General features: G+C 39.5%; 245 protein-coding genes, 3 pseudogenes and 1 riboswitch (1 of these 249 running past the window's edge). Of the genes and pseudogenes, 183 read left to right on the plus strand and 65 right to left on the minus strand.

Annotation, left to right across the window (positions count from 1 at the left end; genetic code table 11):
- The first annotated feature begins 304 nt into the window (after positions 1-304).
- The 10 genes from NYE73_RS09410 to NYE73_RS09455 are packed head-to-tail and all read left to right on the plus strand — an operon-like array spanning position 305 to position 11,211.
- A complete protein-coding gene (locus NYE73_RS09410; protein ID WP_259948681.1) occupies positions 305-1,537 on the plus strand; it encodes a M20 family metallopeptidase in 1,233 nt (410 codons plus the stop codon).
- Complete coding sequence (locus NYE73_RS09415) at positions 1,534-2,622, plus strand: tartrate dehydrogenase (RefSeq protein ID WP_259948684.1); 1,089 nt, start codon at positions 1,534-1,536, stop codon at positions 2,620-2,622. The genes NYE73_RS09410 and NYE73_RS09415 overlap by 4 nt, the downstream gene beginning before the upstream one ends.
- A gap of 1 nt (position 2,623) precedes the next feature.
- Positions 2,624-3,370, plus strand: a complete 747-nt coding sequence (locus NYE73_RS09420; protein WP_115673916.1) for an SDR family NAD(P)-dependent oxidoreductase — start codon at positions 2,624-2,626, stop codon at positions 3,368-3,370.
- A 10-nt stretch (positions 3,371-3,380) separates the two neighbouring features.
- On the plus strand, positions 3,381-4,835 hold the full coding sequence (locus tag NYE73_RS09425) for an aldehyde dehydrogenase family protein (RefSeq protein WP_054550826.1): 1,455 nt from the start codon (positions 3,381-3,383) through the stop codon (positions 4,833-4,835).
- 15 nt (positions 4,836-4,850) lie between these two features.
- Positions 4,851-5,885 (plus strand): ABC transporter ATP-binding protein, encoded by a 1,035-nt coding sequence (locus tag NYE73_RS09430; RefSeq protein WP_048390127.1) that lies wholly within the window; start codon positions 4,851-4,853, stop codon positions 5,883-5,885.
- Complete coding sequence (locus tag NYE73_RS09435) at positions 5,854-6,867, plus strand: ABC transporter ATP-binding protein (RefSeq protein ID WP_066037719.1); 1,014 nt, start codon at positions 5,854-5,856, stop codon at positions 6,865-6,867. Before NYE73_RS09430 ends, NYE73_RS09435 begins: the two co-directional genes overlap by 32 nt.
- Before the next feature lie 3 nt (positions 6,868-6,870).
- Positions 6,871-7,842, plus strand: coding sequence for a P1 family peptidase (locus NYE73_RS09440; protein WP_259948686.1), 972 nt, complete (start codon positions 6,871-6,873; stop codon positions 7,840-7,842).
- Between the two features lie 17 nt (positions 7,843-7,859).
- The gene (locus tag NYE73_RS09445; RefSeq protein WP_259948687.1) at positions 7,860-9,413 is read left to right on the plus strand and encodes an ABC transporter substrate-binding protein; all 1,554 of its coding nucleotides are present in this window, start codon (positions 7,860-7,862) and stop codon (positions 9,411-9,413) included.
- 16 nt (positions 9,414-9,429) lie between these two features.
- Positions 9,430-10,371, plus strand: coding sequence for an ABC transporter permease (locus NYE73_RS09450; RefSeq protein WP_259948689.1), 942 nt, complete (start codon positions 9,430-9,432; stop codon positions 10,369-10,371).
- Positions 10,372-10,383: 12 nt separating this feature from the next.
- A complete protein-coding gene (locus NYE73_RS09455) occupies positions 10,384-11,211 on the plus strand; it encodes an ABC transporter permease (RefSeq protein WP_004229583.1) in 828 nt (275 codons plus the stop codon).
- Here NYE73_RS09455 and NYE73_RS09460 read toward each other — a convergent pair.
- Positions 11,200-12,837, minus strand: a complete 1,638-nt coding sequence (locus tag NYE73_RS09460) for a PucR family transcriptional regulator (protein ID WP_004229580.1) — start codon at positions 12,835-12,837, stop codon at positions 11,200-11,202. The genes NYE73_RS09455 and NYE73_RS09460 overlap by 12 nt on opposite strands.
- Before the next feature lie 140 nt (positions 12,838-12,977).
- On the opposite strand from NYE73_RS09460, the gene NYE73_RS09465 reads away from it, so the two are divergent.
- Entirely contained in the window at positions 12,978-14,333 is a 1,356-nt protein-coding gene (locus NYE73_RS09465; RefSeq protein ID WP_112117777.1) for an aspartate aminotransferase family protein, read from the plus strand.
- 43 nt (positions 14,334-14,376) lie between these two features.
- Here NYE73_RS09465 and NYE73_RS09470 read toward each other — a convergent pair whose 3' ends face one another.
- Complete coding sequence (locus tag NYE73_RS09470; protein WP_004229576.1) at positions 14,377-14,829, minus strand: MarR family winged helix-turn-helix transcriptional regulator; 453 nt, start codon at positions 14,827-14,829, stop codon at positions 14,377-14,379.
- Between the two features lie 125 nt (positions 14,830-14,954).
- Between NYE73_RS09470 and NYE73_RS09475 the strand changes: the two genes are divergently transcribed.
- Positions 14,955-15,386 (plus strand): GNAT family N-acetyltransferase, encoded by a 432-nt coding sequence (locus NYE73_RS09475; protein WP_066037722.1) that lies wholly within the window; start codon positions 14,955-14,957, stop codon positions 15,384-15,386.
- A 94-nt stretch (positions 15,387-15,480) separates the two neighbouring features.
- Positions 15,481-16,164 carry a hypothetical protein gene (locus tag NYE73_RS09480; protein ID WP_259948692.1) on the plus strand — a complete coding sequence of 228 codons (684 nt, stop codon included), beginning with the start codon at positions 15,481-15,483 and terminating at the stop codon, positions 16,162-16,164.
- 121 nt (positions 16,165-16,285) lie between these two features.
- On the opposite strand, the gene NYE73_RS09485 is transcribed toward NYE73_RS09480, so the two are convergent.
- From NYE73_RS09485 to NYE73_RS09510, 6 genes are all read right to left on the minus strand, one after another.
- Complete coding sequence (locus NYE73_RS09485) at positions 16,286-16,675, minus strand: RDD family protein (RefSeq protein ID WP_048390139.1); 390 nt, start codon at positions 16,673-16,675, stop codon at positions 16,286-16,288.
- A gap of 63 nt (positions 16,676-16,738) precedes the next feature.
- Positions 16,739-17,701, minus strand: coding sequence for a carbohydrate kinase family protein (locus NYE73_RS09490; protein ID WP_259948696.1), 963 nt, complete (start codon positions 17,699-17,701; stop codon positions 16,739-16,741).
- Positions 17,701-18,585 carry a DMT family transporter gene (locus tag NYE73_RS09495; RefSeq protein ID WP_259948699.1) on the minus strand — a complete coding sequence of 295 codons (885 nt, stop codon included), beginning with the start codon at positions 18,583-18,585 and terminating at the stop codon, positions 17,701-17,703. The genes NYE73_RS09490 and NYE73_RS09495 overlap by 1 nt, the downstream gene beginning before the upstream one ends.
- A gap of 39 nt (positions 18,586-18,624) precedes the next feature.
- Positions 18,625-19,875, minus strand: a complete 1,251-nt coding sequence (locus NYE73_RS09500; RefSeq protein WP_054550833.1) for a glutamate-5-semialdehyde dehydrogenase — start codon at positions 19,873-19,875, stop codon at positions 18,625-18,627.
- Between the two features lie 13 nt (positions 19,876-19,888).
- Positions 19,889-20,983, minus strand: a complete 1,095-nt coding sequence (gene proB / locus NYE73_RS09505; RefSeq protein WP_048390146.1) for a glutamate 5-kinase — start codon at positions 20,981-20,983, stop codon at positions 19,889-19,891.
- Positions 20,984-21,373: 390 nt separating this feature from the next.
- Positions 21,374-21,757, minus strand: coding sequence for a hypothetical protein (locus tag NYE73_RS09510; protein ID WP_004229554.1), 384 nt, complete (start codon positions 21,755-21,757; stop codon positions 21,374-21,376).
- A 215-nt stretch (positions 21,758-21,972) separates the two neighbouring features.
- Between NYE73_RS09510 and NYE73_RS09515 the strand changes: the two genes are divergently transcribed.
- Entirely contained in the window at positions 21,973-22,596 is a 624-nt protein-coding gene (locus NYE73_RS09515) for a LysE family translocator (protein ID WP_048390149.1), read from the plus strand.
- 12 nt (positions 22,597-22,608) lie between these two features.
- A complete protein-coding gene (locus NYE73_RS09520; RefSeq protein WP_259948704.1) occupies positions 22,609-23,400 on the plus strand; it encodes a DUF1835 domain-containing protein in 792 nt (263 codons plus the stop codon).
- A 142-nt stretch (positions 23,401-23,542) separates the two neighbouring features.
- Here NYE73_RS09520 and NYE73_RS09525 read toward each other — a convergent pair whose 3' ends face one another.
- Positions 23,543-24,109 (minus strand): DUF5412 family protein, encoded by a 567-nt coding sequence (locus NYE73_RS09525; RefSeq protein ID WP_054550836.1) that lies wholly within the window; start codon positions 24,107-24,109, stop codon positions 23,543-23,545.
- 90 nt (positions 24,110-24,199) lie between these two features.
- Positions 24,200-25,081: a LysR family transcriptional regulator gene (locus NYE73_RS09530; protein ID WP_048390154.1), complete on the minus strand. Its 882-nt coding sequence runs from the start codon at positions 25,079-25,081 to the stop codon at positions 24,200-24,202.
- A gap of 285 nt (positions 25,082-25,366) precedes the next feature.
- Between NYE73_RS09530 and NYE73_RS09535 the strand changes: the two genes are divergently transcribed.
- Both NYE73_RS09535 and brnQ read left to right on the plus strand, forming a co-directional pair.
- On the plus strand, positions 25,367-26,119 hold the full coding sequence (locus NYE73_RS09535; RefSeq protein WP_048390156.1) for an alpha/beta hydrolase: 753 nt from the start codon (positions 25,367-25,369) through the stop codon (positions 26,117-26,119).
- A gap of 166 nt (positions 26,120-26,285) precedes the next feature.
- On the plus strand, positions 26,286-27,626 hold the full coding sequence (gene brnQ / locus NYE73_RS09540) for a branched-chain amino acid transport system II carrier protein (RefSeq protein WP_259948705.1): 1,341 nt from the start codon (positions 26,286-26,288) through the stop codon (positions 27,624-27,626).
- 48 nt (positions 27,627-27,674) lie between these two features.
- Here the strand turns inward: brnQ and NYE73_RS09545 are convergent, their stop codons facing one another.
- Positions 27,675-28,433: an SDR family oxidoreductase gene (locus NYE73_RS09545; RefSeq protein ID WP_048390161.1), complete on the minus strand. Its 759-nt coding sequence runs from the start codon at positions 28,431-28,433 to the stop codon at positions 27,675-27,677.
- Positions 28,434-28,588: 155 nt separating this feature from the next.
- Here NYE73_RS09545 and NYE73_RS09550 point away from each other — a divergent pair, with 155 nt between their 5' ends.
- Positions 28,589-29,170, plus strand: a complete 582-nt coding sequence (locus tag NYE73_RS09550; protein WP_048390162.1) for a TetR/AcrR family transcriptional regulator — start codon at positions 28,589-28,591, stop codon at positions 29,168-29,170.
- Between the two features lie 753 nt (positions 29,171-29,923).
- Here NYE73_RS09550 and NYE73_RS09555 read toward each other — a convergent pair.
- Positions 29,924-31,096, minus strand: a complete 1,173-nt coding sequence (locus NYE73_RS09555) for a YhgE/Pip domain-containing protein (protein WP_259948706.1) — start codon at positions 31,094-31,096, stop codon at positions 29,924-29,926.
- A gap of 58 nt (positions 31,097-31,154) precedes the next feature.
- Complete coding sequence (locus NYE73_RS09560; protein WP_244205671.1) at positions 31,155-31,742, minus strand: TetR/AcrR family transcriptional regulator; 588 nt, start codon at positions 31,740-31,742, stop codon at positions 31,155-31,157.
- A gap of 153 nt (positions 31,743-31,895) precedes the next feature.
- Here NYE73_RS09560 and NYE73_RS09565 point away from each other — a divergent pair, with 153 nt between their 5' ends.
- The 10 genes from NYE73_RS09565 (at position 31,896) to NYE73_RS09610 (ending at position 41,646) form a co-directional block, all read left to right on the plus strand.
- A complete protein-coding gene (locus NYE73_RS09565; RefSeq protein WP_009374222.1) occupies positions 31,896-32,210 on the plus strand; it encodes a PadR family transcriptional regulator in 315 nt (104 codons plus the stop codon).
- A gap of 1 nt (position 32,211) precedes the next feature.
- Positions 32,212-32,748, plus strand: a complete 537-nt coding sequence (locus NYE73_RS09570; RefSeq protein ID WP_066037730.1) for a DUF2812 domain-containing protein — start codon at positions 32,212-32,214, stop codon at positions 32,746-32,748.
- A 77-nt stretch (positions 32,749-32,825) separates the two neighbouring features.
- Entirely contained in the window at positions 32,826-33,356 is a 531-nt protein-coding gene (locus NYE73_RS09575; RefSeq protein WP_066037731.1) for a DUF2812 domain-containing protein, read from the plus strand.
- A gap of 13 nt (positions 33,357-33,369) precedes the next feature.
- Positions 33,370-34,275, plus strand: coding sequence for an ABC transporter ATP-binding protein (locus tag NYE73_RS09580; RefSeq protein ID WP_054550841.1), 906 nt, complete (start codon positions 33,370-33,372; stop codon positions 34,273-34,275).
- Positions 34,259-35,503 (plus strand): ABC transporter permease, encoded by a 1,245-nt coding sequence (locus tag NYE73_RS09585; protein WP_081011063.1) that lies wholly within the window; start codon positions 34,259-34,261, stop codon positions 35,501-35,503. The genes NYE73_RS09580 and NYE73_RS09585 overlap by 17 nt, the downstream gene beginning before the upstream one ends.
- A 139-nt stretch (positions 35,504-35,642) precedes the next feature.
- Positions 35,643-35,900 (plus strand): hypothetical protein, encoded by a 258-nt coding sequence (locus NYE73_RS09590; RefSeq protein ID WP_066037732.1) that lies wholly within the window; start codon positions 35,643-35,645, stop codon positions 35,898-35,900.
- 66 nt (positions 35,901-35,966) lie between these two features.
- On the plus strand, positions 35,967-37,136 hold the full coding sequence (locus tag NYE73_RS09595; protein WP_048390185.1) for a toxic anion resistance protein: 1,170 nt from the start codon (positions 35,967-35,969) through the stop codon (positions 37,134-37,136).
- A 223-nt stretch (positions 37,137-37,359) separates the two neighbouring features.
- Entirely contained in the window at positions 37,360-37,896 is a 537-nt protein-coding gene (locus NYE73_RS09600) for a hypothetical protein (RefSeq protein WP_048390186.1), read from the plus strand.
- Positions 37,897-38,030: 134 nt separating this feature from the next.
- On the plus strand, positions 38,031-38,939 hold the full coding sequence (gene rarD, locus NYE73_RS09605; protein WP_048390187.1) for an EamA family transporter RarD: 909 nt from the start codon (positions 38,031-38,033) through the stop codon (positions 38,937-38,939).
- A gap of 802 nt (positions 38,940-39,741) precedes the next feature.
- A complete protein-coding gene (locus NYE73_RS09610) occupies positions 39,742-41,646 on the plus strand; it encodes an endonuclease MutS2 (RefSeq protein ID WP_259948709.1) in 1,905 nt (634 codons plus the stop codon).
- Between the two features lie 40 nt (positions 41,647-41,686).
- Here NYE73_RS09610 and NYE73_RS09615 read toward each other — a convergent pair whose 3' ends face one another.
- On the minus strand, positions 41,687-42,940 hold the full coding sequence (locus tag NYE73_RS09615; RefSeq protein WP_259948710.1) for a helix-turn-helix domain-containing protein: 1,254 nt from the start codon (positions 42,938-42,940) through the stop codon (positions 41,687-41,689).
- A 121-nt stretch (positions 42,941-43,061) separates the two neighbouring features.
- Here NYE73_RS09615 and NYE73_RS09620 point away from each other — a divergent pair, with 121 nt between their 5' ends.
- A complete protein-coding gene (locus NYE73_RS09620; protein WP_259948713.1) occupies positions 43,062-44,357 on the plus strand; it encodes an MFS transporter in 1,296 nt (431 codons plus the stop codon).
- A gap of 423 nt (positions 44,358-44,780) precedes the next feature.
- Here the strand turns inward: NYE73_RS09620 and NYE73_RS09625 are convergent, their stop codons facing one another.
- The 4 genes from NYE73_RS09625 to NYE73_RS09640 all read right to left on the minus strand — a co-directional run bounded on the left by NYE73_RS09625 (position 44,781) and on the right by NYE73_RS09640 (position 48,529).
- Positions 44,781-45,497 (minus strand): LutC/YkgG family protein, encoded by a 717-nt coding sequence (locus tag NYE73_RS09625; RefSeq protein ID WP_066038257.1) that lies wholly within the window; start codon positions 45,495-45,497, stop codon positions 44,781-44,783.
- Positions 45,497-46,924, minus strand: a complete 1,428-nt coding sequence (locus tag NYE73_RS09630) for a LutB/LldF family L-lactate oxidation iron-sulfur protein (RefSeq protein WP_066038256.1) — start codon at positions 46,922-46,924, stop codon at positions 45,497-45,499. The genes NYE73_RS09625 and NYE73_RS09630 overlap by 1 nt, the downstream gene beginning before the upstream one ends.
- Positions 46,925-46,939: 15 nt before the next feature.
- Positions 46,940-47,656, minus strand: coding sequence for a (Fe-S)-binding protein (locus NYE73_RS09635; protein ID WP_115673934.1), 717 nt, complete (start codon positions 47,654-47,656; stop codon positions 46,940-46,942).
- 141 nt (positions 47,657-47,797) lie between these two features.
- Positions 47,798-48,529: a FadR/GntR family transcriptional regulator gene (locus tag NYE73_RS09640; RefSeq protein WP_131519810.1), complete on the minus strand. Its 732-nt coding sequence runs from the start codon at positions 48,527-48,529 to the stop codon at positions 47,798-47,800.
- 503 nt (positions 48,530-49,032) lie between these two features.
- Between NYE73_RS09640 and NYE73_RS09645 the strand changes: the two genes are divergently transcribed.
- From NYE73_RS09645 to NYE73_RS09655, 3 genes are read left to right on the plus strand one after another with little or no spacing between them, the layout of a single operon-like run.
- Complete coding sequence (locus NYE73_RS09645) at positions 49,033-49,743, plus strand: cytochrome c biogenesis CcdA family protein (RefSeq protein WP_016995208.1); 711 nt, start codon at positions 49,033-49,035, stop codon at positions 49,741-49,743.
- A 34-nt stretch (positions 49,744-49,777) separates the two neighbouring features.
- On the plus strand, positions 49,778-50,164 hold the full coding sequence (locus tag NYE73_RS09650; RefSeq protein WP_004229473.1) for a response regulator: 387 nt from the start codon (positions 49,778-49,780) through the stop codon (positions 50,162-50,164).
- Between the two features lie 25 nt (positions 50,165-50,189).
- Entirely contained in the window at positions 50,190-50,684 is a 495-nt protein-coding gene (locus NYE73_RS09655) for a CcdC family protein (protein ID WP_004229470.1), read from the plus strand.
- Between the two features lie 797 nt (positions 50,685-51,481).
- Here the strand turns inward: NYE73_RS09655 and NYE73_RS09660 are convergent.
- A complete protein-coding gene (locus NYE73_RS09660; protein WP_004229468.1) occupies positions 51,482-51,910 on the minus strand; it encodes a DUF2621 domain-containing protein in 429 nt (142 codons plus the stop codon).
- Between the two features lie 121 nt (positions 51,911-52,031).
- On the opposite strand from NYE73_RS09660, the gene NYE73_RS09665 reads away from it, so the two are divergent.
- From NYE73_RS09665 to NYE73_RS09695, 7 genes are all read left to right on the plus strand, one after another.
- Positions 52,032-52,247 (plus strand): DUF1659 domain-containing protein, encoded by a 216-nt coding sequence (locus tag NYE73_RS09665; protein WP_004229465.1) that lies wholly within the window; start codon positions 52,032-52,034, stop codon positions 52,245-52,247.
- A gap of 14 nt (positions 52,248-52,261) precedes the next feature.
- Positions 52,262-52,486 (plus strand): DUF2922 domain-containing protein, encoded by a 225-nt coding sequence (locus tag NYE73_RS09670; protein WP_131519811.1) that lies wholly within the window; start codon positions 52,262-52,264, stop codon positions 52,484-52,486.
- 65 nt (positions 52,487-52,551) lie between these two features.
- Positions 52,552-52,674, plus strand: coding sequence for a YvrJ family protein (locus NYE73_RS09675; protein ID WP_004229459.1), 123 nt, complete (start codon positions 52,552-52,554; stop codon positions 52,672-52,674).
- A 104-nt stretch (positions 52,675-52,778) separates the two neighbouring features.
- Entirely contained in the window at positions 52,779-53,387 is a 609-nt protein-coding gene (locus tag NYE73_RS09680) for an SCO family protein (protein ID WP_054550847.1), read from the plus strand.
- 115 nt (positions 53,388-53,502) lie between these two features.
- Complete coding sequence (locus NYE73_RS09685) at positions 53,503-54,018, plus strand: RNA polymerase sigma factor (RefSeq protein ID WP_081011064.1); 516 nt, start codon at positions 53,503-53,505, stop codon at positions 54,016-54,018.
- Positions 54,011-54,892, plus strand: coding sequence for a hypothetical protein (locus tag NYE73_RS09690; RefSeq protein WP_259948720.1), 882 nt, complete (start codon positions 54,011-54,013; stop codon positions 54,890-54,892). The genes NYE73_RS09685 and NYE73_RS09690 overlap by 8 nt, the downstream gene beginning before the upstream one ends.
- Positions 54,893-54,955: 63 nt before the next feature.
- The gene (locus NYE73_RS09695) at positions 54,956-55,492 is read left to right on the plus strand and encodes a DUF1572 family protein (RefSeq protein ID WP_016992030.1); all 537 of its coding nucleotides are present in this window, start codon (positions 54,956-54,958) and stop codon (positions 55,490-55,492) included.
- A 30-nt stretch (positions 55,493-55,522) separates the two neighbouring features.
- Here NYE73_RS09695 and NYE73_RS09700 read toward each other — a convergent pair whose 3' ends face one another.
- Positions 55,523-56,089, minus strand: coding sequence for a hypothetical protein (locus tag NYE73_RS09700; RefSeq protein ID WP_004229454.1), 567 nt, complete (start codon positions 56,087-56,089; stop codon positions 55,523-55,525).
- Between the two features lie 101 nt (positions 56,090-56,190).
- Between NYE73_RS09700 and NYE73_RS09705 the strand changes: the two genes are divergently transcribed.
- From NYE73_RS09705 to NYE73_RS09715, 3 genes are all read left to right on the plus strand, one after another.
- Positions 56,191-57,009, plus strand: a complete 819-nt coding sequence (locus NYE73_RS09705; protein ID WP_259948724.1) for a hypothetical protein — start codon at positions 56,191-56,193, stop codon at positions 57,007-57,009.
- A 155-nt stretch (positions 57,010-57,164) separates the two neighbouring features.
- Complete coding sequence (locus NYE73_RS09710; protein WP_259948726.1) at positions 57,165-58,844, plus strand: methyl-accepting chemotaxis protein; 1,680 nt, start codon at positions 57,165-57,167, stop codon at positions 58,842-58,844.
- Between the two features lie 174 nt (positions 58,845-59,018).
- Positions 59,019-60,980, plus strand: coding sequence for a methyl-accepting chemotaxis protein (locus NYE73_RS09715; protein ID WP_048390218.1), 1,962 nt, complete (start codon positions 59,019-59,021; stop codon positions 60,978-60,980).
- Between the two features lie 140 nt (positions 60,981-61,120).
- Here NYE73_RS09715 and NYE73_RS09720 read toward each other — a convergent pair whose 3' ends face one another.
- Positions 61,121-62,518: an alanine/glycine:cation symporter family protein gene (locus NYE73_RS09720; RefSeq protein ID WP_259948729.1), complete on the minus strand. Its 1,398-nt coding sequence runs from the start codon at positions 62,516-62,518 to the stop codon at positions 61,121-61,123.
- 226 nt (positions 62,519-62,744) lie between these two features.
- On the opposite strand from NYE73_RS09720, the gene NYE73_RS09725 reads away from it, so the two are divergent.
- The 12 genes from NYE73_RS09725 to NYE73_RS09780 all read left to right on the plus strand — a co-directional run bounded on the left by NYE73_RS09725 (position 62,745) and on the right by NYE73_RS09780 (position 74,995).
- Complete coding sequence (locus NYE73_RS09725) at positions 62,745-63,443, plus strand: aspartate/glutamate racemase family protein (protein ID WP_054550854.1); 699 nt, start codon at positions 62,745-62,747, stop codon at positions 63,441-63,443.
- Position 63,444: 1 nt separating this feature from the next.
- The gene (locus tag NYE73_RS09730; RefSeq protein WP_259948733.1) at positions 63,445-64,503 is read left to right on the plus strand and encodes a DmpA family aminopeptidase; all 1,059 of its coding nucleotides are present in this window, start codon (positions 63,445-63,447) and stop codon (positions 64,501-64,503) included.
- Positions 64,504-64,790: 287 nt separating this feature from the next.
- Entirely contained in the window at positions 64,791-65,522 is a 732-nt protein-coding gene (locus NYE73_RS09735) for a M15 family metallopeptidase (protein ID WP_233732580.1), read from the plus strand.
- Positions 65,519-66,313 (plus strand): M55 family metallopeptidase, encoded by a 795-nt coding sequence (locus NYE73_RS09740; protein ID WP_259948739.1) that lies wholly within the window; start codon positions 65,519-65,521, stop codon positions 66,311-66,313. Before NYE73_RS09735 ends, NYE73_RS09740 begins: the two co-directional genes overlap by 4 nt.
- 303 nt (positions 66,314-66,616) lie before the next feature.
- Positions 66,617-68,440 (plus strand): peptide ABC transporter substrate-binding protein, encoded by a 1,824-nt coding sequence (locus NYE73_RS09745; RefSeq protein WP_259956405.1) that lies wholly within the window; start codon positions 66,617-66,619, stop codon positions 68,438-68,440.
- 82 nt (positions 68,441-68,522) lie between these two features.
- Positions 68,523-69,467 carry an ABC transporter permease gene (locus NYE73_RS09750; protein WP_054550857.1) on the plus strand — a complete coding sequence of 315 codons (945 nt, stop codon included), beginning with the start codon at positions 68,523-68,525 and terminating at the stop codon, positions 69,465-69,467.
- Positions 69,467-70,441 carry an ABC transporter permease gene (locus tag NYE73_RS09755; protein WP_048390234.1) on the plus strand — a complete coding sequence of 325 codons (975 nt, stop codon included), beginning with the start codon at positions 69,467-69,469 and terminating at the stop codon, positions 70,439-70,441. Before NYE73_RS09750 ends, NYE73_RS09755 begins: the two co-directional genes overlap by 1 nt.
- Complete coding sequence (locus tag NYE73_RS09760; RefSeq protein ID WP_131519822.1) at positions 70,434-71,507, plus strand: ABC transporter ATP-binding protein; 1,074 nt, start codon at positions 70,434-70,436, stop codon at positions 71,505-71,507. The genes NYE73_RS09755 and NYE73_RS09760 overlap by 8 nt, the downstream gene beginning before the upstream one ends.
- Positions 71,500-72,447, plus strand: a complete 948-nt coding sequence (locus NYE73_RS09765) for an ATP-binding cassette domain-containing protein (RefSeq protein WP_259948746.1) — start codon at positions 71,500-71,502, stop codon at positions 72,445-72,447. The genes NYE73_RS09760 and NYE73_RS09765 overlap by 8 nt, the downstream gene beginning before the upstream one ends.
- Entirely contained in the window at positions 72,444-73,376 is a 933-nt protein-coding gene (locus NYE73_RS09770) for a S66 peptidase family protein (protein WP_259948749.1), read from the plus strand. The genes NYE73_RS09765 and NYE73_RS09770 overlap by 4 nt, the downstream gene beginning before the upstream one ends.
- 7 nt (positions 73,377-73,383) lie before the next feature.
- A complete protein-coding gene (locus NYE73_RS09775) occupies positions 73,384-74,196 on the plus strand; it encodes a serine hydrolase (protein WP_259948751.1) in 813 nt (270 codons plus the stop codon).
- Positions 74,165-74,995 carry a C40 family peptidase gene (locus tag NYE73_RS09780; RefSeq protein WP_259948753.1) on the plus strand — a complete coding sequence of 277 codons (831 nt, stop codon included), beginning with the start codon at positions 74,165-74,167 and terminating at the stop codon, positions 74,993-74,995. Before NYE73_RS09775 ends, NYE73_RS09780 begins: the two co-directional genes overlap by 32 nt.
- Here the strand turns inward: NYE73_RS09780 and NYE73_RS09785 are convergent.
- The 3 genes from NYE73_RS09785 to NYE73_RS09795 form a co-directional block, all read right to left on the minus strand.
- Positions 74,992-75,408, minus strand: coding sequence for a hypothetical protein (locus NYE73_RS09785; protein WP_259948755.1), 417 nt, complete (start codon positions 75,406-75,408; stop codon positions 74,992-74,994). The two genes, NYE73_RS09780 and NYE73_RS09785, sit on opposite strands and share 4 nt — an antisense overlap.
- Positions 75,409-75,514: 106 nt before the next feature.
- Positions 75,515-76,273 carry a glucosaminidase domain-containing protein gene (locus NYE73_RS09790; RefSeq protein WP_048390248.1) on the minus strand — a complete coding sequence of 253 codons (759 nt, stop codon included), beginning with the start codon at positions 76,271-76,273 and terminating at the stop codon, positions 75,515-75,517.
- 130 nt (positions 76,274-76,403) lie between these two features.
- Positions 76,404-77,792 (minus strand): hypothetical protein, encoded by a 1,389-nt coding sequence (locus tag NYE73_RS09795; RefSeq protein WP_257961313.1) that lies wholly within the window; start codon positions 77,790-77,792, stop codon positions 76,404-76,406.
- A 146-nt stretch (positions 77,793-77,938) separates the two neighbouring features.
- Between NYE73_RS09795 and NYE73_RS09800 the strand changes: the two genes are divergently transcribed.
- From NYE73_RS09800 to NYE73_RS09850, 11 genes are all read left to right on the plus strand, one after another.
- On the plus strand, positions 77,939-78,997 hold the full coding sequence (locus NYE73_RS09800) for an AAA family ATPase (RefSeq protein WP_048390252.1): 1,059 nt from the start codon (positions 77,939-77,941) through the stop codon (positions 78,995-78,997).
- Between the two features lie 3 nt (positions 78,998-79,000).
- A complete protein-coding gene (locus NYE73_RS09805; RefSeq protein ID WP_259948758.1) occupies positions 79,001-80,797 on the plus strand; it encodes a vWA domain-containing protein in 1,797 nt (598 codons plus the stop codon).
- A gap of 92 nt (positions 80,798-80,889) precedes the next feature.
- Entirely contained in the window at positions 80,890-81,846 is a 957-nt protein-coding gene (locus tag NYE73_RS09810; RefSeq protein ID WP_048390257.1) for an ABC transporter ATP-binding protein, read from the plus strand.
- The gene (gene opuFB, locus NYE73_RS09815) at positions 81,836-83,356 is read left to right on the plus strand and encodes an osmoprotectant update ABC transporter permease/substrate-binding subunit OpuFB (RefSeq protein ID WP_311198635.1); all 1,521 of its coding nucleotides are present in this window, start codon (positions 81,836-81,838) and stop codon (positions 83,354-83,356) included. The genes NYE73_RS09810 and opuFB overlap by 11 nt, the downstream gene beginning before the upstream one ends.
- Positions 83,357-83,474: 118 nt before the next feature.
- Complete coding sequence (locus NYE73_RS09820; protein ID WP_257961310.1) at positions 83,475-84,113, plus strand: DUF2975 domain-containing protein; 639 nt, start codon at positions 83,475-83,477, stop codon at positions 84,111-84,113.
- Between the two features lie 11 nt (positions 84,114-84,124).
- A complete protein-coding gene (locus tag NYE73_RS09825) occupies positions 84,125-84,343 on the plus strand; it encodes a helix-turn-helix domain-containing protein (RefSeq protein ID WP_004229412.1) in 219 nt (72 codons plus the stop codon).
- A 25-nt stretch (positions 84,344-84,368) separates the two neighbouring features.
- A complete protein-coding gene (locus NYE73_RS09830) occupies positions 84,369-84,692 on the plus strand; it encodes a DMT family transporter (protein WP_048390263.1) in 324 nt (107 codons plus the stop codon).
- A 13-nt stretch (positions 84,693-84,705) separates the two neighbouring features.
- Positions 84,706-85,050, plus strand: a complete 345-nt coding sequence (locus tag NYE73_RS09835; RefSeq protein WP_259948760.1) for a DMT family transporter — start codon at positions 84,706-84,708, stop codon at positions 85,048-85,050.
- 220 nt (positions 85,051-85,270) lie between these two features.
- Entirely contained in the window at positions 85,271-85,921 is a 651-nt protein-coding gene (locus NYE73_RS09840; protein WP_259948761.1) for an HAD family hydrolase, read from the plus strand.
- 149 nt (positions 85,922-86,070) lie between these two features.
- Positions 86,071-86,502, plus strand: a complete 432-nt coding sequence (locus NYE73_RS09845) for a hypothetical protein (protein WP_066037421.1) — start codon at positions 86,071-86,073, stop codon at positions 86,500-86,502.
- A 79-nt stretch (positions 86,503-86,581) separates the two neighbouring features.
- Positions 86,582-88,774, plus strand: a complete 2,193-nt coding sequence (locus NYE73_RS09850) for a YheC/YheD family protein (protein ID WP_259419106.1) — start codon at positions 86,582-86,584, stop codon at positions 88,772-88,774.
- A gap of 76 nt (positions 88,775-88,850) precedes the next feature.
- Here the strand turns inward: NYE73_RS09850 and NYE73_RS09855 are convergent, their stop codons facing one another.
- Positions 88,851-90,062 (minus strand): ATP-grasp domain-containing protein, encoded by a 1,212-nt coding sequence (locus NYE73_RS09855; protein WP_048390271.1) that lies wholly within the window; start codon positions 90,060-90,062, stop codon positions 88,851-88,853.
- Positions 90,063-90,202: 140 nt separating this feature from the next.
- On the opposite strand from NYE73_RS09855, the gene NYE73_RS09860 reads away from it, so the two are divergent.
- On the plus strand, positions 90,203-91,597 hold the full coding sequence (locus tag NYE73_RS09860) for a Mur ligase family protein (RefSeq protein WP_054550872.1): 1,395 nt from the start codon (positions 90,203-90,205) through the stop codon (positions 91,595-91,597).
- Positions 91,598-91,753: 156 nt separating this feature from the next.
- A complete protein-coding gene (locus tag NYE73_RS09865) occupies positions 91,754-93,124 on the plus strand; it encodes a UDP-N-acetylmuramoyl-tripeptide--D-alanyl-D-alanine ligase (protein ID WP_254660028.1) in 1,371 nt (456 codons plus the stop codon).
- A gap of 345 nt (positions 93,125-93,469) precedes the next feature.
- Here the strand turns inward: NYE73_RS09865 and NYE73_RS09870 are convergent, their stop codons facing one another.
- On the minus strand, positions 93,470-94,411 hold the full coding sequence (locus NYE73_RS09870) for a C40 family peptidase (RefSeq protein WP_231595546.1): 942 nt from the start codon (positions 94,409-94,411) through the stop codon (positions 93,470-93,472).
- Between the two features lie 241 nt (positions 94,412-94,652).
- Positions 94,653-95,018, minus strand: a complete 366-nt coding sequence (locus tag NYE73_RS09875) for a VOC family protein (protein WP_259948771.1) — start codon at positions 95,016-95,018, stop codon at positions 94,653-94,655.
- Positions 95,019-95,251: 233 nt separating this feature from the next.
- Positions 95,252-95,443, plus strand: a riboswitch (cobalamin riboswitch).
- Between the two features lie 30 nt (positions 95,444-95,473).
- Here NYE73_RS09875 and NYE73_RS09880 point away from each other — a divergent pair.
- The 9 genes from NYE73_RS09880 (at position 95,474) to NYE73_RS09920 (ending at position 104,047) form a co-directional block, all read left to right on the plus strand.
- Complete coding sequence (locus NYE73_RS09880; protein ID WP_004229388.1) at positions 95,474-95,596, plus strand: hypothetical protein; 123 nt, start codon at positions 95,474-95,476, stop codon at positions 95,594-95,596.
- A 62-nt stretch (positions 95,597-95,658) separates the two neighbouring features.
- A complete protein-coding gene (locus NYE73_RS09885; RefSeq protein ID WP_167444835.1) occupies positions 95,659-95,826 on the plus strand; it encodes a hypothetical protein in 168 nt (55 codons plus the stop codon).
- 109 nt (positions 95,827-95,935) lie between these two features.
- The gene (locus tag NYE73_RS09890) at positions 95,936-96,544 is read left to right on the plus strand and encodes a TetR/AcrR family transcriptional regulator (RefSeq protein ID WP_340815485.1); all 609 of its coding nucleotides are present in this window, start codon (positions 95,936-95,938) and stop codon (positions 96,542-96,544) included.
- Between the two features lie 15 nt (positions 96,545-96,559).
- Entirely contained in the window at positions 96,560-97,579 is a 1,020-nt protein-coding gene (locus NYE73_RS09895; RefSeq protein WP_259948776.1) for a 2,3-butanediol dehydrogenase, read from the plus strand.
- A gap of 177 nt (positions 97,580-97,756) precedes the next feature.
- Positions 97,757-99,118 (plus strand): PepSY-associated TM helix domain-containing protein, encoded by a 1,362-nt coding sequence (locus NYE73_RS09900; RefSeq protein ID WP_259948778.1) that lies wholly within the window; start codon positions 97,757-97,759, stop codon positions 99,116-99,118.
- Positions 99,119-99,298: 180 nt separating this feature from the next.
- Entirely contained in the window at positions 99,299-100,777 is a 1,479-nt protein-coding gene (locus tag NYE73_RS09905; protein WP_103117839.1) for a sensor histidine kinase, read from the plus strand.
- Positions 100,755-101,441: a response regulator transcription factor gene (locus NYE73_RS09910; protein ID WP_048390285.1), complete on the plus strand. Its 687-nt coding sequence runs from the start codon at positions 100,755-100,757 to the stop codon at positions 101,439-101,441. Before NYE73_RS09905 ends, NYE73_RS09910 begins: the two co-directional genes overlap by 23 nt.
- Before the next feature lie 115 nt (positions 101,442-101,556).
- The gene (locus NYE73_RS09915) at positions 101,557-102,267 is read left to right on the plus strand and encodes an ankyrin repeat domain-containing protein (protein WP_082148102.1); all 711 of its coding nucleotides are present in this window, start codon (positions 101,557-101,559) and stop codon (positions 102,265-102,267) included.
- Between the two features lie 697 nt (positions 102,268-102,964).
- Positions 102,965-104,047: a hypothetical protein gene (locus NYE73_RS09920; protein WP_259948782.1), complete on the plus strand. Its 1,083-nt coding sequence runs from the start codon at positions 102,965-102,967 to the stop codon at positions 104,045-104,047.
- Positions 104,048-104,158: 111 nt separating this feature from the next.
- On the opposite strand, the gene NYE73_RS09925 is transcribed toward NYE73_RS09920, so the two are convergent.
- The 4 genes from NYE73_RS09925 to NYE73_RS09940 all read right to left on the minus strand — a co-directional run bounded on the left by NYE73_RS09925 (position 104,159) and on the right by NYE73_RS09940 (position 107,778).
- On the minus strand, positions 104,159-104,764 hold the full coding sequence (locus tag NYE73_RS09925; RefSeq protein WP_004229368.1) for a response regulator transcription factor: 606 nt from the start codon (positions 104,762-104,764) through the stop codon (positions 104,159-104,161).
- Positions 104,761-105,873, minus strand: coding sequence for a sensor histidine kinase (locus NYE73_RS09930; protein ID WP_259948784.1), 1,113 nt, complete (start codon positions 105,871-105,873; stop codon positions 104,761-104,763). The genes NYE73_RS09925 and NYE73_RS09930 overlap by 4 nt, the downstream gene beginning before the upstream one ends.
- Before the next feature lie 13 nt (positions 105,874-105,886).
- Positions 105,887-107,014, minus strand: coding sequence for a DUF418 domain-containing protein (locus NYE73_RS09935; protein ID WP_259948787.1), 1,128 nt, complete (start codon positions 107,012-107,014; stop codon positions 105,887-105,889).
- 152 nt (positions 107,015-107,166) lie between these two features.
- A complete protein-coding gene (locus NYE73_RS09940; protein WP_375543416.1) occupies positions 107,167-107,778 on the minus strand; it encodes a class I SAM-dependent methyltransferase in 612 nt (203 codons plus the stop codon).
- A gap of 230 nt (positions 107,779-108,008) precedes the next feature.
- Here NYE73_RS09940 and NYE73_RS09945 point away from each other — a divergent pair, with 230 nt between their 5' ends.
- Complete coding sequence (locus NYE73_RS09945; protein ID WP_004229360.1) at positions 108,009-108,251, plus strand: hypothetical protein; 243 nt, start codon at positions 108,009-108,011, stop codon at positions 108,249-108,251.
- Between the two features lie 50 nt (positions 108,252-108,301).
- On the opposite strand, the gene NYE73_RS09950 is transcribed toward NYE73_RS09945, so the two are convergent.
- On the minus strand, positions 108,302-109,351 hold the full coding sequence (locus tag NYE73_RS09950; RefSeq protein WP_259948790.1) for an NAD(P)/FAD-dependent oxidoreductase: 1,050 nt from the start codon (positions 109,349-109,351) through the stop codon (positions 108,302-108,304).
- Between the two features lie 147 nt (positions 109,352-109,498).
- On the opposite strand from NYE73_RS09950, the gene NYE73_RS09955 reads away from it, so the two are divergent.
- From NYE73_RS09955 to NYE73_RS10000, 10 genes are all read left to right on the plus strand, one after another.
- On the plus strand, positions 109,499-110,287 hold the full coding sequence (locus NYE73_RS09955) for an ABC transporter ATP-binding protein (RefSeq protein WP_048390300.1): 789 nt from the start codon (positions 109,499-109,501) through the stop codon (positions 110,285-110,287).
- A 13-nt stretch (positions 110,288-110,300) separates the two neighbouring features.
- Complete coding sequence (locus NYE73_RS09960) at positions 110,301-111,227, plus strand: iron-hydroxamate ABC transporter substrate-binding protein (RefSeq protein ID WP_048390303.1); 927 nt, start codon at positions 110,301-110,303, stop codon at positions 111,225-111,227.
- Positions 111,228-111,250: 23 nt separating this feature from the next.
- Positions 111,251-112,252, plus strand: a complete 1,002-nt coding sequence (locus tag NYE73_RS09965; RefSeq protein ID WP_048390305.1) for a FecCD family ABC transporter permease — start codon at positions 111,251-111,253, stop codon at positions 112,250-112,252.
- Positions 112,245-113,252 (plus strand): FecCD family ABC transporter permease, encoded by a 1,008-nt coding sequence (locus NYE73_RS09970; RefSeq protein WP_048390307.1) that lies wholly within the window; start codon positions 112,245-112,247, stop codon positions 113,250-113,252. The genes NYE73_RS09965 and NYE73_RS09970 overlap by 8 nt, the downstream gene beginning before the upstream one ends.
- 147 nt (positions 113,253-113,399) lie before the next feature.
- Positions 113,400-114,341: a nuclease-related domain-containing protein gene (locus tag NYE73_RS09975; RefSeq protein WP_259948800.1), complete on the plus strand. Its 942-nt coding sequence runs from the start codon at positions 113,400-113,402 to the stop codon at positions 114,339-114,341.
- A gap of 401 nt (positions 114,342-114,742) precedes the next feature.
- A complete protein-coding gene (locus NYE73_RS09980; RefSeq protein ID WP_259419097.1) occupies positions 114,743-115,162 on the plus strand; it encodes a MarR family winged helix-turn-helix transcriptional regulator in 420 nt (139 codons plus the stop codon).
- An 11-nt stretch (positions 115,163-115,173) separates the two neighbouring features.
- Positions 115,174-116,373 carry an MFS transporter gene (locus tag NYE73_RS09985; protein ID WP_054550885.1) on the plus strand — a complete coding sequence of 400 codons (1,200 nt, stop codon included), beginning with the start codon at positions 115,174-115,176 and terminating at the stop codon, positions 116,371-116,373.
- A 162-nt stretch (positions 116,374-116,535) separates the two neighbouring features.
- Positions 116,536-117,405 (plus strand): iron uptake system protein EfeO, encoded by an 870-nt coding sequence (gene efeO / locus NYE73_RS09990; RefSeq protein ID WP_259948804.1) that lies wholly within the window; start codon positions 116,536-116,538, stop codon positions 117,403-117,405.
- A 9-nt stretch (positions 117,406-117,414) separates the two neighbouring features.
- Complete coding sequence (efeB, locus tag NYE73_RS09995) at positions 117,415-118,674, plus strand: iron uptake transporter deferrochelatase/peroxidase subunit (RefSeq protein WP_259948807.1); 1,260 nt, start codon at positions 117,415-117,417, stop codon at positions 118,672-118,674.
- Positions 118,649-120,364, plus strand: a complete 1,716-nt coding sequence (locus tag NYE73_RS10000) for an FTR1 family iron permease (RefSeq protein WP_259948809.1) — start codon at positions 118,649-118,651, stop codon at positions 120,362-120,364. Before efeB ends, NYE73_RS10000 begins: the two co-directional genes overlap by 26 nt.
- Before the next feature lie 39 nt (positions 120,365-120,403).
- Here the strand turns inward: NYE73_RS10000 and NYE73_RS10005 are convergent, their stop codons facing one another.
- Positions 120,404-121,249: a pentapeptide repeat-containing protein gene (locus NYE73_RS10005; RefSeq protein WP_259948811.1), complete on the minus strand. Its 846-nt coding sequence runs from the start codon at positions 121,247-121,249 to the stop codon at positions 120,404-120,406.
- A gap of 141 nt (positions 121,250-121,390) precedes the next feature.
- Between NYE73_RS10005 and NYE73_RS10010 the strand changes: the two genes are divergently transcribed.
- The 4 genes from NYE73_RS10010 to NYE73_RS10025 all read left to right on the plus strand — a co-directional run bounded on the left by NYE73_RS10010 (position 121,391) and on the right by NYE73_RS10025 (position 127,033).
- Entirely contained in the window at positions 121,391-122,992 is a 1,602-nt protein-coding gene (locus tag NYE73_RS10010) for a PucR family transcriptional regulator (RefSeq protein ID WP_259955515.1), read from the plus strand.
- Between the two features lie 129 nt (positions 122,993-123,121).
- Positions 123,122-124,390 carry a cytosine permease gene (locus NYE73_RS10015; RefSeq protein ID WP_259948815.1) on the plus strand — a complete coding sequence of 423 codons (1,269 nt, stop codon included), beginning with the start codon at positions 123,122-123,124 and terminating at the stop codon, positions 124,388-124,390.
- On the plus strand, positions 124,387-125,490 hold the full coding sequence (locus NYE73_RS10020) for a DUF917 domain-containing protein (RefSeq protein WP_103117851.1): 1,104 nt from the start codon (positions 124,387-124,389) through the stop codon (positions 125,488-125,490). Before NYE73_RS10015 ends, NYE73_RS10020 begins: the two co-directional genes overlap by 4 nt.
- Positions 125,483-127,033 carry a hydantoinase/oxoprolinase N-terminal domain-containing protein gene (locus NYE73_RS10025; protein ID WP_103117852.1) on the plus strand — a complete coding sequence of 517 codons (1,551 nt, stop codon included), beginning with the start codon at positions 125,483-125,485 and terminating at the stop codon, positions 127,031-127,033. The genes NYE73_RS10020 and NYE73_RS10025 overlap by 8 nt, the downstream gene beginning before the upstream one ends.
- A 17-nt stretch (positions 127,034-127,050) precedes the next feature.
- Here NYE73_RS10025 and NYE73_RS10030 read toward each other — a convergent pair whose 3' ends face one another.
- Positions 127,051-127,725 (minus strand): HAD family hydrolase, encoded by a 675-nt coding sequence (locus tag NYE73_RS10030; protein ID WP_103117853.1) that lies wholly within the window; start codon positions 127,723-127,725, stop codon positions 127,051-127,053.
- 6 nt (positions 127,726-127,731) lie between these two features.
- Positions 127,732-127,965, minus strand: coding sequence for a cyclase (locus NYE73_RS10035; RefSeq protein WP_259948820.1), 234 nt, complete (start codon positions 127,963-127,965; stop codon positions 127,732-127,734).
- A 190-nt stretch (positions 127,966-128,155) separates the two neighbouring features.
- Between NYE73_RS10035 and NYE73_RS10040 the strand changes: the two genes are divergently transcribed.
- From NYE73_RS10040 to ptsP, 11 genes and pseudogenes are all read left to right on the plus strand, one after another.
- Entirely contained in the window at positions 128,156-128,932 is a 777-nt protein-coding gene (locus NYE73_RS10040) for a hypothetical protein (protein WP_259948822.1), read from the plus strand.
- Complete coding sequence (locus NYE73_RS10045) at positions 128,929-129,285, plus strand: GntR family transcriptional regulator (protein WP_103117856.1); 357 nt, start codon at positions 128,929-128,931, stop codon at positions 129,283-129,285. The genes NYE73_RS10040 and NYE73_RS10045 overlap by 4 nt, the downstream gene beginning before the upstream one ends.
- A 9-nt stretch (positions 129,286-129,294) precedes the next feature.
- Complete coding sequence (locus NYE73_RS10050; RefSeq protein WP_259948825.1) at positions 129,295-130,008, plus strand: ABC transporter ATP-binding protein; 714 nt, start codon at positions 129,295-129,297, stop codon at positions 130,006-130,008.
- 87 nt (positions 130,009-130,095) lie between these two features.
- Positions 130,096-131,016 carry an ABC transporter ATP-binding protein gene (locus NYE73_RS10055; RefSeq protein ID WP_009370928.1) on the plus strand — a complete coding sequence of 307 codons (921 nt, stop codon included), beginning with the start codon at positions 130,096-130,098 and terminating at the stop codon, positions 131,014-131,016.
- Positions 130,994-131,935 (plus strand): ABC transporter permease, encoded by a 942-nt coding sequence (locus NYE73_RS10060; protein ID WP_131519853.1) that lies wholly within the window; start codon positions 130,994-130,996, stop codon positions 131,933-131,935. The genes NYE73_RS10055 and NYE73_RS10060 overlap by 23 nt, the downstream gene beginning before the upstream one ends.
- A gap of 178 nt (positions 131,936-132,113) precedes the next feature.
- Complete coding sequence (nagE, locus tag NYE73_RS10065) at positions 132,114-134,057, plus strand: N-acetylglucosamine-specific PTS transporter subunit IIBC (protein ID WP_259948830.1); 1,944 nt, start codon at positions 132,114-132,116, stop codon at positions 134,055-134,057.
- Positions 134,058-134,154: 97 nt separating this feature from the next.
- Positions 134,155-135,315, plus strand: a complete 1,161-nt coding sequence (gene nagA / locus NYE73_RS10070; RefSeq protein ID WP_103117859.1) for an N-acetylglucosamine-6-phosphate deacetylase — start codon at positions 134,155-134,157, stop codon at positions 135,313-135,315.
- Positions 135,316-135,381: 66 nt separating this feature from the next.
- Positions 135,382-136,092, plus strand: a complete 711-nt coding sequence (locus tag NYE73_RS10075; protein ID WP_259948835.1) for an SIS domain-containing protein — start codon at positions 135,382-135,384, stop codon at positions 136,090-136,092.
- Positions 136,093-136,112: 20 nt separating this feature from the next.
- On the plus strand, positions 136,113-136,817 hold the full coding sequence (locus tag NYE73_RS10080; protein WP_103117861.1) for a glucosamine-6-phosphate deaminase: 705 nt from the start codon (positions 136,113-136,115) through the stop codon (positions 136,815-136,817).
- Positions 136,814-137,080 carry an HPr family phosphocarrier protein gene (locus tag NYE73_RS10085; protein ID WP_004229305.1) on the plus strand — a complete coding sequence of 89 codons (267 nt, stop codon included), beginning with the start codon at positions 136,814-136,816 and terminating at the stop codon, positions 137,078-137,080. The genes NYE73_RS10080 and NYE73_RS10085 overlap by 4 nt, the downstream gene beginning before the upstream one ends.
- Positions 137,077-138,789, plus strand: a pseudogene (gene ptsP / locus NYE73_RS10090) (phosphoenolpyruvate--protein phosphotransferase). Before NYE73_RS10085 ends, ptsP begins: the two are co-directional and overlap by 4 nt.
- A gap of 40 nt (positions 138,790-138,829) precedes the next feature.
- Here the strand turns inward: ptsP and NYE73_RS10095 are convergent.
- A complete protein-coding gene (locus NYE73_RS10095; protein ID WP_048390363.1) occupies positions 138,830-139,501 on the minus strand; it encodes an HAD family hydrolase in 672 nt (223 codons plus the stop codon).
- A gap of 71 nt (positions 139,502-139,572) precedes the next feature.
- Positions 139,573-140,340 carry a sporulation protein gene (locus NYE73_RS10100; protein ID WP_054550900.1) on the minus strand — a complete coding sequence of 256 codons (768 nt, stop codon included), beginning with the start codon at positions 140,338-140,340 and terminating at the stop codon, positions 139,573-139,575.
- Between the two features lie 111 nt (positions 140,341-140,451).
- Between NYE73_RS10100 and NYE73_RS10105 the strand changes: the two genes are divergently transcribed.
- From NYE73_RS10105 to NYE73_RS10115, 3 genes are all read left to right on the plus strand, one after another.
- Positions 140,452-141,306: a LysR family transcriptional regulator gene (locus tag NYE73_RS10105; RefSeq protein ID WP_103117863.1), complete on the plus strand. Its 855-nt coding sequence runs from the start codon at positions 140,452-140,454 to the stop codon at positions 141,304-141,306.
- Positions 141,307-141,382: 76 nt separating this feature from the next.
- On the plus strand, positions 141,383-142,117 hold the full coding sequence (locus tag NYE73_RS10110) for an urease accessory protein UreH domain-containing protein (protein WP_259948839.1): 735 nt from the start codon (positions 141,383-141,385) through the stop codon (positions 142,115-142,117).
- Positions 142,118-142,158: 41 nt separating this feature from the next.
- A complete protein-coding gene (locus tag NYE73_RS10115) occupies positions 142,159-142,479 on the plus strand; it encodes a YnfA family protein (protein WP_259948841.1) in 321 nt (106 codons plus the stop codon).
- A 44-nt stretch (positions 142,480-142,523) separates the two neighbouring features.
- On the opposite strand, the gene NYE73_RS10120 is transcribed toward NYE73_RS10115, so the two are convergent.
- The 3 genes from NYE73_RS10120 to NYE73_RS10130 form a co-directional block, all read right to left on the minus strand.
- A complete protein-coding gene (locus tag NYE73_RS10120; RefSeq protein WP_259948843.1) occupies positions 142,524-143,288 on the minus strand; it encodes a class I SAM-dependent methyltransferase in 765 nt (254 codons plus the stop codon).
- A gap of 286 nt (positions 143,289-143,574) precedes the next feature.
- Positions 143,575-144,951, minus strand: coding sequence for a Na+/H+ antiporter NhaC (nhaC, locus tag NYE73_RS10125; RefSeq protein ID WP_259948845.1), 1,377 nt, complete (start codon positions 144,949-144,951; stop codon positions 143,575-143,577).
- Positions 144,952-145,052: 101 nt separating this feature from the next.
- The gene (locus NYE73_RS10130) at positions 145,053-145,817 is read right to left on the minus strand and encodes a sulfite exporter TauE/SafE family protein (RefSeq protein ID WP_066037452.1); all 765 of its coding nucleotides are present in this window, start codon (positions 145,815-145,817) and stop codon (positions 145,053-145,055) included.
- 390 nt (positions 145,818-146,207) lie between these two features.
- Between NYE73_RS10130 and NYE73_RS10135 the strand changes: the two genes are divergently transcribed.
- The 8 genes from NYE73_RS10135 to NYE73_RS10170 all read left to right on the plus strand — a co-directional run bounded on the left by NYE73_RS10135 (position 146,208) and on the right by NYE73_RS10170 (position 153,854).
- On the plus strand, positions 146,208-146,828 hold the full coding sequence (locus NYE73_RS10135) for a DUF47 domain-containing protein (RefSeq protein ID WP_004229078.1): 621 nt from the start codon (positions 146,208-146,210) through the stop codon (positions 146,826-146,828).
- Between the two features lie 15 nt (positions 146,829-146,843).
- Complete coding sequence (locus NYE73_RS10140; protein WP_004229076.1) at positions 146,844-147,860, plus strand: inorganic phosphate transporter; 1,017 nt, start codon at positions 146,844-146,846, stop codon at positions 147,858-147,860.
- Positions 147,861-148,205: 345 nt separating this feature from the next.
- Positions 148,206-148,904, plus strand: coding sequence for a response regulator transcription factor (locus NYE73_RS10145; protein WP_259948848.1), 699 nt, complete (start codon positions 148,206-148,208; stop codon positions 148,902-148,904).
- Positions 148,901-150,349, plus strand: a complete 1,449-nt coding sequence (locus NYE73_RS10150; protein WP_259948849.1) for a HAMP domain-containing sensor histidine kinase — start codon at positions 148,901-148,903, stop codon at positions 150,347-150,349. The genes NYE73_RS10145 and NYE73_RS10150 overlap by 4 nt, the downstream gene beginning before the upstream one ends.
- Positions 150,349-151,419, plus strand: coding sequence for a LolA family protein (locus tag NYE73_RS10155; RefSeq protein ID WP_259948852.1), 1,071 nt, complete (start codon positions 150,349-150,351; stop codon positions 151,417-151,419). Before NYE73_RS10150 ends, NYE73_RS10155 begins: the two co-directional genes overlap by 1 nt.
- 9 nt (positions 151,420-151,428) lie before the next feature.
- A complete protein-coding gene (locus NYE73_RS10160) occupies positions 151,429-151,650 on the plus strand; it encodes a hypothetical protein (protein WP_004229062.1) in 222 nt (73 codons plus the stop codon).
- A gap of 109 nt (positions 151,651-151,759) precedes the next feature.
- Positions 151,760-151,975, plus strand: coding sequence for a hypothetical protein (locus NYE73_RS10165; RefSeq protein ID WP_048390387.1), 216 nt, complete (start codon positions 151,760-151,762; stop codon positions 151,973-151,975).
- A gap of 103 nt (positions 151,976-152,078) precedes the next feature.
- Complete coding sequence (locus tag NYE73_RS10170) at positions 152,079-153,854, plus strand: cation:proton antiporter (protein ID WP_259948858.1); 1,776 nt, start codon at positions 152,079-152,081, stop codon at positions 153,852-153,854.
- Between the two features lie 262 nt (positions 153,855-154,116).
- Here NYE73_RS10170 and NYE73_RS10175 read toward each other — a convergent pair whose 3' ends face one another.
- Positions 154,117-154,470: a DUF4260 domain-containing protein gene (locus tag NYE73_RS10175; protein WP_259948861.1), complete on the minus strand. Its 354-nt coding sequence runs from the start codon at positions 154,468-154,470 to the stop codon at positions 154,117-154,119.
- Complete coding sequence (locus NYE73_RS10180; protein ID WP_048390393.1) at positions 154,471-154,896, minus strand: MerR family transcriptional regulator; 426 nt, start codon at positions 154,894-154,896, stop codon at positions 154,471-154,473.
- 123 nt (positions 154,897-155,019) lie between these two features.
- Here NYE73_RS10180 and NYE73_RS10185 point away from each other — a divergent pair, with 123 nt between their 5' ends.
- From NYE73_RS10185 to NYE73_RS10195, 3 genes are all read left to right on the plus strand, one after another.
- Positions 155,020-155,526: a sigma-70 family RNA polymerase sigma factor gene (locus NYE73_RS10185; protein ID WP_259948866.1), complete on the plus strand. Its 507-nt coding sequence runs from the start codon at positions 155,020-155,022 to the stop codon at positions 155,524-155,526.
- Positions 155,519-156,709, plus strand: coding sequence for a hypothetical protein (locus NYE73_RS10190; RefSeq protein WP_259948869.1), 1,191 nt, complete (start codon positions 155,519-155,521; stop codon positions 156,707-156,709). The genes NYE73_RS10185 and NYE73_RS10190 overlap by 8 nt, the downstream gene beginning before the upstream one ends.
- 221 nt (positions 156,710-156,930) lie before the next feature.
- Positions 156,931-158,379, plus strand: a complete 1,449-nt coding sequence (locus NYE73_RS10195; RefSeq protein WP_259948872.1) for a tetratricopeptide repeat-containing diguanylate cyclase — start codon at positions 156,931-156,933, stop codon at positions 158,377-158,379.
- A 51-nt stretch (positions 158,380-158,430) separates the two neighbouring features.
- Here NYE73_RS10195 and NYE73_RS10200 read toward each other — a convergent pair whose 3' ends face one another.
- On the minus strand, positions 158,431-158,979 hold the full coding sequence (locus NYE73_RS10200; protein WP_004229045.1) for a GNAT family N-acetyltransferase: 549 nt from the start codon (positions 158,977-158,979) through the stop codon (positions 158,431-158,433).
- Positions 158,980-159,144: 165 nt separating this feature from the next.
- Between NYE73_RS10200 and NYE73_RS10205 the strand changes: the two genes are divergently transcribed.
- The 9 genes and pseudogenes from NYE73_RS10205 to NYE73_RS10245 all read left to right on the plus strand — a co-directional run bounded on the left by NYE73_RS10205 (position 159,145) and on the right by NYE73_RS10245 (position 167,301).
- Positions 159,145-159,615, plus strand: coding sequence for a DUF2975 domain-containing protein (locus tag NYE73_RS10205; RefSeq protein ID WP_048390401.1), 471 nt, complete (start codon positions 159,145-159,147; stop codon positions 159,613-159,615).
- Between the two features lie 10 nt (positions 159,616-159,625).
- Positions 159,626-159,847 carry a helix-turn-helix domain-containing protein gene (locus NYE73_RS10210; protein ID WP_004229042.1) on the plus strand — a complete coding sequence of 74 codons (222 nt, stop codon included), beginning with the start codon at positions 159,626-159,628 and terminating at the stop codon, positions 159,845-159,847.
- A gap of 118 nt (positions 159,848-159,965) precedes the next feature.
- Complete coding sequence (locus tag NYE73_RS10215) at positions 159,966-160,616, plus strand: TetR/AcrR family transcriptional regulator (RefSeq protein ID WP_131519867.1); 651 nt, start codon at positions 159,966-159,968, stop codon at positions 160,614-160,616.
- 56 nt (positions 160,617-160,672) lie between these two features.
- Positions 160,673-162,991: pseudogene (locus tag NYE73_RS10220) on the plus strand (ABC transporter permease).
- A 5-nt stretch (positions 162,992-162,996) separates the two neighbouring features.
- Positions 162,997-163,752, plus strand: a complete 756-nt coding sequence (locus NYE73_RS10225; protein WP_259948878.1) for an ABC transporter ATP-binding protein — start codon at positions 162,997-162,999, stop codon at positions 163,750-163,752.
- Between the two features lie 104 nt (positions 163,753-163,856).
- Complete coding sequence (locus NYE73_RS10230; protein ID WP_259948881.1) at positions 163,857-164,375, plus strand: sigma-70 family RNA polymerase sigma factor; 519 nt, start codon at positions 163,857-163,859, stop codon at positions 164,373-164,375.
- Positions 164,362-165,024, plus strand: a complete 663-nt coding sequence (locus tag NYE73_RS10235) for a TIGR04104 family putative zinc finger protein (RefSeq protein ID WP_259948883.1) — start codon at positions 164,362-164,364, stop codon at positions 165,022-165,024. Before NYE73_RS10230 ends, NYE73_RS10235 begins: the two co-directional genes overlap by 14 nt.
- 141 nt (positions 165,025-165,165) lie before the next feature.
- Positions 165,166-165,717 carry a biotin transporter BioY gene (locus NYE73_RS10240; protein ID WP_004229030.1) on the plus strand — a complete coding sequence of 184 codons (552 nt, stop codon included), beginning with the start codon at positions 165,166-165,168 and terminating at the stop codon, positions 165,715-165,717.
- A gap of 18 nt (positions 165,718-165,735) precedes the next feature.
- Complete coding sequence (locus tag NYE73_RS10245) at positions 165,736-167,301, plus strand: amidohydrolase (RefSeq protein ID WP_259948885.1); 1,566 nt, start codon at positions 165,736-165,738, stop codon at positions 167,299-167,301.
- Positions 167,302-167,335: 34 nt separating this feature from the next.
- Here the strand turns inward: NYE73_RS10245 and NYE73_RS10250 are convergent, their stop codons facing one another.
- Entirely contained in the window at positions 167,336-167,545 is a 210-nt protein-coding gene (locus NYE73_RS10250; RefSeq protein ID WP_048390417.1) for a hypothetical protein, read from the minus strand.
- 212 nt (positions 167,546-167,757) lie between these two features.
- Between NYE73_RS10250 and NYE73_RS10255 the strand changes: the two genes are divergently transcribed.
- The 23 genes from NYE73_RS10255 to NYE73_RS10365 all read left to right on the plus strand — a co-directional run bounded on the left by NYE73_RS10255 (position 167,758) and on the right by NYE73_RS10365 (position 186,767).
- The gene (locus NYE73_RS10255) at positions 167,758-169,527 is read left to right on the plus strand and encodes a glycerophosphodiester phosphodiesterase (protein WP_259948888.1); all 1,770 of its coding nucleotides are present in this window, start codon (positions 167,758-167,760) and stop codon (positions 169,525-169,527) included.
- A 214-nt stretch (positions 169,528-169,741) separates the two neighbouring features.
- Complete coding sequence (locus tag NYE73_RS10260; protein WP_259948890.1) at positions 169,742-170,692, plus strand: copper amine oxidase N-terminal domain-containing protein; 951 nt, start codon at positions 169,742-169,744, stop codon at positions 170,690-170,692.
- Positions 170,693-171,010: 318 nt separating this feature from the next.
- Entirely contained in the window at positions 171,011-171,802 is a 792-nt protein-coding gene (locus NYE73_RS10265) for a DeoR/GlpR family DNA-binding transcription regulator (protein WP_004229022.1), read from the plus strand.
- A 13-nt stretch (positions 171,803-171,815) separates the two neighbouring features.
- Entirely contained in the window at positions 171,816-173,081 is a 1,266-nt protein-coding gene (locus tag NYE73_RS10270) for a class-III pyridoxal-phosphate-dependent aminotransferase (protein ID WP_259948892.1), read from the plus strand.
- A gap of 43 nt (positions 173,082-173,124) precedes the next feature.
- On the plus strand, positions 173,125-174,144 hold the full coding sequence (locus tag NYE73_RS10275) for a phosphotransferase enzyme family protein (protein WP_259948893.1): 1,020 nt from the start codon (positions 173,125-173,127) through the stop codon (positions 174,142-174,144).
- Between the two features lie 25 nt (positions 174,145-174,169).
- Positions 174,170-175,576, plus strand: a complete 1,407-nt coding sequence (eat, locus tag NYE73_RS10280; RefSeq protein ID WP_048390427.1) for an ethanolamine permease — start codon at positions 174,170-174,172, stop codon at positions 175,574-175,576.
- A 20-nt stretch (positions 175,577-175,596) separates the two neighbouring features.
- Entirely contained in the window at positions 175,597-176,340 is a 744-nt protein-coding gene (locus NYE73_RS10285) for an HAD family hydrolase (protein ID WP_259948896.1), read from the plus strand.
- 4 nt (positions 176,341-176,344) lie between these two features.
- Positions 176,345-176,635, plus strand: coding sequence for a hypothetical protein (locus tag NYE73_RS10290; protein ID WP_112117865.1), 291 nt, complete (start codon positions 176,345-176,347; stop codon positions 176,633-176,635).
- 15 nt (positions 176,636-176,650) lie between these two features.
- Entirely contained in the window at positions 176,651-178,132 is a 1,482-nt protein-coding gene (locus tag NYE73_RS10295) for an aldehyde dehydrogenase family protein (protein WP_259948899.1), read from the plus strand.
- 14 nt (positions 178,133-178,146) lie between these two features.
- Positions 178,147-178,428 carry a BMC domain-containing protein gene (locus NYE73_RS10300; RefSeq protein ID WP_004229005.1) on the plus strand — a complete coding sequence of 94 codons (282 nt, stop codon included), beginning with the start codon at positions 178,147-178,149 and terminating at the stop codon, positions 178,426-178,428.
- A 16-nt stretch (positions 178,429-178,444) separates the two neighbouring features.
- A complete protein-coding gene (gene pduL, locus NYE73_RS10305) occupies positions 178,445-179,059 on the plus strand; it encodes a phosphate propanoyltransferase (RefSeq protein WP_259419072.1) in 615 nt (204 codons plus the stop codon).
- A gap of 5 nt (positions 179,060-179,064) precedes the next feature.
- On the plus strand, positions 179,065-179,685 hold the full coding sequence (locus NYE73_RS10310; RefSeq protein ID WP_259948902.1) for a hypothetical protein: 621 nt from the start codon (positions 179,065-179,067) through the stop codon (positions 179,683-179,685).
- Between the two features lie 15 nt (positions 179,686-179,700).
- Complete coding sequence (locus NYE73_RS10315) at positions 179,701-179,988, plus strand: BMC domain-containing protein (protein WP_112117869.1); 288 nt, start codon at positions 179,701-179,703, stop codon at positions 179,986-179,988.
- 30 nt (positions 179,989-180,018) lie between these two features.
- Complete coding sequence (fabG, locus tag NYE73_RS10320) at positions 180,019-180,789, plus strand: 3-oxoacyl-ACP reductase FabG (protein ID WP_259948904.1); 771 nt, start codon at positions 180,019-180,021, stop codon at positions 180,787-180,789.
- An 18-nt stretch (positions 180,790-180,807) separates the two neighbouring features.
- Positions 180,808-181,083, plus strand: a complete 276-nt coding sequence (locus NYE73_RS10325; protein WP_048390439.1) for a BMC domain-containing protein — start codon at positions 180,808-180,810, stop codon at positions 181,081-181,083.
- Between the two features lie 16 nt (positions 181,084-181,099).
- Positions 181,100-181,942 carry a phosphate propanoyltransferase gene (pduL, locus tag NYE73_RS10330; protein WP_259948906.1) on the plus strand — a complete coding sequence of 281 codons (843 nt, stop codon included), beginning with the start codon at positions 181,100-181,102 and terminating at the stop codon, positions 181,940-181,942.
- A 6-nt stretch (positions 181,943-181,948) separates the two neighbouring features.
- Positions 181,949-182,218, plus strand: coding sequence for a EutN/CcmL family microcompartment protein (locus NYE73_RS10335; RefSeq protein WP_016995124.1), 270 nt, complete (start codon positions 181,949-181,951; stop codon positions 182,216-182,218).
- A gap of 10 nt (positions 182,219-182,228) precedes the next feature.
- A complete protein-coding gene (locus NYE73_RS10340) occupies positions 182,229-182,600 on the plus strand; it encodes a BMC domain-containing protein (protein WP_340815497.1) in 372 nt (123 codons plus the stop codon).
- 34 nt (positions 182,601-182,634) lie between these two features.
- Entirely contained in the window at positions 182,635-183,573 is a 939-nt protein-coding gene (gene mdh, locus NYE73_RS10345; protein ID WP_066037477.1) for a malate dehydrogenase, read from the plus strand.
- A 171-nt stretch (positions 183,574-183,744) separates the two neighbouring features.
- The gene (locus tag NYE73_RS10350) at positions 183,745-184,278 is read left to right on the plus strand and encodes a cysteine hydrolase family protein (RefSeq protein ID WP_066037478.1); all 534 of its coding nucleotides are present in this window, start codon (positions 183,745-183,747) and stop codon (positions 184,276-184,278) included.
- Positions 184,268-184,813 (plus strand): GNAT family N-acetyltransferase, encoded by a 546-nt coding sequence (locus NYE73_RS10355; RefSeq protein ID WP_066037479.1) that lies wholly within the window; start codon positions 184,268-184,270, stop codon positions 184,811-184,813. The genes NYE73_RS10350 and NYE73_RS10355 overlap by 11 nt, the downstream gene beginning before the upstream one ends.
- Positions 184,814-184,838: 25 nt before the next feature.
- Positions 184,839-185,708 carry a DMT family transporter gene (locus NYE73_RS10360; RefSeq protein ID WP_004228976.1) on the plus strand — a complete coding sequence of 290 codons (870 nt, stop codon included), beginning with the start codon at positions 184,839-184,841 and terminating at the stop codon, positions 185,706-185,708.
- A gap of 636 nt (positions 185,709-186,344) precedes the next feature.
- Positions 186,345-186,767 carry a hypothetical protein gene (locus NYE73_RS10365; protein WP_054550934.1) on the plus strand — a complete coding sequence of 141 codons (423 nt, stop codon included), beginning with the start codon at positions 186,345-186,347 and terminating at the stop codon, positions 186,765-186,767.
- 35 nt (positions 186,768-186,802) lie between these two features.
- Here the strand turns inward: NYE73_RS10365 and NYE73_RS10370 are convergent, their stop codons facing one another.
- Together NYE73_RS10370 and NYE73_RS10375 are read right to left on the minus strand one after the other, a co-directional pair.
- Positions 186,803-187,876: a hypothetical protein gene (locus tag NYE73_RS10370; protein WP_066037480.1), complete on the minus strand. Its 1,074-nt coding sequence runs from the start codon at positions 187,874-187,876 to the stop codon at positions 186,803-186,805.
- A complete protein-coding gene (locus NYE73_RS10375; RefSeq protein ID WP_066037481.1) occupies positions 187,869-188,423 on the minus strand; it encodes a sigma-70 family RNA polymerase sigma factor in 555 nt (184 codons plus the stop codon). Before NYE73_RS10375 ends, NYE73_RS10370 begins: the two co-directional genes overlap by 8 nt.
- A gap of 163 nt (positions 188,424-188,586) precedes the next feature.
- Here NYE73_RS10375 and NYE73_RS10380 point away from each other — a divergent pair, with 163 nt between their 5' ends.
- From NYE73_RS10380 to NYE73_RS10390, 3 genes are all read left to right on the plus strand, one after another.
- Positions 188,587-189,144, plus strand: coding sequence for a GNAT family N-acetyltransferase (locus NYE73_RS10380; protein ID WP_048390456.1), 558 nt, complete (start codon positions 188,587-188,589; stop codon positions 189,142-189,144).
- 176 nt (positions 189,145-189,320) lie between these two features.
- Positions 189,321-189,920, plus strand: a complete 600-nt coding sequence (locus tag NYE73_RS10385; RefSeq protein ID WP_054550937.1) for a hypothetical protein — start codon at positions 189,321-189,323, stop codon at positions 189,918-189,920.
- A 47-nt stretch (positions 189,921-189,967) separates the two neighbouring features.
- Positions 189,968-190,951 (plus strand): hypothetical protein, encoded by a 984-nt coding sequence (locus NYE73_RS10390; protein WP_066037482.1) that lies wholly within the window; start codon positions 189,968-189,970, stop codon positions 190,949-190,951.
- Positions 190,952-191,202: 251 nt separating this feature from the next.
- Here NYE73_RS10390 and fumC read toward each other — a convergent pair whose 3' ends face one another.
- Both fumC and NYE73_RS10400 read right to left on the minus strand, forming a co-directional pair.
- A complete protein-coding gene (gene fumC / locus NYE73_RS10395; protein ID WP_066037483.1) occupies positions 191,203-192,594 on the minus strand; it encodes a class II fumarate hydratase in 1,392 nt (463 codons plus the stop codon).
- A gap of 278 nt (positions 192,595-192,872) precedes the next feature.
- Positions 192,873-193,088 (minus strand): hypothetical protein, encoded by a 216-nt coding sequence (locus tag NYE73_RS10400; RefSeq protein WP_259948915.1) that lies wholly within the window; start codon positions 193,086-193,088, stop codon positions 192,873-192,875.
- Between the two features lie 310 nt (positions 193,089-193,398).
- Here NYE73_RS10400 and NYE73_RS10405 point away from each other — a divergent pair, with 310 nt between their 5' ends.
- From NYE73_RS10405 to NYE73_RS10425, 5 genes are all read left to right on the plus strand, one after another.
- Positions 193,399-193,611 carry a helix-turn-helix transcriptional regulator gene (locus NYE73_RS10405; protein WP_103119066.1) on the plus strand — a complete coding sequence of 71 codons (213 nt, stop codon included), beginning with the start codon at positions 193,399-193,401 and terminating at the stop codon, positions 193,609-193,611.
- On the plus strand, positions 193,608-194,006 hold the full coding sequence (locus NYE73_RS10410) for a hypothetical protein (protein ID WP_103117896.1): 399 nt from the start codon (positions 193,608-193,610) through the stop codon (positions 194,004-194,006). The genes NYE73_RS10405 and NYE73_RS10410 overlap by 4 nt, the downstream gene beginning before the upstream one ends.
- 200 nt (positions 194,007-194,206) lie before the next feature.
- Positions 194,207-194,764, plus strand: coding sequence for a hypothetical protein (locus tag NYE73_RS10415; RefSeq protein WP_259948919.1), 558 nt, complete (start codon positions 194,207-194,209; stop codon positions 194,762-194,764).
- Positions 194,765-195,199: 435 nt separating this feature from the next.
- The gene (locus NYE73_RS10420; protein WP_048390527.1) at positions 195,200-195,931 is read left to right on the plus strand and encodes an AAA family ATPase; all 732 of its coding nucleotides are present in this window, start codon (positions 195,200-195,202) and stop codon (positions 195,929-195,931) included.
- The gene (locus tag NYE73_RS10425; RefSeq protein ID WP_259419067.1) at positions 195,928-197,151 is read left to right on the plus strand and encodes a GNAT family N-acetyltransferase; all 1,224 of its coding nucleotides are present in this window, start codon (positions 195,928-195,930) and stop codon (positions 197,149-197,151) included. The genes NYE73_RS10420 and NYE73_RS10425 overlap by 4 nt, the downstream gene beginning before the upstream one ends.
- Positions 197,152-197,181: 30 nt before the next feature.
- Here NYE73_RS10425 and pdxR read toward each other — a convergent pair whose 3' ends face one another.
- Entirely contained in the window at positions 197,182-198,564 is a 1,383-nt protein-coding gene (gene pdxR / locus NYE73_RS10430; RefSeq protein ID WP_259948923.1) for a MocR-like pyridoxine biosynthesis transcription factor PdxR, read from the minus strand.
- Between the two features lie 110 nt (positions 198,565-198,674).
- On the opposite strand from pdxR, the gene NYE73_RS10435 reads away from it, so the two are divergent.
- Positions 198,675-199,115: a GNAT family N-acetyltransferase gene (locus NYE73_RS10435; RefSeq protein ID WP_259948926.1), complete on the plus strand. Its 441-nt coding sequence runs from the start codon at positions 198,675-198,677 to the stop codon at positions 199,113-199,115.
- A gap of 73 nt (positions 199,116-199,188) precedes the next feature.
- Here the strand turns inward: NYE73_RS10435 and NYE73_RS10440 are convergent, their stop codons facing one another.
- Positions 199,189-199,881, minus strand: coding sequence for a class I SAM-dependent methyltransferase (locus tag NYE73_RS10440; RefSeq protein WP_066037488.1), 693 nt, complete (start codon positions 199,879-199,881; stop codon positions 199,189-199,191).
- A gap of 232 nt (positions 199,882-200,113) precedes the next feature.
- Here NYE73_RS10440 and NYE73_RS10445 point away from each other — a divergent pair, with 232 nt between their 5' ends.
- The 6 genes from NYE73_RS10445 (at position 200,114) to NYE73_RS10470 (ending at position 203,518) form a co-directional block, all read left to right on the plus strand.
- Positions 200,114-200,716, plus strand: a complete 603-nt coding sequence (locus NYE73_RS10445) for a CPBP family intramembrane glutamic endopeptidase (protein ID WP_004228915.1) — start codon at positions 200,114-200,116, stop codon at positions 200,714-200,716.
- A 72-nt stretch (positions 200,717-200,788) separates the two neighbouring features.
- Positions 200,789-200,974 carry a hypothetical protein gene (locus tag NYE73_RS10450; protein ID WP_048390683.1) on the plus strand — a complete coding sequence of 62 codons (186 nt, stop codon included), beginning with the start codon at positions 200,789-200,791 and terminating at the stop codon, positions 200,972-200,974.
- On the plus strand, positions 200,967-201,134 hold the full coding sequence (locus NYE73_RS10455; RefSeq protein WP_016993359.1) for a hypothetical protein: 168 nt from the start codon (positions 200,967-200,969) through the stop codon (positions 201,132-201,134). The genes NYE73_RS10450 and NYE73_RS10455 overlap by 8 nt, the downstream gene beginning before the upstream one ends.
- Positions 201,135-201,142: 8 nt before the next feature.
- Entirely contained in the window at positions 201,143-201,775 is a 633-nt protein-coding gene (locus tag NYE73_RS10460; protein WP_259948934.1) for a hypothetical protein, read from the plus strand.
- A gap of 81 nt (positions 201,776-201,856) precedes the next feature.
- Positions 201,857-202,843, plus strand: coding sequence for a helix-turn-helix transcriptional regulator (locus NYE73_RS10465; protein WP_259948936.1), 987 nt, complete (start codon positions 201,857-201,859; stop codon positions 202,841-202,843).
- A gap of 45 nt (positions 202,844-202,888) precedes the next feature.
- Positions 202,889-203,518 (plus strand): type 1 glutamine amidotransferase family protein, encoded by a 630-nt coding sequence (locus tag NYE73_RS10470; protein ID WP_259419062.1) that lies wholly within the window; start codon positions 202,889-202,891, stop codon positions 203,516-203,518.
- 54 nt (positions 203,519-203,572) lie between these two features.
- On the opposite strand, the gene NYE73_RS10475 is transcribed toward NYE73_RS10470, so the two are convergent.
- A complete protein-coding gene (locus NYE73_RS10475) occupies positions 203,573-204,070 on the minus strand; it encodes a hypothetical protein (protein ID WP_009370976.1) in 498 nt (165 codons plus the stop codon).
- Positions 204,071-204,163: 93 nt separating this feature from the next.
- On the opposite strand from NYE73_RS10475, the gene NYE73_RS10480 reads away from it, so the two are divergent.
- Together NYE73_RS10480 and NYE73_RS10485 are read left to right on the plus strand one after the other, a co-directional pair.
- Positions 204,164-204,904, plus strand: coding sequence for a sulfite exporter TauE/SafE family protein (locus NYE73_RS10480; protein ID WP_004228897.1), 741 nt, complete (start codon positions 204,164-204,166; stop codon positions 204,902-204,904).
- Between the two features lie 12 nt (positions 204,905-204,916).
- Positions 204,917-205,873 carry a PD-(D/E)XK nuclease family protein gene (locus NYE73_RS10485; RefSeq protein ID WP_311198637.1) on the plus strand — a complete coding sequence of 319 codons (957 nt, stop codon included), beginning with the start codon at positions 204,917-204,919 and terminating at the stop codon, positions 205,871-205,873.
- On the opposite strand, the pseudogene NYE73_RS24700 reads toward NYE73_RS10485, so the two are convergent.
- From NYE73_RS24700 to NYE73_RS10495, 3 genes and pseudogenes are all read right to left on the minus strand, one after another.
- Positions 205,827-206,114, minus strand: a pseudogene (locus NYE73_RS24700) (tyrosine-type recombinase/integrase); the annotation flags it as partial. The gene NYE73_RS10485 and the pseudogene NYE73_RS24700 overlap by 47 nt on opposite strands.
- A gap of 98 nt (positions 206,115-206,212) precedes the next feature.
- Complete coding sequence (locus NYE73_RS10490; protein ID WP_066037494.1) at positions 206,213-206,536, minus strand: tyrosine-type recombinase/integrase; 324 nt, start codon at positions 206,534-206,536, stop codon at positions 206,213-206,215.
- Between the two features lie 189 nt (positions 206,537-206,725).
- On the minus strand, positions 206,726-206,911 hold the full coding sequence (locus NYE73_RS10495) for a hypothetical protein (RefSeq protein ID WP_066037495.1): 186 nt from the start codon (positions 206,909-206,911) through the stop codon (positions 206,726-206,728).
- Positions 206,912-208,305: 1,394 nt separating this feature from the next.
- On the opposite strand from NYE73_RS10495, the gene NYE73_RS10500 reads away from it, so the two are divergent.
- Complete coding sequence (locus NYE73_RS10500) at positions 208,306-208,938, plus strand: hypothetical protein (protein WP_066037497.1); 633 nt, start codon at positions 208,306-208,308, stop codon at positions 208,936-208,938.
- Positions 208,939-208,959: 21 nt separating this feature from the next.
- The gene (locus NYE73_RS10505) at positions 208,960-209,532 is read left to right on the plus strand and encodes a hypothetical protein (RefSeq protein ID WP_066037513.1); all 573 of its coding nucleotides are present in this window, start codon (positions 208,960-208,962) and stop codon (positions 209,530-209,532) included.
- A gap of 187 nt (positions 209,533-209,719) precedes the next feature.
- Here the strand turns inward: NYE73_RS10505 and NYE73_RS10510 are convergent, their stop codons facing one another.
- Positions 209,720-209,953, minus strand: coding sequence for a DUF3923 family protein (locus tag NYE73_RS10510; RefSeq protein WP_259949182.1), 234 nt, complete (start codon positions 209,951-209,953; stop codon positions 209,720-209,722).
- Between the two features lie 227 nt (positions 209,954-210,180).
- Between NYE73_RS10510 and NYE73_RS10515 the strand changes: the two genes are divergently transcribed.
- The 3 genes from NYE73_RS10515 to NYE73_RS10525 all read left to right on the plus strand — a co-directional run bounded on the left by NYE73_RS10515 (position 210,181) and on the right by NYE73_RS10525 (position 212,449).
- Positions 210,181-210,831 carry a hypothetical protein gene (locus NYE73_RS10515; RefSeq protein WP_259955520.1) on the plus strand — a complete coding sequence of 217 codons (651 nt, stop codon included), beginning with the start codon at positions 210,181-210,183 and terminating at the stop codon, positions 210,829-210,831.
- 125 nt (positions 210,832-210,956) lie between these two features.
- Entirely contained in the window at positions 210,957-211,109 is a 153-nt protein-coding gene (locus NYE73_RS10520; RefSeq protein WP_167444836.1) for a hypothetical protein, read from the plus strand.
- 179 nt (positions 211,110-211,288) lie between these two features.
- The gene (locus tag NYE73_RS10525) at positions 211,289-212,449 is read left to right on the plus strand and encodes an MFS transporter (RefSeq protein WP_259948976.1); all 1,161 of its coding nucleotides are present in this window, start codon (positions 211,289-211,291) and stop codon (positions 212,447-212,449) included.
- 68 nt (positions 212,450-212,517) lie between these two features.
- On the opposite strand, the gene NYE73_RS10530 is transcribed toward NYE73_RS10525, so the two are convergent.
- From NYE73_RS10530 to NYE73_RS10545, 4 genes are all read right to left on the minus strand, one after another.
- Positions 212,518-212,865 (minus strand): VOC family protein, encoded by a 348-nt coding sequence (locus tag NYE73_RS10530; protein ID WP_048390551.1) that lies wholly within the window; start codon positions 212,863-212,865, stop codon positions 212,518-212,520.
- A 107-nt stretch (positions 212,866-212,972) separates the two neighbouring features.
- Entirely contained in the window at positions 212,973-214,139 is a 1,167-nt protein-coding gene (locus tag NYE73_RS10535) for a Ger(x)C family spore germination protein (protein WP_259948979.1), read from the minus strand.
- 130 nt (positions 214,140-214,269) lie between these two features.
- Positions 214,270-214,515, minus strand: a complete 246-nt coding sequence (locus NYE73_RS10540; protein WP_004228871.1) for a YkuS family protein — start codon at positions 214,513-214,515, stop codon at positions 214,270-214,272.
- A gap of 81 nt (positions 214,516-214,596) precedes the next feature.
- The gene (locus NYE73_RS10545) at positions 214,597-215,574 is read right to left on the minus strand and encodes a dimethylarginine dimethylaminohydrolase family protein (protein ID WP_048390558.1); all 978 of its coding nucleotides are present in this window, start codon (positions 215,572-215,574) and stop codon (positions 214,597-214,599) included.
- Positions 215,575-215,692: 118 nt separating this feature from the next.
- On the opposite strand from NYE73_RS10545, the gene NYE73_RS10550 reads away from it, so the two are divergent.
- Positions 215,693-215,890 carry a transmembrane Fragile-X-F protein gene (locus NYE73_RS10550; RefSeq protein ID WP_048390561.1) on the plus strand — a complete coding sequence of 66 codons (198 nt, stop codon included), beginning with the start codon at positions 215,693-215,695 and terminating at the stop codon, positions 215,888-215,890.
- A 137-nt stretch (positions 215,891-216,027) separates the two neighbouring features.
- Here NYE73_RS10550 and NYE73_RS10555 read toward each other — a convergent pair whose 3' ends face one another.
- Positions 216,028-216,603 (minus strand): LOG family protein, encoded by a 576-nt coding sequence (locus tag NYE73_RS10555; protein ID WP_259948984.1) that lies wholly within the window; start codon positions 216,601-216,603, stop codon positions 216,028-216,030.
- Between the two features lie 79 nt (positions 216,604-216,682).
- On the opposite strand from NYE73_RS10555, the gene NYE73_RS10560 reads away from it, so the two are divergent.
- Positions 216,683-217,000: a MazG nucleotide pyrophosphohydrolase domain-containing protein gene (locus NYE73_RS10560; protein WP_054548807.1), complete on the plus strand. Its 318-nt coding sequence runs from the start codon at positions 216,683-216,685 to the stop codon at positions 216,998-217,000.
- A gap of 10 nt (positions 217,001-217,010) precedes the next feature.
- A complete protein-coding gene (locus NYE73_RS10565; protein ID WP_259948986.1) occupies positions 217,011-217,454 on the plus strand; it encodes a GNAT family N-acetyltransferase in 444 nt (147 codons plus the stop codon).
- Between the two features lie 33 nt (positions 217,455-217,487).
- On the opposite strand, the gene NYE73_RS10570 is transcribed toward NYE73_RS10565, so the two are convergent.
- Positions 217,488-217,940, minus strand: a complete 453-nt coding sequence (locus NYE73_RS10570) for an NUDIX domain-containing protein (RefSeq protein WP_259418988.1) — start codon at positions 217,938-217,940, stop codon at positions 217,488-217,490.
- Positions 217,941-218,035: 95 nt separating this feature from the next.
- On the opposite strand from NYE73_RS10570, the gene NYE73_RS10575 reads away from it, so the two are divergent.
- Positions 218,036-218,536 carry a hypothetical protein gene (locus NYE73_RS10575; protein WP_227744841.1) on the plus strand — a complete coding sequence of 167 codons (501 nt, stop codon included), beginning with the start codon at positions 218,036-218,038 and terminating at the stop codon, positions 218,534-218,536.
- 288 nt (positions 218,537-218,824) lie between these two features.
- Here the strand turns inward: NYE73_RS10575 and NYE73_RS10580 are convergent, their stop codons facing one another.
- From NYE73_RS10580 to NYE73_RS10590, 3 genes are all read right to left on the minus strand, one after another.
- Positions 218,825-219,529: a Fic/DOC family protein gene (locus tag NYE73_RS10580; RefSeq protein WP_259948988.1), complete on the minus strand. Its 705-nt coding sequence runs from the start codon at positions 219,527-219,529 to the stop codon at positions 218,825-218,827.
- Positions 219,530-219,532: 3 nt separating this feature from the next.
- Positions 219,533-219,718 carry an antitoxin VbhA family protein gene (locus tag NYE73_RS10585; protein WP_048390572.1) on the minus strand — a complete coding sequence of 62 codons (186 nt, stop codon included), beginning with the start codon at positions 219,716-219,718 and terminating at the stop codon, positions 219,533-219,535.
- A 304-nt stretch (positions 219,719-220,022) separates the two neighbouring features.
- Positions 220,023-221,195, minus strand: a complete 1,173-nt coding sequence (locus tag NYE73_RS10590; protein ID WP_259949183.1) for a multidrug effflux MFS transporter — start codon at positions 221,193-221,195, stop codon at positions 220,023-220,025.
- Between the two features lie 276 nt (positions 221,196-221,471).
- Here NYE73_RS10590 and NYE73_RS10595 point away from each other — a divergent pair, with 276 nt between their 5' ends.
- The 4 genes from NYE73_RS10595 to NYE73_RS10610 all read left to right on the plus strand — a co-directional run bounded on the left by NYE73_RS10595 (position 221,472) and on the right by NYE73_RS10610 (position 224,252).
- The gene (locus tag NYE73_RS10595) at positions 221,472-222,323 is read left to right on the plus strand and encodes a GNAT family N-acetyltransferase (RefSeq protein WP_259948989.1); all 852 of its coding nucleotides are present in this window, start codon (positions 221,472-221,474) and stop codon (positions 222,321-222,323) included.
- 103 nt (positions 222,324-222,426) lie between these two features.
- The gene (locus NYE73_RS10600) at positions 222,427-222,960 is read left to right on the plus strand and encodes a GNAT family N-acetyltransferase (protein WP_259948991.1); all 534 of its coding nucleotides are present in this window, start codon (positions 222,427-222,429) and stop codon (positions 222,958-222,960) included.
- A gap of 160 nt (positions 222,961-223,120) precedes the next feature.
- On the plus strand, positions 223,121-223,336 hold the full coding sequence (locus NYE73_RS10605; protein ID WP_054548789.1) for a hypothetical protein: 216 nt from the start codon (positions 223,121-223,123) through the stop codon (positions 223,334-223,336).
- A 136-nt stretch (positions 223,337-223,472) separates the two neighbouring features.
- Positions 223,473-224,252: a class I SAM-dependent methyltransferase gene (locus NYE73_RS10610; protein ID WP_259948993.1), complete on the plus strand. Its 780-nt coding sequence runs from the start codon at positions 223,473-223,475 to the stop codon at positions 224,250-224,252.
- Positions 224,253-224,461: 209 nt separating this feature from the next.
- Here NYE73_RS10610 and NYE73_RS10615 read toward each other — a convergent pair whose 3' ends face one another.
- Complete coding sequence (locus tag NYE73_RS10615) at positions 224,462-224,857, minus strand: hypothetical protein (protein WP_048390581.1); 396 nt, start codon at positions 224,855-224,857, stop codon at positions 224,462-224,464.
- A gap of 192 nt (positions 224,858-225,049) precedes the next feature.
- Between NYE73_RS10615 and nagZ the strand changes: the two genes are divergently transcribed.
- The 5 genes from nagZ to NYE73_RS10640 form a co-directional block, all read left to right on the plus strand.
- Positions 225,050-226,738 carry a beta-N-acetylhexosaminidase gene (gene nagZ, locus NYE73_RS10620; protein ID WP_259948996.1) on the plus strand — a complete coding sequence of 563 codons (1,689 nt, stop codon included), beginning with the start codon at positions 225,050-225,052 and terminating at the stop codon, positions 226,736-226,738.
- Between the two features lie 66 nt (positions 226,739-226,804).
- Complete coding sequence (locus NYE73_RS10625) at positions 226,805-228,241, plus strand: helix-turn-helix domain-containing protein (protein WP_259948997.1); 1,437 nt, start codon at positions 226,805-226,807, stop codon at positions 228,239-228,241.
- Positions 228,242-228,444: 203 nt separating this feature from the next.
- Complete coding sequence (deoD, locus tag NYE73_RS10630) at positions 228,445-229,152, plus strand: purine-nucleoside phosphorylase (protein WP_054548784.1); 708 nt, start codon at positions 228,445-228,447, stop codon at positions 229,150-229,152.
- A 62-nt stretch (positions 229,153-229,214) separates the two neighbouring features.
- Positions 229,215-230,396, plus strand: coding sequence for a NupC/NupG family nucleoside CNT transporter (locus NYE73_RS10635; RefSeq protein ID WP_259948999.1), 1,182 nt, complete (start codon positions 229,215-229,217; stop codon positions 230,394-230,396).
- Between the two features lie 170 nt (positions 230,397-230,566).
- Positions 230,567-230,686 carry the beginning of a hypothetical protein gene (locus NYE73_RS10640; protein ID WP_259949000.1) on the plus strand. The gene runs 309 nt beyond the window's last position, so only the first 120 of its 429 coding nucleotides appear in the window; the start codon lies at positions 230,567-230,569; its stop codon lies beyond the right edge, outside the window.

A 230,686-nucleotide genomic window follows, 5' to 3' on the forward strand; every position in this document is an offset into this window, starting at 1 on the left:
CGCTCCAAAGAACCAAAAACTTTTTTCTCCAAATTAAAGAAATCCCGCTCAAAAAAGTGTTCCCTCTTCCAAACTATAATTATCTAACCACCTGAAAATCAAAAACAATACTCTCTTGCATTCGATGAATTGATCGAAAAACCGTGTAAAACAGAAAAAAATGTTGTTTTCTAGTGATTTATTGCTAAACAAAAAGTTAAAGGCGTTCTTTGAATCATTAACATATTGTCTAGTTTCATAGAGAAAGGACAATGTTAAAATAACATAAATTCAGAATATTCTTTAAAAATAGGGGGTCCTTTGCATGACAGTAACTAGTTTAAAGACAACAAAATCGTATGTGCGAGATCGTGAGACGGTCATCGCCTTAACACAGAAGCTCGTGCGCATTGAAAGCGTTTACCGTGAGAACGATCCGAAGGGCAATGAGCAAGAGGTGGCAACTTTTGTAGCGGCATATTTACGAGATATTGGCATCGAGACGCATATCGAGGAGGTTGTGCCAGGGCGACCAAATGTCATTGGTATTATTGATTCGGGCAAGCCTGGGAAAACATTACTTTTCGAAGGACATACGGATGTGGTGACAGAGGGCAATCGAGAGGCTTGGGCCTATGATCCATTTGGAGCAGAAATTGTAGATGGGCGTATGTATGGCAGGGGAACGAATGATACAAAAGGGAATCTGGCTTGTATGATTACAGCTTGTCAGTCATTGCTACTAGATCAAGAGGCGTTTACGGGCAAAATTATTTTATGTATTCCATGTGATGAAGAAGGGCTTATGCTAGGCATTAAGCATTTTATTAAAAATGGCTGGGCCGAAGGTGTGGATGGTGCGATTATCTGTGAGCCACAGGAAAATAATGTGTGTATTGCACAACGCGGGGCTATTCGTTTACAGGTAGATATTTTCGGTAAAATGGCGCATGGTGCGATTTCGTGGAGTGGCATCAATCCTAACTGGCGTATGGCACGTTTCATCGTAGAGCTTGAAAAATTGGAAAAAGAGGAGCAAGCACGATTAGGGCGTGATCCAATGCTGAATTGGCCATCTATTACACCAACGATTTTACGAGCGCCTGTAAAGGGAGATGCACAAATCAATGTCATTCCCGATCACTGTATGACAACACTCGATATTCGCACGGTGCCTGCGCAGGACCATGATGAACTACTGGGCAAGATTGAAGCGATTATTAAACGATTACAAGCAGATGATCCTGATTTCAAAGTAGAACTGACGGTTCTTGATAACCGACCTGCAACAGCAACAGCGAAGGAAGACCCTGTTGTACAGGCAATATATGAGGCTGTGGCAGAGGTAACAGAGAAGGAACCAAAATATAATGGTGTTCCAGGCGCGACAGATGGGACGTTTCTTCATGTGCATGGTATTCCAATTGTAACGGTTGGAGCAGGAGATCGAGAAATTCCTCATCAAATCAATGAGTATGTGGACATTGAAGAATTGGCAGAAACAACGGCCATTTACCGTTTAGCAGCATTAAAATTTTTGGCGGGTGATGCACAATGACAGCTATCAAAATAGCAGTAATACCAGGAGATGGCATAGGAAAAGAGGTTATGCAGGAAGCGTTAAAAGTTTTAAATTGTTTGCAAGAACAACATAGCTCCTTACAAATTGAAACAACCATCTTTCCTTGGAGCTCCGATTACTACGTACAGCATGGCTGTATGATGCCTAATGATGCACTGGCAACACTTCAAACATATGATGCGATTTTATTTGGGGCTATTGGCGATGCTCGTGTGCCTGATGATGTTACCGTTTGGGAATTAATTATGCCCATTCGAAAGCATTTCCAGCAATATGTGAATTTCCGTCCTATTAAATCACTACCTGGGATAGCGTCGCCCTTGGCTAACGGCAAAGAAATTGATTTTGTGATCTTCCGTGAAAATGCAGAGGGTGAATATTCGGACAGTGGTGGTCGACTGTACCAACAGCAGCCGCAGGAAATGACGATTCAAAATACAATCATGACGCGCATTGGGATTGAAAAGATTGTCCATGCTGCCTGTGAATATGCGAAGCAACACGGTAAAACCAAAATAACAAGTGCGACAAAATCGAATGCCATTATTCATTCGATGAAATTCTGGGACGAGCATACAAGCAAAACGGTGAAGCAAAGTTCACCAGCACTACAGCTCGAATCCATTTATATCGATGCACTCGTCGCCTATTTCGTAGAACGACCACAGAATTTTGAAGTGGTGGTAGCGTCCAATTTGTTTGGCGATATTTTATCCGATTTAGGCTCTGCTATTGTAGGAGGACTTGGTCTATCTCCATCAGCCAACCTGAACCCCGAAAAGGATTTTCCATCGATGTTTGAGCCTGTTCATGGCTCAGCACCAGATATTGCAGGCAAGGGTATTGCCAATCCAATCGCTCAAATTTGGTCGCTTGCCTTACTGCTTGGCCATCAAGGCAGACCAGATTTAGAACAGCTCATTGTTAAAGCCATTTCAGCTGTGCTGCAAGAAGGCGTTGTGAAAACAGCAGATATTGGTGGACAAGCGACAACAGCACAAATGGGCGATGCGATTTGTCAGGAAATTATTAATAGAACTTTAACAGCAGGAGGTGTTTAGCATGGCAGTTGAGCAACAGGTGATTGTGGTTACTGGTGCGGGAGGCGGTATGGGAAAGGCCATTATTCACGAGCAATTAAAGCTGGGCAATCGAGTTATTGGACTTGATTTATCCATAGATGCCTTATCAGATATTGCACAGGATGCCCTTCAATGCTTTGAAGTCAATGTGTTACAGGAGGAACGTGTGCAAGACATCTGCCAGCAGGTTTTTGATAAGTATGGCAGAATAGATGGTCTTGTTAATGCACTGGGAATTGCCCAGTCAGCTACGCCGATTGAAGAGGTCACAATGGATGAATGGAATCGTTTAATGGATGTTAATGTGAAAAGTTTATTTATCACGACAAAGGCAGTTGTCCCTTTTATGAAAAAACAGCAAAGGGGTTCTATTATTACAATTGCCTCGATTTCAGCAGTGCGACCAAGACCGGGCTTACAGGCTTATATTGCATCGAAGGGTGCAGCAGAGAGCTTTACGAGAGGACTAGCAATTGAACTAGCATCTAGTCAAATTCGGGTTAATACGATTCATCCAGGACCAGCAGACACACAAATGCTTGGTCAATTTGCCGCACAGGGTGCAGACGTAGAGCAGACGAAGCAAAGTGTCTTTGTGCAATCTGTGCCATTAGGACGATTAGTGAAGCCAGCAGATATAGCAGGAGCTGTTAGTTATTTACTATCAGATGCAGCAAGTATGGTCACAGGAACGACATTACATGTAGATGGTGGCCGTGGATTATAGGAGGGGTACAATGAAAAAAATTCCTATGTTGATAGATGGTGAGTGGGTTCACGGTGATGCTCAGACATACCTTGATGTTAAGAATCCCTCAACGGGTGAAGTGATTGCACAAATTAGCAACGCGAATAAAGAACATGTAGAAGAGGCAGTACGTGCAGCCCGAGTAGCCTTTGAACGTGAGGACTGGCGTCAATGGAAAGCCTATGAACGTGGGCAGTTATTGATCGAATTTGCTCATTATATTCGTAAGCATGCAGAGGAGTGGAGTTTACTAGAATGTCGGGATGTAGGAAAGCCCTTATCACAGGCAAGAGCAGATATTGAAGCAGCGGCACGCTATTTTGAATTTTATGGTGGTGCAGCGGATAAGGTGATGGGAGATACAATTCCGATTGAGGATGGGCTTTTAAATGCAGTAGTGCTAGAGCCAGTGGGCATTACGGTACATATTGTGCCATGGAATTATCCGATTCAAATTACGGCAAGAAGTGTAGCAGCCGCTATAGCAACTGGTAATGCAGTCATTGTGAAAAGTGCGGAGGATACACCGCTAACAACACATGCCATTGCAGAATGGTTCGCCGATAAGCTGCCGAAAGGGATTTTCCAGCATATTACGGGCTTGGGACGAGAAGTTGGTCCTTATTTAACTTCACATCCCGATATTAATCATATTACGTTTACAGGTTCTGTTCCCACAGGAATTGCGGTGATGAAGGCGGCTGCTGAAAATGTTGTGCCTGTGACATTAGAGCTTGGTGGTAAATCTCCTAATATTGTTTTTGCGGATGCTAACATGGAGCAGGCATTAGAGGGAGTTGTACGTGCGATTATTCAAAATGCTGGTCAAACTTGTTCAGCAGGGGCACGTTTACTCATTGAGGAACGAATAAAAGAGTCCTTCATTTCCCGATTAGCCCAAAGGTTCCAAGTGATCCAAGTAGGACCAGGTGAAGCAGATATGGAGATGGGACCGTTACTGAATGAACAACAATATACAAAAATCACTGCATTATTACAGCAAGCAAAGGTAGATGGCTATGTTGTGACGGGTGGGGAACCATTGACATTGGCAGGCTATGAGAACGGCTTTTATGTTCAGCCAACTATACTTGATGGTGTTGATCCAAATGATCCATTAGCTCAGGAGGAAATTTTCGGTCCAGTGTTAACCGTCTTGACATTTTCGACTGTAGAGGAGGCCATCGCATTAGCCAATAGTACGGACTATGGCCTAGTGGCGGGCATTTGGTCACAAAATATCGATACGGCTCACTATGTGGCAAGTCGTGTGCAGGCGGGACAAGTATTTGTCAATAATTATGGGGCTGCTGGAGGCATTCAAATGCCATTTGGAGGCTATAAAAAAAGCGGAATTGGTCGAGAGAAGGGCTTTGTTGCACTGCGAAACTATACGCAAATGAAAAATATCGCTATACGCTATGCACCACCTAATCAACACTGAGATGGAGGGACGCATATGGAACAGCCAAAAGACAAAGATGTGCTTTTAGAGGTCAATCACTTATCAATTAAATTCCATTTAAAAAATGGCAAAGAGGCAAAAGTTGTGGAAGATGTGAATTTTACTATTCATAAAGGAGAAACCGTTGCACTGGTTGGTGAATCGGGAAGTGGCAAAAGTATTACATCCTTAGCCATTATGCGGTTGCTGCCTATACCTCCAGGAGAAATTACGTCAGGTTCTATCACTTTAAACGGTAAAAATCTACTTACCTATAAAAATAAAGAAATGAGCCGTATACGGGGCAATGAAATTAGTATGATTTTTCAAGAGCCCATGACCTCTTTAGATCCCGTTTTTACGATTGGCAATCAAATGATTGAAGGCATACGAAGACACCAAAAGGTATCGAAAAAAGAGGCATGGAATAAAGCGCTACAGCTTTTAAAAGAAGTCGGGATTGCGAATGCAGAAAAGGTCATCGCTGAATATCCTCACCAACTTTCAGGCGGGATGCGACAACGAGTTATGATTGCCATCGCAATGTCGAATAATCCGCAGCTATTAATTGCGGATGAGCCAACTACTGCACTTGATGTCACGGTTCAGGCACAGATTTTAAAGCTGATGCTAAAAATGAAGGAAGAGCATCGATCAGCCATTTTATTCATTACCCATGATATGAGCGTTGTTGCAGAGACAGCTGACCGCGTTATGGTGATGTATGCGGGACAGATTGTCGAGGAGGCCCCAGTAAGAGAGCTCTTTTTAAATCCACAGCATCCTTATACCACAGCGCTTTTAAAGACGATGCCAAGCCTTGAAACAGATGTCAAAAGGCTACCATCGATTCCTGGTACTGTGCCACCTGCGTATGCATTACCTGACGGCTGTCGCTTTGCGCCACGTTGTCCCCATGCGCTGGCACATTGTCATCAGGAGCAACCTGCTGTTCATCACATTCAGGAGGCACATAAGGTACGCTGTCATTTATTCACGGAGAAAGGAGAGCTGGCTCATGACAGAGAAAGAAGTTTTGCTGGAAATTAATCATTTAAAAGCCTACTTTCCTGTGAAGCGTAAATCGATGAAGGAAGAGAAAAAGGTCATAAAAGCGGTTGATGATATTTCGATTGAGATTTATAGAGGGGAAACACTTGGAATTGTTGGTGAATCAGGCTCAGGAAAATCCACCTTTGGGCGAACAATTTTAAAGCTCGTTGAACCAACAGCAGGCGAAGTGCTATATAAAGGACAACCCATCCAGCATTTAAAGGGGAATAAGCTACAAAGTTACCGAAATCAAATGCAAATGATTTTTCAAGATCCCTTTGCCTCTCTCAATCCTCGGATGCGAATCGGTTCTATAATCGAAGAGCCGATGAAGCTACAATTAACCTTGACGAAGGAGCAACGCAAAGAGCGTGTGAAGGAGCTATTACAAAAGGTAGGGCTACCTGAGGATGCCATGCATAAATTTCCACATGAATTTTCTGGTGGGCAGCGGCAGCGTATTGGGATTGCACGGGCATTAGCGATTCATCCAGAATTCATTATAGCCGATGAGCCCGTTTCAGCATTGGATGTGTCGGTGCAATCACAAGTGCTCAATCTCATGATGGATTTACAGGATGAATTTCAATTAACCTATTTATTTATCTCACATGATTTAAGCGTTGTGAAGCATATTAGTGACCGTGTGGCAGTGCTGTATTTAGGTAGAGTAGTGGAGATTGGGACAAAGAAGGAGCTATATGCCAATCCGTTGCATCCCTATACACAAGCATTACTATCTGCAATACCAGTTGTTAATTTTGATGAGCCTAAGCAAGAAATACTTTTACAGGGCGAGTTACCAAGTCCGATGAATCCACCTGTTGGCTGTGTCTTTCATACACGTTGCCCGCATGTGATGGAAAGATGCCATCAGGAGAGACCGAAGCTTCACAATGAAAATGATCATCAACGAGTAGCCTGTTTTTTATATGATAAAAAATCAGAAAATTATAATTATTTAAAAAGTGAGGTGTGAAGAATGTTTGTCAATATAACGGATGTGCCAGGTGTTAAGGTAGGACATCGCGAGAACAAGGAGGGCATCACAGGCTGTACGGTGCTAGTAGTGGAAAACGGAGCAGTTTGTGGAGTGGATGTTCGAGGCTCTGCACCAGGTACTCGTGAAACAGATGCGTTAGATCCCATCAATGAAATTGACCGAGTTCATGCTATTTGTTTAGCTGGGGGTAGTGCGTTTGGGTTAGATGCTGCTACAGGCGTCATGCAATTTTTAGAGGAGCAAGGGATTGGGGTAGATGCAGGAGTAGCGAAAATACCGATTGTACCAAGTGCTGTACTCTTTGACTTGTTTATCGGTGATCCACATGCACGACCTACAGCACTAATGGGCTATGAAGCGGCACAAGCGGCACAAGTTGGCTCATTTCCAAATGGCAATGTAGGCGCAGGCTACGGAGCAACTGTAGGCAAATTAGCTGGTCCAGAATTTGCAATGAAGGGTGGGCTTGGTAGTGCTTCCTATGCGGGAAAAGATGGTCTTGTAGCAGGTGCTATCGTGGCTGTCAATGCAGTTGGAGATGTCAAGGACCCTACAACGAGGAAAATTTTAGCTGGAGCAAGAGATACGCATTCTGGTCAATGGGTGGATTGCTGTGCCTATTTAGAGCAACATGCACAATCAGAGGCTTTAGCGGGTACAAATACAACCATTGGTGTTGTGGCAATGAATGCCAAGCTAACGAAGGCTGAGGCTAAAAAGATTGCGCAGCTTACGCAAAATGCCTTAGCACGCACGATTTATCCTGTTCATACGATGCTGGATGGCGATACGATTTTTGTGCTTGGTACAGGGGATCAATCCTATGCACTTGATTATTTAGGCCAGCTAGCGACAAAGGTGATGGAGGAAGCAATTCTGGCTGGCATTAAAGCCGCTGAACGATTGGCGGATGTTGAGAGTTATACAAGCATTCAAAAGACAAGCACTTAGAAAAAGGGGGAACAGCCATGCAATGGAAAAAAAGCGGATTGATACTACTAACAGTGTTAATGGCAATCGTTATGGCAGCGTGTTCAAGTGATGGAGAGAAAACGACTACTTCAGGTACTACAGATGGTCAAGCGGCAACAGATGCTCCACAGGAAATTGTTGTACGTGTGAATGATGATCCAGATTTTTTAGATCCACATAAAGCGACAGCGTCCATTTCTTATCAAATGATTCTAAATATCTTTGAGGGGCTAATGGCTCCTGAAACGGATGGCTCCTTAAAGGAGGGACTTGCTGAAAGCTATGAAATTTCTGAGGACGGCTTAACCTATACGTTTAAAATTCGCCAAGGTGTGAAGTTTCATAATGGTGATGATTTAACGATGGAGGATATTCAATATTCCTTTGACCGTTTAATGGGGAAAAATGGTGGGGAAAAAATGTCCAATAGCTTTGATAATGTAGCATCTACAGAGGCGCCTGATGCAAGTACATTTGTGATTAAGCTAAAAGAGCCAAATTCAAATTTCTTGTATTCATTAACAGGCAGACAATCAGCTATTATTCCAAAGAGCAATGATGGGAAGCATAATGAAAATCCAATTGGTACAGGTCCATTTGCCTTTGTGAAATATGCACCAGGTACAAATTTAGAGCTTAAGAAAAATGAACAGTATTGGCAAGAAGGATTACCTTATTTGAATAAAGTAACCTTTGCCTTCCAATCAGATGATCAGGCAGCCATTATGAGCTTAATGGCAAACGAAGTTGATTTAACGAGTGTTCCTTGGCACCGTGTAAGCGAGGTAGAGGGAAGCTATAATTTATCACACCAAAATAATAACTCTTCTCTTATTGTTACATTTAACGAAACAAAGGCACCATTTGACAATGTGAAGGTTCGTCAAGCAATCAATTACGCAATTAGTAAAGCCGATATTATTGACTCTGTGTTTGCAGGCTATGCTGTGCCACTTGGCTCTAATATGAGTCCAGCGATGGGCGATTTCCAAAAGAAGGGCTTAGAAAGCATGTATGAGCGAGATGTGGAAAAAGCGAAGGCGTTATTAGCAGAAGCAGGATATCCGGATGGCTTTAAAACAAAAATTACAGTGTCTTCACACAATGATATTTACTCAAATATTGCACAAATTGTCGTAGCTAATCTACAAGAGATCGGAATTGATGTAGAAATTGAAGTAGTGGAATGGGGAATTTGGCTAGATCGCGTTTACTTTGGTCGTGACTATGCAATGACAACGATTGACTTAACAGGTCGTGCATCTGCTTTTGAAGTGTTGAATGATTACATTTCTACAAACGATAGTGAAAACTTCTTCTTATTTAAAAATGAAGAATACGACAAAATTATGGCTGATGTTTTAAAGGAAACCGACCAAGCCAAGCAAATAGAGTATTATCATCGTGCACAGGAAATATTAGCTGAGCAGGCAACAGCAGTGTATATTGCGGATTATCAAATCGTTTGGGGATCTGACAAACAGGTGACGGGGCTCAAGAGCTATCCATTCTGGTTCCACGATATGTCAGAGGTCAAGTTTTCAAACTAGAAAGGGATGAGTGCTTATGATGTATATCCTACGTCGAATCATCCTGTTAATAACAACCATCCTTCTAGTATCCATTATTACATTTGGTGTTTTTCAAATTTTACCTGGTGATCCAGTTCGCACAATGCTAGGAACAGAGGCGGATCCCACTCAAATTGAAAATTTACGATCTGAGCTTGGCTTGGATCGTCCTCTTTATGAACAATATGTGGATTGGATGAAGGGCTTATTGACAGGGCAATTAGGGAATTCCATTCGATTTTCCATGCCAGTAAAAGAATTACTATTTGATCGACTTCCTGTCACCATGTCATTAGCAGGACTCACCCTTATCATTGTCTTAATCATCTCATTACCTTTAGGGATGTTTGCAGCAAGAAGACAAAATAAATTAAGTGATGTGTCATTATCGACTGTAACCCAGATCGGTATGGCAGTGCCTTCCTTTTGGCTAGGGATGATGCTTATTCTTTACATTGGCCTACAGTTCAGCTTCTTTAAAATAAGTGGCTATATACCTTGGACACAAAGTGTAGCAGGGGCGCTCAGTACCCTAATACTTCCAGCCTTAACGATTGCGATTCCACAAATTGCGGTGAATTTTCGTTATGTTCGTACAGCCATTTTGGAGCAGGTCCAGCTCGATTATGTCCGTACGATACGCAGTAAAGGGATGTCTGAACAAAATGTAATGTATAAGCATGTTTTAAAAAATTCCATGATTCCGATATTGACGGTTTTTGGGTTGATTATGGCGGAGGTAGTGGCAGGAACGATTATTGTGGAGCAGGTGTTTTCATTGCCAGGGATTGGTCAGTTATTGATTACGGCTATCAGTAATCGTGATTTTCCACTCGTACAAGGGATCGTTATGTATATTACAATAGCTGTCGTCATGATTAATTTTATCGTCGATGTTTTATATTCTGTGTTGGACCCTAGAATTCGATTACGTTAAGAGGTGACTACCATGAAACAATTACAGCGCTATACTAAAAAAATCAATTTAGTCATTGGTCTCCTCGTCATTGTTGGCTTTCTGCTCGTCATGATTGTTAGCTTTTTTTATACACCCCATGATGTCAACGCGATGAATATACCTGAAAAATTGCGTGGTCCAGGTGGTGCCTATATGTTTGGAACAGATGAATTTGGGCGAGATATTTTTAGTCGCATTATGAAGGGGACACAAACAGCCTTTGCCGTGGGTCTATTAACGGTTGCGATTGGAACGATATTTGGTATTCTCATAGGCGGAATTGCAGGCTATGTTGGTGGCTGGGTCGATGAAATATTTATGCGTACGATGGACGCTTTAATGGCCTTTCCAGGAATCATCTTAGCATTAATGCTTGTAGCAGTATTCGGCCCAGGAATAACGAATACAGCGATAGCGCTGGGGATTATCGCGATACCTGCTATTGCGAGGATTGCCCGCAGTGGCTTTGTGCAACAACGTGACTCGGAATATGTGCTGGCAGCGAAATTAATTGGTGTTAAGCCTTATAGCATCATGTTTCGTCATATTTTACCAAACATTTCGTCGCAAATTATTGTGGCAGCAACCGTGACTTTTGCGACAGCCATGTTAGCCGAGGCAGCACTGAGCTATTTAGGGCTTGGGGTACAGCCACCAAACCCTAGCTGGGGCAGAATGTTAAAAGATTCACAAGCCTATTTAATCGGTGCCCCTTGGTATACGTATGCCCCTGGAGGAGCCATTACGATTCTTGTTTTAGGCTTATATATGCTCAGTAATGCTTTACGAGATTTTATGGACCCGCGTTCAAAATCGTAATAGATCAGGTGCTGTCTTTTGCAACAGTTCATATGCCTTAACAGCCATCTCAATATTGAGGCGATGGGGAGCTTGTAAAAAATCAGCACCTAGTATACTTTCTAAGCGTTCTATTCGTTTGTAAAGTGTTTGACGGACAATAAACAGCTGTTCTGCTGTATCATTTTTAGCTCCATTACAGGATAGATAAACAGCTAATGTTTGAAATAAATCATGGCTACTTTTTTGATCTAATACTAAAATTTCCTGTAAATAATCTTTTACAAATTGTAGGAGAGCTGTTTGATCCTGCTGTAATAACAATCGATAAACACCTAAATCTTTATAATAGATGGAGCTCGTCAATTGATGATGCTGCATTTGGATGGCTGATTTGGCTTCCTTATAGCCCAGATGAACACTTTCGATCGTTTGATAGACATTGCTAATACCACAGCTAAGGGTAAGTTGCTCAAAAAATTGTGCTGCTTTTCTTGCAATGATTTGTGAAATTGCTTGATCAAAAGCGTCGCGATTGTCTTTCATATAATCTGCGGCAATGAAAAAGGCTAAAATAATTATCTCGTGCTGTCTTACTGAAACAGTAGGGAAAAATCCAAGCTTTTTCAGAATCGAACGAACATACATGGCATTTTGTAGCTGGATTTCCTGCCATTCTTCTTCAGGTACAGTATTGGCTTCATCATGTAGATTGAACACGACGACTCGGTAAAATAAATTACGACTTTCGATTGGTAAATAGCTTTGGTAGTATTGAATATCTACTGGCTGACCTTGAATTAAGGCTAGTATGAATTCATCTTCCCGGCTTTGCTGTCGCTCCTGAAGCATGCGGTTACGCATTAAAATATGGGCAATTGACATAGTTGCTCGTTCAAGATTTAACAAGGTGTAATCACTCTGCTTTGGCAGTTCAGAATGCATACATAAATAGCCCCACACTTGTCCAAGTCCATTAACAGGAATAATGACAAAATGGTCTTTACCCAAGGATAGAAGGTGCAAGGGCTCTTGTAGTTCTAACTGCTGACAATGCTCCTCCATGACACGTAAGTATTTTTTAGCCTCCATAGGATAATAAAAGCTTTTTGTATCTTCTGAAACAAATAGAAAGGGAGCATTTGTATCTTGATGGAGCACTTGTAATATTTTTAAAATACCATTTGGCATTAATGATAATTCCATAAAAGTTTTGGATAGTGTATCTAGCTGTGTAAGTGCCTGCTGGTGTTGATTAATTATGTACGTGTGCAAATCTTGCGTAATATCAATAAATCGTACAATTTCCTCAAAGATGATGATAGGGAAATGATGGGCATTTGCCATGGCAATCAATTCTACGGGAACATGGTCAAAATAGTCGCCAATTTCTATACAAAGACCAGCTGCCTCATTTCGAATAAGGTTTTGTAAGTAGGCTATTTGTGTTTCTCGTTCTAGCTGTAAACCGACACCCGTGGTTAAAATTAATTCACCACCATTGATTAAGGTTTCAAAATCTTTAATTTCTAATATATGTGTCCACAATACTTGGCGATCTAGGCCGTGCTGCCCTGCAATAAGCTTCGCCGATTCAAAATGCTTGCGCTTGAGGACATCACGTACGAGTAGAGGATGTTTCGACATCAATTAGCACCTGCCCTTCGAATGTACAATGTCTATTTCATTATGTTAGAGAAATCAGAAAATTTCAATATTAACTAGCTTAATAGGGAAAATGGTGATAGACAAAAAGACACCGATGATACACGATTGGAGGTCATGATATGGAGCGAAACGATCAGTTTACACATACTTTACAGCAAAAAGATCATGAAAACATTTGGCATCACATGTCTATCTATAACGACAAAGCACCTCCCATTATTGAGCAGGGAGAAGGGGCATGGATTACAGATAGTTTAGGCAATCGCTTTTTAGATGGCATGTCAGGCTTATGGGCAGTGAATGTAGGGTATGGGCGTGAGCGTCTTGCTAGGGTTGCGTATGAGCAGCTAAAAAAGCTTTGCTATGCTCCTTTAACACAAAGCCATGAACCTGCCATCAGGCTCGCTGAAAAAATAAACAGCTTACTTGATGATGACTATATGATGTTTTATTCCACTAGTGGCTCAGATGCGAATGAAGTAGCGTTTAAGTTAATACGTCAATACCATCAACAAAATGGGGAAGGGAACCGCTACAAAATCATTGCGCGATATCGGGGCTATCATGGCAGTTCACTTGGGGCATTAGCAGCTACAGGTCAGGCATTACGTAAATTTAAGTACGAGCCGCTGACACCAGGCTTCTTACATGTTGCTCCACCTGATCACTATCGTCGTCCAAAAGGGCAGTCAATTGAGGCATACAGCCTAGCACTTGCCCGAGAAATGGAAGAAAAAATTATTTGGGAGCAAAAAGAAACCATTGCGGCTGTCATTATGGAGCCACTCATCACGGGTGGTGGAGTGCTTATTCCACATCCAACTTATGTCAAAGAAGTCGAGCGCATTTGTAGAAAGCATGGAGTATTACTCATCATGGATGAAGTCATTTGTGGTTTCGGACGGACAGGTAAGCTATTTGGCCATCAGCATTTTGATATTCGACCAGATGTCATTACCATGGCGAAAGGATTAACGAGTGCCTACCTACCACTATCCATTACAGCTATACGGAAAGACATTTATGAAAAATTTAAAGAGACGGACGGCTATAGTCATTTTCGCCATATCAATACGTTTGGGGGCAATCCAGCAGCTTGTGCAGTGGCCTTAGAAAATATAAAAATCATGGAGGAGGAAGGACTTGTGCAGCGAGCAAGAGATTTGGGTATTCAATTCCTACATGATTTGCAAGACCTATTAGAGCTGCCTTTCGTTGGCGATATTCGTGGGCTTGGGTTACTCATTGGCATCGAGCTGGTTGAAGATAAACAATCTCAAACACCTGCTAAGCCTGAGCTAATCGCGAAAATCATGGCTGATTGTCAAGCAAATGGCTTAATTATTGGAAGAAATGGTGATACAGTTGAAGGCTTCAATAATATCATTACGTTAAGTCCACCGCTGTGCTGTACAGACGAGGACTTTGATTTTATGGTTGCTGTATTAAAACGAGTATTTGCAGCCAATGTCTAGCCTAAGGCGATTCCAAATGTGCGAAAAACACGAGGAATCGCCTTTAATACTGTCGTTTATGCCCTTTCTTCACCTCTTCCCAGTCAATTTCGATGTTATGCAACACACGTGTTAGAAGACTGTGAATGCAGTTAATCTCCTCATTAGAAAACCCCTCAAGCGCACGAGCATTGGAATATTCGCCCTCCCGTTTTAAAAAAGGATAGATGTCCATACTTTTAGCTGTAGGAAAAAGTAATTTATTTTTCTTATTTCCTTGTTCAATTCGTTTTTCAATAAAGCCTTTGGTCTCCAATTTTTGAATAGCTCGTGAAGCCGTTGTACGGTCTACCTTCAAAAGCTCTGCGACTTTCTCTTGAATAATACCTGGATGTTCACAAATACGGATGACATATAAATATTGCCCCTTTGTCAAATCCAATTCCTTGAATTCAATATTGCTTATCGAGTCTAATGCCCGTGCTATGGCACCTATTTCACGTAAGATTTCTTTCATGTTCGATCCTCCTGAGATTTTTGTTGTAATTGCAATAAAAATCATTCTATACTAATACTATCATCTTCAAAGTGAAATTGCACCTAGAGAAGATGATAAGGCAGGAGAAACTAGGAGGAATAGTAATGACTATAAAAAAAGTGACAACTGAAGCAGAATTACAAACAGCGTTTGATTTTAGACGAAGCGTTTTTATTGAAGAGCAGCAAGTCCCTGAGGAAGAAGAATATGATGAATTTGATGCACTGGATGCTCCATGCGATCATATTTTGGTGTATTACAATGAGCAACCTGTTGGAACAGGGAGACTTCGAGTTGTAGAGGACTATGGCAAATTGGAGCGTATTTGTATATTAGAAGAATACCGCAAATATGGCCTTGGTAAGGAAGTTATTGTAGGCCTAGAGCAAATTGCTCGAGATAAAGGGCTAACAAAAGCAAAATTAAATGCTCAGTCCTATGCAGAAGGCTTTTATGAAAAATTAGGCTATCAGCGTGAAGGTGAAGAATTTATGGATTGTGGCATCCCCCATATTTTAATGAAGAAATACTGGTAGCAGACGAAATTCACACGATTATAGAACATGCCAGACTTAGCGTCATACGTTGTAACTTTTTAATCGTTGCTCGGGTCTACTGCTGAAAGGGGGGATGTTGTTGAAGAAATGGATATGCCTTTGTATCATGTGTTTGTTGTTACTGACTGCTTGCGGTAGTCAAGTCATCATCGAATGGGTTGATTTAATCAAATGGGATGGTAAGCAATATGAAGCTGTATATGAAGTAGCGTTAGCCGATCGTTCATTCATTGATAAGGAAATAGGGGAAGTTGATTTTAAAGTGGCAGATCATATCAAAAGAACTTCCTATCGCTTTAAGGATGGCGATGCAGCATTCCATGAGAAGGGAACAAAGCTTTATGCGATAAAGGGTCTTGACGATGCCATTGCGGTAGAGGATCAGTCGGTTATTAATGGCTATCGAATTTATATGATAAGAGCTGAAGCTCCGCCGCGACGGAATTTTGATCAGGTTCCATTAGAAGAAGTGAAGAAAATAGAATTCTACTCATCTACGGAAGAAGGCAATCGGAAAACGGCTAGCTATACAAACCAGTCTGACATGGAAGCTATAAAGGCAATTTTAGTCAATAGTAAACCAGCCCCATCCTTTGAGCCAAACGGGGATACGAACCGTTATGATGTACTCCTTTATACAGACGATGCCATTGCTTTTCAATATGGCATACAATTTGATGGTACTACTTATTTTTGGTTTCCGTCAGAAAACGCGATTTTATCGAATGATATACAGCAGTTTATTTCCAAAGATTAGCATACTTCTCTAAAGAGAATTCCATACTACTTTCTGTAATGGTTAGGCGATCAGGAAGATTAACACTTTAGCAAAATGCGCCAATTAAAGAAAGCTGCCCAAACGATAAGGCAGCTTTCCTTTATTTTTTCTTTACAACCGTACCTGCAAAGCTATCATGAGGAAGACGTTGACCATGCTGCTGCTCAAAGGCTTGGCGATCTTTAAGATAATCGAACGTACTGATAGTGTCTCGATAAGCCATGCGTTTAATAATTTGACATTCTGATAATGGACGACCATCTTCATTTTCGAGTGTCAATCCCATTGCTTTGTAGCCAATCGTTTGTCCGTTTTTACGGAGTTGTGCATATTCTAGCGCCCACAATACCACGGTTGGCGTAACGAGTGCATGAACAGCCTCATTTTTTACTTTTTTTCGTAGGAAGTATTCAACCCCAAACGTGACAGCTGTTGAAACAGCTGTATCGATTAAAAATGCAGCTGTGCGTTTTTTTGTCATCGATTCCATATAAGCCCTCCTTTAATGACCTGTCACTAGTACATACGAACAATAAGTACAAAAAGTTTCGATTTATTCTAGATTCATATCTAATGAAAGTACAGGATAGGATGGAATCGCCCCATGCTTTGTTGTTGAAATGCCCGCATATCCGTTTGCAAAAGATAACAGAGACATTGCATACTGTTCACAATGAGCTACTACTTGATCTACTGTTAGTTGATGATGAAGAAATTGACTTAAAATCGCGCCAATAAAAGCATCACCAGCACCAGTTGTATCAACGGTTTGTACCTTGTTAGCAGGAGCCTTCACATGATGCTTTTTCGTATATAAGGTAGCCCCAGCAGCACCATGTGTAATGATAATAACTTCTACATATCCCTTGAATAACGTTTGAACAGCTTCCTGTTCATCTTCTAGAGTTGTTAAAAACAACAGTTCTTCCTCTGAAAGCTTGACAATATGGGCTTTTGGTAAAAAGGCTAAAATGGTTTCACAACACGCCGTCTTATCCTGCCATATAGGAAGGCGCACATTCGGATCGAAGGATATAAGGCTTCCTGCTTGATGTGCCTGTTCAATAAGGGCAAGATGTGCTTGTTTCATAGGACTCTCTACAAGATTAACAGAGCAAAAGTGAACGATATCGTGCGCTGTTAATAGCTGCGAGGGGAGGTATTCCTGTTTGTATAAGAGATCTGCAGCATGTCGGCGATAAAATTGAAAATCTCGTTCGCCATGTTCATTTAATGAAACAAAGGCAAGACTTGTTTCACCATCCGTTGATTGACGAATAAACTGTGTATCTACACCTGCTTGCTGCAACGTTTTGATTAGGAAGTCACCAAAGGCATCCTGACCGACTTGTGTAAGGAGGGCCGCCTGCTGTCCTAGCTTTGCACAGACAGCGGCTACATTGGCAGGTGCTCCTCCTGCATGTTTAGTAAAATGCTCAATGTTGGCTAGGGAGCCGTGCTGCTGTGTCGGTGTAAAGTCAATTAATAATTCTCCAATTGTGAAGAGCTTGCCCATTATGAGACCTCCTGTGGTAGTCGCTTTTTCTTAGGAACATAAATGGTATAAAAAATACCAGCGAAAATGAGAAGGATCCCCATCGTTTGCGTAAAGCTTGGCATAAAATCAAGCAATAGCATATCCAGTAAAATGGCGACAACAGGGTCGACAAAAACCAATACAGAGACAAGAATCGTAGACAGGCTACGAATACTATCAAAAAATAAATAGTAAACAAATCCTGTATGAATAAAGCCTGTGCCGAGTATATAAAACCAATTGGTTGACGTTAATCCATCAAACAGCGAGAAGTCGATAAAAGGCAGTAGTATCACGATTCCAACTGTTGTTTGAATATAGGTTAACGCATACGAGCTAAGCTTCGTGATGGTTTTGCTTGTTAGCATTGTAAGGGCATAAAATACTGCTGACAGTAATGCCCAGATAAAGCCAGATTGCATAAATTCTGAGAACGACACAAAATTATTGAGACCGATGATAAAAATACTACCGATAAAGCAAGTGATTGTTGCGACAAGTGCCTGAATGGTCATTTTTTCCTTCAAAAAGATAGCGCCTAAAATTAACACAAATATGGGGGCTAAATTATAGATGGAAATGGCAATTGAAATGGACATTTCCTCAAAGGCTTTAAATAAAAATACCCAGTTTAACACAATAAAGACACCGCAAATAAGCGTTTGAAAAATTTCTTTCTTATCCCATACCTCTGTTTTATGTCCACCAGTGATGAGCCACATACCACCTAGAAAGAGGATTGCGCAAATGCATCTAACAAAGACAAGCTCTGTAGCGGGAACACCAGTGTGAACGGTAAAAAAGCCGATGGAACCAAACAGTGCCATGGAGACTGTTAGTTTAATGATTGCTGAGATGTTCATACGAAACCTTCCTTCTATTATTTTATGAAACTATAAGAACTATTCACGAATTTGGCCGTTGCCATGAATAACATATTTTGTTGATGTTAATGCAGGCAAGCCCATTGGTCCACGGGCATGTAGCTTTTGTGTACTAATACCGATTTCTGCACCATAGCCAAATTCAAAGCCGTCTGTGAAGCGGGTGGAGGCATTATGATACACTGCTGCTGCATCAACATTGTTTAAGAACGTCTCGGCGGTTAATTGATCTTCTGTAATGATGGCCTCAGAATGATTTGTGCCAAAGTATTGAATATGCTCAATCGCTTCATAGACATTTTCCACCAATTTAACGCTTATTTTTAAATCAAGGAACTCTGTCGCATAATCTTCCGCCGTAGCTGGAAGGGCAGCTGCAAATTGCTGACATACTTGCTCATCACCGATGATGGCTACACCTGCATGATGAAGGGACGTTAAAAGCTGGACGCCATGTTCTTGAAACCAAGTAGGATGAATGAGTAAGCTTTCTGCTGCATTACAAACAGAAGGACGCTGTGTTTTAGCATTCAGACAGATTTTTTCTGCTTTTATGTAATCCGCCATTTCATCCACGTAAATGTGACAGTTGCCTGCACCTGTTTCCAGTACAGGAACAGTCGCTTCATTGACAACTAAATCGATCAGGGCTTTGCCACCGCGAGGAATGAGCACATCTAAGTACTCTTTTAAATGGAAGAGTTCTTTGGCTGTTTCGCGGCTTGTATCCTCAATTAATTGAACAGCATCTGTAGGGATGGATGTTTTAGCAAGCGCGCGATGAATACTTGCAACAAGAGCCATATTAGAAAACTTAGCAGAGGAGCTTCCACGCAAAATAACTGCATTGCCCGTTTTTAGGGAAAGTGTTGCTGCATCGATCGTGACATTTGGTCGAGCTTCATAGATCATACCAATAACACCAAGTGGCACAATTCGTTTTTCAATGCGCAGCCCATTGTCTTTTTCAATGCGTTCAACAATTGTACCTACTGGATCGTTTAAGGAGATGAGTAAATGAATGGCATCGGCCATTGCCGCAATCCGTTCTTCATTGAGCATGATACGATCTAACGTAGACGCAGGAATACCTTGCTGCTCACCCTGTGCCAAATCCTTTGCATTTTCAGCCATGATATCAGGTTGATCGATTAATAGCTGTTCTGCAATTTTTTTCAGTGCCTCATTTTTCTCGCAGGTTGTTTTAATATTTAACATGTAGCTTGCGGCTTTTGCGCGTTGTCCTTTTTCTTGAATTTCACTTGTCATTTGTCATTCCTCCTTAATTCGTTTGAATTTTCAGCCATTTGTCTCGGTGAATTACCTCAATAGGGCTTTTCAGCAATGTATCAGTCCGTTTTCCCATGGCAGAGATAAGCTCTTGGGATGAGTACAGTACTTCGCCGCGTCCTAGTAAGTCCTTCTCGCTATAGACTTCAACAACATCACCATTTACAAAATCACCTTCTACACGATAGACGCCAGCAGGTAATAGACTTTTCCCATTATTCATTAAAGCCTGTTCAGCACCACTATCTATAAAAATTTTACCAGAAATTTCCGTAAGTGCAATCCACTGTTTATGATTTGTTAACACAGCAAGCTCGTCATGCTCCACATAAGTGCCATCACCATGTCCTGCTAAAATATCGACGAGCTTCTGTGCACCATGACCTGTTCCGATAAATACCTTCACCCCTGCACGTAGCGCTGTTCGGGCAGCCAGAAGCTTAGAGGCCATGCCACCTGTGCCAACCTTTGATCCTGTACCATCCGCAAAGCTTAGTAGATCATCTGTAATAGCTGCTAATCGATCAATGCGCTCTGCCTGAGGGTTTTTATTGGGATTGGCATTATAAAGGCCATTGATATCTGTTAAAATGATGAGCTGATCTGCGTGGACAAGTCCACTGACGAGTGCTGAAAGCATATCGTTATCTCCAAAGGTTAATTCACTAATTGACACTGTATCGTTTTCATTAATAATCGGTAGCATGGATCGTTCTAACAATTCCTCGAAAGTCGCATAGGCATTTTTATAGCATTCTTTTTTAGAAAAATCTGTTCGTGTCAATAATATCTGTGCAGGCATGATATCGTAAATACTAAATAAGGCACTGTACGTTTGAATAAGTAGGCTCTGTCCTACAGCAGCAGCTGCCTGCTTTCCTTTCACTGTCACAGGGCGAGCAGGGTAGCCTAGTTGTTTAAAACCCGCCGCTACAGCACCTGACGAGACAAGCAACACTTCATGACCCAATTTCTTCAACTCGGCGATTGCCTGCACATGGTCCATTAAGCGAACTTTATCGATTTCACCCTTCACATTCGTTAAAGAGCTACTACCAATCTTAACAACAATTCTTTTTCTCTCCATCTCACTACCTCCATCATTGCTGGATCAAGATAAAAAAAGCCTTTTCATCCTAAAAATTAGGACGAAAAGACTTGCCTTCCGTGGTACCACCTACATTGAATATCATGCGACATTCCACTTTTCTCATAACGCTCGAGACTGCGCCTAGTTTGGCTAGGACGTTTCACGAAGTAGGTTTCATTAGTCTTTCTTGTACAATGCCTTTCAGCCGATGGGCATCGCTCTCTTTTCAAGCAGTGGCTAACTACTGGTCTTCGTTCGTTTTCTCATCTATTGACTAAAGGATGCACTACTTCTATAAGTCTGTCAAGCTGAATGGATAAATTACTTGAAAGTTTTGATAAATTAAGAAAGGGATGCGCTAAAACGCTAAAGAGGTCGCTTATTCAATTATTTAAACCACCAAATCGCAATGAAAAGGGGAAGCATAGCCAGTACAATGACAAAGAAACTCCAAATGACTTGTTTCCCCGAAGACATATTTTTGGGTTTAATGCTCATTTGTTCATACAGCTGGTTAATGGCCCGTTGCTCTTTCGCATAAAGCATTGCTTGAAATTCTTCGTAATCTTGTATATAGCTAGATGGGGCACGTGGACTGAAGCGTAAATTTCGAATGGAATCTGTAATCTCTTTGTCAGCCATCCAATACGTGATGACAGGTGCTAAGCCTGCGTTTTGTGTGGCCTTTACCTCAATGTCATGGGATTTCATTTTATAGTAAACCTGTCCATGCTCATCCTCATATTGCGTGACAATATCACTTACTGCCATTATCAATCACCTCTTATGGAAGTTATCTGGTTTATCATGAGTTTCTACTATTATAATGGATTAGGGAAGAAAAGTATCGCTTGAGCGAGCATAAATTGTGAAACCAAAATTTAAAAAAAGTTTTGGATAAAGTCATAAACTTACATCTAGTGAGAACAACGTCATGTAGTATAATGTATATAGTTTTTTAAAAGAAGTTGAAGGAAGGGAAAGTTTTGGACATCTCAACGTTATTTGCGTTTTTAGGGGCTGCGATGATTTTAACCATTATGCCAGGGCCCGATAATTTATTTGTGCTTGCCCAAAGTATTACACAAGATAAAAAAGCGGGTATTGCCACATCTCTTGGATTGTGTACAGGGCTACTTGTTCATATTAGTGCAGCAGTACTTGGTATTTCTGCGATAATTTATCAATCGACCATTATTTTTACCATCGTCAAATTTGCAGGAGCAGCGTATTTATTATATTTAGCTTGGCAATCATTTCGTGCTAAAGGAGACCCTTTTACGTTGCAACAGCAAAATACGCAAGCCTATATTAAATTATATAAAAAAGGAATATTAATGAATATTTTAAATCCAAAAGTATCGTTATTTTTCCTAGCGCTGTTACCACAGTTTGTTAATCCATCGCAAGGACATGTGGCGTTTCAAATGCTTATTTTGGGTATTGTATTTTTAATACAAGCGCTTGTATTATTTTCATTGTTTAGTATATTTGCAGGGAAAGTTAGACAAGTCATTATCGGGAAACCTGCGATTGCTAAGCGATTGAATACGGTTCAAGGTATCTTATTTACATTTATTGGAATACAAATTGCTATCAGCAAACAGTAGGGAGGAATGGACATGGCTATTTTACATATTACCTTTAGCTTAGCAACGCAGGGTTCTATGAAACTTGCAATTCGTCAACATCGTTTGCAGCGAAGTGAATCAGTTCTAAGTGTCCATGATGATCTCTCGATTGGACCTCTTCAAAACTTTGAAGAACGTAAAACTTGGTTAGCCACGCATATTTTGGATGAAGATGACCAGCAATTGTACGATGATATGTATGAAAACTGGAAGAAGAAAATCGCCAATTTACCCTGCGATGTGGATGTGTGGATTTGGTATAGTCACAACACACATGAACAGATTGGACTGCGCTATGTGATGAGTGAGTTAATTCATAAATGCAGTATGGTGTATGGCATTGATGCAACAGAGGCAATGAAGAGTATTCAACCCAATATGGACATTCGCCATACAGGAGAACTTTCCTCAGAAATGCTAATGAAGCTCCGCCCTAGTGCCAAACGATTCTCTGTGCAAGAATGTCAGCAACTCGCTAAGGAATGGGCGCACATCATAGAACAGCCAGGTACACTACGCCTGTGGAAAAATGAACGATTGCATCATGTAGAGGAAGATGCAATGGATGCCTACATTATCGCCAGTGCAAAAAATTTGCATATACAGCACAATGAAGAGTGGCTAATGCCCACGCATATTTTGGCACAGACATTTGAAACATTTGTCCATTATGTAGGAAATGATTTTGTAGAGTATCGCTTACTGATGCTCGTCGAACAGGGAGTATTTGCAATGAAAGGCGATACAACGGATATTTTTTCCTATCAGGTTAAATTACTTTAATACATTTAAGAGAATGAACAGTAAAAAATCAGGCGAGCAAAGCCTGATTTTTTATTGTGCCAAATGCTTGAAGCCGTTTGTATTAGTAGTGCTCAAAGTCAGTCGTTTCAACATAATGATTCAGCACAGTAACTTAACCTTTTTAATTTTGATAACACTTTTCATATTCATCTTTCATTAACAAACTTTGACAAGCCAAGCCATTTTCATGATAAATCTCTTTATCAATACTTAATACTATACTTCTATTTGAATTGGTATAATTAGGCTCTTTATTAACAATGGATAATTTTTCTTCGTCTAGCCATTCCATCGAGAATTGACTTTTTGCCTCTGCATAATAGACGATTTTGTTTGTGTGAGCATTATTATTTAAAATTTCTATCCATACATGAACACCACCACTTGGACCTGCACCACCATATGGTTCATAATAAGCGTGCGCTGTATATTCCCCTGTAGGAGATGACACAGATTCGGGCACCTTTTGCGTATCTTTTTTATCTAAAGTACTAAACGTAAAAAAATATTGGATATATATAAATATTCCCAAAAACAGTACTAAACCTGTCAATAGTGCTGTTAGTGTTTTTTTAGGGAAGTTTTTCTGTTTAAAAAAGAAAATCATTAATTTGATTACAAAAATGAACAATACGATCAAGGTAAATAAAAATACAAAGAAACCTAATGTATTAAGTAATAAATTCAAATTATTACCTCCCTAGTATGGTAAAACAGTGCCTTTTAGAAAATAAAGCGAGTAACAAGGACATCTAGATGATGTTGTTACTCGCTCTTTCTATTTATTGTCATAAAAATCAAAGACAAATTGTTTAAACTGACGTGCAGATGGCGATAAATAACGATTTTCTATCCAAGCCATGCCGATAATTCGTTCACATACCATATCCTCAACATGGATTTTAACGATTTTTTTGGGGTTTAAATCCTCATCATCGGGTAGTAAGGAAACGCCAAGCCCCGCACCAACAAATCCAGCGATTGTCGATACTTCATCACCTTCATAAGAAATTTTAGGCTTAATGCCCGCAGCATTTAATAAGCGATCAGCTGAGCGGCGTAATGCATAGCCTTTTTTCATTAAGACAAAACTTTCATGCTCTAATTCTTTCATTTTGATGCTTTTACGATGGGCTAATGGATGGTCAATTGGGACCATTATAAAGAGCTCATCTCGCCATAATTCCTTCCAACAAACTGGCGGCTCTGTATCGATCGCGGCTAGTAGGCACAAGTCTAACTCACCTGCCAGTAATTGTTTTAACTGTGAATGGGAGTAGTTTTGTGTGAAATGAAAACGGATATGGGGATGTTTTTGACGGAAGGCACGAATCAAGTCGGGTACAATACTCGTTCCAAGTGTATGTAAAAAACCGAGTGATACATCTCCAAGTTCTGGATTATTAAGCTCCTGTAATTCTAAAACAGCCTTTTCATATTCTTTACGCATGCGCTGGACACGATATAAAAATAGCTCTCCATATCGGTTTAGCATAATCGAGCGCCCTTGTCTGTCGAAAAGCGGTACACCTAATTCTTCCTCCAGCTTTGAAATTGAACGACTAAGTGCTGGCTGTGAAATCGCTAATGCTTCGGCAGCCCGTGTCATATGCTCTAACTTTGCAACGGTTACAAAATATTCTAATTGTTGCCACTCCATTTTTTTCACCTCTTTTCTTGTGATTTTTAAGTTATCTGCATTATAACGGGAAACAGACGGGAAGTATAGGTAACAAAAAATTTTTAAAAGGACGTTGCAATTATTTAGCAGAAAGGAAAAGTTAAGTAGCAGAAAGTGTGATAGTACAGCCGTTAAGTTGACATCATTCATGCACAATAAACATTGATTTGATAAAAACTATAAATTGTACATTATGAATAAAGGGTGATAAGATAGACACATAAAATACACAATTATTAATTTCCGTGAAGGGGATATCATAAAATGAAGTTAACAAAGCCACAACCTCTAACAATCGAGGGAGGCAAAAAAGCCGTACTATTACTGCATGGATTCACAGGTAGCACAAAAGATGTGAAAAAGCTAGGAGAATTTTTATCTCAACGAGGTTACACTGTGCATGCACCAATTTATAGTGGGCATGGCGTAGAACCAGAAGCATTATTAGAAACAAAACCAGAAGATTGGTGGAACGATGTAGTAGAAGGTTATAACTTCCTACAAAAGAAAGGCTATGAAGAAATCGCTGTTGTTGGGATTTCACTTGGAGGCGTCTTTTCGTTAAAGGTCGCAGAGACATTCCCAGTGAAAGCATGTGTAGCGATGTGTGCACCGATTACACGTGATAATTCAAAAGGCTTATTTACACGTTTGTACCACTATGCTCGTTTATATAAACACTTTGAAAATAAATCAAAAGATCAAATTATTTCAGAATTACATGAATTACGTATTTCACCGAAGGATTCATTGGACGGCGTAACACGTTTAACAACAGAAACGCGTGAAGAATTATCAACGATCAAAGCACCAACTCTTGTGTTACAAGGCTCACTAGATGATGACCTATATCAAGAAAGCGCACCTTTTATTTTAAATACTGTGGAAACAGACGACAAAGAAATCATTTGGTATGAAAACTCTGGCCACATTATTACATTGGACAAAGAACGCGATAAAGTGTATGAAGATGTTTATAAATTTTTAGATCATATTGAATGGTCAGTTGCAAACTAAGAAGGGGCTGTCAGTAGACAGCTCTTTTTTTGTTGAATCTCACTGGATAAACGAAAAAACTATTGTAATTATAATAAATGCTTGATAACATGATGAAATTGTAGTGAAAAATCATTCGATTAAAATAATTTGCTATAGTCTAAAACTTCTAAGGAGCACATCAATTATGCAACAAAAAATACCTTTTTCAACTTACGCAGTCATTGGTACCATGTTATTTGGACTGTATTTTGGAGCAGGGAACCTCATTTTTCCTATTCAAATGGGTCAATTTGCTGGGACTAATTTTTGGTTTGGATTAATCGGATTTTTAGTGACTGCTATCGGCTTACCATTCCTCGGAATTTTGGCAATTGGCTTATCAGGTAGTAATGGTTTACGTGATCTAGCCAATCGTGTTCATCCTCTATTTGGTATTATTTTTTCATTGGCACTGTACTTAACAATCGGACCATTCTTTGCCATCCCACGTACAGCAACGGTACCTTTTGTAGTAGGGTTTGAGCCATATATTCAAGCACAGCATGCAACACTGCTACTTGCTGTATTTAGCTTTATATTTTTTGCCATTGTCTACTATTTTTCTTTAAATCCAGCGAAAATAATGGATTATATCGGTAAATATTTAACGCCTGCATTTTTAGTTGTTTTATTTATTTTAATTATTACAAGCATTACGAAGCCAATGGGCCATTTCCAGCAGCCAATTGGTGAATATATGGATGCCGCCTTTATGACAGGCTTTAAAGAAGGCTATAATACGATGGACGCCCTTGCCTCACTAGCCTTCGGGATTGTTGTCATTAATGCAATTAAAAGTGCAGGGATTACAGATCGTAAGGAAATTGCCAAGGCTACATGGACATCAGGTATTTTTGCGATGGCTTTAATGACGCTGATTTATGGTCTCATAACATATATGGGCGCTTCCGGTATTAATGCTGTCGGGACTTTTGATAATGGTGGTTTAATCTTTGCGGCAGTGGCCGATCATTATTTCGGCTCATTTGGAGCTATTTTATTGGCGGTCATCATCGTGCTCGCTTGCTTAAAAACAAGTATCGGCTTAATTACATCTTGTAGTGAGTTTTTCCATGAGGTATTTCCAAAAATTAGTTACAAATGGTTTGTGTTTCTGTTGTGTGCTGTATCCTTTACGATTGCGAATTTTGGTTTAAACAATATTATCAAATATGCTATTCCAGTTTTAATGTTCTTATATCCATTAGCAATCGTCTTAATCTTGCTTGCTCTAAGCTCATCCTTCTTTAAGAATAAGCAAACAGTGTATGCCATAGCGATGATTTTTACATTTTTCATTAGCCTGATTGATGGCTATAAAGCTCTGGTAGAAAGTGTGCCAGATGCGAAGTTAGGTATATTGGATGCAGTAGAGAAATACTATTCTGCGATGCTTCCTTTTTATGATATTGGCTTAGGATGGATACTGCCAGCGTTAATAGGGGCAGTAATTGGAAGCATGATTCCGTCTCGAAAAGTTATATAATGAAAGAAACACGCACAGAAAATGTCTCTGTGCGTGTTTCCTTATGGATTAGTAAGCTGTCCAGCCGCCATCAACAGCAATAACTTGTCCATTCACAAAGCTAGCCTCATCTGAGCCTAGGAAGATTGCTAATTGAGCGATTTCTTCTGGCTGACCAGCCCGCGGATTGATGGATAGTCCTAGTGCTTGTCGTGCAGCACCTGTTTGGCTCATATTTGTCATAGAAGAGGCGATATTGGTCATCACTGCTCCTGGTGCAATACCATTACAGCGAATATTTTTATCGGCATACATAAAGGCTGTATTTTTTGTTAAACCAACTACCGCATGTTTTGAAGCTGTATAAGCAGCCCCAGCCCGTGCACCATATAAGCCACCTGCAGAAATATTATTGACAAAGACACCGTGACCTTGTGCAAGGAAAATTTCGGTAGCCATACGCATAGAGCGCATAACAGCTGTTGTATTCACTGCAAATACTTTTTCCCATCGTTCATCAGAAATTTCTCCAACTGGCTCCATACCATCCATAATACCTGCATTGTTGACTAATATATCTAATTGACCATAGTTCGTTTTTGTTTCATCAAATAAGCGTTGTAAGTCTTCTGTTGATGCGACATTGGTTTGAATGGCAAATGCTGTTCCTCCAGCCGCTTGAATACCTTCCACAACCGCTTGGGCACCCTCTAAATTTAAGTCTGAAACGGCAACCTTAGCGCCTTCTTTTGCATATCCTTCTGCAATGGCTTTCCCCATACCTGAAGCTGCACCTGTCACAATGGCTACTTTACCTTCTAATCTCATCTCAAAGACCTCCTCATAGTAATTTCTTTACTTATTGAACATCTGTTCATTAAAATCATATAATAAAGATGAAAGCGATTTCAATATGCAAAAAAACGGGATGTGTTGAGTAATCAACACATTTGGACAATCTGTTTATTAAGGAGCTGAAAAAATTGCGTACTACGGATTTACGGATTATTAAAACGAAGCAAGCTCTCCACGATGCTTTATTGACCTTGCTTAGCCAAAAACCATTGGAGCAAATCTCCATTGCAGAAATTTGTAGAGAAGCAAAGGTCAATAGAGGAACCTTCTATTTACACTACGAGCAAAAAGAGGGGCTCTTTGAAGAATACTTTCAGGAGATAATGGAGGATTTATATCAATCCTATGAAGAACCCTATCGTGCCGTCACGACATTGGACACAAATCAATTAGATCCCAATACTATCCGTATTTTTCATCATATTGAACGCTTTAAAATGTTTTACCGTATCGTCTTTTCTAAAAATGTCCCGCTGACCTACTATTACATGCTATTTGATGGGATTTATTCCCTGCTAAAACGCGATATTACCACACAGCACATACATCAAATGGAGGATCATATCTCGATCGACTATTATAGTGCCTATCAAGCAAACGCCATCATCGGACTTATCATCCAATGGTATCGCGGCGATTTCAGCGATAGCGTGACCATGTTAAATCAACAGCTAGCAGCTATTTTAAAGAATGTGAGGAGTGGGGGATAGAACGCTTGAATTGAAGGATAGAAGAGAAAAAGTGGCGGATAGAACGCTCAATTTGAAGGATAGAGAGAGAAGTAGCGGATAGAACGCTCAATTTGAAGGATAGAAGAGAAAAAGTGGCGGATAGAACGCTCAATTTGAAGGATAGAGAGAGAAGTGACGGATAGAACGCCAGAATTGAAGGATAGAAGAGAAAAAGTGGCGGATAGAATGCCCAATTTGAAGGATAGAGTAAGAATCAGTGGATAGGACGCCAGAATTGAAGGATAGAAGAGAAAAAGTGGCGGATAGAACGCTCAATTTGAAGGATAGAGAGAGAAGTGACGGATAGGACGCCAAAATTGAAGGATAGTATTGGAAAAGTAGCGGATAGAACGCTCAATTTGAAGGATAGAGTAAGAAGTGACGGATAGAATGCCAGAATTGAAGGATAGAAGAGAAAAAGTGGCGGATAGAATGCCCAATTTGAAGGATAGTATTGGAAAAGTAGCGGATAGAACGCTCAATTTGAAGGATAGAGTAAGAAGCAGTGGATAGGACGCCCGAATTGAAGGATAGAAGAGAAAAAGTGGCGGATAGAACGCCCAATTTGAAGGATAGAGTAAGAAGCAGTGGATAGGACGCCCGAATTGAAGGATAGTATAGGAAAAGTAGCGGATAGCCAGCTCAAAGTGAAGGATAGAAGAGAAAAAGTAGCGGATAACCACTCAAAGAGAAGGTCTACATCAACTTGTAGACCTTCTCTTTTCTATTAAATCATCGGACTGGAGCTGGCTTAAATGTGACGATTAACGTAGCGATGGCTAGTGTCACGAAGATGATGATGGCCAATGAGCTACTGTTTTGCAGGAGATTATCAGAACTACCACCAAAGATGATTGTGTAGTAGCCATCTGCTCCATACGAGGCAGGTAGCATGGCAGCGACCTGTTTGTATCCTTCAGATAGCATGGTTTTTGGAACAAGTACACCTGATGTTACTAATTGGAGTGAGAGAGCACAAATATTAAATATCATCCCCATATTCCCAAAGGCAATTACAAATACTTGGGCCAAGCTAAGGAAAGCAAGATACATTACAGATTGGAAGAGATAAATCGACAGCAGGCTTTCTTGACTATCGATATTAAAAAGGTGCATCAAGCCAATTGTTATGAATGGCAATGTAAAGGCTACGCCCACATTGAGTAGCTGTCGTGCGAGAAACAATTGCCATTTTGATAGGCTGTCTTGAACGAGCTGTGCTGCTTGCTGGTGTTGCATAATCATAACCATCGCTCCCACAAAGGAGGAGATGATGACCATAAGTGGGACAAAGTTTGCAGCAAATCCCTTTACATCATTGGTTTTTACAATCGTACCATCGACGGGATGGTCTTTGACATTCATTACAGTCGTTTTGACAGAAGTGGTAATTTGTTGGGCAGTGTGTTGCTCGAAGGGAAGCTGAGCAAATTGTTGAGCAAAGACTGCAACCGCTTGATTTTGTTGCATTGGATAGAGGGCTTGATTGATTTCTTCTGTTAATTGCTTTGCTACACCCTCCATCATATTTTTCGCTACACTTGCATTGGCTTGATTAATCGCATAAATAATTTCAGCCTCTTTCCCTGCTTGAATTTGATTTGTAAAATCGGATGGAATTTGCATAATCATATTAATTTGTCGTTCGTTTAATGCGCGCTCAGCTTCCTTCATCGAAGAATAGTCCTTCATTCCAAAGGGGATGGAGCCTTTGATGTTCTGTGCTACCTGTTGACCCATTACAGAATCTTCCACAACAATACCAATGCTTAACTGTTCCGCTCTTTCATTGACACCATCATAGGCAGTCATCCAAATTGTAAAGAATATTAATTGGAAGGCAATGGTTGCAACAATGCCGATATAGGTTTCACGAACTCGCAATAGTGCTTGTAAACCTGTCATTTTTTATTCCCCCTAAAATTAAGTAAGTACTTACTTGCATTGATTAGAAAAATTTTTTCTAGGAAACGAGTCCCCTAGAAAAAATAGCAACACTAGTTTGTAAAAGTTCTTCAGTTGGTAAGTCAGACACGATAGTTCCAAGGCGAGCACGTGACATAAAATGACCAAAATTCAAAGCTATAAGCGATAACGCTGCTGCTTCAAAATCAACTTCTCTTATTTTTCCTTGTTGATGCATCTCTTGAAAATAGAGAATGAGCTCCTTTTTTATGAGGAGCGGGAGATTGGCGATTTCCTCACTAATTTCAGGAAATTGAATAGATTCCTTAAAGCCGATCATGACAAAATCTTTAATCGACATTAAAAAATGAAAATGCTTCAGTGAGAAATTCAATAAATCCTTTTCTAATTCCCACGTTACATTTTGATTGATCTCCTGCTGTAGAAGAGGATAATAAGAAAATTGCTCAATAATGGCTTTTAATAAACCACGTTTGTTGCCAAAGTGACGAAAAAGAGTGACCTCATTGACACCTGCTAATTCTGCAATGGTTTTGGTAGTTGCAGCTGTATAGCCTTTTTCACTAATCAATTGTAGAGCAGCTTCGATAATTCGTTGCGCAGTTCCTTTCGTTGTCAAGAACATACTTCCTTCCATGCAAGTAATTACTTACATCCTAGCATAGTGTACGAGGATCTGCAACACTGTGAATGAGCGTTGACAATTATATCGACTGCTGATATATTTTGAATATATCGACTGGCGATATATTGATAGACGATATAAAGGAGGATTTGTATGACACAGGAGCATCCGCCATTAACAGAGGGCGTTTATTATATTTTATTAGCATTATATGAGGCGAGGCATGGCTATGGCATTATGCAATTGGTGGAAGAAATGAGCAATGGAAGAGTGCGCTTAGGGGCCGGAACCATATATGGTGCGATTAAAACATTGTTGGAACGAGGATGGATAGAGGCACTTGATGGAGATGGCAGAAAGAAAGAATATATTATTACTGAAACTGGAAAAACAGTGGTGGAATATGAAATTTTACGATTAAGGGAACTTTTTGACAATGGTATCCGTATAACGAGAGGAGTTGAATAATATGCATAAATATCGATTGATGATTAATCCCTATGCAATAGAGAAGTGGGTCAATGACATGGCTAGTCAGGGCTGGCACTTAAAAAAATTTACATGGATTCGTTTTACGTTTGAGCGTGGAGAACCAAATAGCTATATTTATCGCCATGATGAATTAGAGCGATTCGGTACGCACTATGAAGAGGGATTTCTCGAATTTCTCAAATCCTCTGACATTGAACAAGTAGACCGCTCTGGAAATTTTGTATTTTTTAGAAAAGCAGCACAGGAAGGTCCATTTGAGCTGTATACAGATAAAAAAACGAAAATTGGTAACCTGTCAAAAAAGATGAGGATCCTGCTTTCTCTTATTCTACTTAATTTGTTCATTGGACTGATCGGTTTAATTGGCGATTTTTCGGAGCAAACAACAGACTGGGTTGGTTTTGCGTTAAATACGCTGAATCTTGTGGTTGTTGTAGTATTTGCCCTCCCATTCTATAAGCTTATGCGTATACGTAATCGATTAAAGAGAGAATTAAATGTATTTTCGGATTAACGAAGCGTCTATTATTTTCCGGGAAATCAGAAAATAATGAAAAAGGAAGCATGATTTTATAGTAGGAGTGATGCAAAATGAAAAAAAGAATGTATCGTTTTTTTATTGATTACGAAAAGGAAGAACGCTGGGTCAATGACATGGCAGATCGGGGGTGGAATCTTAAAAAGACAGTAGTAGGCTACTTTGTTTTTGAAAAAGGGACACCAGGTCAATATATTTATCGAAATGAATTTATCAATAGAAAGTCGAAGGATTATTTTGAGTTTCTAGACGAAATGCATATCGAGTGTGTGTCTAAGTTTGGTGGGTGGGCCTATTATCGAAAACCAAAATCGGAGGGCCCTTTTGAGATATTTTCAGATGCTTCCTCGAAAATAAACTATATTAAATCCATGAATCGCATTTTTATATTCGTGCTACTGTTAAATTTAATCATTGGTATTTATAATCTATCCCTTGGTTTACGGGAATTCGTTGTAGGATCTATGAATACAAGTGTGGGGTGCATGAATTTGATTGTCGCCTTACTGCTATTCATTCCTATAGTAAAAAATGAAAATCGTAAAAAGGGCTTGAAACAAGACTTACATATATTTGAAGGATAAGGAGGAAGACAACATGACATTACAGTTACAGCATGTCACAAAGAAATACAAGGATTTTACAGCTGTAGATGATTTAAATTTTACCATTGAAAAAGGGGAAATTTTCGGTCTAATTGGTCAAAATGGTGCAGGAAAAACAACGACATTCCGAATGATTTTAGATTTACAGGAGACGACAGCGGGGACGATTACTTGGGATGGGCAGCCAGTTAATGCCATTAACCGAGATGTCCTTGGTTATTTACCAGAGGAGCGTGGTATTTTCCCAACAATGAAGGTAGAGGAGCAGCTTTACTTTTTTGGTGAGCTACGTGGCATGAAACGAGCAGAGCTGAAAAAGGAAATAGATTTTTGGATTCAACGCTTTGAACTGGAGGAAAAACGCAAGGATAAGGCAGAAACACTGTCAAAGGGGAATCAGCAAAAGGTACAGCTAATTGCAAGCTTTATCCATAAACCTGCGTTTTTAATTTTAGATGAGCCGTTCAGTGGGCTAGATCCCGTCAATAAAGATTTACTAAAGGATGCTATTTTACTATTGAAAGAGCAAGGCACGACGATTTTGTTCTCCAGTCACCAAATGGACAATGTCGAGGAGCTTTGTGATCATTTGTGTTTATTAAAACGAGGTGTTTCTTTATTTTCTGGAAGCTTACTAGATTTAAAGAAACAATATGGTAAAACAAAGCTTGCTGTCCGTACGGATTGGTCAACAACACAATTATTGGCACTTGATGGTGTCAAGGATGTGCGTGTAGAGAAGGAGCAAACAGTGCTTACATTAGTGGACGAAAGCTTTGCTCAAGGTATCTTTGAGCAGCTATCCAATGGGAAGTATATTGAAAAATTCAGCTTAGATTATTTATCGTTAGATGAAATCTTTAAAGATAAGGTAGGTGGCCATGTTGTCGAAGTTTAGTTTATTAATGAAGCAATTATATAAAGCTAAAATTAAATCAAAATCCTTTATCTTAATGACTTGTTTATATGTAATTGTCATGTCAGTGGCTGTCTTCTGGTCAGAAATTAAGGAATTATTCACAGGTGATGATGAAGCACAGCAAATCGCGATTATTAATAAAACCTCTGCTGATCTAAGTGGTATTTTTGTCTCGAATGGAGATATGAATTTTATTCAAGATGAGCAAGATGTATCGACCCTTGAAAAAAGAGTAAAGGACGGCAAGCTGGATGCGATTGTGACGATTAACGACCAAAATGGTCAATTACATGCGGAAATTGCTACGTTTACACCACTGAAATTAAACGATCAATCTACATTATCATCCTTATTACAATATGCAGGACAACACTATGCCGTACAACAATTATCGCTTTCACCTGAGCAAGCGGCACAAATCATGGCAGCTCAAACAACAATTTCCACGAAAAACTTAAATGAGGCATCAACAGGTGGAAAAAGTGAAGAAGAAAAGCAATCAGGGCTAGTAGTTTCCTATGCGGTAGGAATTTTAATCTATTTCTTCATTTCTACATTCCTATCGATGATTACGACTGAAATAGCCTCTGAAAAAGGCTCACGCGCAATGGAAATGCTGTTAGTTAGTGTCAAACCTGGGACACATTTTAAAGCAAAAATCGCTGGAGTTTTATTGCTCGCTTTAACACAGATGGGTATTATTGCGATCGTGTTCCTTATCTATGCGAAGTTTATCAAAGGTGGAATGGTTTGGGATGCAGCTGCTAGCATTGTCAAGGAATTGTCCGTTGGCTATGTCATCTATGCTATCGTATTCCTACTGTTAACAGTTATCCTTTATCTTATTATCGGTGCATTATTTGGCTCTTTAGTATCGAAAGTAGAAGAGGCGGGTCAAGTATTAATGCCTGCGATGATTATTACGATTATTGGCTTCTATGTTATGCTGACAGGCATGGGGAATCCAGATACAATTATCATTAAAATATTCTCTTATATCCCACTAACTTCTGGAATGATCATGCCAATGCGTATTGGCGCTACAGATATCGGTGGCATTGTACCATTACTTTCTTTAGGAATTTTAGTCGTAACGATTGTTGTCGTATACCTATTCAGTTTATCGTTCTATAAACGTAGTGTATTGACATATAGCTCTGGCGGCGTCATTCAAAAAATTAAAACGGTATTAAAGGTAACAACATAACATAATGGCAGCTACATGGATAATGTAGCTGCTTTTTTGGTGTCATGGTGCCATTGTTAGCAAACAATGTAAAGGAATTTACGGAATCAGTCGAATTTTGGCTAGAAAGAAGCTATAATTTATAAAAGGGGATGGGATGATGTTAGCTAAATCAGAGGTGGAGGCAATTCTTGACCGATCATCAAATCAGCGTTTAGCAACAATCGAAGAAAAAGCGCAGCTCTTTCAAAAGCTTCAACAGCTGTGCGCTACTAGTAAAGAAATAGCAGAAATTCTTCACTATTGCACTGAAGTGGAAATTTTTGTTGATAATGCTCACCCTAATCAATATAGTTTGCAATATAAGGTACACCAGAATGGCTATTGTATAGCAGATTCGTATTTTTTCATCCTATAGAAAATGAAACTTTTTTACATGGTAATCGTAAGTAATTAGTAGAGATAAATTGCAGGGGGTAAACATATGTCTGAATTCAACAATGATCTTTTAAAATCCAAGGACCCATTCGCTTCAGAAAATCCTTTATTACAGCCAAATCCACTTTTACAGCAAACGGCTGAGCAAAAGCCAGTACTTGTATCTGAGCAGGAACTATCACAAATCGCTCAAAACCAGCTAATGTTAAAGCAGGATCCAGAGGTTCATACACTTGCACAAAAAATTGATGTCAAAGATCAAATTGCCATGCTAGAGCTCGGTAAAGAAACGGCAAGTGGCATTTCAACCTTTTCTGATAAAATGCTCGCAACGATGAAAGCTAGTAAGCTGGAAGAATCGAGTGTGCTTTTAAATAACCTGAATAAAATTATGGATAAATTTGATCCACAGGATTTTGCGGAAGAGAAAAAGGGCGGTTTCATCTCCAAGCTCTTTAACAAAGGAAAAGAGCAATTGGAAAGATTCTTATCTAAGTATGACAGCATGAATAAAGAAGTGGATGTCATTTACCGTGAAATCCAAAAATATGAAGGGGAAATGAAGCGTAATACCATTGACCTTGAAAATTTGTATGATCAGAACTTAAACTACTTCCAATCATTAAGTAAATTTGTTGCAGCTATTGAAGTGAAAACAGAAGAGGTTCGTGCGTCTTTACCAGCACTTGAACAAAAGGCTCAAAGTGGTGATCAATTGGCAGCTATGGAATATGAAACAATGCTACGCGCTGTGGAATTATTAGAGCAACGTCGCTATGATTTAGAAATGGCACAACAAGTATCATTCCAATCAGCACCACAAATTCGCTTAATGCAGCAAGGGAACAATCACCTAATTGCCAAGATTAATTCTGCCTTTGTCACAACGATTCCGATCTTTAAGCAGGGGCTTATTCACGCAGTGACATTAAAGCGTCAAAAGTTGATTTCTGATTCTATGGTGGAACTAGATCGCCGTACGAATGAAATGCTTGTGCGTAATGCTGAAAATATTAGTAAGAACAGTGTGAATATTGCTCGTCAAGCTGGTAGCCCAAGCATTAAAATCGAAACCATTGAAACAACATGGCAAACAATTATGGCTGGTATTCAAGAAACAAAGCAAATTCAAGCAGAAACAGCAAGAAACCGTGAAGAAGGTCGTAAACGTATTGAGCGTTTGCAATTGGAGTATGAGAAACTGAAAAAAATGTAAGGCTAAAGCTTCTTGCAGCTATTGTTGCAAGAGGCTTTTTTTATGGAAAGGGTAGGCAGATAGAGGCTCCTTCCACACAAGGGAAATGATCTTTGACAAAAAGCAAAATAGTGATTATGATAATGTTAAATGAGAATGATTATCAAATAGAAAAGGAAGCGGAAAGATGCTACACAAAGGTATTCGATTACATGTAATTATTCGTGGAGGAGTGAAAAAATAAATGGCAAATAAAATAAATCCCTCTACATTGTCGTATGAGCCGTTTAAAGATGGAACGCTTGCTCTATACACGACAGATAGCTTAATGATTGTACCGCAAAGTCGCTATCTAGAGCTTTTGCATATGGAAGAGTTATATAATGCTATGTATAAGGATTTAGATAACAAGCAAAATGGTTTAGAACGAGAACGAAAAATGCTAAAAAAACAAAATGCACAGCTAACAGAGGATCTACAAAAGTTAAAGCAGCAAAACACGGTCTTGCAGAAAAAGGTCACTGAATATAATTGTGTGGTGGAGGAGATGAAGGTGCTCCGTCAACAAAATACAGACCTTCTCATTGAACTAAGTAAATATACAGCGATGTCAAGAGAGTCATTGACGGGGCCCTTGAAGTCGATGATTCGAGATATGCGTGAGCAAGGGGTTGGAATTAAAGAAATCCATATTCGCATCAAGCGCCAAATCAATCCAGAGATTAGCTATAGTACTGTACGCAAGTATATTTCTGAGCTAGAGTCGGAACAAAAAGGTTAACAGCTTATAAAAGGAACTAGAAATTTGGCATTTACAGCAGCTACTCAAAGTCCTATAATGAGTCTATTCTTTAACTAGTTTAAGATTATAGGAAATCGTTAACCGATTTCAGTAAGAGTAGGAGCGTTAATATCATGTCAAATGAGAAAAAAGGAGTTTTGGCAGCCTTTTTTGCCTATGCCTTTTGGGGAGCATTCCCTCTATATTGGAAATTACTTGAGCATGTACCAAGTATGGAGATTTTATTATCCCGTGTCATTTGGTCCTTTGTCTTTACGGTGCTGGCAGTACTCGTATTTCGAATGCGTCAGGATCTCGTAGCAGATTTAAAATATTTATGGTCACATCAAAAGCATTTCTGGCAGCTTGCGGGTGCATCCTTTGTCATTTCAATGAACTGGTATTTATATATTTGGGCAGTGACGCATAATCATCTCATTGAAACGAGCTTAGGTTATTATATTAATCCGCTATTGTCTGTAATTTTCGGGGTGATTTTCTTTAAAGAATCGCTGAGTCGTGCACAATGGGTAGCAACAGGAATTGCTTTTATTGCGGTGATTATTTTAACGATCAATTACGGCTCAGTACCTTGGGTAGCTTTATTGATTGCGCTATCTTTTGCTATTTATGGTGTGCTGAAAAAGAAAATTACACTGGATGCTACAAGAGGCCTAGCCATTGAAACGTTATTGATTTTACCCTTTGCATTAGGCTATTATGTCTATCTTTTTGCTACACATCAAGCCTCGTTTTTACATGTCGATGTTAAAACAGATATTTTGATGATCTTTAGTGGTTTAGTAACAGCCGTCCCGCTTATTTTATTTGCGAAGGGGGCACAAAATATTCCTTTATATTTACTAGGGTTTATCCAATATGTATCGCCAACGATTGTCTTGATTTTAGGTATCGTGCTATACAAAGAGCCATTTAGTCAGGTTGAGCTCCTTGCATTCAGCATTATTTGGGCAGCTTTACTTTTATTTTCTGGTTCGAAAATTATAGAAACAAGAAAAGCCCATCATAAATCAGTTTCGTAAAAGACTTGTAGATTTTTCTACAGGTCTTTTTTTGTAACTTTTACCACTTCGCTTTGTAATGCACAAAACTTTTTTATTCCTTATCGGATTGGGCTGCTAGATTGTCTGCTATTTTGTTTAATCGTATCTTAAAGATCGATGAGGCTAACAATGAATAACTCATTCACCGCTGCTTTATATTGCGCTAAATGCAAGACTGCATAATGAAAGCCCATAGCGTTTATTTCACCACTCACAGTTGATGTGGCAGAGACTGTAGGGATTATAAAAATAAATAAGAAAATGAATGTAAACAGGCAATGGGTAGTCTTTTGTTGTATTTGGGTACTCCCTCCAAATAGAATCTTTTTGATAGATTCTACAAAATAGGAGAAAACCTTTTGAAGGTAGGTACCTTTACTTTCCTGTTAGCATATAGTAAAATGTCAATAATTAGATAACAATGATCAATTAATGAGAGGTGCTTTTTGTGAGTGCGGTAGGTTCTAACTAGGTAAAAATTGAATGAAATAGTGGCGATGACGACAGCAGGGGATACATGTTATGAAAACCCCTTATTTTGTCATGGATCTATTTCAACAACCTATGTAGATACCTACAATACTTTATTAAGCGTGGCAGATAGGATAGAAACTTCAATTAGCTGAAGTTTTATTTGTGATGCCAGGAAAACGCGCCTTTTAAAGATAGAGCTGTGGGGATTCCTCACAGCTTTTTTATTTTGTTTAAACCATCATTGCTATCTATTATTGGGTAGGTATCTTCATGTATGATAAAACATTACAATGAGGAGCAAAAAGAAATGAATAATACTACACTTGAAAAATTACAATATCATGAATTAAAGGACATCGTTAAATCCTATTGTGTCAGCGGGTTAGGAAAACAGCTTTTAGATAAATTAATGCCAAGCTCAAACTTAACAGTGGTAAAAAATCGGTTGAATGAAACAACAGAAGCTCGTGCAATATTGGATGCAGAGGGGCATGTTCCGTTTTTAGGGGTATCGAATATTGAGCATATTATGACAAAGCTTGAAAAGGGAATGCTTCTAGATCCCAGTGAGCTAGTGAGTATCTCTGATTTTTTACGAGGCTGCCGCAATATCAAAAAATTTATGTTAGATAAGGCATTTTTTGCGCCTGTTCTTTCCTCTTACGCTCATTCTATGGCTGAATTTAAAAGCGTGGAGGAGGAAATTAATTTTGCGATCAAAGCCAATCGTGTAGATTCGGCTGCTAGTCGTGAATTAAAACGCATCCGACATCATATGGAAACGACAGAGGAAAAAATTAAAGAACGTTTAACGAAATTTTTAAATAACAGTGCTAATAAACCGTATATTCAGGAATTTTTTATTAGTCAAAAGGATGATCGCTATACGATTCCGATTAAGGCGACCTATAAAAATCATGTACAGGGTACGGTCGTTGAAATTTCCTCAAAAGGGGCAACCGTTTTTATGGAGCCAAGTGTTGTCGCTAAATTAAATGTAGAATTAGCTACCTTAAAGGCTGAGGAAGCCGTGGAGGAATACCAGATTTTAGCGTCTTTATCAGGGCTATTGATGGAACATCTTCATGCCATCACCATTAACATGGAGTTGATTAGTCAATACGATATGGTTTTTGCCAAAGCGAAGTTCAGTAGACAAATTGGTGGTAGGGAGCCACGTATAAATGATTACGGTTATATTCAACTAATCAATGGTAAGCATCCATTACTACCAGGAAATGCGGTACCCCTTCAATTTTCCATCGCGAAAGACTACCGTAGCTTAATTATTACAGGTCCAAACGCTGGTGGGAAAACAGTTGTGTTGAAAACCATTGGCCTTTTAACATTAGCTACGATGTCGGGCTTCCATATTGTAGCGGACGAAGGAACGGAAATGGCTGTATTTGATCATATCTTTGTTGATATTGGCGATAATCAAAGTATAGAGAATGCACTTAGTACGTTTTCTTCTCATATGAAAAATCTTTCCGATATTATGAGAGCTGCTAATAATCATACACTCTTACTATTTGATGAAATTGGCAGTGGAACAGAGCCAAATGAAGGAGCTGCACTAGCCATTGCGCTATTAGAAGAATTTTATCAAATGGGCTGTATAACTGTGGCAACTACACATTATGGTGAAATTAAACGATTTTCTGAAATGCATCCTGATTTTATGAATGCGGCAATGCGCTTCCATGCTGAAACATTAGAGCCTTTGTACCAATTACTCATCGGCACCTCTGGAGAAAGCAATGCCTTATGGATTTCTAAAAAAATGAATGTCCGCGAAGCTGTTTTACAAAGAGCAAAGGATTATATAAATAATAAACAATATCAACTGACGATCGTTCAGGACAGTAAAATTCGAAAGCCTAAAGAAGAGAAAAAAAGCTTGGCAGCAGCTTATACATTTGCAAAGGGGGATCGTGTGAAATTATTGGACTATGATGATGTGGGATTGGTATATGAAGAAATGAATCCGTACAATAATGTCAGCGTATTCTATCAGGGGCAAATACTAGAGGTCAATGTAAAGCGGCTTGCCCTTGAATTACCTGCAACAGAGTTATACCCTGAAGGATATGATTTAGAGACATTATTTGTAGACTATCAGGATCGGAAGCTTCAGCACGATATCGAACGTGGGTCGAAAAAAGCGTTACGCAAAATCCATAAACAAATAAAGAGTGATCGTCAGCAATAAAAACAAGGGATTGCACAGCCTCGTGCAATCCCTTTATTAATTAATTTATGGAATCAATCTGTGCCTTAATCGTTCGATAGACTTCCTCAATTTTTCGTTTATAGGGCAAATCCACTAAATCCAGTGAATCTGTATAGGCCATTTTTGCAATTTCATAGGCTGTTGTTAGCTCACCAAAATGTGCATAGCAAAGGGCTTTATAGGAAAAGCATTCATTTAAGCTTAAAATATCATATGGATGATTAATATAGATCGGTCTGTGTTTATACTGTTCGAATGCAGCCTTCGCCTCCTCATATTGTCCAAGTAAATATAAGGATTTTCCTTTTTCAGCATAGTAAAAGTTTGGATCTAGCTTGTCTAAATAATCATCGTGTCTAAGCTGATAAAAACGTTCTATTTCAATCAGAGCCTGCTCATAATTATTGCTGTAATTATTACAATAATGTGCCTTCAATACAAAAATAAAAGCATCAACCTCAACACGTTCAGCAAATGCCTGATATTGCTCCAGTTTCATAAACATATGATTGGTTTGTTCAAAATCACGATCAATCATGGCACAATAGGCACCAATTCTGTACATATTATCAATCTGATAGAACAGTTGGTTTTTATGAGCATTGGCAATCGTCTCTTGAATTAATTTTTTCCCTTCCTCATGCTCACCAATTGCAAGTTGGAAAATACTTGTATAATAAGTCATTAATAAGGCATCACGAGAATCGAGCTGATAGTCCTCTTGTTCGATAATTTCCTTTGCCTGTAAGATACGATCGTACGCCAATGTATATTGACGTTTTGCTGCTAAAATAGCCATCTCGAGGATAAAGGTTTTGAACCAATGGCTGAGTAAATTAATTTCCTTAAAAATAGTGCGGGCTTGCTGAAGCGGGACTTCCCATGTTGTTAATCCAGCTTCATACTGGGCATCTGCGTAAATATACAATAAACGGCCAGCTTCATAACTTTGAGGCAGGCCCTCCACAGACGGCTTAATTAAATCGACAATTTCTTGATGATGATGAGCATCACCACGTTTTACTTCTGCAAATAAACTTTCCACCTGCTCTAATAGCTGGCGTATGGAGGATGGGGTTACTTCTTCCAGTAATTCACTAGCTTTTACACCTAAACGTTCAGCAATATAGTCAAGGCTTTCCATAGAAGGCTTAGCCTTATCATTTTCTATTTGGCTTAACATTCCTTTAGTTAGACGATCACCGGCAAGTGCCTCTAATGTTAATTTTTGTTCTTTCCTTAATTTGCGAATTCGTGTGCCTAAAGAGTCCACTGCCTCGCCTCCTTTTGTTTAATTATATTAAACTTTTGCTTGCATGAAAAGAGGGAGCTGTGGTATATTTTGTTTAACATAATTAAACTTTTTAATTTAGTTAAATAATGGAGGGATTTAGATGAATGAAGCGGAAAAATTAAAAAAGGCGACCTATCACTTATGGACGTTCACGGCGAGTAAAATGATTGCCATGTTAGGTGCAAACGTCATGGCATTCGGTATTAGCTTGTATATTTTAGCGATGACTGGGTCGGCAATGAGCTTCGCTACCAATATGATTTGTTCAGTATTACCACGCGCACTTGTGGCACCCTTAGCAGGCTATGTCGCAGATAATTTTTCAAAAAAACGCACAATATTAATAGCACAGGCAGGAACCATTTTGACAGTAGGGGGATTACTGCTTTATACAGAAACAGTAGGAATGTCCGTTTATGCTATATACATAGCTACTGTTTTTAATACGATTTGCTCAGCCTTTTCTGGTGTAACGTTTTCATCAGCAATTGCCACACTTGTCAATCCAGAGAGATTACAACGTGCGATGTCATTTAACCAAATGTCAATGTCCGTAGCTGCAATTGGAGGACCAGTCATTGGTGGTATGATGTATGGATTTTTTAATATGGATGTATTTTTAATGGTGAATATGGTGGCCTATGCGATTGCCTTTTGTTTAGAGGCAACAATGGATTTTAACCTTTATAGTACAAGAGGGGAAGATACGAAAAAAGAAAAGATGTGGGGAGGGCTGAAAAGTGGTTTTCATTATATCAAGCAACGTAACGTCATTAAGACCATTATGTGGGTAGCATTGTGGATCAACCTATTCTTTTCTGCCATCGCTGTTGGAGGAACGTACATCATTATTGAATTGCTAAAAGTAGAATCCACACACTTTGGCTTTATTGAAGCGTCTGGTGCATTAGGTATGCTCTTAGCATCCCTTTATTTCGCAACAAGATCTGAAGTAAAGGTACCTTTACGCTTTTCGAAAATCAGCTTATTACTATTGGCGGGAAGTGTTGGCTTAGCAGTCATCCCTTTAGTTACTGATTTTTCCTATATAGCTATTGTGATCTTCTATCTCATCATTTACTTTATTTTCGCAATTTTCGAAATGGGGATAAATATGCCCATCGGGGTGTATTTGCAAAAAATCATTGCGGAAGAGTACCGTGGGCGTGTTTTTGGGCTAATGGAGACGATGGCGATGTCCATGATGCCGATTGGTATGGTAGTCTATGGCATGTTATATGATACATTACCAGCAACTATTATTTTACCAGTAACGAGTGTCATTATTATTATCATTTCACTTGTGATGCTACGCTCATCTATTTTAAAAGAGGCACATCCAGAGTATTATGAAAAAGCAGCTCTCCCAGAAGGGGTCGCGAACACAACAACTTAAAATAACGAGGCTGGGACAGAACTCGATTATATTGAAAAACAATAAAAATGGATATTAGCTTTTTCACTTTAAGAAGTTAAATATGCCTTCCTAAATCAAAAAAATGTTAGACTAATTATATCTTGGTCTAACATTTTTTCTTTTAATAGGCTAATTTGATTACTACGGCTAGCTAGTATGAAAGATAAGGAAAAGCCCCTTTTGCAGAATGGTTGATTGGAGTGGAGCCAGCGTCACTCCTAGGGGATTGAGCGTCACAGAGGAGACCCTGGAGCGAACGGAAGTGAGTGAAGCGGCTCATCGGACGCCCCCTGGAAAGGACGCTGGCGGAACGGAAATCAACCCCTCACCTTGCAAAGTTGCTTTTTCTGCAGTTGACATCATCTTTTTCAACAACAAGAACAGGCATGCGGTGAAATGCCTTTACTGATCATCAATAACAATATAGGTTGCTTGAATAGGGCCATGGACACCAACGATAAGAATCATTTCGATATCGGCTGAGTTACTTGGTCCCGTAACAAAGTTGATACAGGAAGCAATTTTTTCACCCTGACGGATTTTTTCACTAATCCAACGAGCTGCCTGTGTCATACGAGGCACAATTGTACTTTTAGGAATGATAATGATCGACTTTTCAGGTAAAAAGCTAATGCTTCTCCCTCTATCTTTGCTACTAAAAAGCACGGCAGTTCCCGATTCTGCTAACGTCATTTCACTAATTGTCACGCCAATATTAGCTTTTTCAGCTTGACGGATATTTTCCTCAGGTTGCTGTGAATCCCATTCATAAAGCTGAATATTGGCTTGTGGCCATTGTTCGTTCATAAGTGCGGATAATCCGTAGTCCTGGAACCGTTTATCCTTCCATGTAATAACAGACTGACCTCCATACTTGTCAACAACGTCCTGTAAATCCTCTGGAAGTGTCGCAGTATTAGAAATGACAATATTGGTATGGATGTTGGCACACTGCTTAATTAATATTTCCACCAATTCATCCTTTGTCGCATCTTTGAGCACACGATCTTGTGGCTGATACTGCCAAGTTGGTCGTGGTAGTTCTGTCTTAGGCGAACGTCCGAGCTGCTTCGCAATATTTGCTAAAAATGTTTCTCGACGCTGAATCATACCAGTCATTATTGCCCGCCTCCTTTTGTACGATGCTTCATCCAGTCTCTAAAGCTGTCTTTACTTGGTGCAGGGAAATCCCTTGCCTCAGTCCATGCTTTTAATGGGCCTGGACCATTAGAAATAGTCTTGTTTTTGATAAATGGAGACATGGCAGGTGCAGCCATTTTTGTCGCCATTTTATAAAGGGTAGGGGAGGAAGCCCCTAGACCAAATGCCTTCATTAAAAGCTTTTCAGAGATAGGTGCCTTGCCCTCATTTTCAACAATAACCTGACGATGGCGATGAATGAGCTGATGTAATGGAATTTTAACAGGGCATGCATCTGTACAAGCACCGCACAATGTAGAAGCATAGGGCAGTTCTTTAAAATCATCGTAGCCTCCTAAAAGTGGAGAGAGCACAACACCTACAGGTCCAGAGTAGATAGAGCCATACGTATGCCCACCAACATGACGATAGACAGGGCAAGCATTAACACAGGCAGCACAGCGAATGCATTGTAAAATAGGCTGGAATTCACTACCTAAAATAGCCGAGCGTCCATTATCAACAATAACTAAATGAAATTCCTCTGGTCCATCCGTATCCTCTTCGTCCTTTACGCCTGTTAACGTTGTAATATAGCTCGTTAGCTTTTGACCGACAGCACTTCTTGTTAATAAACTAACAAGGACCTCCATTTCTTCAAATGTAGGAACTATTCTTTCCATTCCCATAACTGTGATTTGTGTTTTTGGTAGCGCTGTTACTAAATCAGCATTGCCCTCATTCGTAACGAGTGTAATCGATCCACTTTCAGCAATAGCAAAATTACAGCCTGTAATACCAATATCGGCTGTTAAATATTCCTGTCTTAATTTTTCACGTACATAAAGGGCAAGTTCCTCTGGCTTTTCTGTTTGACTGTAGCCTTGTTTTTCCTTAAAAACATCTCGAATTTGCTCCTTATTTTTATGCAAGGCTGGCGCCACAATATGCGAAGGGGGCTCGTGATCTGCCACCTGCAAAATATATTCACCTAGGTCTGTCTCAATCACTTCACAACCAAGCGCTTCTAAAGCCGTATTTAAGTTAATTTCTTCTGTTACCATTGATTTGGATTTCACAATTTTTGCTGCATTTTTCTTTTTAGCAATGCTTTGAATATAGTCGGTTGCTTCCTGTGCAGTTTGCGCAAAGAACACATGCCCACCTCGTTTGGCAACATTTTCACTTAATTGATAAAGGTAATAATCAAGATTTGCTAAAACATGCTTGCGAATTTCCTCTCCATGAGAACGCCATTCTTCCCAATGTCCTAATTCCTCTGCTTGTTGAAGGCGACGTGTTTGAAAACGTTCTTGGGCACTCGAAACCGCACGACGCATAAACTGATTATCTAGCTCTTTCGTGACACGTTGTTGAAACCGATCATCACTTGTTTTCATGGCCATGTTTATTTCCCCCTTTTATCGGCAATTTAACACTTCTGCAATATGCATCACTTTAATTGGCTTACCCTGACGTTGAATGCGACCACCGATATTCAATAAGCAGCCTGCGTCAGCTCCTATCAAAATGTCAGCGCCTGTTTCTTCCACATTCAGTACTTTTTCATTGACCATTTCTCCAGAAATATTGCCCATTTTAACTGAAAATGTGCCACCAAATCCGCAGCATCGATCCTTACCAGGGAGATCCACATAATGCAAGCCCTTGACGTTCTTTAATAATTGGAAGGGTGCCTCTGTTACACCAAGTAATCTTGTCATATGGCATGACGTATGATAAGTAGCTTTACCTTCTAGATACGCTCCTACATCTTCTATCTTTAATACGTTGACAATAAACTCTGTGAATTCATAGGTTTTAGCTGCTAATGCTTGCGCTTTTGGCTCCCATATGGGGTCTCCTTTAAAAACTTCTGGATATTCCTTCAACATATAAGCGCAGGAACCAGAGGGAGAGACTACATATTCAGCATGCTCAAAGGCTGTGATCATTTTTTTCATCGCATTTTTCGATTCTTCGACATAGCCGCTATTGTAAGCAGGCTGTCCACAGCAAATTTGATCCTCTGGAAAGTCGATGTCACAGCCAAGTCTTTCTAATACTTCAACAACTGCTTTTCCCACATCCCCTTGAAACATATCCACTAAGCAAGTGGCGAATAGTGTGACTTTCATATTTCATCGCTCCTTTTATAAACAACTGGTCATCAGATGACTTTTCGATAATTTAATCTTACAACAAATTTGAAAAAGTGAAAACGTTTTTTTTATGAATTTTCAGAAAAGAAAAACTACCTAGCTTGTACTAGATAGTGTTTAGTGTGAATTGGATTCTGTTGTTTCGAAATATTGTAATAGCACTTTTTCAACGTTGCTTAAATGAGATGCCATTGCATGTTTGGCTAGCTCTTCGTTTTGCTGTTTAATCGCGAGGAAAATCTGCATATGTTCATCATATAATTGTTCGCTCGTTGTTTTTTGTGAATACAACCAAATTCGCCGTGTCTCTTTCATCGTTTCGATCATTAAACCAGAAATTTGATCTAAAATTGTAGTGAGTAGGGGATTTTGAGAGGCATTGGAAATTGCTGCATGAAATTGATAATCTGCTTTTTCACCAAGCTCGCCATCACCATGTGCCTGCTTCATATCCTCTAAAATTTGTACCATTGCCTGAATATCCTGATCTGTACGTTGGAGGGCTGCACGTCCTGCTGCTCCCACTTCAATAATTTTGCGCACTTCTAGTAAATGAGCAATATCCTGTCTATTCGTTAACATAGCGGTGGATAAAGGAAAGTCAAGCTGATGGGCTGGCACACTTTTGACAAACGTTCCAGAGCCTTGTTTGATTTCAATCAATCCCATTGCTTTTAATGCAGATAATGCCTCCCGTACAGCGGAACGACTCACTTGTAATTGCTCGGCAAGCTGCTCAACTGAGTCAAGCCGATCACCTGGCTTTAGGACACCAGCTCTTATTTTTTCATGCAAGATTTCGGATACTTCTTCATAGATCTTTTTTGGTCTAATCTTTCTTAATTCCAAGGGCTACACCTCTTTTTTCGCTCATTTGCTATCATCATTATACATGAAAATAAGTCATTTACTCATGGTTTACCATGAACACTTTGTGTAGAGTAGAGGACTGTCGAAATTTAAAGAAATAATAATGAAACATATAATAAGGTCATCTGATGACTGTATATCCAGATGATTTAAAAGATGAGTGTAAAATAAATAGTTTCTTACTATAACATGGGCGTGATAGTGTCTATGAAAAACAGAAGCTTCTTTCAACATTAATGACAAGTAATCGACACTGTCAAGAAAAAGGTAGAAAAATTAGCTATACTCTTTTTGAATAAGGGGGAAGATTGGCGGATTTTGTTGACAGAAAATCAACAGGAGCGCATAATGCAGAAGTAGCTTGGTGGGACTTCTCAAAAATCTCATCATTTTGCCATGAAACGTTCACAAACTAGAAGGGCGCTTTTTATTTTGTTTTTTGGTACGATGGATGCAGTAACTGTAAGGAGCGAATAAAAAATATGGGATCTGATATTAACGTATTTTTAGCTTTTGGTGCAGGGTTCTTAAGTTTTATTTCACCATGTACTCTTCCACTATATCCAGCATTTTTATCGTACATAACGGGTATGACATTAGATGAGCTAAAATCAGAAAAAGGTATGCTACAAAAACGTGCCATTTTCCACACACTATTCTTTTTACTAGGCTTTTCCATTATCTTTATCATTATTGGACTAAGTGCTTCATATGCAGCAGAATTCTTCCTAAATTATCAAACATTATTACGACAGGTTGGGGCTATTTTAATCGTCGTATTCGGTTTAATGATTGTGGGATTATTGCAGATAGACTTCTTAATGAAGGATCGAAAGTTCCAATTTAAAAATAGACCATCTGGCTATTTTGGGTCTGTCTTAATTGGTATTGCCTTTGCGGCAGGCTGGACACCATGTACAGGACCAATCCTTGCATCGATTATCATGTTAGCAAGTACAAACCCAGGTGCGGGCTTTAGCTATATGTTTGCGTATTATTTAGGATTCGCCATTCCATTCTTCGTGCTATCTTTCTTCATTTCACGAATGACTTGGATTCGTACACACAGCCAGAAAATTGTAAAAATCGGCGGTTACATCATGATTGCCGTTGGGATTTTATTATTCTTTGATGGCTTAACGTATATTACACGCGTTTTACAGCCTATTTTCGGTGGATTTACAGGGTTTTAATTTGTTAAACTAAAGAGGCATACCGAACTTTAACGTGGAGGGAGATGAACATGTGCCTACAGTTTTAGTAGTAGATGATACGCTATTTATGCGTGTTGCAATCAGTAATATGTTTACAGAATGGGGCTATGAGGTAGTCGGTAAGGCAGTAAATGGTAAGGAAGCTGTGGCGATGTATCGTGAGTTACAACCAGATTTAGTCACAATGGATGTAACGATGCCCGTTATGACAGGTATTGCAGCCGTAAAAAAAATCATCCCAGAATTTCCAGATGCAAAAATCATTATGGTAACAGCATTAGGGCAGCAAAAATTAATCGTAGAAGCGATTGAGAGTGGGGCAAAGGATTTTATTACAAAGCCTTTCGAGCCAGAACGATTAAAGGCTGTTGCTGATCAATTACTTGGACAAAATTGTTAATTAGACATTAGAGGAGGATTTTTTTATGTTAAGCAGCATCCCTTCTCACTATTATGTTATAGGGTCGACCATTATGGCCATTCTTATGGGGAGCTTTGTGATGGTCATACGAATGAGAGCTTCCAAAATGCCGACAAATGAGAAGAAAATTATTATTCCACCAATAGCGATGTCCTCAGGTGCACTGATGTTTTTATTCGAGCAATTCCGTGTACCACCGATGCAAATCTTAGAGGCGGCAGCTGTAGGAATGGTATTCTCGACAATATTAATTGCTACTTCTAAATTTGAAGTAAAGGGTCGAGATATTTATTTAAAACGTTCAAAAGCATTCGCTTTTATATTAATCGGATTGTTAATATTCCGAGTGGTGGCGAAAATGATTTTAAGTAGCTCCATCGATGTCGGTGAATTAGCAGGTATGTTCTGGATATTAGCCTTTGCCATGTTAGTACCATGGCGTATCGCAATGCTAATCCAGTTTAAACGCGTCAAAAAAACAATTCCAAAACTACACTAGTGCTGAAGCTAGTGTAGTTTTTTTATGCATTTAAGCGCTGGAGGAACTGGATAGCCTTATAAAAGTGACGGATAAAGCAGCAAAGCGCGGATAGAAGTCCAAAAAAAGAGGATAAAGCTTGCAAAGTGCAGGATAGCCTCATAAAAGTGGCGGATAGAATCCCAAAAGTAGAGGATAGAGCAGCAATGCGCGGCTAGAGGTCCAAATGAAGAGGATAAAGCTAGCAAAGTGGAGGATAGCTTCATAAAAGTAGCGGATAGAGCAGCAAAGCGCGGTTAGAAGTCCAACTAAAGAGGAAAAAGCTAGCAAAGTGCAGGATAGCCTCATAAAAGTGGCGGATAGAATCCCAAAAGTAGAGGATAGAGCAGCAAAGCGCGGTTAGAAGTCCAAATGAAGAGGATAAAGCTAGCAAAGTGCAAGATAGCTTCATAAAAGTGGCGGATAAAAATTCAAAAGTAGAGGATAGAGCAGCAAAGCGCGGTTAGAAGTCCAACTAAAGAGGATAAAGCTAGAAAAGTGCAGGATAGCCTCATAAAAGTGGCGGATAAAAACTCAAAAGTAGAGGATAGAGCAGTAATGCGCGGTTAGAGGTCCAACTAAAGAGGATAAAGCTAGGAAAGTGCAGGATAGCATCTTAAAAGTAGCAGATAGAATCTCAAAAGTAGAGGATAGAGCAGCAAAGCGCGGTTAGAGGTCCAACTAAAGAGGATAAAGCTAGGAAAGTGCAGGATAGCTTCTTAGGACAATAATCCCATAGTTAAGTAAAAACGCTGCACAAAGATTTGTGCAGCGTTTACTCATTCGAATAGATGTTCATAGGGGGAGATGTCAATTTGCATTTGCTCTAATTTTTTGCGTAAAAATTTGTGATCGCGTTTTGGTGTTGCTTGGATATAGCCGCGAATAATGAGGTCATTGTTAATAGCAGCTGCTTTTTCTTCTAATGCGAGCTCGCCAATTTTTCCTGCAATTTTTTCCTTCGCCACTTGTCTAAAAAGCTCAGGGACGGGGCTTACGAGTTCATAGAGTAATTCTTTTTCAGCTTGTCCCCACAAGTGAACGGTTTTATCTAAATAATATTCTTGCCAATCTAAATCTGATTTTCCATCCTGCTTTGGGAGTGCCTTTAAAAATTTGCGGAACATGAAGAATCCGCCAATAGCCATCAATGAAATGAGGACGACAACCCAAAATAAAATAAACCATAAAAACCAACCTTGTAACAAATCGTTCACCTCTTTGCCTTCTCTCACTCTATTATAAAAGCTTCCGAAAAAAAATTCATCCTTAATGTCCCTTTTTTAGCAATTCGCCTTTATATAGTGTGCAGAAAGGAGGTGATGCTACATGGCTAATGTTAACTTTGTAAATGCTACACTGCGTCTCAAGTATGTGGATGGCTATGATGAGAACAATGAGCCTACGTTCACCACGAAATCGTATCGAAATATTAACAACACACATAGCGCGGACGATTTGTTAGCTGTTGCTTATGCTATTGCTAGTCTTTCATCACAATCACTGGCTGGCATTGCGAAACAGGAAACACACGATTTATCTTAAGGAGGGACCACAGAATGACACAAGTTCTAGAATTGCAATTTGCCACAACTGATGGGAAAACGACAACCCTTTCGATTGATGCACCGAAGCCGAATATCACGGTGACTGACATTCAGCAGGCAATGACAACGATTATGGCTAAAAATGTTTTTACCGGGCAAGGTGGTGCACTGTCAGCCATCAAGGGAGCTCGTATTGTAGATCGTCAAGTCACAGAATTTGAAGTAGTAACAGAATAATTCAAAAATGGTCTTTGCTACGAGAAGTGCAAAGACCATTTTTAACGTGAGAGAGGAGGAGAAGGATGGAACAGTGGTTGAACATGATATCCGATATCGGTTTTCCGATTTTAGTGTCATTTTATTTATTACACCGCGTCGAAGTAAAGCTTGATGCGATTCATGCTGCACTCGTTTCATTAAAATGAAATGGATTTCACAAAGATGTACGAAAGCTGTCACTTAGAAGTTCTTGTCAACGCTTACAACCTACGTTAGGATGGGGATAGTGTAGGTTAGGGAGAGTGTTGACATGAAACGTAAATTAATAGGGCTAGTGCTGCTGTTAGCCTGTGCATCTGTGCTAGGCGCATGTGGAAACTCAAAATTTAAAGCAGATTATAGTCTAGAAATACCCGATTTTGAACATGTTAATCAACGTGGTGAAACGGTTTCGCTTGAAAGCTTAAAAGGTAAGCCTTGGATTGGTATGTATATTTTCACAAACTGTGTGTCCATCTGCCCGCCCATGTCATTAAACATGGCACAAGTCCAAGAAAAGCTTCAGAAAAAAGGAGTAGAGGACTATAACATCGTTGCCTTTTCAGTAGATCCAGATGTTGATCAACCAGATGTGTTAGCGGATTATCTTAGTAAATACAATGTTCCAGATGAATCTAAATGGAACCTTCTTACAGGGTATTCACAGAAATATATCGAACAATTTGCGGTGAAAAATACAAAGATTTTAGTGAAAAACGACCCTAACAGTGACCAAGTCATTCATGGCAATCAATTTTTCTTAGTCGATAAAGATGGTGTCCTCGTCAAAATGTATAATGGTTATGCTGAAAACATTGAAGATGTACCGATTGATACGATAGCTTCTGATATCGAAACATATATTGATGAAAATTTATAAAGTAACAGTAAACCGTCTCAAATGGTTGAGGCGGTTTTTTTATGTATTTTTCTATCTGGAAAAATAATCTTTTTCTGGTTGTGAGTCGTTTATAGTGTAGAAGGAGGATGATGGCGTGTCTGATCATGAAAATTTCGAGCAGTTAATGGCTATACATACGGAGCAATTGTTTCGAATTGCTTATTACTATACAAAGGATTTACAAATAGCCGAGGATATTGTACAGGATGTGTTTATTAAGTTCTATCATCAAAAACAATATGAGGAACGAGGAGAGATGAAGGCATACTTAGCCCGCATGACAATCAATAAATGCAAAGATTATTTAAAAAGCTGGGCATACAGAAAAATAACATTTCAGCATAAATTTTTTACCAAACAAAAATCAACATTGCCGGACACACTGATTCGTCAAGATGAACAAGCACTGTTAGATGATGCCATTTTAAGCTTACCTCTCAAACCACGAGAAGCAATTGTCTATTTTTACTTGGAGGAGATGACGATTAAAGAGATTGCGGAGCTACTTGCGATTCCTGAAGGTACTGTGAAATCACGTTTAAAGAAAGGAAAGGAGCTATTAAAAATAGAGTTACAACATATTGAATGGGAGGTGCTTTTCCATGGATAAGCATACAATGCAGGTACTACAAGATGTTTCAGCACATAAGGAAGCCATTATTCATAAGGTTCGACAACAAATTCAGCAAGAGCCTGTTATGCCCAAGCCAAGATGGACATATCGTGCCGTTACGATAATGATTACCTGCTCTATTTTACTATTTATTGCCTGGCAAGCCGCAAAACCGATGGATGAGCTGGCGACACAGGATGAAGGGGTAACACCTACATTCACGGATTTATTTCAAACAGAAGTGGAGGGAAAAGCCACAGCATACAGTAATTTTCTTCCACTTGCTAATTATTTAAGTCAGGCAAAACATATCCAATATTATGCACCACTTCAAGGTTTAGAGGCGATGCAATCAGTAGCAACATCACTGGAGGATGTCGTTCATCTCACTGATCCTGAAAATTTACCATTTCAACCAAATATACATGAGGTCTATGCAATTTCAGCAAAAATGGAGGATGGTAGCCAACAAACACAATTTCAATTTAGCTATAAAGAAAAATCCTCCACTGGGGTGGATTTACAATTTATTAATTTTACCGTGACAAATGTAAAGTATAATCCCTTAGCGAGCTATGTGAAGTCGAAAAATATGGAAGAAACTTTAGGGATGAAAGTTTCGAATATAGGCTTAAATTTTATGAATCCCCTGTTTTATCGGGAGATGTCACCAGAACGAGGTTATGTATATACTTATTATAATTATGATGAGACGGATAAGCGAATCTTTCAAATGACTACTAGAGCCAATGAGTTTTATTCTTACTATAACGGCTATGTTTATCATATCGGGTATCAACTTGATGGAGAACCACAGGAGGTTCAAGAAAAAATGGCGATCCTTGCAAAAGATTTTATTCTTGGCGAATAAGTCATGAGACATTTCAATTGAGCTATAATAGAATGATAGAAAAGAGGGGATGGAGGTTCGACTATGACAATTGCACAAACCTATTTACAAGTTGTTCAGAAAAGATTTCAAAGTGTGAAAGAGCTAGGGGATAAAACACTTGCCCAAATGGAAGAGGCACAATTGCACTGGGCATACAATGAAGAATCCAATAGTATTGCAGTGATTGTAAAGCATATAAGTGGAAATATGGTTTCCCGCTGGACAGATTTTTTAACGACAGATGGAGAAAAGCCAACGAGAAATCGAGATGATGAGTTTGAGGATAGTCTTCACACCAAAGAAGCAATCATCTCAGCTTGGGACAAGGGGTGGCAAGTGTTTTTAGAGGCCTTGGCGAGTTTAACAGAATCCGATTTACAGGGACATGTCACGATTAGAGGGGAGCGGCTAGCAGTCATTGATGCTATTGAAAGACAAATGGCACACTATGCACAGCACGTCGGTCAAATCATTTATATCGCCAAATTGGTAAAGGGCTCTGATTGGCAAACACTCAGTATTCCTAAAGGACAGTCACAAGCTTTTACTGAAGCCATGCTAGATAAACATCAACGCTAAAGAAGAAAGATCGTAGCCAAGTAGTAGGTGCTACGATCTTTTTTCTGCTAAATAGAGCTTGTATAAGGCTGTTTCTAGGTCGGTCGCTTGAGCGAGTTCAAATGCCTCCTGCTGACTTCTATGATTTGTGATTATCTCATAGAAAAAGTGAATTAGAAACATGAGATTAGCATTACCCTCAATATAATCATCAGGAGCTAGGTAGGAATGACAGCCACTCTCTAAAAAGGCTGTCGCTAGCTGCTGCCAGCCTAATGTACAGCCTGCCGCAATGACCTTGACACCCTGTAGCTGACAATAGGTTAAGACATCTTGAGGGTCAAAATAGATACTCCTTGGTTCATTTTCTTCATATACCTCTTCTCCTAGCTCAGGCAGACAAAATCGCCCCTCATCGCCGTGAAAGTTTAATAGCAAATAATCCATTTTGTGAGGAAGATCATTTCCAGATAAAATATCAATTAAATCATTTGGTCTGCCAATTAAATCGAGTGTCACTCCTGCACCAAAAGATTCCAGTGCTGCTCGAATGGCCATGGATTCAAAATCACAGTCAGGACCAACTACTAAATGTACGTATAATTCTGGTCTACTCATACATCATCACCTCTATTTAAGTATAGCTGAAACTTATTAGAGTAGTAAATCGTATATGACAATAATTACTATAAATGTAAAGTGGTAAAGGAGGTTATAAAGTGTACAAGAGTGGTTATATTCATACACTTATTCTGGGCATTGTCCTAAGTATAAGCACACTACTACTCTTCATTTACAATGAAAGGCAGCGGGAGGAGCTAGTGCCGCTGCATACTCCCATTCAATCAATTAAAGAGGCTTGGTATTTGTCTGGAAGTAATGGCAAAGAGCAATATTTATATCCATTAAAGCAAGTATTCTACGTCGACCGCTATGAGGTGAAAGATACAGATCGCCTTCAGCAAGTTTTACAAACTAAAAAGGACCTTAGCAGTCGACCAGCAGACCATGAAGCAGTAAGTGATTTATACATACGCTTCCATAATGGCAAGGAAACGGCCTTGAAAGTAATAGTCGAGGATGAACGATTCTTCCTAATGGATCAAAAAACAGGATTGTATTATGTACTGCAAGCACAAGAAGCTGAGGATTATTTTCATTTGTTAAATGAGAAAAGCAAAATGTCGTGGCTATTATTTATTGTTTATACAATTTTATTTTTTGGTCTTGTCTATATGCTTGTAAAGAAACTAATAGCCGCTAAATCCACAGAGAAAGAAAGCATTCCCTCCAATACGAGGGAAAAAAGATCACTAGCAGATTCTATTTATCCAGCCATCCTGCCCTTGGTCATCACATTCTCTATGCAGATTTATGGGGCTCAACATAGCTTACTATTACTGAGTGCGATGATGCTGACTTCAGGCATTCGAGAGTTTTTAGAAAAAAGAGGTCATTTTCTGAAAATGCTCCTACATCTTCCGCTCTTTTGGTGTTATCTCTATGGTTTCCAAATGATTACTTCCTATTTCAACTAGTAAAATAGTGGATATTATTGTCAATAGATTAGATGCGAAATTCTCATTATTGTTAAATTTTAGCGATAGTTTAGGAGGAGGAGCATAGATTTTATAGGCTAATAGGTTTAGGTAGGCTATACTCAAGTGGATTATAGAAGAATAGAGGGAATCATATGAGACTAACTGTGGAACGGAAATTGCAATTTGCTTTTGGTATTGTCCTCATCTTTTTACTGCTTATATCAGGGATTGCTATGTACTACTTGAATAATAATAATCAGACATTAGCAGAAATCGAAGACAATACGGAATTAATCCATTTATATCAAGATATCTCGTTCCAAACCGTACGAGCGAATGCGGCTATTCGTGGGTATATGTTATATGGCAAGGAAGAAATGCTCAACAATCATCATGAAATCCGAAATACCTTACATACGTCGATTAATCGACTTCAAGAAGTAGGCGATAGTAATCAAGATTTTGATCAATTTTTATCGCAGCTTGACGACTGGGAAAAGGCTATAGATGGGCAGATTGTGCCTCTTTATCAGCGAGGGGAACATCAGCAGGCACAACAAATGGCTTTACCGATTTTAGGTGAGGGCTCTCAGAAATTGGTTGTCTTTGGAAAAACGATGGCAACAGCTCAGCAAGAAGATATGCAGGCTCATATTGAGGCTACCAAGCAAAAAGGAGAAAGAAGTGGCCTGGAAATTATGATTCTAGTGGCTATTTCTCTACTTATAAGCATTATCATTGCAACACTATTTGGTAGACGAATCGCAAAAAATATTCAACAAACAGTAGTTGAAATGGATAAGTTTTCGGAAGGGAATTTGCATACGCATTTACAATTTAAAACCAAGGATGAGTTTGCACACTTAGCTGATTCCTTCAATAGTATGTCAGAAAAGCTTCGACTGATGATGAAACAAGTCGGAAACTCCTCTGAGCAAGTTGCCGCAACATCCGAACAGCTAACAGCAAGTAGCATGGAGGTTACACAGGCGACAGAGGTGGTAACAGAATCTATTCATGATATTGCACAAGGGATTGATCAGCAGGATACATTAACAAGTGATGTACGAAATTTATCTGCCCATATCTTGAAGAAAATGAATGATATTTCTACAAGCATACAAAGCGTGAATCAAGCAACAGTCAACACGAAAAATATGGCACAAACAGGTCGTTCTTCGGTACATGATGTTACAGCGCAAATGAATGAAATCTCTACTAACACAAGTGAGCTAAATACACGTGTACAAGATTTAGATGACAATACAGCGGCGATTGTATCAGCAGTAAATGTCATTAAGAGTATAGCGACACAGACCAATTTACTAGCAATCAATGCCTCTATTGAAGCCGCAAGGAGCGGGGAGCATGGGAAAGGCTTTGCGGTAGTAGCAGAGGAAGTCCGCAAGCTAGCAGATGAGTCAAATCTTGCTGCAGTCGATATTGAAAAAGTAGTGGCCCAAATTACAGATAGCACGAGGATTATCGAGGAAGATATGGTTAATAGTAATGATTCTGTCCATGTAGGTCGTGAAAAGGTTAATGTGGCAAGGGATAACTTTATACAAATTGATGATGCCATTAATGATGTACAAGCACAGACCGAGCTAGTAACGGCAGCCATTCAAGCAATTCATCAAGATATTGAAAAGTTAGTGCAGGAAATGGACTATATGAGTGAAGTGTCGATAAAATCAAGCCATCATGTGCAAAGTGTTGCAGCCTCTTCAGAGGAACAAAATGCAGCTATGGAGGAGGTAGCAGCAGCCTCTACCCATCTAGCAAAGATGGCAATAGACCTGCAAGAATCCATTCAATCGTTTAAATACTAAATTCAATTGACCCCTGTCTAGTTACAGGGGTTTTATTTGTCGGTAAAGCCTGAATAATATGAAAATCGTAAAAATGTTAGAAAAAATTTTTTTCGTCCGATAAAAGCTTTGGGAGAAATGTTAAGCAGATAAAGAGAGGGAGAGGTTTAGAAAAAATCAAAAGGAGATTGATATATGAAGAAACTATTTAGCAGTTTTAAGGGCAAGCTTTATACGCTATTCGCGCTAGTATTACTTATCCCTGTCATATCTGTTGGGAGTTTGTCTTATTTATCTGCAAAAGACTCGATTGAAGAAGAAATTTTATTTAGTGCCAATGAAAGTGTAGGCATTTTAAATAAGCTCATTGACAAAACAATTAGTGAGAAAATGAGTGACATCAATGTATTTAGTAGTGAAATAGATGCGCGTCAATATGAAGAAGCACAAGCTTCGATTGTGGCTAAATTTCAGCAATATACAAAGCTTAATGCAGATGTATTGAGTGTTTATATTGGCATGAATGACGGTCGATTTACACAGGAGCCAAAATTGAATGGTGCAGACTATAATCCATTAGATCGAGATTGGTATAAAGAGGCGACAGCTTTAAAAGGTGAAACCTTAATCACCAACCCTTACAAGGATGCGGGGACGGGTGATATGGTGGTAACAGTTGCTAAGCAGACGAAGGATCATGCTGGAGTTGTGGCAATCGATATTAAATTAACCGATCTTCAAAAAATTGCTGATTCAATTCGAATCGGAAAAAATGGGTATCCTTCAATTTTTGGAGAAGACAAGATGGTCATTTCACATCCTACACTTGAAGCGGGAGGAGAACTGAAAGAAAGTTTCCTTGATAAAATGTACGAAAGTCCATCAGGTACGTATGAATATGTCTTTAATGGTGATGATCGTCTATTATTCTATACGACAAATGAACTGACAAATTGGAAAATAACAGGAACGATTTTTGCTGAAGAAATTGATGAGTCTGCTTCCTCGATTTTATACCATACGATTCTAGTCCTCATAGCAGCAATTATCATCAGTTCCATCATTTTTTATTTTGTAATGAGGGCTGTCATTAAACCAATTAAAGCCTTAAAGGATAGTGCGGTTACGATCAGCAAAGGGGATCTCACGGAAATGGTAACGATTACGTCAAAAGATGAGATTGGCCAATTAGGACAAGCCTTTAATGATATGCAAGAAAGCTTACGGACACTAATACAAAAAATTGAACAAAATGCAGAGGAGGTTGCTTCTTCAGCAGAAGAGCTAACTGCCAATGCCAATCAGACAAGCATTGCAACAGAAAAAGTGGCGATTTCCATTCAGGATGTTGCAACAAGTGCTGATTCTCAAACGATTAGTGCCAATAAAAATGCAGCTTCTTTACATGAGCTTTCTACTGCCATTCTGCATATTGCTGAAATCTCCTCCGCTGTGACGGACCTTTCACAGCATGCGACATTACAGGCGGATGAAGGCGGACAAGCTGTTCAAAATACAAAAAATCAAATGCAATCCATTCATTTATCCGTAGCAGACTCCAATGCGAAAATCCAGACATTGCATGAACGCTCTCAGCAAATTACATCCATTTTAGATGTGATTACAAGCATTGCAGATCAAACAAATTTACTAGCTTTAAATGCAGCTATCGAAGCAGCGAGAGCAGGAGAGCATGGGAAAGGCTTTGCAGTCGTGGCAGACGAAGTGCGTAAGCTTGCAGAGCAATCACAGGAATCAGCTAAACAAATATTTGAGCTTATCCGAGGGATTCAGCAAGAAACGGAGCAATCTGTCAGTATTATGGCGAAGGTTACAGAGGATGTGCAAAGTGGATTGCATATTTCCGATGAAGCCATTGCAAAATTCCAAGTCATTATGACAAGTATGAATGAGATTACCCCTAAAATGGAGGAGGTCTCCTCAGCCTCTGAACAGATGTCTGCAGGTGTTCAAGAGGTAGCGGCAGTAACAGAAGATTTGGCATTCTCCGCGAAAGGCAATGCAGCGGCGTCTGAGGATGTAGCGGCATCAACAGAGGAACAATTAGCCTCAATGGAGGAAATCAATGCCTCTGCGCAAGCACTCGCACATATGGCGGATGAATTAAAGCTACTGATTAGTCAGTTTAAATATTAAAGCACAACGCCACTCCAAAATTTTGGGGTGGCGTTAAGTGTTGATTACTAGTAGAGCAAAGTAACCGTTTTTTATAAAATTACCATTTATTTAAATATCGAAAAAACGCCACTCTAATTTTAGAAGTGGCGTTCAGTATTTTATCGATCTTCTTCTTCCCAACAGTCTGTATTTTTTAAGGTTGGGATTGATTTTGCATAGAAGACAGGATTTTTTCCTGCTCTACGTTGCTCAGTAAAGTCGTCTAGCACGAGGAAGGCAATTTTACCGAGCATCATAATGATGGCGATATTGATAAGCGCCATCAGCCCCATAAAGAGGTCAGCGAGATTCCATACAAGCTGTACCTGTGCGATGGAGCCGAACATGACCATAACTAACACTAAAATTCGATAGCAAAACATCCAAGCTTTATGGGCATCCATAAATTCAATATTGGATTCACCATAATAATAATTACCAATAATCGAACTAAAAGCGAAGAAAATGATGGAGATGGCAATAAAATAAGGAGCCCAATCACCAACATGAACAGCTAAAGAATTTTGCGTCAAAATAATACCATCACTCTCACCTTTATCATATAAGCCCGCTAAAATAATGATAAAGGCAGTGGCTGTACAAATCATAATCGTATCAAAAAAGACACCTAAGCTTTGTACAAGTCCTTGTTTAGCAGGATGCGAAGTATTAGCAGTCGCAGCAGCATTCGGTACACTTCCCATCCCTGCTTCATTGGAAAATAAACCGCGACGTACGCCCTGCATGATTGCTGCCCCAATTGCGCCACCAGCAGCTTCCTGTAGGCCAAATGCATGAGTGAAAATTAATGAAAAAACATGTGGGATTTCCGATAAATTAGTCACCACTACAAAAAGAGCTACAAGTAAATAGAAGATGGCCATAACTGGAACAAGAACTTGTGTCACCTTTACAATTCGATGGACACCACCAAAAATAATTAATCCAGTTAAAATGACAAGTATAGCCCCGATAATCTTTGGATTTACATCGAAGGCTTCGCCGACTGAAGTGGCAATTGTGTTGGATTGCACAGCATTAAAAATAAAGCCAAAGCTTAATGTTAATAGAATACTAAAAATAATGCCAAGCTTTCGCTGACCTAATGCTTTCTCCATATAGTAGGCGGGCCCACCACGGAATGTATCGCCATCCTTCACTTTATAGATCTGTGCTAAGGTACTTTCAATGAAGGCAGTGGCCATCCCTAAAATCGCGATTATCCACATCCAAAATACTGCACCAGGACCGCCTACACCAATGGCTAAGGCTACCCCTGTAATATTTCCTGTGCCGACACGTGAAGCAGCACTAATGGTAAAGGCTTGGAACGGAGAAACCCCCGAATCGCCCTCTCTTTTTTCTACAATTAAACGAAACATTTCAGGAAAAAGACGAATTTGTACAAACTTCGTACCGAATGAAAAATATAGTCCTGCTGCTAAAAGTAAGATAATGAGGATATATGTCCATAAAATATTATTTCCACTGTCAACTATTGTTGAGATCCATTCCATAAGTTGTCCTCCTTTCACAATACGCTTTAGTCTACACTGTTTTTTTATTAAAAATCAACTTTTCTAAAATAATGAATTATACTAAAATTTTGATATTTATAATTTATTAATTGAGAAAACACATTTTATCTACTATTTTCCAATCCTTGTATATTATTTTTGGAAAATTTTCTTATTTTTGTGTGAGAGAGGCGTATAATAATAGAAAAAAAGGAGTGGTGTAGACATGAAAACAATCGGCTTAATTGGTGGGATGAGCTGGGAGTCATCTGCTGAATATTACAGACTTATCAATGAACAGGTTAAACATAGACTAGGGGGCTTACACTCTGCGAAATGTATTTTGTTTAGTGTAGATTTCCAGCAAATTGAGCATTTTCAAGCTAACGGTGAGTGGGACAAAGCAGGTGAGGTGCTAGCTCAAGCTGCACAAGCACTGGAGCGGGCAGGTGCAGACCTAGTCATCATTTGTACCAATACAATGCATAAGGTCATTGATGTTATCGAGCCTGCTATAACCATTCCTATTTTACATATTGCGGATGCCACAGCTAAGCAAATCAAAGAAGCGGGGCTACAGAAAATAGCGCTTCTTGGCACAAAGTACACGATGGAGCAAGCGTTTTATAAGGCAAGGGTAGAAAGCTTTGGCATAGAGGTGATCGTGCCTGACAGCAACGACCGAATGGAAGTAAACCGAATTATTTACGATGAATTGTGTCTTGGTACCATTGTACCAGCATCTAAAAGGTACTATAGCCAAGTGATCGAGGAGCTTGTACATGCAGGGGCGCAAGGGGTAATTTTGGGCTGTACGGAAATCGGCTTACTGATTCAGCAGGAGGATGTCAGCATTCCCGTGTTTGATACAACGGCTATCCATGCACAGGCTGCTGTGTTAATGGCGATTCAGGAGGATGCATAATATGCAGGGAAAAGTAAGACAATTGGGCATTGAAATTGGTGTGTTACCAGTTGGTCAGAAAAACTGCATCACCGATGTAGAAGGAGTTCAAGTGGGGCATGTGACATTGGATGAGCCATTAGATCAGAATGGGGCCTATGCGTGTACAGGCGTTACAGCTATTTTACCGCATGGAGGCAATGTATTTCAGCAAAAGGTAACAGCGGCAAGCTATGTACTAAATGGCTTTGGGAAAACAACGGGACTTGTGCAAGTGAATGAACTAGGTGTACTGGAATCGCCCATTATGTTAACCAATACTTTTGGCGTACCCGCTGTGACACAAGGTACATTAAGCTATATGCTTGATAGGAATGAAGACATTGGACTGACAACAGGAACCATTAATCTCGTTGTGGGCGAGTGTAATGATAGTTATCTTAATTCGATTCGAGCTTGTCCAGTGACACCTGCGCATGCCATAGAAGCCATTCGTCAAGCCTCTACAAAGACGGCACAGGAAGGCGCTGTTGGTGCAGGAAAAGGGATGATGTGTTTCGGCTACAAAGGAGGAATTGGTTCTTCCTCTCGCATCGTCAAAGTAGAATCAAATAAAGTGAACTATACAGTAGGCTGCCTAGTTCTTAGTAACTTTGGTCAAGACAGGGAGTTTTTAGCTGAGCATTACAAAGTCTCAACTATGCAAAACCAATCTACTCTATCACCAACAGATGGCTCCATTATCATTGTCCTTGCGACAGATGCCCCGCTAAGTAATCGACAATTAACACGTGTCATTAAACGCTGTGGTATCGGTTTGGGACGGACAGGCAGTCATTTTTCACATGGTAGTGGCGATATTGTGATTGGCTTCACGACGGCACATTGTATTCCTCATACCGCTGATCAGCTTATTGAGACTAGAACTCAGCTTCGTGAGGATCATCCCATCATGAATCAACTGTTTACAGCCGCAGCGGAAGCGACAGAGGAAGCGATACTAAATTCATTATCCCAAGCTAAGACAACAACTGGCCGCAATGGACATACAGTACAAGCTTACTCCTTTCAACAGGCATAAAAGAAAAGGCTATTGAAACAGCAATTGTGTTTCAATGGCTTTTTTTAGGCCACCAAACAGGTTTCGTTAATTTTTTAGCATGAGCGAGCTATAAGATGAATAAAATCCTTAATTAGAGGATATAAGTGGTTTTTCGACCCGTCAATTGCTGGAATATGTATCATTGTAAGAATATATCCATTATTTTGTAATTATTCTTTTTTTATCTAGTCAATGGTAGAGAGATATGATAACATTCAACTTAAAAAACTGAATTATCTAACTATTTAAAGGAGGGTTCTGTTATTATGAACCTTTTTCAACCGATAGCACCCTCTCTAAATGGAAGCCCCTCGCCATCACCAGTTGTCTGTGAAAACAATGAGCCGCTTATCCAGCTTACAGGTGCTCATCCTAGGATATTTATGGAACCCATCTACTATCAGCAACAGATTTCTAATAGTTTACGAGTTATACATGTAAGAGAAGGAGTCTATGAGCATTTGCAACAGGTGTTAACATTATTACCTCAAGAGTATTGCTTATTACTTTATGATGGCTATCGTCCATTTCAAGTACAGCAGCATTTGTTTAGCCATTTTTCTCAGCAATTAGCAAAAAGGATGCCGCAGTTAACATCACAAGAGATTGTGCAGGCGACCAAAAAATATGTAGCATTTCCAAGTAAAGATGCAGCCCATTTAGCCCCCCATTTAACAGGGGGTGCCATCGATGTAACACTGGCTGATGTTCATGGTAAAGCCCTCGATCTTGGGACAGCGTTTGATGAAATGAATGAAAAATCCGCGACCCGTTATTTTGAACAACATACGCATGAAAATCCGCTTGCCTGTCAGTACCGACGTTTGCTGTATAACTGTATGACACTTGCTGGATTTACGAACTATGCGGAGGAATGGTGGCATTATGATTATGGCAATGTGGCATGGGCTAGACGTGTTCAAGCACAGGCAGCGCATTACGGAGCAGTACACGCAACAATTCAAAATCACCATGTAAAGGAGTTTCGATTTCTATGAAAGTTTATATTAGTGCAGATATTGAAGGGATTACAGGTACAACTTCGTGGAGTGAGACCGAGTTAAACGCACCTGACTATCAGTTTTTCCAAAGACAAATGACACGTGAAGTAGAAGCTGCCATTGAAGGAGCGATAGCGGGGGGCGCAACCGAAATTTTAGTAAAGGACGCACATGATTCAGCCCGCAATCTAGACATTTCCAATTTACCAATCAACTGTAAAGTTATCCGTGGCTGGACATACGACCCTATGTGTATGGTAGCGGGTCTCGATAAAAGCTTCGATCGTGCTATTTTTATCGGCTATCACAGCAAGGGTGGCAGTGAGCGTAACCCACTAGCCCATACACTTTGCACATACGCGGATGTCAAAATCAATGGCGAATATGCGAGTGAATTTCTGATCAATACCTATGCAGCAGCCTTACACGGTGTTCCTGTGTCCTTTGTGAGTGGGGATGTGGGGTTGACAGAAGAGATTCAATCCGTAAACGAACACATTGTCACATTTGCTACTAAGGAAGGAATCGGCAATGCGACGATTAGTATCAGTCCACAACTAACTATCATGGAAACCAAGCGACTGGTAGAGTCTTCTATGAAGGTTCCTCGTACCGCATTACAGGTAACGTTGCCAGAACACTTTAGGGTAGAGCTTATTTATCGTGATCATACACGAGCCTATCGTAATTCATTTTATCCAAATGCCAAATTCAAACCGCATAATACCGTGGAGTTCATGACCCATGATTTTTATGAGGTGCTGCGTGTCCTGCAATTTTTAACATGATGGAAAGGTTTAGGGGGAGCTTTTATATCAAGTGAGGATTCTAATTCATGAAAGGTGAGAAGTGATCAAAAAAGTGGTGGACCCGCTCAAAAAGCAGTGGGACACGCTGTCTGAGTGGTTTGATAGTTGATAGAACCGACAATTTAATCTCATAACTGTGACAATGAGTATGTACCGTTGTTCATTTCATCGATAGATGGTCGATTTAGACAGACCTAGCTTATGTTTGAATGATCCTATTGAAGATGCAATCCATCCTACCAATAGGATTTTCATTATAAAAAGATGACTAGGGGGATGCTTGTGAGAAAATATTGGTTGCTGTTCGTATGTCTGGTCGTATTATTTTGTGTAGCCTGTAATAACAAGTCAGCGAGTGAAAAAGCATCGGAATATCGAGTGGTGTATTCAGGGGAAATTAAAACGTTAAATTATTTAAAGACGTCAGAAACAAATGAATTTGCGGTAGCTGCGAATATGGTGGATGGGCTCATTGAATATGACAACTATGGGGTGGTCCAGCCAGGATTAGCGAAAGAGTGGTCTGCGAATGAGGATGCTACGGTGTGGACATTCAAATTGCGTGATGACGCAAAATGGGTCACACATGAGGGCAAGGAATATGCAGATGTTGTGGCACAAGACTTTGTGGATGGCTTACACTATGTGCTTAATGCTAAAAATGAATCGTCGACAGCTTGGATTGCGACGGTGGTGAAAAATGGGGAAGCCTTCTATAATGGCGAGATGAACGATTTCAAGGAGGTAGGCATAAAGGCGTTAGATAAACATACAGTAGAATATACTTTAGAGGCGCCGACACCCTATTTTCTTTCTATGTTGAATTATGTTTGTTTCTTCCCTGTGAATGGCAAGTTCATTGCGGAAAAAGGGGAGGATTTTGGCACAACACGTGAAAACTTCCTCTATAACGGTGCCTATATTTTAGACAAATTTGAGCCACAAAATGAACGCGTTCTTGTGAAAAATGAAACGTACTGGGATAAAGACAAGGTGCTGATTGACCGTATTCGCTATAAATACAATAAAGAAGCGGCAACTGTGGCGCCTGAGCTGTTTTTACGTGGCGAAATCGATTCGGCTAGTATCCCGACCTCCATCATTGATGAATGGTTTAAAGATGAAAAGAAAAAATCTCAGGTTCGTCAAACACAAAATAACTTCTATACCTACTTTTATGCACTCAACTTCAACCCACAATTTGACGCACAATACGAGCCTGATAACTGGAAAATCGCCGTCAATAATAAAGATTTCCGCAAATCCTTATTCCATTCGCTTGACCGTGTCTCCGCGATGCTAACGGTTGAGCCATATAATCCAGCAGATTTGCTGAGCAATACCATTACACCGAAAAACTTTGTTGATGTGGAAGGAGTGGATTATACACAACTAGCACCCCTTACATCCATTTCCAATGAGGATTCCTTCAATAAAGAGCTGGCCCTAGAGTATAAAGAAAAGGCAAAAACGGCGTTAGCAGGTAAGGCCACATTCCCTGTAAAGGTTTTAATGCCTTATAACGCTGGTATGCCAGATTGGGCTAATCGCTCTCAAGTAGTCGAGCAGCAAATGGAAAAACTACTAGGGACAGATTATGTCGACATTATTGTAGAGGCTGGTCCATCGACAGGCTTCTTATCAGAGGTACGTCGTCCAGGTAAATTTGCCCTCTTAGAGGCGAACTGGGGTCCTGATTTTGCAGATCCATCTACGTATACAGATCCTTTCACAGTCGATGGTACTTACAATAAACCAGAATTAGCAGAGGGCTATAAAGAGGCGAATGGTAAAACAACTTATCAAAATCTTGTGGATCAAGCGAAAGAAACAATTGACACAGCCAAACGCTATGAGCTATTTGCGAAGGCAGAAGCGTTTTTAATTGAGGAAGCCTTTGTTATTCCATATTCAGTTGGTGGTAGTGGCTATATGGCATCTAAATTAAATCCATTCGAGGCGCAATATTCGCCATTTGGTGTAACGGCAGAGAAATTTAAAGGCCAGCAAGTGCTAGAAAAGCCAATGAGTAATGAAGAATTTAAAAAAGCGCTTACTGAGTGGGAGCAAGAACGTGCGGAAGCACTAGCCAATGCTGAAAAGTAGTAGAATTTCGTAGATGAAAAGGAGATACCGAAAAGAATAGTCGGCATCTCCTTTCGTCTTTTTGACAAAGGAGGATGGCGCGATGTTGCAGTATATAGGAAAACGACTCTTACAATCCGTTTTAACCCTTTTTATTATCATCACCATTGTCTTTTCATTATTACGGCTAATGCCAGAGGAAGGCTATTTAGGAGCGGCAGCTGATAAAATGTCACCTGCTCAGCAGGAAATTTACTTAACAAATCTCGGCTTGCGAGACCCAATCCTTGTCCAGCTGGGGAATTTTTACAAGAATTTACTGCAGGGGGATTTGGGTAAATCAGTGACTTATCGTACCGATGTCCCAGTAGTGACGATTATTGCAGATAAAATCACGTATTCTCTGCTCTTTGGTTTAGGAGCAGTCGCTATATCACTCCTGATTGGTGTGCCGCTAGGAATAATGATGGCCTATCGTAAGGGACGTTGGTTGGATCGACTTGGGACAGGCTATATCGTATTTGTTGTTGCAGTCCCTGCGGCCGTTTATTACTTAGTTATTCAAATGTATATTACAGAACTCTTTCAATTACCGATGCTGTTTGATGAATACAGGCCGATTACTTGGATTCTTCCACTTACGTCAATGGCATTGGCTCCAACTGCCTCCTACGCGATGTGGATGCGACGCTATATGGTGGATGAACTGAACAAGGACTATATTAAGCTAGCTAGGGCAAAGGGCGTAAAGGAGCGGACATTGATGTTCAAGCATGTATTACGTAATGCCTTTATTCCCATGGCACAATATTTACCTGCAACAATTCTGTTTACGATTACAGGCTCGATTTATATAGAGTCGTTGTATTCCATTCCAGGGATGGGGGGCTTACTTGTGGATGCTATTCAGCGACAGGATAATACGATTGTGCAAGGCCTAGTGTTAGTGTTCTCTTCCCTTGGTATTATTGGCCTTATTTTAGGGGATATTGCCATGGCACTTGTCGACCCTCGTATTAAATTAGGCAAGGGAGGGGGTGTGCGTTAATGGGGATGTATACAGATGAAATCAATAATATTTCAAATAAATCACGTGAAACCTTATTTGAATTTGCCGAAGTGGACGCAAGACAGGCGGAGGAAACGGGCTATTCAAATTATTCTTATTGGCGGTCTACATGGCAATCCTTTTTGAAAAATCGCCTGGCCGTTTTTTTATTAGTTGGGGTGATCATCATTGTTGGCTTTACGATTCTACAGCCCTATTTACCTGCACAAAAATCACCAACTGAAATTTACTTGGATGAACAAACAGGGATGCAGGCACGTAATATTGCACCTAGTGCAGAATTTTGGTTTGGCACGAATTCAATCGGTCAGGATTTATGGTCTCGTATTTGGGCGGGGACGAGAACCTCACTCTTTATTGGCTGTGTTGTCGCCTTAGTGGAGGCAGTGGTGGGCATTACAATTGGCACGCTATGGGGCTTTTCACGGAAATTAGAAGCGCCTATTACACAGCTTTATAATGTTGTCGATAATATCCCCACAACCATTGTGCTCATTTTAATGTCCTATATTTTACGGCCAAGTATTTCAACCATTATTATTGCCATGTGTATTACGGGGTGGGTGGAAATGGCGAGGTTTATCCGCAATCAAATTGTTATTTTGCGTGACCGCGAATACAATCTAGCCTCAAAGTGCTTAGGCACACCTGATTATCGTATTATCCTAAAAAATCTATTACCTTATTTAATTTCTGTCATTATGCTACGCATGAGCTTAGCGATACCCTTTGCAATTGGGGCCGAAGTCTTTTTGACGTATATTGGCTTAGGGCTTCCGATCAGTGAGCCATCCTTAGGAAATTTAATTAATGAAGGACGTGTCCTTATGATGTCACCAGATCTACGGTATCAGCTTATTTTCCCGAGTATTGTGCTAAGCGTTATTACGATCGCATTTTATATTATTGGTAATTCCTTTGCAGATGCAGCAGATCCGAAAAACCATGTATAAGGAGAGGAAGCGAGTGACATTGAAAAAATCAAGCATATTAGGCATCCAAAATTTAGTGATTCAGTTTACGCTACGTGGTCGAATTTTAACAGCGATTCGCGGTATTTCACTCGACCTTTACAAGGGAGAGAGCTTAGCTATTGTGGGTGAATCAGGTTCGGGTAAATCCGTGCTGATGAAATCCATTATGGGCTTGCTCGATAAAAATGGTCGTATTAAGCAGGGGCAAATTATTTACAATGCACAGGATTTAGGCAAATTCACAACAGAGCAAGAATGGCTAGGGATTCGTGGTAAGGAAATAGCGATGGTGACACAGGATCCGATGACATCGTTAAACCCGCTCAAAACCATTGGAAAGCAAATTGAAGAATGTGTGGTTATGCATCAAGGCTTAAGAGGTAAGGAAGCCTATGCAGAAACATTAAAGCTGTTAACAGATGTCGGCATTACCGATGTGCAAAAGCGCTATAAGCAATACCCGCATGAATTTTCAGGAGGGATGCGCCAACGCATCGTGATTGCGATTGCCATTGCGTGTAAGCCGAATATTTTAATATGTGATGAGCCCACGACAGCTTTGGATGTAACCATTCAGGCACAAATTTTACAGCTCTTGAAAAGTCTTCAGCAAAAATACGGCTTAACAATCGTCTATATTACGCACGATTTAGGCGTAGTCGCAAAAGTGGCTGACCGTATTGCCGTGATGTACGCGGGCGATGTCATCGAGGTTGGGGAAACACATGAAATTTTCTTTCATAGTAAGCATCCTTATACGTGGGCGCTTATTTCCTCTTTACCACAGCTTGGCTCAAAAGGGGAACAATTGTATTCCATCAAGGGCACACCTCCGAATCTTTTTCAGGAAATAAAGGGAGATGCCTTTGCCCCACGCAATCCATATGCATTGAAAATTGACTTTATCGAGCGGCCACCTTTTTTTCAGGTCAGTGATACCCACTATGCTCGTACATGGTTATTAGACCCACTTGCACCAAAGGTAGAGCCTCCAGCAGCCTTACAAGCATTTTTTGCAGAGGGGAGGCAGTATGCGAATGACTGATAAAGAGGTGCTTGTAGAAGTAAAAAATTTATCTGTTGTTTTTGGCAAAGGGAAAAATAAGTTTACAGCCATTGATGATGTCAGCTTTCAAATTTTTAAAGGCGAAACATTTGGCATTGTAGGTGAGTCAGGCTCAGGGAAGACAACGATTGGTCGAGCGATTATGCGCATCAATGAGGTCACAGAGGGACAAATTTTGTACCATGGCAAAAGTATTCAGGGGAAAATCCCTAAAGATTGGGATAGAGAAATTACGCAAAAAATCCAAATGATATTCCAGGACCCTATGGCATCTCTAAATGAACGAGCAAAAGTAGATTATATTGTCTCAGAGGGCTTATACCCTTCGAAAAAATATAAAGATGAGGCAGATCGACAACAAAAGGTGCGCGATGCGTTATTGAACGTTGGGCTACTTCCAGAGTTCTCAAGCCGCTTTCCGCATGAGTTTTCAGGAGGTCAACGCCAACGTATTGGCATTGCTCGTGCGTTAGTGATGGAGCCAGAGTTTATCATTGCAGATGAGCCAATATCCGCCTTAGACGTATCCATTCGAGCGCAAGTATTAAATTTATTAGCAAGCCTTCAACAGCGAAATCATTTAACGTATTTATTTATTGCCCATGATTTATCGATTGTCCGTTTTATTACGGATCGTACGGCAGTCATTTATAAGGGGAAGATTGTGGAGCTAGCGGAAACAGAAAAGCTTTTCGCTCATCCGCTGCATCCTTATACAAGGGCTTTATTATCAGCAGTACCAGAGCCGAATCCCTATAAAGAGCGGGAGAAAGTTGTAGAAGTGTATCATCCGTCACAGCATCGCTATGAGGAAAATCCCCCCTCATTTGTTGAAATAGAGGAAGGTCATTTTATTTTAGCCAATGAAGAGGAACTGACCCATTATCGTACTTCACTGAAAAGGGAGGAAAAGATATGATTTGTCCAAAGGCATTGAAAAAGGGTGACACAATTGGTCTTATTAGTGCTTCTGGAGCAACGCCACCCGAAAAGCTGCAACCTGCTATTGCTAGTATCGAAAAGCTAGGTCTCAATGTGGTCGTTGGGGAGACCTGTCACGCAAGACATGGCTATTTAGCAGGCACAGATGAATTACGGGTAGCAGATGTTCATCGTATGTTTGATGATCCAATGATTGATGGTATTTTTTGTATACGTGGGGGCTATGGTGCGACGAAAATTTTAGCCCAATTAGACTTTGACTTGATAAGTGCCAATCCAAAAGTATTTGCTGGCTATAGTGATGTGACCGCTCTACATATAGCTTTTAATCAGCTATGTGGCTTTGTAACCTATCATACGCCGATGCCATCTACAGAATTTATTAGACAGGAGATGGATGACTATACTTGGCAGTCGTTCATTCAGCTGATTATGGAGAATGAAAGAAAGGCGTATTACTTAAAAAATCCCTCTCACCAGCCCATGTCTACACTGGTTCCTGGGAGTGCTTCAGGTCAACTCATCGGTGGCAATTTAACATTAGTGACAGCTTCACTTGGCACACCCTATGAAATTGATACACGAGGTAAAATTCTGTTTTTAGAAGATATCGATGAAACGGAGCAACGGGTGGATCGTATGCTGACACAATTAAAACTGGCAGGAAAGCTAGATGATGTGGCAGGCATTTTATTGGGCGCTTGGACAAATTGCGAACCTGAAAATCCCGAAAAGCCAGCTCACAGCTTATCATTACAAACTATTTTTCAAGAAATTCTAGTGCCTTTAGGGAAGCCTATGATTGCAGATTTGGCATGTGGTCATTGTTTACCAACGATGTCGCTTCCTTTAGGAAGAAGCGTCAAGATGGATGCGGACAATCAGCGTATCCATGTAGTTGGATAGGTGGTCTATGGAGCAGAGAATTACTACACTTATTCAAGAATCGCCCTACAACGTACATTTGTTTATTAAAAATCTAACAACGAATCAGTTGCTCATCAGTCATCAGCTAGAGACTTCATTTTCAAGTGCAAGTTTAATCAAAGTGCCGATTCTGTTAGCCTTGCTCTCATATATAGAGAAAAACAAATTATCACTTGATTCTACGCTTACGATTTCACCAACTGACTGGGTGGATTTTAGTGTGATTAGTGAACAAAGACTTACACAAAGCACTTTCTATGATCTGCTATTGTGGATGATTATTACTAGCGATAATACAGCTACGAACGTCTTAATCGATGTAGTTGGCATGGAATATTTGAATGACTATTTTCAGCATATCGGTTTACAGGACACACTGCTACAGCGAAAAATGATGGATGTGGAGCGGCTAGAAAAGGGCATAGATAATCGCACATCAGCAAGGGATATGGCACATCTTTATACGCAAATCTATCAGCAAGAGCTTTTATCGCCTCCCTACAATAAACTAGTCATTGATATTTTAAGCCGTCAGCGTATACATGACTCCCTAAAGCGCTATCTAGTAGAGGATGTGAGGCCGGCACATAAAACAGGCGGACTGGATACAGTCGATCATGATGTGGGGATATTTTACACGAATGCAGTCGATTATAGTATGGGTGTTTTTATAACAAATGTAACGGACAATGATCAGGCACGCCAACTCATTGGTCGTCTATCAAAAGTTGTCTATGACCAGCTGGTGAAGCGGAAGGGGGAGAAGGATGAAGGCTATCGTTACAGCCATGATTGCTAGCTTGCATGCCATGCCAGATAAAGCTTCTGAACTAGTCGATGAAGTGCTTTATGGGATGACCGTAGAGATCATCAGGGATGTCAATGACGCTTGGGTTTCTATTCAAACGGCCTATCGTTACGAGGGTTATTGTCAGAAGGCAGACTTACTGCAAGAGGAAGCACTAGCATCTACATGGCAACAAGATGCACAGTATGTAGTGTGTCAAAGCTTTGCAGATGTTTTGCAGCAGCCACGTATTCAAAGTACCAAGCTGCTAACACTTGTAAGAGGCTCTTCCATTCGTGTTATGTCAGACGAAGCAGTACCTGAAGAATGGTCAGCTGTACAGCTAGTGTCAGGACAAATAGGGTATGTTCGAACAAAATGGCTACAACCAAAAATAACAGCACATTCATTATCGGAGCAGCAGTTCCGAGAAAATGTGGTGGACACAGCGCTCAGCTATTTAACAGCCCCTTATCGCTGGGGTGGCAAATCGCCACTAGGTATTGATTGCTCTGGTTTATGTTCAATGGCTTATATGTTAAACGGTGTCTATATTTATCGTGATGCCCGAATAGTAGAGGGCTTCCCTATCGTTAACATAGAGCAAGCCCGAATGCAGAAGGGTGATTTAATCTATTTTCCAGGTCATATTGCTCTATACATGGGTGATGATTTGTATGTTCATTCATCGTTAGGTGGTAATGAAGTAACGATTAATAGTCTAGATGCCAAACATCCCCTCTATCGACAGGATTTAGCCACGACCATACTAGCAGTAGGTACTTTATATAACTCACAGAAGACTAGTTAAGCTTTTTTAAAGGTCAGTCCCATCTTGAGGATGATAAACGTACTGAGATGGATCAGTGCTAACACGATAAACTGCCAGAGCCCAATTAAAAATGTACTCATGCATAAATCAAACACTGCTTCACCTGGGGGCATATCTGGATAGGGCTCTAGTTGCCCATAATGCCACACAAAATAACAGGCGATAGAGGTGCCTTGTCCCACATAGACAAAGGTCCAATGGATAGTAGCTGCTACTCTTTGCCGACTACAACATAGTAAGAGGTTCGATAAAATAATAACAGCAGGGAAAATAATAAGATAAAAGGAACCCTCTGCTATTTTTGTTGTGAAATATAGGTTGTAGCTAAGCTGAATCAATGGCAATAGCATAAGGTTAACGGCGAGAAGACTGAGCAATTGTGTACGCTTCACTGTGTTCCTATCCTTTCCGCATTTTTACACTAAGACGTTTAGACAAACGAATTAGTTTCATGAGAAAAAACGTCCATACTCTTTGATGAGTCATGGACGTTTTATGTTAATAATGATAAATATTAAGTTGCTGGCCTGCTTCAAGACGTTCTGTTCGAAGCTGATTCCACTGCTTAAGTGATGTCACTTTCACATTATAGGCTTCGGCAATCTTCATAAGTGAATCTCCATCAGCCACCGTGATGGTTTTCTTATCTTTTACAGGGCTATCATATTGCTGAAGGTCATATTTTGCGATTAATGTATTTAATTTTTCATTGTAAGCCGAATCAGTTGCATAGGAGCCTGTTAAAAACTTGGTCGCATCTGTATAGGTAGTTGTGTTGCTTTTGAAAACGCCTGCGTAAAAATCTTTATTCCATGACACGCCATTACGCATTAATTTTACATAATCCTGCATGGATGCTTCATAGGAAGGGTATTTGCGAAAGTCAGCCATGATGGTAGAAAGGTTGCCTGACCCATCATCCTCTGTGGTTTCGAGTGTGACGGAATTATTTTGGTAGCTGCCTTTCATTCCAAAAAGATTATAATTAGGGGCAGAGCCAAGTCCACTTTGCCCATGCTCACTTTCTAGAATCGCCTGAGCAATCATCACGGATGCATATAAGTCATTGTCAGCACCAAGATCTCGTGCGGTCTCTGCAATCTCACCGATAAACTCTTCCACACTTGGACGATCATCAATAACCACAGACTCTTCTCTTTCAGTCGTATTAAATAACTGTGTCACCATATAAAACGAAATACAAATAACAACAACGGCAATCATAAGTCCTTTAAAAAAGTTTAGCACGTATTTCATTGTAGCTGGATGTTGGTCGTGACCACATCTCCCTCCCTTCTATTAAAAGTTTAGTTATCTATCATTATTACAGAGAGTGAAAGAGATGTATAGTTGAATAGACTTCATCATTAATAGAACGTTTCTTGCCTTAATTAGTTCCTAAATCTATCTTAAAATTCTGAGACATAAATTGTTTGAATCTCTCAAAATATCGCTCGGACGCTTCCCATTGAATCGTGTTTAAATAAGATAGCTCTTGTCGACCAAAAACGTTAGGAGGCTGATAGTGGCGAGCAACATAGGATTGATTTTCGAGCGTATAAAAATAATACGCTTCATCAGGCGTCATAATTTCAATGCGAGCATGTATCCTATCGCCTTCATCATCCAAATAGGTTTGACGGAAGCTATAGCATTTGGAACCATCCCACAATCCATCATGTTCATCGTCTAAATCCAGAATCGCAGGATGCTGAAGAATTTGTTGTACATCTCGCACCTCGATACTGTGCAAGTAAAGTTCTGCTACATTGATGCAGGTTAACAACATCAGCCAGTGCTGTTGTAAATCCACTAAATCCTCCTGGGGGGATGCTGTAATATCCCACCATTCAGCTTCTTCATCTAGTGTTTTTGTCAAGAGAGAGACGGATTGATCCTCATTAAGCCAAATAAAATAATGACACTGCGAGGTCAATATATAAATACTATCATTGCGTACATCTCCATCAGCATTGGTATGTGCGCGTTGGATCATAAAATAAACATCCTGTTCCGTCAAATCGAAAGAAGGTTTGTCAGGTGTCATCAGAATACATGAAGTCAGTTTCAGTATGTTTTCCGCATTGATCGAATGGTGCGTGAAATAAATAGGAGCTGCTATTGTCCTTTGAGGAACGCTTGTAAATTGAGTGAGTGCAGAACGCCCTTGTTTTAGAATTTCCACGAGTGAAGTGAAGGAAAAGCCGATGTCATCCTCATCCTCAGGTAAAAATATCTCGTCTACTAATACATCTTCAATACGGATAGGGAGTTCCTGAAAAACGCCATCTCCGTGCCATATATTTACGATACAAGGAATCGACTTCTGACCCTTTACGTTGATGCGATACTCATCATCTTGAACCAAAATTGCTGCCTGAAGATTGCCATTAACGATCGTTTCGCCATGATTGTAGGAGCCACATAATATATTCTCGACTGTCAGATGCCCGTGCACATAGATTTCCTGACCACCTACAGCTATATTTTTAGAAAGTACATTGCCCATCACTATCAGCCCAATTGCCCCATCTGTCTCTAAATTATAGAGGGTGTCTACGGTTAGATGACCATTGATGAAAATGAGAATGGTCTTGTCCTGTTGTGGGAATGGCATATCCCAGTCCAAATCAAGAGAGGGAAGTGTTAAATCCCCCTCATAGTACGCTACTAGATCATCCTCACTAAAATCCTTGTAAAACTTTGCCCACCAAGAGTCTGCTGGAAACCTTTTTGCTAGTTGTGAAATCGCCAAAAACTGAAAGCCATTATGCATAGGTCACGACCTCTCTACTACAATTTTTATTATTTTCTCACAGCTAGTAATTGGCAGTCAATTTCATAGAATGGTAGAGACAAGAATAATTTCATAGAAAATGGTATTATTAACCTTTAAAACAATGAGTTGAAAGGGCGTTTTGATTGAATACAATTTTTAATGTGACACAAAAACAGCTATATGATTTTCTACTGAATGTAGCGACAATAAGACCAGTCTTTATATGGGGAGCACCTGGCATTGGGAAATCAGCGATTGTTGAAAATTTTGCTAGTGAATTAGGGCTACATTGTGTGTCGTTATTGGGCAGTCAGCTAGCACCTGAGGATATTATCGGTGTTCCGCAGATTAAGGATGGCTACAGTGTTTTTTGTCCACCTAAAATGATTGCACGCGATGAACCTTATTGCCTTTTTTTAGATGAATTAAATGCTTGCTCACAGGAAGTACAAAAAGCGTTTTATAGTCTTATTCATGAACGCAGAATTGGAGAGTTTACATTGCCAGAGGGTACGATTGTTATTGGTGCAGGCAATCGGGCTCAGGATAACGCGATTGTTAAGCCGATGTCCTCCGCATTAATCAATCGGATGGTTCATGTTCAGCTTAGGGCATCGCATAAAGATTGGCTTGAATGGGCCTATGCACATGAAATACATCCATATGTGATTGAGTATATTCAAATGCGTCCCGATCATTTATGGAACGAACCACCGAAAACAGAAGAACCCTTCTCCACGCCTCGTTCATGGCATATGTTAAGTGATTGTTTGTATGCATATGGCAATAGCTTACAAGAACAAACAATTGATCTATTAGCAAGTAGCTGCCTATCCGCGCATACTGCCAGTCAATTTAAAGCCTTTATCAAGCAAGTGCAAAGTAAATATGATCTCGCTAAAATTATTCAAGGAGAATTACGTTGGCCCGATCAACCTGATGAAAGAGATTTGCTTTATTTCATGGCACAATCCTTCCGTGCTCAGTTACTGAAGGAGCTTCCGAACGAGCATACCACATTGAAGGGCAATCAACGGCAATTAGCCTTTCGTGCCAAAGACTTGATCAAGGACCTATCATCCATCAGCTTAGAAATTGCACAGATGGTTGTGTCAGAGCAAAAGGGTGAAGCATTACCTGCCTGGTTTATGTTGGAGGTTATCCGAGATTTACCGCGTTTAGTAGCCAAAAAGGAAGGGTAGCTTATGGCCAAAAAGAAGAAAGCATCACAGCAGGAGCATAAAAATGAGAAAGCCATCGCACGTGGGCATGACATTGTCTGTACACATCCCCTGTTCGAGGCGTTGTGTCATGCTGTTTACATGCAATACGAAAGCATGCCCCAAAAGGATTGGGCTTACGTTACAAGCGCAGGTGTTATTTATGTGAATCAGGATAAAAAAGGTCAGCCAAATGAATGGGCTTATGTGATAGCGCATTGCTTGCTACACCTAGGCTTACATCATCATCAACCAAAAGAGCAGCAGGAGCTGTGGAATATTGCCTGTGACTGCTATATAACAAAATTTTTAGCAGAGCTAAAATTTGGTCAAGCACCAAAGGAAATGAGTAATCCTCTTTTTGAGGCCATTAGCTCTGAGGAAAAATTATATGAAAGATTTTTACGCGAAGGTGTGCCAGATGATTTGAAAGGTTATAGTACAATGCCAGGTCAAGTGGACTTTGTTATATCACAAAATCAAACAGGCTATCTTTATCGAGGGAATAGTAATTTCGCTGCATTATTTGCACAAGGTTTATCGAAAGCCGTGCAAAGTGCCATACGAGTAGCGGGAGGGGTAGAAAATACATTGGGAGGCACAACGAGGGTAACACAAGCACAGCGCGCAAAGGCTTGGTTTATGAGCTCCTATCCCTTATTTGGTGCTTTGGCAGCAGATTTTACGATCATTGAAGACCCACTTATTTGCACAAGAATGGATATTTCGGTCGCAGCCATTGCAGTCGAAACAAAGGAGATTTATTTGAATACAGCAGTGGGAATGACCGATGAGGAAATGCGGTTTCTCATGGCACACGAATTGCTTCATGCAGGTTTAAGCCATGCGACCCGCAGACAAGGACGTGATCCCTACTTATGGAATGTTGCTTGTGATTATGTTATCAATGGCTGGCTCATCGATATGCAAATCGGCGAGATGCCAGCATTTGGCGGGCTATATGATCCAGCATTAAAGGGACTTTCAGCTGAAACTATTTATGATCGTATAGTTACAGATATTAGGAAGTATCGCAAATTAAGAACCTTTCGAGGGCAGGGCATCGGAGATATGATCGAAACGAATCCACCAGATTTTTGGGAAGGCAAGGTTGGCGTGGATTTAGATGCTTTTTATAGAAGGGCATTGAGTCAAGGGTTAAGCTATCATATGACCCAAGAGAGAGGCTATTTGCCACAAGGGCTCATTGAGGAAATTCGTAGCCTAGCACAGCCTCCTATTGCCTGGGATGTGGCATTAGCCAAATGGTTTGATCGGATGTTTCAACCGATAGAGAAAGTGAGAACGTATACCCGCCCAAGTAGAAGACAAGCATCGACACCTGATATAGCTAGACCAAGATGGATACATCAAAGCGGAGAGGAAGATGGACGTACTTTCGCAGTCCTTATTGATACATCAGGCTCCATGGACCGTCTCTTACTAGGAAAAGCACTCGGTACAATAGCGAGCTATAGCATCGCTAGAGATGTCCCCTTTGTTCGCGTTATATTTTGTGATGCTGTTGCCTATGACGCGGGCTATCTAGCCCCTGAAGAACTATTAACGAAAGTGAAGGTAAGAGGTAGAGGAGGCACAGTGTTACAGCCTGGTATACAGCTACTTGAAGCCGCACAGGATTTTCCAAAGGATGGTCCTATCCTGATTATTACAGATGGACAATGTGATCGTTTAGCCATTAAAAGACAGCATGCCTTCGTACTACCACAGGGGGCCAAGCTACCGTTTGTGCCCAAAGGCGAGGTATTTAGAATGAAATAGTTGCATCTATCTACAAATGTTTGAAATGATTTTTGTTGGTGAAATATAAAAAGTGAACGCATTTCATGAGCACATTTTAAAGGAGATGACAGATGATTACATTTGACAATGTCTCAAAACAATATGATAACAACCAAATAGCTGTCAAAGCGCTAAATGTAGAAATTAAAAAGGGTGAATTCTTTGTTATTATTGGCCCTAGTGGATGCGGCAAAACTACTTTGTTGAAGATGATTAATCGATTAATACCCTTAACAGCAGGCACCATCTGGATCAATGATAAAAGAATTAGCGATTATAATATCCATGAGCTGCGTTGGAGTATTGGCTATGTACTACAGCAAATCGCCCTATTTCCGCATATGACAATAGAGGAAAACATTGCGGTTGTACCAGAACTGAAGAAATGGAGTAAAACGAAAATCCATCAGCGTGTAGACGAACTATTAGCGTTGGTGGGGCTGGAGCCAGCGAAATATCGTCAGCGTAAGCCAAAGGAGCTGTCAGGAGGCGAACAGCAAAGGGTTGGCGTTGTTCGTGCCTTGGCAGCTGACCCAGAAATTATTTTAATGGATGAGCCCTTTAGTGCGCTAGACCCTATTAGTCGCACCAAACTACAGGATGATCTACTAGAGATGCAGCGTACCATCCAGAAAACCATTGTATTTGTATCACATGATATGCAGGAAGCACTGAAATTAGGAGATCGTCTCTGTATTATGAAAGATGGCGAAATTGTTCAGATAGGCACTCCACAGCAATTGCTACAAAACCCTGTAAATGATTTTGTCCAACAGTTTATTGGAGGTAAGCAGTCGGATCAATTGTTTACGATCCATGATGTGTTACAGCCAATCACAGTGACAAACGACTTTGGGCATACCATTCCTGTTGATGCCCCATTTCCGACGATTCTTGAAAAATTAGCCGAGCATGACTTGTTAGGTGTCGAAGAGAATGGCAAGCTCATTGGCATGGTGACAAGAGCTTCCACGCTTCGTTATTTAGCAGCGGATTCTAAGAAAAGAGGGCATGTGCATGGTGGCTAATGTGGTAGATGTATTTCAGGAACGGAAGGCACAGCTGCTGGCTGCATTACTAGAGCATATCCAAATCTCTTTTATTGCGCTATTTTTTGCTGTCCTCATCGCTATTCCCCTAGGTATCTATTTAACCAATAAAAAGAAAATAGCCGAGAGTATTATTGGAATTAGTGCTGTGCTGCAAACGATTCCTTCCTTAGCGTTGCTCGGCTTATTAATCCCTTTATTCGGTATTGGGAAAGTTCCCGCAATTATTGCGTTAGTCGTCTATGCGCTGTTGCCTATTCTACGAAACACCTACACGGGCATCAATGAGGTTGACCCATCACTGAAAGAAGCGGCATTAGCTATGGGAATGAATCAATCAAAGCGTTTAGTAAAGGTTGAGCTACCACTTGCTATGCCTGTTATGATGGCTGGTATTCGGACAGCAATGGTGCTGATTGTGGGAACAGCAACATTAGCTGCTTTAATTGGTGCAGGAGGCTTAGGAGATATTATATTACTTGGGATTGACCGAAATAACACGGCACTCATTCTTATAGGAGCCATTCCCGCTGCTATTTTAGCCCTGATTTTTGATGTGGCGCTTAAAAAATTAGAATCTCTGTCCTTTAAAAAAACAATAACGACGTTGAGTCTCATTAGTTTAGCGGCACTGGTAATGATTTTCTTCCCGCTCCTAAGCAATAAACAGCAAGATGAAATTGTCATTGCAGGAAAGCTTGGTGCGGAGCCTGAGATTCTCATCAATATGTATAAATTATTAATTGAGCATGAGACCGATTTAACGGTGACATTAAAGCCAGGGCTTGGTAAAACTTCATTTGTATTTAATGCATTGAAATCGGGCAGCATTGATATTTACCCTGAATTTACAGGCACCGCTATTTCGGAGTTTTTAAAGGAAGAAGCCATTAATAATAACCAAGAGGACGTCTATCTTCAGGCAAAAGAGGGGATGCAGGAGCAATTCGATATGGTCATGCTAAGCCCCATGAACTATAACAATACGTATGCACTCGCTGTGTCAGAGGAGCTGGCTGAGAGCTATCAACTGCAAAAAATCTCTGATCTTAAACCGATAGAGCAGAAGGTGAAAGCAGGCTTTACATTAGAATTTAATGACCGTGAGGATGGCTATGTTGGCATACAAAAACGGTATGGGATAGCCTTTACGACACTTGCAACGATGGAGCCAAAGCTTCGCTATCAGGCAATACAATCAGGTGATATTAATTTGCTAGATGCTTATTCAACGGATAGTGAAATTCGTCAATACAAGCTACGTGTATTGGAGGACGATCAAGCATTATTCCCACCATACCAGGGAGCGCCTTTACTAAGGAAAGAAACGCTGATTGACTATCCAGAGATTGGAGAAGCGTTAAATCACCTAGCTGATCACATTACAGATGATGAAATGCGAGAAATGAATTATCAGGTGAATGTAGAAGGAAAGCTTGCAGCAGAAGTAGCAAAAGAATATTTAATAAAGATAGGATTATTAAAATAAACCCTCTAGCTTTAGAGGGTTTATTTTTATCAATAATTTATTAATGATAAACATTAATAAATTATTGATAGAGATAAAAGGGGATGTATAATAGAGAAAAGGGAGGGAGAGGTTGATAATGGGGCAAACAATTCAAAGTAAAGAATTTCGATGGATGACAAAGGGGCTTCGTACCGCTTTTACCATCATCATGGTGATGATGATTTTTGTCTTGACGATGCTCGCGATTTTTATGGTGGGAGCAATGGTGGTATCAGAGCAACAAGTGAATCATTTATTAGCAAAGGGCAGTGTGACCGCTGCCGTTCAGTTAGAAGGATTGGAAATGAAGCTGGCAGACCATGTGACAAGGGACATTCACTATTCAAAAAAAGATGTCATGACCTTTCTATTTACTGCTACAATATACATAGCTATTTTATTAATGATTATTGTACAAGTGAGGAATATATTAAGTAACTTATCAAAAGGTATTGTATTTTCACTCGCTAATAGTAAAAAAATGGAGAGAATTGCCTACTGTGTGATTGTATTGAGCTTGACAGTAAATGCATTTCGTACATATACCGTCTATCTGATTATGCAACAATTCCAATTGGAGTCCCGATTTGTAGAGACGGGTTTGATCAAGGGGATTAGCTATCATTTTACAGGCATTCACTGGACTCTTTTACTATGTGGTGTGGTGATTTGGACCTTTGCACGTATTTTCCGATACGGTGCATTCCTTCAGGATGAATATGATGCAACAGCTTAGGAAGTGAAAACATGACCATAATTATTCGATTAGATCGTATGCTAGCGGATCGTAAAATGCAGCTGAGTGAACTTGCAGAGAGGGTAGATGTTTCGATTGTCAATCTCTCTAATTTAAAAACAGGCAAAGTAAGAGCCGTACGTTTTTCTACATTAAATGCCATTTGTAAAGCTTTGGGCTGCCAGCCAGGAGATATATTGGAGTATGTAGAGGAAGAAGATGACATCTAGAAGCAAAGCAGAAAGGATTTTTTGAATGACGGCTTTTAGTTTTTTAATGCTCGCTATTATAGCAGAGGTTTTTGCCAGTTCCTTGCTCAAGCGTACGGAGGGCTTCACACGAATTGGGCCATCAATTGGCGTAGTAGTAGGCTATGGAACGGCATTTTATTGTTTAGCCTTAACATTAAAAGTGATTCCTATTGGCACAGCCTATGCAATTTGGGCAGGTTTAGGGACAGCGTTAACCGCTATTGTGGGAGTTGTCCTCTATAAGGAACGATTTAATCGCAAGAAGGTATTAGGGATTCTATGCATTATCTTGGGTGTTGTGGTACTCAATCTTGCTGGTGGTCATTAGGAGGCTGAACAGGATGAAAGGCTATTTATTTTTAACACTATCGATTATAAGCGAGGTCTTTGCAACAACCATGCTGAAGTTCTCAGACGGCTTTACTGTCCTCGTTCCATCCTTGGCGGTAACAATTGGCTATGGTATTTCGTTTTATAGCCTATCCCTCTGCTTAAAAACCATGCCATTAAGCTTGGCCTACGCTATCTGGTCAGGTGTCGGCACAGCTTTAACCGTTCTGGTAGGCATTGTCATTTGGCACGATATTTTTACTGTTTATTCTGCGATCGGTATTGTCCTCATTATAGGAGGCGTTATCTTGTTGAATCAGGGGGATAAAGGTAAAGAAGTGGTGGAAAAGGGTTAGATCTGTGAGGATAGGCGGATAGAAATGCGAAAGTAGCGGATAGCGGGTCTAAATTGATGGATAGGATTAGCAAAGTGATGGATAGCTTTGCAAAAGAGTTGGATGCATGAGGATAAGCGGATAGAGATGAGAAAGTAATGGATAGGATTAGAAAATCGATGGAGAGGTCTGCCAAAACCTAGGCTTAGTTCAGCGCAAACCAATAGAATGGGGGAATTTGATGATAAAAGCTCTAATTTTTGATTTTGACGGTACAATCATTGATACGGAAACAGCATGGTATAACGTTTTTAAGGATGCCTATGCACAATATGGTGTTGAATTATCGTTAGCAACCTATGCTAAGTGCCTTGGGACCAATCTTCAAACCTTTAATCCCTATACATATCTTGTTACACATCATCACATACAACTGGATGTGGAGGCTTTTCAAACATCCATTCAGCAACGCCATGCACAATGGATGGAAACGGAAACGCTAAGACCTGGTATTTTAACATTGCTACAGCAGGCAAAGGAAGCGGGTTTGAAGATTGGACTTGCTAGTAGCTCCAGTCGTCAATGGATTGATGTGTATATGGATCGGCTGGGTATCCGACATTACTTTGATTGCTTTTGTAGCGCTGACACGGTGACAAATGTTAAGCCTGATCCAGAGCTTTACTTGCAGGCGCTTGAACAATTAGGAGTAGAGGCTGATGAGGCCATGGCAATTGAGGATTCACCGAATGGCGCACAAGCCGCTGTAGCAGCGGGACTTTATACAGTGGTCATTCCGAACGAGATTACCAAGCAATTACCATTCAATACAAAACACCATACCGTTTCTGCATTAGAACAATATACAATCCATGATCTCCTCGCAACATAAGCTTTTGCAAAAGCCTCTCCCTCATTGGTGGAGGTTTTTTTAGTTTCTTTAGGAAGAAGTCGCCATATTTTTTGTCGCAACATATGATAACGAGAGGGCAACTTACACGGATCAAATCGTATAGTCAAACTAAGGGAGGGGGCTACGAATTGAATAGTGATAAGAAAAGAAATCACTTTTTATGTGAAGCTTTAAGTGATTTAAAGGATCTTCAGGATATTATGATGAATTTTCATTCTAAATATTTTGGTCAGCTACTTATTAAAATTGTCGGGAGTGATACGATTCCATTTTTTTTAATTACACATAGTGGTGCTCATTTAAGCTTATTGGATACAGTGAAACAGTTTGAGACAGAGTTTTTCCGCATTGAGGATGTTGATAGAGAGCGTTGCCGTGGCACAGTATCGTTGTTGCGTGCTTTTGATTATGAAGGAAATGATACAAATTCGATTGCAGATGTGGTGAGGTTAGAAAAAACAAGTACAAAGAAATCTATTGAACTCAGTGGTATATCGGCCATTCAGCTCTTAAAGCCAGACATGTTGAAGGGGAAATTTATCATAGAGCCGAAATGGTAGTACCATATTAAACTACTAAAGCTAGAGCATCTGTCTATATGCAAGGGATACAAAGTGAATGTAATAGAGAGAGAATCTAATGAAAGGAAGTTTAGCTATGACGATTATTGGTATGCTGCATCATCGACTTGATCCAACAACAGTACTCAAGTCCTATGCCTTTGCAGCAGTTGCGAAAGCTGAAGGCGCAACATTTTTTTACTTCACACCTAAAAGTGTGGACTTTGCCAAACGTTCTATTCGAGCAAAGGTCTATGAGAATGGACAATGGCAAGAGAAAACAATGCCCTTTCCTGATGTTATCTATAATGCAGGAAGCCCTGAGAAATTATCTGTCTCGAAGGAGATTATTGACCGTTTAAAAGAGGAGATTCCATTCACAACCCATTCAATCGGGAACAAATGGAATGTGATGAAACGATTAAAGGAAGCGAAGGAATTTGAACAGTATTTGATTCCCTCTGAAATTGTAAAGGATGCCGATTTATTTCATAAGTTCGTTAATTATTATAAACGAGTTGTGTTTAAGCCAATTGATGGACGAAAAGGGAAGGGTATTTATTTTATAACGAAGGCGGGAGCCAAATATTTTGAGGTGCGAAAGGATAGCACCACGACAACCTATACAAAGCCACAATTGGATGCATTGATAAAGGAGCAACTTGCGTCTGGCACCTTTATTATGCAGCCGTATATTCAATCTGTTACAAAATCTGGTCAGGTCTATGATTTCCGCCTGCATGTTCAAAAAAATGGAGAAGGTAAATGGGTAGTGACAACGGTGTATCCACGCATTGCACCGAATGGCTCCATCATACCGAATATTAATAACGGTGGCTATACCAATTATTTAGATCCTTTTTTGGAGCAGGAGTTTAAGGATGAGGCCTATAATATTCGGCGAATGCTTGAGCATTTTTCACTGGCGCTGGCACATCATCTGGATGAAATTCAAATGGCGAAATTTGGGGAAGTTATTGATGAAATTGGCATTGATGTAGGGTTAGATCAAAATCAAAAAATTTGGATGTATGAGGTCAATTGGCGCCCAGGCTGTCCTCCTGCCTTTTACTTGGAATTAGATGTGGTCATCCATTCCATCCGTTATGCGATGTATCTTGCCAAAAATCAAAAACCGCTGAAAAAGAAAATTGTCCAACAAAAAACGAAGCAGGTGGAGGCAAAGAAAACCCTACCTATTATTGCGATTACAGGAAGTGCAGGGAAAACCACAACAAAGGCATTTGTGGGTTCGATCTTATCGAAAAAGTGGAATGTATTTGAATCAAAGGATTATTGGAATACGACGGAGCATACGAAAAAGCATAAGGAAGAAATCAATGATACACATCAGGCCGTTGTATTAGAGTATGGTATGGCTTACCCAGGCATTATTACCAATCACTGTAGCATCATCCAGCCGAATATTAGTATTGTAACGAATATAGGCTTAGCCCATGTTGGGAACTTTGATGGAGATGTAAAGGGTGTTGCCAAGGCAAAATCGGAATTGATTCATGGTATGGATCAACAGGGATTACTCATTGTCAATCAAGATGATGACAATTCAAGATACTTAGAGACACAGCAATTTAAAGGGAAAATCATCACGGTAGGCATTAAAAAAGAAGCGGATTACCGTGCATATGATTTGCAATATAAAGATGTCGGCATGTCCTTTAAAATGAAGCTGCATGGGCAAGAAATAGAATTATATATTCCTATTTTAGGAGAACATCATGTATACAACGCATTGAATGCAGTGGCAGTGGCTGATCTTTTAGGATTTAGTCCACTTGATATTCAGGCAGGGCTCAACTTTAAAAAACCACCAAGACGTTTAACGATTTATAATTGCCGTGATGATATAACGGTTATTGATGATACCGTACACTCTCATCCGCAGGGGGTTCGTGCTGCGCTCGATGTACTGAAGAACATCGCGACAAATCGCAAGGTAGCCATTATTGGACAAATGCGAGAACTTGGTGTCTTGAGGGAAGAGGAATATCGTAAGGTTGGAGAGTACGTGTATGAGATAGGCATCGATGAATTTATTACCTATGGCTTTAGGACAGATGAAATGAGTAATGCTGCCATCGCGAAGGGCATGGACCCATCCAGAGTACATCATTTTATTAATAAAGATCAATTGCATGCCCTCCTTGAAAAGCTCATTAAGCCCCATGATACCATTCTTGTGAAGGGTGCAAGTAAAACCAATATGTTTGAAACCGTGAAGTTTTTAGATCAAACGTTTAAAGAAGAATAATCGTTTACGACTTATGAAGATAAAAAAGCCCGAGTAACTGTCCACTGGCAAGCGGCAATTATTCGGGTTATTTTTTTCAAACTCTCAAAATGAATTTTATTTCCTTCGCTGCAGTGATTGCGTGATTTCTTGCTTCCTTCAAGGTTGCTCCCTCTGCTATGACATAGGCGTAACGATGACCCATCGATAAAGGTGGGGTAAGGAGGGTGCCTCTTCTTGGTTTGACATATACTTCAACGACGCCAGTTGATCTTGTCGCTCTTGCCTTGCCAATAACCTTTTCTAAAATACCTCTACTTTCCACAATGACATATTTTGTATACACAAATTTCTTGTGTCTTGGTTGCAGATTAGGCTGTTCTCCTAGCAAAATCTTTAGTGTTTCTTCTACTAAACTAAAACCTAGAGCTGCTTGTAGCATATTATTCATAGCGCCACCTGAAATTCGAGGATTGATCTCGATAAGTTTCCAACCATTTTGGGTTAATCGAAGCTCTAAGTGAAGTGCCCCATTCTCAATACCAAAGGCTTTCACGATGGAATGGAGTACCTCCTCGATGCCTGATTGGATGTCTTTAGGGGCTTTCACTAGAACACCATAGCCAGTAATGATAAATCGTTTTCCTTGGGTAATTTCTTGCTCAATTATACCAATGACATGTGGTTGTCGTTGATAAACAACCGCCTCTACTAAATATTGAGGGCCATCTAGATATTCTTCAATCATGATGGTTTCATAGGGATTTTTACTGCGTAGTGCTTTGAGGTGGTTATTGAGCTGGTCGGCATCCGTTGCTAGTAAGACATCTTTTGAGCCAGTTGATTTAGGAGATTTTACGATTAATGGAAAGGTTAAATTTTTAGCTATAGGTTCGTTCGGTTTCATGAGCGAAAATTTTGGTGAGTATGGTTGGTCTTGTAAAAACTTTCTTGTTTTTTCTTTATCCTCCATAGTTTCAATGGCACTGGAGGATGTATAGTTCTGACAAAATTCATCACATAGTATTGAAGCAATATGGACAAATGGATCAACAAAACTAACGATACTTTTAATATTTAATCCAGCTTTTCCTAGTTTCTCAATTTCATCTTTCATGCTCTCGATATCAAAAGTATCAATGAGTATCATTTTATGGATGTCGGGGTAGGCTCTGCGCTGCTGAAGTTGTTTTTCATTATTTGTGAAAAGTACTGTGAAGTAGCCTAATTTTTCTGCTGCCCTTGTTGCTTCACGACTAGACCCAGATTTGTTTGTACCGATAAATACAATGGCTTTCAGGTATATCACTCCTTCTATTGGTACTTAGATACTTAATCACCTTTATATATATGCAATGAAATAGATTTCCTCTAGTTATGTATCTTGTCTACATCCAAGCAACTTTTAAAAGGTTACATATACTAGAAAAGAAAGGAGGGAGAAAAGATATGAAGCCTCTTTCGGTGAAAAATTTAGCAATGATTACGGCAGGCTATCTAGTGCACGGGTCAGAGGATACACTGATTCAGCATGGGGCTTATCGATTAAAGCAAGTGAAAAAGTCCAATACGGCCCTTTTTACAAGTAAACGTATTGTTAATTGGAAAAATCTTGAGCCACTTTCTCCTCTAGTGCTAGTGACCGATAGAGCTTATCGGCCAACTGATATTCCCAATCATGTCATTATGATACAGGTAGCGAATGCAGAAGAGGCCTATTGGAAATTTGTCCATTTTTATCGTAGCCAGTTTCATATTCCGATTGTCGCGATCACAGGTACATCAGGCAAAACAACGACAAAAGAGATGATTAAACATATTCTTTCGGCTGATCGGAAAGTGACTGCGACGACATTGAGCAGCAATTCTAGAACGGCTTCTTTGCAATATTTACTGGGCATTGAGGATGAAACCGAGGCTGCCGTTTTTGAAACAGCAGTGGGCTCACCAGGAGACGTTACGAATGCAGGGAGATATTTCAAACCGACAATCGGTATTATTACGAATATCGGAGCCCATCATTTAAATTATTGCAAAACATTAGAAGGCTATATTCAAGCAAAGGGAGAAATGCTAGATATCATTCATCCAAAAGGTACATTAATTATCAATGCTGAAGATATGAATACGAAAAAAATAGATGTTTCGAGATTTCGTGGGCGTTTGATTAGGGTAGGAAAGCATGACTCCTGTGATTTTCGCGCAAGCCATATCCACTACTATCAAAAAGGGATGAAATTTATTCTGCATCATGATAGAAAAAGCTATGACATACTTGTACCAGGGTTTGGAGAGCATCAGGTTTATAATGCTCTTGCTGCCATTGCCGCGGTCCATGATATGGGGATCCCTATTCCAGTCGCAGCACAACAGCTTCAATCATTCCGTCAATTAAAAAAACAACTGCAACTCTTTGAGGGCATTAATCATTCCATGTTATTGGATGATACATGGAGTATTACAACCACTTCCTTAGAGGCTGCCTTAAAAGTGTTGAATGAATTAGGTGACGGAAAGAAAAAGATTGCGGTTATTGGTACGATTACCGATTTAGGTTCGTGGGGCTACATTATTCACGAACAGGCGGGTGAATTAATTCAACGTATTGGCGTGGATGTCCTGATTACCATTGGAGAACACGCAAGGATTATGGCTGATCATGCAGTAAAGCTAGGATTTAGCGCGCCTGTTTATACATTTAAAAATAGTACGCTAGTCTATCCGTTATTGCAGAAGATTGTGGATGAAAATACCATCATTCTCATAAAGGGAGATATGTATAGCAAACAGGTCTCTAAACTAGCAACGGAGCTAAAGCTAAAGCCTCCACCACCTGCTGATTAGCTTTTTTAATATAGGATATTGACTGTGCCACATAGAAGAGCTTTCTAATAAGGTATAGTAATTGATCAAAAAGCAGCACGCTAGATCAAGAGAAGAAATAAGTCATCTACAAGATTGATAAAGAGAGGAGGCGTAGTACACTTGCAATCCATTAGTGTGCAGAAACTTAGGAATGTCCTACAGGGAAAGCTCATTCACGGATCTGAACAATGGTCTGTTAAGCAGGCGATCTACTATAATCGGCATGATTTAACAAAGAGCCATTCGCTCCTGTTTGTTAGTCGAAACGATCAAATCAATTGGCAAGAGATTGATCGGAAAGGTCCGTCTCTTATCATATCCGATAAACCGTCTACAGAGTTAAAAAATGCACTGGAGAATACAACCGTTTTACAAGTGAAAAGTGTTGCACAGGCATATTGGACATTTATCGAGTATTATCGTGGGCTCTTTGAAATTCCCGTTGTGGCTTTAACAGGAACTTGTGGGAAAACAACGACAAAAGAGATGTTAAAACATATTGCTAGTAAGCATTGGCAAGTGCAAGCATCCATCAGTAGTAAAAACGAGCCAAGGCAATCATTACCTTATTTAACAGGCATTGACGATAAAACACAAGCCGCTATCTTTGAATTAGGCTTAGGGAATACGGGGAATATTAAACATCAATGTATGATCTATCAGCCAACTATTGGCATCATTACAAACATTGGTGTGCATCATCTAGATGGCTGTCTCAATTTGGAGGGCTATATTAAGGCCAAGGCAGAAATTGTGGAAGGCATTAAAGAAGATGGCACGTTAATCATCAATGCTGATGATGCCAATACTAAAAAAATCTCATTGAAAAGATTTAAAGGGAAGATTATCAAGTTTGGCTTACAGGATACGGCAGATTACAAGGCTTCGAAAGTGGAGTTTGCCAATACGGGCATGAAGTTTGTTTTAGAGGTAGCGGATGAAACATACAATGTGTTTGTCCCAGGCTATGGAGAGCATCAGGTCTATAATGCCTTAGCCGCGATTGCAGCTAGCCATGAAATGGGGCTGACCATTCGTCAGGCAATCGCAGGACTAAGAACATTTAAACAGATGGCAAGACATTTAGAATTTACGACAGGACTTGGTGACAGTACGATTATTGATGATACATGGACAAATAACCCAACATCTGTAGAGGCAGCCTTAAAAGTGCTAGATACGGTGGGAAAAGACAAAAAGGTCATTCTTGTTTTAGGGGATATAAAGCGATTAGGCAATTTTGAAGAAAAATATCATCGCGAAATCGGCTCCATGGTAGCAGTAAGAAAGATCGATACATTGATTACCATCGGCAAAAGGGCAGAGAAGATTGCCGATCAAGCGCAAAAGGATGGAACCAGCGCAGAGGTTCATACGTTTAAAGAGGTAGCAGGCGTTTTAGAATTATTGAAACCAAAGCTAGATGCGGACACGATAGTTTTAATTAAGGGACCGATGTCTAGTAGATCCATGATTGAATTTGCCAATAAACTAAAAAACGCATAGAAAAAGGGTGTCTCAAAATGAATGAGACACCCAATTCTTACTTATTTTAAAACACGCCGAGCTGTTACAAACTTTTGTGCCCATGTTATGCTTAAACTTTGTTTCACAACAGTTCGTTGTCATATTAATATATTGATTACTCCCTATAATAGATCCTCGTTTGTGTGATTTCTATTGGTAGAGATGAATAATAAATCTACTTTTTGAAACTGAGATTTTTGAATACATTTACCAACTAAAGCTTGTGTTTGCTAATTTATTCTTCAACTCAATACCATGTTTCTTAAAGACATAGTAAGTAAAACCTGTACTTGTAAAAGTCAGTGCACTTAACAGGGCGTAGAGTTATTTAGTAGAGATAACGCGCTTCGCAGTAATATAGTGTTGAGCATAATAATCAACAAATAATACTCTTGTCATGACACCATCGGAATTAGGGATGATGATACGGTGATCGCCTGCATAAATCCCTACAAGAGAAGGTTTTTTTGAACCTTTCACACTATTAAAGAAGACTAAATCACCCTTTTTCAAATTAGCACGCGCTACAGTTGATCCTTTGCTCATTAAACCGCTTAAAGAAGTTGATCCGAGTTTAACGCCACTTTTACGATAGATGAAATCGACAAATGCTGGAGCGGTAAAGCGTAGACTTGACTCATTTGTTGTCGAGCTAATCGATACTTTATTTTTATAAGTCAGCGCATTCTCAACAATTTTATCGCCTTTTGTAGCAGGGTTGGCAGATAGCAGAGTAGGTAATACTCTACGTGCCGATACATAGTTTTCTTTATAATACGGCTTACTATTTAAATCAGAGATAACTATATTTTGTTTGGTATCAGCCATATGGATGATTTTATTGTCGCCAATATACATGCCGACATGGTCGGGATCAGTCCCTGTTTTTTTACTTTTAAAGAACACTAAATCGCCTTTTTGTAATTGGTTTCTCGCTACATAAGTCCCTTGCTGAATCATATAATTTTCATTATACGTACCAAGGTCTACCCCGTTTTTCTCGAAGATGTACATTAAAAATGAAGCACAAGAAAATTTGTATGGGTATGTAGGCTTGTAAACCGAATTGCTGTATGTTGCTTGCCCCATTAAGCTTTTACCAGTCTGAATTAATTGGTCTGCTTTTGCAGCTACCGCCTGTGCGTTGTTCTGAGCATTTGTTGTCGCAGCCTCTACTTGTATTGGCTGGATCGCTGTTTGCACCATTCCGAATGAACTAAATCCAATTGTTAATGCAAGTGTTGTAGATAAAAATCGTTTATTCATGTTGTGTAACCTCCTAAAGCATCTAGTAGGATTTCTCCTGTATACCTTTGCCATGGAAATAATCGTAGCATGAAAAAGTAGGGCTTCTGGGCGGTAAATGTTACCAGGGTAACTGAAGGGAGGGCTTCAACACTTGCTATAAAAGGCTTTATCAAGGGAATTTACAGTTTTATTACAAATGTTTCAGTAAGATGTAATATGGAACAATTCCATGAAAAAAGCTGCCCCAAAACGAGGCAGCCTACACGATTTTCTGTATCATTTCTACACGATTACCAAAGGGATCACGGAATTCAAAACGCTCGTAATGAGGAATAGGCACGGAATCGAGTATCTTGATTTGATGAGCTGCGAGTTTCTTCCGCCAATACTGAATATCCGCTACTTGATATGCAATATGCGCCTTTGTGGTCAAACGATCGAAGCCATCCTCTGTCCCTACATGGACCTCCTGTTGACCAAGCTGTAACCAAAATCCCCCAGGTCCTTTAAGAGAATCAGGCTTCTCTAATTCTTGAAGTCCTAAGACATGACAATAAAAATCCTTCCCTTGCTCCTCACAACCTTTCGGAATTGTTATTTGCACATGATGTAAACCCATAATCATCTCAGACTGTCCCCCTTTTTTCTTAATTATAGAGTAATTTCTAAATATTTGAAATGGATGGGAGGATAGAGTTTAAACTGGTGGATAGAACTTTAAAAGTGGAGGATAGCGCTTCAAATTAAGTGGATAAAACCTCAAAAGAGAGGGATAGAGCTCTAAATCTAATCTTTAGAACTTCAAAAGCCCAACATTTCTATTCTGTTAAGATTTAATACTATGGTATAATAATAAAAACGGAATAATAGGATAGAGGTACAAATTAGATTTTTTAATTTGTTTAAAAGGGAAGATCGGTGTGAATCCGACGCTGTCCCGCAACTGTAAATGGGAGCACATTTCAAAAGGCCACTGTTACGAGTCGTAATGGGAAGGTGAAAGGTGTGATGAACATAAGCCAGGAGACCTGCCTTTATCTAGTACAGCCAAAAAACCTACGCGGATAGGGGGTGTTGAGTGTGACTAGAGAATTTCTCCTGCATGCTCATAGTACGATGATTGCTAAAAAGGGTGCTTCTATGTTTAATAGAAAGCTTCTTTCCATCTGGCAATCACCGTATTATGTCGTGTATTTGTCATAGTAGACATCTTTCTGATGAGGGAAAGATGTTTTTTTATGTAAAAAATTAAAGGAGCGGTCCACATGAATCCACAAGTTGTTGAGTACTATGAAAGCTTATTCAAATTTGAAATTATGCAAGAGCCTAAACCCTTAAAGGAGCTTGTCGAACAATATGTTGGGCATGATGCTTCACATGAGCAATCTATTTTAGCAGCATACGCAAATGTTTTGAAAGAATTAAGAGGATAGAATATGTTTGGCTACTTCGAAAAACGAAGTAGCCATTTTTTAATAAGCGCATGTTTTGACAATTAATAATAGTAGGCGTACAATTTCGTTGAACAATTGTTTTGAACGTTTGTTCAAAAAAGAGGTGAGAACTATCGATCAAAAAGAAAAAAATAAAGAGGTAAAGGATCAAATTTTACAAGCGGCAAAAACCTTGTTTTCATCAAGGGGCTTTGATGGCACCACGGTGAGACAAATTTGTGAAGAAGCAGATGTGTCACTTGCACTTGTTTCCTATCATTTTGGTGGCAAGGAAAATGTCTTTAATGCATTATTTGAACCGCTACGCCACACCTTTATGAATGCTCATTATGACGTTCAAGATTCAATCGGTGCGCTTCGTAGCTTTTGTCGTAACTTTGTTCTTTACCGAATCCAGGAGCATGAGTTAATTGATATATTACAGCAAGAAATAGTCATGAATAGTCCTAGGCTTGAGATGCTAAAGGATGTGTTTTTACCTTCCTGGGAGCAACTTCGGACAATTTTATTGGCTTGTCAGGAGCAACAGACCATTTACTTCGAGTCACTTGATGTTGCACTGAACTTTATTATGGGAACGTTAATGTATTCGTTGAACAATCCCTTTTTAAACCGTTCTTCATTACAAGCAACACCTGATCAGATTGCGGAGCTTGCAGTGAACTTCGTGTTACATGGTCTTCAAACAAACTTATAAAAAGAAGGTAGTAGAATGAAAGCAGCAAAATTTTACGGTGTAAAAGATATTCGAGTAGAGGAGGCACAACTGCCAGCACTAGAGCCAGGCATGGTGAAAGTAAAAGTTGCCTTTGCTGGAATTTGTGGTAGTGATTTACATGAATATGTTGGTGGGGCTTATGCATTCCGTACACAACCCGTATTAGGGCATGAATTTGCAGGTGTCGTTGTAGAGGTTGCAAAAGGCGTTACACAGACAAAAGTAGGAGATCGTGTGGCAGTGGAGCCACCAATTCCATGTGGTAAATGTGATAATTGTCGACGTGGCTATTCCAACTTATGTAAACGTGGTCAATCTTATGGCTATACAATTTCTGGCGGATTTGCAGAATATGCAGTTGTACAAGAAGAAAATATTCACCTTCTTCCTGACAATATGAGCCTAGAGCTAGGCGCACTTGTTGAACCTACAGCAGTCGCGGTTCACGCAGTTCGTCAAAGTCAATTAAAGCTTGGCGATACAGCTGCTATTTTTGGTGCGGGTCCTATTGGTTTATTGGTCTTGCAGGCTGTGAAGGCTGCGGGAGCAAGTGAAATTTTTGTCGTAGAGGTATCCGATGAACGACGCCAAAAAGCACTTGAATTAGGCGCAACGTATGTCATTAATCCAATTGATACGGATGCAGTAGCGTTTATACGTGAAAAAACAAATGGTGGGGTAGATGTTGCGTATGATGCAGCAGGTGTGCAAGCAACATTTACAAGCGGTGTTAGTGCTGTTCATCCAGGTGGCGAATTTAAAATCGTCAGCGTTTGGGAAAGACCTGTAGAATTTAACCCTAATGCGGTGGTTTCTCCAGAGGTAAAAATCAGTGGCTCGTTTGCCTATGTGAATATTTTCCCTGAAGTGATTCGATTACTTGCTCGTGGTGTAATTGATGGACAAGCTGTTATCACAAGCCAGATTGCAATAGAGGATATCGTAGAAAAAGGCTTTGAAGCTTTAACAAAGGATCGTAGCCAATGTAAAATTCTTGTGAATATGAGCATGTAATTTTCTGAAATCATAGCCGAACTTGAGGTTTGGCTATGATTTTTTGGGCTACCTTAATAACATAATACCAATTGGAATACATTTGTTTGTCATAAAACTGCCTTTAGGACTTCATTCATATTTCACTTTTTACTTATATAATTAATCTGCTATAAATAGAGAGATTGGAGATTAAATATGAAAAATTTGCTTTATTCTAGGTTTTGGCGACTTCATTTTTTCGCAGCACTTTTTATTACGCCTTTATTGCTGTCTCTCACATTAAGTGGGATTGGTTATTTGTTTTTTACAGATGTAGAAAATCGATTATATGACGATTATTTCTTTGGTGAGAGCCATAAGGAAGAGGTCTTAACAATTGATGATGCCGTGGAAAAAGCGGAGGCTGCATTTGCAGGATACTCTACTACGAAAGTGATTATGTTGGAGGAGCCATATAATACGCGTTTAACTTTATCAAATGGCACTAAACAAAAGTACGTATTTTTAGATGATCACAATCAAATGGTTGGTAGTCAGGACGCCGATTATACATTTTCAAATATTATGAGAAATACGCATAGCTCCCTCTTTATTGGTGGTACCTTTGTAAACTATTTAGTAGAGCTAGCAGCTTGTTGGACGATCTTTTTATTACTGTCAGGTCTTTATATGACATTCAAAGGAAATCTCCTAAAGAAGGGCAAGTCGGAGAATAAGAGGCAAAAAAGTAAGAGATTACATGCACTTGTTGGGACAATTATTACCATTCCAATGGTGATGTTTATTTCGACTGGGCTATTATGGTCTGCTTTTCAAGGTTCCATGCTTGCAGATATAGCGTCAGAAAATCCTACTTTTGGGTATCCATTACTCCAACAAAAGCCACCAACATCTGATGTCTCTGAAATACCATGGGCCACTCGTCAATTAGAGGCACCGACATCAGAAGGAGAACATGCCCAACATCATGGCGGTGGAGCTGTCCGTTATACGAACGATAGCCAAATGACGATTGCTCAGCTTGAAAAAGAAATCAATTCGATGAACATTACTAAGCCTTACTCTATAATTTATCCGTCAAACGGTGAGGGCGTCTATACAGTGGCGAAGGCTAGTAATTCTGGTGTAACAGGGCTAGATGTAAAACCTACAGCTGAAGCCACAATGTATTTTGATCAGTATAGTGGCAAGTTTATCGATCAAGTGAATTATGACGATTATGGCCCATTAGCTAAATTCTTTACATGGGGAATACCATTACATGAGGGGCATTTATTCGGCTGGCCGAATAAGCTTTTAAACTTAGTGGTTTGTCTAGCCTTCTTAGCCGTAATCGTGTGGGGCATTCGCACTTGGATTTTACGTAGAAAAAAAGGGGAGCTGTCTGCACCACCGCAAATTTCTCATAAAATATCCATGCCTTTCATTATTTTCCTTGTCATATTAGGGATTATGATGCCGCTATTTGGTGCGTCATTAATCGCTGTGGTAGTAATTGAATTTATCCTTTTAGGTTGGCAAACAAAGAAGAAGCTAAGAGCACAAGAAACTAAATAAAGCAAAGATGATACGGCACAGCGGGTTTGTGCCGTATCTTTTTTTTGTTTATTTCATTTATAGGAACGCAATACTATACTGAAGCAGCAAAAATGTTTATAGATTTTTCAGCATGATTTTATAAAGTTTTAAGATTTGTATGGTACATTGCTAGTAGTTTCAGCTTATGGGGGTATGTAGATGTCAATAAAAACAAGGTTTTTGCTATCTTATGTGGGTGTCATCATCATTGCCATCACACTATTACTAGCAGCGGTTTTTCTTTTTTCCTTTGCCATTACAGGTGATGTCAAAGCGATTGAGCATTTTTATAAAAAATCTTATGTCCAAAAGCCTTTGACGACAGTAGAGGAAAATGCGTTTCTAGATTTAAAATTACTAGCTAAAAAAAGTCCCCAGCAGCTTTTAGATCTCGAACAGCTTGAACAAATCAATGCGCCTTCGATAGAGATTGTGGTACGAAAAGATCATCAAATCGTGTATTCAACACAGAAAGAGCATAAACAATTATTGCTTCAAAGCTTACCTAGCTTTGAAGAGACCAATATTAATTCTCGTGACACCATCATGATAAATCGAGCCTTTTATACGTATGTTAAATTTGATTTTTATTTTCCAGATCAAACAGAGGGCAGTATTTTCGTATTGAGAGAGGTTAGTTCCCATGCAGAGGTAACGAGGGAACTGCTACCGATTCTTTTAGGTATTTTATTTGTCCTGTTTATGATGATTATTGGTTTTTTAAATTATTTAGTATCAAGAAGTATTATTAAACCGATTTCGGCATTAAAGGAAGGGGCAGAACGAATTAAATCGGGCGACTTGGATTTTGAAATTGCGACCCACTCGAAGGATGAAATTGGTCAGTTGAATCGGTCATTCGAGGAAATGAGAGTCAAATTAAAAGAATCCATCCAGCTTCAGCTTCAATATGAGGAAAATCGAAAGGAGCTCATCTCCAATATCTCCCATGATTTAAAAACGCCGATGACTTCCATTATCGGCTATGTGGAGGGCATTAAAGATGGTGTGGCAAATACAGAGGAAAAGATGGATAAATATTTAACAACTATCTATACAAAGGCAAAGGATATGGATGTATTAATTGATGAGCTATTCTTATTTTCTAAATTGGATTTAAAAAAGATTCCCTTCCAATTGGAAAGCATCAATCTCCACCAATATATGCATGATTATGTAGAGGATGCAAGCTTTGATTTTATTGCACGAGATATTCATTTACAATATCTATCAGCAGGCTCGCCGCTTTTGGCAATGGTGGACCGAGATAAATTAAGACGTGTCCTGACGAACCTTTTAAGTAATAGCGAAAAATATATGGATAAGCCATATAAGCAAATCATTATTTCCTTGCATGAGCGAGCAGAGGATGCGATTATTCAGGTAACAGATAATGGTGCAGGCATTGATCCTGTCGCATTGCCCTATATTTTTGATCGATTTTACCGTGCGGAGCCTTCACGTAATTCGCAAACAGGAGGCAGTGGCTTAGGGTTAGCCATTGCCAAACAAATCGTTGTTGAAATGGGTGGCGATATTTGGGCAAAGAGTGAATTAGCAAAGGGGACGAGCATATTCATTTCATTGAAAAAGGCTGAGGAGAAGGTGAATCATCATGAAAAAAATTCTGCTAATTGAAGACGAAGTGAGCATAGCTGAGCTTCAACGAGATTATTTAGAGATTAATGGCTTTACAGTAGATATCCAACATCATGGAGAGGATGGGCTACAGCAGGCACTTAAAGGTAATTATGATTTAATCATTTTGGATATTATGCTACCAGGGATAAGTGGCTTTGACATTTGTAAACAGATTCGAGCGGTACACAATATTCCCATTTTATTTGTTTCAGCTAAAAAGGAGGATATTGATAAAATTCGTGGTCTTGGACTAGGAGCGGATGATTATATTACAAAACCATTTAGTCCGAGTGAATTAGTGGCAAGGGTCAAGGCCCATTTGTCGAGATATGAGCGTCTGGCGACCCATCAACAAACAAATCATATGATGTCCATTCATGGTATTACAATCGATACTTCGGCTAGAAAGGTGTTTGTTAATGGTGAGGAGATTGCCTTTACAACGAAGGAATTTGATTTACTTGTCTTTTTTGTTAGACACCCCAATCAAGTATTAAGTAAGGAACAGCTATATGAGCGAAACTGGGGCTATGAATCAGCTGCAGACGTTTCGACTGTCACTGTTCATATACGAAAGCTACGTGAAAAAATTGAACGAGAGCCAGCGCATCCCAAGTTTTTGGAAACAGTATGGGGTGCAGGCTATCGCTTCAATGTTTAAGTAAAACTACCTCGTCCTTGTGGCGGGGTAGTTTTTTTAGACTTTTTTAAGAATTCGTTAATGGGCAATTTAGCATTACCGCTTACACTGAGGAAGGAAAGGCGGTGTATTAAAATTGAAAAAAAGGCAGGCAGTAATCATTGCATTAACATTTTTACTTCAAGGGTGTGCCTCAATTGATACAGAAACAATACAGCATGATAAAGGTGGGAGTGAAGTGGTGGGAACAGAATGGGCGAGTGAGTTGCTCAAGGCAGCTGAAAGGGGAGATATCGATGGGCTTCAACATGCTTTGAAACAAAAAGGGGACATCAATGTACAAGATTCAAATAATCGAACAGCTTTGATGATAGCTACCTATAATCAGGATATAGAGGCAGTTAAATTATTAATAGATGCAGGAGCAGATGTTAATATTCAGGATAATCAGCAAAATACGCCATTTCTCTATGCAGGTGCGGAGGGCTATCTGGCTATTTTAAAGATGACCATTCAAGCTGGTGCTGATCCGACTATTTTAAATCGATATGGAGGAACAGCACTCATACCAGCAGCAGAGCATGGTCATGTGGAGGTCATCGAGGAGCTATTGAGCAATACCGATATTGACGTCAATCATGTGAATCATTTAGGCTGGACAGCCCTGATGGAGGCGATTGTCTTAAATAACGGCAATCCAACACAGCAAACCGTAATACAACGACTAATTGAACATGGTGCTGATGTAAATATTCCCGATCAAAATAACGTGACACCTCTGCAACATGCAAAACAACGAGGATTTAAAGCAATCGAACAAATTCTACTTGCAGCAGGCGCAAAGTAACCCAAACTGTAGAGACGGCTCTCTACAGTTTTCTTAGTGTTGAAAAACAAAACAGTCAATTGAAAGGTAGAAATGGATTTCCGTTGCAGGCTACTTGCTTTCCTGTGGGCGAGCGCCGAATCACTTCCTCCGCTACCGCTCCATTTAGAGTTTCGCCTGTCTTGCTATCCCACGGGAGTCAAGCAGCCTTCCACTCCAACCCACTAACTTATTAGCAAAGGTTTTCAAATAAAGTGAAGGTGTTCACTACTCTTTATGAAGAGGTGTTGTCATGCATCACTTCTCCACATTGAAAATAACAACTTATCCCCTCTAAGAATACAGTTAATGGACGATTTGTTACTATAAAAAAGTAAAGACACTTTGCAGAATGGTTGATTGGAGTGGAGCCAGCGTCACAGAGGAGACCCTGGAGCGAACGTAAGTGAGTGAAGCGGCTCATCGGACGCCCCCTGGAAAGGACGCTGGTGTAACGGAAATCAACCCCTCGACTTGCAAAGTTGCTTTTTTTTGGCGTTGACATCATCTTTTTTCAACAACATGCAAACTGTAGAGACAGCTCTCTACAGTTTTTTGTTCTTAAATTATTTTTCCTATTTTTTAATTCTTTTTTAATAGTTTATTTATTAGCAGTTTAGATATGGACTTTATGATAAATTTTGTAAACCAAATTACACCATAAAGGAGAGTTCAACAAATGAAATTAAGAAAACGTATTGTCCCAGCAGCATTGGCTTTATCCGTAGTATCAGCAGGTCTAGTAACCATAGGCGAGCCATTAAATGCAGATGCGGCAAGCAATAAAGCAGTAGTAGCGGAAAACGAGCAAGTAGCTAAAATTACAAACATCAAGCCATTAAATACAATGACACTACAAATTACATTTAATCAGCCATTAGCAGCAGCTGATGTAGACCTAAATCATTTAGATGCTATAAAAAAACATTTTACGTTTAATGGAGATTTAGAGATTGTCAATGTGCCACGCTTAATGACAGGCTCTAAGAGTACATATATTGTACCAACAACATTCCAAGAAGATGATTTTATCTATACATTGAGCTATAAAGAGCAACGCAATAAAGTTTTTGAGGGCACAGATGAAAAGGTATATGTACGCAATGTGGAGCAAGTCACAAATGATACATTTACATTGGAATCCTTTCAGGAGGATGGCGTAGTAGATTATGCTAATATTATTGAAGCCTATCGCGCAGGCCGTGGAGATTTAGCATTTAGCTTAGATGGTCATAATCGAGATGCTAGCGGCAAACGCTTTGATGTTATTTCTTCCTTACGTGATCGCTATGTGACGGTGAGAACAAGTGAGGGAGAAGAGTTTGTTGCTAATTATGTACCATTTACACAAGCAGCTGATGGCAGACAGGCTCCTCAATTTAGACTCCCTGCTGGCAAGGTTTTAAAACCAGGTGTGACTTACCGTGTGTACGCACAATGGGCGGAAATAGATGTAAGGAGCTTTGTAGCGAAAGAAATCGCGCCAATCACTCTGCAAACAGCAAAAGCAATGGATGAAAAATCCTTTGAATTACAATTAAGAAACGATCCGCAATCTGATTTACTTGCTGGCCGAAGTGTAGCGTTAAAAGGCAGTGATGGGAGTACATTGCAAGCACAATATCGTTATTCATCACGTAAAGGTACTGTGGGCATTTTTGATCTAACGAATGGTGGTACGTTGAAAGTAAATGTCAGCTATACTGTAATCCCATTAAACAACTGGGCTATAGCAACAGATTTAGTTCTACAAGGAAAATAAACGTTCTTTTGCTTAATAAAATAATGAATCTGTCATTTGAAGCTTAAATAAATGGAACGTATTTTATGCTAACATTGTAAAAATCTCGTCACAGCTGTGGCGAGATTTTTTTTATAGCCAGCCTTTTTCACCTGCTACCTGAGCGGCTTGCTGTCTAGATTCAACTTGTAGCTTTTGAATAGAGGTAGATAAATAATTGCGAATCGTGCCCTTCGTTAAAAATAACTGCTTACTGATTTCGTTTGTGGTCAAGCCTTTTTTGACTAGCTGAAGCACCGCAATTTCTCGTTCATTTAAAGGGTTTTGCTCCTTCATAAATAAGGAGGCGGCTAAATCCTTGCTGACCACCTTTTCTCCTTGCATGATTTTTCGAATAGTAGCAATTAAATAATCGATGGGTTCATCTTTCAATAGATAGCCGTGTACCTCGCAATCCATTGCCTTCTGCAAATAACCAGGGCGTGCAAAGGTTGTTACAATCATTACCTTGCAAGGGAGGTTGGCCTGTTTAATTTTTTCAGCAAGCTCAAGCCCTGATAGATGGGGCATTTCAATATCGACTAGGCAAATATCTGGTGGCTCCTGCTGGATCAATTCCCATGCTTGTTGTCCATCTGCCACCTCAGCTATGACCTCAATATCAGGCTCAAACGCTAGTAGCGAAGTTAGGGCACCACGTAACATTTGTTGGTCTTCTGCTAGTAATACACGTATCATCTTAGAGGCTCCTTTCCATCTTGAATTGGTAGAGTGAGGGTGACGCTGGTGCCTACTGGTGTGTCACTTTCAATCAGGGCAAAGCCTTGCAGCATATGCATTCTTTCTTTTATGGAGTGGATGCCATTCCCACGTCCTTGTGACTGTAAACCGATGCCATCGTCTTTCATCACAAGTGTATAGTGTCCAGCACAACATTGAATGGTGAAATGACATTTTTTTGCCTGACTATGCTTGAGAATATTCGTAGTCGTCTCTCGTACACATAGAGCAAGCATCGTTTCCTCCACACTAGAAAGTACGATTTGAGGACATTGATTGTCAAGGGTTGTCGTAATATTCGCGCTTTGTAAAAGCTGTTGGCAATGAATAAGCTCCGTTTGCAACGAAATAAAATTCATATCAGACACAAGCTCACGTACTTGTTTTAAGGCGGTACGGGTAGTGGCTAATATGTCATGTAGCTCAGGCTTCACGCTTGAAGGATCTCGGTCAATCAGTTTGGTCGTTAGTTCGGTTTTTACTTTAATCATTGTGAGCGTATGGCCAATTGTATCATGAAGGTCTCTAGCGATCCGTTGTCGTTCCTCTTGCTGAACAAGCTGTGTATTTACGTCTGCCAGCTCAGCCTGCAGATTTTTCGACTTTTCCACAAAATAAATGAGAATCGGGAGCACCAGTTGAAACATCATAATCGGCACTAGTACCTGTGATTCCTTTGGTAAAAGGGAATCTGTTGTCATGTACAAAACCGTCAAAAACATGACAGCGATGGCTACAATCCCACAGGCAATATGCCATTTTGATTTTGCACGTCCTAGTAAGTCGGCAAAGGTAAAGCCAAAAATAAGCATAAAAGGATCGACAATTATGCTAAGTAAGGTGATAAGGACAAAGGCTACTAGTGATGCGGTAAGTAGCCTCCAATCTCGATGCCATAAAGCAATGTAGAAGGCTATTAGGTATAAAAGGAGCACTGTTATTTTCATAGCTAAAGGAAGGGAATGAGACCCTAATACTAATGCGAATAGGAAAATGACAGAAGCTGCATCAATGATTAAATAATGCTTAATTTGTTCTCTAGGATATATTTTTATTACTAGCACCATCCTTTATTGCTGATTACTGTGTAATCGCTTGAAGGGCTTTTTTACGAATCCATTCCATAGGGCCCATTTGAAATTTCTGTAACCAAGCGAACGCTATAACAAGTTGTAAGATTGATAGAGATAGCCAAATACCAATGACAGTGAAGCTATTGACTTGCCCACCTAAGCCAAGCCCCCAGCCATAAAAAATAATCGACGCAAGCACATTTTGGAGGACATAGCAGCTTAAAGACATTTTACCAACATGAGCAAAGCGCTGCCAAAGCCAGTCTAGCCTCTTATATTCTACCAGTTTACCTAAAATTCCAATATAGCCAATGGATAGAAGAGGGGCACAAAGATAGCGAACAGGTAAATCAAAAAGCCCACCAGGAATAAAAATAAGCAGATTGATAGGAAAGCCAACGAATACACCGATATTAAAGAGCTTTTGTCGAGTTTGACGTCCTTTGTCTGTTGGTGAAAATACCTCATTACGCATGAACTTCACGCCAAGTAAAAATAAAAAGACATTCATCGGGATAATAAATATAGCTTCTGAGCGATAAAATAAAAAGTTTGTGAGACGATGCTGCACCTGCGCAAACCATGTGCCATGTTCATAGAGCTCAGAAACGGATGCCATACCATTTAATGAAACACCAGCTCCTTGTATGGTACTGATAAAAATAAGCAGAATCATTAGGATGTGAAAGCCACCAAAAAAATAAAAGGCTCCCGTCATGACCTTATCACCCAAACGTACAATAAAAGCGACGATGAATGCTGTGACAGCATAGCTCATTAAAATATCATACTCCATCACAAGCGTGTAGTGCAGTAGCCCCTCTAACCCTAAGAAGACGATCGTCCACAAGTACACTCCTGGCCAGGCTGTACCTCTCCGTAAGGCTTGCTGATATTTTAATTGCAGACCTACTCCAAACATAATTGTTAACAATCCAAGCAGCTTGCCATTAACGAAAAATAATACGACCATACGTAAAAAATCATTGAAGGACCACCAACCAGAATAATCACTTGTTGTTATATACGATAAATCACCAAGATAAGCAAAAATCCAAATATTTGTGCCAAGCGTTCCTAAGACGGCAAAGCCTCTTAACATATCGATAAAGGGAAGTCTTTGTTGTGTTTGCATAAGTTCGATCACTCTTTCTTTGTTTTCTTAGCTTAAGGATAAGAAAATTTCAAGAGAAAACCTATTCACACCAGTCAAAGAATCTTGATGACAGGTGTCATAAAGTATGTTGAGACAGCACAAAAACCAGCAACGTTTTTGCTGCCGGCTCATTATTTTGTACAGGTATAGATGCGATAGTCTAAAATGTCTTCGTATTTTTCATTCATGGCAATATGCTGATCCATGATTTTATAGAAGTCGGATTCTATATCTGTGGAAACTTGAAATTCAGGCTTGGATGAGATGGATTTGTTTTTTTGTATATGGATATCATAAAAACCAGCCTGTTGCAGTAGTCTTACCCAATCCTTTTTCCTGAGGAGAGACTGAAAGCCGTAAAATTGTTGGAGGTCGTCTGCAAGTTCGGTACGAAGTGTTTGAGGAATGGTAAATTCGATAGCAATGAAGCGGCCACCTTTTTTCAATAAACGATAAATTTCCTGCAAAGCCTGCTGCAAATTAACAAAGGCCAGAACCGACTCAGCTAGAATCAAGTCAAATGTCTCGTTCGCTAACGAGGTTTGTTCAATAGAGCCTTGCAGAAGTTTAACAGGTAGACGCGCTTTATGCATTCGCTGACGAGCCTTTTCTATCATGATGGGCTGAATATCGAGACCTGTGACGTTTGCTTGATAGGAAGATGCTAAATAAGCAGCCGTTTGCCCTGTACCACATCCCACATCTAAAATATGTGTGTTTTGCTCGATATTCTCCGCTTGCAAAACAGCCTTTGATAGATTAATGCCCCCAGGATGTGCGCCTCCGACCCCGAACTTAGCTAAAAAGGTAAGATAATGAGAGTCTTGTATAGTACCACCTTCTTTTCTCTTATAGTATGACAGGGAAACTAGTATGGTTCCCTTATTATTTTTAACCTCTTCTTCAAAAGTCTAATTCGCTATAAAAATTTTTACATATACTAGTGAGAAGCTTTCAGATAGGGGGTGTATAAATGCCATATTTTCAGCCGAATGCTAGAAGAGGTCCATATCCGCCAAACAATAGGCAATATTTTGGCCCACCTTTTCGAGGTAGGATGGTGCAACCATACTATTCTCCCAATCAACAACAGCAAGGTCCTAGATTAGGAAATTTACCAGATCATTTAAATACAATTATGGGGCATGCTGGGACGATTACAAATGGAGTAAATATGTTGAGACAGATGGGAGCGTTATTAAGTTTATTTAGATAAAAACTAGAAACCCTCTTAAGATCAGGCTCTTAAGAGGGTTATATTTAGGTTTAATGGGCTGGTGCAAATTGCTTTTCGATAATAGAGCGATTTTTCTCTTTAAATAGCTCATTATGAGAGGACACCATACCATGACGATAGGCAGTTGGTTCTAAATACGTTTTAATAGAATTGACTGCATTGGCGGCATCTTGGAATGTGCCAAGTAGCAAATTAATTTTTCCATCAAATGATAAAATATCACCTGCTGCAAAAATACCTGGCTGTGCTGTTTCACCTGTTGCCTTTCCTTCAACATAATAATCATCCTTTTTCGGAATGGCAATGGCCTCATCAAATGCAAGAGACGCCTCACAATTATAGCCATGACTGACGATTACCTCATCGATTTGACGCGTATAACTTTGCTTCGTTATCGTATTCTCACATGTGACTAATTGAATAGCCGTTTTATCAATATTTGCGGAAAGCTTTGTAATCGTTGTATTACACTCAATGCGCACACCTGCATCCAGTGCTTCCTGTACAGTGGCTTCGTGTGCTGATAGATTCTCTTTGCGGTAAACAACCGTTACGCTTTTGGCAATCGGACTTAATTCAACAGCCCAATCGATGGCTGCATTACCACCGCCTGAGATCATGATATCCTTATCGACAAAACGTTTATACGATTGCACAGTGTAATGTAGATTGGACATTTCATATTTTTCAGCGCCCTCAAGTGTTAGCTTTTGAGGGCTAATAATGCCGCCTCCTACAGCTAACAGTACCGTTTTAGAATAATGCTTTTCACCAGCTGCTGTATGAATGACAAAAATATCATTGTGACGTTCAATTAAATCTACTTTTGTACCTGTCAAAATTGTAGGATCAAATGTTTTGGCTTGCTCGATTAATTGTTTAACAAATTGTTCACCCAAAACGGGAGGATGTCCCCCAATATCCCATATCAGCTTTTCAGGATAAAGTAATACTTTACCGCCAAGCTGTGGTTGACTTTCTAATAATTTTGTTTTTAAACCCCGTAAACCACTATAAAAGGCACTATATAAGCCAGCTGGGCCACCGCCAATAATTGTCACATCATACACATGCTGCATTTTTATTGCCACATCCTTAACAAATAGTAAAAAAGTAATTGACAAAATCTTATCAGGTAACTAGACTAATTCTAGTGATAATGATTATCATTTTTAGCTTTGAATATCATAGCATGGAAAGAAGTAAAAAGAAAGTGAGGGTCCGATTTGCGTTTAGAAGTTGAATCGATTCGTGTTGGTTATGAGAATAAAACGATTGTGCATGACTTATCGCTGCAAATTCCTGATGGCAAAATCACGACAATCATTGGTTCAAATGGTTGTGGAAAATCAACCTTGTTAAAAGCTATCACACGGATTTTAAAGCATGAGAGTGGACAGGTCATATTAGATGGTCAAAATATTTCCAAGATGAAAACAAAAGAATTAGCAAAAGAACTGGCAATCTTACCACAGAGTCCAGAAAGTGCACATGGTTTAACAGTGGAAGAGCTTGTATCCTACGGTCGATTTCCTTATCAAAAGGGCTTCGGGAATTTATCACAAAAAGATAAAGATGTTATTGGCTGGGCTTTACAGGTAACCAAAACAGAAGAATTCCGTTTACAATCTGTAGATGCTTTATCTGGTGGACAACGTCAGCGCGTATGGATTGCGATGGCCTTGGCCCAAGAAACCGACATTATCTTTTTAGATGAACCGACAACTTATTTAGATATGGCTCATCAGCTAGAAGTTTTAGAGCTACTTTACAGGCTGAATGAAGAACAGGGGCGCACGATTGTCATGGTCCTCCATGATTTAAATCAAGCGGCACGTTTTTCAGATTATATTGTAGCGCTTTCACAAGGTGAGCTTGTAAAATTCGGAACGGCTGAAGAAGTGATGGTTCCAGAAGTATTGAAAAAAGTATTTAATATAGATGCAGTTATTGGCAAAGATCCACGAACGAACAAACCAATGTGCATTACATATGACTTATTACAAACCATTTAAAAGGAGAATAACAATGAAAAAGTGGCTATTACCAATGTTTATGATGCTTGTGCTAGTACTTGCAGCATGTGGCAGTAAGGAAGAAAAAACAGAGAAGGCTGATGAAGGCTCAAAAGAGGAAGCTTCAACAGAAACAATCACATATCAATCAGAGTCAGGTCCTGTAGAAGTACCAGCAAATCCGAAACGTGTTGTTGTACTATCTTCTTTTGTAGGAAGCTTATTACAGCTTGATGTAAATGTTGTTGGTGTAGATGCATGGGCAGCAAAAAATCCCAACTTCGAAGATGCGATTAAAGATGCTGTTGTAGTTGAAAATACAGATATTGAAAAAATTCTTGAGCTAGAACCAGATTTAATTATTGGCTTAAATGGTATTGAAAATGCTGATAAATTAGCAGAAATCGCGCCAACTGTATTATTTACGTATGGTAAAGTAGACTATTTACAGCAGTTCATCGAAATCGGTAAAGTGGTAAATAAAGAAAAAGAAGCAACTGCTTGGGTAGAAGATTTTAAAACACGTGCAGCTGAAGCTGGTAAAAAGATTAAAGAAAAAATCGGTGAAGATGCGACTGTAACAGTAGCAGAGAACTTTAATAAACAATTCTATATTTATGGCGATAACTGGGGTCGTGGAACAGAGATTTTATATCAAGAAATGGGCTTGAAAATGCCTGAGAAAGTAAAAGAAACAGCGTTAGAGCCTGGCTACTATGCTATTTCTCAAGAAGTTTTAGGGGAATATGCAGGTGACTACGTGATCTTCAGTATGTTCCAAGATCAAGATAATTCCTTTACAGATGCAGCATGGTTTAAAGATTTAGAAGCAGTGAAAAATGGTCATTTATTTGAAGTGAATGCAAATGCCTTCTATTTCAATGACCCTATCACATTAGAACATCAACTGAAGTTCTTTGAAGAGAAATTTTTACAATAATTAGTAGAGAGTAGCGAAGGCGAATGACAAAGTTTCGAAAGCTTCCATTTTGGCTTCAGGTATTGCTTGCATTGCTTGTATTAATTGGTACTGCCAGTATCTCGCTGTGCTTAGGGGCAGCGAATACAAGCATTCAAGATGTCTTTCAAGCAATTGTCGGACAAAGTGGAGGTAAACATTACACGATTTTACGTGAAATTCGATTTCCTCGTATCATTGCAGCTATTTTTGTTGGGAGTGCCCTCGCAGTCGCTGGGGCGATTATGCAAGGGGTTACACGGAACCCATTAGCTGATCCAGGGCTGCTTGGTTTAACGGCAGGGGCAAATGCTGCCCTTGCTTTAACAATGGCATTTATCCCTAAATTCTCGTATTATACGTTAATTTTAGCCTGCTTTGTTGGGGCGGGAATCGGTATGATGTTAGTTTATGGGATTGGTGCTTCTACTAAAAAAGGCTTTTCCCCTTTAAAGCTTGTTTTAGCTGGTGCGGCTGTCACAGCCTTATTACAGGCAATCGCTGAAGGGACGGGCATTTTATTTCAAATTTCCAAAGATGTTTCGATGTGGACAAGTGGCGGTTTCATTGGCACAACATGGCAGGCATTATTGATCGTACCCGTTATTATTATTGGCTTACTGCTTTCATTTGCTTTTAGTCGTCAATTAACGATTTTAAGCTTAAATGAAGAAGTAGCAGTGGGTGTCGGACAAAATACTACGCTCGTAAAGGGTGTAATGATGTTCGTTGTGGTTATTCTGGCTGGCTCTGCTGTGGCCCTAGTCGGAAATCTAGCTTTCGTTGGCTTAATGGTACCGCATATTGTCCGCGCGTTTGTTGGGACAGACTATCGTTTTGTCTTACCGATGAGCGCCATTGTTGGTGGCTGGTTTATGGTGTTGGCTGATTTTGCAGGGCGCATGATTAACGCACCTTATGAAACGCCAGTTGTCGCTATTATTTCGATTTTAGGTCTTCCATTCTTCCTATTATTAGTGCGGAAGGGAGGACGTCAATTTGTTTAAAGAAGGTCGCAAAAAACAGCGTAAATGGTTACTCATATGGCTTGTGGTAACCTTGTTCATTTTTATTTTAGGGATTTCATTAGGTGCTGCTTCGGTTTCTATTGACCGAATTCTTCCAACCTTACTGGGCGATGGTAGTTTTAAAGAGTCCTTTGTACTCTTTTCAGTCCGTTTACCTAGAATGTTTGTGCTAGCGGCTGCGGGTATGGCATTAGCACTGGCAGGGGCCGTATTACAGGGCGTAACCCGCAATGATTTAGCAGACCCAGGAATTATAGGTATCAGTGCTGGCGCAGGTGTTGGGATTACTGTCTTTTATTTGCTAGTAGATGGCGACCTTCCTCACTTTGCCTATATTTTACCGATTGTCGGCTTTTGTAGTGCCTTAGTGACAGCACTGGGTATTTACTTTTTCTCTTATCAGCGTAATAAGGGTGTCCATCCCGTACAATTTATTTTAGTAGGGGTAGGCGTAGCATCAGCCTTATCAGGGGTCATGATGGTATTAATATCCTCTGCTGAGCGGAGCGATGTACAATTTATTGCACAATGGCTAGCCGGAAATGTATGGGGCACAGATTGGCCATTTTTCTGGGCGCTAATGCCTTGGCTTGTACTGGGCATCCCTTACATTTTCTATAAAGCCAACGTTTTAAATGTCTTGGCCATGACGGAGCAAACAGCAGTCGGACTTGGTATGAACATTGGGCGAGAACGTTTCCGATTATTAATTGTTGCGGTTGCACTAGCGGCTGCCGCGGTATCCGTAACAGGGGGAGTAGCCTTCATCGGTTTGATGGCTCCCCATATTGCAAAACAGCTCGTTGGTCCACGCTACCAATTCTTTTTACCATTGACGCTATTCATTGGCGCAAGCTTGCTAATGCTTGCTGATACCATTGGACGTGTTGCTATTGCAAGTGCAACGGTTCCTGCTGGGATTGTTGTTGCATTTATTGGCGCACCTTATTTTCTATATTTATTACGCAAAAATGTATAGAAATGTATTAGTTATTGGTCACAAAAACAGTCTTTCGATCTAATAAAAATAGTGAAAAAAAGATTTTACATCATCTATCTTTCAAGTTTTTGAGAACCTCATTTGTTGAGGTTCTTTTTTTGTATAATCAGAACAGGAGGTGCATACATGATTCTATTAGCACGACAACCATCGGACTTGCAAAAAATACTAGAGGTGGTGCTCCGTAGATTGCCACAGACGCATAATAACTACGCTTATTATGGTGAACGTTTGAGCCGTGTCCAAGCAGGTCTTGCGGGGGAACAGCGTGTTGATGCAGAATGGCTCGAAATCGATTTACCAACACCACATTATTTTCTACATGATTTTCAAACCGCAAATAGCTACGGATCTACGCATCAAATGGATACCATCTTTCTCTGCCCTCATTTTTTACTTATTCTTGAAATCAAAAATATAACAGGAAATCTCTCATATGATGTCCCTTTTGCGCAGTTTACACGGACGACATTGGATGGCACGGTGGAAGGAATGACTGATCCATTTGTTCAGCTGGATCGACATGTCATATGGATGAAAAAGCTTCTACTGCGAGAACGTATCGAATTACCTGTTGTCCATGCGGTAGTGCTGGCAACGAAAAATGGAATTTTAACAAAGGGTTTTGAGGGGCAACCGATATTTCATGTGAAAGGGTTACGATTTCATCTACAAAAGTGGATAGAGCATTATCAACCTAGAGAAAGAGTTGATCTTTTACAAGTAGCCAACCTTCTATTATCCCTGCACACAAAGTTGAAAAAAGAGGTAGAGGTGCCTCTTAAGGAGATGGTGAAGGGTGTGTTATGTCCACAATGTGTTAACGGGCAGCGATTATCGTATCACTATAAAAAATGGACGTGCCCACGCTGTGGATTGGAGGACGATGATGCATTGGTTCGAACATTAGAGGACTACAGGTTACTAGTCGGGCAGCAGGTAACCAATCGAAGCTTCCGCGAATTCTTTGGCATTGACTCTCCCGATTTAGCGTACAAGTTGATGCAACAACTCCCTTTGAAAGCGGAGGGTGTCAAAAAGCATCGGAAATATTGGATTAAGGAATAGCGAACTAAGCGTTACAATTCAAGCGGTCTGAATTGTAGCTTTTAGTGCTGTAGAGAGAAAGGGCGCTTGAAGTAGGTGGATAGAATGCTGAAAGTGACGGATAGAACAAGGAAAGTAGCGGATAGAACGCGCAAAGTGATGGATAGAGCAGAGAAAGTGGAGGTTACGCTTCATGTAGGTGGATAGAAAGCTGAAAGTGATGGATAGAACAAGGAAAGTAGCGGATAGAACGCGCAAAGTGATGGATAGAACAGAGAAAGTGGAGGATACGCCTCGTTTAAGTGGATAGAGCAGGATACCACTCACTCCCAAGAGCGATGTTTCGCTTATTTCCTACTAGACAAATAGAGTTTTTAGGTATATAGTTAGCTAGGCTAACTAATATAAAAGGAAGTGATAGTGTGACAATTGAACAGGAATTTTTTAATCAGTACCGCTTAATGTATCGGCCGTTTATTAATCAGTTGAATGTGCAGCTTGAACCCTATCAGTTATATAGCTCACAGTGGGCAGTGCTTCGTTTCTTGAATGATAAGGGTCCACATTCATTTGTAGATATCGCGAATTTCATGTCTATAGAGAAGCCAAGTGTCACGAAGCTTGTACATAAACTGGTGGAGCTAGGCTATGTGGAAACGATGACGGGCAAGGATAAGCGTGAAAAGCTGGTACACCTATCAAAGCATGGGGAAGAGCTTGTGCTGGAAATAAAGTCGCATCTACATCCATTTTTTGAGCAGGCTTTGGCAGGCGTGCCCAAACAAGATATTGACATTGCGACACAAGTTTTAGCAAGAATTTGTATGAATATTAATCAATAGGAGAGAGAAACGTGGAAGCAACCAGAAAGAAACTATGGACAAAAGATTTTTTAATTGTCTCACTTATTAATTTTACCATTACGTTAATCTTTTATTTATTAATGGTTACGATAGCAGCATATGCGGTGGAGCATTTTAATGCCTCTACAAGTACAGCGGGGCTTGTATCGAGTATTTTTATTATCGGGACACTATTAGGTCGTCTTGGGACAGGGCGTATTATTGGAGACTGGGGTAGCAAAAAAACATTATTTTGTGGACTATTATTATTTATGTTATCAACAATGTCTTATTTTATAGCAGGCAATTTACCACTGCTGATGATCAATCGTTTAGTACAGGGGATTGCACTAGGGATTGCCAGTACAGCAACAGGTACCATTATTGCACAAATTTTACCAGCTGAGCGTCGTGGAGAAGGGATTGGTTATTATAGCTTAAGCGCTATTCTAGCCACAGCCATTGGCCCATTTATTGGAATATTATTAACACAGCTATTTGCAGATTATCGTATGATTTTTGCAGTAGATTCTGTGTTAGCGATTATTTGTTTCTTTATGTATTACATTGTGACCGTGCCAGATGCACCGAAAAAAGCAAAGGATACAGCTGTAAAGGCTGGGTTTAAAGTGACGAACTTTATTGAAATGCGTGCAGTACCGATTGCCTTTGTGGCACTTGTGATTGGCTTTGCTTATTCAGGTGTGATGTCGTTTATGACGTTTTATGCAAAGGAGCTAGATTTAGTATCAGCAGGTAGCTACTTCTTTATTATCTATGCTATTGTCATTTTGGCTACACGTCCATTTACAGGGAAATTGCTTGATACAAGAGGGGCAAATATCATTATCTATCCATGCTTAGTGTTGTTTGCAATAGGCATGTATGCCTTTAGCTCAGCAACAACTACGATTGCCTTTTTAATCGCTGCCGCTTGTATCGGGATTGGCTATGGAAACTTCAACTCGGTGGCACAGGCAATTGCCATCAAAGTAACACCAAATGAGCGTTTAGGACTTGCGACATCTACGTATTTTATTTTTTATGATTTAGGCTTAGGTGTCGGGCCTTATTTCTTAGGCTTATTTGTACCATCTATGGGCTACAGCTCGATTTTCTTCTCGATGGTCTTTGTTATTTTAGTGTCGATTGTGCTTTATTACCTTTTACATGGAAAACATGAAAATTTGAAACAAGCAAAAATTTTGTAGATTAGAATCATTATATTGTAGAAAAAACGTCTTTTTTCTAGTTGTTTGTAAAGAATAACTGAAAAATGACGTTTTTTTCTATTTACAAAAATAGTTGTTGCAATAGATGATGATAATCATTATCATCACAATATAAAACAAATTCGGAAGTAGGTACGAAGTATGAAAAACAAATCATTTTTGTCGGTATTAGTAGCAGGAGGCATTTTAATGGCTGGCTGTGGCAATACAGAAGAAGTAAAAAAAGAAGATAAGCCAGCAACAGAACAGGCGGAGCAAGCTACAAAAGAGGTGGATTTATCTTCTGAATTATCAGCCTATCAACAATTTGCGTTAGAGCAAATGGATCAATTTTTACTAGATACAGAGAAATTTGTGAACCTATTCAAAGCAGGCGATATTGAAGGGGCAAAGGCAGCGTATGCGCCAGCACGTATGTATTTTGAACGCTCTGAGCCAATTGCGGAAAGCTTCGGTGATCTTGACCCTCGCATCGATGGACGTTTAGCAGATATTCAAGAAGAAGGTAAGGGTGAGGAAGAATGGTCAGGCTACCATAAGCTTGAGTATGCGCTTTGGGAAGAAAATACAACAAAAGGTTATGAGGCTGTAGCAGATCAGCTTCTTGCAGATGCGAAGGAATTGCATGCACTTGTGCAAACAGTGGAAGTGACACCTGACTTAATGATTACAGGTGCAGTAGATTTATTAAATGAAGTATCAACATCTAAAATTACAGGTGAGGAAGAAATTTACTCTCATACAGACCTTTATGATTTTAAAGCAAATATTGAAGGCGCAGAAAAAATCTTTGAGATTTTACGCTCAAAATTAGAAGCAAAAGATTCCACATTAGTGGCAACTCTTGATGAAAAATTCAAAGCAGTGGACGATTTATTAGCACAGCATGCAACGGCTAATGGTGGTTATATATCTTACGAAGAATTAACGGAGGAAAACACAAAAGCACTGGCAGCAGCGGTGAATCAGCTTGGAGAACCATTAAGTCAAATGGGTATCATTTTGGAGTGAACATAAACAATGACAATGTCAAACGAGGAAAAATTTATAAATAAAAAAATTTCTAGACGTGATATGTTAAAGCTAACAGGTATCGGTGTGGCAGGTGTTGCCATCGGTGCCTCTGGCTTGGGTGGTGTCATGAAAGCAATGGGCTATGATGTCTTTGAGCCAGTAGCAGATAGCACGACGGCTAGCAATAAGGTCAATTTCTATGGCAAGCATCAGTCAGGTATTGTGACACCTGTACAGACGAATATTTATTTTGCTTCTTTAGATGTATTAGTGACATCAAAGAAGGAACTACAAGCGTTGTTCCAGCAATGGACACCCCTTGTTGTGCGTTTAATGAATGGTGAAGTCATGGTCGATGTATCGACAAATACAAGAGTGCCAACTGGCGATACTGGAGAGGCAGAGGGCTTAGATGCATCTAATCTATCCATTACCATTGGTGTCGGGCCTTCATTATTCGATAAACTGGGCATCCAGCATTTAAAACCAGCGGAGCTAAAGGATTTACCACATTTCCCTAAAGATCAGCTACAGAAAGAATACACTGGTGGTGATTTGTGTATTCAGGCTTGTGCAGATGATCCGCAGGTGGCCTTCCATGCTGTTCGTAATCTAGTACGAGCTGCTTCAGGTAAAGTAGAAATAAAATGGTCACAGGCGGGCTTTAACTCGTTTCCAGCTAGTGGAGGGACACCACGAAACCTCTTCGCCTTCAAGGACGGTACTGTAAATCCAGCCATTACGGATGAAAAAGACTTAAATGAGGTCGTGTGGGTGGATAAAGGCTGGCTAAAGGGTGGCTCTTATTTAATTGCGCGTAAAGTTCAGATGCATCTTGAAACTTGGGATCGTACATCATTGAAAGATCAAGAGGCAACATTTGGCCGTTACCGCGACAGTGGGGCACCTTTTGGCAAAACAAAGGAATTCGATGATTTTGATGTAGAGGCAAAGGATGATAAGGGCAATTATATTATGCCTGATACATCACATGTCCATTTGGCGCGGAAATCAGGTGCGCGTATTTTGCGACGCTCTTATTCCTATGCATCAGGTGTGATGTCGAATACAGGGACCCATGATGCGGGGCTAATCTTTATCTCTTTTCAAAAAGACCCAGCCCAATTTACAACGATCCAAAATAGCTTAGGGCGTATGGATAAAATGAATGAGTATATTACCCATCGAGGCAGTGCCGTGTTTGCTTGCTTCCCTGGTGTACAAAAGGGGAGTTATTTAGGTGAAGCACTTTTTAATGCGCTGTAGTATCGTGATTGCCCTCATGCTGACTTTAGCTTTACCTGTGCAAGCTGCGCAATCCTATAGTCATCTCTATATTGCGATTAGTGATGCACTGATGAATACAAAGCAGGATAAAGAGGCGGAGGCCAAGCAGGCACTTGAACAATTTGCTGTGGATTGGGCTAAAGTATCTTCAGAGCAGAAAGAGGCAAAAGCAAAGGTTGATGAAATCCTTGCACAGGCTACTGAGGCAACGTCTAAGGATGAGCGTTTAGAGGCGCTATCAGCACTATCGAATGCATTGCGTGCATTAGAAAAGCTTGAAAATCCAGTGGATGAAGCGGCACAGCGAGCAGAATTTGGGCAAAAATTTAAGCCGATAATGGCAGACTTTGAAAAAGCTTTAGCAAGTGGTGATATTCAGGCCATTGATGAAGCCTACAAAGATTTTAATAGTAAATGGAATAAAAATGAGCGACCTGTGCGTGAACAAAGTATCGCAATGTACGGGCAAATCGAAACACAAATGGCATTTCTTCGAATCTCTATTTCTGCTGAGGAGCCTGATGTAGCGCTTATGCAATCTCAATTTGCTGATTTAAAGCAAACGATTGAGGATTTTGTAGCTGGTAAAGAAACAGCCGAAGTGGTAGAGGGAGAGTATTCATTAGCGACATTAATTGCCTATATAGATGAGGCCAATGATTTTGTGGATGCAGGTGATTACCAGGCAGCTTCAAATAAAATACGTGAGTTTATTACCATTTGGCCAAGTGTAGAAATTGAAATCTCCACACGTAATGGTAGTCTTTACACGAAAATTGAAAGTGATATGCCGATTATCGCGAGTGATTTATTAAAATCCAACGTCGATCAGCAAGCAATTACCAAACAATTAAATATATTCCGTACTGAAATTGAGCTGATGCAAGGGGATTCCGATTACACAATTTGGGACGCTGCGTTAATTTTATTACGCGAAGGGCTAGAGGCATTACTGATTATTTTAGCCTTAGTGTCATTCCTTAATAAATCAGGACAGAACAAGATGCGCAAATGGATTTATATCGGCGCGTTTATCGGCGTTCTATTATCCGCCGTAGCTGCCATCCTTATGTCGACGATTTTAAATTCGGCAACGATTGATACGAATCGCGAGTTAATGGAAGGCTATGTAGGGTTAATTGCTGCAGCGATGATGATCGGTGTTGGTATTTGGCTGCATAGTAAATCAAGCGTGGTCAGTTGGAATCGCTATATTTCCAAACAAATGGGTAATGCCATTTCGAGTGGCTCTATTTTTGCGATGGCTATGATTAGCTTTTTATCGGTCTTCCGTGAAGGTGCAGAAACACTAGTCTTTTATGCGGGGATTGCACCGAAAATGGAAACATCGCAGTTTATTCTTGGAATTGTGGTGGCACTGCTCATTCTTGCTGTACTTGCAGTTGTGTTATTTAAAGCAAGTGGCAAAATTCCAATTCACAAATTTTTTGCAGTAGCAACTATTTTAATTTATGTGCTAGCCTTTAAAATTATTGGTGTCAGTCTGCATACTTTGCAGCTGACAGATAATCTGTCCACAACGATTGTTGATGGCTTACCTGTTATTAGCTTGATTGGCTTCTATCCAACAGTGGAAACAATCATAGGGCAGTCTATTTTACTCGTGTTAGTGGCGGCTACTGTGCTATATAAAAAGAAACAAGCCTAATGAAAAAGGTAGATGAGCGTAAAACGCCATCTACCTTTTTTATTGCCAATGAGCAGGTCGTTTTATATAGGAAGGTAATTTAGTCGAACGATCCCCCTGTGCGGCGTTGATTTGCATTTGGGTTAAAAACAGACTTGTTGAAAGATCAGCACCGCGTAAATTGGCATCTCGCAAATCAGCCCCGATGAAATCTACTCCCTGTAAATTCGCATCTTGAAGATTAGCTGCTATTAAATAACTCCCCCTTAGATCAGTCGCTCGTAAATCCTTGCCTTTTAAATTTTTGCCCATCCAATCAGCCCCACGCTGATTCAAGTTTCTAGAAGCCTTTCCCTTCAAACTGTGCTGGCGAATCTGTTCGCTAGTTTGGAGCAATAGTGCATTGATCGGCATACGAATAGCTACCATATCCAAGGCTAATAAGGTATCTGCATCCTGAGCTATGGTCTGCTGTAGGTGCTTCAATTGAGCAAGGAGCTGTTCATAAAGCATATTATCCACCTGGTAGGACAAAGCCTCCGCCACATACGCAATCATTTCGTAAAGCTGTTCCATAATGGGAAAAACACGAAACATCTTGTCAGCATGCTCACGAGATTCTCGCCAATCTTGTCCATGAAATGTCACCTGCGAAACTTGTTGACCTGCGCCTAGGCAATCAAAAACGGTACAGCCCTTAAAACCTGTCTCTCGTAGCTGACTATGTATGTGACAGCTATAGTTATCCTGCAAATTAGGACATGGCGTGCCTGCTGGTTTATTGATTGCAAAATCACTAGAAGCCACAATATTTAAAGCGGTACAGCACAAGCCAAAACAGCTTTGACAATCTGCCTGTAGACTGTGTCGGATTTTTGTACCAATGGTTTTTGTCTGATTAGACATCCTCATTTTCCTCTCTGATCTTATCCATTTAGTTACTATTTTAACACTAACAAGCTACCAGTTAAAATAGAGAGCAAACTGTATTTTGAAAGATAGTAGGGGATATGGTATTCTTCTTCAAAAGAGTTGTAAAGAAAAGTGGTGGTGGAACATGGGGTAACGGTCAATGAATTATTACAATTGCCATCTTTTCGAGGGGCAGAGGTGTTAACAGGGCGAGATAATCTGCACCGTACCGTATCATCTCTATCTGTATTAGAGGTATCAAATGTTGATTTTTATTCGAAAATTATTAACCGTGTACAGGAGGAATGGTATGCAGAGGAGCTTGTCATTAGCTCCTTTTACTCCATTCGAGATAGTGTGGAGCAGCAATGTGAAACGATTCAGCATTTACATGATTTAGGAGAGCTGGGGCTTATTTTATATTATGTCGGCATTGTATTACCTGATATTCCAGAAGAAGTGCTTGCGTTAGCGGAGGCGCAAGGCTTTATTATCATTTGTATGCCGCGAAATGATTATTCACTGCGCTATAACGAGGTTATTTATGAGGTTATGGAAGCGATTGTTAGTAATCAAGGCGTTAATGATCATTTTGTCAAAGAGACATTAGAAAAGGTATCGTTACTACCTGAGCATTTAAGAAGTGTTGAAATTACACTGAAAATGCTTTCAGATCGTTTGAAGGCTAATATTGTGCTCACCAATAGTCATTTTGACATTGTGAACCAAGTGATGTGGCCTCGAAATTCATCATTAGATGTAGCGAATGTCATTGAAGAATGCTCCCAATCCAATTTTCAGAGGGAAGCAGGCAAGCTTGAGCTGCTAAGAAGTGATGTCGCCTGTGTCGTAGACTATAAAAGAGTACATCAAAAAAATGGCGAGCCGCTATTTTTATTTCTGATTAAAGAAAATACAAAATTACCTGCTAAGACAATTGAAAAAGTAAGTGAGGTTGTGCAAGTAGCCATAAATTTATGGGGAGACAAGCATGATGAGGTTAGTGAATATGCCTTAGTTAAAGCTATTATCAATGATGAGGGGGAGAAAATGAGAAGATTAGCCAATCTCCTTCATATTGATGTTTCCGCCATTCAAATGATGTGGCTTGTTTACATGCATGATTTAGCAGACGAAAAAAGAATTCGCGATGAATTAGAAGAGCAACTGTCCAAATATTATCAAACAAGAGTCATCCAATGCATTGACCATTGTATGATTGTACTGGTAGGCAATTGCTTTTATAAGCATCATGAGTTTGAAATTGCCATTGAATATAGTGAAACTACTCAGTATGATGCCCAAATCGCAGAAATTGTTTATGCACCTAAAATGAGAAATACAAAGTCTGTTCGTCAAATGTATCAATTGGTCAATCAGGTGGGGGACAAAGCCCATACGATTTATCCGATGCGAAAATTGTTTACTGCAGCGGAAGTGCGCTCTATGAAAAGGGCAATTGATGTCAGTAAGCAGGGCGAGGAAATGATTGAAGAATATTTGTCTGTAATTGAACCCATTTTACGTGACCATGATTCCTTGCAGACATTGATAACCTTTTTATTAGATGCAAATGCTAGTGTGGAGCGCTGTGCAGAGCTCCTCTATATCCATAAAAACACGGTGAAATACCGCATCAAAAAAATTAGTGAGCTGATTGGCACAGATGTTACCGTATATTCGGAATTTTATGATGCCTACATGGCTTGCATGCTATATCGATTGATTAATGATTAGAATAATCTGAAATTTTGTCATTTTGAACAAAATTTCAGATTATTTTTTTCATTTGCGCAAAAGACTCGACTCTTACCTATCTTCTATAATTAAAAACATTAATCCATCACCAAATAAGGAGGGAGTCACATGCAAAATGAAAATAAAGGTCAATCTTGGTATAGCTTAGGCATTATTTGGGCTGGTGCCATGATTTGTATTCCCAGTTTATTAGTCGGTAACGCACTGATTACCAATATGAGTTTATCAAAGGCACTGGCTGTTGCTTTTGTAGGCTATGCTATTGTCGTGATCATCATGATTTTGCAAGGCATGCAAAGCAGTGATTTAGGAAAGCCCACTGTCCATATAGCAGGACAAGTGTTTGGAAAAAAGGGCTCTCGTACAATATTATCCATTATCTTAGCTATTGCTTGCTTAGGGTGGTTTGGCATTCAGGCCAATGTGTGTGGCGTAGCCTTAGCAAATTTATTAGCAATCTATCATTTGAATATACCTATTCCAATCGCTTCATTCATTAGTGGTATGGTCATGGTCGTATCCGCACTTTATGGGATGAAGGTGTTGCGTATTTTAAGCTATATCGCCGTACCATTGCTCGTCATCATTTGTCTGTATGGTTTAGGTCAAATATTAACTGGTGAGCAACTACAGCTCGTTCGGGATTATCAGCCACAGGGCAATATGAGCTTTATGGATGGTTTAGCTGTAACGATTGGGTCCTTTGCATTAGGGGCTGTTATAGCGGGTGATTATTCGCAATTTTCAAAAAATCGTTCAGACGTTTTCAAAGCCGCTACATTAGGGATTATTCCTGCAGGGGTGCTAATGATTGCTGTGGGAGCTGTCTTAACGATTGCCTATCAAACAAGTGATATTACAGCAGTCTTTCTGCATATCGCAACACCCTTTATTGGTGGAGTGGGTCTGATTTTAGCAACATGGAAAACCAATTTGGTCAATGCAATTTCAGGTGGAATTGCCTTAATTAATGTATTTGATGTTGCTAAAAACAAAGAACGATTAGCCATAGGTGTGGCGGGTACAATTGGCACAATCTTAGCCGTTGTAGGGATTTTAAATTATTTTACACCTATCATGTCAATTTTATCGGCGATGATTCCGCCTGTTGCAGGGGTGATGATTGCTTCCTACTGGGTCATTCATAAAGGCAAAACAGATAACTGGCAGGAAGTTGAAGGGGTCAATCGATTAGGTGTATTTTCTTGGCTAGTAGGTGCTGTAATTGCCTGTATGCCAGTGGTATTTTCCTTATTCCCTGCATTGCCAGCGCTACCAAACCAACCGATGATTGGCATCATTATTTCATTCGTGATTTATTATGTTGGGTATCGTGTATCTGTACAAAAAACGGTCATATTGGAGGAACATAGATGAGATATTTAGATCAGGCAGCTATTGAACATATTGCCATAGGGGCAGCATTTTTAGGAACAGGTGGGGGAGGAGATCCCTATATTGGAAAATTAATGGCGCTTTCTGCTATCGAAAAAAATGGCCCTGTAAAGTTGTATTCAGTGGATGAAATTGCGGATGATGATTTTTTCATTCCAGCTGCAATGATGGGGGCACCATCAGTTTTAGTAGAAAAATTCCCACGTGGCGATGAGTTTGTTAAGGTTTTCCAAAAGCTTGCCCAATATTTAGGAAAAGAAAAAATTGCAGGCACCTATCCAATGGAAGCAGGTGGGGTCAATTCGATGATTCCTATTGTAGTAGCAGCACAGCTTGGCTTACCATTGATTGATTGTGATGGCATGGGGCGTGCATTTCCGGAATTACAAATGGTGACATTCCACTTAGATGGGATTTCGGCAACGCCAATGGCCATCACTGATGAAAAAGGGAATATTGGTATTTTTGAAACGATTGATAATAAATGGACCGAGCGTATCGCCCGAACAGCAACAGTAGAAATGGGCGCTAGTTCTTTAGTGAGCCTCTACCCAACAACGGGTGCGCAAATTAAACAAAGCGGTGTTCATCATATAGTGACGCTTTCTGAAAAAATTGGTGAAATTATTGCCTCGAAAGACCAAGAGGTGAACGATAAGCTACAAAGCCTTTTAAAGCTTACGGATGGATATGAGCTTTTCCAAGGAAAAATAGTGGATGTTATTCGTGAAACGAAGGGTGGCTTTAACCTAGGTAAAATGAATCTTGAAGGTATTGAATCTTATAAAAATGATCAAATGAAGGTTCATTTCCAAAATGAAAACTTATTAGCTGAGAAAAACGAGCAGGTTATAGCGATGACACCAGACTTAATTTGTTTGGTGGATTATGAAACTTTATTGCCTGTTACAACAGAGAGCTTAAAATATGGTAAACGTGTGCGTGTGATTGGCTTACCAGCACATGAAAAATGGCGTACAGCAAAAGGTATTGAAACAGCTGGACCCAAATACTTTGGCTATGAATATGAGTATACGCCAATTGAGGAATTGGTGAAAAAGGAGGTAGCAGAGCATGTATAAAATTGGAATCGATGTAGGTGGAACAAACACAGATGCCATCCTTTTAGACCATAATAGCCAGCTTATTTACAGTGTGAAATCACCAACAAGCTTAGATATTAAAACAGGGATTGAAAAGTCACTGCAACAATTACTAGAGGGCGCAAATATTGATAAAACAAAAATTACCCATGCGATGTTAGGGACAACACAATGCACCAATGCCATTGTTGAACGTAAAAAGCTTGCAAAGGTTGGTGTCATTCGACTAGGTTATCCAGCGACGGCTTCCGTACTCCCTTATACAGCTTGGCCAGCAGATATGATTGATAAATTATCTGGTAATTATGCCATTGCCCATGGTGGTTATGAATATGACGGCCAATTATTGAGTGCGCTTGATCAACAGGAAATTACAAAATTACTGGAGGAATGGCGTGGTCAAGTAGAATCCATTGCGATTGTTGGTGTCTTTTCCTCTATTAAAAATGATCAAGAATTGCAGGTTCGTGAATGGATTCAAGAAATCTATGGCGAGGAATTCCCAATTTCCTGCTCCTCATTAATAGGTTCAGTCGGGTTAATAGAACGTGAAAATGCTACGATTCTAAATGCTGCATTATGTAAGGTGATTGAGACAACAACACAGGGCTTTGTACAGGCGTTACAAGCGGAAGGCATTTTTGATGTAGAGGTGTATCTATGCCAGAATGACGGTACATTAATGTCTATCGACTACGCCAAGCAATTCCCAATTTTAACAATTGCCTGTGGACCAACAAATAGTATCCGTGGAGCATCGTATTTATCTCAAATTCAAAATACAATGGTATTGGATGTTGGGGGTACCACTTCAGATATCGGTGTATTACAGGATGGTTTCCCGCGAGAATCCTCGGTCGCAGTTGAAGTGGGAGACATTCGGACAAACTTTAGGATGCCAGATATTATTTCAGTCGGACTTGGCGGGGGAAGTATTGTTCGTGTGAACGGCAACAAAATTACAGTTGGGCCGGATAGTGTAGGCTATAAAATCAGTGAGGAGGCCCTTGTTTTCGGTGGCTCGACCTTAACGACAACAGATATCGCTGTCCGTTTAGGCTTAGCAGATGTAGGTGATTCCACGTTAGTGGCACATATTGATGAAGCCTTTGCCAAAGCCGTTCAAGAAGAAATTTCTTCGTTACTAGAACAGGCGATTGATAAGATGAAAACTTCCTCAGAGGATGTGTCATTAGTCTTAGTAGGGGGTGGTGGTATCATTGTGCCAGAAAATATTCGGGGCGTTTCCACAATTGTAAAATCTGAATACGGTGGTGTTGCGAATGCCATCGGAGCCTCGATTGCACAAATTAGTGGTCAATATGAGCAAATTTATATTTATTCCAAAGAACCGCGTGTGGAATCCTTAAAGGATGCACAAAACAAGGCTGTGAAACAAGCCGTATTAGCAGGTGCTCTTGAGGATACCATTGAGCTAGTGGAAGTAGAAGAAACACCTCTCGCGTATCATCCAGAAAATGCAACAAGATTGAAGGTAAAAGTAGTAGGGAAAATGGTGTAACAGTCAAAGGAAGAGTCCTAGTTAAACAGGGCTCTTCCTTTTATTAATTGCTCAAATGAATGAATCACTGCATCAGGTTTAATGTCAGTAGGATTCGTGAGCCGATGAGGATTGTACCATATGCCCTTCATCCTTGCTTGCTGACAACCAGCAATATCTTTTGCTAAGTCATCCCCAACGAATAAGGCTTCATTTGGCTGAACTTGGAGCTGATGTAGAGCTAATTCAAATATGCGTTTGTCAGGCTTAGTTAAGCCTACTTCCTCAGAAATAAGAATAACATCAAAATAGCTAGCTAAACCTGTATGTGTGATTTTAGCCTTTTGTCGCAGTGTAGAGCCGTTTGTGATAATGCCAACTTGTACTTGCTTCTTAATCGTTTGGAGAACCTTCAACATATGTTGATCGATAGAAAAGCAATATGGAAACTGCTGATCCCAAAAATCTTGCATGTCATGGCGAGGCAATTGAAAGGTTGATGGAAACGCATCAAAAAACGATGATAAAACATTGGTTTTATCGGCAATCCCATAGTCTCTTTTATCGTATTCCTTAAATTTTTCCAGCATGTCCTTTTTGAGCATACCCTGAATAGCACCATAGTATTTTTCCAAAATAATATAAAACAGGTTATCGACAGCATGATCTCGATTAAGTAAGGTATCATCTAAATCAAATAGTATCGCTTTCAACGATCTTCATATCCTTTCATGCTCGTCAAGAGGTTTTCGTTTATGTTTTTCATTAATAATTTTTTTGTTTAGGATCGTTACCTTGCCAACCATGAGCAACCTCATATCTTCCACAATATACTTAGCTAGCTCTTCGTCCGATATGTCATCTCCTTCAATATCAAGGCGAAAATCCTGCCCTTGTATACCACCACCATTGGTAAATTCAATTTCAAAATCAAAGACAACTCTTTTATCCATTCAAGTACCACCTTACGCTTAGTGTTAGAGTGCTATCCATATATTCTGTGTTTAATAGGTGAATACCTTCTTTGAACATAATCGTAATTGTTGAGTAAACAAAATTTCCTTTTTCTTGTATTTGCCACTTGCCAACAAAAAAGTCATAGTGTAATATGTAACTAGTACACTATGACACGAGGTGTTGTGATTGAAAAGCTTTATAGGACTTTTAAAAAAAGAATGGGTACTTTATCGCTCATGGTTTCTAGTAGGGATATTTATGGGACTTATGCTATCTTGGATCGTTCCCTATATCTTACATCAGTATGTCGATCTCTTTGCACATGAGCATCAGCTAGCATTTGCATTTACAATGCTCGTCCTTTTTCTAGGTGGATTCTATTCTATCTTACAATTTTTAGCATCGATGCGTTTGGATATTAAAGCAAAGGAGAGCTGGCTCCATTCAACAAGCTCTATCACAAAGCTTATCGGAGCAAAATTGGTTTGCTCATTAGTAGGTTATGTCCTCTTCACTATCCTTTTCACGAGTATAGCCATCTTCAATATTAAGGATGAGCTGATCGCGAGCGCTGGACAAATTTTATTAGTTTTAGTAATAATTGTTATTATATTGACGATTTTACAATTAATGCTATTTATCGTTCCTTTATTCTTTTTAGCTTTTTATTTGCAATTGAAGCGCATAATAGGTCGTTTTTCAATTGTGCTGACAATGATTGTGTTTTATGTAACCACAGCTGGTTGGGCGCGGGTAACGGAGAGTCAGCTGTATCGAGCGATCTTCCTCCATGGAGAAGTTTCGCTTCAAAACATCGAACACTATCTACCAAAAGCGAAAGAAATGACGATGGAATGGATGCTTGGCTCGATATATGTCGTTGAGGAAATAGCCATTACGTTATTACTACTACTGCTGTTTTTAGCAGCATCGAAGTGGCTTGAAAGGGTGGTTTTACGATGACGATGGATTTTTCGCGTGACAAACCCATTTATAGCCAGCTTGTCGATCGAATTTGTGGAGACATTTTGAAGGGGGAGTTGGAGCTAGGTGATCGACTTCCCTCCGTTCGAGAATATGCAGTAGAAACAGGTGTCAATGTCAATACGGTGCAACGTGTATACAAGGAGTTAGAGGCAATGAACATAACGGAAACCAAACGAGGACAGGGTACATTTATTACGAGCAATGAGGAGCGCATTGAGTTATTGCGGGAAGAGATGAAAAATCAGCTGGCTGAAAATTTTTTAACATCGATTGAGGCATTAGGCTTTTCGAAGGAAGAGATGCTTGTGGTTTTGAAAAATAAAGCGTGAGGTGAAGGGATGTTACAGCTATCAAATGTATCTTTTCAATATAAGAAAAAGCAAGTTTTACAGGATCTATCCTTCTCCTTTCCGATTGGACAAATCATTGGACTAGTTGGGGAAAATGGTAGTGGTAAATCTACGCTTATGAAAGTTTTGGCTGGTTTACTGAGACCCACTGCTGGTGAGATCACACTAGAGGGTAAGCCCATCACACGTAGAAGTGCTGACAAAATTGCTTATTTACCAGATACAGATTTATTTTTTGAGTACTACACGGGTGAACAGCTTTTCCAGCATTATGCTTCGCAATTTGAAGATTTTTCCTATGATAAAGCCTGTATCGTCGCACAATTTTTACAGGTAGATACGCGCACAAAGCTACGCCAATTATCAAAGGGTAATCGTGGTCGCATGAAAATGGCTGCCACCCTTGGACGAGAGGTTCCTTATTATGTCATGGACGAACCATTTGCTGGGCTAGACCCAATTGTGAGAGAGCAGTTGATTAAAGGCTTAATTCAATTTACGGACATCGAAAATCAAACGATTTTGCTATCCACACATGAATTATATGAGGTAGAGCCTATTTTAGATCAAATTATTTTATTGCAGGCAGGATCAATCATGGCCTACGAGAATGTGGAAACATTACGCGATGTGGCTAATAAGGATGCAGTTGAGTGGATGAAAGGGTTTTATCGTCCTTCAGTAAAAAATATTGACAGCTAAAGGTGAAGAAAGAATCGTCAATAAAGCAATGTTGTCGTGCCAGACTGCATAATGCTCAGGCGAAATAGATTAGAAAGGGTGAAAAATATGACAGAACCGATTGTACAATTGCAAAATTTATCGAAAACTATTCGAGGAAAGCAATTAATTCAACAGTTAAACATTGATTTATATCCAGGCCAAATTACAGGATTTTTAGGACCGAATGGAGCGGGGAAAACAACAACAATCCGAATGATGACAGGGCTTATGCATCCAACAGAGGGCAATGTCATCATCGACGGGCTTTCACTGAAGGAGCATTATGAGGAAGCCATTAGTAAGGTAGGTGTGATTGTTGAAAATCCAGAAATGTATAAATTTATGTCAGGCTATAAAAATTTACTACATTTTGCACGTATGCATAAAAATGTAACAAAGGAACGAATTCAGGAGGTCATTCAACAAGTTGGGCTCGAAAATCGTATACATGAAAAGGTCTCTACGTATTCACTTGGTATGAGACAACGACTAGGATTAGCCCAGGCGTTATTGCACAGACCGAAATTTTTGATTTTAGATGAGCCGACGAATGGCTTAGACCCTGCTGGTATTCGTGAGTTTCGTATGTACCTACGTAAGATTGCTTCAGAAGAGGGCGTATCCGTCTTTGTCTCAAGTCACTTATTATCAGAAATTGAATTGATGTGTGATCGAGTGGCCGTGATTCAAAATGGGCAGCTAATTGATCTGCGCGATATTCACAATGAAAGCTCATCATTTTATTATGTGGAGGCACAGCCAAAAGAGCAGGTGTCTGCTTATCTAGAACAGTGTGACTTTAACTTTGTAGCAGAGAATCAAGGCTATGTGGTGGAAATGAAGAAAGAGGATGTCCCAGCTATGACTACACAACTAGTCCAAGCGGGTATTCAATTATTTGCTGTACAGCCACATCAAAAAACATTAGAGGATCAATTCTTAGAAATGACTGGAGGCGGACAAATTGCTGAAGCTAATTCAAAATGAGTGGATGAAATTATGGCATAAAAAAGGAACATGGGCAATGGTGGCCATGCTGATTCTTGTCATTCTTGTTCCTGCTGGAATCACCAAATATTATGAAGTAAAATCCCCGACGGAAGGCTCTTGGCAGGACATAGAGCAGGATGCCATTCAATCTTATAAAGAGACGCTAGCAGGTGAAGATTTAACGGAGGAAGATAAGGCATACTTTCAAGAGCAGATGGCAATTTCTGAATATCGTTTAGCGAATGATGCACCAAGTCAAAAAGATAGTAGTCTTGCAAGCTTTATGTCCTTTACAAGCGGTATGCTTACACTTGTTACTTTATTTACAGTCATTACCGCAGCTAGTATTGTATCGAGCGAATTTTCAACAGGGACGATTAAAATGCTCTTAACGCGCCCAATGTCTCGTGCAAAAGTGTTAACGTCTAAATTACTAACAACATTCCTTTTTGGTTTGTTATTGTATGTGGTCAATGTTGTGGTAAGTGCCCTTATCGGCTTAGTCTTGTTCGGCATGGGAACAGGTGTGGAATTAGAAATGGTCAATGGACAGGTCGTTGAAAAGGCTGTATGGAGCGATTTAGCCTATCATTACCTATTATCTAGTGGCGATTTTGTGATGTCTACATTATTTGCCTTTTTGATTGGCTCAGTATTCCGCTCAAGCTCATTAGCAATCGGTTTAACGATGTTCCTTTCTTTTACAGGCGGCATGATAGTTATGTTCTTAAGCCGATACGACATCGTCAAATATATTTGGCTCACACATTCTGATTTAACACAGTATGAGCATGGTGGTGGCTCCATGATTGCTGATGTGACGTTGCCCTTCTCATTAACAGTACTTGCTATATACGCAGTAGTTTTCCTTGTCATTAGTTATTCAACCTTTATGAAACGTGATGTCACGGCATAAGCTAAAGAAGAACTGTGCCCTAATTTTGGATTAGGGTGCGGTTTTTTTGTTTAACATCACGAAATATTAAAAAAGTATTTATTTTTTTTTGAATTGCGCCTATAATAATAGCAACTTAGTGAAAACGCTTTTTTTTTACTAAAGTGGTCTAGACAACTATACCAAAGGGGGATAATGAATGTTTGCTTTCTTACAAAAAATCGGTAAGTCGCTCATGTTTCCAATCGCAACATTACCAGCAGCAGCATTACTATTGCGTTTAGGTTCAGCGGATATGCTTGGGGCCGTACCGAATGAAGCCATCCAGTACATTGCTAGTATTATGGCCGCTTCTGGTAATGCTATACTAGGGAATTTACCAATTATTTTTGCTATCGGTATTGCGATGGGGTTTGCACATGATAGCAGTGGTGGCGCAGCTCTAGCAGGTGCGATTGCGCATCTTGTTTTAGTCGCCGTTTTAGGGACTGTTAACGAAGAATTAAATATGGGTGTGTTTGGTGGTATTATTGCCGGTATTACGGCAGGCTTATTATATAACAAATATTATAATGTGAAATTTCCAGAATGGTTATCATTCTTCGGTGGACGGCGCTTTGTACCGATTATTACGTCCATCACCATGGCAATTTTAGGTAGTATTTTAGCAATTGTTTGGGGACCAATTCAAGGTGGTATTGATGCTGTCGGTAATTGGATGATTGGTGCAGGATCACTTGGTGTAGGGATGTATGGCTTCTTCAACCGTCTATTAATTCCAGTGGGTCTCCACCATGTAATCAATACAATTATTTGGTTTGATTTCGGTGAATTTACAAATGCTGCAGGCGAAATCGTGAAAGGGGATATCAACCGCTTCCTAGCAGGAGACACGACAGCTGGACATTTCCAAGCTGGTTTCTTCCCAATTATGATGTTTGGCTTACCAGCAGCCTGTCTAGCAATGTATTTTGCAGCGAAAAAAGAAAAGCGTCCAATCGTTGGAGGGATGTTCGTTTCCATCGCTTTAACAGCCTTTTTAACGGGTGTTACAGAGCCTATTGAATTTTCCTTTATGTTCTTATCACCAGTTCTTTATGGTATTCATGCTGTATTAACAGGTATTTCATTGGCTGTGGCCTATCTCGTTGGATTCCGTGACGGCTTTGGGTTCTCTGCAGGCTTAATTGACTACTTACTCAACCTTGGTCTGGCAGATAAACCATGGCTCTTACTACCTTTAGGTTTAGGCTTTGGGGCGATTTACTTTGTGGTATTCTATTTCTTAATCAAAAAATTAGACTTAAAAACACCAGGACGTGAAGACGATGAGGATGAGGATGGCGAAGTAAATGCTATTGCTGATGATGTCGATTTACGTGCATATTATACAATTGAAGCATTAGGTGGAAAAGACAATATTAAGCAAGTGGATTATTGTACAACTCGCCTACGATTATTAGTACAGGATTCTGCTAGCGTCGATGAAAAAACATTGAAGCAAACAGGTGCAAGAGGAGTTATGCGTATTAGTAAAACCAATGTCCAAGTAATCATTGGGACATCCGTGGAGTTTTTAGCTGAGGCCATAAAAGAACGTTTGAAAAAAGGCAATCCAGCACCAGCCAATGTAGGACTTCCATCAGCTCAGCCTGTCATGGAAGAAACGGTGAAGAATGACACGATGACATTCCGTGATTTCGAAATGCCAATGACGGGTGATTTATTGCCTTTAACAGAAGTGCCTGATGAGGCATTTTCAGCAGGCTTGATGGGCCCAGGTTTCGGGATACGTCCGACAGATGGAGCAGTCTATGCACCATTTGATGGTCAAGTAGTGATGGTGTTCCCCACAAAGCATGCAATTGGCTTAAAATCTGATACGGGCATTGAAGTATTAATTCATGTTGGCTTAGATACGGTCAAACTAAATGGTGATGGTTTTGATCTGTTCGTTACAGATGGTCAAAAAGTTAAGCGTGGGGATGCGTTATTAAAAGCAGACCTTGTACAGATTGAAGGGCAAGTACCTTCTGTCATCACACCAGTTGTCTTTACAAGCTTAATGGGGCAAGAGATTACACTTGAAAAGACTGGCTATCAACGAGCAGGCTCAACGAATATTATTACAATGAAGAAGTAACAACTAATGGGGCTGTTAGCGAAGGTATACAGAGGCAATGAGCTATTGCACACGGATGCCTTTTCGACAGCCCTTGTTCAAGAAGGAGATGTTTTTCTTGAGTTTACTCATTCGAAATATCACAGTAGTGAATGGCAATGGACGAGATGAACAGGTAGATGTATGGATGAAGGATGGTAAAATTGCGCAAATTGCTCCTCAGCTTGATATCCACGATGTAGAACAGCTTGATGGTTCAGGGAAATTTTTATTGCCAGGATTTATTGATATGCACATTCATGGATCCGCTCAAATGGATACGATGGATGCTTCTGATGAAGGGCTTCATACGATGGCTCAATCCCTTTTAAAAGAAGGAACGACAAGCTTTTTAGCTACAACGATGACACAAAGCTATGACAACATTGAACGAGCTATTGAAAATGTAGCACAGTTCCAGCCACAGCCAGATGAAGCAGAGGTACTGGGTATTCATATCGAAGGGCCATTTGTTTCAAAGCAGCGAGCAGGGGCACAGCCTCTTGAATATATTGTCGAGCTAGATTTAGATATATGGACAAAATGGCAGCAACTAAGTGGCCATAAAATCAAGCAAATTACGCTAGCACCAGAAGAGCCGAATGGCATGGCAGCTGTGCAAAGTATTTCTGCTAGCGGTGTCATTGTTTCAATTGGTCATTCGGATGCTACCTTTGAGCAAATGCAACAAGCGGCTCAATTAGGTGCCACACAGGGGACACACTTATACAACCAAATGCGTCCATTCCACCATCGAGATCCAGGTGTAGTTGGCGGTGTCCTGCTGCTAGATGCGATTAAGGCAGAACTGATTGTTGATTTTATCCATATGCATGAAGGAGCGGTGGAAATGGCCTATCGCTTAAAGGGAGCGGACGGGCTTATTTTAATTACAGATGCCATGCGCGCAAAGGGAATGCCCTACGGAGCATATGATTTAGGCGGTCAAACAGTCCATGTGACAGAAGCAGGTGCCCATTTGTCAAATGGATCGTTAGCAGGCAGTATTTTAAAAATGGATCAGGCTGTACGGAATATGCATCACATTACGAATTGTACGCTGGAGGAGCTTGTCAAAATGTCCAGCTTTAATGCTGCTGAGCAATTGAAGCTAGGTAATAAGGGTCAGCTTATACAAGGCTTTGATGCGGATGCAGTGATTTTAGATGAACATTTAAAGCTCCACCAAACGATTAAGGCGGGCAAGGTCTTATATGATGCAAATTCAAGTGGACAATAGTTACTAATATGCAGCAGGTATACAAACATCTTGCATGAAACGATGGAAATGAAAAGGTGATAGAACATGAATACCTATTTTCAACTAGTAAATCGATATTTAACAATGGTGGCACAGCAGGAAAGCAACCAACTTATGCATATTGCCAAGCAAATTGTTAAACGTCTCACAAAGGGAGGCATTATCCAGCTCTTTGGCTCTGGTCATTCCATGCTATTAGCACAGGAATGTTACTATAGAGCAGGTGGCTTAGTGCCTGTCAAACCGATACACATAGAATCGTTAATGCTACATCAGGGTGCACGGCAATCCTCACAAAATGAAAAAAAACAGGCTTTTTTAGCCACCTATAAGGATCAGCTGCAATTTGATGAGCAAGATGTTTGTATCATCATTTCAACCTCTGCCAATAATCCAGTGCCCATTGATATGGCTACCTATGCAAAGGAAGCGGGCGCTTTGACTATTTCACTCCAATCACTGGAATATCAGCACCAGCCGTCGCGCCATCCGTCAGGCAAGCGTTTAGAGCAAGTAGTAGATGAAGTTTTGAATACGCATGTGCCATTAGGTGATGGTGTGTTAACCGTTGACCAATTGCAATATGCTCCTGTATCAACGGTGTTAGGTGCGACTTTACTAAATGCTTTATTCGCTCAAATCATTGAGCTTATGCATGCACAGGGCGCTAGTGTACCAGTGTTTGGTAGCAGTAATTTAGGGGAAAATAATAACGATGCGCTCATTGATCAGTATGGTCAGCGTATTCATTTCTAGGATACAAAGGAGGATATGTGGTGAAAGTAAAAAGATTTTCCTCAATGGATGATTTATATTCACATGCAGTAGCGACCATCGTTGAAGCCAAAAATAATGGCGCCACAACGTTCGGGTTAGCTACTGGTGGAACAATGGAACCACTATATGCTAAAATCTGTAAAACAGATATTGATTTTTCACATTGTATTAGCTTTAATTTGGATGAGTATGTTGGGCTTGAGGCAACTCATCAGCAAAGCTACGCCTATTATATGAACAAACATTTATTTAACCAAAAACCATTTTTAGCATCGTATTTACCAGATGGATTAGCAGTAGATCCTTTAGTGGAAACAGCTCGCTATGAAGGATTACTGCAACAATATCCCTTAGATTTCCAACTGCTTGGTATCGGTCAAAATGGTCATATCGGCTTCAATGAGCCTGGTACGTCATTTGCTTCTTTAACACATCTTGTAACACTCGAAGAATCTACTCGTCAAGCTAACGCGCGTTTCTTTTCATCCATTGACGAAGTGCCAACACAGGCATACACGATGGGTATTCAATCGATTATGCGGGCAAAATGCATTTTGTTACTCGCAGTGGGAGAAGCTAAGCGTGAGGTGTTAGAGCGTTTACTGGCATCTGATTATACAGAAGACGTACCTGCAACTGCTTTATCGAAACATCCAAATGTAATGGTTTTAACAGACTTACAAGAAGAGGAGAATAAATTATGAAAACACAACAATTTACAGTAGTCGATCCTTTAGGTATTCATGCACGACCAGCGAGCCAGCTTGTGGCAAAAGCAACACCATTTGCTTCATCTATAGAAATACGTACAGAAGAAAAAGCAGCTAACTTGAAATCAATCTTAGGTGTGATGGGATTAGCCTTAAAGCAAGGTTCACAATTTACACTTGTTGTAGAGGGGGAAGACGAAGAGCAAGCATTAGCAGCACTAACGACACTCATCACGGAAATGGGGCTTGCACAATGACACGACTCACTGGTATTGCCGCTTCAGACGGCATTGCCATTGCGAAAGCATATCGTTTCGTCCAACCAGATTTAACATTCGCTAAAACAACTGTTCATGATATCGAGGCAGAGCAGAAACGTTTAGCAGCCGCTCTTGCCAAAGCAGAGCAAGAACTGATTGTCATTCGACAGCAAACATTAGAAAAATTTAGTGCAGAAGAAGCCGCAATTTTTGAGGCACATTTATTAGTGGTTCATGATCCCGAATTAATTGGGCCTATCAATCAAAAAATTGCAGACGAAGCGGTAAATGCGGAGTATGCATTGCATGAAGTAACCTCTATGTTTGTGGCATTATTTGAAGGTATGGATGACGAATACATGAGTGCCCGTGCATCAGATATTAAAGATGTGACAAATCGCATATTAGCACATTTACTCGGAGTACATATTCCAAATCCAAGCAATATTAACGAACAGGTAATTATCGTAGCGAATGATTTGACACCTTCAGAGACAGCCCAATTAGATCGCAACTATGTTCTCGGTTTTATTACCGATATTGGTGGGCGTACATCCCATTCAGCCATCATGGCTCGTAGCTTAGAAATCCCAGCAGTCGTAGGGGCAGGGGTTGCTACGACAACAATTCAGGATGGCGATACTATAATTGTTGACGGTTTGACGGGTCAAGTCCTAGTGAATCCAAGTGCCGATGTGATTGCAGACTATCAGGAAAAGGCACAAAAATATCGTGTACAGCAGGCGGAATGGTCTACTTTAGTGAATGAGCAAACCGTTTCTAAAGATGGCGTGCATGTTGAGCTAGCGGCTAATATTGGATCGCCAAATGATTTGGATGGTGTATTGCGTCATGGAGCAGAGGGAATTGGCTTATATCGAACAGAGTTTTTATATATGGGCAGAGAAAATTTACCCTCTGAGGAAGAACAATTTACAGCGTATAAAACAGTCTTGGAAGGAATGAAGGGCAAGCCAGTTGTTATTCGAACACTGGATATTGGTGGCGACAAGCACCTGCCATATTTACCTTTGCAAGAAGAAATGAATCCATTCCTTGGTCACCGTGCCATTCGTCTATGTCTTGACCAGCAGGAGTTATTCCGCACACAATTGCGAGCACTACTGTGAGCATCTGTCTACGGAAACTTAAAAATTATGTTCCCTATGATAGCGACCATTCAAGAATTCCGTGCGGCTAAAGCCATTTTGCTTGAGGAAAAGGAAAAGCTGATAGCTGGAGGGGTTGCAGTAGGCTCTTCCATCGAGGTCGGGATGATGGTTGAAATTCCCTCGACAGCCGTAATGGCAGATATTTTTGCCAAAGAAGTGGATTTCTTCTCCATCGGGACAAATGATTTAATTCAATATACAATGGCGGCAGATCGGATGAATGAAAAAGTTTCTTATTTATATCAACCATATAACCCAGCCATATTACGTTTAATTCAAATGGTCATTAAAGCTGCCCATCAAGAACAGAAATGGGTAGGAATGTGTGGAGAAATGGCTGGCGATGAGCATGCTGTTCCACTATTGCTAGGCCTAGGCTTAGATGAGTTCTCGATGAGTGCTACGTCTATTTTAAAAACGAGGGCCTTGCTAAAGCAATTATCTGTCCCAGAGATGCAGACTTTAGCAACAGAGGCATTACAGCTAGCGACAGCTGAAGAAGTGCTGGAAAAAGTAAAGCAAGCTGTGAAATAAGATAGAACAAAAACCCATCTACTTATTGGTAGATGGGTTTTTAGCATGATGGGCTGAAAGAGTCAATGAATATCGGTATTTCTAATAAATCCTCCACGATGGCATCCGCTTGAACATGTTGCCATTGTTTATCTTTTTTCCAAATGCCCTTCATTCCCACATGTTGAGCACCTTTGACATCATTCACAGGATGGTCGCCGATAAAAACACATTCATGAGGAAGGACATTCAGCTTTTCGATGGCATTTAAAAACAGTTGAGGATCGGGTTTTTTCATGCCTGCCCATTCAGAAACTAAAATGACATCAAAATAATGTTCAATTGCTAATGCCTTTATAGTGTCCATCTGAAAATGCCCATAGCCATTCGTAATCATGCCTAAAGCCAACTGATCCCTTTTCAATTGTTCTAGCATAGGGATAAGGTTAGGAAAAGGGACACAGCTATATTTAAATTCGTTTAGGTAATCTTGAAGAAGTTCTTCCCACGTAATATGAACAAGGTGAAATTCTTCTACCAATTGCTGATAGACATGGTCCTTCCAAACGTAGCCCCGCTTATCTAATTGGATAAAACGAGCTATATATTGTTCTTTTGGAATGGAACCTAGTACTCCCTTTAATCGCTCATATTGCTGCTTAATGAAGAGTTCGACAGATGCATCTCTATTTAATAATGTTCCGTCTAAATCAAATAATGCCGCTTTCATCATCATCCTTTTCACCCTCCTATTTGATCATAAAAAAAGTAGCTGAAGTTAGGCTTCAACTACTTTTTAGTTCATTAGGCATGTTTTGAAATGATTTGCTGAAGCTTTGCTTGTAGTGTCGGTAGGTCATGCATCGTAACCGTTGTGCGAACATAGCTTTCATCCATATCTAATGCTTCAGCAAAAAAGCTACCAATGCCTTTTACTTTGCGATCAATTTGCATGAAAATCTCTGCAGAATGGTTGGATTGAGAAAGGAAAACTAACTCAAGCTCATCTAAATGGCCTCTATATTGTCCAGTGGGTACAAATTCAAATTCTTGGACAAATGGATAGTAGCCGCGGAAGCGTGAAGGAGCTTGTTCACATTCAGCTTCACGTAAACGGAAACCTAATCCACGAATCGCATCTAATATATGACCTGCTAGTGCTGTTGGCTCGACACGAATATAATCCTTATCACTCGGATCGACCGCATTTTTAATATCAAGACCCGTTTGAATCCATACCTGTGTTTTACCTGCACTAATCGGTGTTTCAAATGGCAATGTTAATGAAATAGGGAAGATTTTTTCCTCGCCGGCGCCCAGTGTGAAAGGCTCTGTTACTTTGACCTTCTGCAGTGCGGCAACCTCTGTATGTTTGTGATCATTCGACTCACGGATATAGGTCGTATTGACGGATAGGTAAATCGTGTCGACCTGTTGCTCAACTTGACCGCCACGCACAATGATTTCACCCTGCATGACCTCTCCAGCACGATAAGTATCCTTCTCCAATCTTGTATCCACTGTCGCTGAACCTATACCAATACTTGCTAATGCTTTATGAAAAAAAGACATCTTTCATTCCTCCTACTGACATCGTTAGCTATACATACGCTTATGTTGAAAAAAGGTTTCAAGACTTACAAATTTTTCGTTATACTAGTTGAAAACGAAAGAGGGATGGCGATGGAGACAGAGTGGCTACGCACATTTATAGTGGCAGCACAAACTGAAAACTTTCGAGAAACAGCTGAAAAACGATTTATTACACAATCGACTGTAACGAAGCATATCCAGCATTTAGAAAGGGCATTGCAAACCCCATTATTTAATCGACAGAGCAAACAGGTGACGTTAAATCAGCAGGGTGCTTATTTTCGTCTGCAGGCACAAAAAATCCTGTCCGCTTTAGATGAAGGGCTACAACAAATGGATTCCTTCGTAAAAGGCTACACCGCTAAGCTTACGATTGGCGTTGCTCCGCAAATAGCGAATTCAACATTACCAGCTATTATTACAGCATTCCAGCATCGAAAGCCCTCTACTCAGGTAGTGATAGAACTTTTAAAATCCAATGAAATTGGGGAAGCGGTATTTACTGGTGTAATCGATATGGGCTTATCCAAATTAACCTCAACTCGTGAGCTTCACACGGTAATGCTCGCACAAGAACCATTGCATTTAATTGCTCCTATTGCTAAAAAGGAATATGATGCTTTCACCCTTTTACAGCAGGAAACGCTTTTCACACATGAATATGCGCCCTATTGGCAGGAAGTACAACAGGTGCTACAGCAATTTACTAGCCATCAAACAATGCATATTAATCAAACAGAGGTAATCAAGCATTTCGTCAAGCATGGTCTTGGTATTGCCTTGCTGCCTAAGAGTGTAATTGAACCAGATTGTCAGCAAAATCTTTTACATAGCTATTCAGTAAAAGAATTTTCTCATATTGTATCGGATACTTACTTGCTTACAAAGTATGTCTCGGCTGATTATGATGATTTTTTAGTAGCGTGTAATAGCGTGTATGGGTAAAGCCGTTTTCTGCACTGTTTATTCATAATGTACCTTTATACTATTTTAGTATAAATAATAGATAGAGGGTGTTTAGATGTATAGTATATTGTCCACCATTAGTCAGTTGATTAGTGAACCGCTTACGCAATTTGTACAGGGCTATGAGCATTCTGCCCTGATGATGGCCATTCTTCTTGGCTTGATAGGCGCCTTTGCTCCATGTCAGTTAACAGGTAATATGAGTGCCATTACATTTTACGGCAATCGAACACTTCAAAAGAGCAGTAATTGGCAAGAAATTATGTTTTTTATAGTGGGGAAAGTGGTTGTTTTTAGTGTGCTTGGCTTTTGTGCTTGGCTTTTTGGACAATCATTTGAAACAAAGATGACCGTTTATTTTCCAATCTTTCGTCAGGCTATTGGGCCGATGATGCTGCTAACAGGGCTGGTGCTAATCGGTTTATTCAAATTAACCTTTCTACAACGTTTAACATCGCTGCTGCCGCCTGTAGTAAAAGAGGGGAAATTTGGCTCGTTCTTAATGGGTGCTAGTTTTTCTATTGCCTTTTGTCCCACTATGTTTGTTCTATTTTTTGTATGGTTAATGCCCCTTGTGGCGAGCACTTCCTATGGGCTGCTTCTACCTAGTATTTTTGGCGTAGCGACCGCTGTACCGCTCATCATCATGCTTCTGTTGATCTATGTCTTTGATGCCAAGCGTATTATCCTACGAAAAAGTATGAAAATGGGAAGAGCTATTCAAATGACAGCAGGTATCCTATTAATTTTAATCGGAATAACGGACACCATTACATATTGGAGTATGTAAGACATGTATAATAGAGTGAAAATGAGAAAGAGAGATACAGTATGATCGCTATATTATTATTTATTCTTGCGGGAATTGGTGAAATAGATGGGGGCTATTTAATTTGGCTTTGGTTACGAGAGGGTAAACCTTTTTATTGGGGCATTATTGGCGGTATTGCACTTGCTCTGTACGGCGTTGTTGCAACATTCCAGTCCTTCCCTACCTTTGGCAGAGTTTATGCAGCCTATGGTGGGGTATTCATCGTGTTATCTATTTTATGGGGGTGGGGCATTGATGGCAAAAAGCCCGATCATTTAGACTTTATTGGCGCAGGGATATGCTTAATAGGCGTCATTGTAATATTGCTGCCTCGCTCTTAGCATTGAAAAAAGGTTACTACAACAGAATAGTAACCTTTTGTAATCTATTTTTTACGAGCAATAAAGCGCAGACGATAATAATCAATGACCCATTCATTCTGTTGGAAACAAGTTGGCTTTAATAATTCCTCACATGTCGCATAAACCTGCTCTTTCTCATCAGCCTTTAAGTGCTGTAGAAGATTTTCACTAAACATGACTAACCAGTTGCGAAGCCCATCCTGCCCTTGAAGTGGTGTAGGGCGTTTATAGAGTGTGATATTCTCGACCTGAAAGCCTGCCTTTTCTAATTTTGATTGATATTCCTCGACGCTTGGAAAATACCAAGGGAAATAGTGGTCGATATAGGGAAATTGTAAAGTTTCCATACTTTTTTGCAGAGCCCAAATGATAGATGCAATATTGCCTTGTCCACCCATTTCAGCAACAAAGCGTCCACCGTTCTTCAGTGCACCATAGACATTTTCAATAACTACATCAGGTTCCTTCATCCAATGAAGTGCGGCATTTGAGAAAACAGCATCAAATTGCTGAGAAAAGTGCATCGCTGTAGCTTCCATCGTTTGAAAGTTAATGGCAGGATATTTTTGCTGAGCAGCTAAAATCATCGTAGCCGACGCATCTACTCCGAGCACAGAAGCTCCAAGTGCTGATATGTCATTAGCCAAATCTCCTGTACCACAACCCACATCTAAAATATGTTCATTTTTTTGCGGCGCTAGTAGATCGACTAAGCTTGTACCCAATTTTGATACGAAATCATGCTTTTTATCATATAAATGAGCATTCCATTTTGTTTTTGTTGTCATCCTATTTCATCTCCTTTAGTAGAGCATAGCAAAGGAGATCATCCAACAGAAATGCGAAAAATCATGAATTTTGATTCCAAATTGGAATGATAGCTTTCTCTCCAACAGCTAGCTTTACACGCTATCAAATTTCCGATCCGATAAAGTATTAAAATTATTTTATACAACACATAGTCAAGGTAGTAAGAAATGGTGTTTCTCAATGATTGGAAAAAATGATGTCCACAAAAATTTTGAGTAAAATAAAAAGGTAGCTGATGTTGTTTTCAGATACCTTTTGTTATGGTTAAAGCTTTGTTAATGTTTTGCCACTCCAGCCAAACAAGATCGTAAGAATTGGTCCAAGTAAACAGAAGAAGGTGAATGGTAGGTAATCCAGTGTGGAAATACCGAGAACACTTGCGATAAAAATACCACAAACACTCCAAGGCACAAGAGGGTTGACGACCGTACCTGCATCCTCCATGACGCGTGAAAGGTTTTTTGGTGCAAGCCCAACCTTTGCAAATTGTGCCTTAAAGGCCTCACCAGTTAATAGAATGGATAAGTACTGTTCACCGATCAATGTATTAACACCGATGCCGGTGATGGCAGCACCTGTAATAACAGAGCCAGCACTTTTAAATAAGCTTTCGACCTTCGCTAAAATGCTTTGAATAATGCCTAGTGTGAATAAAAGGCCACCCATTGTTAAAGCAAGTAAGACAAGCGCGATTGTAAATAGCATACTATTCATCCCACCACGAGTGAGCAAGGCATCTACCTCTTTATTACCAGTTTGAGAGACATAGCCATCAAACAGAATTTTGAAGACATCTGAAGCGGGAACTGGGTCAAGTAAAGAGCCAAGACCTACTCCAATAATGGACACAACAGCCAATGTAATGACTGCAGGTGCCTTGTAAAAAGTCATGATTACGAGAACAACAATTGGCAATAATGTATACCAATGAATAAGTCCTGTAGACAGTAAACCCCCTTTAAATTGCTCCACTGTCTCAAAGGATGTAGCAGCTCCTGTTGGGGAGATAATAGCATAGAGCACAAAGGAGATAAGAAAAGCAGGGATGGTTGTCCAGCCCATATTTTTAATATGCTCAAAAAGGTCTACACCAACTGTACCAGAAGCAAGATTGGTTGTATCGGATAATGGAGACATTTTATCACCAAAGAAGGCCCCAGAAACAATCGCTCCAGCTGTAATGGTTAGCGAGATATCCATAGCTCCGGCAATGCCCATAAATGCTACACCAACCGTTGCGACAGTTGTCAGAGAGCTTCCAATTGAAATACCAACGATACTACAAATTAAAAACACGATAGCAAAGAAAAAGTTTGGCGACACAGTTAAAAAGCCATAATAGATAAGGGTTGGGATCGTTCCACCCATAATCCAGCTGGAAATTAAAATGCCAATAAAAAAGAAAATAAAAACGGCGCCAAGTCCAGCGCTAGCACCAGCAATCATACCACCCTCAAGATCGCGAAAGGGTACTTTTTTCAGTAATCCATAAGCCAGTAAAAGGGCAATCACAAGAAAAATCGGGATATGCGGCGTAGCCTTTAAATAGCCAATACTATAAGCCATTATGACGATAATTAAAATAGTGATAAAGCTTGCCTCAAGAAATCGAGGGTTACTCTTTGCTTCTATTCGAAACATGTGAATCCTCCTAATAAATACTTCTGCGCTTCAATGCGGTGAAGCCCAAAAGTATTATAGCACGCTAATATTTTTTGTCAATTGACTGAAAATTGGCGGTCTCAATGAAAGAAATAATCCCAGGCATTTTTCAAAATCAATAAACATGTCATGACAATAAAGATGACACGCATCATGCTCGTTCCACGCTTCAGCGCAAATTTGGATCCAAGGATTGCCCCAAAGATCATGACAAAGCCCATCGAAAAACCATAGAGAAAATGAACTTCTCCTAAAACTAAAAACATGATTAATGCCGCTAAATTTGAGGTGAAATTAAAAGCTTTCGCATTACCAGCAGCTTGGAGAAAATCATAACCCATCATTAATAGAATAAAAATAAAAAATGAACCCGTACCTGGTCCAAAAAAGCCATCGTAAAAACCAATAGCCGCAAATGCACCTATATAGGCTAAATGTTTGGCTGTACTAAGTACACGCTCTTGATATTGCTGTCCCCAATCTTTTTTAAACATTGTATAAGCAGCTACAAGGACGAGCATAACAAGCATAAGTGGTTTTAAAATAGCAGGGGACACAAGATGGACAGTAAAGGCACCGAGTAAAGACCCTACAAAGATAAAGGGGAGGATTTTTCCGATTTTCTTGATATCAACTTTACCTGCACGTAAAAAAGTTAGCATACTTGTACCATTACTAATGGTATTGGCCAGTTTATTTGTGGCAATGGCTGTACTTGGAGGTAAACCAACAGCCATTAATGCAGGTAAGGAGATGAGCCCACCACCTCCAACAATCGCATTTAAAAAAGATGCGATAAAAGCAAGTAGTAATAATATTGTGAGTGAAAGTAAATCAATATCCATAAATATGCTCCCATCTTTCCTCATTGCGTTTTAACATAGCGTACTGCGGAAGTCAAAAAATAACAATGAAATTCCAGCATTTTCATGTAAATTTCGTTTACAATTCCTTAACATTTCACAAGACAAACAAATAAGCAGAAAAAAGTTTATTTCAAGTATTTTTATAAAAATAAAAGAAAAAATGGTCATTTTTAAAGAAAAAATAGTGATTTTTAATATTTGATTTCCAACGTTTACAACTTGCGAAATAGCTTAAAAATAAATGTGGCAAATTTTATATTACAGTTTTGTAAAATCAACATCTTAGTGTTTAAAATTTTGTAGAATTGTGTAAATGTTTTGTTATGATGGTTCAGAAATTGACAATATTTTTTCAACAGGAGGAACAGGATGTTCAACTCAAATAAGCAAGATCCATTTTTTCAGTCACTATTAAAAATCGCGAAAAACGTGAATGAGGGTATCTATTATGCTCATAATGCCCGTATTCAAGATATAGATGCGCTAAAAGAAATTGCAGATACAATGAAGCAATACGAAACAAGTGGCGATAAATTAATCCATGAGCTAATCGTTATGCTGAATAAATCCTTTATGACGCCAATTGAGCGTGAAGATATTTTAGCATTAGCCAATAAATTAGATGATGTGATTGATGGAATGGAAGGCTGTATTGCGCACTTCAATATGTACAACCTAACAGAAGTAACAGAGCCAATGCGTCAATTCCTCACATATATTGCGAAAAGCACGGACGAAATGGTACAAGCCATGGAACTGTTAAATAGTAAAAAGCTTGTGGAAATGCGTAAACATGCTATTCAAATTAAGGACAATGAACGTGAATGTGATGAAATTTTCCGTTCTTCAATGAAGCAATTATTCATCCAAGAAAAAGACCCAATGCGTTTGATTGTTTTCAAGGATATTTATGAGCAATTTGAAGACATTGCGGACAGCTGTCAAACAGTAGCAAACACAATTGAAACAATAATTATGCGTAATGCATAAGATGGAGTGTACGAAATGGATACGATCTTATTAATCACCATATTAGTCGTTATTTTCGCACTTGTGTTCGACTTTATTAACGGCTTCCATGATACAGCCAATGCGATTGCTACCTCTGTATCGACCCGTGCCTTAAAGCCACGTACTGCGGTTTATATGGCAGCAGTAATGAACTTCGTCGGAGCGATTACATTCGTTGGGGTAGCCAAAGCCTTAACAAAAGATATTGTGGACCCATTTTCTTTAAATGCCTATGATGGCGATATTACAGGTTCTGTTGTTATTTTAGCAGCCTTATTATCTGCCATTACATGGAATTTATTAACATGGTATTTTGGGATTCCATCAAGTTCTTCTCATACATTAATAGGTTCTGTTGCAGGGGCAGCTATTGCCGCAGCAGGATTTGATATTTTGAACTATGCTGGGTTTATTAAAATTCTTCAAGCACTTATTTTTTCACCATTACTAGCGTTCGCAGCTGGTTTCCTGATGATGACATTATTAAAAGTCATCTTCAAAGATATGAATTTATATCGAACGAATAAAGGCTTCCGTACAATGCAAATTGGGACAGCAGCCTTACAATCCTTTACACACGGGACAAATGATGCGCAGAAGGCAATGGGTATTATTACCTTGGCGCTAATCGCCGGCGGCCTACACCAAGGAGATGATATTCCTTTCTGGGTACGTTTTGCTGCAGCAACTGCGATGGGTCTTGGTACATCTGTCGGAGGCTATAAAATTATCAAAACGGTTGGCGGTAAAATCATGAAAATCCGCCCAGTAAATGGGGTTGCAGCAGACTTAGCTTCTGCATCGATTATCTTTGGTGCCACATTAATCCATTTACCAGTTTCTACAACACATGTAATTTCTTCATCCATCATGGGTGTCGGAACAGCACACCGTGTTAAAGGCGTTAAATGGGGGATGGCACGTAAAATCGTTACAACATGGGTCATCACGATGCCAATCTCTGCTGTCATGGCAGCATTGATTTACTATATTCTAAGTTTATTTTTCTAGTTCGCTAAGGAATGCACAATCACAGTGCATTCCTTTTTTTAATGGGATAAAAATGAAGGATGTAGCGGATAGAACCGGCAAAGTGGCGGATAGCCCGGTTAAAGTAGTGGATAGAACGGCAAAATTGGCGGATAGCCCGGTTAAAGTAGTGGATAGAACCGGCAAAGTGAAGGATAGCCCCACAAAATTGGCGGATAGCCCGGGCAGGAAGAAAACTGCTTCGATGAAATCGGTAGCCTCCCCCCTTGTGTAAAGTGCGGATACGCTCTAAGGTAATTATAAAGAAAGTGTAAAGTTCGGAGAAAACCGTTTTTTTCGTAGTAAGGTGAATGCAGGAGGAAAATGATGAAGGAAAAATTACTACTGATTGAGGATGATACAGCGATTGGGCGCATTGTGAAGGATACGCTAGAACAGGAGGGCTATTGTGTGACATGGGCTACTACGGGCCTTGAGGGACTGGAAGATTTTCAAACGCAACCTTTTGATTTAGTGCTAGTGGATTGGATGCTGCCAGAAATGGATGGGTTAACGGTTTGTCAAAATATCCGTTGGGAGAGTGATGTGCCAATCCTAATGATGAGTGCCCGCAAGGAAGATGCGGATAAGGTGGAGGGCTTGCAGGGGGCAGACGATTATATCGCTAAACCATTTAGCTTAGAAGAATTAAAGGCACGAGTTGCCTCTCATCTTAGACGCTGGCGACGCTACCACAAGCAAGACGTGATAGAAGAGCATACTGCCTATGCGAATGGATTAACAATAGATTGGCAACGACAAATAGTATGTGTTTATCAGCAAGAAATTGCATTAACTCAAAAGGAGTTTGCCCTTGTTAGGCTGCTAGCTAAAAATCCGAATCAAACCTTTACAAAAGAAGAACTGTATCAGCATATTTGGCAGCAAGCAACGTTAGAGGACACTCATACTGTCACAGTGCATATCAAGGCACTGCGCGAAAAGCTCAAGGATTCTGTGAAAAACCCAAATTTCATTCAAACTGTGTGGGGTAAGGGCTACCGTTTTATTGGTGAACCATTATGAAAATAAAAGCGTGGTTACTAATTATGTTTTTTATTGTAATGGTCATACCCATAGTAGGAGCTTATAGCCTTTATGTGTGGATTAATGCTTATTACCAAGATAAAAATGTGGCGGAGTACTTTGACAAGTGGACAGAGCTAAATCAGGTAAAAGATGTCGTTGACAATCCAGTGCTTTATCAAAAAAATGCCGATTTTGAGGAGATAGAGGAACTTACCAATGAGAAGTTGGCGATTACCCTCTATACGAAATCTGGCTATGTTTTATATTCCTCCAACCCTTTGCTAACGGGCTATGTAGGGAAAGAGCGCATGTTAAATGGTTTATTTGATTTACAGCAAGCATACAACGCCTTTACATACAAGGAGCCTGTATATCTAAAAGGTGATTTGCTTGGCATCTATGAAATTCAATTAATACGAACAGATTGGGTAAAGGGTGTAGAAAAGCGTTCATGGCTTGTCATCGCAAGCACGATCCTGTTGTTTCTTATCATTTATTTAACTGTCATCTTGTTGCTTCATCGGAAACTGAATCGGCCATTAGGTGAACTGATGCAGCACATGCGTAATTTTGCGAAAGGTCAGCATGTTAAATCAACTCTAAGCGTAAGAAAAGATGAGATTGGGGCACTCGCCAAAACATTTGAGGCGATGCAGGTTGAAATTGAAAAGACTCGAGCTTCCTTAAAAGCGGAACAACAGCAAAAAGAAATGATGATTGCAAGTATTTCCCATGATTTGAAAACACCCCTTACAGCCATCCAAGCCTATGCGGAATCTTTACAAAATAAAGGCTTATCAGAACAGCAGGTGGCAGAATATCAGCAGGTCATCGTTACGAAGGCAGATCGGATGAAGCATATGCTAGAGGATTTAATGATGTTTACCTTACTTCAATCAACGAACTATACATTAGAGCTCATTGCTGTGGATGGAGAAGAATTTTTTGACATGGCCTTGTCTGACTATGAACCGTTATGTGAGGAAGAAGGATTTACATTAAAAGTCTTCTGTTCCGTAGATGGACTCTATGCTGTGCATCCTAAACAACTTCAGCGTGTCATTGATAATTTATTGAGCAACGCCTGGCGTTATGGGGAAAAGGGGACAACAATAGGCTTAGCGGCAGTCAATGCTGGAAATGATCCCGAATGGGGCTTTGATTTCTTGAAGTCTGCTTTAAACAAGCAAGAAGGTATGTATATAATTGTGCAAAATCACGGAAGAGGCATACCACAACAGGACATTGTTAAATTATTCGAGCCAATGTATCAAGCAGATTATGCGAGATCAAAGGCTGGTGAACGAGGAACAGGACTAGGCTTAAATATTACAAAACAAATTATTGAAAAACATGGGGGTACTGTCGAACTGCTTTCTAGAGAGAACATTGGAACAGCGGTAATTTGCTGGCTACCACCTTATAAAGGAGTAAATGAATGATGAATTGGAAAAGATCTTGCCGAGCAGCAGGCTTAATTGCTGTTATGACATTTAGCTTGGTGGGCTGTAATTCAGAGGCAACTTATACACCTCAGGAAATTATCGACCAAGCCCTTCAAGAATCGAAAGAGCCACTCACTTATTATGGCGAATATATGTTAGATATGGGAGAGCTAGGTGGTAAAGCTCAAGTGAAGGAATGGGTAAAGGATAGCAATAGACGGATAGAAATGACAGGCGATAATGGTGAACATGTTATCACAGTCAAAAATGATGCTAAAGTGATTAGCTATGATGTCACTGAAAAAACAGCCTACACAATGGATTATTCACAACCTGAATTAGACAGCTTGCAATCACCTAAAGATCAGGTACAGCTTATTTTTAATATGGTTAAAGATACGCATGATATTAAGATAGCAGGAGAAGAGAAGGTTGCAGGTAGAGATACCTATAAAATCGTCGCAAAAACGAAGAATACGGAATCGTTATTCGGCGATATTGAAGCTTGGATTGATAAAAAGACTTGGCTGACATTAAAAATGAAGACAGATAGTGCAGGGACTCATATGCTCACTGAATATTCTAAGATTAATTTTGGTGAAAAAATAGATGCTCAACAATTTACACTAGATCTACCAAAGGATGTAACGATTCAGGAAATTAGCGGACAGGATACTTCTGAATCCGTTTCATTGGACGACGTAAAGCAGCAGCTTGAAAAGTTTTTATTAGTACCAGAAGTAAATGGTCTAACGTTAGACAACATATCCATGGTTAAAGGGATAGAGGAACGACCAGAATACTCTTTCGATTATGTTTTAGATGGAGAGCTAGCCTTTTTTGTCACGATTTTTAAAGCAGATGCTAGTGTTACAGATATTGGTCCCATTTTAAATGAAAAAGAAATAGATATTCGAGGACAAAAAGGCACTGTTATGGATGGTGAAAATTTCCGTTCCCTTGCTTGGCAAGAAAACGGCTACCAATATAGTATGGTTGGGCAAAATCCAGAATTAACAGTTGAGGATCTTTTAAGCTATGCGCAACAAATGACCGTTGTACAATGAGGTGATACTATGAAAAAAGCGCAAGGACTAAAATGTCTGGCATTATTTTTATTTACCACTATTTTCTTATATGGGGTAGGGGAAACTTATGAGGTGTCTTGGCTACAATTTCACTTTACGGGACAATATCAGGATGTAGGCTTTTATTTCAGTTTTACATCCCTCATTCCAATATTAATTGGATTGTTAATGGTGGGTCTATATGAATCATTGTTAAAAAGATTCATCTAAATAATTAGGAGCAGGATCAGAGTGGAGGATCCTGCTTTTTTTATGGTAGAAATAGAGTTGGTATATTACAATATTTATGTAAAGAGGATATTAATAGGAGGTTTCTTCAATGGCTACATTTCTACATGGCTTTGCTCAACAACTCATTTTCCCCTTGTTTATGATTTTATGCTTTTATTTCACATTAACTTATTTTCATCATCTAAAGACAGGCGATGATCGTGGTATTAAGAACACAAAATGGGCTGCAGTGGTATGTTTAGCTTTCGCTTTGGTTGCACCAGCGCTTTATAATGTGATTACGTTTATGGTCATGATGAGGTAAAGTGATAATTTTGGCACAATACGTACATAATGTAAGGTAACAGGTTTAGTCCTTCTAAAATGAGGGAATATACATTCATCCTAGGATATTGTAGGTGGTACATATGTTTGACAATTTACTATTTCAGTTACCTTTTATTATTTTTATCGGTTTGTTTTCACAGTGGTTAGCATGGCGTTTTCGCATGCCTGCCATTGTCATTATGAGTATCGCTGGGCTAATTATTGGTCCGTTTACAGGGTTAGTGTCTCCAAAAGAGACATTTGGCCCTATTTTTCATACCATTATTTCTCTGGCAGTTGCCGTTATATTATTTGAAGGAAGTTTAAGCCTTGATTTTCGAGAAATACGTGGCTTTAAGAAGTCCATATTGCGTATTTCCACAGTAGGGGCAGCCATCGCTTGGATTGCAGGCTCTACTGCCGCGCATTTTGTTGCAGGGCTATCATGGCCAGTCTCTTTTGTCATTGGTGGATTATTTATTGTGACAGGTCCAACCGTTATTTTGCCTTTATTGAGACAAGCAAAATTGAAGGAGCGACCAGCAGCTATCTTAAAGTGGGAAGGCATCGTTGTAGATCCTTTTGGCGCATTGTTAGCGCTATTTGCGTATCAGATCGTTTTGGGTATATATCATTTAGAAGGTGGGACATCTCTAACCATTTTCTTTGTTTCCGCCTTTTTAGCCGCCCTGTTAGGAGGGGGCGTCGGTTATGTAATGGGGCAATGCTTGGAGCGTGGTTTGATTCCAGAGTTTTTGAAATCACCTTTGTTACTTGCTACTATTTTACTTGTTTTTGCCCTAAGCGATGCCATCATGCATGAGACGGGCTTATTGGCTGTGACAGTGATGGGGCTTGTGATGGCAAATATGCATTTAACAAGTCATCATGAGCTGTTGCATTTTAAAGAAAATATTTCGGTTATTTTAATTTCAAGTGTCTTTATTATGCTGACGTCGTCTTTAACCATCGATACGTTATGGCAAATCGTTGATTGGCGTATGCTACTATTCGTGCTAGCAATGATGTTTATTGTTCGACCGTTATCGATTTGGATTGCGACCATTAATACGGGCTTAACATTTGAAGAACGGGCCTTAATTGGGTGGATTGCACCGAGAGGGATTGTAGCATTAACCGTTTCAGGTTACTTTACAACGGCACTACAAGACGTAGGTTTTCAAAGTGCACAATTATTAACAGCGCTCACATTAGCACTTGTTTTTGCGACAGTGGTTGCCCATGGCTTTAGCATTGGCTGGCTTGCGAAAAAATTAGATCTACAAGCTTCCACTGGGAAAGGTATTGTGATTGTAGGCGCTTCTCCATTTACAACACAGCTCGCAACGTCCCTGCAAAATAACGGAATTGATGTGTTGATGATGGATCGTGCATGGGAAGATTTATCTGCTGCTCGACAAAATGGTATTAAGACGGAAACAGGTGATATTTTAAGCGAGCATACTGAGTTTTATGTTGATTTAACCCCATATGATCAATTAATTGTAGCAACAAAGCAGGACGCCTATAATGTCCTTGTTTGTGCAGACTTTGTTCCAGAATTAGGGCGTCTCAATATTTTTCAAACGGCTTTACATTCTACAGACCCCAAAAATTACTCACGGAAGTACGGGGGACAGCTTCTTGTCGATGCACAGCATGATATTCATCAGCTCAATGAACTGATAGAGCAAGGTGCACAACTTCGTCAAACGAAAATTACAGAAGTATTTACATGGAAGGATTATGTAGAACAAAATCCTCATGCCGTCTGGGTGTATGCTATAACACAGGATGGAGCTATCGTGTTGGATATGGTCAATAAATATGACGATATAAAACATGAACCACATACTATTATTAGTTTAATTCGCTAAAACCAGCCACCTGTTTGTGCAGGGCGGCTGGTTTTTTGATGCAAGAGAAAGGAGACTAGTTGACTGAAAATGACCATGCTTGGAATTAGTGTTCTGCCTGTTTTATACAAAACAAGAACAGCTAGCTTAAAGAGAGCAACTCTATATTCCGATGATGAATAATGGTAATCCTACCCCAAGAGAGCATTTAATTAGGAGATTTTTCTAACCCATTTCTACTAAAAATCGCAGTGTTAAATGGCTAGTCATACTTTCCTCCTCATTACGCAATCTGCTGTAAATGTGTCTTCTTAAAAGCGTCATCATATTTTAAACCATAGCCAAGTGCGCGATCTAAGAAAATATGTGCGAGCCAAATCAGGGCAGCCATCAGAGGTATTGATGTAGTCGTTAGTAAACCAATCACCATCAACATGGCAGGTAGCACAAAACTATGCCCCGTATTATAGAAAAGAGCGCCTATTTTTGTATTGATGAGATAGCCAACCATGGTGATGTCTGGGAACAATAAAAACACAATAAAATAAAGCCAAGGAAAATTTAGATGACCATAGAAAGAAGCTGTGATGATGAAAGCAAGGATATATTCGATTGAGATGATTTTACGTAGTGACATTTAACCACGACCTTCCAGTAAATTTTGATACATATCCTCAATGAGTAAGGCAATTTTTTCTTGATTTTCTTCAAATTGTCCGTCAGCCATTAATGTTTTTGTCAGTTGTAACGAATGAAGCGCATGCTGATAGAATCGTAGTTGCTGCTCAATTTGGGCAATCTTTGTGGAAAATAGCTGTACCGTTTCTTCATTACATGCTGTTGAAATAGGCTTTTGTTCGAGTGTCAGTAAATGTTTAATTTCTTGAAGCGTAAAGCCTAGCTGACGTAAAACGATAATAAATTTCATTGTATGTTCACACATGGCATCATACACACGGTAGCCATTGTCTTGTTTTTGCGGCTGTAAGAGTCCCTCTTTTTCATAGTAGCGAACGGTATCAGTTGTTAATTGAAATTTCTCGGCGAATTGTTTAATTTTCATGTAAGTACCTCCTAAATTCATCCTAACATTGGAGTATGCTCCAAGGTCAAGGTGCTTGAGGAAAAAATTTAAAAAAATGAAACGGTCATTCAGTGGCAGTCGTTTATAGTGTAAGAAGGGGAGGTGGACGGCATACTTGAGGAAATGATCGAAGAACATGCAGCACATTTATTACGTCTCGCCTATTTTTATGTAAAAAACCGACAAACCGCAGAGGATATTGTGCAAGAGGTCTTTATTAAATTTTCTCAGCGTGGTTATGAAGAAAGTGGGCAGTTGCGTGCGTATTTATCCACTCTAACGATTAATCAAAGCAAGGATTATTTAAAAAGCTGGCATTATAAGAAATTACTATTACAAGAAAAAATATTTCCTATTCAGGGAAATAGACAACGAGATGAGCTTGTGGCAGCAGAGGAACGGTCACACATTGGTGCAGCTATTTTAAAGCTTTCACTTACCTATCGGGAGCCTATTATCCTTTATTATTTTGAAGAAATGAAAATTCGTGATATTGCCCAGCTACTTGGCATTGCGGAGAATACGGTGAAAACAAGACTGAAGCGGGCAAGAGAAGCATTAAAGCCTCATCTAAAGCAGGAGGAATGGGAGGTGCTTAGACATGAATGAGATACAGAAGGAATTACTCAATGTCGCTGGTGATATGACAGCAAGCAAAGAACGAGTCAAAAAACAAGTACTACAACAGTCTATCAATAGAAGGAAGCCTTTTCGTTTCACTCTATTAACCATCCTACTGACACTTTGTGTGGTGGGGTTTATGATGGTGCAGCTTCTTACGAACGAAACAGAGCAAACAACCTCACTATTTCATGAAAGACAGCTTGAGCATTTCGAACGTATTAATCGGCTAATGTGGCCAGGGAAAGAGCAGGAATTTTATAAAGAGGAAGCCTATCTATCGTATGAGAAGCTCGTTGCCGCCTACTATTTTGCGAAATCATTAGGAATTGATTATTCTAAGGCAGAGCTCGAGGCGGAGAGAAAGAAGCAGGTAGAACAGTTGGAAATGCTTTATCAAGCATCTGAATACGAAGCACTATTTCAGGGATTAGCACCGAAACAATATGTTGAAACATATCTCGAGCCCCTACTGCCGATGTATACAACGCGAACAAAGCTATATGCCTTCTATAAAGAAAAATATCCAACTTTTTATGCTTACCAAGAAGTAGCCAATATTGATGCCAAACGATATTTCCAAGCGCATTATACTGATCAGGCAACAGCCTTTCAAGAGGAGCATAACATCGTATTACGGACCAATTCACATGGCTCTTCAATGGTCGGAACAGTTGCAGAGGTTGAAGCGAATGTTTTCTTATTTATTGAAGGAGTGATTCCCGAGGACCTTGATCATATGACGGAAGAACAGCTTGCTGAAAAATATGAACAGGCCAATTGGTATCCTGTGCTGGATGATTTTCCTGTCAAGCAGGGGGATTATATTACTTTAACTTCTATGGGAACAGGCAGTATAGAGGAAAACGGGGTCGTAAGAAATTATGGTTTATTATCTAAACTGGAAAAGCTAGAGCAAACCATTACAAAAAAGCTTGAGCTAGAAAATGACAAAGAGGTCGCTCAGTTTTTACAGGATATCCCTTGGCAGCCCGCAAATTATATGAAAAGGCCACCCGAATATTCATTTGAAGTAGAAGGCGTCCGTATTGAAATGTGGAAGGGCTATGGCGGTTCAATTTATCTCCAAAAGGCTGGAAGCGGAGAAATTCACCTTAGTGCCAACAGAGCGAAGGCATTAATAGCCATCCTAGGCATAGAAGAATCTTAACAAGTCTCTTGAAAGAGGCTTGTTTTTTGTTTAGGGGAAAATTATAGTGAAAGTACCATGTTAAAATAACCTTTAATTGAATGTAGGAAAAAATACACAGTGATTTTCTTTATTAGGCTGAATTACTTAATGTTGAAAAAATAAATGAGTCCAAAGAATTGTAATATTTTGAGGTCAAAGGTAGTATTAAAGAAGTAAGGATGAAGAAAAGGAGGGGCGGTATGAACGCACAAGAATTTGAAGAACTATGGATTACGCTTAATGAGTTATATAATGCGGATCGTTTTTTAGAATATATAGAAATAAGTAGTGCCGCAATTGAAAGTGCCATTAAGCTTGAAATGTACGATAAGGCTATCCTTCTATTACGTTATAGCTGTGCCAGTTATTTTCAAACGGGTGATTTACAGCTTTCTATAAGTGTCCTTGAACAATATCGTGAGTTAACCTTTCAACATGGCAACGATATTGATTTAATTCAATATTACAATTTAGCAGCCATTTATTGGGGAACATTTGGTCATTTAAAGAAATCAGAAGAGTTGATGCTGAAAGGCTTAAAAATTGCTGAAGCAATTCAGCACGTGGAGAGCATGGGGAAAATCTATAACAATCTGAGCGACTTAGAAATATCCATGGGAAGCTATCGGACAGCTAAGGAATTTGCCTTAAAGAGTTTATATTATGCGAATGCGTTTGAAATAAAGCATAAAGAGCCTTATACAGGGATTATCCATCCGAAGACAAACCTAGCTGTTGCACTTATTTGGCTTGAAGAATTTGAGGAAGCCAATACGATATTACAAGAATTAATGGCAACGATTCATCATCCACCCTATTCGAAAGTACAACTTGAGGTACTCAATGCCTATGCCTTCCTGTGTGAAAGACAGGGACGTATAAGTGAGGCCATAGATTTATATCAAAAGACAAAGCATTATGCTTTACAAAACAATGACCTTTCTTTACTTCAACTAATTTATAATTCTTTAGTGAAGCTAATTGAGGAGCAAGGCAATAAAATTGTATTATGTGCGATACAAAAGGAATATATAAATATTTTGTTAGAAATCCAGCGTGAAAACTATTCACATGTATTGTTTGAAATGGAATATAACGATCATAAGAAGCAGTTTGAAAAAAATGCCTATATTGATCCTCTGACGAATATTTACAATCGTCGCTATTTTGATGAACAGGCCAAAAAGATGGTCGAAAAGGCGACTGAAAATCATCAGCAATTGGCCCTGATGATGGTGGATTTAGACCATTTTAAAGAAATCAATGACATGAATGGCCATTTATTTGGCGATGATGCTTTGACGAATACAGCCAAAACTTTACAGGACTATTTTCAGCCCTTTGAGTCCATTGTTGCCCGTTTTGGTGGGGATGAATTCATTGTGTTGAGTCAAGTAAAGGAAGGTGAATCAGTGCAAACATTGGCTGACAACCTGTATCAAACCTTAACGGCACTGTCACTAACAGTGAATAATCAAACGGTTCAGTTGGAATTTAGTATAGGTGTCAGTACGAATGATCATGGCAAAATTCAGAAAGTAGAAGAGCTTATCCAGCATGCGGATGAAGCGCTCTATAAATCAAAGCGTAACGGCCGCAACCAAATTACGCACTATAATCATTATTGCGATGTGGGAAATGGTATTTAAAAGAGAGAGAGGCATATCTACGAGGGAAGTGCCTCTTTCGTAAACGTGTTGCTAGTGTGATGGATTAAGCAAGCCATAAAACACAATATCTTCAAAAGTACCGTTTTTATAAATATGATCCTTTAATGTTCCCTCATAGCGCATGCCACATTTCTCCATAATTTTCCCAGAGGCGGGATTGGAATGGAAATACCGGGCATAAATACGATGATACTGTTTCTCCTGAAAGGCAAATTCAATCATCGCTTGAGCAGCTTCTGTTCCGTAGCCATTACCCCAATAGGGCTCTCCAATCCAATAAGCGATTTCTCCTCTTTGATGTTGGGATTGATTTGACAGTCCTATCGCTCCATATAATTGTCCACTTTGTTTGTCTGTTATCGCAAATTCGTAACTTCGATTTTCCTCAAAGTTTTGTTGATGCGTGGAAATCCATGATAATGCACATTCTAATGTATAAGGATAAGGTAAACTCAATGTGCTTTTATAGATTGCATAATTGTTACATAAAACACTTACTTCCTGTGCATCTGCTTGCGTAAAAAGTCGAAGTATTAAACGTGTCGTTTCTATCGTCTTTTCAGTTGGCGAATAAATCATCGAATACCCCCTTTTCAATGGTTGGATTGATTATAGCACAATAAAAAGTAAAGTAAACCAAATAATGGGTGTTATAAAGTATCTTGAATTGGAATAAAAATTTATTGAAAAACGATAAACTATATGATAAATTAAACAGGAGAATAAATAAAAGAGGTGCGTAAGATGAAACGAGAAACGCTCTTTTTAAAGATAGCTGTTTTTCTAATAGGTATACCCGTTCTTGCCTTATGTGTATGGGTGGTGCCTCGTGTTGCTTTGAATACAGTGGAGCATTCTCCCATTTTAACCATTGTTGCTTTAATTGGCGTCTATGCAACGGCTATTGCTTATTTTGTTGCGCTATTTACGACGATCAAACTATTAAGCTATATTGACCAAAACATTGCATTTTCAGAGCTGTCTGTCAAAGCTTTAATCAAGATCAAATATTGTGCAATTATTATTAGTAGTGTTTACGTGGTTGGCATGCCACTGATATACTATGCTGCGGAAGTAGACGATGCCCCAGGTCTTATCCTTATCGGAATGGTCATTATTTTTGCTTCCTTTGTCGTGGCAGTATTTGCTGCTGTGCTGCAAAAGCTTCTAAAAAATGCCATCGATATCAAATCAGAAAATGATCTAACGGTTTGAGGTGAATACTATGGCAATGATCATTAACATTGATGTAATGCTGGCGAAACGAAAAATGAGTGTTACAGAGCTTTCAGAAAAAGTTGGCATCACGATGGCGAACCTTTCGATTTTAAAAAACGGCAAGGCCAAAGCCATCCGCTTTTCAACATTAGAGGCTATTTGTGAGGCATTGGATTGCCAGCCTGGCGATATTTTGGAATATCGGAAGAACGAGGAACTACAAAAATAAGGATCTGCGTAAAGCAGATTCTTTTTTTGTAGAAAATATTGCCAACAGAAGTAGTCCTATGCTAGGATAAAGAAAAGATATATCGACAGGCAGTCGGTCAATTATAAGGAGTTGTCTTATGAGAGAAATAAAAAAAGCGGAAGAACGCAGAAATGAAATATTAGATGCAGCGGATGAATTATTTGCACAGAAGGGATTTGATGGCACTAGTACGAGTAATATTTTGGAAAAAGTAGGCATTGCTCGAGGTACCCTCTATTATCACTTTAAATCTAAGGAAGACATTATGGATGCGCTCATTGAGCGTTATACAAGCACAATGCTCGCAAAGGCGAAAACCGTTGCAGCAGACAAGACTATAGCTGTAAATGAGCGGATATTGCGCGTTGTCATGGCATTGAATATGCAAAATGAACAGGGTGGACAGGAAATGATGGAGCATGTTCATAGACCGCAAAATGCCTTGATGCACCGTAAAATACAGCAAGTGGTCATCAATCAAGTGCCACCAATCCTTACTGCCATTATTCGGGAGGGCATTGAGCAAGGTATTTACCAAACGCCTTATCCCTATGAGTGTATGGAAATGATTATCGCTTATACCAATACGGTATTCGATGATGATCTCGTCTTGATGACAGATGAGGAAAGAGCTGCTCGTATTCCGGCATTGATTTTTAATATTGAACGAATGCTAGGGGTGGAAAGTGGTAGCTTATTGTATATGATGCAAATGTTTGGAAATAAAGGAGAAGGCAGTCCGAACTAAATATTTTAGGTCTTGTTAGATTTGATGGCGATTAACAATATACAAAGAGGTGACTTATGTATTGGAAAATTGTGCGAAATGATATGGCAAATAGCAAGCTAATTACAGGTATGACCATGCTATTTGTGGCGGTAGCAGCTTTACTTGTCACACTATCAGCAGTACTTATGGTCCATTTGACAAGCGCAATTGACACACTGATGAAACAAGCAGAAACGTCTCATTTTCTTCAGATGCATGCAGGGGAAATCGATCAAGTGCGGCTTTCTGAATTTGCAGAGCAAAATAAATATGTAGATGAATATCAAATGAATGAATTTCTAAATGTGGAGGGCTCAAAGATCCATATTGCGGGTACCACATTGGCACATAGTGTGCAGGACAATGGTTTCAGCACACAAAGTGAGAAATTTGATTATTTACTTGATCTTGATGGTCATGTGATTGAAGTGGCAAATGGTGATATTTATGTACCTGTAAGCTATTGGAAGGACGGTATTGCCGACTTGGGGGATACTGTCATCGTTCAAGATCAAACCTTTACAATAGCTGGATTTCTAAGGGATTCACAGATGAACTCAATGCTGGCTTCCTCCAAACGCTTTCTTGTCAGTGAACAAGATTATGCAGCAATCCAGGAAGCGGGAACAGTTGAATATTTAATTGAGTTTCGTTTGAAAAATTTGGCGGATTTAAAGAATTTTGAGGAAGCCTATACAAGTGCAGGGTTAGAAGCAAATGGACCAACCATTACCTATAAGCTTTTTCAAATGCTGAATGCCATATCAGATGGGCTTATGATTGCTGTGATCTTGCTCATCAGTGTCCTTGTAGTCGCTATTGCGTTTATGTGTATTCGATTTACATTGCTCACTAAAATTGAAGAGGATACTCGAGAAATCGGTGTGATGAAAGCAATTGGCCTACGAGTGGCAGATATTCAGAAAATGTATCTAGCCAAATATGGCGTTATAGCTGTGATTGGTTGTATGCTCGGTTTTGCCTGTTCCTACTTCCTTCGAGATATTCTATTAGAAAATATCCGTCTGTTCATGGGAGAAACAGACAAAGTTTCACTCATTTGGTTGTTCACGGGTCTGGGGTTGTTGCTCGTGTTTATCGTGATTATGGGCTATGTACAATCGGTACTGAAACAGTTTCGCAAGCTATCAGCCACGCAGGCTCTGCGCTTTGGCACAATGCAAGGAAAAGGGCAACATGCAAAATTATTGAACCTCAGCGCCAATAAAAGGCTACCGATTAATCTTTTCCTTGGCATAAAGGATGTGCTATCACGAAAAACACTTTATGCGACAATGCTCGCAGTATTAGTATTGGCAACATTTATTATCATCGTCCCTCAAAACTTACACAACACAATTGCAGCTAAAAGCTTTATTACGTATATGGGTATTGGAAACAGTGACATCCGAATTGATATCCCACAAGGCAAGCAAAATGAACAACAGGTGGCAGCGGTGATGGATAGGCTTGAGCATGACACAGCCATTAAGAATTACACTGTTTTGACAACAAAAAAATTCACAACGATTGCTGAGGACGGAACAGCGCAAAACCTAAAAATAGAGCTGGGTGACCATACGATTTTTCCCTTAGAATATGCACACGGAGAGGCTCCAGTTGCTCCTAATGAAGTGGCACTTTCGGTGCTCAATGCAGAGGAGCTTTAAAAAAAGGTTGGCGATAGTTTAGCAGTGGTAATTAATGGACAGAAGAAAAATTTGAGGATTAGCGGTATTTATTCAGATATTACCAATGGAGGCAAGACTGCGAAGGCAGCTTTCTCTGACCAGTCTACGGATAGCATGTGGAGTGTCGTCTATAGTACGATGGCAGATCCATCTCTTGTTGCAGATAAAAGGGCGGAATATGCAAAAACCTTCTCATTTGCCAAAGTGTCAGGTATTGATGATTATATTTATCAAACTTTTGGTACGACGATTCATGCCATCGAAAAGGCAGCTCGTGCAGCACTCGTCATTGCCTTATTGCTGTGTGTGCTCGTGACATTATTATTTATGAATATGCTGATTGCGAAGGATCAAGCGCCCATCGCTATCATGAAGGCATTGGGATTCACGAATGTCGATATAGCTACACAATATGCTGCACGTTCGATTTTTGTATTACTGCTTGCTATCTCGATGGGGACGTTGCTCGCAAACACGTTAGGTGAATATTTAACTAGTACGGTCATTGCCTCATTCGGAGCGGCTTCCTTTGATTTTATGATTAACCCACTAGCAGCGTATGTTTTTTGCCCACTAGCGCTTACAAGCGTTGTTCTGCTAGCTACGCTATTTGGTACGTCAAGGGCAGGGCAGGTAAAAATTATTGAGCATATAAAGGAGTAGAACCTATGAATATCGTAAGTGGTGAGCAAATAGCAAAGACGTTTCAAGTAGGCAAAGAACAGCATCCCGTTTTACTGGATGTATCAGTTGCCATCAATCAAGGGGAGTTTATTTCCATCATGGGCCCATCAGGCTGTGGTAAATCGACACTGTTGTATGCCCTTAGCGGGATGGACAGTATTGATCAAGGTCAGGTCATCTTTGATGGAATGGACTTAACGACATTAAGTGACAAAGAACTGGCTGATTTGCGTAGAACGAAAATGGGCTTTGTCTTTCAGCATCCGACCTTTCTAAAAAGCTTAAATATCCTCGATAATATCCTGTTACCTGCGATGCGTGATGAGCGAAAAAATGTCAGGGCCTTGACAGAAAGGGCACTACAGATCATGAACAAAATGGGGATTGCAGACTTGGCAAAGCGAGATATTACACAAGTGTCTGGTGGGCAGCTTCAACGGGCAGGCATCTGCCGGGCCTTGATTAGCAACCCGCAGGTGATCTTTGGAGATGAACCCACAGGCGCATTGAATTCAACGTCTGCTCAGGAAATCATGGATTTATTAGCCTCCATCAATAGTGAAGGCACAACGGTGATGCTTGTGACCCATGATCCAAAGATTGCCGCAAGAACAGAGCGTATCCTTTTTATGTCTGATGGTGCTATCGTGAATGAATTGAGATTGCCTCGATTCACAGGCACCGATTTAGACGATCGAATGGTCAAAGTTGTCTCTACTATGCAAAAAATAGGTATTTAGCTTGAAGAAATCCGTAATGATTTAAAAATTACGGATTTTTTTTTGATAAAATGAATCGCATTCGTTACGGCGACCGTCAGTAGTGTAGAAAGTAGGTGAGGGCAATGATGGCTATTGAACAGATAATCGAGGAGCACGGTGATTACTTACTAAAGGTCGCTTATCTATATGTAAAAAATAAGGCAACGGCGGAGGACATCGTGCAGGATGTGTTCATCGCCTTTTATCAAAAGCAGGGACAGTTTCGTCAGGAAGCATCCTTACGTACATATTTAGTGAAAATGACGGTTAATCGAAGTCACGATTATTTACGAAGTTGGAAAAGTAAACGACTGACATTGTTTGAAAAGATCACGGGGCGCACAACAGCTATGACACCTGAAAAGGAGATGCTAGAGAAAACTGTAAAAAAAGAGCTGGTGGAGGCACTGTTTGCATTATCAGTTGCCTATCGAGAGGTCTTGATTTTGTATTATTTTGAGGAGATGTCGACAGTGGAAATTGCACAGCTTGTACAATGTCCGGAAGCAACGATTCGCACAAGATTACAGCGAGCTCGTAAACAATTAGCAACAGCAATGGGTGACTTTGATTGGGAGGTGCTACGCCATGAATCAATTTAAAGAGGAACTATTAAAGGAGCTACAAGATGTCAAGCTCTCACAGCAGCGCAAACAAGTAATCGCGGAAAAAGCACGACGAAAAGTTCAACGTAAAGCAGATGGTCAATGGACGTATCGCATCGTGTTCGCAACCTTTACTATTTTTGTTATCGGTTTTAGCTATATCTTGACACAACAGAAGGGGCAACAGGGTTCAGGCCATCAGGCGGCTAGCCTACAGTCCGATAATTGGCATTGGTGGTCACTATTTGCTTCGGATTATGTAAGAGGAATGATTTTACTGAGCATTTTTATAGGCGCTACATTTATTGTCAAACGCTATCTATTGAAAAAGGGGTATGGTTTACCTGTTTGTATTGAATGTGGGGAGAGTTGGTCTGAGAAGGATGCACGTAAATTATATCGCAAAAATAGTGAAATTGTGTGCCCTCATTGTGGACAAAAACAATATCGCACAAAAAAATCCATGCAAATCAGTGGTGTAATGACGATGCCAGTGCCACTGCTGATTATGCTACAGTATGTTTTCCATCATTTTGTTATCGGTCTCATTTTCTTTTTAGTGGGCATGTTCTTCTACCATTATCAAATTGCGCCATATGTGTTTAAGCTACAAGAGAAAGACCCGATGAATGAACCTTTATGGTAATGATTTTGGCAAGAAATTGCTAGGCTAATCTAGCAATTTCTTTTTTTATTCTAAAATAGATTGACAATGGTTTTCATTTGCTTTATCTTTGTGTTAACTTATTTTTATTATTAGTTAACGCACAAGGGGAGGCTTTTTACATTGAAAAAAGGAAGTACATATCAATATGTGTTAGCAGCATTTGGGGCAGCAATAATCGCAGTTTTAGCACAGGTAACAATCCCACTACCACTTATCCCGATTACAGGTCAAACGTTAGCGGTTGGAATTATCGTGACGATTTTAGGGACAAGATTAGGCACGTTATCTGTTCTATTATATATTTTACTAGGGGCAGCAGGTTTACCTGTATTTAGCGGTATGTCAGGTGGACTAGGAATTTTAGTTGGTCCAACAGGTGGATATATTGTAGGCTTCCTTGCCACAGCCATTATTATGGGCTTATACTTAGATAAATTTGGTATTACATTTACTCAAGCTATTATTGCGAATATCATTGGGATGATTGTTACATTAGCGTTTGGGACAGTGTGGTTAAAAATTGTAGCAGATTATACATGGACAGCTGCCTTTATGGGTGGTGTTGCACCATTTATCGTGGTTGGTATCGTCAAAGCGGTACTTGCAGCATGGATTGGTGTGATCGTTCGGCGTCGCTTAGAAAGAGCGCACTTAATTGAAGCAATAGCATAGGACATGGGAGGAATTGTTTTGGCAACATTATGGACAGGTGGTAAGATTTACACGATGGCTCAGGTTGGTGAAACAGTGGATGCAGTCCTTGTTGAAGATGGAAAAATTGTGGCGACAGGCTCAGTGGAGAGCTTGTCGCCACTAGCTGCTTCTATCCAACATTTAGAGGGTAATATCATGTATCCAGGCTTTGTCGACAGCCATTTACATATTATTGGCTACGGAGAAAAACTCAAGCATCTTGATGTATCGGCGGTTACGAGTAAAGAGGCGTTACTTGTGAAGCTTCAGGAGCGAATGGCTCAGGCGTCAGCACATGAATGGGTCATTGCGATTGGACTAAATGAAAACCAATTTGAAGAGCCCGTTTTTCCGACCTTAGCAGAGCTAGATGCCCTTGGAGATGCTCATTTAATCATTAAACGGAGCTGTCATCATTTGATTCTAGCCAATTCCAAGGCACTCGCTTTTGCAGGAATTACAAATAGGACTCCTTCGCCAGAGGGGGGTGTCATTGACAAAGTAGATGGTCAGCTCACAGGGATCCTAAAGGATGCTGCATTGTATTTAATTGTTAACCAGATGCCACATATTACACCTGCTTATATTGAGGATGCACTGACAAAGGCGGTGACCTCATTGCAATCCTATGGTTTAGTAGGGGGACATTCAGAGGATTTAAGCTATTATGGACCGCCAAGCCAGCCGATTCAGGCTTATCGCAAAATAGTAGAGGCACAGCAATCCTTTAAGGTGCATGTATTACAGCATCATACAGTCTTTGAAGAGGTTGCGAAGATGGATTTAGCTTCCTCACCATTTTTGGAGTTTGGTGCGATGAAAATTTTTATTGATGGAGCCTTTGGAGGTCGTACGGCTGCACTACGTCAGCCTTACTGCGATGATTCGGACAATGCAGGGATGCTTATTCATACAACTGAGCAATTAACAAGCTATGTTCAGCTGGCACGTCAATATGGACAAACCGTTGCCGTGCATGCCATTGGGGATTTAGCAATCGACACGATTTTAGACGTTTTTGCGGCATATCCTCCTCAGGAAGGTCAGCTTGATCGCGTAATTCACTGTAGCTTAGTCGATGAGGAACTATTAGCCAAGCTAGCTGCATTACCAGTGGCAGTGGATATGCAGCCGCAGTTTGTACAGGGAGAATACCAAGCAGAGCTATCGAGACTTGGAGAGGAGCGCGCACAGGGCTTACATCCTTTAAAATCGCTTCTTGACAGAGGGCTGATTGTCGCAGGCGGCAGTGATGCGCCAATTGAAGTGCCAAACCCGTTGCATGGTATTTATGCGGCTGTCACTAGAAGAAATTTTGAGGAAACACATGATGGCTATAACCCTCATGAGAAAATTTCCCGATTTGAGGCAGTCCGTTTGTATACAGTAGGAGCGGCTGAAATCATTGGACAGCAATTGATGCGTGGCAAAATTGCAGAAGGCTTTGCTGCAGACTTTACGATTTTACAAGAAGACGTTTTTACGGTAGAGATGGAGCAGCTTCCACACATTCAAGTCGCATGTACGGTTGTGAATGGTCAGATAGTATATGAAAATCGCTGAGAAGGTTATCCTTCCCAGCGATTTTTTTATGGGACTATTGTTTGTCAGTTAATTGTTTTACTTGTTGTTCTAGGGTTGACACACGTTTTGATAAGTCCTCTACTTGCTGTTGCATGGTTGGTGGAGGAGACACAGGGGCAGTGGATTTCATTTTTTTGATCATATGGATCATTACGAAAAAGATCGCTAGAAACATACATAAAAGAACGGTTGTACTAATGATATCACCAAGGTTGAATTTCATGTTTGCGCTCCTTTCTGTAGCGGGTATCTAGTTATATACAGGGTGGCCTGCTAAAAAGTTTCAAAAAAATGGTGAATGTCACGATTAATACAAAAATTGACGCCTACTTTGGTATAGAGGAGTGCTATTTTATTGGCTTCGAGGAATGGGTCATAGCAGTCAAAACATACGTTAGTAGTGAGCGATTTTAACAGCATGATAGGGGTGAGTATGTGCACAAGGCAGGACAAGTAATGCGACAGGCTGTCCATAATATTTATGTTTATCGATTCGATTATGTACAGGTTTTCGCATTAATTAGAATCTTTCAGTTTTTATTAATGATCCCTGTAACCTCTATCGTTTTGAAGCTCATGCTACGAGTAACAGGGTTTACACATATTACTGAGCAAAATTGGCAAAGCTTTGTGACGCATCCCTTTGTGATGATAATGATTTGTCTATTAATTTTGCTGTTTTTATTATTTGTATATTATGAGATGGGCTTTCTATTTCTCATGGCCTTTCATCAGCAACGAGGACTTCGCTACCGATTTCTTCCTTTATGGCAACAATTAAATCGCAAGGTTGTCTATTTTTTTAGTGTGCAAGTTCTATTTCTCATCGTCTATTTAGCACTATTAATGCCACTAGCTTCCTTTATGCTACCCCTTACATTGACTCAATCCATCTCCCTACCACATTTTCTAACTGAAGAAATCATGAGTAGTCGAGCGGGTAGGCTAGCATATGCTGCGGTGGCAAGCATTATCGTGATGATAGGTATTCGAAGCATCTTAACGTTACCTATCTTTACAATCCAGCCGAACATCTCTATTTTGCGTTCTTTTAAGCAAAGCTGGCGATTTTCCAAGCGTGGATTATTTGAACTAGTCGTGCTACTAGCTATGCTTTTAACAGGTCATCTGTTGATGATGCTTGGTATCACAGTGGTCGCTACGTTTCCCCTCTATTTAATTGAACGTTTAATGCCAAGTGCAGCCTTGGTTACGGCTGGGCTGACACTAGCCTTTTTAGAAATGGTCTTTGTGGTGCTATTTAGTTTATTACAGGCGATGTTTTCACAAGTTATGGTCGCCATCACGTATAATACGCTAGTTATAGGCAAATTGAGCGGAACTACACATCGGAAGCGGCACTATAAGCCATTACTATTGATCAGTGGCATTGTGTTTCTCGTATTAAGTATGATGAATATCAATTCATTAGAGAAAAGTGTCTATGCGCCAGATACCAAAATTATTGCCCACCGCGGCTATGTAGCAGGCAATGTAGAAAATACAATTAGTGGATTGGTGAGTGCAGCCAATGCGGGGGCAGATTTAATTGAAATCGACATTCAACAAACGGTGGATGGGGAATTCGTCGTCTTCCATGATCGAACATTACGAAGGTTAGCAGGTAAAAATGGTGTTATTGCGAATATGACCCTGAGCGAACTAAAAACGTTAACCATTCATCAAAATGGCTTTAGCGATAAAATTGCTTCATTAGATGATTGTATTGAAATTGCCAAAGCGTTAGATGTGGCGCTTCTAATCGAATTAAAGGTGCATGGTCAAGAAACAGAAGATGTTTTACCTAAATTAGTAGAGAAGCTACGAAAATACAAGGTGCTAGATTCCTATTATGTGCAATCCGCTGATGGACAGAAAATGACGCAATTAAAAAAATTGGTGCCGAATTTGCGAGTCGGTATTGTCTATGCACTCAATATTGGACCGATGGAGGAAAATGTTGATTTTATCGCACTGGAGGAATCCTGGGTAACGGAGCAGCTTATCCAAGAATTGAAGCAACATCCGACCGATTTATTTGTTTGGACACTCAATGACGATCGCTCCCTGCAAACCTTTATCGAAAAAAATGTCAGCGGCGTCATCACTGACCACCCCGACGTCGCCCGTGAGCTAAGAACCCAGCAAAGCGAAAACCAGTATTTCTTACAGCGCATCCTGAATCGTCTGAGATTTATCTTTTGATCAGGGGAGAATAAAATTGCGAAGAAGCGAATATCCAAAAGCAAAGCACCGCCATCTAGTAAATCGAATATTCAAGAGAAGTCGCTCGCAAATCGCTATAGCTCAAAATGAGGAAGCAAAGCTCTAGCCATAAAAATGGAGACAGTTTGTAACCTTTTTCGTGTGAACACGACTACTTTATTGAATTCGGGAAAATGAAGGAGATGCTTTTTGTATGAAAATGACGAAAGTCGTACCATTTGCTATGTCAGCATTATTATTAGGGGGCGCGATTGGAGCTCCAACTGCATCAGCGAACGAAGGAGAGGCTACTGTGATTAACGCAGAAACTTCGGAGCAACAAGTGCAGCCTATTTTTATTAAAGTGACAGGTACAGTTGAAAACGTAGAAGTACGTGAAAATGCCACATACTATACAGTGGTTGATGGTGACAATACAAATATTGTGATTGCCAATAAAGACTCATTAGTTTTTGACAATATGGGAAAAGAAGCCAAGCTTCAAAAAGGAGATAAGGTGTCAGCTTACTCATATGCCAAGAAGCCGATGCTTGCGATTTATCCACCACAATACAACCCAGAAGTAATCATTGTAGAAACAGAAGAAATGGGTAGCGTGGAAGTGGATTTCTTCAATAAAGATTTAGTGGATACTGAAAATAACCTCAAGTTAAATGTTGGGGAAGACACGAAGCTAGCAAGTGCTACTGGCAAAGCTGTGAAAGTGGACGATTTAAAAGAGCAGCATTTAGTGGTGTTCTACACAATCGCAACGATGAGCATCCCTGCTCAAACACCGCCATCAAAAGTGATAGTATTAGATACAATTGAGAAGGAAGAGCCTGTTGAAGTGGATCCAGTTCCAACACCAAAACCAGCTCCAGTTGATTCAGCGGTTCAAGAAATTATCAATAAAGACTTTTATGAAGTAGATGGGACAAAAATGGTGCCGCTACGCTTAATCGCTGAAAAGCTAGGCTTTAAAGTAGAAGTAACGCCAAAAGGTGCCATTGTTTCAAAAGGAGCCCTTTCGTATACAATTACGCGAGGTCAAAAAGAATATGGTTATAATAAAGCGCTTCGCCAATTTAAAGTAGCCCCTGCTTTATTAGAATCTGGCAAAACATACGTACCTGTTGAATTTGTAGAGGAATTAACAAAATAATCTCGTCATCTCCCTTTATGGTTTCTACCATGAAGGGGGATTTTTTATGGGAAAAAATAGTTGTAGAAAAATATTTTAAAAAAGGTTTTAGAGAGCAGTTGGAGACAACTGAAATTGGTTTTTTGTGGAGTTTTCATTTTACGCTTAAGAGAAATAAGTGGCTTTAGAGAGAAAAAATCATACAGAAAATAAAATTCAGAGTATTGACAATTATTAAACTATTATTTAAAATTCAAAACAAATCCACATAAATACAGAAATAAAGTGTTGGATTTGTGGATTTTGTTGGATTTAACTTTGTGTTTGGAGTGATGATGTATGTCTCTTTCGTTTGAGGAACGTAAAAAAGTGATTTTAGATATTTTAGATTTAGAAGGAAAAGTGAAGGTAAGTGATGCAGAGCAGCTATTAAATGTATCAGGCGAGACTATACGTAGAGATATGGATCGATTGGAGAAGGAAGGGCTTCTACACAAAGTCTATGGGGGGGCTGTGAAGGCAAAGGAAAAGTATGAGAGGACCTTTGAACAGAAAACGTCACTTAACAATATAGAGAAGAGAAGGATTTGTAAGGCTGCTGCAAGTATTGTGGAAGACGGTGATGTTATCTTTATCGGTCATGGTACAACAGCCTATGAAATCGTTCGTTATTTAGGTGATAAGCCCAACGTCATTGTCGTCACAAATTCACTCCCAGTTCTATCATTAGCCGCAGAATGCTTTCAAGGGAAGGTGCTCTTTGCGGGAGGAGAATATGAACATCGACAAAAATTTATGGGAGGTCCATTAGCTGATTTATTTTTTAATCAACTAAAGGCAAATAAAGCCTTTGTTGCTGCAGGCGGAATTTCGTTAGCAGATGGTATTACCGACTATGATATTACGGGCGCAGCGATTTCAAAGAAATTAATAGAGCGGGCAGAAAATACGATTATTTTAGCGGACCATACGAAATTTGGTGTCTCTACATTTGCGCATATTTGTCATTTAGAGGACGTTTCGATGGTGATTACAGATCAAAAGAGCTCCACACAATGGCAGGAACGATTACAGCAGAAAAAAGTGGAATTATTCATTGCAGGTGAAATGTTGGATGACGTCAATGTATAGGAAGGTGGAAACTATGGACTATTTTGCAAATAAACAGGCAACCTTACAAAAATCAATTGACTGGTGGAATCCAGGAAAAACGAAACAGTGGCAAATCGATGGTGTCGATATTGTTATCGGGAAACGAGAGGGCTATTATTTCTACGATGTGGATGGCAAAAAATTAATGAATGCGCATCTCAATGGCGGAACATATAACCTTGGCCATCGTAATCCAGAAGTCATTGCTGCATTAGTGGAAGGAACCAATTATTTTGACATTGGCAATCATCATTTTCCATCTACTGCACGTGCACAGTTAGCTGAAAAATTAGCAGCCTGCACACCAGAAGGCTTAACATATTCTATTTTCTCTAGTGGTGGAAGTGAAGCAATTGATGTTGCTCTAAAGTGTGCGCGTTATGCTACAAAACGTAAAAAAACGATTTCCATTAAAAATGGATATCATGGACACACAGGTCTTGCGGTTTCGCTTGGCAATGAACGCTATTCAAAACCATTTTTAAGTGAGGGCAGTCCCCATGAATTTGTGCACGTACCTTTCAATGATCTGGCGGCAATGGAACGAGAGCTTGCTAGAGGGGATGTAGCTAGCGTAATTATCGAGACTATTCCTGCGACATATGGTTTCCCCTTGCCCAATGCTAATTACTTGGCTGATGTCAAATCACTTTGTGAACGATACGGGGCATTATATATTGCAGATGAGGTGCAAACGGGCTTGATGAGAACAGGTAAGCTGTGGGGAATTGAGCATTATGGGGTGAAACCGGATATTCTGGTAACAGCAAAGGGGCTAAGTGGCGGTATCTATCCAATTGCAGCTACAGTGGTCAATGAACGAGCAGGCGGCTGGATGGAAGAAGATGGACTAGCCCATATTTCTACATTTGGTGGAGCAGAACTAGGTTGTGTAGTGGCGATGAAAGTATTAGAAATCTCCCAACGTCCTGAAGTAGTAAAGAATGTAGAATATGTTGCTCGTTATCTACGAAGTGGTTTAGAGCGTATTCAACAACAATATCCTGATTTCTTTGTGGGCATTCGTCAGCTTGGCGTTGTTATGGGCCTAGAATTTAATCATCCTGAAGGGGCTAAATATGTGATGAGCTCCTTGTACAAACATGGTGTATGGGCCATTTATTCAATGCTGGATACACGTGTGTTGCAATTTAAGCCAGGGCTATTATGTGATAAAGCGTACTGTGATGAATTGCTTGAAAAATGTGAGGCGGGCATAAAAGAAGCAGCGCAGCTTGTGAAATTTGCACGCTATTAAAGGAAAGAAAGCTTGTCAATTTAGTAAACAGGGGGTTTTCTAGATGGGTCAAATGGATTTCATAGATTTAGAATTGGTCCTTTCCAACTTTCATCAAGCAGCAAATGATGCATTAAAGGAGTTTAGTTGTTTACTAGAAGCATCTTGTAAAATGATTGATTATTCCGAAAATGCGACGTATCTCGTAGAAGATGGGCAGGGCAAAAAATATATTCTGAGGATCAGCCGACCAAATTACCATAAAAAAGAGGAGATCGAAGCGGAGATTGCCTGGTTAAACTCGCTCCATGAGCAATCTCCTATTGATGTATCACTACCGATGCGAGCAGATGACGGTTACTACGTACATGCTCATTCGTATAATGACACGATATATTATAGCACATTATTTACATTTTTGGAGGGCAATGCTCCTGATGAGAATAATGAAGATGACTTAATTCAGCAATTTGAAACATTAGGCGAAATTACAGCCATGTTCCATAAACACACAATCGAGCAGCATGATTATTACCAAGCCTTTCAGCGCATGACATGGGACTATGACACGATTCTAGGTCAATCTCCAAAATGGGCGAGATGGCAGGATGGACTAGGAATGACCCCTGCACGAATCGCTTTATATGAGGAAGCATCACATATCATTCAAAAGAAGCTTGAGGCATTTGGGAAAGATAAAACACGATTTGGTCTTATCCATGCGGATTTACGCTTAGCTAATTTACTCATCTATGGGGACGAAATTAAAGTGATTGATTTTGATGATTGTGGTTTTGGGTGGTTTTTATATGATTTAGCAACATCGGTGAGCTTTATTGAGCATATGCCTTATCTTGATGAGTTGATCGCTTCATGGGTTAAGGGCTATAGCAAAATTCGATTATTAACAGACGCAGAAAAAGAAATGATTCCAACTTTTATATTAATGAGAAGACTACAGCTTATTTCGTGGATTGGAAGTCGTGATAATGAGACAACGCGCTTACTTGGTGAAAATTACACGCTTCAGAGTGATGATTTAGTGAAAGCCTATGTAGAAAAGTATCAAGACTGTACCAACTAAATAACGATAAAAGGTGGCGAATAACATGTCTTCGAAAAAGGATGAAATCATCGTATTAAAGAAAGCCCTTACACCCATCCATTTATGGACAATTGGCGTCGGCATTGTGATTTCTGGGAACTACTTTGGCTGGAATTTTGGTTTAAGTCAATCTGGTTTTTTAGGAATGCTCATTGCCACATTATTTATGGCGATTATGTATTTAACGATGACCTTAGGTATTTCTGAATTATCGACGATGTTACCTTATGCAGGAGGACCTTACTCCTTTGCTCGACGGGCGATGGGGCGTTATATCGGTTTTATTACAGGAGTTGGTGTCGTGCTGCAATATGTCATTGCCGCACCAATTATCGCGATTGGTATTGGGGGCTATATCAGCTTTTTGTTTCCAGCCGTACCGACAGTGGTGGCAGCTGCCTTTATGTATGCTCTGTTCATGGGGGTTCATATTATTGGTATTAAGGAATACGCCACAATCGAAATGGTGCTTGTCTTTATCGCGTTAGGGCTATTAGTATTAATGTATTTCGTTGGTTTACCGCAAATTAATGTGGGCCATTTATTCCCTGAGAATGGCGATCTTATACCAGGTGGATTTAAAGGTATCTGGTCAGCATTGCCCTATGCGATGTGGCTATTCCTAGCAATCGAGATGTTGCCTATGTTATCGGAGGAGACGAGAGATGTGCAGAAGGACATGCCGAAGGGGTTAATTTCAGGTATGGTGACCTTGCTGATTTTATCCATTTTGACAACAACTGTTGCCATTGGGCTAGCTGGCATCGATGTCATGACGGTTGCTGAAGATCCATTGCCAGCAGCGATTGCCGCTGTTTTTGGAAATACGTATTGGTTGGCGCAGATTTTAGCATCTGTTGGCTTAGTAGGACTAATTGCAAGCTTTTCGGGTGTGATTTTGGCTTACTCTCGTCAGGTCTATGCTTTATCACGTGCAGGCTATTTGCCAAGCATGTTATCGAAGATGCATAAAAAGCGTCAGACACCATATATGGCCATTATTTTGCCAGGCTTTATCGGGTTAGTGTTAGTCATTTTATTTAATCCAGATGATTTAATTTTAATTTCTACATTTGGGGCATTAGTATCGTATATTACGATGAATTTATCGGTGTTGATTTTGCGTAAAAAAGAACCTCATTTAGTACGTACCTTTAAGACACCGCTGTATCCATTTACGCCTATTGTCTCACTTGTGCTAGCCGTCATTGCTATCTTTGCGAGCTTCTTTGCGAATTTGACTTTTTTCATCGTTTGTTTGGCTGTTTTTGCTGTGGCAACGATCTATTATTGGGTGTGGGCAAGACACCATATTAACGAGGATGCACCAGAGGAACGCTTTGCGAAGGACGCTACAGTGCAGGTAGAGGTGCAAGCACCAGTATCGCCAATAGAGGCTATACGAGAATAAATAAAGGGATGGGTTTTCCTATGACAAAAGTGGAATGGGTCATTTTTGATAAGGATGGAACAATCATAGAAATGGATTCTTTATGGATTGCCTGGGCCAAAAATTTATATGCTAATTTAACTGAAAATTCAGACTTAGAGATCTATTTTTCCTTACAAACTTTTTTAAGAAACATAGGGGTTAATGACAATGGAACAACGATTGACCCAACGAGTCCTCTAGCTATTGGAAGTATACAAGAAGCTGAGACGATCGTGGCGTTCTTACTCTATCAGCAGGGAATCCCATGGAGCAAAGGGGTAACACTTGCGAGAGCAGCTTCCAACTTAGCCACATCGCAGCAGGAAAATAGCAAGGTACAGGCATTACCAGGTATTCGTAATCTCTTAATAACCTTAAAAAATAAAGGGAAGAAATTAGGGGTGATTACAGCTGATCAAACGGCACGAGCCAAATCTCATTTACAACAGCTAGAGTTATTAGCTTTGTTTGATTTCGTTCTAGGAAGTGACCAAGCTACTTCCAGTAAGCCCTTCCCAGACTTAGCATATGTGGCAAAGGAACAATTTCAAGTATCGCTTGAGAAAGCCGTGATGATTGGCGATTCGAATGCAGATATGCTCTTTGCTAAAAATGCTGGCATGTGCTTTTCCATTGGCATCATTCCTAGTGCCACATACCCAAAGGATTATTTACCTGATGCAACCGCAATTATTGAAGCGTATGACGAATCTGTTCTCACCATGCTAATCGAAAAGGAGTGAGCATATGGACAATCAGCTAATTGCCAAGATTACTGAATTGGTATTGGAAAAACTAACGCAAGGCTCTCAGCCTGAACAAGCTTCTAAAACGTTATCAAATGATGAATTACAGGAATGGCAATCATTTCGATTAATAAAAGAAAACCAACATCAGACGCAGCAAACAACTGCCCCAGCATATGTAGCATTATCTACGCATGAATTACAGCATTGGCAAAGTCTGCACCAGCAATCATCAGGCACTGTCTCTGTAGCTAATTCGAGCGACTTAATTGCCCTAAAAAAATTTACATGACGGGAGGTTCGTCATATGGTGAGAGACCACGATTTGGTTTCGATACAAGAGGCAAGAGACGGAATAGCAGCCGCTTCGATTGCGCAAAAAATGTATGCCAGCTTTACGCAAGAGCAGGTCGATCGAATTGTAGAGGCCATTGCCCAAGCTGCTTATAAACAGGCAGAAAATCTTGCTGTATTAGCTGTTACGGAAACAAAGATGGGCATTATTGAACATAAAAAAATAAAAAATGAGTTGGCTTCTCAAGGTGTCTATGAAGCCATTCGGCATGAAAAGACAATCGGCATTATACATGAGGATAGGGTAGCAAGGCAGGTGGAAATTGCTTATCCATTCGGTGTTATTGCGGCAATTACACCTGTCACGAACCCGACTGCTACAGCCATTTTTAAAACGCTAATTGCCTTAAAGTCGCAAAATGCCATTGTCTTTAGTCCTCATCCAACAGCAGTCAACTGCACCATCGAGGCATTGAAAATTTGTCAGCAGGCAGCCGTTCGTGCAGGGGCGCCAGAGGGACTTATTCAATGGATTAGCCATCCAACAATAAAAGGAACAGAGGAACTTATGCATCATCGTGATGTACAGCTAATTTTAGCAACTGGTGGAGCAGGGCTTGTCAAAGCTGCCTATAGCTCAGGGAAACCAGCCTATGGTGTTGGCCCTGGGAATGTTCCTGTCTATATTGATCGCACAGCAAATGTGAACGAGGCAATGAAGCAAATTATCGATAGTAAATCATTTGATAATAGTACGATCTGTGCCACAGAACAAGCTATTGTCGTACATCAGGAGGTCAAAGCACAGGTGATGGCTGCTTTAGCAGAAAATGGGGCCATCCTTCTAAGTGGGCAGGACAAGGAAAAATTAGCAAAGGTGATTTCACCAGTAGCTCGTACATTAAATAGCCAAATTGTCGGGAAGCCAGCAACCGTAATAGCCCAAATGGCTAATATTGATGTCCCTCGACATACACGCGTATTAGTCGCGGAGGAACATCAGATTGGGAAGGAGTATCCATTTTCCATGGAGAAGCTTTCTCCCATCCTAGGTCTTTATACGGCTCGTTCGCAGGAAGAAGCCGTAAAGATTTGCCGTCGCTTGCTTGACGTTGGAGGGAGAGGACATAGCCTGGCTATTCATGCACAGGACGAACATTTTGTTAAGCAGTTTGCCGCTCAAATGCCCGTGTCCAGAATAGTAGTCAATACTTTAGCATCTGTTGGGGCTGCAGGCGGTACGACAAGTTTAACGCCTTCCTTTACATTGGGCTGTGGGGCCTATGGGGGAAATATTACGAGTGATAATATTTCTGCACATCATTTATTAAATAAAAAAAGAGTGGCCTATGGTGTGAAGGCACTAACGATTCCACCCCCAAAGCATCCACAAAATATACAGGCTCCAGCGATGCAAGCAATTGAAGGGGTGTCTATTGACAGGTTGTCCATTGAAAAGATTGTAGAGGAAGTACTCACAAAGCTAAGTAATTAGAGGAGGAAAAGGAAATGAGCGTAGAGATAAATGGAGCTTTAGGCATGATTGAAACAAGAGGCTTAATCGGATCAATTGAGGCGGCAGATGCCATGGTAAAGGCAGCAAACGTCAATATTGTAGGGAAAGTACATGTTGGTGGCGGCATTGTGACGGTGCTGGTGACAGGTGATGTCGGGGCAGTCAAGGCAGCGACGGATGCAGGCTCTGAGGCCGCACGTCGGGTAGGTGAGCTATTATCGGTACATGTTATTCCACGCCCTCATTCAGAATTATACGCAATTTTACCTAAGTGAAAAGTGAGGGATTGTGATGACAAACAATCAAATACATGCCACTGAAGTTACAAATCAAAGTATCCCGATTGCGATTTCTGCCCGTCATTGTCATGTTAATGAGGAGGATTTCTATTATTTATTTGGTAGAGACGCAGCTTTACAGAAATGGAAGGAACTTTCCCAGCCAGGTCAATTTGCTTCACAGCATGTTCTAACGATTAAGGGACCCAAAGGCCAAATTGACAAGGTTCGGGTTTTAGGCCCATTTCGCACTGCAACCCAAGTCGAAATCAGTCAAACGGATGCCATCAAGCTTGGTGTAACACCACCGATTCGTATGTCAGGCGACTTAGAAAAATCTGAATCAATCACATTGATTGGACCTCATGGAACTCTCCATAAAACACAAGGATTGATTATTGCACAAGCACATATTCATATGGCTGTATCCAATGCTGCTGCCTTCAATGTCCAAGATAAGGAAATCGTGACGGTTGAAATCTGTGGGGATGGACGTCAGCTCCGATTAATGAATGTGGTTGTGCGTGTCTCCTCAGCATTCGTCCTTGAGATGCATGTAGATACAGATGAAGCGAATGCCGCCGCTCTTCAACAGCATACAATTGGCAAGCTTATCAAAATGGAGTGACAGGTATGGATATAAAAGAATTACAGAGAATCATCGAAGAAGTAGTCATATCGATGATGGATAAAAAGCATAAAAGACTTTTGCTTGTCCATTCTCATACGACCATTTCTAAGAAACAGGTGGACTTATTACAAAGCTATTGCCATGTTGAGGAGTGGCAGGCAAATGAAACCACAAGTCCCACTCAGCTATTCTACGATGCTATTGTTTTTCTCGAAGTGGATCAAGCATTTATCGTCAGCAGTGCCCAAGGCTTGCCTACTACACCGGCAGCCTTGTACCTGTCTGAGTTGCTGGTTAGCAATCAAACAGCAATTTTAATTCCAAATGAAAAATTATCTGCTGTTGTCACAGCAAAGGAACCGAATCCTTACATGAAAATGTTGCTGCATCATATAGAGCGCTTAAAGGAGTTTGGCTGTGACATTCAGTTATTTGCACAGCTTATTCGATTTTTAAAGCAGCAAGAGGAACCGGCTCGTTCGACTATAGTGGCAAACTATTTGACAGCAGAGATGCTTCAATCGTACAAGGGGCAACGGCTGACACTACCTGCCCACACAAAACTTACAGCACTAGCACAAGAAATGATTCAGGAAAAAGGGATGACGATACAAAGATATTAGCAGGAGTGTTGTTACATGAAATCGATTGGTATTGTGGAGACAAGAGGACTTGCGATTTCAATACGAATCGCAGATGCTATGCTTAAAGCAGCGGATATTCGAATACTTCGACAAGAAACCATCGATTTGGCTCTAGTAACCATTGCCATTGAAGGGGACACAGCGGCCATTCAGGAAGCGATAGCCATTGGTACACAACTAGCTAAAGCAGCCAACCAATGGATTGCCTCTTCAACTATTTTAAGGCCAGATATCGCGGTGAATGGATTAGTAACAGAAATTGCGAAAAAGCCAAGTACTTAAAATGAATAAAAGGAAAGGTGGAGGAACGAGTTGAAGGTCGATTTAACGGGGAAGGTTGTCATAGTTACTGGTGGTAGTAAAGGAATTGGGAAGGGGATTGCTACCGTATTTGCTGAACAGGGTGCTCATGTGGTGATTGCAGCAAGAGGTATGGAAGCTGCCACAGATGTAGCAAATCAATTACAAGCGCAAGGATTCTCCGCTTCTGCTGCCACTGTTGATGTTGAAAACTATGAATCTGTTGAAAGCATGGCTACGGAGGTTGCTAGCTCTTTTGGTTCCATCGATATTTTATGTGCCAATGCTGGTATTTTTCCCTCGATGAAACTAGAGGACATGACGACGGACCATTGGGATCAGGTATTAAATGTCAATGCCAGAGGAACGATGTTTGCTGTCAAGGCTTGCGTGCCCCATTTAAAGAAAGCGAATGCTGGCAGGGTCATTATTACCTCGTCGATAACGGGTCCGGTGACTGGCTATGCTGGATGGACACATTATGCCGCAAGTAAGGCAGCTCAATTAGGGTTTATGCGGACTGCGGCTCTTGAATTAGCACCTTATAATATTACGGTCAATGCCGTGTTGCCAGGAAATATTGCAACAGAAGGCTTAGATGGGCTTGGTGAAACCTATCTACAGAAGATGGCGAAGGCGATTCCCTTTGGCAGTCTTGGTCGTGTGGAGGATATAGCGTATGCTGCATTGTTCCTTAGTAGTAAGGAGGCAGGCTTTATTACGGGTCAATCGATCATTATTGATGGTGGCCAAACATTACCTGAAGATGCAGAGGCATTTTAAGAGAAGGAGGGATACATGATGAATTTAGGCGCATTAGGAATGATTGAAACTAAGGGCTTAGTGGGCTCTATTGAAGCGGCCGATGCAATGGTCAAGGCTGCCAATGTGAATATTGTTGGTAAAGTTCATGTGGGTGGCGGTATTGTCACGGTGCTTGTTCGTGGGGATGTAGGGGCTGTGAAAGCCGCAACAGATGCAGGAGCAGCAGCTGCACAACGTGTTGGAGAGCTATTATCGGTACATGTGATTCCGCGACCACATGCAGAATTGGAAGCGATTTTAAAAATGCAATAATGAGTGAGGTGGCTATATGAATGAACATGCAATAATAAAAATTGTTAATGATGTCATAGCCGAATTACTACCTAAAAAAGAAGTAGCTCCTACACCCAATGAAATTCCTATAGGTATCTCAGCAAGGCATATTCATTTACAACAAGAACATGTCGAGCAGCTATTTGGCAAAGGTGCTACGCTGAGTGTAAAAAAAATGTTAGCTCAACCCGGTCAGTTTGCAGCTCATGAAACGCTACAGGTGGTGGGACCAAAAGGAAGCATCCAAAATGTACGTGTATTAGGTCCTGCTCGCACCTTCACACAAATTGAAATTAGTCATACAGATGCCATTGCCCTAGGAATTCAACCACCTTTGCGTGAATCGGGAGAAATTGCTGGCTCAGCTAGCTGTATATTGGTAGGACCTAGAGGAAGTTTGATTTTACAAGAAGGGGTCATTATCGCACAAGCACATATTCATATGGCACCTGCTGATGCACAGCAGTTAGGGGTTCAGAACGGTCAATACGTCTCCGTTAAGGTGCAAGGGCGACGTCCCATTACCTTTGAGCAAGTGAAAATTCGTGTGGCTGATCACTATCATTTAGAAATGCATATTGATACAGATGAAGCAAACGCAGGCTTCATCCAACAGGGTGAAACGGGTACAATTATAACAGGCAAGATGGCAGGAGAGCCTTACAATAACTTCGTCAGTCCTCCAATTGAAATTAACCACAAGATAATAACGGCAAATGATGTAAGCCGTTATCAAGGTGAGACAGTGATAGTCCCCAAAGAGGCAAGGTTGACGGCACTGGCGAAGGAGGCCGTGGAAAAATTAGAAATTGAACTTCAGTTTCACGAAAAAGGATGAGGATGCATGCGGATAGGAACAGTGGTCGGAAATATCTGGGCAACACGTAAAGAGGAAGGGCTACAGGGATTGAAATTACTCATTATCCAGCCAATAAAGCTGGATGGTCAACTGAGTGATGAACAAATTGTTGCGGCAGATCGTATAGGTGCAGGTGTTGGAGATAACGTCATTTTAACAATGGGCAGTGCTGCTGTACGAAGTTTTTCTACGTCCAGTATTTGTCCAATTGATGCCATTGTTGTTGGCATTATAGATGGCACAGATGAATCGTGAGGTGAGCAAAGTGACAGAAGCGATAGGAATGATTGAAACGTATGGCTTGATTGGCTCCATTGAAGCTGCAGACGCCATGCTAAAGGCAGCCAATGTCCAATTAGTGAAACAGGAGCTAGTAGACGGTGGTATCGTAACCATTATTGTTGAGGGAGATGTTGGTGCAGTACAGGCTGCGGTTGATGCTGGTAAAGCGGCAGCAACGCGAACGAGCAAGCTACTAAGCACACATGTAATTCCACGAGCAGCCAATGAAGTATTCACAGCGATTATTGATGAAACACAGCCGATAAAAGTGACGGAGGCAGCAGCCAAAAAAACAAGCACTCGCCAGAAGCCTCAACAAACAAAACTTGTAGAGGATGAGCAGGCAGATAAGTAGTCGATGAATCTATGTTGTTAGGAGGGGGAGGCAGATGAGCTTTAGGCGACCCAAAATCGCCATCATTGGCGCTGGACATACAGGTGCAACCGTAGCGTTAATGGTCGCACAGAAACAGATCGGGGATATTGTGCTTATCGATTTACCAGACTTCGAAAATGCTGCGAAAGGGAAGGCATTAGATATTCTCCAAGCTGGACCAATAGAAAGATTTAACGTACAGGTGACGGCTACTTCAAAGTATCAGGAAATAGCTCATGCTGATATTGTGGTTATCACGGCAGGTATTGCAAGAAAGCCTGGCATGACACGGCAGGATTTAATTCATACAAATGCGGCAATCATCCGCTCGGTAAGCGAACAAATCAAACGTTATGCGCCAACTAGCTATATTATCGTCTTAAGTAACCCTGTCGATGCCATGACCTATGTTTGTCTGGAAACAACGGGTTTTCCCAAAAATCGTGTCATGGGACAATCAGGTGTTTTAGATACAGCGCGCTTTAATACCTTTATCGCACAGGCTCTTCAGCTTGCTGTCGAGGATATATCGAGCTTCGTTTTGGGTGGACATGGCGATGAAATGGTGCCACTCGTTCGCTATACGTATGTCGGAGGAATACCATTAGAAAAATTAATGCCACAAGCACAGATTGAGCAATTAGTGGAGCGAACGCGAAAAGGTGGAGGCGAAATTGTCGCCCTACTTGGCAATGGCAGTGCTTACTATGCCCCAGCCGCCGCCATTGTCCAAATGATTGAAGCGATTGTGAAGGATCAACGGAAAGTAATGCCCATCATTACTTATTTACAGGGCGAATATCAAGTAGACAATGCCTGCATCGGTGTCCCAGTTGTTTTAGGGGGAGCTGGTATTGAAAGTGTAATTGAATTGCATTTAAACGAAGAGGAACAGCAAGCATTTAATCATTCGGTTCACCAAGTTTATCAAACATTAGCCTATATCAAATGATGCGAGCGCATGACACCATCTAATAGTGGCATGTATTAGATGGTACTTTACATAGTTGAGGCACCTTACGATGTTGTAAAGGTGCTTTTTGTTGTGCAAAATTTTCTTTTAATGGAAGATCGTTTTCTGTACAATTAAAAAAGTTACTACTGATGCACAAAGGAGGATACGATGAAACAAGCACTCATCATTATCGATATACAGGAGGCTTTCTTTCTAGATGGCCAGCAAAATCTTTGGAACAGTGAAGCTATTATCAAAAATATTAATGCCTCCATTACATGGGCACGGCGCAACGAAGTACCCGTTATTTTTATTCAGCATACAGACGCAGATGATGTGGATTTTGCATTAGGTCAACCAGGCTGGGAACTGTATCATGGATTACTTAGACAGGCGGAGGATCAAGTGATTCAAAAAACAACGTGGGACGCTTTCTATCAAACGGAGCTTGCAGCTTATTTACAAGCGCATCACATCGACCAATTGATTTTCGCGGGTGCTCAAACAGAGTTTTGTCTTGATACAACAATCCGTAGTGCTTTTAGTCATGGCTACCATCATAATATTTTAATAGAAGATGCACATAGCACCTTAAATAGTAATGTACTGGCAGCACCACAAATTATTCAACATCACGAATCCATTTGGCATAATCGTTTTGTGCGGATTCAGTCAATTGGAGGATTCCAACATGCTGATTGATCAGAAAGAGCTCCAGATAAAAGAGCTATCCTATACAATTCGCTGTGCCCGACGCGAAGATGCCCAAGCCTTATCAGATTTACGCTTGCAATTAGACGGTGAAACGGAAAACTTCGATCGTGAACAGGGCGAGGCATTGATTGATCGAGCAGGCTTTGAGCAGCTTATTCAACAGGATAGCGAAAGCTCAAAAAATTTATGTTTAGTAGCGGTTGTCGGTGATCGGATCGTTGGGTTCTCAAGATGTGAGGGCTCTCCACTCAAAAGGCTTGCCCATAAAGTAACCTTTGGTGTTGGAGTCAGTAAAGAGTTTTGGGGCTATGGCATAGGAAAAGCCTTGCTGCAAGAATCCATTGATTGGGCAGATGCCAATGGTATTCGCAAAATAGCACTAGAAGTGTTAGAAACCAATGAGAAAGCGATACAGCTCTATAAAAAAATGGGCTTTTTAGTGGAAGGCATTCTGAAAAATGATAAATGCCTTGCAGATGGCAGGTTCTATCACACGATCATTATGGGAAGATGGCAGGAATAGCATCGGAGAAGGAATTTAAAACAGCATGACAAATTTTATGTATATCTTTTGTTTGATTGTCTGGGGTCTTAATTTTATTGCAGTCAAAATTCAAGGAACGCCAGTCAGTTTAGAATTATCTTTAACCTATCGTTTAGTCATGACAGCCCTTTTATTTTTCATCCTTGCTTGGTTCTTGAAGCCACAGGGTAAACCACAACAGGGCGACGTACCTTTTATCATCGTTTTTGGCGTTTGTAATTTTGCATTCAGCTATTTAGCGCTGTATTATGCGACGATATGGAGCTCGGCTGCTATTGTCACATTAATTTTTTCATTAAAAGTCATACTAACACCCATCGCCCTACGGATATTTCTCAAGGAGCCATTGCATCGTCGTGTTTTAATTGGCGGTATTTTAGGCGTCATCGGCGTGGGGGTGCTGATTTATCCATCTTTACATAATATGGAGTTAAAAGGAGTGTTAATTGCCTTCGTAGGGACTGTCCTAACAGCCATTGGGGATGCAAGCTCTGCCCGAAATGCCAAGCATCAAATCAACCCGATTTATGCGAATGCCATTGGTTTTGCAGTGGGTAGTGCAGTCATGTGTGCCATTGTTTGGCTACAGGGACAAACAGTCGTAATACCCAAATCCTTTACCTACTTATCGGCGCTCTTGTATTTAACTCTTATTGCATCCTTTTTCGCATGGTTATTTTACTTAAAACTAGTCGAACGAATTGGAGGGGCAAAAAGTGGCTATATGGTTGCATTATTCCCCGTGATTGGTGGTATTGCGTCTGTTGTCATCGGCGAATCAACACTCAGTATTTATTTAATCTTAGGCTGTCTTTTTAGCTGCATTGGAGCTGCGATTGCCTTAGGCTTTAAAATTAAGCCTATTTTACGATGAACGAAAACCCCTTTCCCTTCATAAACTAGAGAAGAACGCTTGAAAAGGGTGAGGGACAAAATGTCATTCGTTCCATTGAATGCAATGGGTATTTTGAGAGAAAAAGATGAGGATCACTGGGACATTGATCGCTGGGAAAATGATGGTGGCAGAAGCCTAGAGGCGTAAGGGAGACAGAAATTTGTCTCCCTTTAAATATTTTTGAAACCTTTTGATCAATTGCTCGTATGATAAGTAGACAAGTTTTCGTTGTCAGCTATAAAAAAGGGAGAAATGATTTTTTTGAACCATTGAACAAAACGATTACTATTCATTATTTACGTGATTGTCATTGCGGATGCGTATTACACAACGCTCTATATTGAACCAAAAACACCGCCGCAACACCAAACCATCAAAGCAACAGCCATCACGGTAGACCAACTACGGTAGCAAGCCTCACAAAAGGAAGCGGACAACCCGTCGTTTGAAGCCTTTTTGCTTCAAGCAATTTCTTCAAAGCGTGGTCCAGGAATTGGTGATGCAAGAAATATTCGTAGAAGCACGAACTCCAAAGCGTGTCTATTTACATTATCAACAGCTACGTTGCTGACACCCTGTACATTTACAGGGTTTTTTTAATAGGAGGAGCAAAATATGAGTATGACAACCTATATAGGCTTCAATTTTCCAGTTGAAATACAGGATGACTATACAGAAAATGAAGTTGACATAAATTATTTTTTCTCGGTAAAAGAGAATCGCCAAATTGTACAGGCAAAGCATTTTACAACACCCTATGTATATGAAATCGAAACAAAGGGAGAGCCCATTTGGCAAATGCATAACGAAAATAAAGTGTATTCCCCCCATAACTATGAAAAAGCCAAAAGAACTTTTCACCATGTATGTGACTTTCTAAAAAAATTCCTTCCCAAAGGAGATTATTGCGAAATCTACATTTGCTGGATAGGAGAAGAAGGAGAGGAACATGAGAAAAAACTGGCACTTCTGTTAGACCAACTGTCAGTAGATGAGGTAGAAATAGTTGAGAAATGTTTGATGATGGTGAGAAATTAAAATCTTCATAAAGTAAAAGATTGAAGCAATAAGCCTCAATCTTTTTTCTGTTTGCTAGGAAGCTGATAGCCCTCTAAGTCTGGAATAAATTCTTGTGGGTCAATAGATACATTCACTTCAAGCCTTTCTGGATGAACATAGCTTGTCAGCTCACCATTTTGGTCATATGTTTCACTTTTAACGAGAATCCCAGTATCTTTATCCACCCAAAAACGAAACGCTTCTGTCGTGCCTTTTAAATTTTCACTATTTGTCACCGTTTCATCCATTTTCCCAGCTAATACGATTGTATTATGACCTAACAACGCTTCATTTTGTTTTTCAATCTCCCAATGCTCCATATTTCTTAAATAACTAGCAGCTTTCTCATAAGCGAATAACGACATACTTGAACTTCCAAATGAAGGTCTTTCTCTCAATTTATTATATGAAATAGGGGGATATTTCAAGTCAATACTAAAAGCTTGCTCAGGAGTAACTACGTCTCGTTTTGATTTCTGTTTCGTTTCATTAACTGTATAAACTTTTTGTCCATAAAGTGCTGTATATTTTAACCAGCTCTTTCTGTTGTTATAAAAGTACTCCTGTGTATCGTTCTTGATTCCCGTCGTGTTATCATCTAAAGCGATTATTTTTTCATAGCCTCCAACTTCTTTTTTGGTACTTACTTTATAAGTAACACCCAATGTTCTAGTGGAACCGTCTTGAGAAATTTTATGTTCTTCAAATTTTCCAGCTGCTGAGTGAAAATAATCAATCGAATTTAATAATTTACTCACGACATCCTCTTTCGTCATATCCCCGTAAAATTCTTCTTGGATCGGGGGATGATAAAGAGTAGTTTCCATTATAGGTTCTTGTGAACGGTCTCCCTTATCAACTGGTTGTACTGTCAGCTCCGTGACCATAAAATAGCTAGCTCCTATAAGAAAAAAACCAATGACTGCTATAGGTAACAAATGATTGAAAATGGATTGGAATTGGGGCTGTTTCTTGTAATCTTTTCGAAGCCTCTGCCTTACTTTTTCTTTATGTTTCTCATTAAAATGAATGTCCTGGAATGCCGTGTCATCCAATGCCTTGCCTATATTTTTAAACATATCATTCATTTATCTTGCACCCTTCCATTGATTTTTTGAGCATAAGTCGAGCCCTATGAAGTCGAGACTTAATGGTTTGTAAACGCAAATCTAACAAATCAGCTATTTGGTTATAGGACAGCTCTTCATAATAATAGAAAATAATGAGTTCTCGGTATCTTATTGGTAGAGCAAGGATTTTTTCAGAAAGTAATCGTTTATCCTCCTGTCCGACTAATTCCAACTCAGGGGATTGACTAGTACTCTTAATTTTTGAGAAAAATTCTGTCAGAACAATATTTCTATAAGACCAGCTTTTTAATTTATCTTTACATAGATTGACAGTAATTCGATATAACCATGTTTTATAGGAAGATTCATTCCTGAAATTATCTAAATGCTCATAGCACTTTATAAACACTTCTTGCGCAATATCTTCCGAAAGCTGCTTGTGCTTCATATACGTAAAGGCAAGACGTGCTATGTCATCTCCATATGCCTTCATCAACCATTCAAGCCTCTCCTCCTTACTACATTCACTGCTAACTTCTATTGATGTTCTCACATGTTCAAGCATCTTCCACACCCTTTCAATTATTAGACGGAGTTGGTGCCATTTGGTTGTAATCAATTTACTATAATAACGAGTGATTTGTAATAGCAGTAAAAGAGAGTATGAGAGATTTTTGTGTTATTATTCAATAGTAAAATGCTAATAAATGGTGAAAAAGGGGAGTAGTATGCATACACAATTCGAATTTACGGTTTTTCCTCAATTGGAAACAGAACGTTTTATTTTACGAAAAGGGATAATGGATGATGGCCAAGATATTTTGAGACTTTATTCTAATGAAAATGTAGTGAAGTACCTGCCATTACCATTGTTTGCTTCAGTTGAAGATGCTATTGATGAAATCAATTGGTATGAGAAAATTTTTAAAGAACAAAAAGGCTTAAGATGGGTAATCGAGGAAATTCAGACCAACAAGGTGATTGGCACATGTGGCTATTTGAATTATGAAAAAGAGCATAATCGTATAGAAATTGGCTATGATTTAAACCCTGACTATTGGGGAAAGGGTGTGATGCAAGAGGCTTTAAGTTCGATCATCCACTTTGCCTTTACATCCATGGGAATCAATAAAATCGAAGCAAAAATAGAGCCAGAAAACACAGCATCTATCAAACTATTGGAAAAATTAAACTTTTCTCAAGAGGGTCTTTTGAGGCAACATGAATTTGAAAAAGGGAAGTATGTGGATCTCGCTATCTTTTCCCTATTGAAAAGTGAATATTAGGAGGTTAGGAAAGTCGCTCTCATCATGAGGGTGGCTTTTAATTTTGCTATTACTGCGAGATACATAGAGAATCAGCCATGTTAAACGTAACTTTTAAATGGAAAATATTATAAAAATTAACTAATGTAAGGTATTATTATAATAAATGGCTAACCTTCTAAAGAGGAGTGAGAGAGATGAAGCTCGTAAATGTTGTATTGACAGGACTATTGATAAGTGGATTGTTAATAGGTTGTACCGAGGAAGGAGAAACGAAAGGGGAACAGGTAAAAACAGAAGAAACAACAATCAAACACGTAGCAGCAGTAAACCCTTCGAAAATCTGGAATGATGTATCAACCCCTGAAGGCTTCAATAACTATGAGATTGAACCAACGTTGGAAGCTTGGATTGCCTATCATGCCCAAGATATTAACAAAACAACAGACGTAGACGAATATTATCTAAGGGCAGATCGTCTCACGAAGGAAATGATATATTTTAGGGTTCAAGGGGAAGACCTTCAAAAGGATTTTGAAAATTTAAATGTACTGCAGATTTTGATGGGACATCTGGATTATGTAATATCGGTTGAGAAACAGCAAGGTCTTGATACAGCTGAGTCCTATGGAGAATTAACTAAGTGTTTTACGTATTTCACTGAATTACTTCACGATCTCAACGTAATCATCAATAACGATGGCAAGGGTGAAACATATGGGCTCACACACCAATTAGACGGGAGCAAGGTGGACGAACTCGAAAAACTTCTTTATACAGAGGCCAGAAAGGAGTAAAAGCTCAAAGTGAAATATTTATTAGCAATATTGAAGGGGGAATATTTTTGAATAATAAACAACTAATTCCTACAAATGAAATTAAAGAAGAGTTCGAGGCTATTTTATTAGAACATGCTAGTATTGCGCATTGTGAGATTAATTTAAAAAACGGCACGTTCAAAAATATACAACGATTAGACACCCGCTATGACGAGTTTGCTTTGGATATTATGAATAATGAATTTTGTTTTAGTCTAAAAGAAAAAAATAACATAAACTTTTATAGAATTAATCTTGAAACATTTAATCAAACACATGCTATCACATTAAATTTAAATAATTATTTTTCTTCTGAAGAAATTAAGGATGAAAGTTATTATTCCAAGTTAATTTACCTTAATCCTCAATATTTGTTGTATTTTATTACGAAAAGAGAAATTAACTATGGACGTCCTTTTTATCAATGTATTTTTTTGATAAACACTTCAACAGGAGAGATAAAACGATTAAATCCTTTACTTCCAAACGGAGATAATTTACTTAGATTAGATACTTCCAAAAACATCTATCTAAGCAATCACAATCACTTATTACTATTAAAAACTGGGAGAATTAGACCCTTTGAGAAACAAGCAATGTATAATGGAGTAGATATTGAAAGTCCTTATCATGACCACCTTGAATCGATTTACTTAATGGAGGTTTCATCTTTAATTAACCAACAGAATTTTAATAATGCGACATTACTATCTTTATTAAATTATTCAGGTGTTTCTGAAAACTTACGATATGAGAACAATATTCTTTCATACGTAGTATCTGATTTTACGAACAACACTAAAGAGTTAATAAAACATGATTTGTTAGACGGGGATGTTTCAAAATTTCAAGATGACCAATTAATACGAGATTATTTAAATTATGATTTTGAATTATTACCAAACTACTATCATTATATCTCTAAATTATCTAAACAAGATAAAGCTGATACGTTTAATCTAATTGACGATGAATTGTCGTTTAATGTAAAGCTGGATAAAATAAGCTGAGAGAATTTTAACTAGTTATAAGCATCTGTAATGGAGTTATGGATTACATAGGAGGCAGAATAAACCACTCTCCGATGAAGTGACTGCATAGGATAGATACAATTATTTTCATTAGGAAGCTATTTGGCATGGATTCGATAGTCTATCGAGATTCATGTCTTTTAATTTTGCTTTCATCCATGCTAAAGATATTTCTCATAAACAAAAAAGATTGAAGCCCATTAGCCTCAATCTTTTTATGGTCGCTTTCATTATTTTACGTTCGGATAAATCATTGTTGCTGGGTCTACATATTCATCGAACTGTTCTTCTGTAAGTAAGCCACTTGCGATGGCTGCTGCCTTTAAGGTCGTGCCTTCTTTGTGGGCCTGTTTTGCGATTTTTGCTGCGTTTTCATAGCCAATATATGGGTTTAACGCTGTTACAAGCATTAATGAATTTTGTAAATTATGATCGAGTACCTCTTTGTTTGGCTCAATGCCTACTGCACAATGGTCGTTAAATGATTTCATTGTATCCGCTAATAGGCGAGTTGATTGTAAGAAGTTGTAAATGATGACTGGTTTAAAGACGTTTAATTCAAAGTTACCTTGAGAAGCGGCGAAGGCAATCGTTGCGTCATTTCCAACTACTTGCGTGACGACCATTGTCATTGCTTCACTTTGGGTAGGGTTTACTTTACCTGGCATAATGGAAGAGCCTGGTTCGTTTTCTGGGATCGTAATTTCCCCAATACCTGAACGAGGACCACTTGCTAGCCAGCGAACGTCATTGGCAATTTTCATTAAATCAGCCGCTAAAGCCTTTAATGCACCGTGTGCTACAACTGCTTCATCATGACTCGTTAGGGCATGGAATTTATTTGTAGCTGATGTAAATTGTTTGCCTGTTAGCTCACTAATTTCCTCAGCCACACGATCACCAAATTCAGGGTGAGCATTGATTCCTGTACCGACTGCTGTTCCACCAATTGCAAGCTCCTTCATATAGTCAATATTTTGGATAATCATATGCTCTGATTTTGAGAGCATGGCTGCCCAGCCACTAATTTCTTGACCTAATGTGAGAGGTGTCGCGTCCTGTAAATGCGTACGACCAATTTTAATAATGTCTTTAAATTGAGCTGCTTTATCTTCCAAAGTTGCTTTTAGTAAACGTAGTCTTGGTAATAAATAATCTTCCACTTTTAAAACAGCCGCAATATGCAATGCTGTTGGGAATGTATCATTTGAGCTTTGTGATTTATTGACATCATCATTTGGATGAATACGGTCCGCTTCACCAGCATCCTCTAATAGTTGATTCGCACGGTGAGCAATGACTTCATTCACATTCATATTGGATTGTGTACCACTACCAGTTTGCCAAACCACAAGAGGAAATTGATCGTCCCATTGACCATTTAAAATTTCATCTGCAGCCTGCACGATGGCATTTGCTTTAATATCAGAAAGTTTGCCTAGTTTATTATTCGCAATCGCCGCACTTTTCTTTAGGATTGTCATAGCTTGCACAAGCTCGATTGGCATTTGTTCTGTACCAATTTGGAAATTTTCTTTACTGCGCTGTGTTTGCGCGCCCCAAATTTTATTAGCAGGTACTTTAATTTCACCCATAGTGTCTTTTTCAATACGATAATCCATGTCAAAACAGCTCCTTTAGTATGTAAAGTTCTCCTCATGTACAGATAAAAACGGATACTCTTAGTCTGATGTAAGAATATCCGTTTGATACATGCTTATTCAAAAAAGAGGGGGATTCTGAATGAAGCAATTTGGAGAAAGAAATAATCTATTGATAATGATAATTGTTATCAATTAAAAAGTCAACGGTTTTGCTTGAAGAAATTTAAAGTGAATGATTCGCAATCATTACCTATTTTATTCCCGAAAATTAAGGGAATAAACCATGTTTTAGTTGATTATCTCTTTTTCTTTCCAAGCTCTTTAAGAGGCTGCTTTTTAGGGATTTTTTCGAATAATATCTTCACATGAAAATTGTTGTCATCAACTTGAAGTACCTCCAACACCTTTGCCTTGCGCCCTTTAATGCGAATATCTTCATCCACAGTAGGTAGCTTGACGAGCAATTGACTTAAAACAGACGTCTTGTTTTCGTAGTAATGCGTCACAAACATCGCGATTCTCCTTCTGACTTTTGATTGTTACTCAATTTATGAGCGAGGGATAATAGTTAGAACTTTGGAGATGGTGAGCAAAGAATGAAGAACAAGGAATAGATGCTTAAGATAATTAAAAATTGAAAGGTGTCTGTACAGTTTTTTAAAACTGAAGTATTTTGGTTCACTACATAGAAAATACATAAAACTATGTGATAAGAGCTAATAAAATAATTGGGTGTAAAATATGTTTGACACCTTATTTGTCTTACATTAATATTATGGTGTAAAAGATCTTTTACAAGCCAGGAGCGGAGTGGTGTTAGAAATGGAAAATAAAATAAGGGTATATCGTGAAAAAAATAGCCTCTCACAAGGTAAATTAGCGGAGTTATGCAATGTGACGAGGCAGACCATTAATGCCATTGAAAATAATAAATATGATCCAAGTTTGGAATTGGCTTTTACTTTGTCCTATATTTTAAGTACTCCTATAGAAGAATTATTTATTTTTACATATGGAAGGAATGAGAAAAAGTGACGATTACAAAAAAGGTAAGTTTAATCGGTTCTTTAGTTATTATTGTTTCTATTGGTAGTTACGGTGTATATGAATGGATAACGAAAGAAATGATTGAGGCAGCGACAATTTTCTTTGTATTCTTAGGAATAGGTCTTTTATTTCAGTCCATTACTTGGGGAGAAATGAACGGAGTAAATGAAGGAAAAAAAGATGAGTTAGAAAAACATATAACACTTGTTAGTTCAAAAATTAGTTACTATCTTTTACTGTTATTTATGGTTATTGTTTTAGTGATCTCAGAAAGAGTAACCGCTTTAAATGATATTAAGAATATTCCACTTGTTATTGTCATAGGACTTGCTTGGATTACTATGCCAATTACTGAGTTTGTGGTTTCTAAAAAATATAGTTAAATAAATTGTTCTTTGTAAAGAAGGCTGATTTATTTTGATGAAATTTAATTTTAGATCAACTTACCTCGATAGATTGATTAAGAGGTGAGTTGATTTTTTTGTTGGATATTTATGTTAAAATAACTATGGAATTTTATGACAGGTTATTGTTATTAGACTACCATGACAAAAAAATTTAGAAAAAGGGGCGAGTAAGTAGAATGACAAATAATATCATTGAACAAGCAAAACGAGGGTTGGAGGGTTTTGCTATTGGGGGTTATCATACTAGCGGAAATTTTAGTAAGTATCGGGAGGATTACTATAAATATTTTGGAGATCCAGATGATGAAACAAGAAAATACGCTATAGCTGCATTTACTTGTATGCTGGGTACTTGGGAAACGGGTTCTCTTCAGATATTTCAGCCCATACAAGAGTGGGAGGAAAATAAAAAATGGAGCTTCAATCCATTAGACCAGAAGCGATTTTATCGTTTTAAAGATTATCTTTATGCACTGTTAGCACATCATGAGCAGATAGAGAAAGAATTCCCCTATATGTATGAAGATATTGTTTTATTTTTAATAAAAATAGAATTAAATCAAGGGATCAGATATGAGGAATGGTTTCCAGAGCATAACCCGAATTTGTTTCAGCGATTAAGAGAAGAAATTTTAATACCTAAACAACATTTGGTAGATAAAAGAAGTCATCGGAAATTCTTATTAAAAGAAATAGGTATTGAACCTTTTTTCGAATCGGATCAATTTAGGTAATGAAAGTAATCCAAAAGTGGATGGAATCGCTCAGAAAGGGTTCCAAGGTGATCGAAAAGAGAGGCACCCCGCTTATTCAGCAAGCCACTGCGAAATAAAATTGCAATGGAAAACACTACTGCATGTTGCAGGGAAATCATTCACTTAATCAGTTAGAGAGGAGGTCAATGTCCACTTTTTTTATAAAAAAATCAAAAATATGACATGATACTACAGGTAGTAATTGCAACTTTCGACATGTTTTTTATTTATTTCTCGGGAAATATCTCATAGCGAGTTGTGAAAATGGTAGGGACTTCGTCAGCTGTTTTAGGCTATTTATGTTGGGCTGGCTTGGGTGGATACATAAAAAGGTAACATTTCAATCAAACAGGTAGGTGGATTACGTTTCAGCTTGAGGGATGTTCGCTATAATAAGAGTAAGGAGGAAATGAAATGTATTTAAAGTCATGTAAGGTGTTACAGGATACGATTCCCAATAAACAGGAGTATCCTTTTAATATTCCAAGCTTGCAGGATTTGCATGAGCTGGAGTTCCCAACGAATGTGACGTTCTTTGTTGGGGAAAATGGTTCGGGGAAATCAACATTACTGGAGGCGATTGCTGATCGTTGCGATTTCAATACGGCTGGTGGTGGTCGTCAAAATTTATATGAAGTACATAAGGCGGAATCTTCATTGGGGGAATATATCCGTTTGTCGTGGCTGCCAAAAATATCGAATGGGTTTTTTCTTCGATCTGAAACATTTTATCAATTTGCCAGTCATATTGATTTGTTAGAGCGCCATCCAAACAAATATGCTGCTTTTGGTGGGAAATCACTACACCATCAATCTCATGGTGAATCCTTTCTTGCGTTATTTATGAATCGTTTTAAGGGTAAAGCCATTTATTTATTGGATGAGCCTGAGGCGGCATTGTCACCAACGAGGCAGCTGAGCTTGCTGAAAATAATCAAGGACCTTGAGCATGAGGCACAATTTATTATTGCTACACACTCACCCATTTTGCTTGGCTATCCGAATGCAACGATTTATAGTTTTGATCAAGGAGAAATTGAATCCATTCGCTATGAGGATACCATTCATTATATTGTGACCAAACGTTTTTTAGATGCACCACAGTCGATATTAAGAGAGTTATTTGATGAGGAGAGGGAATCATGAATCAACGAAAAGGCTTAATCATGCGAGAAATTCGATTGGATGAAATGGCACAGTCCATTGATTTACTGAATTATGTCTTTCAAATGTCAATGTCCATTCACAAGGATCGTCGCTTTGTGAATGCTAAGAGTAGGCAATTTAATGAAGGGCATGCTATCGGGTGGTTTGATGGTTCACAGCTTGTATCGCAAATTTTAAGTTTGCCTTTTGAGGTGAATGTGCATGGCAAGATTTATGAAATGGGTGGCATCACAGCAGTTGGGACATACCCTGAATATTCGGGACATGGCTTAATGGAGAGTTTGATAATTGAAAGTCTGCAAAGTATGCGAAATGAAGGACATTATATATCCTATTTATTTCCATATTCTATCCCTTATTACCGCAAAAAGGGATGGGAAATTATGAGTGATATTGTGGAATTTCAAGTGAAGGATACACAGCTTCCACATTATGCAGGGCTTAATGGGAAAATTCGCCGAGTTGATCCGAAGCATGAGGATGTGGTGGCTATCTACGCACGCTATGCGCAGAAAACGCATGGGGTAATGGTGCGCAATAGTATTGCCTGGAACGAGAAGTTTCAGGAGGATTTCTGGGAGGAGAAATTTATAGATAGTGATGTGAACCTTCAGGCAGCGGTCTACTATGATGAAGAAGATGTGGCACAGGGCTACATGTTCTATCGTATTATGGAGGAAAATTATTACATTGATGAAATCGTCTATTTGCAGGAAGAGGCTCGTAAAGGTTTATGGAATTTCGTCTCGGCTCACAGCTCGATGGTCTACAATGTCTACGGGAAAACAACCGGTAATGAAGCGGTAGCCTTTCTATTAGAGGACAGTGAGATCATTCAAAAGGTATCGCCTTATTTCATGGCAAGAATCGTCGATGTCAAAGAATTTTTACTGCGCTATCCATTTATTGGTCAGAATTTCGAGCTTCAGCTAGCTGTCAGTGATCGCACTGTGGCGTGGAATAATGGCACCTACATCATTAAAATGAAAGATGGAAACCTTTCTGTGCAGAAGGTAAGTGAGACGTTGGACATGAATGCTGTGCATTTAACAGTGCAAACACTGGCTACTATGCTGTTAGGCTACAAACGTCCAACCTATTTAGAACGAATTGAACGATTACAGGGACGTACAGAGGAAATTGCATTGCTCGAGGCGGTTTTACCAGTAGGTATCCCAACATTTATTGATTATTTTTAAGTGGTATGGTAAGAGCCGTAACGTTGAAGGTTATGGCTGCCACGCCTCTTTTAACAGCTCGATGCCCAGCTTGATTTCTTCCAACGCTAATTTACTAAAGCCTAATTGCAGCATTGGTTCCTCATTTTTTTGATGGATAAAAAAGGGGCTTGTCGGATAAACCTTCACACCGTAAGTCGCCGCCTGTTGGATCAGCTGCTGCTCAGAAAGTGGAGACTTTATCTTCACTAATACATAGAGTCCTGATTGCTCACCTAACACGGTTATTTGCTGACCAAAATGTCGTTGTAGCTCCTGTACAAGGTGCTGCATTTTTTGTTTATAGGTCAAACGCATTCGTTTAATATGGCGTGTCCATTCCCCCTGCGCCATAAATTGGGCCATTGTGCGTTGATGGAGGGACGAAGCATTTTGTTCAAAATGAGCAAAACGCTCTTTATAGGGCTGAACAAGTGCATTTGGTAGCACCATATAGCTTAAACGCACACCTGGTAAAAACGATTTAGAGAAGGTGCCGAGATAGATTACCCTTGATGAGTCGATGGAAGCAAGGGCAGGAAATGGCTGTTGCGTATAGCGAAACTCTCCATCATAATCATCCTCTAGAATATAACCATCGACTTGTTGAGCCCATTGTATTAAGGTCTGTCGCTGCTGAATAGACATGGACACACCGTATGGGAAATGATGTGACGGGGTGACATACATTAAGCGTGATTGACAGTTTTGGAGTATGTCAAGTTGAGCTCCTGTTTCCATTACAGGTAGTGACTCTATTTCGAAGTGATGTAACTGGAAGGCTTCCCGTGCACCATCATAGCCAGGGTCTTCCAAAAGAATGCTTGGGAAAGATTCTTTTAGTAAAAATCCAAGATACAAGAGCATTTGCTGTGTGCTACTACCAATAACGATATTGTCGCTCGTTGTATAAACCCCTCTTGCTTGCAGTAAATATTGCACAAGCTGCTCCTTTAGCACTGATTCTCCAAACAGTTCTCCATATTCGTAACAGGTTGATTCCTGTAATACTTGATTGGCAATTTGGCGCCATGTTTTCATGGGAAAATATTGCTGATCGACAGCCCCAGCGCGAAAATCTACAAGATAGGATGCAGCCTTCTTTTTTGGCTGTGTCGTAGGGGGCTGTTCCTGCTCCTTTAGAAAAACCTGCTCTAGTGCATTGACGAAATAGCCTTTTCGTCCCTCCCCACGTATATATCCTTCTGCTACAAGCTGTTCATAAGCGGTTAATGTAGTATTACGACTGACCTGTAAAGTATCTGCAAGTTTTCGTATAGAGGGCAGGGAATCATCTGTTTGAAGTGAACCTTGCATAATAAGTGCTTTAATTTGCTGGTACACTTGCTTATATTTTGCCTCTTTTTCTGTTAATAGAAAGATAAAATCGTCCATAAGGCACCACCTTGACATGTTAAAATGTTTGGAACTGTTTCTTTTGAAATGTCAGATTATTTACTACCATCATACTAGAAGGACAATCAAAAGGAAATGGAGATTAAAATATGAAAATTTGTATGGTGACACAGCAAACGATGAGAGACGTAGTCCCATTATTTAATGCCTATCGTGAATTTTATGGACAATCATCTGATTTACAGCAAGCTGAGCAGTTTATACAGGAGCGAGTAATGGGAGCAGAGTCTATTATTTTCCTGGCATATTTGGAGGAGGAGCCAGTTGGATTTGCACAATTGTTTCCAGTCTTTTCATCCGTAGCTATGAAACGAGCGTTTCTCTTAAATGATTTATTTGTGGCGAAACAAGCCAGAAAACAAGGTGTAGCACAGGCGTTGATGGAGCAATGCTATATCTATTGTCAGCAGGAAGATGCTCGTTACATGATGCTAGAAACTGCCAGAGATAATGTCCAAGCACAGAAGCTCTATGAAAAAATGGGCATGACGATTGATGAAACTGTTTATTATTACAGTATTTATTGGTAATTTTTTTCGATGTGACTATAAATCTAAGTTTCAGCCCCCACCATTGATTGTGACTATGGTGGGGGCATTGTGGTTATGCGTGGCTCATCCATCCTGCGAAGAGACCTGAGGAGAAAAAGCGGGTAATATTTTGAAAGCCCGCTTCACTTAATAGCTGTTGGATTTCTTGATCGGAGAGGAAGGAAATATTCATGATGCCCTTGCCCATGCTATCTACCTTTTCTTTTGTATAGCCGGCCTCTAAAAAGTAGCTTTGCCATATTTTGATGCGATCTTGTAGCTCGTCACTTTCTCGTTCTCCGTAGGCACAAGCGAGGACAAAGGGCTTTCCAGGTTTTAATTGCTTGTGAATATTTTGCAGTAGATGGAGTTTCTCCTGTCGATCTTCAATAAAATGAAGAACTAGGATACAGCTTGCCGCATCGAATTTCGGTGTTGATTGGGGTAAGCGCTCAATTGTTCCTTGTAGTAGCTGAACGCGACTTTCAATATCCAGTTGCACGGCTTTATGTTGTGCAATTTGGAGCATTTCCTCAGATGGATCAACCCCAGTGAACATCCATTTAGGGTTTGTTGGTCCCCATGCAGAAAGCTCGTTGCCCCCACCAGCTCCTACAACAAGCAGGGATGCTTCTTGTTCTCCTAAATGCATGCGGAAATAGGCTTGTGTCACGGCAAATAATGTGTCATAGGCAGGCACTGAAATTCTTGTGCTGTGCTCATATGTTTGTGCCTTTTCTAATAAATGTGTAGGTAATGTACGCATTGTGATAGCCTCCAGTGTTTTATCATCTCTATTACAGACCTTTAATATCTGTAATAGAGTATAAATGAAAATAACTGAAAAGACAAAGGAGAAGCCCTTTGACTTCGTTTTTTTATTGTAAAACATTTAATAATTAACAATAAAGATAAATAATTTAATGTTTATCGTTAAATAACTATTGAAAAAAATGGCACTTTCTTCTATGCTTGTAGTAAACAGGAGGGGAAATAAGATGATGAATAGTTTAATCAGTGCCATTTTGCAAGTGATGTTATTTTCAGTGATTCCGTTTATTTGGTGGCTTTGTACAGCGAGAAAAAAACAGCCCTTTTTAACGTGGATAGGATTGCAAAAGCCTATTATTGTGCACAAGGGAAGGTATGCTATGTACATTGTACTTTCTACTTTCACGATGTTAATACCGAGCTTTGCGCTAGTCTTTTTCTATATTGATCGCTCCTTGCTAGCGGCGAATCAATTCGCGGGACTTGGAGCTGCTGCCGTCATTCCAGCACTTTTCTACGCTATTATTCAAACAGGTTTATCAGAGGAGCTATTATTTCGCGGCTTTTTATTAAAGAGATTGATGAAGATTTTTGATTTTCAAGTAGCAAATCTCTTGCAAAGTATTGTTTTTGGCTGTGTTCATGGGGCCATGCTATGGTCGGTGCTTCCGCTTCATGTAATCTTATTAGTTGTGCTTACTACAGCGCTTGCTGGCTATGTGATGGGCTGGGTGAACGAACGAATTGCTGGAGGTTCCATTGTCACTAGCTGGAGTATCCATAGTATTGTAAATTTCATAGCGGCGTGCTTGTATATGTTTAAATTTTGACTTATTTGCATTTCTTTGCTGTCACTTGCATAATAGGGCAGAGAAGATTTTTTCGTGAAGGGACGTGCAAGCATGACAGAGTGGCCTAAGGGAGTAGCAAAACCAGCAATTCGCGCATTACATGCAGCGGGCTATACAGAATTGAAGCAGCTAGAAAGAGTTGAGCTTTCTACATTAGCTCATCTTCATGGAATGGGTCCAAAAGCTTTAGCAGCGATTGAGGCGGCACTAAAGGAAAGTAGGGAACTTCGTGAATAAGCTGACATTGTTTTTACTGGCGATGGTTGTCTATTATATCCTCGTTGTAGTCGTTATTAGCAAGCTGTTTATTATTCCTATTATGAAAGTGATGGCTCTTATCTTTTTTATAGGGGCAGGCTATATCTTTTCTCGTAAAATGCGTAGGAAATTACAGTAGGAGGTAATATGAAAATTGTTAAATTAACATTCTTTTATTTAGCTATTATTTTATTGGCATTGACGCTGTCCTTAGCGGGTGTTCGTCTATCCATCTCTCTTGGGATATTTGCATTAATTGCGGTAGGGATGATTTATCGCCATATACATATTTTATATCGCACAAACAATATGGAGCAGGTGGATAAATGGGTTAAAAATCACCGAAAAGAGCCTATATTTGCTGCTCTCTATGCATCAGCTTACGGGACAAAAGAGGAACAGATTCAGGCAATCGATGTCATCATCCATCATTATAAGCAGCCAGCCATTAAGTACAATTACCTCTTTATTAAGGCCATTATGGAGGAGAATCTTGGTGCTGCTAAAGTAGCCGCAAGACAAATTGATAAGGAGCCTTTAACTAGCTATGCACTATGCTATATTGCTGCGCTGGAAGGTCGAGCGGCCGATATGAGAAGTGATAAATTAACACAGCCGTGGATGCAACCTGCAATTGAAGCGATCTATGCCTGTACAATAAAGGATCAGGCTAATTTCCGCCAATTCGCGGATGCTAGCATCCAACAAGCACGTGGCATACAGAAATACGGTTTAATACATAATTTTAAGCAAATGGAAGATGAATTGGTAAAGGCATAATGGAAGGGCTACTTGATAACAGTATCAGGTAGCCTGATTTTGTGTCAGAAATCAAAAATTAATACAATGAGGTGAAAATGTTTGTCTAAAATGGATCATATGATGCAGATTTTATGGATGTTGAATTCAGGTAGGAAAATTACCGCGAAAGAAATCGCTGAAAAATTAGAGATTAATATCAGATCCGTTTACCGCTATATTAACTCACTTTCTGCCAGCGGTGTGCCGATTATAGCTGAAACAGGTCATCATGGAGGATATACCCTGTTAAATAATTTTATTAAAAGTCCTCTTATTTTTGATGTTGATGAGAAAGCGGCATTACTTCATGCTTCTATTTTTGCAAAAGAAGCTGGCTATTTTTTAGATGAGGCATTAAACAGTGCAACAGCAAAGCTTACAATGTATTCAAATCAAGAGCAAGAAAAAATGATTCAACAGCATTTACAAGGTTTCGAGATAATCGGTCCTGATGAATCCTCCTTGGAGCCACTGTTAAAAAAATTAGAAGAGAGTATAGTAAAGGGAACATCTATAGAAATGGAATACCATACTAATAATGAAGAGCAATCTAAGTCTAGGGTGGTTAATCCATATGGTTTGGTTTATTGGAAACAAAACTGGTATGTCGTTGCATTTTGTCATGTAAGAAATGAAATCCGTACTTTTAAAGTAGGCCGAATTAGTAGTCTGCATCAAACAGGCATTCCCTTCCAACGACCACAATCTTTCTCTGCCAGTGATTTTTTTATGAAAAGCCTTTTTCCCCAAGCCGAAGATAAACAGAACCTTGTGCCCTTCATCATTTGTGGAAAGACAAGTGCTGTGGATGCAATCAGTCAGCATTGGTTTTTAAAGTATCACCTCCAAGAACGCACCAATAAGAACGCAATATTTTTAGTAGATGAGGAAGCACTACATACATATGTACCCTATTTACTTTTTCCCTATGGAAAATCAATCCAAGTAGTAGAACCCATAAGTCTAAAGCAAAAGATAATTGACGTTCTATATGAGCTCATCCATTTTTATGAAAATGAAAACTTTACTGACGGAGAATGTCAGTAAAGTTTTTTTATACTAAGCATAGTTTCAATAAAAGGAGTGTTTATTATGCAGACAAGAAAAGTGTATCTTTATGTATTTGATACGATGGCAGATTGGGAGATAGGGTATTTAATGGCCGAATTAAATACAGGTAGATATTTTAAAAAGGGGTTAGAGCCTTTAGAGGTGATGACAGTAGGGATTGATAGAAGTCCTGTTACGACGATGGGTGGCATCACCATACTTCCAACGATGGCCGTTGCTGAATGTCACTTGAATAGCATGGATGTCTTGATTCTCCCAGGAGGCAATACATGGCTAGAATCTATTCATGAGCCTATATTGAATGAAGTCTCAAAAGCGTTGAATGAAGATGTTTTCGTAGCTGCAATTTGTGGTGCAACATTTGGTCTCGCAAAGGTTGGTTTGCTTGATACAAGACAACATACGAGCAACGATCTCGAATACTTGAAGATGCTTTGTCCACATTATATTGGGGATGAACATTTTAAACAGAAGCCAGCCGTAACTGAAGGGAATTTAGTAACGGCATCTGGCATTGCACCTTTGGATTTTGCCTACCATGTTTTGAGGCTACTAGATGTTTTTACACCTGAAACATTACATGCTTGGTATAAGCTTTATGAGACGCAGGAGAAAAAATATTTTTATGAATTAATGACATCCATTGAATAATAATTAATCTAAGAAGAGCATGTTTATTGTTAAAACATGCTCTCTTTTTTTACATTAACTTTTTTTAGCCAACAAAATGCCTCGCACAATCCCTATCATGAAGATGCCAAATAACAGCAGTAAAAATAAGTAAGCATGCCATTGTTGTAAAATACGTTCACGACCTAGAGCTACCGTCAGGTCATTGAATAGGGAGTAGGTAAAATACAATAGAATACTATTTTTGATGAGACAAAACGTAAGGATGCCATTTTGTCGCTGTTTATGGGAGAGAGGTGCTTTATTTTTACGCATCACAGGATAAGCTGCCTTTATCTCTAAATAGTGTAAAAGTAGAAAGAGCATAAGAGCCACAAAGGGTAAATAAAAAATAGCAATTTTCGGACCGAATTGGGCATGGTCACTCGTGAAGCTTTGCAAGACAGGAATCATGGCAGGGAGCTTGCCGTATTGAATGAGTGTCGCTGTAATGCCAGCTAGAAAAATAGTCGCCACAATAACCGTTAACTGGTGACAAAAGCGTGGTGTAGGTGTTTTTTGTTGTATATGCATCCTTGCTCCTCATTTCCATCATCATTGATAATAACAATCTGTTATACTGTATCATAGAATGATTGCTTTTTGTGTTAGGGAAAGAAGGATATTATGGAATACTTGTTGTTTTTACTTATTGGCATCATTGGGAATGTCATTGGTACGTTAGTTGGGGGTGGTGGCTTAATTACCTTGCCAACGATGATGCTAATGGGTGTACCCGTCCATTCGGCTATTGGCGCAAATAAAGTGTCCAATATGGTGAGTGCTTTTTCAAGCTTTTATACAATTTATCAACGTAAGGAATTAGCATGGAACGAAATGCGTTCGGTGTTACTTGTCTCTTTAATCGGAGGTACATTGGGGGGACTTTTCGCTTCATTCATGAGTAGTCAATCATTAACGTTCATTGCTATTATTTTACTTGGCTTTGCGCTTGTCATGTCCTTTATGGGTGGAGCTGATTTTGGCGACAAGGAACGTTTTACGATGAATCGAAAAAACGGTCCTATCCTTCTTGGAGTTGGCTTTTATGACGGTATGTTTGGTCCAGGCAGTAGTACATTGGCGCTTTATACATATGCACATGAGAAGATTTCCTATATTAAAGCCGTGGGGCTATCACGGGTAGGGGTATTTGCAATGTGCTCAGGAGCAGCGATTACCTATATTGCTACAGGGAAAATCGAATGGCCGTTAACGCTTATTTTAATGATTGGCTCGACGATTGGTGCACAAATTGGGCTTGTGCTAGCCAGAAAAGTGAAAGCACATCAGGTAAAGCTTTTACTGCGTATTGTAACGATTGTGCTGATTATACAGCTTGTTTATGATTTCATCCATCAGCTTTAGGAGGTGATTGTCCTGTTTGAAATTTCACCCTATCCAACCTTTTCGTGGTCGTTATCGCGTCATAAAACATTGACAAGCTGTGCCCGCAAATACGGCTATGAATATTACTTTTCACATAACGGGTGGCTCAGTTACAATGTGGAGCCATATCATCAACAGGTGTATCGCTTAAAAAAGCTGCAATCGATGCCTATTTTATTTGGGCAAATTGTCCATCGATACATTGAGCAGGCCATTAATGATTATTTACAAACAGGAAAAGCTCCAACAGTAGAGGAGCTAATTCAATTGGGGCGCGGGCAGCTGAATGCAGCCTTTATTGACTCCACTCGTCGTCTTGAATTTTGGAGGCAAAAACCAAACAAGTTTTATATGATGCAGGAAATCTATTACCATGGCACCCTTTCTCCTGAGCTTGTGCAAGACTATAAAGAACGTTTACGACTTGTTTTTAATCATTTTTTGATGAGTGAAACATTCCAGCAAATCACCTCACAAAAAGGCTCTCTCCGTATCGGAGAACCAGAGCAATTCCGCTCCATGAAAATAGAAGATGTCCAGGTATTCGTTGTTATGGACTTTCATTATTATGATGAATTGAGGGATAAATGGATTATTGTTGACTGGAAGACCGGTAGAGAATCTGATGATGACCGTCAGCAATTAGCCCTCTACGCTTACTATGTTCAGCAAAAATACCGTGTGTCTCTAGCGCAAATCGAGGTCTATAATGAATATTTATTAACAGGCAAGCGCAAGAAATATAGTTTTACAGACATCGATATGGAGAACATTTTGTATACGTTTCAGCGCAGTGTTTTAGAAATGAAAAAGTATCAGGCTGATATTTTTTCCAACGAGCCCGTGGACATCGAGGACTTTGAACAAACACAAGAAAAATGGCATTGTCGTGGCTGTAATTTTAGGGAGTTATGTGCGCAGAAATATGATGAAAAATTGAGCAAGTGACCAAAAAGTCATCGAAATGGTCGCTTGCTTCATTTTTATCCTTTTTGGTTAAATGACTATATGTGTTGATTGTCATTTTTATATCAGAGTGACCGAGTTGCTCCTGTATGATCTTAAAATTTACATACCGACTGACCATAAATGAGGCATATGAATGTCGTAATGCGTGAAAATTCAACTTTGGTAAACTGTACTTTTCAATAATTCTTCTCCAAGCAAGATTTATAGCAGCAGGTTTTGATGGATTACCATCTGATTTTTTGTAAAGTTTAAGTTTAAGGGAGTTCCATCATCATCTTTTATCAGATTCCAAGCATCACTCTTTTCATTTTTTAGTTCCTAATAGCCATCAACAAATAACTTTAGTTCACGCATCAAACTCTTTGGGACGTTAACTAATCGAGGCTTTTTGTTTTTTGGGGGTAAAATTTTTAGTTTTCTAACTTCAATATCAAATTGAAGGGTTTTGTCTACATAGATAGTATTATTTTCAAAATCAAAAGATTCCACACATAATCCTGCTATTTCTGCTAGTCGTAGTCCAACCATTGCTGCCAACTTAATCTGGAGCTTGAGTTTAGGATTTACGTTTTCTAATACTCTGAAAAGATGTTTTAACTGTTCTTCGTTGTAAAATTCTAAGTCCTTCTTTTTAGGTTCCAAACGAGAAGATTTAATGTTTGTCCATAGGATTATCTTTAATTAATTTCCATTCAATCCCTTTAGAGAAGATGCTTTTTAAAACAGTATATTGTCCTTTTGCTTCACTAGGACATCTTTCTCTCCATCTTTTTAGACATTCTACTAGATATAGGGTTTAGATGTTAGAATGTTTATAGTCACCTAAATCCTCTATAATACATTGATCAATAAAATTTGCAAATTTAATATTTTCAACTTTTCATCTTCTTTATTTAATACTTCGATTTCAAAATCTGTAATAGCTTCCTTTATTGCATATTGCACGATCAGACATGGATTTCGTACGTATGGTTTTAGTATATCTAAGTCGTTTACCAGTGTCTTCATCATACCCATGTTCAACAGTAACTTTTATTCGAGGTTCTCCTTTCTTGGTAGGTGGTAAAACTACATATAAATCCTACTTACTCTTGTACCCTTCAAGAGCTTCATCTAAAAAGTCTTCAGTTACGTTAAGAAAATCAGCTAGCTCATAACGATTCACTATTTGTAATTTATGAGCTTGTATTATTTTTGAAAAGGAAACAAGTATCATGTATCCCAATCCACGTGCTCTCAACTCTTGTGGAAACTCTGTTCCGCCACCATTTGCCGAAGCATTTGTATGAGCAAATTTACCTGAGATGTGTGCAACTAGCAGTAGATACGCAATGAATATTTGATAAATTTTGTAGAGAAGGGAGAATGGAAATGAACAACATAGTTATCCACGAATTAAGGAGGAAGTTGCAGCTATTTTAAAACAATCACCAGCAGAGCCCACATTTGAAGATACAGTTATAGAAGGAAAAGAAAGACGTTATACAATAATTAATGAGCTTGATGTTGAAAAGTATTTAAACATTGGAGAGCGACAAGAACTAGCGATTGTGTTAGTTAGGATCTCCCAAACATTAAGAATGGGATAAACCGTTGGGAAAGAGTTGCAGATTTTCCTTAGAGTTAATGAACAATATGCTATTTCTTTTCATATTTTTTACTATCCCATGCCCAATTTAAAAAAGCATAAACAATTACTGCCCATAAAGAAAAGAAGAGATTATTAAGAAAATCCCAATTACCTTTTTTGAAATAATCCGAAACAGATAAAAGTAAAAAAAGTATAACGAAGTAAACAATATTCAAGTATTTTCTGATAAATGTCATTAGAATCACCTTAATATGTATTTTGTGTAAATTATAACATAAAAAGTCTTAGTGATTTGTGACTTAATGCTTCTAGCCAATGATGACTACTACCAAAACCTAAAACGCATCATCAAGACTGTGGAAGACCTATACAACGAGTTAGGTGAGGATATGCATACCATTGTAGATATGCGTTACTGGATACAGATGACTGTTATGAATGCGAGGACATAGCCGATAAGCTTATATTTCACGTCATAAGGTATTGTGTAAACGTAACATTTTAATAGATAAAACAGCAGAAAGTATTGGTTGGGTTTAAAATTTATTTCATTTCATTTGTATTTTTTAACACTACTAAAGTCATGTTTTATTATAAATTAAATATTATTATAGTAGAATCTTGATTTGAAAAAATAGATGATTCAATATAAGAACCTTCATCATTAAAGAATGGAGGTTCTTTGGCAATGAATTGGTGATTTAACACTTTATAAATTGTAACTATTTGTCATTTAATAAAAGGTAATTAAATACTATTTAAGTTTATTTTGTAAAATTATACAATTGCGGTGTACCCAGAAAAATAAAGGAGTGGAAAAATGAAGAAATTTAGCGGATTATTGATAGTTTTATTTATGACTATATTAGTAATTCCTGTAACAGCAAAAGCTAACGATGATATTTTATCGGAGTTAGTAAAAAAAGAGGCACAAGATTACTGTGGTGTTTACACTCTAAGTCCAATGGACGGTTTTGAACCTATAGAAGTGCCTGAAGGCGAAATTCCAACTGATGAAATAAACTTTGCTGAAGAGAACGAGGCAATGAAAGCAGCGTCACCGATGAAAGATCAGGTGGCAACATCATCCTCTGGTTCAAAGATTGTAATGCCAGCAGCTAAAACTAGAAATTACGGTTATTGTCATATTTATGAGTATCATATGAAGTTTTCTAAGGGGAAAATAAAATATGAAACTCAAGTAAACAATGAATGGAAATCACAATTCAAATATGCTTATTATCCAGCAAAATCTATGGATATCGCAATGGAAGTAATAAATGGAACAGACGAACTGTTAAAAGATCCTACAGTTAAAGATCGTTATACAAAAGAATTTATTTCGTTTAAAGAAGGACAAAGAGTTAGGGTTGCAATTCAAAAAGGGAGTTCATGGTCAGGGTCATATTCAAAGTATGATTGGATTATTGTATCAATGTTCCCTGTATTCTAAATGTGTGTTATAATCTATATTATGGAAATTTTTAAAGAAAGTGACTATGGTATGGAAAATAATAAAATTATACAAAATGTGAAACAAACTATTTCTGGGATTGAAATTGGGTATTTTACCACTGCCAAAAACTATATTTATGATGAGTATTTTAAATATTTTAATGATGATGATAAAGAAACTAAAAAATATGCATTATTAATTTTTACATGCATGTTAGGCAACTGGTTTAATAAGTCTACTTTTGTCTTTAAACCTGAAAAGGAACGTTTAAAATACAACAATGAAAAAGGAACAAAATTTTTTAATTTTGAGGATTATATAACTTCATTGTTAGATAACTATCAAAATATTAAACAAGAATTTCCTTATATGTTTGAGATTATTGTTGTGTATTTAATTTTGATAGAAAAGGATAAACATATGATTTATGAAGAATGGTTTCCAGAAATTAATCCGGAAATATTTCAAGAACTTAGGGAGAAAATTTTAATTCCCAACAAAAATCTGGTCGATGATTGTCATCCAATAAAATATTTATTTAGAGAAGTTGGAATTAAACCTTTTTTCAAAGGTGATTTTTTTGATGAATAAATACTAAAACCACATTTCAAATGTACAGCACCCCCTAAGTTAGGCCAAAAATCTAACTTTTAGCCTGTAGACCTCGAGGACTTTGAACAAACACAAGAAAAATGGCATTGTCGGGGCTGTAATTTTAGGGAGTTATGTGCATCAAGGTGAAAAAGAAGCGAGTGCTAATATAGCCTCTCGCTTCTTTTTAAGTGATTTTCGTAAAGTGAGTTTTTGTGCTTTTTTTAATAAAGTAAAGAAAAATTAATTGCACAAGTAAAACGATTAGAAACATGATGCCCAAAATAATGAATGAAACCATTTTCACTTCAGGTGTTTGCACAATCCCTGCACCATCAACATTTCTTGCCCCAATAAATACGGCGATGCCAGAAAAGATCAATAACCATACAATATTTACAGCCCACCAAATTATTTTCATACCCAATATGAACCCTCCTTCTTCTTGTAATTCCCCAGGGAGCTTAATTATAGCAATTTACCTTAAATTTGGAAATGCCCTATAGACGGTCCTACATCTCAGCCTACAGACGGATTGACTATTTTTAAAATAGAAGTTTTTCACAGACTTCATTCCTTGTTTAGGGGATATATGGTAAATTTGGTATGTGCATATTATGTATTACCTTAGAAAGGAGGCAGCATATGATGAACAATAAAAAGACGTTTATAGGATCAATCGTTATGTTGGGTATTTGTATGTGTCTGTTTTTTCCGTATCCCTACAATGAAGCGATGATCGCACATACTACATTCATGTCGATTCCCATCGAAACACAGGATGGATACGTGTTACTTGGCATCTTTGGCTCGATTTTATTTATAATTGCTATGATTTTACTACTTAGGAGTATCAACAAATATCATTTTCGAACATTTGTTATTGTAGTATTACTTTATTCATTTTTACCTCATTTGCTTATCATGGCGTATCAAGAAACCTTTGCTAGTGGCATTATGGCCATTTCATACAAAGGGGATGGAGAATGTCGTTTTGATATGGTGAGAAAAGACTTAATGAATGGGGAATGTACCATTGTCCTACATAATCGAAGCAATGAAGCTGTGTCCTTTGATTTACAATTTATCGATACGAATTTTTTTAAAGGCGATAAGCGGATGAATTCACTTATGAATATAGCAGGGCCATATCATGTGACCATCGAGGCCAATCGTGAAAAAGCTATTCATCTAAAGGAATTACTCAATTTAACAAATGTTCTTAATCATATAGAGGGAGGTGGCTCCTCCAAGGTGCATGTTCAATTAATAGACGGTGACAAGGAAAGAACTTTATAAATAGTAAATGCGTGGAAAATATTTTGCGTCTTATACATAGTTCAACATTGTATTTGCTTTTGTGGTAAACTTGTATTAAATTATAGTAAGCTATGAATTGATCTTGAGAGAGGAGGCAAAAAGTCATGGAAACTATTTTCAGAAGAACGGCGATTGAGGTAAAGACATTTTTACAATTAGATGATTTAGGCTCAAAGGGACCAGTCTGTGGTTTTTTAAGAAAACAGCATAGTGAAAGTAGTAACCGGAAGCTTTTTGCTTTTGTCAGTCATGTGTGAAAAATGACTTTTTAACCATACAAAGTAATTGGTAGACGCCGGTTTTATGGCGTCTTTTTTGTTGTGATAAAACGGAGAGAGGGTGAGTGAATTGCTAAAAAAACTAAGACAATTAAGGAATGTTGCAGTGTTCCAAGCGCTTCTAATTTAGAAAAATAATTAGAAGCGAGGAATTTACTATGAAAAAACAACCAATTTTTACTTCATCATTTCTTTTTCTATTCATAAGTAATTTTTTTATTTTTATAGGATTTGAAATGTTATTGCCTATTTTACCAGCCTATTTATTAAGCATAAACGCCAATCCGATGCAAGTAGGCTTGGTGACGACGGTATTTACACTAGGTGCCATTACGATAAGACCTTTTGTAGGGTACTATTTAATGGATCATAAACGGAAAAAAATGGCAATTGCGGCAAGTATAGCATTACTCTTAATTACAATGCTGTATCCATTGCTTAACACGATTTGGATTTTCCTATTACTCCGACTTTTCCATGGAACAGCGTGGGGTGTATCCACGACAGCCAATAGTACAATGGCTGTAGATAGTATCCCTAAAGCTCGATTAGGAGAGGGAATGGGCTATTTCTCGGTATCCACAACCGTGGGAGCGATTGTTGCACCAAGTCTCGGTATCCTTATTTACAGTACCTTTTCTTTTCACACGCTGATTTGGTCGTCAGCCTTCCTAAGCCTATTTGCGATCATAATGCTTTCCTTTGTGCATGCAACGACACCTATTCAAAATGACAAGCAGCCATTTCGGTTTATGGAAGCGATATTTGAAAAAGAAGTAAGGTTTCAGGCAGTATTGACTGTTGTGACGACGCTTGGTTTTGGCGCTATTATTACATTCTTAGTTCTTTTTGGTGAACAAAAGGGATTAAAGGATATTTTTCTATTCTTTCTTATCAACGCAATTGTTTCCACCTTAATACGTCCTTTTACAGGGAAATGGTTTGATAAGCATGGACCATGGTCGATCATTATTGTGTCAGCGATTTTCGGTTTTCTATCTTTAATCGTGTTATCCTATACTACAAATAATTTCACATTGATTATCGCCGCGATTTTATTTGGTGCAGGCTATGGCACCGTTATGCCGTGCCTACAAACCTGGGCTGTTCAAAAAGTAAGTGAAGCCAAAAGTGGTGCAGCCAATGCCACTTTTCTTTCCAGTTTTGATGTTGGAGTTGGTATGAGCGCATTTATCTTAGGAATTTTAGCTGAATGGATAAGTATAGAAATGATTTTCCGACTTGTTAGCCTTAGCTTTCTTCTTGTCGCTCTGTTAGTCTATCGGGATTATATTGTTAATAAGAAAACAAACCATTAATATAGGAAGAAGGACCAGTCTCAAGTGTCTGGTCCTTTTTTCTTTGACTTATATAACGCAAGGGTAAACTATTTTTCCCAAAGCTCAATCAGTCGACCTTCTGGATCTTTAATCCAAATAAACTTTCCAAATTCGTTACACTCTAGAGGTTTTGCGAGTGGGACATCAAGATGTTCAAGATGCTTTATCATCTCGTTTACATCATGAACTTGGAAATTTAACATCACTTGCTGTTCTGCTGGAAAATAATTGTCCTGTTCAGTGAAAAAAGAAAAGATCGTTTCATTGCCTTCTTGGGGTTTAATGATTGTCCCATTCCAATCGTTTATTTCTAGCATCAAGGTTTCGCTATACCACTTTTTTACAGAATCTAGATTCTTTGTTCGCCAAAATATACCTCCAAAGCCTTTTATCATCGTCTCGATCTCCTGTCTGTTTAACGTTTCCTCATCTTTTCCATTACTATAGCATGACAAGATGGCCATAAGAAAGAGACCATGCCATTTTGGATGATCTCTACCTATTATTCGGTAATCGTTTCTGCAAATGTTTTACGGCCAGGGCTTACTTTATTAATATGAATATCGATTTTACTGATGGAATCTTTGCTTAAAGGAATTTTGCCATCCTTCTCTAATCTCTTCCAAGCCTTTACATTACTACGATAGAGATATTCGGATAGACGAAAGACATCCGCATCCATTTTTAGTCCTTCCTCAAAGGTAGTTAGGATTTCTTCCTTGACGGCTTTTTCTACTTTTTTTCTTACCTGATTGGGTGTCAGCTTTCCTTTAAAACCATTTAAAATCGTATCGAATTTTAAATTTACCTCAAACTTTACATCATTACCTTTCACAATTGGCTTGACTTTGACATCTAGCTTTTTAATATCGACAGTTAAGTAATCACTTTTTTCATTATTTTCTAATTCGACGGTAATTTCGCCTTGCTTTGTTTCATCATTCATCCACTCGATTCCACGTGCGGATTTGCCTTTTATATAGCCTTTAAAACTATCCTTTGAAAGTATACCGACACCTGCAAAAACGGTTGCAGTTTTTGAGCCATCCATTGTCTCCCAGTTTTCGTTAACGGTTACGTAAGGAATTTTCATTTCGTGGTTGGGCTCATTTAAACCAATAACGAGCTGTCTTAAATTGACAGGCTCTACAAATGACTCCTGCTTCGCTGTATTTTTAGGATTACTTAATTTGGCGGCAGTTGGTGATTTCTCTAACAATGGAGAAACTAATAAAACATCCTCGATAGGATCTTGGGTACAGTAAACCCAAATATGATATCTGGTCTCCCGAAAGCGTAAAAAAGTGTCAATAACCGCAATCGCATTTTCATCTTTCATAGCACTCTCTGAGAAGAGAAGAAAGGTCATATGTCCCCAAAATACTTCTTGGTCCATTGAACGATACAATTTGTAGATGGCTTCTTCTATTGTCTTCCCCTTCGCTTGGCCAATTTCGGTAGGTGCAGCTTCGGGATTAGCTGATTCTGTTTTCGCTACGTTAGCAAAGTTGATAATTTGTAAGTATGCTGTATATTCATTATCCTTGTAGTCAACCCCCACACCTTGTACGTAATACATGCGTTGCGGCTCTGTTACATCCCAACAGCCTGATAGCAGTAGTGTAGTCGTCAGCATTAAAATAACAATCGCAATTTGTTTTTGGCTCATATATCTCCCTACTTTTTGAAGTTCGTGTATATTAGTTTGTACAAGAACGCAAGGTATTATAAGTAGAGACCATTTGTATGTAGGAAAGTGCTGCTCTCGTCAAAATGACGTAGAGACAGCACAAATGATTTTAGTGGAAATATTTTTGGACGCGTTCAACGACCTCGTTTGCCGATAGTCCATTCGCATCAATCACAGGACCTTCCATAACTGGATCACTAATTCCCATGACATCGCGATCCTGACCTGTAATAATACAAGCATCACATTTTTTCGCATCCTCTTCATTGCGAAGCTGGATGACTTCAAAGCCTTGTGCTTTTAAAGCATCTTCGATATTCGTTAATGATTGTTCCACACCAATAATTCTAGACATTTCTTGTCCACCTCCTACAAATAATGTGCCATTTCAGGTTGCTCATTATTCATACTATTTTTTAGTGGGGAGAGATAATTTCTAGAGATCCGTGCGTAATAGGGGTTGTGTACTACATCTAAAAGAACCGCCAAAGCTTCGAGAAATCGTAAAATCAACATATTCTACGGTGATACCTCTCTTCGCTAGTTGCTCGCCAATCCATGTAAATTCTTTGTCTGTAATATAGACTTCTTCATTAATAGGTAAGCCGTTAGTAGCAAGTTTTGCGGCATCCTCTAGGGAAACGTGAATTTTATCCCAATCTTTTAGCTGTTTGGGAATACCATCAATGAGTGCTTCCTCGCAGACAATCATTAGACCCTCTCTAACGAGGCTAAGCGCACAGTCGAGATGAAGAATGGTTGGATGAAGCGGCACTTCGACCACCGTATAATCAAAGTTACTTGCTAAATTACGCAGCCACTGCACACCATTTTTATTGGAGGCTAGTCCTGAATTCCCGACGAAAATTGTTTTATCTAACACTAACACATCGCCGCCCTCTAAGAACGGGCCAGCTTCAGAATCTAAACCATCTGCCATATCAGGCTTTGGAATGGAGACATAGAAACATTGATTTTCATTTGCTTCCTGTGCTAAAAGATTACGTACGGGCAAAACTTCGTTGCGTCTATGTGGGAATCGAAGGGAGCCCTCGATTAAAAAATGGCCGATAGTGAAAAAGGGATCGCGAACGAAGAAATTGCTATAGCCATCTTCTTTTCCTACTTCTTTTTCATAGTCTGTTAAACGTCTTGGTACTTGTACTTCTACCCCGTATTTTTCTAATACTTTTTTTAAATTTGCTCGTTCCAATTCCCATTGCTGCTGTCTTTCTGGAAAGACATCTTTAAAATTTTTACCGAGTGTATCTACGCTTGCATAAAGTGCTAGTGTTTCTTCTGTTAAAAATTCATCATCTGTTGGAGCCTCCTTAGCTGGAAAAGCAAATTCCGATTGCGCCATGACAACTCGTTTTAAAGGAGCAAACTCACTTTTTACAAAAATATTCGTCATCTTACTGCCTCCTGTTGTATGATTTAGAAAAAGTAGTGAAAATTTTTCCTGTGATGTTCCTTATCGTAAGATATATAGTTACTATATAGTCAAGGATGGACTGTAAGGTGGTGAAATGATGGGCATTGCAGAAGTGCTGACCATTGTCTTTGTCGTATTAAAGCTAACAGATGTCATTACATGGTCGTGGTGGTTAGTCTTATTACCAGCGATTCTTTCATTTAGTCTCTATGCCATTATTGGGCTGGTGAAGCTTGGGATGGTATTGATTGCTGTGGTAGCAGTGAAAAGGCGGGAAAAGAAAGCAGAATTATGAAATCATAGTAGCCAAATTACTAGTAATCAGAACAACCAGGTCCTTCTTTTGTTTCGCATAGTCATGTAGGATCGTATTGGAGATTAGAGCAAGAAAAAGGTGAGGTTAGTCCAATTAGGTCCACCCTCACCATTTTATTATTTGCTTAATTCATAAGTTTTCACAGCTGGAGGAACAAAGATTTCACATTTATCTAATAGTGCTGCTGCGTCCTCATCAACAATAAGTGCATCACGATATTGTGCTTTTAAAAATTGTTCATTTTGCATATGGTCAAAGAAAGATATTAATAAATCAAAATAGTTTTCCATATTGAAAATAGCACAAGGTTTTTGAAGCAGCCCGATTTGATTCCACGTAAATACTTCAAAAAATTCCTCTAATGTTCCAGGTCCACCAGGAAGGGCAATAAAGCCATCTGCTAATTCCATCATTTTACTTTTACGTTCATGCATTGTCTTTACAACAATCAGCTCTGTCAGCTGTTGATGCGCAATTTCACGTTCTTCTAATAATGTCGGAATCACCCCAATGACCTTGCCGCCTTCTTCTAGCACTGTATTCGCTACTGTTGCCATGATGCCTACAGAAGCACCACCATAAATAAGAGTAATTTGTCTTTTGGCTAATTCTTTTCCTAGTAAAATCGCTCCTTGACGATAAGCATCGGAAGCGCCTAGACTGGATCCGCAAAATACGGCAATACTTTTCATAGCTGATTTCCTCCATATCTGATCGAATTCTTTTATAGTATAATTTATTTTGAAGAGGAAGGAAATGGAGGAAACTGAATTGGAACTAAATGAATTTCAACGCTGGGTAAAGGATTACTATGAAGCACGTGGCTGGTCAGAGCTTAATATTTTTACACGTATTGGCTTCTTGGCAGAAGAAACAGGTGAGGTAGCCAGGGCGATTCGAGCAATCGAGATTGGTAGAGATCGACCAGATGAAAAAACACCATCCTTTGAAGAAAATAAGCAGGAGCTAATTGAAGAGCTAGGGGATGTCTTAGGAAATCTTATAGTGATTGCCAATCAGTACGATATTCCATTAGAAGAAATATTTGCAGCTCATCAAGACAAGCTGATAAAGCGTTACCAGGAATAGGAGGATCGAGATGGAATATCAAGTAGAGGTTTTACGGGGACAGCATGAGGATTTTACAAATTTTTTAAGCGAAAAAATTCGTGCCTATAATAATGAGCAATCTCCTTATCATCGCGAAAGTAGAAAGAAGGGTGCGGTTCTTCCTTTACAGTTAATCGTCACAGATCAACAGCAGCAATGGGTAGGTGGTATAACAGCTGAAGTCTACTGGGGATGGATAGAAATACATAAATTTTGGTTTAGTGAAGAATATCGTGGAAAGGGAATTGGCACAAAGCTCTTAGCACAGGCAGAGTTAGTAGCCAAGGACATGGGGGCAACAAAAGCCCTACTGACAACCTACGAGTTTCAAGCGCGTACCTTTTATGAGGCACATGGCTATCAAGTAGTGGGAGAAATTAAAGATTATCCACCAGGCAGTAGCTACTATACGATGGTGAAAGTGCTTCCTTAAGAATAGGCTGTCTAAGGAGATAGACAGCCTGTTTTAATTGACATCGCCCAAATAGATTGTTGTCTGTTGTCCTCGTATAAATTTCTGTAATGGTTGGGTAAGCGCTTTGGGGTAAAGTCTATATGTATGAAGCTTTTCAATCGGTATCCATTGTGTCCCAATTTGAAGACTATCAGGATTCGTTGGTTGACAAGTTTGCGCATTTAGCTGACAGAGGAAATAATATTCTACCTGATGTACATCAGCGTCAAAGGCGGCATGCTCATGATTTTGTCCGATGTATTCACGGATAAATAACAGCTCTCCAATGTGAACGGAGGAGCCAATTTCCTCCAGGCATTCCCTTTGCAACGTCTTGTGAAAGGTCTCTCCATGCTCCTGTCCACCACCTGGACAAAGGTAAAAGTAGCCCTCTATATCTTGATTTTTTGTTAGCAATAGTTTCCCATCCACGATGATGATGGCTTTGACAGAATTTCTAATCATGGACTTCTCCTTTTAATTGTTATTTTTCGTGATCATGACTAAAACGCTTCATGAATGTCTACCTTAGTAAAAAGGGGAGATGAAGCGTGTATTCAATGTCCAATTTTAAATTACTTGTCGAAAAACAGACCGAAATTGATACCATTTATCAGAAATGTAATGATTTAATTCAATCAACTGTTACGCCAAAGCTAGATGCAGAGGTCGAGCAGTTTTTAATGCTAGTTGAACAGCATTTGACACAGCAAGGCTTTACAATTACGAATACATCAACAGGGTTAATCGCCAATTATCAAGAGGCTGTCATTAATGTAGATAAACATTCAAAGCATTTGGAAGAATGCTTTTTTATCAATTTAAATAGTTATGCTGAGGATCAAGTCTCTATTGTACTCGATATCTCACCAACGATGCTACCGAAAATTTCAAACCAGCTCGATGGCTACACAGATATTATAGAGCAAATGACGGATAAGCTAAAGCAAGCAAAAAGTCTAGAGAAAGCCTGTACGAATCCCAAATTTCTTTATAAAACGCAAAGCAACAAAGTTTTTCATACCCCTCAGGAAGTGTTGGATTATTATTTTCAAGGATAGGAGAAGCAGCTAGAAAAAACTAGTAGGTGTATAAAAAGTGGAAAATTGATGTTGAGGACTGACCTCAACAGTATAGACAAATAAAAAAATACACCTTCGATTGAATATGGGGTTAAAAACTAAATTTCAATTAGGAGGTGATTTTTCTAAGAGTAAAAGGTTTTAAATGAATTAATTGATCCCTATTGCGAAATATATATAAAAAGGATGATGATTCAATTACAAATCACCATCCTTTTTAGCGTATTAAATAAGTAAAATATACTTAATCTGTAAATAAATCATTCCTTAATCCGTTTCAAAGGGCTTTTCTTTATACTTAGAAACATCATAACGCCCAATTACTTGATAATTAGACGTTTCATCGTCAGCCTTGCATTTATTGAAATCAGCTACATCCAGAGCATCTGTCATCATCTTCAATAAATATTGTGGTTCCGGAGCTTCTTCTACTGCTGCAAGAACTAGTGCATTTCGTAAATATCCTGCATACTGTGAGAGCAATTGAGCATTGAAGTCTAGCCTATTTGCTTCAGCAAAAAGCTTCATGAAAATCGATACCGTTCGTGTATTTCCTTCTCGGAAAGGATGAACACGCCAAAGTTTTGTCATAAATGAAGAAAAGTCCTCAACAAGGAGAGGATTAGAATACTTCCATTGCTTAGATTTAGACCAACTGAAAATAGTTTTTAAATCAGATACAATGTGATCTTTATCACTATAAGCAACAGATAATCCACTTAAAACATGTTCGCTTTTATAAATATTGACTGTGCGGAATTCTCCTGCCCATAAATATAGCTCATGAAAAAGGAAGTGATGAATCTTTTGGAGACTTTTATATTTTTGGAAGTCAATCTCATGCGTGATAGAAGAAATATCTATAATCCCAGCGATTAACAGTTGTGCTTCAACGTCAATCAATTGTTGTTCATCTCGAATATTTAATTTGTTGATTAAGACATTTGTATTAGGATAAATATATGGATCCATAAACTACTGTGAAGCCCTTGTATATTTTTCAACAATCGCTTGTTTCAATTGGCTGGATGATACTTGACCATTTTCATATTGGTTTAAGAGGTTCTGTGTAAATGCGCTCGGTTTTCCACCGTCAATGGCAGCCATACCAACTGCGAATTGCACTTGCTTTTTACGTTCTAAGGATGAATTTTCTTTCATAAATAACACCCCTCACTTTAATGGTATATCTATTATATCAGTTTTATGCATCAGGAGATAGTTAGATCACTGCACGATGCCTACTGACATAGTTCAATCTTTGTCATTAAGTATTTACACTTTGAGTGAGAAAATTCAATAGGTGCCAGTGGGAAAAATTTAGAGCTAGGCTATCCTATAATCAAAGTGGGTGAAATTTTACGAAGAGTAAAATTTCACCCACTTTTTCTATTCGGAGAAGAGGTTTTGTTCTAGTCTTTCATCTATCTAAAAGCGATAGCGATTGGAAGCCCGCTTTCTTCCATTATCGAATAAACTTTCTCCCGCAAAGCCACATTATCAAGGATAGACCTAAGAAATAAAGTGGCATTGTCAGTAAAGAACCGTTATGCAGTAAGCTCATACCAGATGTGATGGCACTGACGAGTAAGTAATAGCCGAGACTAAAGATAGCGCCTGCTGTGCCAATCACATCCTGAAAATCTACTAACGCTAAACTTAAGCAATTAGGAAGTGCGATGCCTGAGCCTAGCAGTGTGATAAAAATAGTAATCAGCATACCAATGGCCATCATGCTCGCGTGCAATGGCAGGGTACAAACGATGGTTAAAAGCAAAGTGCCACCAAGCATTACCAAACAGCCAACATGGATGATTTTTTGTGGTGAATGGCTGATGACGAGTCGCTTTGAAATCATAGCCCCTATTATGGAAGCAAGGGCAACGATAATGCCAAGAAATCCGTACAGGCCAGGTGACAGCTGGAAATGCTCGATGAATATAAAGGGTGCTTCGGCATAGTAGCTAAATAGAACACCATTAATGCCTCCTATTAGTAGCCCATAGACAAGCACGATGGGTGAAGCAAAAATGCGTTTGACGACAGGCCAAATCGCTGTTCTTTGTCTTGTTGCAGGATTGGTTGTTTCTGGAAGTCTGCAATAAGCATAGATAAACAACAGGATACTCATGATGACAAGGACAAAAAACACGGCTCGAAAGCCTAGTGCTTGATCCACCCAACCACCAATTAACGGCCCTATAGCTGGGGTAAAGGCAATGACGGCTGAAATTTGAGCAAACATAGCATGGCGTTGACTTCCCGTCACACTTTCACGCAAAATGGTTTGCGTAATAATGGAGCCAGTTGCAGCGCCGAATGCTTGTAGCAATCGACTTGCTAGCAGAAAAGGGATTGTCTCTGCGTAAAAGCAGAGTAGGCTACCTATTCCATAAAAAATTAAACCACCTAGCATGGCAGGTCTACGGCCAATAAAATCAGAAATCCATCCCCAGCAGAAAACGCCGAACGCAAAGCCAATAAAATAGATACTTAATGTTAATTGGACAGAGCTATTGGCTACATCAAGTTCAGCGGCAATATCCGGAAGTGATGGTGTGTATATTGTTTCACTAATTTGTGGAAAAGCCACAAGAACAATCATTAATAATAAAGATGGTACTGCCTGTTTTTTCAACATATTGCCCTCCTACAAGCAAAATTCTACTTTGTTAGTTACAAGTAGATTGCGTAGCTAGGGAAACGGCGGGACCATTATAAGAATACGTTCATAGGATGTCATGTTGAAATCACCTTTATATGCTTGAAGTAGGAGTGCATAGTCTAGCAACTATTATAGGCTATTTTACAATAATTATATAGTAATAATTGCTAAAGCTAAGAGATATCGCTTGTATATGGAAGGGGGATTTTGTAAAATGGAACAGATGTTCTTTTGAGAGGGTGTATCTAATTGAATTTTGAGCTAACTTTATTTACTTCTATTGATATTCAGGGATTAATCGAGCTATCAGCTTCCGTTGGATGGGATTACGATGCCTACGAAATTGAAACGATTATGGCAGCAGGTAGAATAGTTGGACATAAAAATATGGAAGGAAAAATTGTTTCCAGTGCAGCCATTATTCCCTACGACACAAATGTAGCTTCCATTGGCATGGTGATTGTACATGAGCAATGCAGAGGTTTTGGCTTAGGTAGAATCGTTACACAAGCCTGTATCGATAGTGTTTCAGCGGAAACAGCGATTATGCTCGTAGCTACAAAAGAAGGACAACCTTTATATCAAAAAATGGGCTTCACAACTGTTGAGCATGTACATAAATATTTGGCAGACAAATATGTTGAGACGACCAGCGAAGCCGATTTTTTAGGCACCATCAAAGAATTTCAAGAACAGGATTTTGAACAGCTTGTTAAACTTGACGCAGCAGCCTTTGGGGATAGTAGAAGAATCTTTTTGCGTAAAAGAATACAGCAGTCACAGCGCTGTGTTGTTATCAAAAATCAAGACAACCAAATGATTGGCTATGGCTTAACAATCGCGGGGCCAATTTATCTACTTTTAGGACCAATCGTCGCGCCAAGTAAAGAAATAGCGCATCATATTATCAATGAATTGGCTAAGGGCTATCAGGGGAAATTACGTATCGACTGTCCATCTGTTCAAAAGGAGCTTGGTCCAATTTTACAACAAAGTGGTTTTACGATGGCTGCCACGCCACCTGTCATGATCCGTAATGCCAAAAAAATGCCTACACGAAATCAAACATTATTTGCTCTAGCAGCACAAGCTTTTGGGTAATCAAACGTGCAAGCCTACTTTTAGGTTTGCACGTTTATGTTGTCAAAAAAGGATTTTGAAGGAAGAGTAGAGAATGATATGGATGGTAGAGGAGGGGAACAGCATGTTTCCAGAATTAGAAACAGCAAGACTTAGGTTAAGAGAACTCACAGAGGAGGATGTTCCTGCGATTTTTCGTTGCTTTTCCAATGAGGCTTTAACACGCTATTATGGGCAGGAACCTTTTGCTGACACACAGCAGGCTGAGCAGTTAATTAAGCAATTTGCTAAAAATTTTGAGGAAAAGCGTGGGATTCGTTGGGGAATTGAACGAAAAGATTCGAATGAAGTGATTGGTACAGTTGGCTTCCATTTATGGTCGGCGGCACATCAACGAGCAGAAATTGGCTATGAAATTCATCCTGATTACTGGCGGCAGGGTTATACAAAGGAAGCTGTGCAGAAAGTAATTGCATATGGTTTTGGGGATATGAACTTAAACCGGATTGGAGCCGTTGTTTTTTTAGAGAATGAGGCATCTTCCAAGCTGTTAATTCAGCTTGGATTCCAACAGGAAGGCATATTGAGGGACTATATGTATCAAAAGGGACAAGCATATGATACATTTATCTATTCTTTGTTAAAAAAAGATGAATAACGTAGCTTTAGCGCTTTTATAGAATAATCATTTACTTGGAAATGGATAATAAATAATAATTTAGATGGAGTTTTGAGGCTGCTTTTTTCGGTTATAGTTCTTATATGAACAACAATTCATAAGTTCGTGTAAAAAAGTAACAGATGAGGGGCTGGGTGTTATGGAGCAATATAGCACAGCTTATTTTCAAAAGCTAGATTTACTGTCAAGCTTATACGCTGGACAGGCTGCTTTAAAGGATTCCCTTCCAACAGAGAAGGTCAAGCGGATGGAGCGCTATCAACAAATTGAAGCGGCGATTACAAAACTAAATAACGAAATTAGAATAATTGAACGGACCATATTAAAGTCCTCCCATCCTACTAGAAATAGTTAATGGTAGCTCAACCCATGCATATCCCAGCATGGGTTTTTCGTTTGATAAGGTAAGCTTATGTATTTTTATAATAATTATAGATTTTTCTTATGGGTGATCTACTAGTACAATAAAACAAAAGGGGAGGGTGAAGAGAATGGGGATTGATTTTCATAGTCAGCAACATCGTACGTCTTATACAACTAGACAGGCAGATAGCTCATGGAAGGCAGCGTTAGCGAAACATATTCCTTTTCATAGTATGGGAAAGGCAGTAGATATCGGCTGTGGCGGAGGGATTTATGCCAAGGCACTTGTCGATATGGGGGTGGCATCTGTAACAGGTGTAGACTTTTCACTAGCCATGCTAGACGGAGCGAAAGAAAATTGTCGAGCATATCCGCAAATCACATTTGTGCAAGGAAATGCTTTCAATACAGGGCTTGCAGGGGATACTTTTGATATCGTGCTTGAACGAGCCTTAATTCATCATATACAAGATGTCAAAGCATGCTTTCAAGAGGCATTTCGGCTTTTACAGCAAGACGGTTATTTTATCGTACAGGATCGCACCCCAGAGGATTGCTTACTTCCAGGGGATGCTCATCATATAAGGGGCTATTTCTTTGAAAGTTTTCCTTCGCTTATTCAAAAGGAAGTAGAGCGCAGACACACTAGTCAGTTGGTGACAGAAAGCTTACAAGAAGTAGGCTTTCAAGAAATTAGTGAACTCAAACTATGGGAGACGAGACAGGTCTATGCTAATAAGGAGCAATTATTGGCTGATTTACAAGGTAGAGTGGGGCGTAGTCTATTACATGAGTTAAATGACATCCAATTATCGTCCCTTCTTGAGCATATAAGGAATGCAATTACCACTGAAGGTTCCATCATTGAAAAGGATCGATGGACGATTTGGATCGCCAAGAAAAAATAATAACCACCTTCTGGAGAGGATCAACCCTCTCCATTTTTATTCGATTCCAGCATCAAAATCTTACTCCGCTTTCTCAGAGCTATCCGTCAATTCACAGGATCTATCCCCCACTTTTAACTTTCTATCCATCACTTTAGGGTTGCTATCCACTACTTTGCACATTTTATCCGCTTTCCTAGAGAAAACCCTTATAGCATCACTATAAGGGATTATTTAGCAAGTGCTAGCAAAAATTCATCGCGGTCTGCTTCTTCCTGCATTTTACTATCGACAAGCATTGCACCTGATTGAACACTTGTGATGTCGTTGTCTACCAGAAACTGTACATTGACCTTGGCTACTTCATTGTTCACCGTGCAATCACCCTCAAACTCTACAACATCCTGTCCCTTTTGTGTTTCAAAATAGACCCAATATGGATTTTCACAGGCAGAGGCAAAGGCACTCTCCAAAGTTTTTGCGCTATTTTCATAGGAATAGTTTTTTACGTATGTAATATATTCATTGTCTGTAATATCCTTTTGTGGACCATAGAAGTACCAAAATACCGCTAAGATACCGATTGGCACAATCCACAGTATATTTCTTTTACTTAATTTCCCCATGTGTTATATCCCCCTTTATGTGAATATTTTAACATCTTCTTTTGCATTTTTGCTAGCTTACGATAATATTTTCTATTGAAGGCTGCGATTCTGTTCACAGCGTGAGCTTTGAATTCAGGTGGCAGTTATGATAACGTTAGTTGATAGATTTGTTTCGATGTCGCCAAATGGCTTGGTGAAGGAGGTTTTTACATGCATAAAAGAAGACGTGGTGTGCTGCTAGTTCTTGTGCTGATGTTAATGGGTCTAGCCTTTTTTATCGGCATGAAAGTGAGGCCAGTCACACTACCGACTAGAAATCCTGAGACAACGCCCGTTCAAGAGGATGCGTCCGAACAGGAAGGTGGTTCAGACAATATAGAGGTCCTCATACAGGATATTGCTCAATTCGCGCGAGAAGGAAAAGTACCTGATGTGCCATTTGCAGCAGGAGATACAGAACAACAAGCGGTTCGTGAGCAATGGGGAGAACCGCAGCAGGTCACGGAATCCGCCAATGGACAATATGAGGATTATGAGGATGTGACGATTGGTTATCGAGGTTCACAGGCCTTCGATATCCGTTCATCGAAAGAGAATATCAAAAGCATTCGTTTAGCAGATATTAAAAATAAGTTGGGTGAACCTGATGAAGTTCGTTACTATCAGGATCCTTCAACCGATCAAATTATTCTTGTCTACCAAGTAAATGCCAGCTATCAATTAAAGTGGATTTTACCGAAACCGATTGACAGTGATGCCAATCCTACTGTTCATCATATTTCGGTCTATACGGAACTGAAGCCACAAGCGCCAGATACGGTGGAACAAATGACATTGGACGAGAAAATCGGTCAAATGATGTTTGCAGGTGTTTCAGGTACGACGCTTCAGCAGGAGACAATAAGCCTTATTCAAAAGGCTAAAGTAGGTGGTTTAATTCTTTATGGCAATAATCTTGAAACACCCCAGCAAACGGTCACATTGATGAATGACTTAATGGCTGCCAATTCGAATAATCAGCTACCACTTTTCCTTGGCACCGACCAAGAGGGTGGAAAAGTAGTCAGATTACCAGGCGCTTTAAAAAATTTCCCAACGAACCGAAAAATTGGGGACATTAACCAATCCAAGTTTTCATTTGAAGTAGGCCAATTATTAGGGGAGCAATTAAAGGCATTTGGCTTCAATCTGGACTTTGCGCCTGTATTAGATGTCAATAGCAATCCGAATAATCCAATTATCGGGGATCGTTCGTTTTCCAATGATCCAGCTATTGTCAGCAAATTGGGCATTCAAACAATGAAGGGTCTGGAGTCGGAGCAGGTTATTCCTGTCGTGAAGCATTTCCCTGGGCATGGTGACACATCTGTGGACTCCCACTTAGAATTGCCAAAGGTGACAAAAAGCTTGAACGATTTGAATCAGCTAGAGCTTGTCCCATTTAAAGAGGCCATTAACAATGGTGCAGATGTCGTCATGGTCGCACATATTTTATTGCCAAAAATTGATCCACAGTATCCTTCCTCCATGTCGAAGGAAATTATCACGGGTATGCTAAGAAAGCAGCTGGGCTTTGACGGTGTTGTGATGACTGATGATATGACGATGAAAGCCATCACGAATCATTATGCGATCGGGCAAGCAGCTGTCGATTCAATCAAGGCTGGTAGTGATATTATTTTAATCGCTCATGAATATGCCAATATTACGGCAGCGATAGAAGCGGTGAAGGTAGCCGTCAGCAATGGGGAAATAACAGAGGAACGCATCAATGAAAGTGTCCAAAGAATCCTAAAACTAAAAGAAAAATATCAGCTTGTCAATCAGCCCGTGCCAGCAGTTGATATCAACAAGCTTAATACGGACATCGAAAAAGTTTTGAATACGTATATGAAATAAACGCAAAAAGGGACATACAGCTACCAGTGTATGTTCCTTTTTGTGAATGATGGATAGGGTGAGAACGTGGATAAGGAATTCAAATTAGCTAGTCAATTATTACTGTTACTAGATTCTGAACAAAGATGGTTTACTTTAGGGGAGGTTGAAAAAAGCTTACATATTTCAGATAAGACCATACGGAAGCTCGTAGAAGAGATCAATCGGCAATTACCAGCAACAATGACGATTGACGTATCTAGAGGAAAGGGAATTTTTCTACAACGAGATGGGCGAAGTACAACCGTTAGTGAAGTGCTTTCGAGCATGTTCAGGCAAACCATCTTCTATCGCTTCATGCACTTATTGTTTATCAATGGGCAACCTTATTCGATGGAGGAGCTAGCAGAGGCGATGTTTATGAGCACTTCCTCGTTGAAGAAGCTGATTACGCAACTAAATAATCATGATTTGAAGCCGTATAAGCTACGCATTACATACTCGATGCCCGCCGTAAAGGGAAATGAATTGAATATCCGCTATTTTTATTGGAAATTATATGGTGATGCCTATGAGTATACAGGATGGCCATTTACCAATAGTGACTTTGATTTTATCAATCAATGCATCACGCAAATAGAGCATGAGCAAAGCATTGTTTATTTTATTAACTCCAAAAGGAAATTATCCTTTTTAGTGGCGATTGTCTTGGAAAGAGTACGAAAGGGGAACTATGTCAAAATTACGGAGGATGATTACGCTTGGGAAAGAGGAATGTTCTATTTGCCAGTAAAAGACTTTGCACAGGCACTGGAAGAAAAATTTTCGATTGAATTACCAAAGCGTGAATTGTTTTTTATGCAATCTCTATTTAGTCTAAGCCAATATCATTATTATGAAGGATCAGACATGACGCTAATGAAGGAAATCGAATTATATAAAAATAAAGAAATTGATCAAATGGCGCAGCAGTTGTTCACCTTATTGGCAAAGGCTTACCCTAATCTACATATGAATGAGCGGTTTAGCTTGGAGGTATATGAGTTTTTAGACAAGCTTTTAATCGATAATGCGATCCCTGAATGGCTGATGATTTCAAAAAGTAATTTAACAAACTATGTTCAAATTGAATGTCAGCAAATTTACCAAGATATGCAGATCTGTATGCAAACATGGAAAAAAGCGTACCCTTCTATCCTGTATAATGACTTTCATTTAACCAAGCTTACCTTGCTTGTTCGTTCAGGGCTACGTTATAAAAGTAAACGAGCCTTCTTGGTTATTGGAGAGGAATTTTCAATCCGCCATTATATCGCCAATTTAATCAAGAATGAAATTGGGGACCAGCTGATTATTAATACCTCTATTATGAAGGGATTAACGGATGAGATGGTACAGCAGCATCACATTGATTTTGTCATAAGTAATTTTCCCGTTGCCTTGACGACAGTGCCGGTTGTTATTATATCTACGATTCCTACCAAAAGGGACTTAGATAATATTCGTCAAGAATTACTTCGGTAATTTGGTCAATTATTTCCCGTACACAACGTAACAATCTGGTCTAGTTTGTCAGGTTTATTAAACCTTATACTCATAGTAGTTTCTGAACAGATTTCTTGTAAAAGAAGTAGTTTCGGAAATGGCTGTGGGTATTTTTTATTGGTAAATGAAAACGGTTACCTAATTGGATTGGAGATAAATGACAAGTTTTTGGAGGAATGAAAATGAGTAGACATTTAGGAGCAAAAAAGGGAGAAATAGCTGAGCGTGTCTTGCTGCCTGGAGACCCTTTACGTGCAAGATTTGTAGCAGAGCATTTTTTAGAGAATGTCTATTGCTATAACGAAGTAAGAGGAATGTATGGGTATACAGGAACGTTCAAAGGTGTACCGATTTCCGTGCAGGGGACGGGCATGGGGAATCCATCGATGAGTATATACGGTACTGAATTGGTCAACGATTATGGCGTGAAAAAATTGATTCGTATTGGCACATGTGGCGCGATGCAAAAGGACATTCAAATCCGCGATATCATTCTAGCCCAAGCAGTGTCTTCAGACAGCAATTTGACGGAGAAAATTTTCTACGGCAATAATTACGCACCAATTGCGGATTTTTCCTTATTAATGAAAGCGTTTCAACGAGCGCAAGGGAAAAAAGGCAATGTGTTTGTTGGCAATATTTATAATTCAGATGAATTTTATCGTGAAACATTAGACAGGCTTCATAAGTTTATGGAATTCGGTGTTTTAGGGGTAGAAATGGAAAGCACCGCCCTCTATACGTTAGCCGCAAAATATGGGGTAAAGGCATTGTCTATTTTGACGGTAGGTAGTCAACTATTAACAAATGAAAGCTTAACGCACGAGGAAAGTGAAAAATCCTTTTTTGATATGGTGGACATTGCTCTTCATACAATCATCGATGCGTAAGGGATTGCATGGGATGGGAAGAAAAAGCATTTGAAAACATTGTTCGTTACGGAGGGGACAACATGCATTATATTATTTCGGTAGTAGGTCTACTACTCGTGCTATTTTTAGCATGGCTTGCAAGTAATAATAAGAAAAATATTAAATATCGCCCAATCATTGTGATGATTGTTATCCAGCTTGTTTTAGGGTTTCTATTACTGAAAACAGGTATTGGGGAATTTTTAATTAAAGGGTTTGCTGATAGCTTTGCAAAACTACTTGAATATGCCAATGAGGGCACAAATTTTGTATTTGGTGGGATGGCGAATGAGGGTGCACATACATTTTTCCTCTATGTTTTAATGCCAATCGTATTTATGTCAGCCATCATCGGCATATTGCAACATTATAAAATTCTACCGTTTATGATTAAATATATAGGTTTCGTATTAAGTAAAATCAATGGCATGGGAAAACTAGAATCCTATAATGCGGTTGCAGCGGCAATCGTAGGGCAAAATGAAGTATTCATTTCAGTGAAAAATCAAATCGGCTTTTTACCAAAGCATCGGCTTTATACCTTATGTGCTTCTGCGATGTCAACGGTATCGATGTCCATTGTGGGCTCCTATATGACGATGCTAGAGCCAAAGTATGTAGTGGCAGCTCTGATATTAAACTTGTTTGGTGGTTTTATCGTGGCCTCAATCATTAACCCGTATGAAGTACAAGCGGAGGAAGATATAATCGAAGTGCAAGAAGGTGAAAAGCAAACGTTTTTTGAAATGCTAGGCGAATACATTATGGACGGTTTTAAGGTAGCCATCATCGTTGGGGTTATGTTAGTAGGCTTTGTTGGGTTAATTGCCCTCATTAATGGTGTGTTTAATGGCATTTTCGGTATCACATTCCAAGGTTTCCTAGGCTATGTCTTTGCCCCAATTGCGTTTGTCATGGGTGTACCTTGGCATGAAGCTGTGAATGCAGGGAGTATCATGGCGACAAAGCTTGTGGCAAATGAATTCGTTGCCATGCTGGACTTCGTTAAAATCCAAGATAGCTTCAGTGAGCGTACAGCAGCGATTGTCTCTGTATTCCTCATATCCTTTGCTAACTTCGGCTCAATTGGTACCATTGTAGGTGCTGTAAAAGGGTTAAATGAAAAGCAAGGCAATGTAGTGGCACGCTTTGGATTAAAATTGCTATACGGTGCCTCACTTGTAAGTGTTCTATCAGCCATCATTATTGGGATTGTGTTTTAAAGAGAAGAAATGAGAGGTGCATATTTTAGGCGTATCAATCCCTAAAATATGTTTTTTTTTTGATCTTTTGTCAGGTGAGAAACATTGTAACTTTCTTCCATGATTTTCGTTGGATCTATTAAGAGGTTGAATTGTACCAGCAGTAAAAATTTATAAGGGGAAGGATAAGAATGAAAACTTTCTATCATTGTTTAATCATGTGGATACCTTTTATAGTGCTGTTTGCCTTAGCTGGATTTGGCTTAGAAGTTTTAGAAGGAAGAAAAATCAGGACATCAGAATATATGACG

The sequence above is a fragment of the Lysinibacillus sp. FSL K6-0102 genome, assembly GCF_038003545.1.
Taxonomy (GTDB): Bacteria; Bacillota; Bacilli; order Bacillales_A; family Planococcaceae; genus Lysinibacillus; species Lysinibacillus capsici.

What these genes read in the sequence shown, in the direction of transcription:
- NYE73_RS09410 (WP_259948681.1), top strand. Translation starts at nt 305, where the DNA reads ATGACAGTAACTAGTTTAAAGACAACAAAATCGTATGTGCGAGATCGT.
- NYE73_RS09415 (WP_259948684.1), top strand. Translation starts at nt 1,534, where the DNA reads ATGACAGCTATCAAAATAGCAGTAATACCAGGAGATGGCATAGGAAAA.
- NYE73_RS09420 (WP_115673916.1), top strand. Translation starts at nt 2,624, where the DNA reads ATGGCAGTTGAGCAACAGGTGATTGTGGTTACTGGTGCGGGAGGCGGT.
- NYE73_RS09425 (WP_054550826.1), top strand. Translation starts at nt 3,381, where the DNA reads ATGAAAAAAATTCCTATGTTGATAGATGGTGAGTGGGTTCACGGTGAT.
- NYE73_RS09430 (WP_048390127.1), top strand. Translation starts at nt 4,851, where the DNA reads ATGGAACAGCCAAAAGACAAAGATGTGCTTTTAGAGGTCAATCACTTA.
- NYE73_RS09435 (WP_066037719.1), top strand. Translation starts at nt 5,854, where the DNA reads ATGACAGAGAAAGAAGTTTTGCTGGAAATTAATCATTTAAAAGCCTAC.
- NYE73_RS09440 (WP_259948686.1), top strand. Translation starts at nt 6,871, where the DNA reads ATGTTTGTCAATATAACGGATGTGCCAGGTGTTAAGGTAGGACATCGC.
- NYE73_RS09445 (WP_259948687.1), top strand. Translation starts at nt 7,860, where the DNA reads ATGCAATGGAAAAAAAGCGGATTGATACTACTAACAGTGTTAATGGCA.
- NYE73_RS09450 (WP_259948689.1), top strand. Translation starts at nt 9,430, where the DNA reads ATGATGTATATCCTACGTCGAATCATCCTGTTAATAACAACCATCCTT.
- NYE73_RS09455 (WP_004229583.1), top strand. Translation starts at nt 10,384, where the DNA reads ATGAAACAATTACAGCGCTATACTAAAAAAATCAATTTAGTCATTGGT.
- NYE73_RS09460 (WP_004229580.1), bottom strand. Translation starts at nt 12,837, where the DNA reads ATGTCGAAACATCCTCTACTCGTACGTGATGTCCTCAAGCGCAAGCAT.
- NYE73_RS09465 (WP_112117777.1), top strand. Translation starts at nt 12,978, where the DNA reads ATGGAGCGAAACGATCAGTTTACACATACTTTACAGCAAAAAGATCAT.
- NYE73_RS09470 (WP_004229576.1), bottom strand. Translation starts at nt 14,829, where the DNA reads ATGAAAGAAATCTTACGTGAAATAGGTGCCATAGCACGGGCATTAGAC.
- NYE73_RS09475 (WP_066037722.1), top strand. Translation starts at nt 14,955, where the DNA reads ATGACTATAAAAAAAGTGACAACTGAAGCAGAATTACAAACAGCGTTT.
- NYE73_RS09480 (WP_259948692.1), top strand. Translation starts at nt 15,481, where the DNA reads ATGTTGTTGAAGAAATGGATATGCCTTTGTATCATGTGTTTGTTGTTA.
- NYE73_RS09485 (WP_048390139.1), bottom strand. Translation starts at nt 16,675, where the DNA reads ATGGAATCGATGACAAAAAAACGCACAGCTGCATTTTTAATCGATACA.
- NYE73_RS09490 (WP_259948696.1), bottom strand. Translation starts at nt 17,701, where the DNA reads ATGGGCAAGCTCTTCACAATTGGAGAATTATTAATTGACTTTACACCG.
- NYE73_RS09495 (WP_259948699.1), bottom strand. Translation starts at nt 18,585, where the DNA reads ATGAACATCTCAGCAATCATTAAACTAACAGTCTCCATGGCACTGTTT.
- NYE73_RS09500 (WP_054550833.1), bottom strand. Translation starts at nt 19,875, where the DNA reads ATGACAAGTGAAATTCAAGAAAAAGGACAACGCGCAAAAGCCGCAAGC.
- proB (WP_048390146.1), bottom strand. Translation starts at nt 20,983, where the DNA reads ATGGAGAGAAAAAGAATTGTTGTTAAGATTGGTAGTAGCTCTTTAACG.
- NYE73_RS09510 (WP_004229554.1), bottom strand. Translation starts at nt 21,757, where the DNA reads ATGGCAGTAAGTGATATTGTCACGCAATATGAGGATGAGCATGGACAG.
- NYE73_RS09520 (WP_259948704.1), top strand. Translation starts at nt 22,609, where the DNA reads ATGGCTATTTTACATATTACCTTTAGCTTAGCAACGCAGGGTTCTATG.
- NYE73_RS09530 (WP_048390154.1), bottom strand. Translation starts at nt 25,081, where the DNA reads ATGGAGTGGCAACAATTAGAATATTTTGTAACCGTTGCAAAGTTAGAG.
- NYE73_RS09535 (WP_048390156.1), top strand. Translation starts at nt 25,367, where the DNA reads ATGAAGTTAACAAAGCCACAACCTCTAACAATCGAGGGAGGCAAAAAA.
- brnQ (WP_259948705.1), top strand. Translation starts at nt 26,286, where the DNA reads ATGCAACAAAAAATACCTTTTTCAACTTACGCAGTCATTGGTACCATG.
- NYE73_RS09545 (WP_048390161.1), bottom strand. Translation starts at nt 28,433, where the DNA reads ATGAGATTAGAAGGTAAAGTAGCCATTGTGACAGGTGCAGCTTCAGGT.
- NYE73_RS09555 (WP_259948706.1), bottom strand. Translation starts at nt 31,096, where the DNA reads ATGACAGGTTTACAAGCACTATTGCGAGTTCGTGAAACCTATATCGGC.
- NYE73_RS09560 (WP_244205671.1), bottom strand. Translation starts at nt 31,742, where the DNA reads ATGTTCTTGACAACGAAAGGAACTGCGCAACGAATTATCGAAGCTGCT.
- NYE73_RS09565 (WP_009374222.1), top strand. Translation starts at nt 31,896, where the DNA reads ATGACACAGGAGCATCCGCCATTAACAGAGGGCGTTTATTATATTTTA.
- NYE73_RS09570 (WP_066037730.1), top strand. Translation starts at nt 32,212, where the DNA reads ATGCATAAATATCGATTGATGATTAATCCCTATGCAATAGAGAAGTGG.
- NYE73_RS09575 (WP_066037731.1), top strand. Translation starts at nt 32,826, where the DNA reads ATGAAAAAAAGAATGTATCGTTTTTTTATTGATTACGAAAAGGAAGAA.
- NYE73_RS09580 (WP_054550841.1), top strand. Translation starts at nt 33,370, where the DNA reads ATGACATTACAGTTACAGCATGTCACAAAGAAATACAAGGATTTTACA.
- NYE73_RS09585 (WP_081011063.1), top strand. Translation starts at nt 34,259, where the DNA reads ATGTTGTCGAAGTTTAGTTTATTAATGAAGCAATTATATAAAGCTAAA.
- NYE73_RS09590 (WP_066037732.1), top strand. Translation starts at nt 35,643, where the DNA reads ATGTTAGCTAAATCAGAGGTGGAGGCAATTCTTGACCGATCATCAAAT.
- NYE73_RS09595 (WP_048390185.1), top strand. Translation starts at nt 35,967, where the DNA reads ATGTCTGAATTCAACAATGATCTTTTAAAATCCAAGGACCCATTCGCT.
- NYE73_RS09600 (WP_048390186.1), top strand. Translation starts at nt 37,360, where the DNA reads ATGGCAAATAAAATAAATCCCTCTACATTGTCGTATGAGCCGTTTAAA.
- rarD (WP_048390187.1), top strand. Translation starts at nt 38,031, where the DNA reads ATGTCAAATGAGAAAAAAGGAGTTTTGGCAGCCTTTTTTGCCTATGCC.
- NYE73_RS09610 (WP_259948709.1), top strand. Translation starts at nt 39,742, where the DNA reads ATGAATAATACTACACTTGAAAAATTACAATATCATGAATTAAAGGAC.
- NYE73_RS09620 (WP_259948713.1), top strand. Translation starts at nt 43,062, where the DNA reads ATGAATGAAGCGGAAAAATTAAAAAAGGCGACCTATCACTTATGGACG.
- NYE73_RS09625 (WP_066038257.1), bottom strand. Translation starts at nt 45,497, where the DNA reads ATGACTGGTATGATTCAGCGTCGAGAAACATTTTTAGCAAATATTGCG.
- NYE73_RS09630 (WP_066038256.1), bottom strand. Translation starts at nt 46,924, where the DNA reads ATGGCCATGAAAACAAGTGATGATCGGTTTCAACAACGTGTCACGAAA.
- NYE73_RS09635 (WP_115673934.1), bottom strand. Translation starts at nt 47,656, where the DNA reads ATGAAAGTCACACTATTCGCCACTTGCTTAGTGGATATGTTTCAAGGG.
- NYE73_RS09645 (WP_016995208.1), top strand. Translation starts at nt 49,033, where the DNA reads ATGGGATCTGATATTAACGTATTTTTAGCTTTTGGTGCAGGGTTCTTA.
- NYE73_RS09655 (WP_004229470.1), top strand. Translation starts at nt 50,190, where the DNA reads ATGTTAAGCAGCATCCCTTCTCACTATTATGTTATAGGGTCGACCATT.
- NYE73_RS09665 (WP_004229465.1), top strand. Translation starts at nt 52,032, where the DNA reads ATGGCTAATGTTAACTTTGTAAATGCTACACTGCGTCTCAAGTATGTG.
- NYE73_RS09670 (WP_131519811.1), top strand. Translation starts at nt 52,262, where the DNA reads ATGACACAAGTTCTAGAATTGCAATTTGCCACAACTGATGGGAAAACG.
- NYE73_RS09675 (WP_004229459.1), top strand. Translation starts at nt 52,552, where the DNA reads ATGGAACAGTGGTTGAACATGATATCCGATATCGGTTTTCCGATTTTA.
- NYE73_RS09680 (WP_054550847.1), top strand. Translation starts at nt 52,779, where the DNA reads ATGAAACGTAAATTAATAGGGCTAGTGCTGCTGTTAGCCTGTGCATCT.
- NYE73_RS09690 (WP_259948720.1), top strand. Translation starts at nt 54,011, where the DNA reads ATGGATAAGCATACAATGCAGGTACTACAAGATGTTTCAGCACATAAG.
- NYE73_RS09695 (WP_016992030.1), top strand. Translation starts at nt 54,956, where the DNA reads ATGACAATTGCACAAACCTATTTACAAGTTGTTCAGAAAAGATTTCAA.
- NYE73_RS09700 (WP_004229454.1), bottom strand. Translation starts at nt 56,089, where the DNA reads ATGAGTAGACCAGAATTATACGTACATTTAGTAGTTGGTCCTGACTGT.
- NYE73_RS09710 (WP_259948726.1), top strand. Translation starts at nt 57,165, where the DNA reads ATGAGACTAACTGTGGAACGGAAATTGCAATTTGCTTTTGGTATTGTC.
- NYE73_RS09715 (WP_048390218.1), top strand. Translation starts at nt 59,019, where the DNA reads ATGAAGAAACTATTTAGCAGTTTTAAGGGCAAGCTTTATACGCTATTC.
- NYE73_RS09720 (WP_259948729.1), bottom strand. Translation starts at nt 62,518, where the DNA reads ATGGAATGGATCTCAACAATAGTTGACAGTGGAAATAATATTTTATGG.
- NYE73_RS09725 (WP_054550854.1), top strand. Translation starts at nt 62,745, where the DNA reads ATGAAAACAATCGGCTTAATTGGTGGGATGAGCTGGGAGTCATCTGCT.
- NYE73_RS09730 (WP_259948733.1), top strand. Translation starts at nt 63,445, where the DNA reads ATGCAGGGAAAAGTAAGACAATTGGGCATTGAAATTGGTGTGTTACCA.
- NYE73_RS09735 (WP_233732580.1), top strand. Translation starts at nt 64,791, where the DNA reads ATGAACCTTTTTCAACCGATAGCACCCTCTCTAAATGGAAGCCCCTCG.
- NYE73_RS09740 (WP_259948739.1), top strand. Translation starts at nt 65,519, where the DNA reads ATGAAAGTTTATATTAGTGCAGATATTGAAGGGATTACAGGTACAACT.
- NYE73_RS09750 (WP_054550857.1), top strand. Translation starts at nt 68,523, where the DNA reads ATGTTGCAGTATATAGGAAAACGACTCTTACAATCCGTTTTAACCCTT.
- NYE73_RS09755 (WP_048390234.1), top strand. Translation starts at nt 69,467, where the DNA reads ATGGGGATGTATACAGATGAAATCAATAATATTTCAAATAAATCACGT.
- NYE73_RS09760 (WP_131519822.1), top strand. Translation starts at nt 70,434, where the DNA reads ATGTATAAGGAGAGGAAGCGAGTGACATTGAAAAAATCAAGCATATTA.
- NYE73_RS09765 (WP_259948746.1), top strand. Translation starts at nt 71,500, where the DNA reads ATGACTGATAAAGAGGTGCTTGTAGAAGTAAAAAATTTATCTGTTGTT.
- NYE73_RS09770 (WP_259948749.1), top strand. Translation starts at nt 72,444, where the DNA reads ATGATTTGTCCAAAGGCATTGAAAAAGGGTGACACAATTGGTCTTATT.
- NYE73_RS09775 (WP_259948751.1), top strand. Translation starts at nt 73,384, where the DNA reads ATGGAGCAGAGAATTACTACACTTATTCAAGAATCGCCCTACAACGTA.
- NYE73_RS09780 (WP_259948753.1), top strand. Translation starts at nt 74,165, where the DNA reads ATGAAGGCTATCGTTACAGCCATGATTGCTAGCTTGCATGCCATGCCA.
- NYE73_RS09790 (WP_048390248.1), bottom strand. Translation starts at nt 76,273, where the DNA reads ATGAAATACGTGCTAAACTTTTTTAAAGGACTTATGATTGCCGTTGTT.
- NYE73_RS09795 (WP_257961313.1), bottom strand. Translation starts at nt 77,792, where the DNA reads ATGCATAATGGCTTTCAGTTTTTGGCGATTTCACAACTAGCAAAAAGG.
- NYE73_RS09805 (WP_259948758.1), top strand. Translation starts at nt 79,001, where the DNA reads ATGGCCAAAAAGAAGAAAGCATCACAGCAGGAGCATAAAAATGAGAAA.
- NYE73_RS09810 (WP_048390257.1), top strand. Translation starts at nt 80,890, where the DNA reads ATGATTACATTTGACAATGTCTCAAAACAATATGATAACAACCAAATA.
- opuFB (WP_311198635.1), top strand. Translation starts at nt 81,836, where the DNA reads ATGGTGGCTAATGTGGTAGATGTATTTCAGGAACGGAAGGCACAGCTG.
- NYE73_RS09820 (WP_257961310.1), top strand. Translation starts at nt 83,475, where the DNA reads ATGGGGCAAACAATTCAAAGTAAAGAATTTCGATGGATGACAAAGGGG.
- NYE73_RS09825 (WP_004229412.1), top strand. Translation starts at nt 84,125, where the DNA reads ATGACCATAATTATTCGATTAGATCGTATGCTAGCGGATCGTAAAATG.
- NYE73_RS09830 (WP_048390263.1), top strand. Translation starts at nt 84,369, where the DNA reads ATGACGGCTTTTAGTTTTTTAATGCTCGCTATTATAGCAGAGGTTTTT.
- NYE73_RS09835 (WP_259948760.1), top strand. Translation starts at nt 84,706, where the DNA reads ATGAAAGGCTATTTATTTTTAACACTATCGATTATAAGCGAGGTCTTT.
- NYE73_RS09840 (WP_259948761.1), top strand. Translation starts at nt 85,271, where the DNA reads ATGATAAAAGCTCTAATTTTTGATTTTGACGGTACAATCATTGATACG.
- NYE73_RS09850 (WP_259419106.1), top strand. Translation starts at nt 86,582, where the DNA reads ATGAAAGGAAGTTTAGCTATGACGATTATTGGTATGCTGCATCATCGA.
- NYE73_RS09860 (WP_054550872.1), top strand. Translation starts at nt 90,203, where the DNA reads ATGAAGCCTCTTTCGGTGAAAAATTTAGCAATGATTACGGCAGGCTAT.
- NYE73_RS09870 (WP_231595546.1), bottom strand. Translation starts at nt 94,411, where the DNA reads ATGAATAAACGATTTTTATCTACAACACTTGCATTAACAATTGGATTT.
- NYE73_RS09875 (WP_259948771.1), bottom strand. Translation starts at nt 95,018, where the DNA reads ATGATTATGGGTTTACATCATGTGCAAATAACAATTCCGAAAGGTTGT.
- NYE73_RS09885 (WP_167444835.1), top strand. Translation starts at nt 95,659, where the DNA reads ATGAATCCACAAGTTGTTGAGTACTATGAAAGCTTATTCAAATTTGAA.
- NYE73_RS09895 (WP_259948776.1), top strand. Translation starts at nt 96,560, where the DNA reads ATGAAAGCAGCAAAATTTTACGGTGTAAAAGATATTCGAGTAGAGGAG.
- NYE73_RS09900 (WP_259948778.1), top strand. Translation starts at nt 97,757, where the DNA reads ATGAAAAATTTGCTTTATTCTAGGTTTTGGCGACTTCATTTTTTCGCA.
- NYE73_RS09905 (WP_103117839.1), top strand. Translation starts at nt 99,299, where the DNA reads ATGTCAATAAAAACAAGGTTTTTGCTATCTTATGTGGGTGTCATCATC.
- NYE73_RS09910 (WP_048390285.1), top strand. Translation starts at nt 100,755, where the DNA reads ATGAAAAAAATTCTGCTAATTGAAGACGAAGTGAGCATAGCTGAGCTT.
- NYE73_RS09920 (WP_259948782.1), top strand. Translation starts at nt 102,965, where the DNA reads ATGAAATTAAGAAAACGTATTGTCCCAGCAGCATTGGCTTTATCCGTA.
- NYE73_RS09925 (WP_004229368.1), bottom strand. Translation starts at nt 104,764, where the DNA reads ATGATACGTGTATTACTAGCAGAAGACCAACAAATGTTACGTGGTGCC.
- NYE73_RS09930 (WP_259948784.1), bottom strand. Translation starts at nt 105,873, where the DNA reads ATGGTGCTAGTAATAAAAATATATCCTAGAGAACAAATTAAGCATTAT.
- NYE73_RS09935 (WP_259948787.1), bottom strand. Translation starts at nt 107,014, where the DNA reads ATGCAAACACAACAAAGACTTCCCTTTATCGATATGTTAAGAGGCTTT.
- NYE73_RS09945 (WP_004229360.1), top strand. Translation starts at nt 108,009, where the DNA reads ATGCCATATTTTCAGCCGAATGCTAGAAGAGGTCCATATCCGCCAAAC.
- NYE73_RS09950 (WP_259948790.1), bottom strand. Translation starts at nt 109,351, where the DNA reads ATGCAGCATGTGTATGATGTGACAATTATTGGCGGTGGCCCAGCTGGC.
- NYE73_RS09960 (WP_048390303.1), top strand. Translation starts at nt 110,301, where the DNA reads ATGAAAAAGTGGCTATTACCAATGTTTATGATGCTTGTGCTAGTACTT.
- NYE73_RS09965 (WP_048390305.1), top strand. Translation starts at nt 111,251, where the DNA reads ATGACAAAGTTTCGAAAGCTTCCATTTTGGCTTCAGGTATTGCTTGCA.
- NYE73_RS09975 (WP_259948800.1), top strand. Translation starts at nt 113,400, where the DNA reads ATGATTCTATTAGCACGACAACCATCGGACTTGCAAAAAATACTAGAG.
- efeO (WP_259948804.1), top strand. Translation starts at nt 116,536, where the DNA reads ATGAAAAACAAATCATTTTTGTCGGTATTAGTAGCAGGAGGCATTTTA.
- efeB (WP_259948807.1), top strand. Translation starts at nt 117,415, where the DNA reads ATGACAATGTCAAACGAGGAAAAATTTATAAATAAAAAAATTTCTAGA.
- NYE73_RS10005 (WP_259948811.1), bottom strand. Translation starts at nt 121,249, where the DNA reads ATGTCTAATCAGACAAAAACCATTGGTACAAAAATCCGACACAGTCTA.
- NYE73_RS10015 (WP_259948815.1), top strand. Translation starts at nt 123,122, where the DNA reads ATGCAAAATGAAAATAAAGGTCAATCTTGGTATAGCTTAGGCATTATT.
- NYE73_RS10020 (WP_103117851.1), top strand. Translation starts at nt 124,387, where the DNA reads ATGAGATATTTAGATCAGGCAGCTATTGAACATATTGCCATAGGGGCA.
- NYE73_RS10025 (WP_103117852.1), top strand. Translation starts at nt 125,483, where the DNA reads ATGTATAAAATTGGAATCGATGTAGGTGGAACAAACACAGATGCCATC.
- NYE73_RS10035 (WP_259948820.1), bottom strand. Translation starts at nt 127,965, where the DNA reads ATGGATAAAAGAGTTGTCTTTGATTTTGAAATTGAATTTACCAATGGT.
- NYE73_RS10045 (WP_103117856.1), top strand. Translation starts at nt 128,929, where the DNA reads ATGACGATGGATTTTTCGCGTGACAAACCCATTTATAGCCAGCTTGTC.
- NYE73_RS10050 (WP_259948825.1), top strand. Translation starts at nt 129,295, where the DNA reads ATGTTACAGCTATCAAATGTATCTTTTCAATATAAGAAAAAGCAAGTT.
- NYE73_RS10055 (WP_009370928.1), top strand. Translation starts at nt 130,096, where the DNA reads ATGACAGAACCGATTGTACAATTGCAAAATTTATCGAAAACTATTCGA.
- nagE (WP_259948830.1), top strand. Translation starts at nt 132,114, where the DNA reads ATGTTTGCTTTCTTACAAAAAATCGGTAAGTCGCTCATGTTTCCAATC.
- NYE73_RS10075 (WP_259948835.1), top strand. Translation starts at nt 135,382, where the DNA reads ATGAATACCTATTTTCAACTAGTAAATCGATATTTAACAATGGTGGCA.
- NYE73_RS10085 (WP_004229305.1), top strand. Translation starts at nt 136,814, where the DNA reads ATGAAAACACAACAATTTACAGTAGTCGATCCTTTAGGTATTCATGCA.
- NYE73_RS10095 (WP_048390363.1), bottom strand. Translation starts at nt 139,501, where the DNA reads ATGATGAAAGCGGCATTATTTGATTTAGACGGAACATTATTAAATAGA.
- NYE73_RS10100 (WP_054550900.1), bottom strand. Translation starts at nt 140,340, where the DNA reads ATGTCTTTTTTTCATAAAGCATTAGCAAGTATTGGTATAGGTTCAGCG.
- NYE73_RS10105 (WP_103117863.1), top strand. Translation starts at nt 140,452, where the DNA reads ATGGAGACAGAGTGGCTACGCACATTTATAGTGGCAGCACAAACTGAA.
- NYE73_RS10110 (WP_259948839.1), top strand. Translation starts at nt 141,383, where the DNA reads ATGTATAGTATATTGTCCACCATTAGTCAGTTGATTAGTGAACCGCTT.
- NYE73_RS10115 (WP_259948841.1), top strand. Translation starts at nt 142,159, where the DNA reads ATGATCGCTATATTATTATTTATTCTTGCGGGAATTGGTGAAATAGAT.
- NYE73_RS10120 (WP_259948843.1), bottom strand. Translation starts at nt 143,288, where the DNA reads ATGACAACAAAAACAAAATGGAATGCTCATTTATATGATAAAAAGCAT.
- nhaC (WP_259948845.1), bottom strand. Translation starts at nt 144,951, where the DNA reads ATGTTTCGAATAGAAGCAAAGAGTAACCCTCGATTTCTTGAGGCAAGC.
- NYE73_RS10130 (WP_066037452.1), bottom strand. Translation starts at nt 145,817, where the DNA reads ATGGATATTGATTTACTTTCACTCACAATATTATTACTACTTGCTTTT.
- NYE73_RS10135 (WP_004229078.1), top strand. Translation starts at nt 146,208, where the DNA reads ATGTTCAACTCAAATAAGCAAGATCCATTTTTTCAGTCACTATTAAAA.
- NYE73_RS10140 (WP_004229076.1), top strand. Translation starts at nt 146,844, where the DNA reads ATGGATACGATCTTATTAATCACCATATTAGTCGTTATTTTCGCACTT.
- NYE73_RS10145 (WP_259948848.1), top strand. Translation starts at nt 148,206, where the DNA reads ATGAAGGAAAAATTACTACTGATTGAGGATGATACAGCGATTGGGCGC.
- NYE73_RS10150 (WP_259948849.1), top strand. Translation starts at nt 148,901, where the DNA reads ATGAAAATAAAAGCGTGGTTACTAATTATGTTTTTTATTGTAATGGTC.
- NYE73_RS10155 (WP_259948852.1), top strand. Translation starts at nt 150,349, where the DNA reads ATGAATTGGAAAAGATCTTGCCGAGCAGCAGGCTTAATTGCTGTTATG.
- NYE73_RS10160 (WP_004229062.1), top strand. Translation starts at nt 151,429, where the DNA reads ATGAAAAAAGCGCAAGGACTAAAATGTCTGGCATTATTTTTATTTACC.
- NYE73_RS10165 (WP_048390387.1), top strand. Translation starts at nt 151,760, where the DNA reads ATGGCTACATTTCTACATGGCTTTGCTCAACAACTCATTTTCCCCTTG.
- NYE73_RS10170 (WP_259948858.1), top strand. Translation starts at nt 152,079, where the DNA reads ATGTTTGACAATTTACTATTTCAGTTACCTTTTATTATTTTTATCGGT.
- NYE73_RS10175 (WP_259948861.1), bottom strand. Translation starts at nt 154,470, where the DNA reads ATGTCACTACGTAAAATCATCTCAATCGAATATATCCTTGCTTTCATC.
- NYE73_RS10180 (WP_048390393.1), bottom strand. Translation starts at nt 154,896, where the DNA reads ATGAAAATTAAACAATTCGCCGAGAAATTTCAATTAACAACTGATACC.
- NYE73_RS10190 (WP_259948869.1), top strand. Translation starts at nt 155,519, where the DNA reads ATGAATGAGATACAGAAGGAATTACTCAATGTCGCTGGTGATATGACA.
- NYE73_RS10195 (WP_259948872.1), top strand. Translation starts at nt 156,931, where the DNA reads ATGAACGCACAAGAATTTGAAGAACTATGGATTACGCTTAATGAGTTA.
- NYE73_RS10200 (WP_004229045.1), bottom strand. Translation starts at nt 158,979, where the DNA reads ATGATTTATTCGCCAACTGAAAAGACGATAGAAACGACACGTTTAATA.
- NYE73_RS10205 (WP_048390401.1), top strand. Translation starts at nt 159,145, where the DNA reads ATGAAACGAGAAACGCTCTTTTTAAAGATAGCTGTTTTTCTAATAGGT.
- NYE73_RS10210 (WP_004229042.1), top strand. Translation starts at nt 159,626, where the DNA reads ATGGCAATGATCATTAACATTGATGTAATGCTGGCGAAACGAAAAATG.
- NYE73_RS10215 (WP_131519867.1), top strand. Translation starts at nt 159,966, where the DNA reads ATGAGAGAAATAAAAAAAGCGGAAGAACGCAGAAATGAAATATTAGAT.
- NYE73_RS10225 (WP_259948878.1), top strand. Translation starts at nt 162,997, where the DNA reads ATGAATATCGTAAGTGGTGAGCAAATAGCAAAGACGTTTCAAGTAGGC.
- NYE73_RS10230 (WP_259948881.1), top strand. Translation starts at nt 163,857, where the DNA reads ATGATGGCTATTGAACAGATAATCGAGGAGCACGGTGATTACTTACTA.
- NYE73_RS10235 (WP_259948883.1), top strand. Translation starts at nt 164,362, where the DNA reads ATGAATCAATTTAAAGAGGAACTATTAAAGGAGCTACAAGATGTCAAG.
- NYE73_RS10250 (WP_048390417.1), bottom strand. Translation starts at nt 167,545, where the DNA reads ATGAAATTCAACCTTGGTGATATCATTAGTACAACCGTTCTTTTATGT.
- NYE73_RS10260 (WP_259948890.1), top strand. Translation starts at nt 169,742, where the DNA reads ATGAAAATGACGAAAGTCGTACCATTTGCTATGTCAGCATTATTATTA.
- NYE73_RS10265 (WP_004229022.1), top strand. Translation starts at nt 171,011, where the DNA reads ATGTCTCTTTCGTTTGAGGAACGTAAAAAAGTGATTTTAGATATTTTA.
- NYE73_RS10270 (WP_259948892.1), top strand. Translation starts at nt 171,816, where the DNA reads ATGGACTATTTTGCAAATAAACAGGCAACCTTACAAAAATCAATTGAC.
- NYE73_RS10275 (WP_259948893.1), top strand. Translation starts at nt 173,125, where the DNA reads ATGGGTCAAATGGATTTCATAGATTTAGAATTGGTCCTTTCCAACTTT.
- eat (WP_048390427.1), top strand. Translation starts at nt 174,170, where the DNA reads ATGTCTTCGAAAAAGGATGAAATCATCGTATTAAAGAAAGCCCTTACA.
- NYE73_RS10285 (WP_259948896.1), top strand. Translation starts at nt 175,597, where the DNA reads ATGACAAAAGTGGAATGGGTCATTTTTGATAAGGATGGAACAATCATA.
- NYE73_RS10290 (WP_112117865.1), top strand. Translation starts at nt 176,345, where the DNA reads ATGGACAATCAGCTAATTGCCAAGATTACTGAATTGGTATTGGAAAAA.
- NYE73_RS10295 (WP_259948899.1), top strand. Translation starts at nt 176,651, where the DNA reads ATGGTGAGAGACCACGATTTGGTTTCGATACAAGAGGCAAGAGACGGA.
- NYE73_RS10300 (WP_004229005.1), top strand. Translation starts at nt 178,147, where the DNA reads ATGAGCGTAGAGATAAATGGAGCTTTAGGCATGATTGAAACAAGAGGC.
- pduL (WP_259419072.1), top strand. Translation starts at nt 178,445, where the DNA reads ATGACAAACAATCAAATACATGCCACTGAAGTTACAAATCAAAGTATC.
- NYE73_RS10310 (WP_259948902.1), top strand. Translation starts at nt 179,065, where the DNA reads ATGGATATAAAAGAATTACAGAGAATCATCGAAGAAGTAGTCATATCG.
- NYE73_RS10315 (WP_112117869.1), top strand. Translation starts at nt 179,701, where the DNA reads ATGAAATCGATTGGTATTGTGGAGACAAGAGGACTTGCGATTTCAATA.
- NYE73_RS10325 (WP_048390439.1), top strand. Translation starts at nt 180,808, where the DNA reads ATGAATTTAGGCGCATTAGGAATGATTGAAACTAAGGGCTTAGTGGGC.
- pduL (WP_259948906.1), top strand. Translation starts at nt 181,100, where the DNA reads ATGAATGAACATGCAATAATAAAAATTGTTAATGATGTCATAGCCGAA.
- NYE73_RS10335 (WP_016995124.1), top strand. Translation starts at nt 181,949, where the DNA reads ATGCGGATAGGAACAGTGGTCGGAAATATCTGGGCAACACGTAAAGAG.
- mdh (WP_066037477.1), top strand. Translation starts at nt 182,635, where the DNA reads ATGAGCTTTAGGCGACCCAAAATCGCCATCATTGGCGCTGGACATACA.
- NYE73_RS10350 (WP_066037478.1), top strand. Translation starts at nt 183,745, where the DNA reads ATGAAACAAGCACTCATCATTATCGATATACAGGAGGCTTTCTTTCTA.
- NYE73_RS10355 (WP_066037479.1), top strand. Translation starts at nt 184,268, where the DNA reads ATGCTGATTGATCAGAAAGAGCTCCAGATAAAAGAGCTATCCTATACA.
- NYE73_RS10360 (WP_004228976.1), top strand. Translation starts at nt 184,839, where the DNA reads ATGACAAATTTTATGTATATCTTTTGTTTGATTGTCTGGGGTCTTAAT.
- NYE73_RS10365 (WP_054550934.1), top strand. Translation starts at nt 186,345, where the DNA reads ATGAGTATGACAACCTATATAGGCTTCAATTTTCCAGTTGAAATACAG.
- NYE73_RS10370 (WP_066037480.1), bottom strand. Translation starts at nt 187,876, where the DNA reads ATGAATGATATGTTTAAAAATATAGGCAAGGCATTGGATGACACGGCA.
- NYE73_RS10375 (WP_066037481.1), bottom strand. Translation starts at nt 188,423, where the DNA reads ATGCTTGAACATGTGAGAACATCAATAGAAGTTAGCAGTGAATGTAGT.
- NYE73_RS10380 (WP_048390456.1), top strand. Translation starts at nt 188,587, where the DNA reads ATGCATACACAATTCGAATTTACGGTTTTTCCTCAATTGGAAACAGAA.
- NYE73_RS10385 (WP_054550937.1), top strand. Translation starts at nt 189,321, where the DNA reads ATGAAGCTCGTAAATGTTGTATTGACAGGACTATTGATAAGTGGATTG.
- fumC (WP_066037483.1), bottom strand. Translation starts at nt 192,594, where the DNA reads ATGGATTATCGTATTGAAAAAGACACTATGGGTGAAATTAAAGTACCT.
- NYE73_RS10400 (WP_259948915.1), bottom strand. Translation starts at nt 193,088, where the DNA reads ATGTTTGTGACGCATTACTACGAAAACAAGACGTCTGTTTTAAGTCAA.
- NYE73_RS10405 (WP_103119066.1), top strand. Translation starts at nt 193,399, where the DNA reads ATGGAAAATAAAATAAGGGTATATCGTGAAAAAAATAGCCTCTCACAA.
- NYE73_RS10415 (WP_259948919.1), top strand. Translation starts at nt 194,207, where the DNA reads ATGACAAATAATATCATTGAACAAGCAAAACGAGGGTTGGAGGGTTTT.
- NYE73_RS10420 (WP_048390527.1), top strand. Translation starts at nt 195,200, where the DNA reads ATGTATTTAAAGTCATGTAAGGTGTTACAGGATACGATTCCCAATAAA.
- NYE73_RS10425 (WP_259419067.1), top strand. Translation starts at nt 195,928, where the DNA reads ATGAATCAACGAAAAGGCTTAATCATGCGAGAAATTCGATTGGATGAA.
- pdxR (WP_259948923.1), bottom strand. Translation starts at nt 198,564, where the DNA reads ATGGACGATTTTATCTTTCTATTAACAGAAAAAGAGGCAAAATATAAG.
- NYE73_RS10435 (WP_259948926.1), top strand. Translation starts at nt 198,675, where the DNA reads ATGAAAATTTGTATGGTGACACAGCAAACGATGAGAGACGTAGTCCCA.
- NYE73_RS10440 (WP_066037488.1), bottom strand. Translation starts at nt 199,881, where the DNA reads ATGCGTACATTACCTACACATTTATTAGAAAAGGCACAAACATATGAG.
- NYE73_RS10445 (WP_004228915.1), top strand. Translation starts at nt 200,114, where the DNA reads ATGATGAATAGTTTAATCAGTGCCATTTTGCAAGTGATGTTATTTTCA.
- NYE73_RS10450 (WP_048390683.1), top strand. Translation starts at nt 200,789, where the DNA reads ATGACAGAGTGGCCTAAGGGAGTAGCAAAACCAGCAATTCGCGCATTA.
- NYE73_RS10460 (WP_259948934.1), top strand. Translation starts at nt 201,143, where the DNA reads ATGAAAATTGTTAAATTAACATTCTTTTATTTAGCTATTATTTTATTG.
- NYE73_RS10470 (WP_259419062.1), top strand. Translation starts at nt 202,889, where the DNA reads ATGCAGACAAGAAAAGTGTATCTTTATGTATTTGATACGATGGCAGAT.
- NYE73_RS10475 (WP_009370976.1), bottom strand. Translation starts at nt 204,070, where the DNA reads ATGCATATACAACAAAAAACACCTACACCACGCTTTTGTCACCAGTTA.
- NYE73_RS10480 (WP_004228897.1), top strand. Translation starts at nt 204,164, where the DNA reads ATGGAATACTTGTTGTTTTTACTTATTGGCATCATTGGGAATGTCATT.
- NYE73_RS10495 (WP_066037495.1), bottom strand. Translation starts at nt 206,911, where the DNA reads ATGGGTATGATGAAGACACTGGTAAACGACTTAGATATACTAAAACCA.
- NYE73_RS10500 (WP_066037497.1), top strand. Translation starts at nt 208,306, where the DNA reads ATGAAGAAATTTAGCGGATTATTGATAGTTTTATTTATGACTATATTA.
- NYE73_RS10505 (WP_066037513.1), top strand. Translation starts at nt 208,960, where the DNA reads ATGGAAATTTTTAAAGAAAGTGACTATGGTATGGAAAATAATAAAATT.
- NYE73_RS10510 (WP_259949182.1), bottom strand. Translation starts at nt 209,953, where the DNA reads ATGAAAATAATTTGGTGGGCTGTAAATATTGTATGGTTATTGATCTTT.
- NYE73_RS10515 (WP_259955520.1), top strand. Translation starts at nt 210,181, where the DNA reads ATGAACAATAAAAAGACGTTTATAGGATCAATCGTTATGTTGGGTATT.
- NYE73_RS10520 (WP_167444836.1), top strand. Translation starts at nt 210,957, where the DNA reads ATGGAAACTATTTTCAGAAGAACGGCGATTGAGGTAAAGACATTTTTA.
- NYE73_RS10525 (WP_259948976.1), top strand. Translation starts at nt 211,289, where the DNA reads ATGAAAAAACAACCAATTTTTACTTCATCATTTCTTTTTCTATTCATA.
- NYE73_RS10530 (WP_048390551.1), bottom strand. Translation starts at nt 212,865, where the DNA reads ATGATAAAAGGCTTTGGAGGTATATTTTGGCGAACAAAGAATCTAGAT.
- NYE73_RS10535 (WP_259948979.1), bottom strand. Translation starts at nt 214,139, where the DNA reads ATGAGCCAAAAACAAATTGCGATTGTTATTTTAATGCTGACGACTACA.
- NYE73_RS10540 (WP_004228871.1), bottom strand. Translation starts at nt 214,515, where the DNA reads ATGTCTAGAATTATTGGTGTGGAACAATCATTAACGAATATCGAAGAT.
- NYE73_RS10545 (WP_048390558.1), bottom strand. Translation starts at nt 215,574, where the DNA reads ATGACGAATATTTTTGTAAAAAGTGAGTTTGCTCCTTTAAAACGAGTT.
- NYE73_RS10550 (WP_048390561.1), top strand. Translation starts at nt 215,693, where the DNA reads ATGGGCATTGCAGAAGTGCTGACCATTGTCTTTGTCGTATTAAAGCTA.
- NYE73_RS10555 (WP_259948984.1), bottom strand. Translation starts at nt 216,603, where the DNA reads ATGAAAAGTATTGCCGTATTTTGCGGATCCAGTCTAGGCGCTTCCGAT.
- NYE73_RS10565 (WP_259948986.1), top strand. Translation starts at nt 217,011, where the DNA reads ATGGAATATCAAGTAGAGGTTTTACGGGGACAGCATGAGGATTTTACA.
- NYE73_RS10570 (WP_259418988.1), bottom strand. Translation starts at nt 217,940, where the DNA reads ATGATTAGAAATTCTGTCAAAGCCATCATCATCGTGGATGGGAAACTA.
- NYE73_RS10575 (WP_227744841.1), top strand. Translation starts at nt 218,036, where the DNA reads ATGTCCAATTTTAAATTACTTGTCGAAAAACAGACCGAAATTGATACC.
- NYE73_RS10580 (WP_259948988.1), bottom strand. Translation starts at nt 219,529, where the DNA reads ATGGATCCATATATTTATCCTAATACAAATGTCTTAATCAACAAATTA.
- NYE73_RS10585 (WP_048390572.1), bottom strand. Translation starts at nt 219,718, where the DNA reads ATGAAAGAAAATTCATCCTTAGAACGTAAAAAGCAAGTGCAATTCGCA.
- NYE73_RS10600 (WP_259948991.1), top strand. Translation starts at nt 222,427, where the DNA reads ATGTTTCCAGAATTAGAAACAGCAAGACTTAGGTTAAGAGAACTCACA.
- NYE73_RS10605 (WP_054548789.1), top strand. Translation starts at nt 223,121, where the DNA reads ATGGAGCAATATAGCACAGCTTATTTTCAAAAGCTAGATTTACTGTCA.
- NYE73_RS10610 (WP_259948993.1), top strand. Translation starts at nt 223,473, where the DNA reads ATGGGGATTGATTTTCATAGTCAGCAACATCGTACGTCTTATACAACT.
- NYE73_RS10615 (WP_048390581.1), bottom strand. Translation starts at nt 224,857, where the DNA reads ATGGGGAAATTAAGTAAAAGAAATATACTGTGGATTGTGCCAATCGGT.
- nagZ (WP_259948996.1), top strand. Translation starts at nt 225,050, where the DNA reads ATGCATAAAAGAAGACGTGGTGTGCTGCTAGTTCTTGTGCTGATGTTA.
- deoD (WP_054548784.1), top strand. Translation starts at nt 228,445, where the DNA reads ATGAGTAGACATTTAGGAGCAAAAAAGGGAGAAATAGCTGAGCGTGTC.
- NYE73_RS10635 (WP_259948999.1), top strand. Translation starts at nt 229,215, where the DNA reads ATGCATTATATTATTTCGGTAGTAGGTCTACTACTCGTGCTATTTTTA.